The organism is Pseudogulbenkiania sp. AW2-16, from assembly GCF_056824575.1.
This window is the reverse complement of sequence record NZ_CP157668.1, coordinates 1,580,278-1,806,419: the sequence shown is the minus strand read 5'-3', so window position 1 is coordinate 1,806,419 and position 226,142 is coordinate 1,580,278. Positions and strand designations below refer to the sequence as shown.

The following is a 226,142-nucleotide window of genomic DNA, read 5'->3' as shown; positions in this document are numbered from 1 at the left end:
ATGGGAGGGGTGACGGAAAATGTCCGGCACCTGGCCCATTTCCGCCACCTGGCCGGCGTACATCACCGCCAGACGCTGCGCCACCTCGGCCACCACGGCCAGGTCGTGGGTGATGAGGATCAGCGCCATGTTCTGGCTTTGCTGCAGGCTGACCAGCAGCTCCATGATCTGCGCCTGGATGGTGACGTCGAGCGCGGTGGTCGGCTCGTCGGCGATCAGCAGCTTGGGATTGCAGGCGATGGCCATGGCGATGGCCACGCGCTGGCTCATGCCGCCGGAGAGCTGGTGCGGGTAGGCGGAAAGACGGCTCGCCGCCGCCGGGATTTCCACCATTTCCATCAGTTCCAGCGCACGCGCCTTCAGCGCCGCCCCGCGCAGCCCCTGATGCAGCTTGAGCACCTCCATGATCTGGTAGCCGACGGTGAAGCTCGGGTTGAGCGCCGTCATCGGGTCCTGGAAGATCATCGAGATGTCCTTGCCGACGATCTTGCGCCGCGCGCGCGCGCTGATGGTGAGCAGGTTCTTGCCGTCGAACTGCAGCTGGTCGGCGACGATGCGGCCCTGCCCTTCCAGGAGGCCCATCATCGCCATCATCGTCACCGACTTGCCGGAACCGGATTCGCCGACGATGCCCACGATCTCGCCCTGATCGACGGTGAGATCCAGCCCTTCCACGGCGCGGAAGGGGTTCTTGTCCGAACCGAACTCGACCGAGAGGTTCTTGATTTGCAACAGACTCATGTATTTCCCCTTACGCGGCGCGCTTCAGTTTCGGGTCGAGCGCATCGCGCAGGCCGTCGCCCATCAGGTTGATGGCCAGGACCGACAGCAGGATGGTGAGGCCCGGCAGGGTCACCACCCACCAGGCGCGTTCGATGTAGTCGCGCGCCGAGGCCAGCATGGTGCCCCACTCCGGGGTCGGCGGCTGCACGCCGAGACCGAGGAAGCCCAGCGCGGCGGCTTCGAGAATGGCCGAAGAGAAGCTCATGGTGGCGTGCACGATCAGTGGCGCCATGCAGTTGGGTAGCACGCAGACGAACATCAGCCGGACCAGGCCGGCACCGGCCACGCGCGAGGCGGTAACGTAGTCGCGGTTGAGTTCGGTCATCGCCGAGGCGCGGGTGAGGCGCACGTAGGCCGGCAGCGCCACGATGGCGATGGCGATCATGGTGTTGATCAGGCCCGGGCCGAGGATGGCGACAATGGCCACCGCCAGCAGCAGCGCCGGCAGCGCCATCATGATGTCCATCAGGCGCATGATCAGGCTGCCCAGCACTTTGGGGAAGAAGGCGGCGATCAGGCCGAGGATCACCCCGGGCACCATCGCCATCACCACCGAAGTCAGGCCGATCAGCAGCGACAGGCGCGCGCCGTGGATCAGCCGCGACAGCAGGTCGCGTCCCAGTTCGTCGGTGCCGAACAGGAAGCGGCTGGACCCGCCATCCATCCAGACCGGCGGCGCGAGGATGGCGTCGCGATACTGTTCGATCGGGTTGTACGGCGCGAGCCAGGGCGCCAAGAGCGCGCTGAGCGTGATCGCGAGCATGAACACCAGCCCGGCCACGGCGCCCTTGTTATGGGAGAAGCCCTGCCAGAATTCTTTCAATGGCGAGGGGTACGACAGCGCCACATCGTCGGCGGCGGTCGCAACGGGAGAAGCTTGTACGTTGGCCATGACGGCTCCTGTGCGGTTACTTGGCATGACGGATGCGCGGGTTGGCGATGCCGTAGAGGATGTCCACGATGAAGTTCACCAGGATCACCAGCGTGGCGACCATGAGGATGCCGTTTTGCACCACCGGGTAGTCACGCCGGCTGATGGCGTCGATCAACCACTTGCCGATGCCGGGCCAGGAGAAGATGGTTTCGGTCAGGACCGCGCCGCCCATCAGCGTACCCACCTGCAGCCCCATCACCGTCAACACCGGGATCATGGCGTTGCGAAGGGTATGGATGAAGATCACCCGCGCCGGCGACAACCCCTTGGCGCGCGCGGTGCGGACATAGTCCTCACGCAGCACTTCCAGCATTGAGGAGCGGGTCATGCGCGCGATCACCGCGAGCGGGATGGTGCCCAGCACGATGGCGGGCAGGATCAGGTGCTTCAGCGCATCCTTGAAGGCGCCGGCGTTGAGCGAAGGGTCGGCGGCTTCGGCCAACCAAGCGTCGATCAGCATGAAGCCGGTGCGCGGCGCGATGTCGAAGGCCAGGTCGAGCCGGCCCGACACCGGCGTCCAGCCGAGCTTGACCGAGAAGAACATGATGAGGATCAGGCCCCACCAGAAGATCGGCATCGAGAAACCGGTCAGGGCAAGCCCCATGACGCCGTGATCGAAGATCGAGCCGCGCTTGATGGCGGCGATCACGCCGGCCAAGAGGCCGAACACGGCGGCGAACAGCATGGCCATCACGGCCAGTTCCAGCGTGGCCGGAAACAGCGTGGTGAATTCCTTCCACACGCTGTCCTTGGTCACCAGCGACTCACCCAGATGGCCGGTCGCCAGGTTATGCAGGTAATCGACGTATTGCAGGTAGATCGGCTTGTCGAGGCCCAGGCGATGCATGGCGTCGGCATGCATCTGCGGGTCGAGGGTACGCTCGCCCACCATGACTTCCACCGGATCACCGGGGATCAGGCGAATCAGGCCGAAGGTGATCAGCGTGATGCCGAAAAACGTCGGCAGCAGCAGACTCAGGCGCCTCAGAATGAATGAAAACATAGTGAAACATCTCCCACGCTCAGTGCACGCAGCGATAAGGCGCACTGTTGGTCGACCCCGGGTAAGGGATCATGCCAAGCGAAAGATGGAGGAAGAACCGCGGGAGAAGAGAGAAGGAGGCGCCGGACGATAACGTTGCAACTGAACCACCCACCCACATCAGCTACTCGTTACCGTCACGGCAAGAGAACGATAACATCGAGCTGGCGCGGGGGTATTGATATAGGTCAAGAAGCGACGAAGATGCATCCGGCCGCGGTCATTTTCCCGGCCCCAGTCGGCCTTTCCACCATCCGCTCAACGGCCCCGATCTGCTGCGGGTCATGCCCTTTGCATGGTCGGAACCGTTGTAATGGATCGGGGGCCGCAGCCCCCGAAAATCAGCATCAGACAGGCGCAGTGCCGTCCTTACTTGACGCTGACGCCGTAGAAGGAATTCAGGCCGAACGGGCTGACCTTGAAGCCTTCCACTTCCTTGCGCATCGGCTGGTTCACCGTGGAGTGCGCGATGGTGGTGAGCGGCACCTGCTGCTTCACGATTTCCTGCGCCTTCATGTAGAGCTTGGTGCGCTCGCCGACGTTGGCGGTGGTCTTGCCCTTCTGGATCAGGTCTTCGAACGGCTTGTAGCACCACTTGGAGAAGTTGTTGCCGTTCATCGCTTCACAGCCGAACAGCACGCCCAGCCAGTTGTCCGGATCGCCGTTGTCGCCGGTCCAGCCGATCAGCATGGAATCGTGCTCGCCGGCCTTGGCGCGCTTGAGGTACTCGCCCCACTCGTAGGACTGGATCTTGGCCTTGACGCCGATCTTGGCCCAGTCGGACTGGATCATTTCGGCCATCACTTTGGCGTTCGGGTTATACGGGCGCTGCACCGGCATAGCCCACAGGCTGAGTTCGAAACCGTTCGGGAAGCCGGCCTTCTTCAGCAGCTCCTTGGCCTTTTCCGGGTTGTACGGGGCGTCCTTCAGCGACTTGTTGTACGACCACTGGGTCGGCGGCATCGGGTTGGTGGCCGGCTGACCTGCGCCCTGGTACACGGCGTCGATGATGGCTTTCTTGTTGATCGCCATGTCCAGCGCCTGGCGCACTTCGAGCTTCTCCAGCGGCTTGTGCTTGACGTTGTAGGCGACGTAGCCGAGGTTGAAGCCGGACTGCGACATCACCTTGAGTTTCGGGTCGGCCTTCATCGCCGGCACGTCGGCCGGGCGCGGGAAGGTGGTGACCTGGCATTCGCCGGCTTTCAGCTTCTGGAAGCGCACCGACGGATCGGTGGTGATGGCGAACACCAGGTTGTCGAGCTTCACCTCACCCTTGTTCCAGTATTCCTTGTTGCCGACGAAGCGGATCTGGGCGTCTTTCTGGTAGCGCTTGAAGATGAACGGGCCGGTGCCGACCGGCTGCTGGTTGATCAGCTGCGGCTTGCCTTCCTTCAACAGCTTGTCGGCGTATTCGGCAGACTGGATCGAGGCGAAGCTCATCGCCAGATCCTGCACGAAGGCGGCGTCGATCTTCTTCAGGGTGAACTTGACGGTGTACGGGTCGATCTTCTCGACGTGGGCGATGTTCGCGTCCATGCCCATGTCGGTGAAGTACGGGAATTCGGTCGGGTAGGCCTTGCGGAACGGGTGGTTCTTGTCGAGCATGCGCTGGAAGGTGAACAGCACGTCGTCAGCGTTGAATTCGCGGCTCGGCTTGAAGTAGTCGGTGGAGTGGAACTTGACGCCCTTGCGCAGATGGAAGGTGTAGTTCAGGCCATCCGGCGAGACCTCCCACTTTTCGGCCAGGCCGGGAATCACCTTGGTACCGCCGCGTTCGAATTGCACCAGGCGGTTGAACACGGTTTCTGCCGAGGCGTCGAAATCGGTGCCGGTGGTGTACTGGCCCGGATCGAAGCCGGCCGGGCTCCCCTCGGAACAGTAGATCAAGGTACCGGCGGCCTGCGCCATGGACGCGCCGGCGAGCAGGCCAGCGGTGAGCAGCAAATGCTTGGCAATTTTCATAGTTTCCCTATTCCCTGCTTGTATTTAAGGTTTCAGCTTTTACAGTCCGCCAGCGCCCGGATAGGGTGCAGGCGGTATCGTCACTACAATCACGCCCTGCCCTTTCTCCCCCTGATGTCGCCCGGAACGGGTCCGAAGGGAGATCGTGCGGCCAACACTCGGCGGTTATCAGGCTCCGAGACGACTTCTGCTGGTGCGCGCCGAGTATTCCACACTTCAACTATCACATCCATTCGCAAACAATGATAGCCAATGCGGTTTTGTTATAATGTCGCCTGTGCCAGCCATTCAAGAAAGCTTTCCCCATGATCCGTTTCCGCCAAGTCGAGGCCTTCCGTTGCCTGATGGTGACCGGCACCAGCGTCGGTGCCGCGCGTCGCATGCACATCACCCAGCCGGCGATCAGCCGGCTGATCGCCGATCTCGAGGCGGACCTGGGCTTTCGCCTGTTCAACCGCACCAAGGGGCGGCTCGAACCGACCATGGCGGCGGTGCGCTTCTACCGCGCCGTGGAAGAAAACTTCCTCGGCTTGGAACGCCTCAGGCAGGCGGCCGATACCATTCGGCAGGAGGCTTCCGAAGGCCTGACCATAGCGTGTCTGCCGGTACTGTCCACCGCCCTGCTGCCGCCGATCCTGCGCGAATTCTTCAAGAGAAAACCGGGCATGCCGGTGAAGGTCGACTCCGCCAATAGCCCGGAAATCCTGGTGCGGCTGCAGGATCTCAAGGTCGACATTGCAGTGTGCCAAGCCTTTCCCCCCATTGCCGGCATCGAGATGGAGCCGCTGCTGGAGGGCAACGTGCTGTGCGCCATGCCGGCCACGCACCCGCTGGCCAGGAAGGAGGTGATCGTGCCGGAGGACCTGCACGAGCAGGATGTCATCGGCTGGCTGCCGGACGGCCTACTGTCGCGCGGCATGGAGGAGGCCTATCTGCCCGACCCGGCCATCCGCCCGCGCTACACCATCCGCACCTATACCTCGCACACCCGCTATGCCATGGTGGCCAACGGCTTCGGCGTCTCCATCGTCGAGCCCTTCGCCGCCCCGCTGTGGGAACCGCACGGCGTGGTGGTACGGCCGTTCCAGACCGAGATTCGCCACCAGTACGTGCTGGCCTACCCGAGCACCGGCATCCGCTCCGACATCGCCCACGATTTCCGCGAGGCCGCGCTGGCCGTGGCGCGCGAACACGACTTCGGCCACGTCACACGCAAGGATTAGGCACAGCCCACCTGAGGCCTGGCGGCGGGTGGCCTGAGCCGGCATGGCTCAGGCTTGCTTCAGTACCACGCTGCCGACCGAGTAACCCGCCCCGAACGAGCAGATCACGCCCATATCATTAGTTCGTAGCCGATCTTTATGTAAATGGAAAGCGATGATCGAGCCGGCGGAGCTGGTATTGCCGTAGCGGTCCAGGATCACCGGCGCCTCGTCGGGACCGGCCTCGCGGCCGAGCACGCGCCGCGCGATCAGCTGGTTCATCGCCAGATTAGCCTGGTGCAGCCAGAAGCAGCGCACGTCGTCGGGCCGGATCGCCAGTTGCCCCAGGTGGGCGACGATGTGCTCGCCCACCATCGGGCAGACTTCCTTGAATACCTTGCGCCCCTGCTGCACGAACAGTTTGTCCGGCCGGCCGATGCCGCTTTCGTCGCAACGGTTGAGAAAGCCGAAGTTGTTGCGGATGTTGTTGGAAAAGGCGGTAGCCGGGCGGGTCCCCAGCACTTCGTAGACGTTGGCCGAAGCCGCCAGGTCGGCACGCTCCAGCAGCACCGCGGTGCAGGCATCGCCGAAGATGAAGTGGCTGTCGCGGTCGCGGAAGTTGAGGTGGGCCGAGCAGATTTCCGGGTTCACCATCAGCACCGCACGCGCCTGCCCGCACTGGATGGCATTGACCGCGCTGTGGATGCCGAACGTCGCGGAGGAGCAGGCCACGTTCATGTCGAAGGCGTAGCCCTGGATGCCGAGCGCCCGCTGCACCTCGATCGCCAGCGCCGGGTAGGGCCGCGGCAGGTTGGAGCAGGCGGCGATCACCAGGTCCACGTCTTCGGCCAACCTTCCGGCCTGGGCCAGCGCCTCGCGTGCGGCGGCGAGCGCCATCTCGGCCTGCAGCGACAGGGTCTCGTCGTCCCGCTCGGGCAGGCGCGGCGCCATGCGCGCCGGGTCGAGCACGCCCGCCGCGTCCATCAGGAAGCGCTGGCGGATGCCCGAGGCCTTCTCGATGAACTCGGCGCTCGACGCCGCCAGCGGTTCGACCTCGCCGGCGGCAATGGCCTCGGCCTGCTCGGCGTTGAAATGGGCGGCGTACTGGTTGAAGGCCGCGACCAGCTGTTCGTTACCGACCGCATGGGGCGGGGTAAACAGGCCCGTGCCGCTGATGACCACCTTGTGCATTGCTCACTCCCAGCCGGCGGCAGTGGCCGGCGCATCAAAATCAAACAAATGTTCGACTGATGATACACCAAGCAACCACGGATCATTAAGAAACACATGCCAGCCTCACTAAAACCAAGTAAAATAGTCAAGTTATAGCCGGTGTCGACGAAACGGCTTCTGCCCGTGCCTCAATGCAGATGAGCAAACTTGGCCGACCAGTAGTTGACTAAATTACTCGGAAATTAGGTATAATCCGGATAACCATTCCCAACGGAAACTGAGATCATGCGTTTGACCACCAAGGGACGCTTCGCCGTCACCGCCATGCTGGATCTGGCCTTGCGCCATGGCAACGGCCCCGTCACGCTGGCGGGGATCAGCGAACGGCAGAGCATCTCGCTTTCCTACCTGGAACAGCTGTTCGGCAAGCTGCGCCGCGCCGAACTGGTGGAAAGCGTGCGCGGTCCGGGCGGTGGCTACACCCTGGCCAAGAGCGCCGAACAGATTTCGGTGGCGGACATCATCACCGCCGTGGACGAGCCGGTGGACGCCACCCAGTGCGGCGGTCGCGAGAACTGTCACGACAACCATCGCTGCATGACCCACGACTTGTGGACCAACCTCAACGCCACCATTTTCGATTACCTGTCCAAGGTAACGCTGTTCAGCCTGGTGGCCGAGCAGCACGCCAAGGATGTCAACGTCATGCAGGACAAGCGCGAAGCCACGCCACAGCGGGCTCGCGTCACGCCGACCGGCGCCATGTGAACCGGACGCCTTTTGTGGAGATATTAAGAATGAGTCAGCTCAAGCTTCCGATCTACCTCGACTATTCCGCCACCACGCCGGTCGACCCGCGCGTGGCGGAACAGATGGTGGTCTACCTGACCGAGAAATTCGGCAACCCGGCGTCGCGCAGCCACAGCTTCGGCTGGGAAGCGGAAGCCGCGGTGGAACAAGCCCGTGCTGACGTGGCCGCGCTGGTGAACTGCGACCCCAAGGAAATCATCTGGACCTCCGGCGCCACCGAGTCCGACAACCTGGCGATCAAGGGCGCCGCCCAGTTCTACAAGAGCAAGGGCAAGCACATCATCACCGTCAAGACCGAACACAAGGCCGTGCTCGACACCTGTCGCGAACTGGAACGCCAGGGCTTCGAGGTGACCTACCTCGGCGTCAAGGACAACGGCCTGATCGACCTCGACGACTTCATGGCGGCGCTGCGCCCGGACACCATTCTGGTATCCGTGATGTACGTCAATAACGAGGTCGGCGTAATCCAGGATATTCCACAGATCGGCGAGATCTGCCGCGAGAAAGGCATCGTGTTCCACGTCGACGCCGCCCAGGCTACCGGCAAGGTCGATATCGACCTGAGCCAGCTCAAGGTCGACCTGATGAGCTTCTCCGCCCACAAGACCTATGGCCCGAAAGGCATCGGCGCGCTGTACGTGCGCCGCAAGCCGCGCGTGCGCCTGGAAGCGCAGATGCACGGCGGCGGCCACGAGCGCGGTTTCCGCTCCGGCACGCTGGCGCCGCACCAGATCGTCGGCATGGGCCAGGCCTTCCGCATCGCCCGTGAAGAGATGGCGACCGAGAACGAGCGTATCCGCATGCTGCGCGACCGCCTGTGGAACGGCATCAAGGATATGGAAGAGGTCTACATCAACGGCGACATCGACGCCCGCGTGCCGCACAACCTCAACGTCAGCTTCAACTTCGTCGAAGGCGAATCGCTGATCATGGCGGTGAGGGACCTCGGCGGTATCGTCCGGCTCGGCCTGCACCTCGGCCAGTCTGGAGCCGTCCTACGTGCTGCGCGCACTGGGCCGCAACGACGAACTGGCGCACAGCTCGATCCGCTTCACCATCGGCCGCTTCACCACCGAGGAAGAGATCGACTACACCATCAAGCTGATGCGCGAGAAGATCGGCAAGCTGCGCGAACTGTCCCCGCTGTGGGAAATGTTCAAGGACGGCGTCGACCTCAACAGCATCGAGTGGGCCGCCCACTAAGAACCCGTTCACGATCTGTCGCGAGCGGCCCTCAGCGGGGTGAAGAGCAACGCAGAAACCGGAATGTACTGGAGTACATGAGGATTTCGAGCAGCACATGAGCCCCGATCAGGGATGCGCAGCAAGATCGAGAGCAGGTTCTAAACCAGATTACCGGCGGGAGGCAGTCCCTCCCGCACGCAAGGAGAACTACACCATGGCATACAGTGAACAGGTCCTGGACCATTACGAGAACCCGCGCAACGTCGGCTCCTTCGACAAGGGCGACGACAGCGTCGGCACCGGCATGGTCGGCGCGCCGGCCTGTGGCGACGTGATGAAGCTGCAGATCAAGGTCAACGAGAACGGCGTGATCGAAGACGCCAAGTTCAAGACCTACGGCTGCGGCTCGGCGATCGCCTCGTCCTCGCTGGTGACCGAGTGGGTCAAGGGCAAGACGCTGGACGAAGCCATGTCGATCAAGAACACCGAGATCGCCGAAGAGTTGGCGCTGCCCCCGGTGAAGATCCACTGCTCCATCCTGGCCGAAGACGCCATCAAGGCAGCAGTGAGCGACTACAAACAGAAACACGGCAAGTAAGCGGATGGCAGGCTCCGCCTGCCCTCTGCCCCATCGGCAGGAACGACTATGGCAATCACTCTTTCCGAACGTGCGGCCGACCATGTCCGCAACTTCATCGCCAAGCGCGGCAAGGGCCTGGGCATCCGCCTCGGCGTGAAAACCTCGGGCTGCTCGGGCATGGCCTACAAGCTGGAGTTCGTCGACGTCGCCAGCGACGAGGACGTGACCTTCCAGAGCCACGGCGTGACGGTATTCACCGACGCCAAGAGCCTGGCCTACCTCGACGGCACCGAACTCGACTACGCCAAGGAGGGCCTCAACGAGGGCTTCCAGTTCAACAACCCGAACGTCAAGAACGAGTGCGGTTGCGGCGAGAGCTTCAACGTCTGAGTCACCTTGAGAGCCATGCTGCCGGAACCGACCTTCGTGGTCGGTTTTGTCTGAAAAGCAGGGCGCTGTTTGCGAGATGCCATGAACTTCGACTTCAAGCAGGACCATTTCAGCCTGTTCGGGTTGCCGCGCCGCTTCGCGCTGGACGCGGGCCAGCTCGATAGCGCCTGGCGCACCGTGGCGGCGCAGGTCCATCCCGACCGTTACGCCAGCGCCGGCGACGCGGAGAAGCGCGCCGCACTGATGATGGCGACCCACGCCAACGAAGCCTACCGCACCCTGAAATCGCCGCTGGCGCGCGCCCGCTACCTGCTGCAACTGGCCGGCGTCGACACCCAGGAAGACACCAATACCAGCATGCCGGCCGATTTCCTGATGGCGCAGATGGAATGGCGGGAGGCGATCGGCGAGGCCAAGGACGAGCACGACGTGGCGGCGCTGGAGAAGCTGGCGCGCGAACTGCAACGCGACGCCGCCGCCCTGCAGCAGCAGCTCGGCGTGGTGCTGGACGACACCGGCGATCTGGACGGCGCCGCCGTCCTGGTTAGAAAATTGCGCTTTCTGGAAAAACTCGAACAGGAAATCGGCGACGCCATCGAAACCCTGCTGTTCTGACCCCACAGGTTGGCCGAAGCCGCCTCTACAACACGATTGACCACCATGGCCCTCTTGCAAATTGCCGAACCCGGCCTCTCCGCCTCACCCCATCAACACCGCCTCGCCGTCGGCATCGACCTCGGCACCACCAACTCGCTGGTGGCCACCGTGCGCAGCGGCGCGGCCGGCGTGCTGCCGGATGAGCACGGCCGCAGCCTGCTGCCCTCGGTGGTGCGCTATCTCGACGGCGGCGACGTGGCGGTGGGCTTTGCCGCGCAGGCCGAGCAGAGCCGCGACCCGCACAACACCGTCGTGTCGGTGAAACGCTTCATGGGGCGCGGCCTGGCCGACATCAGCGAAGCCGCCGCCCAGCCCTACCGCTTCGTCGACGCGCCCGGCATGGTGCAGCTGATCACCCGCGCCGGCCCGAAGAGCCCGGTGGAGATCTCCGCCGACATCCTGCGCGCGCTCAAGCAACGCGCCGAAGATTCGCTCGGCGGCGAGCTGGTGGGCGCGGTGATCACCGTGCCGGCCTACTTCGACGACGCCCAGCGCCAGGCCACCAAGGACGCCGCCCGCCTGGCCGGACTCAACGTGCTGCGCCTGTTGAACGAACCGACTGCCGCCGCCATCGCCTACGGTCTCGACAACAGCTCCGAGGGCGTCTACGTGGTGTACGACCTCGGCGGCGGCACCTTCGACGTCTCCATCCTCAAGCTCACCCAGGGAGTGTTCGAAGTGCTCTCCACCAGCGGCGACTCGGCCCTCGGCGGCGACGACTTCGACCATCGCGTGTACTGCTGGACGCTGGCGCAGGCCGGCCTGTCCGGCCTCAATGCGCACGACTCGCGCCTGTTGCTGACCTGCGCGCGCGAAGCCAAGGAAGCGCTCACCGAGCACGCCAGCACCCGGCTGACCGCGCTCCTGTCCGACGGCCGGGCCATCGACCTGACGCTCGACCAGGACACCTTCCGCGACATCACCAAGACCCTGGTCGACAAGACCCTGCTGCCGGTGCGCAAGGCGCTGCGCGACGCCCGCATCGGCGTCGACGACGTCAAGGGCGTGGTGATGGTGGGCGGCGCCACGCGCATGCCGCACATCCAGAAGGCGGTGGGCGACCTGTTCGGCCAGACCCCGCTCACCAACCTCGACCCGGACAAGGTGGTGGCGCTGGGCGCCGCGATGCAAGCCAACGTGCTGGCCGGCAACAAGCAGGACGACGACTGGCTGCTGCTCGACGTGATCCCGCTGTCGCTCGGCATCGAAACCATGGGTGGGCTCACTGAGAAGATCATTCCGCGCAACAGCACGCTGCCGATCGCGCGCGCCCAGGAATTCACCACCTTCAAGGACGGCCAGACCGCGATGTCGATCCACGTGCTGCAGGGCGAGCGCGAACTGGTGAGCGACTGCCGTTCGCTGGCGCAGTTCGTGCTGCGTGGCATTCCGCCGATGGTGGCGGGGGCGGCGCGCATCCGCATCACCTTCCAGGTGGACGCCGACGGCCTGTTGGCGGTGTCGGCACGCGAACTGACCTCGGGGGTGGAAGCCCACATCGAGGTCAAGCCGTCCTACGGCCTGTCCGACGAGGACATCACGCGCATGCTGACCGACTCGCTGGCGCACGTGCAGGACGACATCGAGGCGCGCAAACTGCGCGAAGCCATCGTCGACGCCGAAAGCCTGGCCGACGCCACCCGCGCCGCCATCGCCGCCGACGGCGACCTGCTCAGCGCCGACGAGCTGGCCGGCATCGAAGCCGGCATCGGCGCGGTGGCCGACGCCATCGCCGGCAACCGCACCGTGGCGATCAACGAAGCCGCCCACCAGCTCAACCGTCTCACCGAAACCTTTGCCGCCCGCCGCATGGACCGCAACGTGCAGCGCGCGCTCAAGGGTCACAACATCGCCGAATTGTAAGGATCACCCATGCCAAGAATCATCGTGCTGCCCCACGTCGACCTGTGCCCGGAAGGCGCCGTGATCGAGGATGCCGAGAGCGGCAAGAGCATCTGCGACGTGCTGCTCGAAAACCACATCGAAATCGAGCACGCCTGCGAAATGTCCTGTGCCTGCACCACCTGCCACGTGGTGGTGCGCGAGGGCATGGGGTCGCTGAACGAGGCCGACGAGCTGGAAGAAGACATGCTGGACAAGGCGTGGGGACTGGAAGCCAACTCGCGCCTGTCGTGCCGGGCCATCGTCAGCGACGAGGACCTGGTGGTGGAGATTCCGCGCTATACCATCAACCTCGCCCGCGAGAACCACTGAACGCTTGTGAATAAATCTGCTGCGCGTCCCTGATCGGGGCTCATGCGCACTGAGGGCCGCGCGCGACGATTTCTTTTACAAGCTCTGAGGAGAGCCGAACTATGAAATGGACCGACATCCACGACATCGCCATCGAACTGGCCGACGCCCACCCGGAAGTCGACCCGACCGCGATCCGTTTCACCGACCTGCACAACTGGGTGGTGGAGCTGCCTGAATTCGACGACGACCACCAGCGCGGCGGCGAGAAGGTGCTGGAAGCAATCCAGCAGGCCTGGATCGACGAAGTGGCTTGATGGCTGGTGAATTCGTCCGCGGCACATTCCGACCCCGCTCCGGTGATGCTCGCCGTACCACACGTGCGGCGGCGTCTTGGCTCGGCGAGGACCGCCGGGAGCCTCTGTGGGACGATTTCTTTCACCTGTCCTGAACGCCCTCCAAACGCCCTGCCTTGCCGCGGGGCGTTTTTGTTTCCACAATGAGGAGTGCTCCCGTCATGAAAGAGAACCCCATGTTCACCCTGGTCATCGGCAACAAGAATTCCTCGTCCTGGTCGCTGCGCCCCTGGCTGGTGCTGAAGATGCTGGACGAGCCGTTCAACGAACAGCTGATTCCCTTGTTTCAGCCCGATACCAAGAGCCGCATCCTGGCCGCCAACCCGGCCGGCAAGGTGCCGGTGCTGCTGGACGGCCAGCTGCGGGTGTGGGATTCGCTGGCGATCTGCGAATATCTGGCCGAATGCTTCCCGGCGGCCCAGCTGTGGCCGCAGGACCTTGCCGAGCGCGCCCTGGCCCGCTCGGTCGCGGCCGAGATGCACTCCGGCTTCGCCGCGTTGCGCCAGCACCTGCCGATGGACATCGTCTCGCGCCACAGCGGTTTCGCCGTGCCCGAGGCGGCGGCGGCCGACATTCGCCGCATCGTCGAGATGTGGGAGGAATTGCTGCACCGTCACCAGGACAACGGGCCGTTCCTGTTCGGCCATTTCACCATCGCCGACGCCATGTACGCGCCGGTGGTGACACGCTTTGTCAGCTACGACGTGGAGTTGCCGGCACGCTCCCAAGCCTACGCCGACCACATCCTGGAGCTGCCGGCGATGCAGCAATGGTACGACGATGCCGAAGCGGAAGTGGGAACGCCGCTCGCCTGACGCCGCCCCTGCTCCGTCCGCCGGGACCTCGCCAGCGGCGGCACCCGGCCGTGACCGGACGCCTCACAGGCTCTAGAATGGCGCGTATTTGCCTGACGGGACGCGCGCCATGAGCCCAGCCCCACTTCCCCCTTTCATCATCGGCATTGCCGGCGGCAGCGGCAGTGGCAAAAGCACCGTGACGCGCCGTCTGGTCGAGGCCATCGGTCGCGAGCACGTGGCCCTGCTGGTGCAGGACAACTACTACCGCGACCAGCCGCAGCTCTCGGCAGAGCAGCGCGCCCAGACCAACTACGACCATCCCGACGCCTTCGACTGGGCACTGCTGCGCGCGCATCTCGCCGCGCTGGGCCAAGGCCGTCCGGTCGCCATGCCGCACTACGACTTCGCCAGCCATCGCCGCGCCGAGCGCAGCCAGGCTGTCGCCGCGGCGCCGGTGATCGTGCTGGAGGGCATCCTGGCCTTGCACGACGCCGTACTGCGCGAGTGCATGGCGCTCAAGCTGTTCGTCGATACCGAGGACGACATCCGTTTCATCCGCCGCCTGGAACGCGACATCGCCGAGCGCGGTCGAACCCTGCAGCAGGTCGTCGCGCAGTACCTGGCCACGGTGCGGCCGATGCATCGGCAGTTCGTCGAGCCGACCCGGCGCTTTGCCGACGTCATCCTGCCGCACGGTGCCAACGACCCGGCACTCGAACTGATCGCCGCGCGCGTCGCCGCCGTGCGACGCTGAGCCGCCACGGTTCCCGGATTCTGGAGAAAGCGATGCCCCGTTACCTGTTGCTTGCGCTGACGGTCCTGCTCGCCGGTTGCGCCACGCTCAACGAGCAGGAATGCCGCAGCAAACCCGCCTCCGGGCTGGGACGGGAAGACGGCCGCCAGGGCTACGGACTGTGGCGGCTGGACAAGCACGTCGAGGCCTGCGCCCGCTTCGGCCTCGGCATCGACCACCGTGCCTACCTGGCGGCCCGCGAGCAAGGCTTGCGCGAGTACTGCACGCCGGACAACGGCGAGCGCGTCGGCCGCCGCGGCGAGCGCTACGAGAATGTCTGCCCGGCGGAGCTGGAAGCCGCCTTCCTCAAGCGCTACTACCCGGCCTACCTGGAGTACCGCCTGGATTACCGCGACGATTTCTGGCCGGGCTTCCCCTGGCACCGCCATCCGCGCTGGTGAGACCCGCGCATCGGCCTGGCGCCATGCCCGTGACGCGCCGCCCCCGGCTCAGGTGCCATCCGGTGTGCAGGGCTGGATCGCGCGCGGCGGGATCGGCACCGACAGCACGATCGAGGTGCGCGTCTCGCCGAAGTGGTTGATGCGGCCGATGAAGGCCTCGAGGTGGCGGGTGTCGCGCGTCACCACCTTGATGATGTAGGAGTCGCTGCCGGTGACGTGGCAGCATTCCAGCACCTCCGGTGCGGCGCGCAGCGTGTCGAGCAGGCGGTTCTTGTAGGGTTGGGCGCAGTTGATGCCGATCAGCGCGGAGAGTCCGTAACCGACCTGCTGCGGCGCCACGTCGGCGTGGTAGCCGGTGATCACGCCGGCCTCTTCCAGGCGCTTGACGCGTTCGGTGACCGCCGGCACCGACAGCGCGACGCGGCGCGCCAGCTCGGTCAGGGTGAGTCGGGCATCCTGCTGCAGGGCCTCTAGGATGGCCCAGTTTTTCCGGTCCAGTTCCATGACGATTTTCTCCCCCTTTTCATTTTAGCCTTATTTTTTCAGGCAGCCATTGCTAACTTCCTGTGTTTCGCCATGTTAGCGCGGCGCTGCCGCGGGCACACTGGGGCGTATCAGAAACTCGGGAGGAGACATCCATGGAGAGCAGTTGGGGCTTGGCCGCCAAGGCGGTGCTGATGGGGCTGGCGATTGCCGCACCGGTGGGGCCGATCGGCCTGCTGTGCATCCAGCGCACCTTGCAGCACGGTCGGCTGGCGGGCTTCGTCAGCGGGCTGGGCGCGGCCTGCGCCGACGGGCTGTACGGTGCGCTGGGCGCCTTCGGCCTCGCTGTGCTGTCGGCTTATCTGAACGGTCTGCAGCAGTGGCTGAGCCTGCCCGGCGCGGTGTTCCTGGGCTGGCTCGGCTGGCGCACCTTGCAAAGCGGAGCGGCTGCCACCAGCGCCGCCGCGCTGCCGGGAGGGCGGCTGCCACGGCTGTTCCTCTCCACCTTCGCGCTGACGCTAGCCAACCCGATGACCATCGTCGCCTTCAGCGGGGTGTTCGCGGCGCTGGCGGCAAGCCGCAGCGCGCTGTCGGCGACAGACGCCTGGAGCATGATCGCCGGGGTCTTTACCGGCTCGGCACTGTGGTGGGGGCTACTGGCCCTGGTCACGGGGCGGCTCGGAGAGCGGCTCGGCACGCCGCAGCGGCGCTTGATCAGCCGGCTGGCCGGGGTCTTGCTGCTCGGCATGGCGGCGTGGCAGCTGCTGCGCTGGCTGGGCGGGTTGCGCTGAACTGTATGCCTGACAGCGGGCGCCACTGTGCCTTGCCAAGTGGAGGCCGCGTCCCCACTCTGTAGGGTTCATCACCCGCATTCAGGAGAGATCATGCAGGAAGCCTTCTACCGCGATCCATACCAGACCCGGCTGGAGACCCGGGTGCGCCGCCACGACGAACATGGCGTGGTGCTGGAAGAGACACTGTGCTACCCGCTGGGCGGCGGCCAGCCGGGCGACTGCGCCACGCTGAGCACGGCGGACGGGAAGGTGCTGACGGTGCTGGACACACGCCGCGACAAGGCCACGCGCGACATCGTGCACCTGGTGGCGGCCGATGCCCCAAGGTTGGCCGAAGGCACCCAAGTGACGCTGGAGCTGGACTGGGCACGGCGCCACCGCCACATGCGCGTGCATACCTGCCTGCACCTGCTGTCGGTGGTGATCAAGGCCGGTGTCACCGGCGGCAACCTGACCACCGAGTCGGGCAGGCTCGACTTCGACCTGCCGGAAGGCATGGTGCTGGATCGTGACGAGATCGAACGCGAGCTGAACCGGCTGATCGCCGAGGACCGTGCGGTGAAGGTGGTGATGACCTCGGGCGAGGCGCTCAAGGCGCAGCCGGAGCTGATCAAGACCATGTCGGTCACGCCCCCGCTGGAACTGCCGGAGATCCGCCTGATCGAGGTCGATGGCGTCGACCTGCAACCGTGTGGCGGCACCCACGTGGCCCGCACCGGCGAGATCGGCCCGGTCGTGATCAAGAAGATCGAGAGCAAGGGGGCACGCAACAAGCGTGTGGTGGTGGCGCTGGCGGAGTGAAGCACCCAGCCCGCCGCGAGGGCGGCCAGACGGCGCCCTCCCGGCTCAGGCCTGCCGCTGTTGAGCCCCGCCGCCCTGCCGGGCACTCACGGCATCCAGCAAGGCGTCGAGCTCGGCCAGCCCCTCCTCCCACTGGTGATGGCCGGACGCCACGTTGATGTGGCCGCCATGGCGCAGCCACACCAGCGGCGCCTGCCACAGGCTGGCGAGGCGTGCCGAACGCAACGGCAGGCAGAACGGATCGCTGTCGCTGGCGACGATGCGCGCCGGGAACGGCAGCGCCGCCGCGGGCAAGGGCGCAAATGGTAGCAGTGCCGGCGGTGCGCTGGCGCGTTCGACGTCCGCCGGGGCCACCAGCAACGCGCCCGCCAGCTTGTGCGGGTGGCGCCGGGCGTAGTGGGCCACGGTGACGCAGCCCAGGCTGTGCGCGATCACCACCACCGGGCGGCGGCTCGCCTCGACGGCGCGGTCGAGCCCGTCCAGCCAGTCTTCCAGCCGCGGCGTGTTCCACTCCTCATTGTCGACGCGGCGCGCGCCGAGGCTGTGCTGCCAGTGGCTTTGCCAGTGCTCGGGAGCGGAGTTGTTCCAGCCGGGCTGGATGATGAAGTCGAAGTCGACGTAGTCGTGGCGCATGGTGCGACCCCGGGGAGGAAAGGCGATGAGGCGACTATATCGCAGCTTCTATATTTCTAAAAATAATGAATATTTGTTTTTTAATAACAAATAGAAATTTAAACATCCAGCCAGCTCCACTCCTGCCGGCAGGCCGACGGGCCATCGCCCCCGGTGGCTCCAACAACACATTGGGCATAACTCTGCGCCGGAAAGCGTCTGCGGCACACAGCGAAACTTCCGGCAAAACCCCGACGGTGCAGGAAAGCCGCCATCTTGCACGATGCCATTCAGGGAAAAATCAGTTTAAAGAAAAACCGAAGTGATTTTTAAGCATAATCGTCTAACTTACAGAGGGTGTTGCGCGCCCACCCCCCATCCGTAGCCCACAGCGCCACCACGTCATCGCTAACCAAGTTGAACGAAAGAGATAACCATGAAGCCGAAAAACCTTATCCCGGCCTTCTCTTTACTGGGGATTACGCTGCTGTCGGTACCGGCGGCACATGCCGCGGATGCGGCAGCAACAGGATGGTATGGGGGGATCAGCGTCGGGCAATCGAAAGCCCAGGACTTCAGCGCCAGTGATTTTGACTCCACCCTCGCCCAAGGCGGACTGACGGCAAGCGGCACCTCGGTGGACGACACCGACACGGGCTGGAAGCTGTTCGCCGGCTACCAGTTCAACCGCTATTTCGCGGTGGAAGGCGGTTATCTGGACCTCGGCCGCTTCAATGCCCACACCACGGTGACGGCGGTCGATGGCTCCCCCATTACCCCGACTTCGGTCGACGCCAGCGTGAAGGTAAAGGATGGGCTGTTCATCGACGCGGTCGGCATCCTGCCGATCACCGAACAGTTCTCGGCATTCGGCAAGCTCGGCGTCTACAGCCTGAAGACCGAAATCTCGGCCTCGGCAGGAGGTCGTTCGGCCAGCGACAGCGCGCGTAACAGCGATCTGACCTATGGTCTCGGGGTGAACTACGCCTTCACCAAGGAATTGGCGCTGCGCGCGGAATGGGAGCGCTTCCACAAGGTTGGCGACTCCGACAAGACCGGCCAATCCGATGTTGACCTGCTGTCGCTCGGGCTGACCTACCGCTTCTATTGAGCCCCCTCGGGCGTAAAAAGGCCGGGCTTAGCCCGGCCTTTTTACGCCCATGCCCTGCGTTACGACACCCGCTCCACCTTCCCGCCGCGCTTGCCGCCCATAAGCCGCCGCACCCGCTCGCGCAGGCCGTCGAGGTAGGTGTACACCACCGGCAGCACCAGCAGCGTCAGCAGCGTCGAGGTCACCATGCCACCGATAATGGCGTGCGCCATCGGCGCGCGCGACTCCGAGCCCTCGCCCGCGCCCAGCGCCAGGGGCAGCATGCCGCAGATCATCGCCAGGCTGGTCATCATGATCGGGCGCAGCCGCACCCGTCCGGCCTCGACGATGGCGTCCTCGCGCGTCATGCCCTCGCGGCGCGACTGGTTGATGAAGTCGACCAGCAGAATGCCGTTCTTGGCGGCCAGCCCCATCAGCATCACGATGCCGATCACCGAGAACATGTTGAGTGTGGAGCCGAAGGCGAGCAGGCCCAGGAACACGCCGACGAAGGCCAGCGGCAGCGCCACCATGATCGACAGCGGCAGCGTGAAGCTGCGGAACTGCGCCACCAGGATCATGTAGATGAAGATCACCCCCATCGCCAGCGCCTGCACCGCGAAGCCCAGCGATTCCTGCATGTCCTGGCGCTCGCCCTGCTGCGCCAGCGTCACCCCCGGCGGCGGCTTGAGCGACGCCGTGAGCTTGCCGATGTCGGCGAACACCGAGCCGGTGTCGCGGCCGGACACGTTGGCGGTCAGCGTCACCTCGCGCAGCAGGTCGACGCGGTCGATCTGGCGCGGGCTCTCGGCGTTGCGGGTGGCGGAGACGGTGGAGAGCGGCACCATCGGCTTGTGGCCCTGGGCATCGGCGGGGCCGGCCACGGTCAGCACGTCGAGCAGGCCCTCGCGGCGCTGCTCCTTGGGCACCTGCAGGCGCACGTCGTAATTCTCGCCGTCCGGCGCCTCCCAGGTGGTGACGACGTTGCCGGCCAAGAGCGTGGACAGGCTCTCGCCGACGGCGGCGAGGTCGATGCCGAGGCTGGCGGCGGCGTCGCGCCGTACTTCGACGTTGAGCGCCGGGTCGGCCTCGCTCAGGCTGGACTCGATGTCGCTGACGCCGGGAATGGCGACGAGCCGGCGTTGCAGGTCGGCCGCGGCCTGCTCCAGCTGGGCGAGGTCGCTGCCGCGCAGGCCGATGTTGACCGGCTTGCCGCCACCGCCCTTCTTGCCCAGTTCCTCGATCGACAGGATCTGCACCCCGGCGAGCCGGCCGCTCTCGCGCCGCGCCGCGTCCATCAACGCGAACAGGTCGCGCTGGCGCTGCTTCTTGCTGCCGACGTTGACGATAAGCCGCCCCTCGTTCTTGCTGGCCCCGAAGCGGCCGCCGCCGACGGTGATGTTGACCGACCTCACCTCGGGCAGGCGGCGCAGCGTGCGCTCCAGTTCGCGCGCCTTGCCCTCGGTGTAGGCCAGCGAGGAGCCGGGGGCGGTCTTGAAGCTCAGCGCGAACTCGCCCTTGTCCTCGCGCGGCAGGAATTCGCCGCCGATCACCGGCACCAGCGCGAAGCTGCCGACGGTGAGCGCCAGCGCCGCCGCCAGCACCGTCTTGCGGTGGCCCAGCGCCCAGCGGATCACGCCGACGTAGCCTTCGGCCAACCTGTCGAGCGAGTTCTCGAAACCGTCGAGCAGGCGCCCGAGCGGGCCCTTGTGGCGGTCGCAGTGGTGGTGTGGGTCGTGCCAGAGCGAGGACAGCATCGGGTCGAGGGTGAAGCTGACCAGCATCGAGATCAGCACCGCCACGGTCACGGTAAGGCCGAATTCGTGGAAGAACTTGCCGATGATGCCGCCCATGAAGCCGACCGGCAGGAACACCGCCACCACGGTCAGCGTGGTGGCGAGCACCGCCAGGCCGATCTCCTCGGTGCCCTGCAGCGCCGCCTGGAAATGGCCCTTGCCCATGTTGGCGTGGCGCACGATGTTCTCGCGCACCACGATGGCGTCGTCGATCAACAGCCCGATCGACAGCGACAGCGCCATCAGCGTCATCAGGTTGAGGGTGAAGCCCAGCGCCTGCACCGCGAACAGCGTGCCGATCAGCGACACCGGCAGGGTCAGCCCGGTGATCACCGTACTGCGCCAGCTGCCGAGGAACAGGAACACGATCAGCACCGTCAGCGCCGCACCCTCGATCAGCGTGGCGCGCACGTCGGCCAGCGAATTCTTGACGTCTTGCGACTTGTCGTAGGTGTAGGTGACCGCCGTGCCCGGCGGCATCTGGCCGCGCTCGGCGGCAATGACCCGCTTCACGCCGTCCGCCACCTCGACCACGTTGGCGCCGCGCGCGGCGCGGATTTCCAGCCCGACCGCGGGCTTGCCGTCGATCAGCGACACGCTGGAGGGTTCGGCCTCGGCATCGCTGACCTCGGCCACGTCGGCGAGCCGCACCGGGTTGCCGTTCTTCCAGGCCAGCGGTAGCGCGGCGAAGTCGGCCGGCGACTTGAGCTTGCCGGCCACCCGCACCGACAGCTCGCGGCTGCTGGTGCCGACGTCGCCGGCCGGGTAGTCCTGGTTGGCCTGGCGCAGCACCGCCGCCACCTCGGGCAGCGACAGCCCGGCTGCCTCGAGCCGGTAGGGGTCGAGGTCGATGCGCAGTTCGCGCTTGGCGCCGCCCACCAGCTTGGCCTCGCCGACGCCGGACACGGTCTGCAGCCGCTTCTTCAGCACGTTGTCGACCCAGGTGGTCAGGGTGCGCGGGCTGACCTCGGGCGAGCTCAGCGTGATCGACAGCAGGGGCTGGTCGTTGGGGTTGAACTGCGACACCGTCGGCGTGGAGATTTCGCGCCGGAAACGCCCCTGCACCGAGCCCACACGGTCACGCACGTCCTGCACCGCGACGTTGGGATCGGTGGAGAGCTCGAACTCGACCACGATGGTGGAGCTGCCTTCGAAGGAATAGGAGCGGATGTGCTTGATGCCGCTGATGGTGTTGATCGCCTCTTCCAGCGGCCGGCTCACCTCGCTCTCCACCACCTCCGGCGAGGCGCCGCTGTAGGTGGTGCTGACCACCGCCACCGGAAAGCGGATGTCGGGAAACTCCTCCACCGGCAGACGCCAGGCGGCGAACAGTCCCAGTACCAGCAGTGCCAGCATCAGCACCGTGGCGAAGTAGGGGTTGCGGATACTGACGCGGGTCAACCACATGGCGGCGTCCTCAGCGTGCGCCGGCGAGCGTCACCGCATCGCCCGGATTGACGCCCAGCAGGTTGGCGGCCAACAGCGTCTCGCCCGGCTTGACGCCGGTGACGGCGACGCGCCCGGCGCCCTCGGCCAGCAAGCGCACGCTGACCGGGCGCTTGACGATGCGACCGTGCTCCAGCAGCAGCACCCAGGGCTTGCCGCCCAGGTCGTGCAGCGCCGCCAGCGGCAGGCTGACGGCGTCCGCGACCTCGTTGAGCACGATGCCGCCCTTGGCGAACTGGCCGGCGCTGAGCCGGCCGTCGCGGTTGGCCACGCGCAGGTAGACGGTGAAGCTGCGCGTACCGCCCGCCGCGACCGGGTTGAGCCGCACCAATTCGGCGTCGAATTCTTCGGCCAACCCTTCGATGCTGAAACGGGCATGCTGGCCGACGTGCAGCTTGCCGACCAGCCGCGCCGGCACGCTGGCCGCCAGTTCCAGCACCGACAGGTCGGCGATGCGGAACAGCGGCGTATTGCGCTGCGCCAGCTCCCCCGGGTTGATGGCGCGCTGGTACACCACGCCGTCGATCGGTGCGCTGAGGCGGGTATCGCCCAGCGATTTGCGCGCGCGCGCCAGCTGCGCCTCCTGGGCTTTCAGCTCGCCGACGCGCACCTGGAAATCGCTCTCCACTTCCTCGAACGCCGGGCGCGAGATGAAGCCCCGGTCGTACAGCTCGCGCTGCTTGTCGCGCTTGACGCGCGCCAAGCCCAGCCGTGCCCGGCTGTTGGCGAGTTGCGCCTCCTGCTCGGCCACGCTCTGCGCCAGGGTCTCGTTGTCGAGCCGCGCCAGCAACTGGCCGCGCCGCACCCGTTCGCCCTCGCGCACCGCCACCTCGCGCACCACCGCCTCCACCTCGGCGGCGACGGTGCTGCTGTCGAGCGCGTTGAGGGTGCCGGTGAAGGCCAGGGAGTCGGCCAGCGGTGCCACCTTGGCGACCAGCACGTCGCCCGCGGCCAGTTCGCGTGCCGGCGGCGCCTTGGTCCCCTCCTCCTTGGCGGCGGAGGACGAGGACTCGTTGCAGGCGGTCAGCGCCAGCAAGGACAGGATGAGGAGGAACGGGGTTGGTTTCATGGTCGGGTCCGGATCAGATGGCCTGGCTCGGCTTCATGCCCTTGGGCAGCAGGATCCACAGGCTGCCCGGCTGTTTCATGCGCCCGGCGTACATGCCGGCCTCGGTGCCGAAGCCCCAGAAGAAGTCGGCGCGGATCGCCCCGCGGATCGCCCCGCCGGTGTCCTGCGCGTGCACCAGCCGCACCAGCGGCTGGTTCGACAGCGGCCAAGTGGTGGACAGGTAGACCGGTGCGCCGAGCGGGATGTAGCGCGGGTCGACGGCGATGCTGTAGCCGTCGGTGAGCGGCACGCCCAGGGTGCCGAGCGGCCCGCCGTCGGCGTGCGCCAGCGGCTTGAAGAACACGTAGCTCGGGTTGACGTTGAACAGCTCCTGCTGGCGCCCCGGATGCGCCTTGATCCAGTCCTGGATGCCCTGCATCGAGGCGTCGGCCAGCGTCAGCTCGCCGCGGTCCACCAGCCAGCGGCCGATCGACTGGTAGGCGTAGCCGTTCTGCTCGGCGTAGCCGACGCGCAGGAAGCTGCCATCCTCGAGCTGGATGCGCCCCGAGCCCTGCACCTGCAGGAAGAACAGCTCGACCGGGTTTTCCACCCAGGCCAGCACCGGGGCGCTGGCGACGCCCTGGCCCTGCTCGATCTCGGCGCGGGTGTAGTAGGGCCGCAGGCGCTGGCCCTCGAGGCGGCCGCGCAGCTTGTTGGTACGGCCGTCGCTGGGGAAGTCGGCCGGCCGCACCTCCACCTCGCCGGGACCGGCCACGGTCGCGCCGGCACGCAGCGTCAGCTTGTTGCCCGGCCCGCGCCGCGCCACCAGCACGCTCTTGGCGCGCTCGGCGGGCGGCACGTCCAGCGTCAAGAGATCGGCCGGCACGCCGTACAGCGGGTACGGGGTACGCGCCGTCTTGACGCGGCTGCCGTTGAGCAGCGGCTCGTAGTAGCCGGTGATGAGCCCGCTGTCGCGCTCGCCGTCGCGCAGCTTCCAGGCCTGGAAATGGGTCTCGAAGAAACGGCGCACGGCGGCGGCGTCGTTGGCCGGAACGGCGGCGGCGGTACGGCACACGCCGCTCCATTCCGGCTTTTTCGCCACCGCCTTGCAGCTTTGCTGCAACGCCGTCAGCGACTCGGCCGCGGCTTGCTGCTGCCACTGCGGTAGTTCGGCCACGCTGGCCGTTTCGAAACGAACCGAGGTATCCGCCGGGCGCGGCGCCACGGCGCACGCCGCCAGCAGCAGTACCGGCAACAACAGACTGAGTTTTCTGGAAATCACGCTTGCGACTCGATGAATGCCGGCCGACCACCACCTTAGCCGGGGCGGGCGGCTCGTAATAAAGGGAACACGTCGACCCCGATTGTAACCGTCCCGGGGCGCCATGAGCAGGAGGGAGGGTAGACACGCGGCGGGGGCGGCGAGTTCAGGCCGCTGGCCGAGCGTCGTCCGGCGCGCCAAAACACGGCTTGCAGTACGGATAACTTCAGCTAGAACAGATGTTAGAAGTATCCATCCAATGCCATAAGAATAATTCGTTTGCCATGGCGCCGGTCCTCCGGCCGCCATTCCTTCCATCCAAGGGGGCAGCATGCGCAAGAACCTTCCGGTCACCGAGCAGGAGTTGTTTCTCGACCCGCGCCGGCCGATCGTCACCAAGACCGATCTCAAGGGCCGCATCACCTACGCCAACCCTGCCTTTGTCGAGATCAGCGGCTTTGCCGAGGCGGAGCTGATCGGCCAGCCGCACAACGTGGTGCGCCACCCCGACATGCCGCCGGCGGCGTTCCAGGACCTGTGGGACACCATCAAGGACGGCCATCCCTGGCAGGGTCTGGTGAAGAACCGCGCCGAGGGCGGCGGCTTCTACTGGGTCGATGCCTACGTCACCCCGCTCACCGAGCACGGCCGGCACGTCGGCTACATGTCGGTGCGCGCGGCCCCGGCACGCGACAAGGTGAACGAAGCCGAGCGGCTGTACCGCGAGATCAACGCCGGCCGCGCCACCTTTCCGGCCACCCGGCGCCAGCACCATGCCTCCTGGCTGACATGGCAGCTGGCGATCCTCGCCGCGACGGTGCTGCTGGGCGCGGCCTGCGCCTCGCCCGCCTCCCCCTGCTGCGCGAGGGCGGGCTGTTGCTGGTGCTGCTGGCCAGCGGCACGGCGACGCTGCTGCTGCAGCAACGGGTACGCGCCACGCTGCGGCGCGCCGACGCGGCGCTGACCGATTTCGGCGAAGGCAACTTCAAGGCCCCGATCGCCGAGCAGGGGCCGCGCGAGTGCGCCATGCTGCTGCAGCGTCTGGAAACCACCCGCATCAACCTGCGCGCCATCCTCGCCGACGTGGTGTCGGCCACCGAGCGTATCGGCCAGGACGCCCAGCGCATCGGCGAGCAGGCCGAGACGCTACGCGCGCGCGCCAAGGACGAGAGCAACGACATCGCCCAGGTGGCCGCCGCGCTGGAGCAGCTCACCGTCTCGGTCAACGAGATCGCCGACTCCACCCGCCTCGGCTCCGAGCACGCCGCCACCGCGCGCCAGTTGGTCCAGGCGGGCAACGAGCGCATGCAGCACTCGCTGCAACGCACCGACGACCTGCGCGGCGTCATCGCCCAGGCACGCGACACCATCGCCACCCTGCACGAGGCCGTGGCGCGCATCGGCTCGGTCACCGAGCTGATCCGGGACGTCGCCGACCAGACCAATATGCTGGCACTCAACGCGGCGATCGAGGCGGCGCGGGCCGGCGAGCAGGGACGCGGCTTCGCCGTGGTGGCGGACGAGGTCAGAAAGTTGGCCGAACGCACCAGCAACAGCACCGCCGAGATCAGCGCCTCGATCGGTCAGGTGCAACTGCACGCCCACGGCGCCCTGTCCTCGATCGATAGCGCCAGCCAGGTCACCGGCCAGGCCAGCGCGCTGATCGGCGAGACCTCGGCCAGCCTGGGCCAGATCGAGCAGGCCAGCCTCGGGGTCGCCGACAGCGCCCGCGACATCGCGGCGATGCTGAACCAGCAGTCGCAGGCCTCCAACGAGGTGGCGCACAACATGGAGAAAGTCAGCGCCATCACCGAAAGCAACGCGCACAGCGTGGAACAGGCGGCGGACGCGGTGGGCAAGCTGTTTGACACCACCAAGGCACTGAAGAGCCTGGTGGCGCATTTCGAGAAGTCGCTCTAAGAACCTGCTCGCGATCTGTCGCGAGCAACCCTCAGCGGGGTGAAGAGCAGCGCAGGGACCCTCATGGACTGGGGAGCGCATGAGGATTCCCGATCGCGGAGCGAATCTCTGCACGCAGGGCACATGAGCCCTGATCAGGCTGCGCAGCAAGATCGGGAACGGGTTCCAAGGGAATGGCACCGGCCAGAACGGTGCCGGCGCGACGCGTCACATGCGCAGCAAGGCGCCGACCTTGATCACCGCCTGGGTGCGGCTGGAGACCTTGAGCTTGCGCAGGATGGCCGAGACGTGGGCCTTGACGGTGCTCTCGGCGATGTTGAGTTCGATCGCCACCACCTTGTTCGACTTGCCGCCGACGATGTAGTCGAGCACGCAGCGCTCCTGCTTGGTCAGCAGCGCGAGGCGGCTGGCCAGGTCCTGCAACTGTTCGGGACTGCTGCCGGGCACCCCGGTGTCGCGGTCGGCCAGCGACGGCGGCAGGTAGATGTCGCCGCCCAGCACCGCGTTTACCGCCTCGGTCATGCTGTCGCGCGAGAAGGACTTGGGAATGAAGCCGGAGGCGCCCACCGACATCGCCGCCTCCACGGTGCTGTGGCGCTCGTCGGCCGAGACCACGATCACCGGCAGCGTCGGCGCCTGCTGGCGCAGCCGGGCGAGCCCGGCCAGGCCGTCCATGCCCGGCATGTTGATGTCGATCATCGCCAGCTCGATGGCCGGGTTGCGGCGCACCGCGTCGAGTGCCGCGTCGAGCGACTCGCACTCGACGATCTCGCTGCCCTCGCCCAACGCGGACGACACCACCAGTCGCATGGCCTCGCGAAACAGCGGATGGTCGTCCGCAATCAGCACCGTGGCTTCCATCTTGAACGGCTCCTGGAGCCCTCGGCCTTCCGCGCGGGGGCGGCGCGCGGCGTGGCGACGGGCTCGAAAACAAACCGGCGGGGCGTGATGCCCAGCCGGCTCGGAATCATTTCAGACTCAGAATCCATTCGACGATGTGATGGATATCCTCATCTTTGAGCTGGGCTTGCGGTGGCATGCCGGCGCTGCCCCAGACACCGCTGCCCCCTTCCTTGACCTTGAGGGCCAGCTTGTCGGCTGCGCCCTTCTCGCCATCATAACGCTCGGCCACGTCCTTGTAAGCAGGACCGATCACTTTTCGCTGGATGCTGTGACAGGCGAAGCAGCCACTTTTCTTGGCCAGCGATTCCCCGGCGGAGGGCTCGGCCGAGGCCAGAGCGGGCAACAGGACCAGGCCCGCCACGACGATATGCAATGCTTTCAACATGATTCTCTCCTGCCGGCGGCACGCCAGGGCGCGCCGCCGGCGACTACTCGATTACTGGCTCAGCTTGAAGACCCACAGGCTGCCGCCCTGGGTGATGGTATTGATCTTCTTGGCCACTTCGCCGCCCCACAGCGGTACCGCGCCACCCCAGCCGGAGACGACGGCGACGTACTGCTGGCCGTCCATTTCCCAGGTGATCGGGCTGCCGACGATGCCGGAGCCGGTCTGGAACTTCCACAGCTCCTTGCCGGTTTGTGCATCGAACGCCTTGAGGAAGCCTTCCGGCGTGCCGGTGAACACCAGGTTGCCGGCGGTGGTCATCACGCCGCCCCACAGCGGAGCCGGGTTCTTGTATTCCCACTTGATCTTGCCGGTCTTGGGATCCATGGCGCGCAGCACGCCGATGTGGTCTTCATAGAGCGGCTTGATGGTGAAGCCGGCGCCGAGGTAGGCCGCGCCCTTCTTGTAGGTGATCGGTTCGTTCCAGATGTCCATGCCCCACTCGTTGCTGGGCACGTAGAACATCTCGGTCTTCGGGCTGTAGGCCATCGGCATCCAGTTCTTGCCGCCCAGGAAGGACGGCGCGGAGAACACCGGCTTGCCCTTGCCGTCGGCGCCCTGCGAAGCGGGGTCGAACGGGTTGCCCGGACGGCCTTCGTCGTTGTAGATCGGCCGCTTGGTCTTCAGGTCGAAGCCCTTGGCCCAGGTGATCTTGGAGACGAACGGATAGGCACCCAAGAGGTCGCCGTTGGTACGGTCGGCCACGAAGAAGAAGCCGTTGCGGTCGGCCTTGGCGCCGGCCTTGATCACCTTGCCGTCCTTCTTCAGGTCGAACGGGATGAATTCGTTCACGCCGTCGAAGTCCCAGCCGTCGTGCGGGGTGGTCTGCAGGTGCCACTTGATCTCGCCGGTGTCCGGGTTGAGCGCCAGGGTGGAGGCGGTGTAGAGGTTGTCGCCCTTGCGCGTCCACGAGTTCCACGGCGCCGGGTTGCCGGTGCCCATGAAGATGGTGTCGGTTTCCGGATCGTAGGTGCCGCCAAGCCAGGTGGCGCCGCCGCCCTGCTTCCACTGGTCGCCTTCCCAGGTGGCGTTGAGCTTGCCGGTCATGGTGCTCTCCTTGCCGTTGAGCGTGCCCATGTGGCCTTCGATCACCGGACGCGACCACACCAGCTCGCCGGTCAGCGCATCGCGCGCCTCGACCTTGCCGACGATGCCGAATTCGCCGCCGGAGACGCCGGTGATGAGCTTGCCCTTCACGACCATCGGCGCGGCGGTGTAAGAATAGCCTTCCTTGTATTCGCCGACTTTCTTGGTCCACACCACCTTGCCGGTGTGGCGGTCCAGCGCCACCAGGCGCGCATCCAGCGTGCCGAAGTACACCAGGTCGCCGTAGATGGCCATGCCGCGGTTGATGACGTCACAGCACGGCATGATGCCGTCCGGCAGGCGGGCGTTGTATTCCCACAGTTTCTTGCCGGTACGGGCATCGACGGCATAGGCGCGGGAATACGAGGCGGTGGTATAGATCACGCCGTCGTACACCAGCGGCTGGGCTTCCTGGCCGCGCTGCTTCTCGCCGCCGAAGGAAAAGCTCCAGGCCGGCACCAGCTTCTTCACCGTCTTGGCGTTGATCTGGGTGAGCGGACTGAAGCGCTGCGCCTGCGGGCCCATGCCATAGGACACCACGTCCTGCGTGGTCTTGCTGTCGTTGAGGATGTCCTTGTCGCTGACAGCGGCCGTGGCGAGCGGCGCCAGCATGGCCGAAGCCAGCAAGGTGGAAAGGGTGGTCAGACGCCACGTGCGCGTCGGCATGCTGTTTCTCATCTGGCTCTCCGATTTTGTAGTGGTTGCCGGGTCTGAAAGCGCTCCGGTCCCCCTGAATTCTCGGCAGCACCTCCCTAATCGCCAATTCGACTTAAGTCGCAGAAACGCCCCCGGGGCATGCGACTTAAGTCGAATGGACGCCCGGCAACGGCCGGGCCAATCTTCAAGCACCCCTCCCACCCGTTGAAGAAACCGCCATGCCCGCGCTCCCCGTCCGCCTTGCGTTCTGTCTTGCCGCCGGCCTGCTGGCCCTGCCGGCGGCGGCCCAGACCACGATCCGCCTCACCTACCTGGAAGAGGCCCGCGTTGCGACCAATCCGCTGGCCAACATCGAACCGGTACCCGACGACCTGGGACGCGCCGGCGCCGAGCTGGCGATCAGCGACAACAACACCACCGGCAAATTCCTGCAGCAGCGCTTCGAGCTCGCGCGCATCGCGGTGCCGACCGGCGCCAGCGGCGCCGACATGCTGGCCAAGGTGCAAAAGAGCGGCGCCGGCTTCGTGGTGCTCAATGTCAGCGCCGGCGCCATCGACCGCCTGATGGCGCAGCCCGCCGCAGGGCGCTACCTGTGGTTCAACGCCGGCGCCCCGGACGACCGCCTGCGCCAGAGCCAGTGCCGCGCCAACCTGCTGCACACGCTGCCGGGGCGCGCGATGCAGGCCGACGCCCTGGCGCAGTACCCGGCGACGCGGCGCTGGAACAAGTGGTTCCTGGTGAGCGGGCCGCGCCCGGAAGACCAGCTCTACGCCGCGGCGGTGCGCCGCGCCGCCAAGCGCTTTGGGGGCCGCATCGTCGGCGAGAAGGTGTGGAAGTACGGCCACGACGCGCGCCGCACCGCGCAGGGCGAGGTGCCGGTGTTCACCCAGGTGGGCGACTACGACGTGCTGATCGTGGCCGACGAGAGCGGCGACTTCGGCGACTACCTGTCTTACCGCACCTGGCTGCCGCGCCCGGTGGCCGGCACCCAGGGGCTGGTGGCCGGCGGCTGGCATGCCGCCGCCGAGCAGTGGGGCGCGGTGCAGTTGCAGAACCGCTTCCGCCAGCAGAGCCACCGCCCGATGCAACCGGTCGATTACGCCGCTTGGGCGGCGGTGCGCAGCGTCGGCGAAGCGGCCAGCCGCACCGCCAGCGGCGAGACCGCCAAACTCTCCGCCTACATCCGCGGGCCTGAGTTCCAGCTCGCCGGCTTCAAGGGCCGCACCCTGTCGTATCGGCCGTGGAACGGCGAACTGCGCCAGCCGATGATGGTGGCGCAGCCGCGTTCCTTGGTGAGCCTGTCGCCGCAGGACGGTTTCCTGCACCCGCGCACCGACCTCGACACTCTGGGTTTCGACGCCCCGGAAGTGAAATGCCCGGGCCATTGAGCTGACCCGCCACCCAAGGAACCGCCATGCCCCACCCTCTTTCCCGTCTCGCCGCCCTGCTCCTGGCCTCGTTCGCCGCGTCGCAGGCCATGGCCGCCAACGTCTACGTTTCCAACGAGAAGGACCACACCCTGTCGGTGATCGACAGCAGCACGCTACAGGTGGTGAAAACCCTGAAGGTGGGCAAGCGCCCGCGCGGCATCACCTTGTCGAAGGACGGCAAGTCGCTGTTCATCTGCGCCAGCGACGACAACACGGTGCAGGTGATGGATCTGGCGAGCGGCAAGATCACCCACAACCTGCCTTCGGGCGAGGACCCGGAGCAGTTCGCGCTGGCGCCGGACGGCAAGTCGCTGTACATCGCCAACGAGAACAGCAACGTGGTCACCATCATCGACGTGGCGAGCCGCCGCGTCACCGGCCAGGTGGACGTCGGCGTCGAGCCGGAGGGCATGGCGGTGAGCCCGGACGGGCGCTGGGCGGTGAACACCTCGGAAACCACCAATATGGTGCACTGGATCGATACCGCCACACGCAAGCTGGTGGACAGCACCTTGGTCGATCAGCGCCCGCGCTACGCGCGCTTCTCCGCCGACGGCAAGCTGCTGTGGGTGAGCGCCGAGGTGGGCGGCACGGTGTCGGTGATCGACGTCGCCAGCCGCAAGCGCATCAAGACCATTTCCTTCGCCATCACCGGCATTCCCAAGGACCGCATCCAGCCGGTCGGCATCCGCCTCACCCGCGACGGCCGGTACGCCTTCGTGCCGCTGGGACCGGCCAACCACGTGGCGGTGATCGACGCCAAGACCTTCCAGCCTGTGAAGTACCTGCTGGTGGGGCGGCGCGTGTGGCATGCCGAACTGTCGGCCGACGAGAAGCAGCTGTGGGTCACCAACGGCATCAGCAACGACGTCTCGGTGATCGACACCGCCGCGCTCAAGGTGCTCAAGTCGATCCCGGTGGGACGCTACCCCTGGGGGGTGGCGGTGAGCGGATCATGAGCGCCGCGCTCGCCATCGAGGCGCTCAGCCACCGCTACGGCGAGCGGCTGGCGCTCGACCAGGTCAGCCTGACGGTGGAGGCCGGCCAGTGCTGCATCCTGCTGGGCCCCAACGGCGCCGGCAAGAGCACGCTGTTCGGCCTGCTCTCGAGGTTGCTGGCGGTGAAATCGGGCCGCATCACGGTGTTCGGCCAACCTTTGCAGGCCGCGGCGCTGTCGCGCGTCGGCGTGGTGTTCCAGCAGTCGACGCTGGACCTCGACCTGAGCGTCGAGCAGAACCTGAGCTACTTCGGCGCGCTGCACGGCATGCACGGCAAGGCGCTGGCCCAGCGCATCGGCGAGGAGCTGGAACGGCTCGACCTCGCCGCGCGCCGGCGCGACCGCGTGCGCGACCTCAACGGCGGCCATCGCCGCCGCGTGGAAATCGCGCGCGCCCTGCTGCACCGCCCGGCGCTGCTGCTGCTCGACGAGCCCACCGTGGGACTCGACCTGCCCTCGCGCCAGTTCCTGATCGGCCACCTGCACCGGCTGGTGCGAGACGAGGGGCTGGCGCTGTTGTGGGCCACCCACCTGATCGACGAAATCGACCCGCAGCACGACCACGTCGCGCTGCTGCACCGCGGCCGCCTGCTCGCCAGCGGCGCGGTGGCGCCGCTGCTGGGCGCGTCCGGCTGCGACAACCTGGCGAGCTGGTTCGACCTACGTACCGGAGCGGTGTCATGAAGACCAAGTGGATCGTGTTGTGGGCCATCATCGTGCGCGAGCTGCGCCGCTTCCTGCAGCAGCGCTCGCGCTTCTTCGGCGCGCTGGTGCGGCCGCTGATCTGGCTGATGGTGTTCGCCGCCGGCTTCCGCGCCGCGCTCGGCATCGCCATCACCCCGCCTTACGAGACCTACATCACCTACGACGTCTACATCGTGCCGGGGCTGGTGGGCATGGTGCAGCTGTTCAACGGCATGCAGAACTCGCTGTCGATGGTGTACGACCGCGAGATGGGCAGCATGCGCGTGCTCTTGACCTGCCCCGAGCCGCTGCCCTTCCTGCTGTTTGCGCGGCTGTTCGCAGGCATGTGCGTGTCGCTGGTGCAGGTGTACGCCTTCTTGCTGATCGCGCGCCTGTCCGGGGTGGACCTGCCGTGGAGCGGCTTTGCCAGCGTGCTGCCGGCGCTGGTGCTGACCGGGCTGATGCTGGGGGCCGCCGGCATGGTGCTGTCGTCGCAGGTGCGCCAGATCGAGAACTTCGCCGGGGTGATGAATTTCGTGGTGTTTCCGGTGTTCTTCCTGTCCTCGGCGCTGTATCCGCTGTGGAAGATGCAGGAGGCGAGCGAATGGGTGTACCAGCTGTGCCGCTTCAACCCGTTCACCGACGCGGTGGAGATGATCCGCTTCGCGCTGTACGGCCAATGGCAGGTCGAGGCGGCCAATCATACCGTGCTCGCCACGGCGGTGTGCCTGACCCTGGCGCTGCTGGGTTACCGCCCGCGCCAGCGCGCTTGAGAGCAGATCAACATGTCGACGATGCGTGACGATCTCGAGGCGGCGATGCCCGCCGTGACGCCGTCCCACGCGCCAGGCGATGGCGTCACCCGCGCGGACAGGACGACAAGTGCGGCAAAACCTTCACAGCGGAGCGGGCACGGCGTCGACCAGCGGCAGGCCGGCTTCCTGCCAGCCGTCGCTGCCGTCCGGGTACCAGTACACCGCCCGGTAGCCGTAGCTCAACGCCCGGCGCGCCGCGTTCCACGACATCCAGCAGTCGCGCAGGCAGTAGAACACCAGCGGCCGGTCGAGGTCGCCGCCGGACAGCCGTTCCAGCTGGCGGCGGAAATACTGCTCGATGGCGGGCTCGAGCTCGCCGTAGCCAACGTTGGGCAGCCACACGCTGCCGGGCAGGTCACGGCGTGGCGTGGCCGGCACCCAGCGGCTGCCGCCCGCGGCGTCCGGCACCCGGTTGGCGGCCATGACGTCGAGCAGCAGCGGGTGGTGTATCGCGATCAGCGCCTGCAGGGTTTGGCTGTCGAGCACCGTGGCGCCGGGCAGCTTGGCCGGGGTCGGGGCACGGTAGTGCTGCAGGCGGTAGCCGTCCGGCAGCGGCACCGGTTCGGCAGCGACGGCGATGGTGGAGCCCAGCGACAACAGCAGGGCAACGCTGAGACGGGACAGGCTCATGGCAGCTCTCCGGCAGACGGTACACTGCAGCATGGCGCGGCGCGCGCGCGCGCGCTATTCGACTTTCGTTTTACGCGGCGAAGGTTCAAGATGAGGTGCGAACGTCCGCAGAGACGTCATCACGACTACAAAGCAGAGTGGAGACAAATGGGTTTCAATCCGCCTTCCCGGGTGCGACGCGGCCATGGTTACAGCGCCGACCCCGATCAGGTCGCCGACGAACTCTACCAGCAGCTGTGGCAGCCCGACTGCTCGCTGGTGCTGCTGTTCGTCGCCCCCGACTACCAGCTCGACAAACTGGCCGCCGCGCTGACGCGCCGCTTCGGCGACATCCCGGTGGTGGGCTGTACCACCGCCGGCGAGATCAGCCCGGACGGCTATCGCTGCCACTCCATCGTCGGCGTGAGCTTTGCCGAACCGGATTTCTTCGTCGAGGTGCAGGCCATCGGCGACCTGCCCCGCTTCGACCTGTCCGACGCGCTGGGCACGGTGATGAGCGCGCGCTATTCGCTCGGCCAGAAAGCCGGCTTTCCGCTGGAGCGCCATGCCTTCGCCCTGCTGCTGGTGGACGGCCTGTCGGCGCGCGAGGAACAGCTCGCCGGACGGCTGGCGCGCGCGCTGGGCGACATTCCGATCTGCGGCGGCTCGGCCGGCGACAACATGCGCTTCGAGCGCACCCACATCCTGGTGGACGGCCAGTTCGTCAGCGACAGCGCGGCGCTGGTGCTGATCGCCACGCCGCACCCGTTCGAGGTGTTCAAGTCGGAGCACGCCATCCGCAGCGGCGAGCGCGTGGTGGTGACCGAGGCCAACGCCGAAGCGCGCCTCGGTGACCGAGATCAACGCCGAGCCGGCCGCCGCCGAATACGCGCGGCTGTTGGGCGTGTCGCCCGAGCGCCTCACCCCGCTGTCGTTCGCCGCGCACCCCCTGGTGCTCAACGTCGGCGGCGTGCCCTACGTGCGCTCGATCCAGCGCATCAACCCCGATCTGAGCCTAAGCTTCTTCTGCGCCATCGACGAGGGCATCGTGCTGTCCGGCACGCGCGCCACCGACATCGTCGACAACCTGGCGCGCACCTTCCGCGACCTGCGCAGCCGGCTCGGCGAGTTCCAGATCGTGCTGGGCTTCGACTGCATCCTGCGCACCCTGCCGCTGCTGCACTCCGACGCCATCGCCCGGCTCTCCAGCCTGCTCGCGGCGAACTCGGTGGTGGGCTTCTCCACCTACGGCGAACAATACCAGGCGATGCACGTCAACCAGACCTTCACCGGCATCGCCATCGGCTATGGCGCGCAACATGAGTGAGATGGCACCGAGGCCCAACGGCGCCGAGCGGCTCAGCGCGCTGGAACTGGAAAACGCCAAGCTGCGCAAGATCAACGAGGCGCTGATGCGCCGCGTCGAACAGGGACTGGCCGACAACGGTAACTCCTTCACCTTCTTCCAGGTCGCCGCCGAGCTGGAGACCCGCATCCAGGAGCGCACCCGCGCCCTGGAGAAGGCCATGGCCGACCTCGAGGCCTCCAACTTCGCGCTGCAGGAGGCCAAGCTCGCCGCCGAGCTGGCCAAGAACCAGCTCAACGTGGCGGTGGAGACCATCGCCGACGGCTTCGCGCTGTGGGACAGCGACAACCGGCTGATCCACTGCAACCGCAAGTTCGGCGAGATGTTCCCGGCGCTGCGCCCGATCATCGCCCCCGGCCTGCCGTTCGAGACCCTGATCCGCGCCGCGGTGGCGGCGCACCTGATCCGCGACGCCGAGGCCGACCCGGAGGACTGGATCGCCCAGCGCCTGGCGGTGCAGCAGGCGCCGCAGGACAGCCTGATCCTGGCGATGAGCGACGGCAGTTGGCAGCGCGTCAGCGAGCGCGCCATCGCCGGCGGCGGCCGGGTGGCGATCTACACCGACATCACCGAGATCAAGCGCCAGGAAATGCTGCTGCGCGAGCGCGACCTCGCGGCGCATTCGCAACTATTGCACGCCACCATGAACAGCATCCGCCAGGGCCTGGCGGTGTTCGACCGCGACGGCCGCCTGATGGAGTGGAACCCGCGCTTCGTCGAGCTGACCCAGCCGGCGCTGGCGCAGCTCGACGAGGGCGGCGGCGTGCACCTGGCGGAGTGGTCGCGCTGCTGCCCGCTGGGCGGCACGCTGGAATACACCACGCCGCAGGGCCTGACGCTGGAGGTGCAGTACAACCCGATGCAGGGTGGCGGCTTCGTGATGAGCTACACCGACATCAGCGAGCGCAAGGCGGCCGAGCAGGCGCTGCGCGACAGCGAAGCCAAGATGCGCCTGATCACCGACGCCATGCCGGCGCTGATCGCCTACGTCGACAACCAGCAGATCTACCGCTTCACCAACAAGGGCTACGAGAGCTGGTTCGGCGTGCCGCAATCCGAGATCAACGGCCGCTCGATGCGCGAAGTGCTGGGCGCCCAGCTGTTCGACGACCGCAAGCATTTCGTCGAGCTGGCGCTGTCGGGGCAGGCCTCGGTGTTCGAACTGGAGCTGCCGGCGCCGCGCCAGCACATCGAGTTCGCGCGCGCCACCTTCATACCGCACTTCGCCGGCGACGGCAGCGTGCTGGGGTTCTTCGCGCTGATCCAGGACATCACCGAGAGCCGGCGCGCCGCCGAGGCGCTGCAGCAGGCCAAGGAACAGCTGGAAGTGCGCGTGGCGGAGCGCACCGAGGAACTGTCCGTGGCCAACGGCCGGCTGCGCGAGGCGATCCGTGCCATCGAGGACGCGCAGCAGAGCAAGACGCGCTTCTTCGCCGCCGCCAGTCACGACCTGCTGCAGCCCCTGAACGCGGCGCGGCTGTTCCTCGCCGCGCTGGCCGGGCAGGAGCTGGCGCCGTCGGTGCGCCCGCTGGTGGACAAGACCGGCACGGCGCTGGAGTCGGTGGACGACCTGATCAACACCCTGCTGGAAATCTCGCGGCTGGACGCCGGCGCGGTCGAGGCCGAACCACGCCACTTCCCGGTGGCGCAACTGCTGGAACAGGTGGCCGAGGAGTTCGCGCCGCTGGCCGAGGCCAAGTCGCTGCGGCTGCAGCTTCACTCCAGCCCGGCCATCATCCACAGCGACTGGGTGCTGCTGGGACGGGTGCTCCGCAACTTCCTCTCCAACGCCATCCGCTACACCCGCGAAGGCGGCATCTTGCTGGGCTGCCGGCGCCAGCCGGACGGCCTCCTGATCGGGGTGTGGGACCAGGGACTCGGCATCCCGTCCGACAAGCTCGCCCTGGTGTTCCACGAATTCCAGCGCCTGCCCGAACACCACAGCCTGTGTCCGAAAGGCATGGGCCTCGGGCTCGCCATCGTCAGCCGCCTGGCGCGCCGGCTCGACCACCGCCTGGTGGTGCGCTCGCGCTTCGGACGCGGTTCCTTGTTCGGCGTGGTGGTGCCCTACGGCGAGGCCGACGCGGTCGGCCCGGCGCCGCAGCCGGAGGACCCGCCGCTGGCCCTGGCGGCCCCGGCGCAGCGCCAGGGCGCCACCATCCTGCTGATCGACAACGAAACCAGCATCCTCGAGGGCATGAGCACGCTGCTCGCCGACTGGCGCTACCGTCCGCTGGCGGCGGCCTCGGCGAGCGAGGCGATCGAGCTGCTCAAACGCGAGGCGGTGCAACCGGACGCGATCCTCGCCGACTACCATCTCGACCACGGCGCCACCGGCATCGAGGCGATCCGCGCCGTATGCCAGCACTTGGGCCGCGCGGTGCCGGCGGCGCTGATCACGGCCGACCGCAGCGACGAGGTGCGGCAGGAGGCGGAAGCCGGCGGCTGGGCCTGGCTGGGCAAGCCGGTGCGGCCGGCGCGCTTGAGGACCTTGCTGGCGCATCTGACGCAGCCGGCGGGGGAGTGAGGGGGGCGGTGCCCGTTACCGAAGGGCGGCTTCGTGCCTATGTAGGCTTTTTCTAAAGCGCTGGTGCGTGTGTGTGGGGCTGATACTGCCTGCTTCAGCCATCCGATTGTTTCTTCCGATGTCGTTGGCGAGTGTGGGTGCCGGTTCCACCGGGCCTCCTTGCCCGAGTTGTTGCTTACCAGTCTGGGTTGGTGGAGGTGTGGGGTTTGCCGGTTCCGCCCGGTCTCCTCGCCTGGTTTGTTGCTTACCAGCCAGGGTAGTTGGAGGAGCAGGGTTTGCCGGTCCCGCCCGGCGGGCGGGTCGAAGGGCTTGTTTCGCCAAGCCCCTCGACGCTCCCTAGGCGAGCCCACCTCCGCTTGTTCCCGTCTGGCTGGAGGCTGGCGAGGCGCCGTGCAAACTCGCCGTTCGCTAACGTCGAACGGCTCACACAGCGCACGGCTTAAAACCTCGCCACCCACCAGCCAGCCGGGGCGCGGCGGAAGGGCGGATGGGGCGCGTCGGCCAGATTTGGGCTCCATAGGATGCAGGTGAAGACAACGACGTCTGTCTTCTGTTGCGTCTGGCCATTGGCGAAAACGGTGTCATCTTGGCCAAAGGCATGAAAGGCATCATCCGCGGGCCTTCGGCCAACCTTGACGGGGAACGGCCCGGTTTGTCTTATCGCCAATCCAAATCAACCCGGCCAATGCGCCAGTAGTGGGTCCCCCTTCTGCCGTGCCGACGGGTGGGCATGGCAAGGTTTTAAGCGGCTGGCTGTCCGACGCCGGGCGACGTTAGCACCCGGCTAGTTCCAGCCGCGCCTTGCCATGACCGGGCCCCGGCGGGATCACACGGCAGGCGGGGGTCGCCTTTGGGGGTGAAGGGGGAGTTTGGCGACGCAAACTCCCCTTCCCGTCCGCCGGGCGGAACCGGCCCCCACACACTCTCCAGCTTCCTTCAGTGCCCAAAACTAGCCGATGCGCCCCATCCGCTCGCCTCGGGAGCGTCGAGGGGCTTGGCGAAACAAGCCCCTCGACCCGCCCGGCAGGCGGGACCGGCCAACCCCACGCCTCCAACTACCCGCACGGGCAGTGCGACGTCCACGCGAAGAGATCGGCAAACACAACAGGTTGGCCGAAGCCGCTTTTCCAGGCCTGGCTCCAGCCCCATACACCAAGGCCCATCTCGCCCCCTCCCCCCTCTGCGACCAAAGTCGAATGGCTGAATGCCCCTCCGATTCGCACAATGAAACCACTGCTAGGCTGTACACCCAACAGACCAGCGTCTCACCAAACCGGAGGAACGTCATGTTGCAACAGACCCTGAACTCGATCCAGAACACCATCCCGCTGCGCAGCCAATACGATAACTTCATCAACGGCAAGTGGGTCGCCCCGGTGCGTGGCCAGTACTTCACCAACCTGAGCCCTATCACCGGCCAGCCGCTGTGCGAAGTTGCCCGTTCCACCGCCGAAGACGTTGAACTCGCACTCGACGCCGCCCACGCCGCCTTCGACCGCTGGGCCCGCACCTCCCCGACCGAACGCTCCAACACCCTGCTGCGCATCGCCGACCGCATGGAGCAGTACCAGTCCTTCATCGCCGCTGTGGAAACCGCCGACAACGGCAAGCCGCTGCGTGAAACCAACGCCGCCGACATCCCGCTCGCCGTCGACCACTTCCGCTACTTCGCCGGCTGCGTCCGTGCCCAGGAAGGCTCGATCGGCGAGATCGACGACAACACCGTCGCCTACCACTTCCACGAGCCGCTCGGCGTCGTGGGCCAGATCATCCCGTGGAACTTCCCGCTCTTGATGGCGGCCTGGAAACTCGCCCCGGCGCTGGCCGCCGGCAACTGCGTGGTACTGAAGCCGGCCGAGCAGACCCCGATGGCGATCATGGTGCTGATGGACCTGATCGGCGATCTGCTGCCGCCGGGCGTGCTCAACGTCGTCAACGGTTTCGGCCTGGAAGCCGGCAAGCCGCTCGCCACCAACACCCGCATCAACAAGGTGGCCTTCACCGGTGAAACCAGCACCGGCCGCCTGATCATGCAGTACGCCTCCGAGAACATCATTCCGGTCACGCTGGAACTGGGCGGCAAGTCCCCCAACATCTTCTTCGAAGACGTGATGAGCGCCGACGACGCCTTCTTCGACAAGGCGCTGGAAGGCTTCGCCATGTTCGCCCTGAACCAGGGTGAAGTGTGCACCTGCCCGAGCCGCGCCCTGATCCAGGAATCGATCTACGACGCCTTCATCGAGCGCGCCGTGGCCCGCGTCAAGGCCATCAAGCAGGGCAACCCGTACGACATGAGCACCATGATCGGTGCCCAGGCCTCGTCCGAGCAACTCGACAAGATCCTGTCCTACATCGACATCGGTCGCCAGGAAGGCGCCCAAGTGCTGGCCGGCGGCCAGCGAGCCCAGCTGGGCGGCGATCTGGCCGGCGGCTACTACGTCGAGCCGACCATCCTCGCCGGCCACAACAAGATGCGCGTGTTCCAGGAAGAAATCTTCGGCCCGGTGGTCGCGGTTACCACCTTCAAGAACAAGGAAGAAGCGCTGCAGCTCGCCAACGACACCTCCTTCGGCCTGGGCGCCGGGGTGTGGACGCGCGACGGCTCGCTGGCCTACCGCATGGGTCGCGAGATCAAGGCCGGCCGCGTCTGGACCAACTGCTACCACCTGTACCCGGCGCACGCCGCGTTCGGCGGCTACAAGAAGTCCGGCATCGGTCGTGAAACCCACAAGATGATGCTCGACCACTACCAGCAAACCAAGAACCTGTTGGTGAGCTACAGCCCGAACGCACTGGGCTTCTTCTGAGAATAGGGCATCTTCCTGCATGGCAGGCCGATCTCGACGTGGCGGTGCTCGCGGCCACCCTCTCCGCGCAGCTTCCCGCTTCGACCTCGGCCTGCCCATGACGGGGATTCCTCTTCTTGGGCATCAAACCTGCGGGGCGGCAGCCATGCCGCCCAGCGCGAGGAATACCATGGTCAATCGCGTTGACATCACCCCCGCCGCGGCCGCCATGGTCAGCAAACTGACCGAGCGACACGGCCCCCTGCTGTTCCACCAGTCCGGTGGCTGCTGCGACGGCAGCGCCCCGATGTGCTACCCGCAGGGCGATTTTCATCTCGGCGCCCAGGACGTCCACCTCGGCGAGATCGCCGGCGTGCCGTTCTACATGAGCGCTTTTCAGTACGAGTACTGGCAGCACACTCACCTGACCATCGACCTGGTTCCCGGTCGCGGCTCGAGTTTTTCGGTGGAGGCACCCGAAGGGGTACGTTTCATCACCCGCTCGCGCCTGTTCAGCGAGGCCGAATTGGCCGAGCTGGCGAATAGTTCTTCACCACCAGAGCAAGGAAGCACGACATGAAACCCGCCACCCTCCGCATGCTGACGCTGGCCCTCGCCGGTAGTCTCACCCTCCTCGGTACCGCTTACGGTCACGGCAACGTCACCCCGCAACCGGTGGATACCGGCAATCTGAAGAAGCTCGGCAGCGAATGGCTGGACAGCAACCCCTACCGCGGTGATGCCGACGCCATCCGCATCGGGCATTCCGCCTTCGCCCAGAACTGCGCACGCTGCCACGGCATCGACGCCATCTCCGGCGGCATCGCGCCGGACCTGCGCCAGCTGCCCGCCGGCGAAGAAGGCGACGCGGTGTTCCAGGGCCGCATCCGCCACGGCTCGATCCGCAACGGCGTGACCTACATGCCGCCGTTCGAGGGCATCCTGTCGCAGGAAGCCGCCTGGGCCATCCGCTCCTGGCTCGATACCGTGCATCAGGAATGACATCATGAACCGCCGCCATTTTCTGACCGCTCTGCTCGTGGCCCCGCTGCTGCTGACGCAGCAGGCCCGCGCCGCCAATCTGGACGATATCCGCGCGGGCGGAGTGCTCAGGGTGGCGGTGTACCGCGACTTCCCGCCGTTCTCCTTCGTCAAGGACGGCGAACTCACCGGCATCGACGTCGACCTCGCGCGCGCCATCGGCAAGAAGCTCGGCCTGGCGGTCAACTTCATGCCGATCACCCCGGCCGACGACGTCGACGGCGACCTGCGCAACGCCGTCTGGAAGGGTCACTATCTCGGCGGCGGCACCGCCGACCTGATGCTGCACGTGCCGTTCGACCGCGAACTGGCGCGCCGCAACGACAACGCCTACCTGTTCAGCGCCTACTACAGCGAAAATCTCGCCTGGGCCGGGAGCAACGTGCCCGGCTCCACCCTGCAGATCGGCCAGGACAGCATCGCGGTGGAAAACGACAGCCTGGCCGACCTCTACCTGTCCTCGTTGCAGGGCGGCCGGCTGCGCAGCCAGCTGCAGCACTACCCCAGTGCCCAAGGCGCGGTGGCGGCGCTGCGCGAGGACAAGGCCGGCGCGGTGTACGGTACCCAGAGCGAACTGGAATGGGGATTGCCGCGCGGCGAGTGGCGCCTCGGCCAGCCGCAGGCGCCCGGCCTGATCAAGGCTCGCTGGGAGGTCGGCATGGCCACCAAGGAAAGCCTGCGCGACCTGGCCTGGGCGACGAGCGACATCGTCACCGAGCTGCGCCAGTCGGGCGAGCTGGCCCGGCTGTTCGCCCGCTACCAGGTCAGCTACCGCGCGCCCGACGAGCACTGAACCCCGGACCCCGCCATGCCGCCCCTTGCCCGCCACCTCCCCGCCCTGCTCGTCCTGCTGGGCACCAGCCTGCCGCTGCACGCCGCACCGCAGGCCGACCCGCTGCATTCGGTGATGTGGGACGTGATGCACAAGACCGTGCTGGGCGACCAGCCGGCGGTGTTCGACGAGCGCGTCAAGGTGACGCTGCCGCAGCAGGTCGAAGACGGCCAGCGCGTGCCGGTCAGCGTCGACGCCAGCGCGCTCGGCCGGGTCGAGGAGATCGTGCTGTTCGCCGACTACAACCCCTTGCCGCTGGCGCTGCGCTTCCAGCCGCTGCGGCTGCAGCCGGTCTTCGCCGTCGCCATGCGCGTCAACCAGGCCACGCCGATCCGCGCCGCGGCGCGCGACGCCCAGGGGGTCTGGCACGTCGGCGGGCAACTGGTCGACGCCCCGGGCGGCGGCTGCGCCCTGCCCACCCCGACCCGCGCCAGCACCGACTGGGCCAACCTGCTGGGCAAGATGTACGGCCGGGTCTGGCGCGAGGGCGCCACCCACCGCATCCGCCTGCGCGTGATGCACCCGATGGACACCGGGCTGGTCGGCAATACGCCGACGTTCCACCTGACGCAGCTGCGCCTCAGCGACAGCGCGGGCCAGCCTCTGGCGCATCTCAGCCTCGACGCGCCGCTCGCCGAGAACCCGCTGTTCACCTTCCAGCTCGCCCGGCTCGACGGCGACAGTCTGCGGATCGACGCCCAGGACAGCGACGGCAACGCCTTCGGCGGCCGCCTGCCGGTGCTGCCATGATGACGCGCCGCCTGCGCCTGCTCGCCGCGCTGCTGGCCGGACTCGGCGCCGTGACCGGCGCCCGCGCCGCCGAGTATCCGATCACGCCGCAAGCCATCGCCCCCGACAGCTGGGCGGTGATCGCCGACACCGGCTACTTCACGCCGCAGAACGGCGGCTTCCTGGTCAACACCGCCTTCATCGCCACCGCCGAGGGCGTGGTGGTGATCGGCAGCGGGCCGTCGCGCGCCTTCGGCCAACAGTACCGCCGCGTCATCGAGCGCACCGCCGGCAAGCCGGTGCGCGAACTGGTCATCACCCACAAGCACCCCGACCACTTCCTCGGCAACCAGGCCTTCAGCGACGTGCCGATCCGCGCCGACGAAAAAACCACGGCCATGCTCCGGAACGAAGCCGAAGGGTTGGCCGAAAACCTCTACCGCCTGGTCGGCGACCGCATGCAGGGCACCGAACCGTTGCTGCCCAACGCCCCGCTCACGCCCGGCGTGCGCGAAATCGGCGGGCACACGCTCGAATTCATCGCGGTGCCGGGCCACACCCAGTCCGACATCGCGGTGTTCGACCACACCAGCGGCGTGCTGTACGCCATCGACCAGGTGTTCAACGGCCGCACCCCGACCCTGCCCAACGCCAGCCTGCCCGACTGGCTGGCCACGCTCGACCGCCTGGAAGCGCTGCCGTTCAAGACCCTGGTGCCCGGCCACGGCGCGGTGACACACGACGCCGCGCCGATCCGCGCCACGCGCCGCTACCTGCAGTGGCTCGACGCTACCCTCAAGGACGCCGCGCGGCATGGCCTGACGCCGACCGAGGCAATGGCGCTACCGATCCCGGCCGAGTTCGCCGGCTGGGCCGAGGCGCGCGCCGAATGGCGCCGCAGCGTCGGCTTCCTCTACGCCCGCTACGAACTGGCCGAACTCCCCGCGCTGGCCGTCCCCGACCAGCCTACCGATTGACTCCTCCTGCCCGTGCATTGTCATTCAGGGCATTCGACCCGCCACCTGGCGGGTCTTTTTTTGCCGGCCCGCGCCGTAGGATGGGTGGAGGCGCTCGCACCGCACCCCATCGAGCCACGCCCCCGATGCGACAAGGAATGCTACGGAACCCCCGTCCGACTAAAGTCGCATTCTCATGCGGCTCCCGTCCTCCTTATAGTGAAGTGGCCATCCGGCAATTCAGTTCTCAATTTGGAGGATTCACCATGCGTACCTGGACCACCCCGAAAGTGATCGAAGTCTCCCTCGGCTGCGAGATCAACTGCTACATGTGCGCCGAGCGCTGAGACAAGGACCCGACCCCATGTTGCGCGTCATCATTCTCGGTGCCGCGGCCGGCGGTGGCCTGCCGCAATGGAACTGCGCCTGCGACGTCTGCCGGGCGGCCCGTCTCGGCCACCGCGCCACGCCGCAGACGCAATCATCGATCGCGGTATCCGCCGATGGCGCGCACTGGGTCCTGATCAACGCCTCGCCCGACATCCGCCAGCAGTTCGCCGCGGCCCCGGCGCTGCAGCCGCAGAGCTTCCCGCGCTCGAGCCCCTTGAGCGCGATGCTGCTCACCAACGCCGACGTCGACCACATCGCCGGCCTGCTGTCGCTGCGCGAGAGCCAGGCCTTCCCGGTGTACGCCAGCGGCCGCGTGCAGCGCGTGCTGGAAGCCAACGCCGTGTTCAACGTGCTCGACCGCCAGCAGGTGGCGCGCCGCACCCTGACGCTGGATCAGCCGCAACCGGTGCTCGACGCCAACGGCGCCGACACCGGGGTGCGCGTCGAACCCTTCACCATCCCCGGCAAGGTCGCGCTGTGGCTGGAAGACCCGCACGCCGCCAACTTCGGCAGCGTGCCGGAAGACACCATCGGCCTCGCCCTGAGCGCGGTGGGCTCGCGCAGCCGGCTGTTCTACCTGCTCGGCTGCGCCGCGCTACCCGGCGACATCAAGGCGCGCCTGCGCCCCGAGGACAGCCTGCTGTTCGACGGCACCACCTTCACCGAGGACGAGATGATCACCTGCGGTGTCGGCCACAAGACCGCCTCGCGCATGGGTCACCTGCCGATGAGCGGCGAGGGCGGCGCGATCGCGCTGTGGCAGGACGTGCCGCTGGCACGCAAGCTGTTCATCCACATCAACAATACCAACCCCGTCCTGCTTGCCGACAGCCCGGAGCGCGCCGCCATCGTCGCCGCCGGCTGGCAACTGGCCCGTGACGGCATGGAGTTCTGCGTTGAATAAGCCCCTTACTGCCGTGCTGTCGCCGGCCGAACTGGAAGATGCGCTGCGCACCATCGGTCACGAGCGCTATCACAACCGCCATCCCTTCCACCACCTGCTGCACGGCGGCAAGCTGAATTTCGGCCAGGTGCAGGCCTGGGCGCTCAACCGCTACTGCTACCAGGCGGCGATCCCGCGCAAGGACGCCGCGCTGATCAGCCGCATCCACGACCGCGAACTGCGCCGCGAGTGGGTGCAGCGCATCCTCGACCACGACGGCTACGGCGACGAGGAAGGCGGCATCGAGCGCTGGCTGGTGCTCACCGACGGCCTCGGCCTGTCGCGCGACTACGTCATCTCGCGCCAGGGCGCGCTGCCCGCCACGGTGTTCGCGGTGGAAGCCTACGTCGACTTCGTAGCGCGCCACCCGCCGGTGGTCGCTGTCGCCTCCTGCCTCACCGAACTGTTCGCCCCGGCCATCCACAAGGAGCGCATCGTCGGCCTCCTGGAAAACTACGACTTCATCGACGACAAGGTGCTGGCCTACTTCCGCCGCCGCCTCTCCCAGGCGCCGCGCGACGCCGACTTCGCGCTCGACTACGTCAAGCGCCACGCCACCACGTTGGCCGAACAACAGGGCGTGCTGGACGCGCTGACCTTCAAGTGCAACGTGCTGTGGGCGCAGCTCGACGCGCTCTACGCTGCCTACGTCGCGCCGGGCATGATCCCGCCGGGCGCCTTTGACCCGAGCCGGCCGCCATGCTGACCCTCGAGAGCACCGTGCGGCTCGCCCCCGGCACCCGGCTGCAGCACGACAAGGTGCGCGAACGCTGGGTGCTGCTGGGGCCGGAACGCATGCTGATCGTCGACGACTTGGCACGGCTGTGCCTGGAACGCAGCGCCGGGGTGAACATCGGCCAGCTGTGCGAAGGGTTGGCCGCCGAATTCGCCGCGCCGCTCGACACCGTGCAGCAAGACGTGCTGGCCCTGTTCACCACCATGAGCGAGAAAGGGTTCCTGCGCCATGACTGATACCGCCCTGACCCCGCCGCTGGCCGTCCTGCTGGAACTCACCCACCGCTGCCCGCTGCGCTGCGCCTACTGCTCCAACCCGCTGGCGCTGACCCCGGCCAACGCCGAACTCAGCACCGCCGAGTGGTGCGCCATCCTCGACGAAGCCGCCGAGATGGGCATGCTGCAGGTGCATTTCTCCGGCGGCGAGCCGATGGCGCGCGCCGACCTGCCCGAGCTGGTGGCACACGCCAGCCGGCTCGGCCTCTACAGCAACCTGATCACCTCCGGCGTGCTGCTGAACGAAGCCAAGCTCGCGGTGCTGGCCGAGGCCGGCTTGAACCACGTCCAGCTCAGCTTCCAAGGGCTGGACGAAGCCGTGGCCGAGCCGCTCTCCGGCTTCAAGGGCGGGGTCGCCAAGAAGCAGGCCGCACTGGACCTGGTGCAGGCCGCCGGCCTGGCGCTGACGCTGAACTTCGTCATCACCCGGCAGAACGCCCACGAACTCGACGCCATGCTCAGCTACGCCGAAGCGCGCGGCATCGCCCGCGTCGAAGTCGCCAACACCCAGTACTACGGCTGGGGGCTGCAGAACCGCGCCGCGCTGATCCCGAGCGAAGCCCAGCTCGACGCCATGACGGCCCTGGTGACCGAATGGCGCGAACGGGTCAAGGGCCGCATGGTGATCGACTACGTCATCCCCGACTACTACGCGCGCCGCCCCAAGGCCTGCATGGGCGGCTGGGCGCAACGCTTCCTCAACGTCATGCCGGACGGCACCCTGCTGCCCTGCCACGCCGCGCAGACCCTCACCCACCTCGACTTCCCGCGTTTCCCGGCCAGCACGTTGGCCGCAGCCTGGTTCGACTCGTCCGCCTTCGCCGCCTACCGCGGCACCGCCTGGATGCCGGAACCGTGCAGCGGCTGCGACAACAAGGAAAAGGACTGGGGTGGCTGCCGCTGCCGAGGCGCTGGCGCTGGCCGGCGACGCCAACACCCTCGACCCGGTGTGCGAACGCTCGCCTAAGCACGAGCAGGTGGTCACGCTGGCGCGCCGCGAAGCCCAGTTGGGTGACGTGCCGCTGCAACTGCGGCGCTTCTCGTACGCCATGACCGAGGCCTAAACCGGCACGCCCTCCTCGGCGCAAACAGCGACAGCCCGGCTTTCTCGGAAGCGGGGCTGTCGCCATTCCGCGTCACCCTCACCGACCGCTTCGGCCAACCTATTGAGCATTCCTCGCGCCCCAGACGAAGCCACGCCGCCACGTGCCGCCAAACCGCGATGCGCGGTTGGCACACCTCCGCCCCCGGCCTACGCTGAAGCTATCCGGCTCGACCTGAGCCCATACCAGACCGCCAGCGAAGGGACATGCGCGTGACCAAACAGCCTTACCCCCTGGCCCAGGTGTATGGGCTGCTCGAACCCGGCCCGGTGGTCCTGGTCAGCACCGGCGACGCCCGCCACGCCGACATCATGGCGATGTCGTGGCACACCATGCTGGAGTTCGAGCCGCCCCTGGTCGGGTGCGTGATCAGCCGCCGCAATGCCAGCCACGCCCTGCTGACGGCCAGCGGGCAATGCGTCATCAACATTCCCACCGTCGATCTTGCGGAGCAGGTGGTCGCCTGCGGCAATAGCTCCGGGCGGACGGTCGACAAGTTCGCCACCCTGCCCCTGACGCCGGCCCCCGCCTCGTGCATCGCCGCGCCGCTGATCGCGGAATGCTACGCCAACCTCGAGTGCCAGGTCGTGGATACCGCCCTGGTGGAGAAATACGACTTCTTCGTCCTCGAGGTGCTGGCGGCCTGGATCGACCCGACGCGCCCCGCGCCGCAGACGCTGCACCACCGCGGCTATGGGAACTTCATGGTGGCCGGCGAAGTCATCCAGCTGCCGTCTAAAATGAGGTGACAGGCACCGCTGCTCCCCGGCGCTGGCCTATGCTCACCACAGCAGTTCGCCAGCACCGCCCCGCCCAGACGAATCGGGTCAGCGACGTTATCATCGTGGCCAGACGGCGGCCCCTCTCCCCATCGACACGGTTTCCCGGACAATCCCCGCATGACTCACCTCGAAGCCCTGAACCAGGCCCTGTTCCTCACCCTCAATGGGGCTCCCGATAGCCCGTGGTGGCGTATCGCCGCCGCCACCGTCGTCGCCGACGACCTGATCCTGCTGATCCCGCTGCTCCTGCTTGGTCTGTGGTTCTGGGGTAACGATGCGCGCCGCAACGTCGCCCTCAAAGCCTGCCTGGTCGCCTTGCTGGCCCTCGGCTTCAACCAGCTGATCGGGCTGATCTGGCCGCATCCCCGTCCCTTCGCGCTGGGGCTGGGGCACACCTTCATCCCGCACGCCGCCGATTCGTCGTTTCCCAGCGATCACATGACGGTATTCGCCAGCATCGGCATCGCCTTGTTCCTGGGCCGGGAAAAACCGCTGGGCACGCTGGTCCTGCTGGCCAGCCTGAGCGTGGCCTGGGCACGCATTTACCTTGGCGTGCACTTTCCACTCGACATGCTCGGCGCCGTCGCGGTGAGCGGCATCAGCCAGGCCATGGTGGCCCCGCTCTGGGCCCGGGCCGGCGAGCAGACCACCCGGCTTGCCCTGCGGCTCTACCGTACGCTCTTCGCCTGGCCCATTGCCACGGGCTGGATCCGGCGCTGACACCGGCGGCAGCACATCAGACAGAACGCACAAGGAGAGGGAGTGAAAGGACAGTCATTCGATAAGCGGCTGGGTTACGCACTGCGCGGACTGGTGCTGGCCGTCGGGCGGGAAAAAAGCCTGCGCACCCAGTTGCTGGCCGCCGTCGTCGTCCTGATCGTGCTGCTGCTGGTGCGCCCGGCGGCGCTGTGGTGGGCCATTCTGGCCTTGGCGGTAGGCTTGGTGCTGGTGGCGGAGCTGGCCAATACCGCGCTGGAGACGTTGACCGACCACCTGCACCCCGAGCGGCACCCGGAAATCGGCGTGGCCAAGGATATCGCCGCCGGCGCCGTGCTGCTGGCCAGCCTCATGGCGCTGCTGGTCGGGATCGCCTTCTTGCTGAGCTGCCTGGGCGCCTGATGGCGTCCCTCCGCATCTCCCGCTAAGGCAGGTCACGCCCCGGCCCAGCCAACAACGATGCCGTCGGCTGGGTCGGGCAGGCCTCGCTTAGCGGGCCGCCTCGCCGACAAAGATTTCGACACGGCGGTTCTTGGCGCGGCCAGCCGCGGTGCTGTTGCTCGCGATCGGTTCGCTCGAACCGCGGCCGTCGATGCTGATGCGGTTCATCGCCACGCCGCGAGCCACCAGGTAGCTCCGCGTCGCGCTGGCGCGGTTAACCGACAGCGGGCCATTGATGGCATCCGAACCGGTGCTGTCGGTATGGCCGATGATCTTCACCGTGGTCACCGGGTTCTGATTCAGGGTGGTGGCGAAACGGTCCAGGATCGGGCGCATGTTGGACTTGATGTCGTAACGGCCGGAATCAAACGACACGTCGCTCGGGATATCGAGCTTGAGCTGGTTGTCGGCGGTCTGGCTCACGCTCACGCCGGTCCCCTTGGTCGCCTGCTCCATCGCCGCCTTCTGCTCCTGCATGTGCTTCGACCACAGATAGCCCCCGCCCGCCCCCAGCGCCGCGCCGACGGCGGCACCGGTCGCCGCGCTGCGGCCGGTATGCCCCCCCGCCGTCAAACCGCCAATCACCGCCCCGGCGGCCGCGCCGATGGCGGCACCGGTACCGGTATCGCGTTGGGTGTCGTTCATGTTGGCGCAGCCGGAAAGAGCGCTGACACCGAATGCGACAGCCGTAAGGGTAACGATGATCTTCTTCATATGAGGCCCTCCATCGAGTCTTGCAGAATGTTCAGTAGAGAAAGTACCGCCGAGTAACATCGGTTTGATGCGAGCAGGAGCGGGTGGTTCGCCCGTCTGTGTCTGTAATCATAGTACGGCTGCAAGACATTGCTCTGTCATGGCAGACTCCGCGCCCATGCGACCGAGCCGCCACACGCCGCCCATGGCAGACAGAGGGCACCGGGCTTCCCACCCTCAGCGCCCACCACTCCCTCTGCCAGGCCCTCGGTTGCGACAGAAAACAATGCGTCGCCAGCCGCCCGCACGCCGACCAGCCCCGGGGGCAAAGTGCATTGCCAATATCGCCGCATCGCCGGTACGCTTGCCATGAACCGCGCCCTCCCGCCCCTCCGTCCCTGGGCGAGTAGGCTACAGTCAGGGTACGATCCCATCAGGACGGCAACAAAAACAGCAGGCCTCCTCGCTCCAGGCCGGTAACGGGCCTCCGAGGCCGGATTCGGGCGGACGAGGGAACAACGAGGACGTCATGCGACAGGAGTTGCACTGCGCGATGAATACGAGAATGGAACATCGACGGCACTGGCCGCTGTTCGCGCGCCGCAGCCTGCTGGTCGCGGCGCTTGGCGGCGTGCTGGCGGCGCTGGCCAACCCGTTCTGGGGCAACCCGGTGGCTCAGGTGCTGGTGGGCTGGAATGCCGCTTCGCTGATCTGGCTGCTCGCCGTGGGCTGGCTGATCGGTCACGCCGGGCCGCAGGACGTGCGCCATCATGCGGCCGAGCTCGACCCCAGCTGGATGATCTCGCTGGGGATGGCCATCGCCGCCCTCACCGCCAGTGTCGGGGCGATCTTCTTCCTGCTCGCCGGCGTCAAGGGGCTGCCCGGGGGCGGGCGCCTGCCACACGCCCTGGCCGCCATGATCACCATCGCCACCGCCTGGGTCAGCCTGCATACGCTCTATGCGCTGCATTACGCCCATCTCTACTACGCCCACAGCGGCGACCGCACACCCGGCAGCGGCATCGACTTCCCCGGCACGCGGCAGCCCACCTTCGGCGACTTCTTCTATTTCTCGTTCACCATCGGCGCCACCTCGCAGACCTCCGACATTGCGATTACCGCTTCGCGCGTGCGCAAGAGCGTCCTCATTCACGCCTGCCTCAGCTTTGCCTTCAACACCACCCTGCTGGCCCTGACCATCAACCTGGCGGCAGCATTGTTCTAAGCGCCCCGCCCATCGCGCCATGCAACCGCGCCCCGTGCACCATCCCGGAGGAGGCAACCACGACCTTGAGCCACCTTTCGCCCCCATCACGCCACGCCAGAACGGCAAAGAAAAAGGACCTATCGCTTTCGCGATAGGTCCTTTCCGATATGCCTTGGTGGGCCCTGCGGGGCTCGAACCCGCGACCAAAGGATTATGAGTCCTCTGCTCTAACCGACTGAGCTAAAGGCCCTGTGGGGGCGCATTATAGCAGAATATCGGTTACTGGTTGCCCGGCTCGTTGTCGAGAAAACTGCGCAGGCGTTCCGAGCGGGTCGGGTGGCGCAGCTTGCGCAGCGCCTTGGCTTCGATCTGACGAATACGCTCGCGCGTCACGTCGAACTGCTTGCCCACCTCTTCCAGCGTGTGGTCGGTGTTCATGTCGATACCGAAGCGCATGCGCAGCACCTTGGCCTCGCGCGGGGTCAGCGTTTCCAGCACTTCCTTGGTGGCGTCCTTGAGGCTGGAGTACATCGCCGCGTCGGACGGTGCCAGGTTGTTCTGATCCTCGATGAAGTCGCCCAGGTGCGAATCGTCGTCGTCGCCGATCGGGGTTTCCATGGAGATCGGCTCCTTGGAAATCTTCATGATCTTGCGGATCTTGTCTTCCGGCATTTCCATGCGCTCGGCCAGTTCCGCCGGATCCGGCTCGTGCCCGGTCTCCTGCAGAATCTGACGGCTGATGCGATTCATCTTGTTGATGGTCTCGATCATGTGCACCGGAATGCGGATGGTGCGCGCCTGGTCCGCTATGGAGCGGGTAATCGCCTGACGAATCCACCAAGTGGCGTAGGTCGAGAACTTGTAGCCGCGACGGTATTCGAACTTGTCCACCGCCTTCATCAGGCCGATGTTGCCTTCCTGGATCAGATCGAGGAACTGCAGGCCACGGTTGGTGTACTTCTTGGCGATGGAAATCACCAGACGCAGGTTGGCCTCGATCATTTCCTTCTTGGCGCGGCGCGCCTTGGACTCGCCCGCCGACATCTGGCGGTTGATTTCCTTCAGGTCCTTGATCGACAGCATGGCGCGGTCCTGCAGTTCGGCCAGCTTGGTCTGCTTCTCAATGATGGCGTACTTGAAGCGGGTCAGCGCCTCCGACCACGGCTTGCCCGAGCTGATCTCGTCTTCCACCCAGTCGGTGTTGATCTCGTTGCCGGGGAAGTACTTGATGAAGTGGGCGCGATCCATACGCACGCGGGTCACGCAGATGTCCTGGATATCACGCTCGTAGGAGCGGATCTCGTTGACACGGCTGCGCAGCGACTCGCACAGGCTTTCGATCTGGCGCGTGGCAAAGCGCACCTTCATGAACGACTCGGTGATCGCGCCTTGCAGCTGGCGATACTCTTCGCTCTGGTTGCCCTGCTTGCGCAGCACTACCACCAGTTCCTCGAACAGCGCGCGCACCAGCGCGAAGTGCTCCAGCGACTGCAGCTTGAGTTCTTCCAGGTTGGCGTTGGAGATGGCTTCGGCGTCTTCTTCCTCGGCTTCCTCCTCTTCCTCTTCCTCGTCCAACACCTCGTCGGGGTCGACCGGCTCGGCGAACGGCACTTCTTCCTCGACCTCGGCGTTCGGATCGATGAAACCGTCCACTACTTCGTCGACACGTATGTCGCCGGCTTCGACACGCTCGAGCAGGGCCAGCACTTCGGAGATGGTGCCCGGGCAGGCCGAGATCGCCTCGATCATGTGCTTGAGGCCGTCTTCGATGCGCTTGGCGATTTCGATCTCGCCTTCGCGCGTCAAGAGTTCGACCGAGCCCATTTCACGCATGTACATGCGCACCGGGTCGGTGGTGCGACCGAACTCGGAGTCGACCGAGGACAGCGCCGCTTCCGCTTCTTCCACCGCATCTTCGTCGGCAACCGCCGGCGTGGCGTCGGACATCAGCAGCGTATCGGCATCCGGCGCCTCGTCGTAGACCTGAATGCCCAGACCGGTGATCATCGTGACGATGTTCTCGATCTGTTCGGTATCCGACACGTCTTCCGGAAGATGGTCGTTGATCTCGGCGTAGGTAAGGTAGCCGCGCTCCTTGCCCAGCGCGATCAGCAAACGCAGGCGTTTACGCTGATCCTCAAGACTCATCGATTCCTGCTCGTTGTCTTGCATATCTTTCTGATTTTCGGGAGAGGCCGCCATTTCGCTTCCTGCTTGAAAAAAGCCGAAAAAAAACAGTTAAGTTTACCATAACCCCGTGACGAGCCCCAGCACCACTAGCCTTGCCGGGTCAGCAAGGCGCGCAGCAACTGGGTTTCCTCAGGTGTTAGACCTTCATTCCTTGACTTTTGTTTTAGCCTTTCCAGTTCGGCTTCACGCAACAATTTAAGCAGTTTGACGTTGCCGTCCTGAAACTGCTGGCGTGCCTCCTCGCCGGTGTCGGCAAACTCGTCGGGGTCTTGCATGGCCTGCTGCAATACGCTGTCCACCAGCCCTTCGAAAGGGGTGCCGCGAATGCTTTCCACCAGCCGGGCCGTATTGGGCTCCTGCGGCATCTCGTGCACTCGTTCGGCCAACATGGCAAAACAGGCCAATTCGTCGGACAGCGCCACGCTGTCGGAGAGCGTCACATCCTCCGCCCAGCGCGGGTTCATCAGCAGCCACTTGATCTGCTTGCGCACGATCGGCGTATTGATGTAGCGGTTCGACTCGTTAGGCAGACGGTATTCGCGCCTGCCCTTGCGCTCCGGCTTTTTCAGCCCCATCAGCATGTCGAATTCGTCGACGTCCACGCCGGCCAGTTCGGCCAACCTTTTCTTGATGATGAGCGCCAGCGCCGGTGCGGCAATCTGGTTCAGGAGCGGCATGGCCTGACGGATCAGGTCGGCCTTGCCCTCCGGGGTATTCATGTCGGCGCGCCCGGTCAGCTCACGGGTGAGATAGACCGACAGCGGCAGACTTTGCCGCTCCAGGCACTCCTCGAACGCCTCGCGCCCAAACTCGCGGATGTAGCTGTCCGGGTCGTGCTCCTGCGGCAGAAACAGGAAGTTCAGCGCCTTGCCGTCGACCAGCTGCGGCAGGCTGTTTTCCAGCGCACGCCACGCCGCCTTCTGCCCGGCCTTGTCGCCGTCGAAGCAGAAGTACACCTGGTCGGCATGGCGCAGCAGTTTCCGCACGTGCTCGCCGGTGGTGGCGGTGCCGAGCGTCGCCACCGCGTATTCGACGCCGTACTGCGCCAGCGCCACCACGTCCATATAGCCTTCGACCACCAGAACGCGGTTTTTCTCCCGGATCGCCTGGCGCGCCTCGTACAAGCCGTACAGCTCGCGCCCCTTTTCGAACAGCGGCGTCTCCGGCGAGTTGAGGTATTTCGGCTCGCCCTTGCCCAGCACCCGTCCGCCGAAGCCGATGATGCCGCCGCGCTGGTTGCGGATCGGGAACATCACACGGTCGCGGAAGCGGTCGTAGCGCTTGCCCTCGTCGCCCGCGATCACAAGCCCGCTCTCCACCAGCTTCTCGTCCTGGTAGTCGGTGAAAATCGCCTGCAGGTTCTGCCATTCGCCCGGCGCGTAGCCGAGTCCGAAGCGCGCGGCGATCTCGCCGGTCAGGCCCCGCCCCTTGAAGTAGCCGATGGCGGCGGGCGAGGACTTGAGCTGCTGCTTGTAGTACGCCGCCGCGCGCTGCAACAGGTCTTCCAGCGTCACCTTGCGCTCGCGCGCCTCGCGGCTGGCCTGCGGGTTGGCCGAACGCTCCTCCGGCACCGGCATGCCGAGCCCTTCGGCCAACAGCCGGATGGCATCGACGAAGCTCAGTCCCTGGTACTCCATGACGAAGCCGATGGCCGAGCCGTGGGCGCCGCAGCCGAAGCAGTGATAGAACTGCTTGCTCGGGCTGACGGTGAACGAAGGGCTTTTTTCCTTGTGGAAGGGGCAGCAGGCGAGGAAGTTCTGGCCGGCCTTCTTGAGCGGGACGTAGCGATCCACCACGTCGACGATGTCGACGCGGGACAGCAGCTGATCGATGAAATCCTGCGGAATCAACGACAGATTCTCGCGTCAGTCAGGCAGCACCACCGAACAGCTTGCGAACAGAGCACGCGTGCGGGCACCTCAGCCGGCCAGCTTGGCTTTGATGCGGGCGGAGACCACGGCCATGTCGGCACGGCCGGCCAGCTGCGGGCGCAACAGCCCCATGACCTTGCCCATGTCCTGCATCGAGGCGGCACCGCTCTGCACCACGGCAGTGTCGATCAGCGCATCGATTTCGGCTTCGGTGAGCGGCTGCGGCAGGTAGCCGGTCAGCACGTCCATTTCCACCTTTTCCTTGTCCGCCAGGTCCTGGCGGCCCGCAGCCTCGTACTGGGTGACCGAATCACGGCGCTGCTTGAGCATCTTGTCGACCACAGCAATGATGCCGGCATCGTCGAGTTCGACGCGCTCGTCCACTTCCTTCTGCTTGATCGCCGCCATCAGCAGGCGGATGGTGCCGAGACGCTCGGAGTCCTTGGCCTTCATGGCCGTTTTCATGTCGTCACTGATGCGCAGTTTGAGGCTCATGTCTTGCTCGCGGAAAAAGACGAAACCATCGGCATGGCAGATGGCTGAAATTCGTGAAGTACAAATGGCAAAACCGCAGGCGTTGCCTGCGGTCCTGCATTCTTGCCGTGCTACGAAGCGATTAGTACAGCTTCGGCGGCAGCATCTGGCTGCGCAGACGCTTGTAGTGACGCTTCACGGCAGCGGCTTGCTTGCGCTTGCGCTCAGCGGTCGGCTTCTCGTAGAACTCGCGGGCGCGCAGTTCGGTCAGCAGACCGGTTTTTTCTACAGCGCGCTTGAAGCGGCGCATGGCGACTTCGAACGGCTCGTTCTCTTTGACGCGGATATTCGGCATTACCTTAGTGTCCTTAAATTCTGGAAGCTAAATGCTTGAAGAAAACAAATATTTTAACAACGTTCAGGGTTTTGTAAAAGCCTGACGCGACTCAAGCAAGTGTTTTGTGCGCTTTACGCATCACTACTTGCGAGCGGAAATCACCCCCTCACTCGGAGAACTTGGTGTTGCACTATAAAAACGCTTGGGCATGCGACCCGCGCGATACGCGGCACGCCCCGCTTCCACGGCCAACTTCATGGCCCGGGCCATCAGCACCGGGTCATCCGCCGCGGCAATGGCGGTATTCATCAGGATGCCGTCGCAGCCCAGTTCCATGGCGATGGCGGCATCCGAGGCCGTTCCGACGCCGGCATCGACCAGCACCGGCACCTTGGCCTCTTCGATAATCAGTTTCAGGTTCCACGGATTCAGGATGCCCATGCCGGAGCCGATCAGGCTCGCCAGCGGCATGATGGCGCAACAGCCGATGTCGGCCAGCTCGCGCGCCACGATGGGATCATCCGAAGTGTAGACCATCACGTCGAAACCTTCCTTGACCAGCACTTCGGCGGCCTTGAGCGTCTCGCGCACGTTGGGAAACAGCGTGTGCGGATCGCCCAGCACCTCGAGCTTGACCAGGCGATGGTCGTCCAGCAGTTCACGCGCCAGGCGCAAAGTGCGCACGGCGTCGTCGGCGGAATAGCAACCCGCCGTATTGGGCAGCAGTGTATACCGGTTTTTCGGCAGAAAGTCGAGCAGATTCGGCTCATCGGCATTCTGGCCGAGGTTGACGCGGCGAATCGCCACGGTAACGATTTCGGCGCCAGAGGCATCCAGCGCCTCGGCGGTCTGGGCAAAATCACGGTATTTGCCGGTGCCCACCAACAGGCGCGACGCATAGGCCTTACCGGCGATGACAAGCTGATCCTGCGACATCATTCCCTCGTACCCTCTTCAACCGCCGCCAACGGCGACGACAATTTCCAGTTCATCCCCATCGGACAAACATTCTTCACCATGGCGGCTGCGCGGCACGATCTCGCCGTTCTTCTCGATGGCGACGCGCTTGCCGGCCAGTTCCAGTACGGCGATCAGATCGGCCAGCGTGGCAACACCGTCCAGCATCCGCTCCTCGCCGTTGACACGAATCTTCATGCGGGATTATCTCCGTTCCGCCTGCTGCACCACGTCGATCTGCTGCACCTCGTTCAGCACCTTGCCGAGGTGGGCCAGGCTCTCGACCTGCAGGCGGAAATGAATGTGGATGAAACCGTCTCCAACGTGGGTATCCTGGGTGTCGACGCTCTCGATGTTGGCCGAAGCCTGCGAGATGGCGGTAGCAATCTCCGCCAGCGCTCCGCGCTCGTTGCGCGCCAGGATGCTGATATTGACGCCGAACATGCGCTCCTTCGTGCTATCCCAGGTGACGTCGAGCAGCTTGTCGTGATCAACGCGCTTGGTATTGGGGCACACCACACGGTGCACCAGCAGCCCCTGCCCCTTGGTGATCACCCCCAGGATGTCATCACCCGGGATGGGGTGGCAGCAGGTGGCCAGCTGCACCGCGCCGCCCTCGTTGCCACGGATGGTGACCGGCCCGATATGCACGTTCTCGCCGGTGCGCTCCCCGGCCAGTTCGGCCAGCCGGCGCGCCACCACGATCGGCAGCAGTTTGCCGACGCCGATGTCGGCCAGCACATCATCGAACGGCTGGTCCTTCTCGCCATACTGCGCGAGGTAAGCGGCATGCAGCGCGTCGTCCAGCGTCAGCGGCGTGGAGGCCAGCGCGCTGACCGCCTGCTTCAGTAGACGCTCGCCCAACTGGGCTGCCTCCTCGTGCTGCAGGCTCTTCAGGTAATTGCGGATGCAGGAGCGGGCGCGGCCGCTCTGCACGAAGCTCAGCCACGACGGATTGGGCTTGGACTGGGTGGAGGTGATGACCTCCACCGTGTCGCCGTTGCGCAGCACGGTGCGCAGCGGCATCAGCGAATGATTGACGCGCGCCGCGATGCAGCGGTGGCCGATATCGGTGTGCACGGCGTAGGCGAAGTCCACCGGCGTCGAGCCCTGCGGCAGCACGATGATCTTGCCTTTGGGCGTGAAGACGTAGACCTCGTCCGGGAAGAGGTCGATCTTGATGTGTTCGAAGAACTCGACGGCGTCGTCGCTCTCGGCCTGGATGTCGAGAATGCTCTGCAGCCATTGGTGCGTACGCTGGTGCGCGGCGTCGAGCGAGGCGTCGCCGCTCTTGTACATCCAGTGCGAGGCCACGCCGGCCTCGGCCACGCTGTTCATCTCGCGGGTGCGAATCTGCATTTCCACCGGTGTCCCGTACGGGCCGAACAGCGTGGTGTGCAGACTCTGGTAGCCGTTCCCCTTGGGAATGGCGATGTAATCCTTGAACTTGCCGGGAATGGGCTTGTACAGGCTGTGCAGCGCGCCCAGCGCCAGGTAGCAGCTGGGCACATCGTTGACGATCACACGGAAGCCATAGATATCCAGCACTTCGGAAAACGACAGGTGTTTTTCCTGCATCTTCTTGTAGATGCTGAACAGGTTCTTCTCGCGGCCCTTGATCGTCGCTTCGATATTGCACTCGACCAGCTTCTGGCTCACCGAGTGCAGAATCTTGCTCACCACCTCGCGCCGGTTGCCGCGCGCGGCGCGCACCGCCTTCGACAGCACGTGGTAACGGTGCGGATGCAGGTGCTTGAACGCCAGGTCCTGCAACTCGCGGTAGACCTTGTTCAAGCCGATGCGGTTGGCGATCGGGGCATAGATTTCCAGCGTTTCCAGCGCGATGCGCTGGCGCTTGTCCTCGCGCATCGCGTCCAGCGTGCGCATATTGTGCAAGCGGTCGGCCAGCTTGACGATGATGACGCGGATATCGCGCGCCATCGCCAGCACCATCTTGCGGAAGTTCTCGGCCTGGGCCGTTTCCTTGGTCTGGTATTCCAGCCGCTCCAGCTTGGAGAGGCCGTCGACCAGGTCGGCGATGGTGCGGCCGAACTTCTCCACCAGCGTCGGCTTGGTGACGCCGGTGTCTTCCAGCACGTCGTGCAGCAATGCCGCCGCCAGGCCCTGCACGTCCAGCCGCCACTCGGTGAGCATGGTGGCGACCGCCAGCGGATGGGTGATGTAGGGCTCGCCGCTCTTGCGCGTCTGCCCCTCGTGCGCCGCGCGGCTGAGCTCGAAGGCCTGCCGCAGCAGCTGCACGTCCTCCGGTCTCAGGTAACGGGCGGCGGCCTCGAGAAAGGCTGCCGCGTCGGCGTCGATCATCGCCTCATAGTCGATAATCGCGGAGAGGTCTGCGCTCATGGAGCCTTCCATCGGACGCCGGCTCAGCCCTTGTTGCGATGCAGGATTTCGGTGCCGACGTGGCCGGCGGAAATTTCACGCAGCGCCACCACGGTCGGCTTGTCGCGGCCGGCCTCGACGAAGGGGGCGGAACCCGACGCCACCTGACGGGCGCGGTAGGCCGCGGCCAGGGTCAGGTCGAAACGGTTCTGGATACGATCCAGGCAATCATCAACGGTAATGCGGGCCATAATGTCCTCGGCTAATCAATCGTTTTCAAGACTATATAGTGTTTCGGGCACGGGACCAACGGGGTCAGCCCTGGCTGCCCATGCGGCTCAGTGCGTCGCGGTAGCGCAGCATCTGCTTGGTGCCGTGCAGCCGCTCGGCACGGATGATGCTTATCAGATCCTGCTTGGCGCGTTCGATATCGTCGTTGACGACGATGTAGTCGTACAGCGCCGCGCGGTCCACCTCGGAACGCGCCTCGGCCAGACGGCGCTGGATGACCTCCTCGCTGTCGGTGGCACGGCCGCGCAGGCGGCGCTCCAGCTCGTTGATCGAGGGCGGCGCGATGAAGATGGTGATCACCCCATCGAACAGGCGGCGTACCTGCTCGGCGCCCTGCCAGTCGATCTCGAGCAGGATGTCGCGACCTTCGGCCAACTTCTCGCGCAGCCAGGCGGCGCTGGTGCCGTAGTAGTTGCCGTACACCTCGGCATACTCGAGGAAATCACCGGCCTCGATCATGGCAAGAAACTGCTCCTTGCCCACGAAATGGTAGTGCGTCCCCTCCACCTCGCCTTCGCGCGGCGCGCGCGTGGTGTAGGAAACGGACAGCTGCACCGCCGGGTCGACCGCCAGCAAGGCCGACACCAGCGTGGTCTTGCCGGCACCCGAAGGGGCAATAACGATGTAAATGTTACCGCTGGGCTGAACCATGTAAGCGTACATCCTGCGCCAAAAGATAATTTTTCAGGATACCACAAGCACTTCAAGCGGTTAAGACGTTCACCAAGCGGCCTAGTCCTGGCGAAGGACTAGCCAGTCCCCTGCCACTATTGCAAAATGCGCAGCTTAATCAAACCAATATGCCATTTTCGAGGGGTTTTCCATGTCACTGCTGGATAGCTTTTTCAAACTCAAGGAACACGGCACCTCGGTCAGAACCGAGGTCATCGCCGGCGTCACCACCTTCCTGACCATGGCCTACATCATCCTGGTCAATCCGCTGATCCTGTCGGGCACCGGCATGAACCTGGACGCCGTGTTCGTTGCCACCTGCCTCGCCGCCGCGTTGGGCACCGGCATCATGGCGCTGGTCGCCAACTACCCGATCGCGCTGGCGCCGGGCATGGGGCTCAACGCCTACTTCACCTTCACCGTGGTGGGCGGCATGGGCGTGCCGTGGCAGGCCGCGCTGGGCGCGGTATTCATCTCCGGCGTGGTGTTCCTGGCGGTGAGCCTGTTCAAGGTACGCGAAGCCATAGTCAACGCCATTCCGCGCTCGCTGAAATTCGCCATTTCCGCCGGCGTCGGCATGTTCCTCGCGATCATCGCGCTGAAGAACGCCGGCGTCATCAAGGCCCATCCAGCCACCTACCTGACCCTGGGCGACATCCATAACCCGACCACGCTGCTCGCTATCCTGGGCTTCTTCGTCATCGTGGCCCTGGAGTACCGCAAGGTGCCGGGCTCGATCATCCTCGGCATCCTGGCGGTGACCGCGCTGTCGATCACGTTTGGCCTGTCCAAATTCAACGGCGTCGCTGCATCCGTGCCCAGCATGGCGCCGACCTTCATGCAGATGGACCTGCACGGCGCACTCAACGCCGGCCTGCTAGGAGTGATCTTCGTGTTCTTCTTCGTCGACCTGTTCGACACTACCGGCACGCTGATCGGGGTGTCGCACCGCGCCGGCCTACTGGACAAGGACGGCAAGCTGCCACGCCTGAAGCGCGCCCTGCTGGCCGACTCGATCGCCATCACCGCCGGTGCGGTGATGGGCACCTCTTCCACCACGGCCTATATCGAAAGTGCGGCGGGCACCGCCGTCGGCGGCCGTACCGGCCTGACCTCGCTGGTGGTGGCCATTCTGTTCCTGGCCTGCCTGTGGCTGTCGCCGCTCGCCAAGACCGTGCCACCCTACGCCACAGCCCCGGCGCTATGCTACGTTGCCGTACTGATGTGCCGCGGCCTGGCGGAAATCGAGTGGGACGACCTCACCGAGTCGGCCCCGGCCGTCATGACCGCGCTGGCGATGCCATTTACCTTCTCCATCGCTGACGGCATCGCCTTCGGCTTCATCAGCTACGCCGCCCTCAAGCTCTTGAGCGGCCGCGTTACCGAACTCAAGCCGGCGGTGCTGGTGATCGCGGCACTGTGGGTCTTCAAACTGGCCTTCTTCGCCTGAGGAGCAATGGGCGTATGGAAAACCTGAACAGCCTCGATTTGTCCGGCTACCTCAAGAGCCGGATCCGCACCGTACCGGACTGGCCGCAGCAGGGCGTGATGTTTCGCGACATCACGCCGCTGCTGCAGAACCCCAAGTCCTTCCGCATGCTGATCGACATCTTCGTCTATCGCTACATGGAGGAGAAGGTCGACCTGATCGCCGGTCTCGACGCTCGTGGCTTCATCATCGGCTCGGTACTGGCCTACGAACTGAACGTCGGCTTCGTACCCATCCGCAAGAAGGGCAAGCTGCCGTTCAAGACCGTGTCGGAGGAGTATGAGCTGGAATACGGCAACGCCACGGTGGAAATGCACACCGATGCCTGCAAACCCGGAGACCGAGTGGTGCTGATCGACGACCTGGTCGCCACCGGCGGCACCATGCTGGCCGGGGCCAAGCTGCTGAAGAAACTCGGCGCCGAACTGCTGGAGGCGGCGGCCATCATCGACCTGCCAGAACTGGGTGGCAGCCAGTTGGTGCGCGACAGCGGACTGGAGCTGTTTACCGTGTGCTCCTACGACGGTCACTGAGGACGGAACACACGCTACTGGAAACGCAAACGGGCCTCACGGCCCGTTTTTATTGGTTTAGCTGGCACACAAAAAAAGAGGATACGGCGAGTCACCGTATCCGTCCAAGCACACACACATAAACCCAAGGAAGTAGCGGAGAAAGCGCTCGCGCACTCAGTGCTTGCGCGACTCGTTCTTCACATTACGGATGAACAGCGTCACGCAAACGCCCACGACGAGGCTGGCGACCACGATGGTGATCAGGCTCAAGAGCCCGACGTCATCGGATAACAGTTGTTTCCAGAGTTCCATTTTGCCCTCCTGTGGCGGCTGTGCTCGCCTTGATGACTTTGACTGCCAACCATCATACCCATGACAGGATGTCGGGAATTGACGTAGGTCAAAGGCATGTTTTTCTGCACTAGGCGGGCACAAAGGGCGAAAAAAATGGCCCCGGTTCGATTCCGGGGCCATGTCTTTTGTCACTAGTCGACAGCGTTTTACTTGCTGGCGCTCATGTCCTTGGAGAGGAAGAAGGCATCCGAGAAGAACTCATCCTCAGGCAGCCCGAGCTCGCAGGTAAAGCTGCGGTGCGCGGCCTCCACCATGACAGGGGCGCCGCAGGCGTATACCTGATGGCCGGAAAGATCGTCGAAATCGTCCAGCACCGCCTGGTGCACGAAGCCGGTGCGACCGGTCCAATTATCCTCGGGCAACGCCTCGGACAGCACCGGAATGTAGGTGAAGTTGGCGTTGGATACCTGCCACTGTTCCGCCAAGTCGGCCATGTACAGGTCAGCCTTGGTGCGCGCCCCCCAGTAGAACACCATGGGACGGGTAATGCCGCTGTGCAGAGCATGCTCGACAATGCCCTTGATCGGGGCAAAGCCAGTGCCGCTGGCCACGAACACGATGGGTTTATCCGAATCCTCGCGCAGGAAGAAAGTGCCCAACGGTCCCTTGAAGCGCATGATCTCGCGCTCTTTCATCTGGGTGAACACGTACTCGGAAAACGAGCCGCCGGGCTGGTGACGGATGTGTAACTCGAGGAAAGCATCGTCGTGCGGGGCGTTGGCGATCGAGAAGCTGCGCTTCTTGCCATCCTTCATCAGGATGTCGATATATTGGCCGGCGTGGAACTGCAAGCGCTCGGAAACCGGCAGCTTCAGCTTCAGCACCGCGACGTCGTGCAGCTTCTCGATTTTCTCGACGCGGCACGGCAGGGTCTTGACCGGAATGTCGCCGATGCCGGTGACTTCGCGCACCTCGATGGTCAGGTCGCCTTGCGGCTTGGCGCAGCAGAACAGGGCGTAGCCTTGCACCCGCTCCTGCTCCGGCAGGGCCTTCTCCTGGTAGCCATCCTGGCACACCTCGCCTTCCAGTACCTTGCCCTTGCAGGCGCCACAGGCGCCATCGCGGCAGCCGTATGGCAGGCCGACACCATGACGCAGGGCCGCCTCGAGAATGGTTTCGTGGTCGTCGACCGGGAAGGTGTGTCCACTCGGGAGCACTTTGACTTGAGCAGTCATCTCGTTACTCTACCTTAAGCTCGCTAAAATGCGGTGTATGCGTACTCTATTGATTGCAGGCTTCGGCGACGTGGCGCGCCGGGCCGTTCCTTTCCTGGCGCCGAGCTGGCGGTTGCTGGCGCTGGTGCGCCGGCCGAAACAGATAGCCGAAGCCCGCAGCCTGGGCGTCCTGCCGGTGCTCGCCGACCTCGATGACAAACGGAGCCTGACACGTCTGGCCGGACTGGCCGACGCCCTGCTCTATACCGCCCCGCCGCCGGAACGCGGTGAAAGCGACCCGCGCCTCGGCAAGTTGCTGCGCGCGCTGGCAAAGGGGAAAAGTCTACCACAGCAGATAGCCTATATCAGCACCAGTGGGGTCTACGGCGATGCCGGCGGTGCCTGGCTGGACGAAACCGCCCCCCTGCATCCACAAAGCGCGCGCGCCAAGCGGCGCGTCGACGCCGAACGCCGCCTGCGCGCCTTCGCCCGGACTCATGGCGCCACCGTGACGATCCTGCGCGCTCCAGGCATCTACGCCGCCGAGCGCCTGCCAACGACACGGCTAATCAACGGCACACCGTTGATCGCGGCGGACGAAGACAGCTACGGCAACCACATTCACGCCGACGATCTGGCACGGATTTGTGTTGCCGCACTGCGTCGCGAGGGTGGTATCCGTGTCTACAACGCCTGCGACGCCGAACCGTTGATGGTGGGCGAATGGTATGACCGCCTGGCGGACGCGCTGGGCATGCCGCACGCCCCCGCCTACCTCGGGTCGAAGTGCAGGCCGCCGTCTCCCCTGCCCTGTGGTCGTTCCTGGCCGAGTCGCGGCGGCTGGATAACGGCCGATTGCGGCGGGAATTGGGCGTCCGCTTGCGCTACCCGACCGTGGCGAGCTTTCTCGCCACCCTGCCGAGCCCGACAACGTGATGTCGGTTCCGGTCACGCCAGGATCACGGTGACCGACATCACTCACGCCAGGAAGGGAATGTCTCGCCACCTCGCGCCAGATTCGGTAACATCGCGCTTTTTTTGACTTTTCCAACGAAGACCGCCATGGAAAACCCGGCTTTTCAGCGACACATCAAGAGCTTTGTGCTGCGTCAGGGCCACCTGACGCCGTCCCAGAAGCGCGCCATGGACGAAGGCATGCCGCGCTGGGGTATCGAGTACCGCCCCGAGACCCTCGACCTCGAGCAGGCATTCGGCCGCCAGGCACCGAAAATCCTGGAAATCGGCTTCGGCATGGGGACCGCCACGGCGGAAATCGCCGCCAACAATCCGCAACAGGACTACCTGGGCGTCGAAGTGCATTCGCCGGGCGTGGGCAACCTGCTCAAGCTGATTGCCGAGCAGGATATTTCCAACCTGCGCCTGATCCGCCATGACGCCGTCGAGGTCATCGACCACATGCTGGCCGACGCCTCGCTCGACGGCATTCACATTTTCTTCCCGGACCCATGGCACAAAAAACGCCACAACAAGCGCCGGCTGATCCAGAGCCCGCTGGTGGCGAAGCTGGTGAAGAAACTAAAGCCGGGTGGCTACCTGCACGCCGCCACCGACTGGGAAGATTATGCGATCCAGATCCTGGAGGTGTTTTCGGCCAACCCCGAGCTCGCCAACAGCGCCGACGGCTACGCCCCGCGCCCGGACTACCGCCCGCTCACCAAGTTCGAGCAGCGCGGCATCCGCCTCGGCCACGGGGTGTGGGACATCATCTTCCGGCGTAACTGAGCCGGAGATCTCGATGCCTAGGCCCGCTCGACGGCAAGCCTGGGCGCGTGCCTCACCCGCCCAACAAACGATCGATATCGTCGAGCAGCTCATGCGGCTGCACCGCCGGCTCATAGCGCTTGACCAGCCGCCCCCTGCCGTCGATCAGGAACTTGGTGAAGTTCCATTTCACCGGCTGGGGATGATCGGTGTCGGCGCGAGTCAGCCAACGCCACAAGGGATGTGCCTCGTCGCCGTTGACAGCGACCTTGGCGTAAAGCGGAAACGTCACCCCGAAACGACTCTGGCAGAACGCAACGATGCTGTCCTCGGCTCCCGGCTCCTGCCCGCCGAACTGGTTGCAGGGAAAGCCAAGCACGGCGAACTCCTCGCCGGCGAAGTACACCGCCAGCTCCTGCAAGCCGGTGTATTGCGGCGTGAAGCCGCATTCACTGGCGGTATTGACCACCAGTACCACCATGCCGGCGTAGCGCGACAGGGATTCGGGACTGCCGTCGATACGGCAGGCGGAAAAGTCATGGAGCGTGGTCATGGTGGGTCTCCGTCTCGTATAATCGGCACTGCTACAGCACAGGAGCCGCCGCGCGCAGCATCCTCCGTTTTTCTCCTCAGGTAGATCGCCATGTTCAATCCCAGCCGCCAGGATGCACGCCGTTTCTTTTTCGACACCTGGGCCAAACACCAGCGCAACGAGCCGCTGACCGATCTGGAAAAAATCACGCTGACCATCCTGCTGGAGCATCCGGAATACCATGCCATCGTCGGCCAGCCCGAGCGCTACCTGGAACAGGAATGGACGCCGGACATGGGAGAATCCAACCCCTTCCTGCACCTGAGCCTGCACATGGCGATCGAGGAGCAACGTTCCATCGACCAACCCTTCGGCATCCGCTCGCTCTACGCCCAGCTCGCCCTGCGTCTGGGCGACGAGCATGCCGCCCAGCACCAGATGATGGAATGTCTTGGCGAAATGATCTGGCACGCCCAACGCTATGGCGGTGGCCCGGACGTCAATCGCTACATTTCCTGCGTGCGCGGCCGGCTGGGCATGGGCGAAGAAGAAACTCCACGCATCAACCCCAACGATGCCGGCGACTGACAAGGCGCTTCCGGTTCTTTAGGTGATAGCCCAAGTTGGCGACGGCCACAAACCCGGAAATGGCAAGCGAGGAAAATCGATGCCAAGCCTGCCCAACGCGCCCCTAGCCACGCTCTAGAGCAAAAAAAGCACCCATGCATAGCACGGGTGCCTATCCCTCGCTTTATTCGCCTTAGACGATGCGACGCAGCCTACGCCCCTCGATGAAGGCTTCGATATTTTCGACCAGTTGCCCGGCCAGCCGGCTCATCGCCTCGTGGCTGGCCCAGCCAACGTGCGGGGTAACGATCAGATGCGGCAGCCGCGCCTTGAGCAGTGGATTCCCCTCGTTCGGCGGCTCGACCGTCAACACATCGAACCCGGCTCCCCCCAACTGACCATACTTGAGCGCCGCCACCAGCGCCTCCTCGTCGACCAGCCCGCCACGTGCGGTATTGATCAGCACGGCTCCCGGTTTCATACGCTGCAGTTCCTCAGCGCCGATCATATTGCGGGTTTGCTCGGTCAACAGGCAATGCAGCGACAGCACGTCCGAGCGGGTCAGCAGGGTATCGAAATCGACGTAGCCCTCGCGTACGCTGGCCGCCCCCTTGCGCTCGCCAAACAGCACGGTCATGCCGAAGGCACGTGCACGCGACGCCAACGCCTGACCAATGCCACCAGAGCCAATGATGCCCAGTGTGGCGCCCTGCAGGTCGCGAATCGGCGCGCCGAAATGGCAGAACTGCGGCGCGTTCTGCCACACGCCAGCCGCCACGTCGCGCTGGTAGGCCGGCAGGTTGCGGAACAGCGCCAGCATCATCATGAAGGCGTGCTCGGCCACCGTGTCGTCGCCGTAATGCTGGATGTTCGCCACGGCCACGCCGCGTTCGCGGCAAACCTCAAGGTCGATATGGTTCACCCCGGTCGCCGCCACCGCCAGCAGCTTCAGCGCCGGCAGGGACTCAAGTGTGGCACGGTTGAACGGCACCTTGTTGGTGATGACGATCTCGGCCCCTTCGGCATGGCTGACGATCTGCTCTCGCGTGGTGGCCGGGAATTCATGGTAATGATGGGGGAAGGCAAAAACAGGAACCGGGACAGGCAAGCTGTCCCGGTCCAGAAACGCGATGGAATGGGTCATGTAGTCGTCGTCAGCGCTCAAAGGTGATCAAATCGCGGTAGGCATGCCAGGTGGCCAAGCCGATCACCGGCATGATCACGATCAGGCCGACGAAGTAGGTGACAAAGCCCACCACGGTGAGGGCAACAATCATAGCCGCCCACACCAGCATCGTCAGCAGGTTCTTATACACCGCCTGCAGGCTGGCCACCATGGCGGTGACGGTATCCACCTCCTTGTCGAGCAACATCGGCAACGATACCGCGCTGACCGCGAACACCAGTGCCGCGAAGAAGAATCCGATGCCAAAATACGCGACCAGGAAGCCCACGTTCTCGGGCTTGAAGGCGTTGGTCACCACCATGTTCAGCGTTGGCAGGGTTGCCGTGTCGTAGAACAGCGCAAACATCAACAGCGACATGCGGAACCAGCCGAACACCAGCACCGCCAGCAGCACGGCGTACAGTGCAAAGCTGTGCATGTTGACCCGCCAAGCCATCATGCTGTGGACCAGCGTGACGCGACCACGGCCATCGAATGCCTCCATCTGCTTGGCGATGTCGTAAAGACCGATCGCCAGGAACGGTCCGGCCAGCAGGAAAATGGTCGACAGGGTTATGACGATCTCCGGCGCCTGCTCGAAGTAAGTCGTCAACAGGTATCCCATCAATACGAAGACGGCGCCGTAAAACAGCGAGTCGGCCGGAGCCCGCTGCAAATCCTTGAACCCCTGACGCAGCCATTTGGCTGGGTACGACACGTTGACATGCTTGACGACCGGGTGCTCGTTTGACGGATGGTGTGCGATATCCATGATGTATCCCCTTTGCAGCAAGTGTGTGTGGCGGACAAACCCGGCATTAGTTTTTTTATAAGCCATAACCACGGAAACACAACCTGGGAGGGACCGCCAACGGGACGACGCCGCCGGGCGTCGCTGCTACAATGAATAGCTTGGATGACTCTAACGAAAGGACTGGGCTGATGGCGTCCGAACTGATCATTGAAGAACTGCAACTAGGCGACGGTGCCGAAGCCACCGTCGGCCAGGAAGTCACCGTGCACTACACCGGCTGGCTCACCGACGGCACCAAGTTCGACTCGAGCAAGGACCGCTTCCAGCCGTTTTCCTTCCCGCTGGGCGCAGGTTACGTAATCAAGGGCTGGGATCAAGGCGTAGCCGGTATGAAAGTCGGCGGCAAGCGCAAACTGACCATCCCGGCAGAGCTGGGCTACGGCGCACGCGGCGCCGGTGGGGTCATCCCGCCTAATGCCACACTGATCTTCGAAGTGGAACTGCTGCAGGTGGGCTGAATATCAACCACTGTTGCAACAAAAAAGGCCATCGCATGCGATGGCCTTTTTTGTTGCAACAGGGCGATTCATTTCTTGGGCGTCAACGGCGCAGGATGGCCGTTCTTTTTCTTGCGGTAACAAGCCATCGCCACTCCCACCAGCAACAGCGCCGCCACGATCAGAATCCCGGCCTGGCCGCGGTGCACCCAGGTCATCAGCCAGTCACGGTTGGCAGCCCCCAGATAGCCCAGATACACCCACACCGGCACCGAAATGAGCGCAGCAAAACCATCCATCAGCAAAAAACGCCAATAGGGCACACGCCGGGTCATCCCGGCGGTGATAAAGATCGGCGAACGCAAACCAGGTAGAAAGCGCGCCACGAACAACACCCAGTTGCCGTACTTGTCGAATTTTTCCTGCACCGCGGCAAAACGCTCCTGGGTGAGGATGCGGGCAATCGGCTTGAAGCGCAGCACGCGATGGCCGTAGTGATGGCCAAGCGCAAACATCAAGCCATCACCGAACAGCACACCGGCCATGCCTACCAAGACCATCCAGTCGACGTTGGCAAACCCCAAACCGGAAATAATGCCGCCCGCCACCAGCGTGATGTCTTCCGGGATGGGCACGCCACAACCACAGGCCAACAACACCAGGAACACGGCGAGATAGCCATACCCGGTAAAGAAATCGAGAAGAATCTGCAGAATATCCATGTAGGCCCGTCTGTCCATCCCCCTGCGCCAGGCAGAGTTGGTGCCCCGTTTTCAGAGCGGGGACGTATCGTGGAGCATCATGATAACACAGCCCATCGTTGCAATTTCTTGATACCGAACAGCCTTCTCCATCGCATCACGGAATCGCCCCCAGCGCCCCGAATAGCAAAAAAACCCACGGCCAGATAGCTGTGGGTTTTTGCAGGAAGTGGACCAAACAGGCTCAGCCAGCGGAACTTTCGATCACGGCCGCGATTTCCCGTGCCCACTTCTCCGACAAGGCATGATCGTCCGCCTCCACCATCACGCGCACCACCGGTTCCGTGCCACTGGGGCGCAGGACAACCCGGCCGCGCCCCTGCAAGGCAGTCTCGGCCGCTGTCAACACGTCGGCGGAGGCGGCTTTCCAGTCCTGCCCCTTGAGCCGCACATTGATCAGCGTCTGCGGGAAGGGCTGCCAATCGCGGCAGACACTGGCCAGATCCTGCCCCAGCTCAGCCAGGGCGGTCAGCACCTGGAGACAGGAAATGATGCCGTCTCCGGTGTTATGTTTATCGAGGCACAGCACATGGCCGGAAGCCTCCCCCACCAGCCAGCCATTGTTGTGCAGCATCTCGAGGACGTAGCGGTCGCCCACCTTGGCCCGACCGAACGGCACCGCCATCTTCTGCAAGGCCAGTTCCATGCCCATATTCGTCATCACGGTGCCGACCACGCCGCCCTTCAGCTCACCCTTGGTGGCACGCGCCTTGGCGATGACATAGATCAGCTGGTCGCCATCATAGACCTGGCCTTTGCGGTCCACCATCATCAGCCTGTCGCCATCACCATCCAGTGCCACGCCATAATCGGCCTCGTGCTGCAGCACCGCCGCCTGAAGGGTCTTGGTATAGGTGGCACCGACCTTGTCGTTGATGTTATAGCCGGTCGGCTCGCCGCCAATCGTCACTACCTCGGCCCCCAACTCGTGGAACACCTTGGGAGCGATGTGATAGGTGGCGCCGTGGGCGCAATCGACCACCAGCTTCAAGCCCTTGAGATCACGGTCGTTGGGAAAGGTGCTCTTGCAGAACTCGATGTAGCGCTCGGCCGCGCCATCGATCCGGCGCGCCCGCCCCAACTCGCGGGAAGGCCGGGTTTCCATCGGCTGCTCGAGCATTGCCTCGATTTCCAGCTCGATGGCATCATCCAGCTTCTTGCCGCCTTCGGCGAAGAACTTGATGCCGTTATCGTGATAGGGATTGTGCGAGGCCGAGATCATGACCCCTGCCGACAGGCGCAAGGCACGCGTCAGATAGGCGATACCCGGGGTCGGCAGCGGCCCGGTGAGCAGCACGTTGACCCCGGCGGCGGTCAAACCCGCCTGCAAGGCGGCTTCCAGCATATAGCCGGAAATCCGCGTGTCCTTGCCGATCAGCACGGTCGGATGCAAGTCGTTCTCGTGGTTGACCAACACCCGTCCGGCGGCATAACCCAGTTTGAGTACGAATTCGGGGGTGATGGGAAATTGGCCGACTTCGCCGCGGACGCCATCGGTACCAAAGTATTTGCGAGCCATATTATGTTGTATCCCTGAAAAACGGCACGACATTGTACTGCCAGCCGACATGAGGTGTCAGTGATGAGCCCGTTCCAGCGCGGCCAGCAACTGCAGCGCCTGACGGGTAGCCTTGACGTCGTGCACCCGGACCACTTTGGCGCCGCGCCGCGCCGCTTCCAGCGCAGCCGCCACACTGGCCCCCAGCCGCTCGGCCGGTACCTCTTCACCGGTCACCGCGCCGAGCATCGACTTGCGCGACATGCCGACCAGGAGTGGGACACCCGCCAGCTGTTCGACGTCGGCCAGGCGTTGCAACAGCTGCAGGTTATGCTCCAGCGTCTTGCCAAAACCAAACCCCGGGTCGCCCAGCAACCGCGCGTGCTCGATGCCATGCTCCAGGCACAAGGCCACGCGCCGGCCAAGATAGGACCCGACTTCATCAACCACATCGCGATAGTGCGGATTGTGCTGCATGGAATCAGGATTGCCTTGCTTGTGCATCAGGCAGATACCAGCCCGGCTCTCCACCACCACGGCCAGCGCCCCCTCGTCCTCCAGGGCCGAGACGTCGTTGATCAGATCGACCACGCCGGCCTCCAGCGCGGCACGCATCACCGAGGCACGGCGAGTATCGAGCGACAGCGGTACATTCAATGAAGCCAAACGTTCGAGCACTGGCAACACCCGCGCCTCCTCCTCTTCCGGGCTGACGTAGGGGGCGCCGGGGCGGGTCGATTCACCGCCGATGTCGAGGATATCCGCCCCCTCCTCCAGAAGCCTCTCGGCATGAGCCAGGGCAGTATCGAGCCGGTTGAAGCGGCCGCCGTCTGAAAAGGAATCGGGGGTAACGTTGAGAATGCCCATCAACAGCGGGCGATCCAACGCGAGCGAAAAGCGTCCGCACACGAAGTCGGTCATGGTATTGCCTGTAGAGAGGTCGCAAAAAAGGCGGCAGCACGATGCTGCCGCCTTGGGTAAGGATGAAACGGCTCAGTGTTCCTGCGCCGGGGTCGCACTAGGTTCCGGCGCAGTACCGGTCGGCTTGTCGCCGCCACCGCTACCTGCCGTGCTGCGGTCGGGACGCGGCGGACGCGGCGGACGACCGGCCATGATGTCGTCGATCTGCTCGGCATCGATGGTCTCCCACTCGAGCAGCGCCGCGGTCATCGCTTCGACCTTGTCGCGGTGCTCTTCGAGCAGGCGGCGCGCCAGTCCGTACTGTTCGTCGATGATGCGGCGGATTTCCGTGTCCACCTGCTGCATGGTCGCTTCCGACATGTTCTTGTGGGTCGTGACCGAGCGGCCGAGGAACACTTCGCCCTCGTTCTCGCCGTACACCATCGGCCCCAGCTTGTCGGACATGCCGTAGCGGGTCACCATGTCGCGTGCCATCTGGGTGGCACGTTCGAAGTCGTTCGAGGCACCGGTGGTCATCTGGTTCATGAACAGCTCTTCGGCAATACGGCCGCCGAACAGGATCGCGATGCGATCCATCAGGTAGCCGCGGTCGTAGGCGTAGCGGTCCTCTTCGGGCAACTGCATGGTCAAGCCCAGCGCGCGGCCACGCGGAATGATGGTGACCTTATGCACTGGATCGGACTTGGGCAGTAGCTTGGCGACCACGGCGTGGCCGGATTCGTGATAGGCGGTATTACGCTTCTCTTCTTCCGACATCACCATGGACTTGCGCTCGGCGCCCATCATGATCTTGTCCTTGGCGGCCTCGAAGTCGTCCATGTCGACCAGGCGCTTGTTGCGGCGTGCGGCGAACAGCGCCGCCTCGTTCACCAGGTTGGCGAGATCCGCGCCGGAGAAACCCGGCGTCCCGCGCGCGATGACCGATGCCTCGACATCGGCGGCAATCGGCACCTTGCGCATGTGCACCGAGAGAATCTGTTCGCGGCCACGGATATCCGGCAGCGGCACCACCACCTGACGGTCGAAACGGCCGGGACGCTGCAGCGCCGGGTCCAGCACGTCAGGACGGTTGGTGGCAGCGATCACGATCACCGTGGTATTGGTTTCGAAGCCATCCATCTCGACCAGCAACTGGTTGAGGGTTTGCTCGCGCTCGTCGTTGCCACCGCCGAGGCCGGCGCCGCGCTGGCGACCGACCGCGTCGATTTCATCGATGAAGATGATGCATGGGGAATTTTTCTTGGCCTGCTCGAACATGTCGCGCACGCGTGCCGCACCGACACCGACGAACATTTCGACGAAGTCGGAACCGGAGATGCTGAAGAACGGCACCTTGGCTTCACCGGCAATGGCCTTGGCCAGCAGCGTTTTACCGGTACCCGGGCTGCCGCACAGCAGGATGCCGCGCGGAATGCGGCCACCCAGGCTCTGGTAGCGCGAGGGATCGCGCAGGTAGTCGACGATCTCCTTGACCTCTTCCTTGGCTTCATCGCAGCCGGCGACGTCCTGGAAGGTCACCGTATTGGTGTCCTGGTCGAGCATGCGCGCCTTGCTCTTGCCGAACGAAAACGCCCCGCCCTTGCCGCCGCCCTGCATCTGGCGCATGAAGAAAATCCACACACCGATCAGGAGCAGCATCGGGAACCAGCTGATGAACAGGCTCATCAGCATGCTGGGCTCCTCTTCCGGCTTGGCCGAGAAGCGCACGTTGTTCTTGATCAGGTCATCGACCAGTTGCGGGTCGTAGGGAGCGTAGGTCATGAAGGAGGAGCCGTCGGCTCGCTTGCCTTTCAGCCACTGCCCGCGCAACGGATGCCCTTCGATGCTCAACGACTGCACCTTACCCGACTCGACATCGCTGATGAACTGCGAATACTCGATCTGGTTCTGGGTATCCTGACGCTTGTTGAACTGATTGAACACCGTCATCAGTACCAGACCGATGATCACCCAAATGGCGATGTTTTTGCCGATATTGTTCACTAGAGCGGACTCCTCTGTGCCCTGACTTAGCTGGTTGCCCGTATTGATACGGATTGTAACCCCCGTAGGGGTGGATGTCAGCGACGACCTTTGCCCAACAGGTAAATTTCCGTGGAGCGGTCACGCGAAGCCTTGGGCTTGCGGCTGACCACCTCGTCGAACAGTTCCCGCATGGACTTGAGGTAAGGCTGGAAGTCGCTACCCTGAAAAACTTTGACGAGAAAGCTCCCGCCCGGTTTCAGATGGTCGCGGACAAATTCCAGCGCCAGCTCGCACAAGTGAAAACTGCGCGCCTGATCAATGGCGCTCATACCTGAGATATTGGGGGCCATGTCGGATATTACAAGATCAAGTTCGCGCCCACCGAGCAACGCGACGAACTGGTCGAGGACTTCCTGCTCGCGAAAATCGCCCTGAATGAACTCCACGTCAGCAATCGGGTTCATCGGCAGGATGTCGAGCGCATACACTTTGCCCTTGTCGCCGACCAGCCGCGCCGCCACCTGCGACCAGCTGCCCGGTGCCGAGCCCAGGTCGGCGAGCACCGTGCCGGGGCGGATCAGCTTGTCCTTGTCGTTGATTTCCAAGAGCTTGTACGCGGCACGGGCACGGTAGCCGTCCTTTTGCGCCATGTGCACGTAGTGATCGTGCACATGCTCGCGCAGCCAGTCGTTGCTGGATTTACTTCTAGCCATTGATGTCCTGCTCAGTCGTCTTGAAAACAGCCCCACCCCGCTCGTGCTGGCGGGAGGCCGTGCAGCCAGGCTGCCATTTTTTAAAGGTACCCCAGGCAGCGCCACCCGCAAAGTCCGTGCAGGCCCCGGCCGCATGCTATCGGACGGCTGCCGCCAAATGAGAGCGAGTACACCGAGGTCACGCCATGGGCATTCCCACCTAGAGGGATAACGCATGTCTCTGTTTTCAGCCGCTATTTCCACCAGAAGCGGGGGCGGAATTTGGGGTAAAGGCCGAAAGTTTAGTAGAATCTCGTTTTATTCAGGAAGCTCATGCCCATGAAAATCGAACTTGCTCCCTTCGAGCGCCAATACCTGAAAGGACTCGCCCACGATATCAAGCCGGTGGTGATGATCGGCAACCACGGCCTGACCGAGGCGGTAGTTCGGGAAATCGCCATCAACCTCGATGCGCACGAACTGATCAAGATCCGGGTGCAGGGCGACGACCGCGATGCCCGCGTGGCTCTGTACGACAAGATCTGCGACGAACTGGGCGCCGCCCAGGTCCAACACATCGGCAAGCTCCTGGTGCTGTGGCGCCCGTCCGACAAGCAGCGCGTGGTGCTGCCGAAGAGCAAGAAGGCGCTCAAGGCGCAGCCCTGATTTAACCCAGGGAACACGAAAAAAAGCGGTGGCCGGACCACCGCTTTTTTTCGCCCCGCCCCCGGCTGCCGGCAGCGACACGGGAATGAGCCTGCCACTCGGCGGCGTCAGCTGTCCCGGCGCAGGATATAGGCCAGCGCCATCAGGCTCTGCAGCAGATAGATCAGGCTCGAGATCGCGTGCCAGGTGGCAAAGCCCCCGCCAAACAAGCCCTCGGCCGCCTGGTTCATCTGCAGCTTGAGATTGGCGATGATCGGCGACACGGCAAAATGGTTGATCAGGGTGCATGACAGCATGCCGATGATCAGCCAGAACGTGGCGGACTTGACGCCACGCAGGCCATCGCGCCAGATGAAATCCACCAGCAGGAACACCCCGCACACCAGCCCGACCCAGGCGATGGCAGAAAACAGCTTGCCGGCCACCATGCCGGCGGTGCCGCGGTCGAGCACCGAGAACAATACCGGGGTGACGATGATGCCGATGATCCACATGCCACCGATCCAGAAGGTGCGGGTAATCGCCCTCAATCCATCCATGCGCAGTCCCCTTTATCCAAACCTGCCAGGCGCGGCCCCACCGTGCCGCAAGCCGCTCAGATGTATTTGACGTCCAGGATTTCGTACTCGCGGATGCCGCCCGGGGCCATCACTTCGGCCACATCGCCGGCTTCCTTGCCGATCAAGGCGCGGGCGATCGGCGAGTTCACCGACACCTTGGCGAACTTGATGTCCGCTTCGTCGTCGCCGACGATCTGGTAAGTGACCTCGTCCTCGGTCTCCAGATCCATCAGTTCGACCGTGGTGCCGAACACGATGCGGCCTTCCGCATCCAGCTCGCTCGGATTGATGATCTGGGCATTGGAGAGCTTGCCCTCCAGCTCCGCGATGCGGCCTTCGACAAACGCCTGACGCTCCTTGGCCGCGTCGTATTCGGCGTTCTCCGACAGATCGCCATGGGAGCGGGCTTCGGCAATGGCCTCGATCACCGCCGGACGTTCCACGCTCTTGAGCCGCTGCAGTTCTTCTTTCAGCAGTTCTGCGCCACGCAGGGTCAACGGGACTTTGTTCATTCGACTTCTCTCCGCAGGCGGGATACCCGCCATCATGAAAAAGCACAAGCCGCCGTACGGGACGGCGGCTTGGCTGCTAGTAGCTTGCTGGCTGAATTGTAACGGCAAACGGCGCGGGGTTCAAAGGTTGGCCGAAACCCGCACCGTCCGTGTCGTCAGCCGTTTCGGACCATGGCGTGCAGGTCCTGCACGCTGTACACGTCGAACTCCTCGGCATGTGCCATGCCGACACACACAGCCTTGGCACCGGCCAGGGTGGTGTACTGCGGCACGCGCATCTGCAGCGCGGAGCGGCGGATCGAGTGGCTATCCTGGATGGCCTGACGCTTTTCATCCACGGTGTTGAACACCAGGCTGATCTCGCCGTTCTTGATCATGTCGACGATGTGCGGGCGGCCTTCGTTGACCTTGTTGATCAGCTGCACCGGGATGCCGGCTTCCTGGATGCCGCGCGCGGTGCCACGGGTGGCCACCACCTCGAAGCCCAGACGCACCATCTCACGCGCCACTTCGACAGAACCGGCCTTGTCGCTGTTGCGCACCGACAGGAACACCTTGCCCGCCTTCGGCAGGCGGTCGCCAGCTGCGAGTTCGGCCTTGATGAAGGCTTCGGCGAAGCTGCGGCCGACCCCCATCACCTCGCCGGTGGACTTCATTTCCGGACCGAGGATGGTATCCACGCCAGGGAACTTGATGAACGGGAACACCGCTTCCTTGACCGCGTAGTACGGCGGCACCACTTCCTTGGTGAAGCCCTGCTCGGTGAGGCTGATGCCGGCCATGCAACGTGCGGCGATCTTGGCCAGCGGTGCGCCGGTGACCTTGGAGACGAACGGCACGGTACGCGAGGCACGCGGGTTCACTTCCAGCACGTAGATGGTGTCGCCCTGGATGGCGAACTGCACGTTCATCAGGCCGACCACGTTCAGCGCCTTGGCCATGGCCACGGTCTGGCGGCGGATTTCGTCCTGCACCGCGGGGAACAGGCTGTACGGCGGCAGCGAGCAGGCCGAGTCGCCGGAGTGCACGCCGGCTTGCTCGACGTGCTGCATGATGCCGCCGATCACCACCAGCTCACCGTCGGATACCGCGTCGACGTCGACTTCGATGGCATCGTTGAGAAAGCGGTCGAGCAGCACCGGGCTGTCGTTCGACACCTTCACCGCCTCGCGCATGTAGCGCTCGAGGTCGGCCGGCTCGTGGACGATTTCCATGGCACGGCCGCCCAGCACGTAGGACGGGCGCACCACCAGCGGGTAGCCGATTTCTTCGGCCAACCTCATGGCGTCGGCCGGGGTACGTGCGGTGCGGTTCGGCGGCTGCTTCAGGCCGAGCTCCTGCAACATCTTCTGGAAACGCTCGCGGTCTTCGGCGCAATCGATCATGTCCGGCGTGGTGCCGATGATGGGCACGCCGTTGGCCTCGAGCGCACGCGCCAGCTTCAGCGGGGTCTGGCCGCCGTACTGCACAATGACGCCGAACGGTTTCTCGACGTGGCAGATCTCCAGCACGTCTTCCAGCGTCAGCGGCTCGAAGTATAAGCGGTCGGAGGTGTCGTAGTCGGTCGAGACGGTTTCCGGGTTGCAGTTGACCATGATGGTCTCGAAGCCGGACTCGCGCAGCGCCAGCGCGGCGTGCACGCAGCAGTAGTCGAACTCGATGCCCTGGCCGATGCGGTTCGGACCGCCGCCCAGCACCATGATCTTCTTGCGGTCGGTCGGCCGCGATTCGCACTCTTCCTCGTAGCTCGAGTACATGTAGGCGGTATTGGTGGCGAACTCGGCAGCGCAGGTATCGACGCGCTTGTACACCGGGCGCAGGTTGAGCGCCCAGCGGCGCGCGCGCACCGCACCCTGGTCGACGCCGAGCAGCGCGCCCAGACGGCGGTCGGAGAAGCCCTTGCGCTTGAGGCGACGCAGTTCGGCGTAGTCGAGCTCGTCGAGCTTGCGACCGGCCAGCGCCTTTTCCTCGCCAACGATGTCCTCGATCTGGGCCAGGAACCACGGATCGATCTTGCTGATGGCGAAGATGTCGTCACGGCTCAGGCCGGCACGGAAGGCGTCGGCGACGTAGAGGATGCGTTCCGGGCCCGGCGTGCCGATCTCGTGACGGATCTGCTCCAGGTCGGTGGTCACCGGGTCGAAGCCGGCCAGGCCGGTTTCCAGCCCGCGCAGCGCCTTCTGCATCGACTCTTGCAGGGTACGGCCCATCGCCATCACTTCGCCCACCGACTTCATCTGGGTGGTCAGGCGGTCGTCGGCCTGCGGGAACTTCTCGAAGGCGAAGCGCGGGATCTTGGTGACGACGTAGTCGATCGACGGCTCGAACGAGGCCGGGGTGGCGCCGCCGGTGATGTCGTTCTTCAGTTCGTCGAGGGTGAAACCGACCGCCAGCTTGGCGGCGATCTTGGCGATCGGGAAGCCGGTGGCCTTGGACGCCAACGCGGACGAACGCGATACGCGCGGGTTCATCTCGATGACGATCATCTCGCCGGTGTCGGGATTGGTGGCGAACTGCACGTTGGAGCCGCCGGTATCGACACCGATCTCACGCAGTACCGCCAGCGAGGCGTTACGCATGATCTGGTATTCCTTGTCGGTCAGCGTCTGCGCCGGCGCGACGGTGATCGAGTCGCCGGTGTGCACGCCCATCGGGTCGAAGTTCTCGATCGAGCAGATGATGATGCAGTTGTCGTTGCGGTCGCGCACGACTTCCATCTCGTACTCTTTCCAGCCGAGTACCGATTGCTCGATCAGCAGTTCGTGGGTCGGCGAGGCTTCGAAGCCGCGCTCGCAGATCGCCAGGAACTCTTCCTTGTTGTAGGCGATGCCGCCGCCCGAGCCGCCCATGGTGAACGACGGGCGGATCAGCGTCGGGAAGCCCACCTTGGCCTGGGCCGCCAGCGACTCTTCCATGGTGTGGCAGACGAAGGACAGCGGGCAGGACAGGCCGATCTTGGCCATGGCCTCCTTGAAGCGACCGCGGTCTTCCGCTTTGTCGATGGCGTCTTCGGTGGCGCCGATCAGCTCGACCTTGTACTTCTCCAGCACGCCGTTGCGCGCGAGGTCGAGCGCGCAGTTCAGCGCGGTCTGGCCGCCCATGGTCGGCAGGATCGCGTCCGGACGCTCCTTGGCGATGATTTTTTCCACCACCTGCCAGTTGATCGGCTCGATATAGGTGACGTCGGCCATGTCCGGGTCGGTCATGATGGTCGCCGGGTTGGAGTTCACCAGGATGACCTTGTAACCCTCTTCACGCAGCGCCTTGCACGCCTGGGCGCCGGAGTAGTCGAATTCACACGCCTGGCCGATCACGATGGGACCGGCGCCGATGATGAGAATGCTCTTTAAGTCAGTACGTTTTGGCATCGTTTTGGCTCAATTTGGATCGTTTATTCAGAGCTTGTGAATAAATCTGCTGCGCACCCCATCCCGATCCTGCGAGGCTCGCCGTACCATTTGTACGGCTGCACTTCTCGAATCGGCCTGAGGGCGCTCGCGACGATTTCTTTCACAAGTTCTCAGTTCAGGCTCGCCGCGGCCAGCTTGGCGCCGAAGCCCAGGAACAGCGCGCCGGTACCGCCGGTGGCGACGCTCGCCAGCCGGCGCCGGGCGCGGAAGGCTTCGGCCAGGCGGCTGCCGGCCAGGATCAGCGCCGTCAGGTAGCTGATGCTGCACACCTGCAGCATGCCCCCCAGGGCGACGAAGGTCAGCACCGGGTAAGGGTAGGCCGGATCGACGAATTGCACGAAGAACGAGAGGAAGAACAGGATGGCCTTGGGGTTCATCAGGCTCAGGGTCAGCGCCCGCCGGAACGGATCGCGATTACCCAAGGTCACCAGCACGCTCAGCGCTGCCGGCGCCGGAGCAGACCAGCGTCGCAGCGCGGCGCGCAGCATGTTGATACCCATCCACGCCAGGTAGGCGGCACCGATATACTTGACCACCCAGAACAGCGCCGGATAGCTCTTCAGCAACGACGCGGCTCCGGCGGCGGTGGCCACCATCAGCAGCGTATCGCCCACCAGTACCCCGCCGGCGGCCTTGAAGCCCGGACGCACCCCGCGCTGCGCTCCGACCGACAGCACGTAGAGCGAGTTCGGCCCCGGCAGCAGGATGATGAAGATGGTGCCTATCAGGTAGGTCAACGGATCGGTAATTCCCAGCATGCTCTGACTCCCGTCTAGGCCGGCGCGACGACGCCGCACCGGCCATCAAGCGGCCTTTCAGCCGCGTTCGTCCATCGCCTTGATGAACTTGTCGAACAGGTACGCCACGTCGTTCGGACCGGGGCTCGCTTCCGGGTGGCCCTGGAAGCTGAAGGCCGGGCGGTCGGTCAGGGCGATGCCCTGCACCGTGCCGTCGAACAGCGAGCGATGGGTAACGCGCACGTTGGCGGGCAGGCTGTTCTCGTCGACCTGGAAGCCGTGGTTCTGGCTGGTGATCATGACGCGGCCGGTATCCAGATCCTGCACCGGATGGTTGGCGCCGTGATGGCCGAACTTCATCTTGGAGGTCTTGCCGCCGACCGCCAGGCCGAGCAGTTGGTGCCCCAGGCAGATGCCGAACACCGGCAGCTTGGTGTCGAGGATTTCCTTGATCGCGTCGATGGCGTAGCCGCACGGTTCCGGATCCCCCGGGCCGTTGGACAGGAACACGCCGTCCGGCTTGAGCGCCAGCACATCCTTGGCCGGGGTCTGCGCCGGCACCACGGTCAGCTTGCAGCCGCGTTCGGCGAGCATGCGCAGGATGTTGTGCTTGACGCCGAAGTCGTACGCCACCACGTGGTATTTCGGTTCGGCCTGCGCGCCATAGCCTTCGCCCAGACGCCACTCGCGGGTATCCCACTGGTAGATCGAATCGCAGCTGACCACCTTGGCCAGATCCTGCCCGGCCATGGTGCCGAAGCCGCGCGCCAGTTCCAGTGCGCGCGCTTCGTCGATCTCGCCCGCCATGATGCAGCCCGGCTGGGCGCCCTTTTCGCGCAGGATGCGGGTCAGCTTGCGGGTGTCGATGTCGGCGATCGCCACCACGTTGTTGGCCTTGAGATAGCCCGACAGCGACGCCTCGGCGCGGAAGTTGCTGTGCAGCAGGGGCAGATCGCGCACGATCAGGCCGGCGGCGAACACGGCGCGCGACTCGGTGTCTTCCGCGTTGGCACCGACGTTGCCGATATGCGGATAGGTCAGGGTGACAATCTGCTTGGTGTAAGAAGGGTCCGTCAAGATTTCCTGGTAGCCGGTGATGGCGGTATTGAATACCACTTCGCCGACCGTATGGCCGGCGGCACCGATGGCACTGCCCTTGAAGAGGGTTCCGTCAGCCAAGACAAGAATCGCGGGTACGGATGACACTGACTGGCTCCTGTTCCGTTTGCTCTGTTTTCGAAGCTTTTATGTGAAGAACGGGACACCGCGTCGTAACGCTTGTCCCGTTTTGTTAAACCTTAACAGTATAATTTTTTTAGCTATTTCTGGCAAGGCGACATCGCCCCTCCGCAATGCAGCACCGAGCAAGCGCTTGTCTTCCTGCCGCTACAGGTGTTGCCGACGGGGCTCAGAACTGGCCGTCGTCGAGTTCCAGCACGCTGTCGGCCCCGTGTAGGATCGCTGCCGCCAGGCCACTCACCTGGGGCAGCAGGTGCTCGCCGAAAAAGCGTGCGGTCACCTGCTTGGCGTGCAGGAAGTCGACGTCGGCATCCTCCTCGCCCATGCGCTCGCGGGCGATCAGGGCGGCACGCCCGAGCTGCCAGCCGCCCAGCAGGACACCCATCAGCTTGAGGAAAGGCACCGAACCCGCGGCGGCACGCTGCGGTGCGCCTGCGAACGACTCCAGGATGAACGCCACGCAGCGCTCGGCGTCGGCCGCTGCGCTCTTCAGGTTGGCCGAAAGGCTGGCAAAACCGGCTGTCGCCAGCTTGTCGGCCGTGGCCTGCACCTCGGCCAGCAGCGCACGCGCGGTGGCCCCCTCTTCCGCCGCGGTCTTGCGGCCGATCAGGTCGAGCGCCTGGATGCCGGTGGTTCCCTCGTAGATGGCGGTGATGCGAGCGTCGCGATAGTACTGCGCCACGCCGGTTTCCTCGATATAGCCCATGCCGCCGTGCACCTGCAGCGCCAGCGAGGTGATTTCGTTGGCCTGCTCGGTATTCCAGCCCTTGACGATGGGGATCAGGAAGTTGACCAGCGCCTGGTTGCGCGCCTTTTCCTGCGGATGGGGATGACGCGCCGCGCGGTCCAGCGCGGCGGCGGCGACGCAGGCCAAGGCACGCTGCGCCTCGATCTGCGCCTTCATCGTCATCAGCATACGACGCACGTCCGGATGCTTGATGATCGCCACCCCGGCCGCGTCGGCAGAACCGACGGCACGGCTCTGCACGCGCTCGCGGGCGTAAGCCACGGCCTGCTGGTAGGCGCGCTCGGACACCGCCATGCCCTCGACGCCGACGCCGAGGCGGGCGTGGTTCATCATGGTGAACATGTAGCCCAGGCCCTTGTTGGCCTCACCCACCAGGTAGCCGACGGCGCCGCCCTGATCGCCGAAACTCATCACGCAGGTGGGCGAGCCATGGATACCGAGCTTGTGTTCCAGCGACACGCAGCGCAGGTCGTTGCGCACACCGGGCGTGCCGTCGGCGCCCGGCAGGAACTTGGGCACGACGAACAGCGAGATGCCCTTCACCCCGGCGGGGGCATCGGGCAGGCGCGCCAAGACCAGGTGCACGATGTTCTCGGCCAGATCGTGCTCACCCCAGGTGATAAAGATCTTCTGGCCGCTGATGCGGTAGCTGCCGTCGTCTTGCGGCACGGCGCGGGTGCGCACCTGCGCCAGGTCGGAGCCGGCCTGCGGCTCGGTCAGGTTCATGGTGCCGGTCCACTCGCCGCTCGCCATCTTCGGCAGGTAGAGCGCCTTGAGCTCGCCCGAAGCGTGGTGGTTGAGCGCCTCGATCGCCCCCAGCGTCAACAGCGGCGCCAGCGAGAAGGCTAGGTTGGCCGAACACCACATTTCCTCGGCGGCGATCGCCACCAGCGCCGGCAGGCCTTGCCCGCCGAATTCGTAAGGCGCGCGCAGACCGACCCAGCCGGCATCGACGTATTGCTGCCAAGCGTTCTTGAAGCCCGGCGCGGCGGTGACGGCGTCGCCGTCCAGGCGCGCCCCCTGGTCACCCTGCTTGTTGATCGGCGCCAGCACTTCTTCGGCGAAGCGGGCCCCTTCGTCCAGAATGGCGTCGACCAGTTCCACGCTGGCGTCTTCATAGCCCGGCAGGGAGCAGACCGCCGGCAGTTCCGCCAGCTCGTTGAGGGCGAAACGGATATCTTTCAGGGGAGCTTGGTAAGTCATGTCAGCACCTCGGTTCTCGTGTTTTCTCGTGATGTAAAAAAAGGCCGGTCTGACGCCGGCCTTGATGAGCACTGCTCGCGATTCCGCCCTTACTTGGACAGTTCGGCCATCAGTTCGGGCACGACGGTGAACAGGTCACCGACGATGCCGTAGTCCGCCACCTGGAAGATCGGCGCTTCTTCGTCCTTGTTGATCGCCACGATCACCTTGGAGTCCTTCATGCCGGCCAGGTGCTGGATCGCGCCGGAAATACCGACGGCGACGTACAGCTGCGGCGCCACCACCTTGCCGGTCTGGCCGACCTGGTAGTCGTTCGGCGCATAGCCGGCGTCCACGGCGGCACGCGAGGCGCCCACGGCGGCACCCAGCTTGTCGGCCAGCGGCTCGATGATGGCCTTGAACTGTTCTTCCGAACCCAGCGCACGACCGCCGGAGACGATCACCTTGGCGGCGCCCAGTTCCGGACGGTCCGACTTGGTCAGCTCCTGGCTGATGAAGCTCGACAGCAGGGCCTCGGCCGGGCCGCCAACGCTTTCAACACTGGCCGAACCGCCCAGCGCCGCCGCCTCGAAGGCGGTGGTGCGCACGGTGATGACCTTGATGGAATCGACGGACTGCACCGTAGCCAGCACGTTGCCGGCGTAGACCGGACGCACGAAGGTGTCGGCCGACTCGACGGCGACGATGTCGGAGATCTGCGCCACGTCGAGCAGCGCAGCGACGCGCGGCAGGAAGTTCTTGCCCGAGGTGCCGGCCGGCGACAGCACGTGGCTGTAGTTCTTGGCCAGATCGACCACCAGCGCGGCCAGGTTCTCGGCCGGGCCGTGGGCGTATTGGGCAGCGTCGGCCACCAGCACCTTGGCCACACCGGCCACGGCCTTGGCCGCGTCGGCGACCGCGCCGCAGTTGTGGCCGGCCACCAGCAGGTGCACCTCGCCGCCGATCTTGCCGGCGGCGGTAACGGTATTGAGGGTGCCTGCCTTCAGGCTCTGGTTGTCGTGTTCAGCGATAACGAGAATGGCCATGATCACAGCACCTTTGCTTCATTCTTGAGTTTGGCGACCAGTTCGGCGGCGTTGGCCACCTTGATGCCGGCGGAACGCTTGGCCGGCTCGGCCACCTTGAGGGTCTTCAGACGCGGGGTCACGTCGACGCCCAGTGCCTCCACCGTCAACTTGTCGAGCGGCTTCTTCTTGGCGGCCATGATGTTCGGCAGCTTGACGTAGCGCGGCTCGTTCAGGCGCAGGTCGGTGGTCACCACCGCCGGCAGGCGCAGCTTGACGGTTTCCAGGCCGCCGTCCACCTCGCGGGTGACGTCGACGGTTTCCGCCGCCAGGTCGACCTTGGAGGCGAAGGTGCCCTGGCCCCAGCCCAAGAGCGCGGCGACCATCTGGCCGGTCTGGTTGGCGTCGTCGTCGATGGCCTGCTTGCCGAGGATCATCAGCTGCGGCTGTTCCTTCTCGGCCACGGCCTTGAGCAGCTTGGCCACGGCCAGCGGCTGCAGCTCGGCGTCGGTCTCGACGTGGATGGCGCGGTCGGCGCCCATCGCCAGCGCGGTGCGCAGGGTCTCTTCGCACTGCTTGACACCCAGCGATACCGCCACCACTTCGCTGACCTTGCCGGCTTCCTTGAGGCGCACCGCCTCTTCCACGGCGATTTCGTCGAACGGGTTCATCGACATCTTGACGTTGGCGATATCCACATCGGAGCCATCGGCCTTGACCCGGACCTTCACGTTGTAATCGACAACGCGTTTCACAGCGACTAGAACTTTCATATTCCTCCAGCAAGTGTCGTCTGTCTGGTATTTGGACGGCATGCCCAAGCATGCGTGACATGCAGTTGCGTCGATTATGCACGCCCGCCAAAATAAAACGAGCGTTTGGTCGAGAAAAGATATGTGGACCGTCTCAAAAACGCAACTGGACTCGAAATACTACCTTGTTTCCGCTCGATTTGCATGCCGTGGAAAGTATGACAAGATGCACTGCAACATCTCCATGACAAACGCAGGAGCGACCGCATGCCCACGATCTATTTTGAGGATATCGAGATCGGCCAGAGTGCCGAATACGCCAAGACCATCACCGAGGCCGACATCCTGATGTTTGCTGCGGTCTCGGGCGACAACAATCCGGTGCACCTCAATCAGGAATATGCCGAGCAGACCCCGTTCGGCACGCGCATCGCCCACGGCATGCTCACCGCTGGGCTGATCTCCACCGTGGTCGGCACCCGGCTGCCGGGTGAAGGCACCATCTACCTGTCGCAATCCACCCGCTTCAAGGCTCCGGTGAAGATCGGCGACACCGTGACCGCGCGCGCCACGGCCACCGAGCTCGACCCGACCAAGAAACGCGTCAAGTTCCTGACCCAATGCCTGGTCGGCGGCAAGGTCGTGCTGGAGGGCGAATCGCTGGTGATCGCGCCGTCGCGACCGGCGCTGTAAACGGCGGCACCCTCTCCATCCGAAACAAAGGGCCCATCTCATGGGCCCTTTTGCCTGGCTTCGGCCAACCCTCGCGGTTCAGCCCAGCTTCACCATCTCCAGGTCGCGGATGCTGCGCCCGAGAAAGCGCTCGCCGATGGTCTGGAACTTGAGCGGGATGTCGGTAACGTAATAGCGGTACTCGGGGGCGCCGCGCTGCGGGTTGAGCAGGTTGAGCCCCGCCAACACCTCGGCCGTGGCTTCCGCCGTGGTCAGCGCCGAATCGACCAGTTCGACGCGGCCGCCCGTCACCTCGGTCAGTAGCGGCTTGATCAACGGGTAATGGGTGCAGCCCAGCACCAGTGTATCGACATGCTCCTCCAGCACCGTCTTGAGATACTCCTCGGCGGTGAGGCGGGTCACCGGGTGGTCGACCCAGCCCTCTTCGACCAGCGGGACGAACAGCGGGCAGGCTTGCGAATACACCCGGGCATCCGGCATCAGGCGATGGATCTCGCGGGCATAGGCGTTGCTGTTGATGGTGGTCGAGGTGGCAATCACGCCGATTTCGTGGTTTTTGCTGACCTTGACTGCCGCCTGGGCGCCGGCCTCGATCACGCCGATCACCGGAATGTCGCCCGCCAGCTCCCGCACCTGCTCCAGCGCCACCGCCGAAATGGTGTTGCACGCCACCACCAGCGCCTTGACCTCGTGCTGCAGCAAAAACTCGACAATCTGCCGGGAAAAGGCCCGGATGGTCGCCACCGACTTCACGCCGTAGGGCACCCGCGCCGTGTCGCCGAAATAGATGATGTCCTCGAACGGCAGGCGGTCCATCAGCGCCCGCACCACGGTCAGCCCTCCCACACCGGAATCGAACACCCCGATGGGACGGCGAGCTTTGGCTGTCATGACGTTTCCTCAAGCAGAGAAGGCGCGCATCTTAGCATGCCGCAACGGTGCCGCCAGCGCCGCGCCCTGCATGCTGCGCCAGCGCCCACTGCACGTGCTCGCGCACCAGCTCGGACGGATCATCGGCGCGCGCCGTCAGCGCCGCCAACACCGCCGGAGAGCTCGGGGCGTTGCCGAGCCCGACCGCCAGGTTGCGCGACCAGCGCTCGTAACCGATGCGGTAGATCGGGCTGCCCGCCATGCGCGAAGCGAAATCCGCCGCGCTCCAGCCGAACAGCTCGGCCAGCGTCACGTCGTCGAGCCCGTGCCGCACCGCAAAATCGGCCTCTTCGGTCGGCACGGCGAAACGATTCCATGGACACGCCAACTGGCAATCGTCGCAGCCGTACACGCGGTTGCCGATCAGTGGCCGCAACGCTGGCGGAATCGCCTCGGCCAATTCGATGGTGAGGTAGGAGATGCAACGGCGCGCATCGACCTTGTACGGCTCGACGATGGCCCGGGTCGGGCACACGTCGAGGCAGCGCGTGCAGCGGCCACAATGCCCCTCTTCCGCGGCGTCGGGCGGCAGTGGCAGATCGGTGAACAGTTCGCCGAGAAAGAACAGCGAACCGTGCCGGCGGTTGAGCAGCAGCGTGTGCTTGCCGCGCCAGCCGAGTCCTGCCTGCGCCGCCAGCGCCACCTCCGCCACCGGCGCACTGTCGGTGAACACGCGGTGGCCGAACTCGCCCACCTCGGCCTGAATTCTTTCGGCCAACCTTTGCAAGCGATTGCGCAACACCTTGTGATAATCCCGCCCCAGCGCGTAACGCGACAGGTAGGCGCGTTCGCCATCGGCCAGCACCTCGTCGGCCCCACGTGAGGCACCCGGCCAGTAGTGCATGCGCAGCGACACCACCGACAAGGTGCCGGGCACCAGCTCCGCAGGTCGCAGCCGCAACACGCCATGGCGCGCCATGTATTCCATCTCGCCGTGACAGCCCTCGGCCAGCCACGCCAGCAGCGTGTGCTCGGCCTCGGGCGGCAGCTGTGGCCGGGTAATACGCGCATCGACAAAGCCCAATTCGCGCGCCCATGCTTTGATTTGGCGCGCCAATTCGGGATAATTCGGTTTTTGTAAGGACTTCTCGGTCATGGAGATGGATGATACCAGTGTTCGCCAGGGCAGCCTGCCGGATGAAGACGCCACGCTGGCGCTAGGCGCAGCCTTGGCACACGCCATCGCCCCGGGCACTGTCATCTACCTGTGGGGCGACCTGGGGGCGGGCAAGACCACCCTGAGCCGCGGCCTGCTGACAGCGCTCGGCCACCATGGCCGGGTCAAGAGCCCCACCTACACGCTGGTGGAAAGCTATCCGCTCGCCTCTCTCACGGTACACCATTTCGACCTATACCGCTTCGCCGACCCTGAGGAATGGGAAGACGCCGGCTTTCGCGACTATTTCGGCCCCGACACGCTATGCTTGGTAGAGTGGCCTGACAAGGCCGAGGGCCTGCTGCCCCGCGCCGACCTGGTCGTGGAACTGGCCGTCGCCGGCAGCGGTCGGAGCTACCGAATCACCGCCCAAACCGACATTGGACAGTCATGCCTCACCCGACTTTCGACCCCACCCGCCGCACCTTGATCACGGCGGCGGCCGCGACCTTCCTGCTGACGGTCAGCCGCGTTGGCCTGGCCGCCTCGAGCCAACTCGTCGCCCTGCGCGTCTGGCCGTCGTCCACCTACACCCGCATCACGCTGGAAGCTAGCGAGGCGCTCAAGTACAAGTATTTCAACATCGCCAATCCCGAGCGCCTGGTAATCGATATCGAGGGCGTGCAGCTCAACGCCGTGCTCAAGGACATCGGCAGCCAGATCAGCGCCGCTGATCCCTTCATCCAGACCGCGCGCGCCGGCCAGTTCACCCCGGACACGGTACGTATCGTGCTCGACCTGAAGTCCGACATCAAACCGCAAGTGTTTACGTTGGCCCCGGTAGCGGAATACCAGCACCGGCTGGTGATCGACCTCTACCCGACGGCGCAGCAGGACGACCCGCTGCTGGCACTGCTCGAAGACTACAACAAGGGCAAGTTGGAGCAGCCGCCACTGAAGTCCAAGAATAAATCCGACAAGAGCCGCCCGATCCTGATCATGCTCGACCCGGGACACGGCGGCGAAGACCCCGGCGCGATCGGCCCTTCCGGCACGCGGGAAAAGGACGTGGTGCTGAAGATCGCCAAGCAGCTCAAGCGCATGATCGACGCCGAGCGCAACATGAAAGCCTACATGACGCGCGACGAGGACGTGTTCATTCCGCTTGGCGTGCGCGTGGCCAAGGCGCGCAAGCTGAATGCCGACCTGTTCATCTCGATCCACGCCGATGCCTTCCTCAATCCAAGCGCGCGCGGTTCGTCGGTGTTCGCGCTGTCGGAGCAAGGCGCCACCAGTACCGCCGCTCGCTACCTGGCCAAGACCCAGAACGACGCCGACCTGATCGGCGGGGTGAAGATCACCAGCAAGGATCGCTATCTGGCGCATACCCTGTTCGACCTCACCCAGACCGCCACCATCAACGACAGCCTCAAGCTCGGCAAGAGCGTGCTGGGCAAGATGGGCGAACTCAACCGGCTACACAAGGACGAGGTAGAACAGGCCGGCTTCGCCGTGCTGAAGGCACCGGACATCCCGTCCATCCTGGTCGAAACCGCCTTTATCAGCAATCCGGAAGAAGAGCGCAGGCTGATGGATGCCTCCTTCCAGCAGAAAGTGGCGGAAAGCATCTTCGGCGGGGTACGCGGCTACTTCGCCCAGGGGGCCGCACTGGCCAGGACCTGAAGCGCCCCCAGGCCGGCAACAAAAAATGGCCCGCATTTGGCGGGCCATTTTCGTTGCCATCGGGATTCAGCGTGACTCCCCAGGCGCCTCGCTATCCGGATGCTCCTCTTCGGCCGGCACGCGGTAGCTCTCATCCGCCCACTGCCCCAGGTCGATCAACTTGCAGCGCTCGCTGCAAAAGGGCCGATAACGACTTTGCGGCTCCCAGCGCACGGCGGCACCGCAGGTTGGACAGGCGACGATTCGTACCTTCTCGCTCATAACACGGCTCAGAACTTGCAATGGGTCAGGGTGAATTCGACATCGGCCTCGGTCGGCTTGGGCCGGCTCTCGCCGGTGGCCGCATTGATGAAGCGGATATTCAGGGCGTACTTGTTGGCCGACAGTTCCGGCAGGGCGCCTAGCGACTCGTCGAAGCCGATACGGATCAGCTGCACCACCTTGCCGCCGGACATCTGCTGGAACACGCCGCGTCGCGCTACGTACTGGTGCGACTTGCCGCTGTTGCGCAGCAGCTTGAGCAGAATGCGCGAGGCTTCGGCGGTGGGCATCAGCGGCCCCGCCCAGCGCTGCAGATCGAGGCGGCGCTCCTCCGGCGGCTTGAGCTGCCACAGGTAGTATGACGGCAGGTCGAACTGGCAGGTCCCGCCGGGGATGCCGGCACGCTGCTTGATCGCCATCAGCCACTCGTTCTCGCGCAGGTGCTGGCCGAACTTGCCGGTCAGGTCCAGCAGATTCGCCGCCGTGCCCTCGATTTCCTCGATGACACCTTCCAGCATGTCTTCCGAGACGTTGGGATTGTCGCGCAGGGCCTCGAGAATCTGCTTCTGCCGTTCCAGCTCCTGCAGCAGTTCGGCCTTGAGATCGGCTCGGGAGGCCGTTTCCATCAGCTCGAACAGCGTCAGGATGGCGGAATGATGTTCGAACGGATGATCTTGGGAAATGAAGAAGGCCAGGCGTGTGTACAACTGCTCCAAACGCAGCAGCATCCGAGTTTTCTCGGTAACGGGGAATTCAAAACTGATCACGGCACCACGGCCCTTCTAGATGGCTTTTATTGGAGTAGTTGTATCGCGCCGGTCATGGGGCACCGCGGAAGAGGAACGCGGCTTCATCACTGGCTCCGAGCCCTGGCGAGGCTCGACAGATAATAACGATGTTTGGCTTCGACTTGAAGCGCAAGTTCACTCAGCGAGCCGCTATTGTCAATAATATCGTCCGCGAGCCTGCGCTTGTCCCCGCGCGGCATCTGCGTCGCCATGATGGCACGCACCTGCGGCTCGCTCAAACCACTACGTTGCATCACCCGCGCCACCTGCACTTCCTCGTCGCAATCGATCAGCAGGGTGCGGTCGACCACATCCCGATAGGCCTGGCTTTCGAACAGCAAGGGCACCACCAGCACCGCGTACGGACCCTGAGCCCCTGCCAGCGCGGCCAGGCTGTCTTCCAGAATCATCGGGTGCAGGATGGCTTCCAGTTCGCAGCGCGCCGACGGTTGCCGGAACACCAGCTCACGCATGCGCTGGCGATCGAGCGCCCCGTCCGCGCGCTGGAAATCGGGGCCGAACCTTGCCACGAGCGTCGGCATCGCCCGCCCACCGGGGGCTGTCAACGCATGCGACAGCTCGTCGGTATCGACCACCGCCACACCCTGCGCGGCAAAACAACGGGCCGCAGCCGTTTTCCCCGAGCCGATGCCACCGGTGAGTCCAACGACCTTAACGCCCGCCAAGATACCACCCGACGATCTGCTCGCCCCAGAGCAGGGCAATCCAGCCAGCCAGCGCCAGATAGGGGCCGAACGGCAGATGCTGGCCCCGTCCCAGTCGCGCCATCAGGATCATGGCAATACCGAACACGGCCCCGACCAGCGACGACAGCAGGATCACCAAAGGCAGCATCTTCCAGCCCAGCCAGGCCCCCAGTGCCGCCAGCAGCTTGAAGTCGCCGTACCCCATGCCCTCCTTGCCCGTCGCCAGCTTGAACAACCAGAAAATCACCCACAGCGAGACGTAACCGAGCATGGCACCGATCACTGCCTCGTCCAGCGGCACCCGCCCGCCCAGCAGGCTGAACAGCAATCCTCCCCACAGCAAGGGCAAGGTCAACGAATCGGGCAGCAGCTGGGTGTCGGCATCGATGAACGCCAGTGCAATCAGCGTCGCGGTCAGGGCAGCGTATCCCAGCAAATCGAGTGTCCAGCCGAAGCGGTAAGCCAACGCCGCGAACATCACGCCACACATCAGCTCGACCAGCGGGTAACGCCGCGCGATCGTGGCCTTGCAGCTGTGGCAACGGCCGCGCAGCAGCAGGAAACTCAGCACCGGGATGTTGTGCCAGGCACGCACCGGCGCCTGGCAGGCAGGGCAATGCGATGCCGGTGTCAGCAGGTTGAAACGCGGCATCTCCTGCGCGGGCTGCCCGCTCAACAGTGCGCACTCCAGCTGCCACTCCTGCTCCAGCATTTTGGGCAGCCGATGAATCACCACGTTCAGGAAACTCCCCACCAGCAAGCCCAGCAGCGCCACCACCCCGATCATCAGCGGAAGGTTGGCCGAAAGAACTGCATCCATCTCCGTCATCATCAGCCGACCACCTGCCCCATCTTGAAGATCGGCATGTACATGGCGACCACCAGGCCGCCGATCAGCACCCCGAGGACGATCATGATGACCGGTTCCAACAGACTGGACATCGCCGCCACCGCGTTATCGACCTCTTCCTCGTAGAAGTCGGCCACCTTGTCGAGCATGTGGTCAAGCGAGCCCGACTCCTCTCCGATCGCCGTCATCTGCATCACCATATTGGGGAACAGATTGGTACGTTGCATGGCGAAACTCAGGCTGGAACCAGTGCTCACTTCTGCCTGGATGCGCTTGGTGGCCTCGGCATAAACCTGGTTGCCGGAAGCCCCGCCGACTGAATCCAGGGCCTCCACCAGCGGCACCCCGGCGGTAAACATGGTAGCCAGGGTGCGCGACCAGCGCGCGATGGTCGCCTTCTGCACCACCTCGCCCAGCACCGGCAGCTTGAGCAGCAAGCGATCGACCTGTTCCTGGAACTTGGGGGAGCGTTTGAAGAAGAACATGGTGCCAAAAATGGCGCCGAAGATGATGCCGAAGACCAACCACCAGAACTTCACAAAGGCGTCCGATAGCCAGATCACGAGCAGCGTCGGCGCCGGCAGATCGGCCCCGAAACTGGAAAACAGGTCCTTGAACGCCGGAATCACGTACAGCATGATGATGGTGGTGATGATGAAAGCAGTGGCGAGGATGGCGGAAGGATAGATCATCGCCGACTTGATCTTGCCCTTGATCGCCATGATCTTTTCGCGGTAGGTTGCCAGCTTGTCCAGCAGCGAATCCAGCACGCCACCGGTTTCACCGGCTGCGATCAGGTTGCAGAACAGCTTGTCAAAATAGAGAGGGCGCTTGCGGAAGGCTTCGGCCAGCGACATGCCGGTCTCCACGTCGGCCCGGACTTCCAGCAGCATCTTGGTCACGGCAGGATTGCTATGCCCCTTGGCCGAGATATCGAAGGACTGCAGCAGTGGAACACCGGCCTTCATCATGGTGGCCAGCTGCCGGGTAAATAGGGTAATGTCGCGTTCGCTGATACTCCGGCCAAAACCAGCCTTGCGCCTCTTCAGTTTCTGGACCGTGATGCCCTGCCGCCGCAACTGGGTCTTGGCAACGATTTCGGACTCTGCACGCATCTCGCCCCGCACCACCTTGCCGGTACGGTCCTTGCCTTCCCACTCCCAGATGTGGGCTGCCGTCGTCGGCAGTTTCTTTGCCAGAGTAGCCATGGCCTCTTGTTTCCCTGCGCTGGTTATTCGTTGGTGGCGGCTTCGATTTCCGCCAGCGAGGTGATGCCCTGCTTCACCTTGAGCAAGCCGGCACGACGCAGATCGACCATCCCCTCCTGCCGAGCCAGATCAGCGATGTCCACCGCTGTGCCGTTTTTCATGATAAGACGAGTCATGGCATCGGTGATGGGCATGACCTCATAAATCCCCACCCGCCCGCGGTAGCCCGAATCGCGGCATTCACGGCACCCGACGGGTCCGTAAGGCTGCCAACTGCCGTCCAGCTCCACCTCACGGTAGCCCGCCCGTAGCAGCGCCTCTTTCGGAATATCCATCGGCTTCTTGCAATTGTTGCACAAGCGTCTGGCCAGGCGCTGCGCCATGATCAGCAGCACGGAACTGGCGACGTTGAACGGCGCTACCCCCATGTTCAGCAAACGTGTCAGCGTGGCGGGAGCATTATTGGTATGCAGCGTGGAAAAGACCATATGGCCGGTCTGCGCCGCCTTGATGGCGATGTCGGCGGTTTCAAAGTCGCGGATTTCCCCCACCATGATCACGTCCGGATCCTGGCGCAAAAAGGCCTTCAGCGCCGACGAAAAGGTCAGCCCGGCACGCTCGTTGACGTTCACTTGGTTGATCCCCGGCAGGTTGATTTCGACCGGATCTTCTGCCGTGGAAATATTGGTGTCAGGCTTGTTCAAGATGTTCAGGCAGGTATAGAGCGACACCGTCTTCCCGCTGCCGGTCGGGCCGGTCACCAGCACCATGCCATAGGGACGGCTGATGGCCTCGAGCAGCATCGCCTTCTGCTCCGGCTCAAAACCCAGCTGCTCGATATTCAGCGTGGCCGCCGATTGGTCGAGAATACGCATCACGATCTTCTCGCCAAACAGCGTCGGCAGGGTGCTGACCCGGAAATCGATGGCACGCGTCTTGGACAACACCAGCTTCAAGCGGCCGTCCTGCGGCACGCGCTTCTCGGAAATGTCCAGCCGCGATATCACCTTGATGCGCGAGGCGATCTTCTCCTTCAGCAAGAGGGGCGGCTGGGCGACTTCCTTGAGCACGCCATCCACCCGGTAGCGGATGCGGTAATACTTTTCATAAGGCTCGAAATGGACGTCCGATGCTCCGCCGTTGATTGCATCCAGCAACACCTTGTGGATGAACTTGACCACGGGCGCATCGTCGACTTCAGTCTGGGCAACGGTTTTTCCGGCTCGGCATCCGGGTCGGCAAACTCGAGGTCGCCAAAATCCTCGTCCACCAGAGCCTTGATCGCTTCGGCCCCACCCGCCTGGTAGCTGCCGATCAGCTTGCCGAGCTTGTCGTCCTCCACCACCACGACTTCGACCGACAGGCTAGTCTTGAACGTAATGGCGTGGAAGGCCGAGGTCTGGGTGGGGTCGGAGGTGCCGATGAACAGCCGGCTGCCCCGCTTGTACAAGGGCAACAGGCGGCGCGAGCTGATCAGGTCCTCGTCCACCAGCCCCTGCGGCAGTTGCTCCGGCTCGATGGCGGCAAGATCCAGCAAGGGAAAGCCGAACACCTGTGAAGCGAACGTCGCCACTTCCAGCGAGCTCATTTTCTTGCTGAGAATAAGCTGCTCGACGAAGCTGATCGACGAACTCTGCGCCTGGCGCTGAATAGCCTCGGCATCCTGCAACAGCAGGCTGTTGTGTTGCACCAGGGCACGGCCGAGGCCGGAAACGCCTGCGGAAACTTCCATAACGTCCCTCGTTAGAACGGAGCGATCATCCAGCCAGCCATCAGTGCCGAATAGCGGCAGGCCATGACAGCGGCACACACCGGACTTTAGCGTAAATCTTGGTTACCCGCATGCACTCTACTGCACAAGGGTGGCCATGCTGCAAGTACTTGGCCAAGACCGGTCAGCACTACCCCAGCCCGGCACACTGTAGTGAATAAAAAAAGGACTGCCAAGGCAGTCCTTTTTACCAATCAGACGAAGTCTCTGATTAGAACTTGTGCTTCACGCCGACAGCCACAGTACGTTCGGTTTCCAGATCGTCGTTGCTGTGGTGAGCGTAACCCAGGGAAGCGTAGGTGGTGGTGCGCTTGGACAGGGCGTAATCGACACCAAGAACGTACTGATTCACGCGCTCATCCAATTTCTCGCCATCGACCTTCAGGTTCCACAGGCGACCGTAGCTGAATTTCGGGGTCAGGGCGCCGATGGTGTAGCCCACGGTCACGCCGGCTTCGCGGTACTTCAGCTCTTCGTTACCGGTAGTAACCACGGAGCTCACATCAAGGCCCATCAGGCTAGGAGTAGTACCCGGCTCGATAACACCAGCATACATCTTACCTTGGCCATAGTAGCCGGCCAGGAACAGGTTGTTGGCGTTGTAGCCGCCTTCCAGGCGCCAGTAGTTGCCGTTCTTGTCGCCGGCGGCATTCTGGTCTTGGAGACCAACGTAGCCGAAGTCCGCGAAGTAGCCGGCGTTCTGGTAGCCCAGGCCCAGGTTCCAGGTGGCCTTGTTGGTGCGATTGCCGTTAACGTAAGCGCGGGACTCATCCACACCGTACAGGGCGGAAGCGCGGAAGCCAGCGAATTCCGGGCTGTCGTAACGGATAGCGTTCTTGACACGGCCGTCCAGGATGTTGATCGAGCTGTAGTACAGACCGTTCACGCCCTTGCCATAGATCCAGTTATCCGGATTGCCCATGTCGGAGTTGTTGTAGGTGCTCAGCTTACCGATGCGCACCTTACCGAAGTCACCCTGCAGGCCGACGAAGGAATCGCGGGTGGCGAAGGTGTTGTCGTAGCCGTTGCCGGAAGCGGAACCGGTGGTGCCGTCGATGTTCAGGCCTTGCTCAACCTGCCAGATGGCTTTCAGTCCGTTACCCAGATCTTCCGAGCCCTTGAAGCCGATCAGGGAGCCGGTGTCGTCGATGCGGGTACCGGACTTCAGCTTGCCGCCATCTTTGGCGAAATCGTAGCTGTAGGTCTTACCGTTTTCGATACCGGCTTCGATGGTACCGTACAGGGTCACGTCGGCCATGGCGGCTGCCGGCAGGGCGGCCAGAGCAACAGCGATCAGCTTTTTGTTCATCGCGTTCTTCCTTTTAAGTCAGTTGGGTTTGTCCGGCTGCTAGCCAGGCTAAACAAGGCCAGCCCGAACATTTCTGCACCACCGATAATTTCCGGCGATTTCTGTCGAGACTATAAATCTGGCGTTGCGAAAATACAAAACCGCGTGGTCGGCACGCTGGACAGGCTTCAACCAAGTTGCAACACGATTCGATAAATCATTGTTTTATATGGAAATACAAACAAACAAGAGATGTTGCCAATTTGAGACACAACAACCCGATATGACAAAAACTGTTGCAAAAAAGTCACTCCATGCATTCCCGAGCGGGTTGCCGCTCCATGCCTCATGGCCTAAAACACCGCAAAATAACGCCACTCCCTGACTCGAACCCGACCATGACCACGACTGCCCTCTGCTGGTTCCGCCGCGACCTGCGACTTGACGATCACGCGGCACTGCATGCCGCCTTGCGCCATAGCGAACGCGTCGTCTGCGTGTTCGTGTTCGACCGGGATATCCTGGATCACCTCCCCGCGCAGGACCGCCGCGTCGACTTCATCTGGCACTCTCTGGTGGAACTGAAGGAGCATTTGCGTGCCCTCGGCAGCGACCTGGTCGTCGTATCCGGCCGGCCAGTGGACTGCATCCCGGCTTTGGCGCAGGAACACGGAGCCGGCACGGTCTGGGCCAGTCGCGACTATGAGCCGGCCGCCTGCTGGCGTGATGCGGCGGTTGCCGAGCAGCTATCTCGACACGGCACGCGGCTGGAAACGGTCAAGGACCAGGTGATCTTCGAGCAGGACGAAGTGCTGACCGTAACCGGTAAGCCCTATACCGTATTCACCCCCTACCGCAATGCCTGGCTGAAAAAGCTCACCCCCTTTTTTCTGCAGGCCTACCCCAGCACGCGTTACCTCGACAGGTTGGCAAGGTTGGCCGAAACCCCGCTCCCCAGCCTGGCCGAGCTGGGCTTTACCGATACCGGGCTCGGTCGGCTGGGCATTCGCGCCGGCATGGCGGGCGCCGCAGCCGTGTTCGCCGATTTCGGCCAACGTATCGAACACTACCAACAATGGCGCGACTTCCCTGCCGCCAAGGGAGTGTCGTACCTGTCGGTTCACCTGCGCTTTGGCACCATCTCGATTCGTCAATTGGCACAGTTTGCCTGGCAGCAAGGCAGCGCCGGGGCGACGACCTGGTTGAACGAGCTGATCTGGCGTGAGTTCTATCAGCAATTGCTGTGGCACTACCCGCACGTCGCGGAGGAAAGTTTCAAACCGGAGTACCGGCAGCTCGATTTCCCCAACGACGACAGCCTGTTCGCCGCCTGGTGCGCCGGACGCACCGGCTACCCGTTGGTCGATGCCGCCATGCGGCAGCTCGCGTACAGCGGCTACATGCACAACCGGCTGCGCATGGTGACGGCGAGCTTCCTGGTCAAGGATTTGCTGGTGGACTGGCGTTGGGGGGAACGCTATTTCGCCGAGAAGCTGATCGACTACGATCTGGCCGCCAACAATGGCGGTTGGCAGTGGGCCGCATCGACCGGTTGCGATGCCCAGCCCTGGTTCCGCATTTTCAATCCGGTAACGCAGTCGCAGAAATTCGACCCTGAAGGCAAGTTCATCCGCCGTTATGTGCCGGAACTGGCCGCACTCGATAACAAGGCTATTCACGCTCCGTGGCAGGCCAAGGTGTTGCCCGGCGGATTTCTATTGGGACGCGATTATCCTCGGCCCATCGTCGATCATGCCGAGCAGCGGACACGGGCCCTGGCGCTGTTCGGGCAGCGCCAAAAAGCATAAACGCCCCAAGCGGGGCGTTTATGCGTGACGTCAGCGAACGGTTACGGCTTGGCCGGAGCGACCGGCTTGGCCACGGGTTTGGCCGGCACGACGGGGCTGCTGCCGGCTTTGGCCGGAGCCGCCGGTTTTGCCGTCGGCGCGGCACTCTTGCCCGACACGGCGATGTCCTTGCGCAGTTTTTCCAGCGTCTTGTCGCCGATGCCTGGCACGTTCTTCAGTTCGTCGACGGTCTTGAACGGTCCTTGTTTGGTCCGATAATCCATGATCGCCTTGGCCTTGGCCGGGCCGATACCGTTGAGCGATTCGAGTTCCTGCTGCGTTGCAGTATTAAGGTTGATGGCCGCCATGGCGGAGGAACAGAACGCCAGCACGCTGGCGAGGATCAGCAGCAATTTTTTCATATCGACTCCTTACTAGAGTGAACAAATGCGAAGCCCGCCCCACCAATATGACAAATAATTAACCGCGATGCAAAACCAGTTCGAGCACCACCTTGCTGCCGACGTAGGCGAACATCAGCGCCACAAAGCCAATCAGCGTCCAGCGCACTGCCAACTTGCCGCGCCAGCCATACAGCTTGCGCCCCACCAGCAATGCGCCAAACAGGCCCCACGCCATGATCGAAAACACGATCTTGTGCGACCAGGCCGCCGGCTTGCCAAACACCTCCTCGGAGAACACCACGCCGCTGAACAGGCTCGCCGTCAGTAGCAAAAACCCCACACCCAGCACCTGGAACATCATGGTTTCCAGCGACAGCAACGGGGGCAGCTGACGCACCAACGTGATCCAGCGTTTGTCATGCAGCGCCTTGTCCAACGCCAACATCAACAACGCCACCAGGGCGCCGATAGCGAGCAGGCTGTAGGCCAGCATCGACACCAGAATGTGCAACAGCAAGGCCGGATTGCTCAGATCGCCCAGCAGATGCTCCCCCGGAAACAGCAGGCTGAAAGCCAGCGTGGCCACCGCCAGCGGCATCATGAACAGCTGCAGCCCTTCCACACGGTAGAAAAAACCGCAGGTCCAGTAGATCAGCAACATTAGCCACACCAGCACCGACAACGCCCGTCCGACCCCGAGCGACAACAACGCCCCCTCGCGCAGCGGCCCCATCACCGCCATGGCGTGCAGCAACAACAGCGCCCCCAGCAGCAGGTGCTCGCGACGCGGATGACGCGGCAGTATCCCGACACCGCGCCAGTGCCCGATGAAATGCCAGGAAAACGCACCGTAGGCCAGAATCAGAAGCAGGGTGATGACGAGCAGAAAACTGGTCATGAGGTAATTGCACTCGTGAACCGGGCGCAAGCCCGGTGGGTCGTGTAAAATAGACAATTTGAAAGTCTACACCAAGCTGCCCATCGTTGGCAGGCAGAAGGACGCCCCATGCTTGATAACCTTACCAACCGCCTGTCCGGCGTCATCAAGAACCTGCGCGGCCAGGCACGCCTGACCGATGCCAACATCCAGGATGCGATGCGCGAAGTGCGTATGGCCTTGCTGGAGGCCGACGTTGCCCTGCCGGTGGTGAAAACCTTCATCAACCATGTCAAGGAGCGGGCACTCGGCCAGGAGGTCATGGGCAGTCTGACCCCCGGGCAGGCGCTGGTCGGCGTGGTCAACGAAGAGCTGACCAAGCTCATGGGCGAAAAGAACGACGCGCTGAACCTGGCCGCCGTCCCGCCCGCCATCGTCCTGATGGCCGGCCTGCAAGGCGCCGGCAAAACCACCACCGTCGGCAAGCTCGCCAAACTGCTGAAGGAAACGCAGAAAAAGAAAGTCCTGGTGGTCTCGGCCGACGTGTACCGTCCGGCGGCGATCGAGCAGCTCAAGACCTTGGCCGGGCAGATCGGCGTGGAGTGGTTCCCCTCCGACGGTACGCAGAAGCCGGTAGAGATCGCCCGTGCCGCGGTCGACCACGCCAAGCGCCACTTCTTCGACGTGCTGATGGTGGATACCGCCGGTCGCCTCGCGATCGACGACGCCATGATGCAGGAGATCAAGGCCCTGCACGCCTCGCTCAACCCGATCGAAACCCTGTTCGTGGTCGACGCCATGCAGGGCCAGGATGCGGTCAACACCGCGCAGGCCTTCAACGAGGCGCTGCCGCTGACCGGCGTGATCCTGACCAAGATGGACGGCGACGCCCGCGGCGGTGCCGCCCTCTCGGTACGCCACGTCACCGGCAAACCGATTAAGTTCATCGGCGTCGGCGAGAAGCTCACCGGCCTCGAACCCTTCCACCCCGAGCGCATGGCCAGCCGTATTCTCGGCATGGGCGACGTGCTCAGCCTGATCGAGGAAGTACAGAAAGGCATCGATCAGGACGAAGCCGCCAAGATGGCCAAGAAGCTCAAGTCGGGCAAGGGTTTCGACCTCGAGGACTTCAAGGCGCAGATGCAGCAGATGAAGAACATGGGCGGCATGGCCAACCTGCTGGAAAAAATGCCCGGCCAGCTCGGCCAGATGGCCAAGGGCGTGCAGGGCGCCGAAGCCGAAAAATCGATGCGCCGCATCGAGGGCATCATCAACTCGATGACGCCGGAAGAGCGCCGCAAGCCGGAGTTGCTCAAGGCAAGCCGCAAGCGTCGCATAGCCGCAGGCTCCGGTGTCACGGTGCAGGAAGTCAACCGCCTGCTGAACCAGTTCGAGCAGACCCAGAAGATGATGAAGCAGTTCTCCTCCAAGGGCGGCCTGATGAAAATGATGCGCGGCATGAAGGGCATGCTGCCCGGTGGCATGTAAACGCCGCAGAACATGGAACCCACCATGCATTACGACGTTGTCGTTCTGACCGAAAGCCGCTACCTCGCCCCCAACGAGGCCGACTGGTACACCCGTCAGGTACACACCGAAGACAATCTGCTGCTGCATGCTCTGGAACGGCAGGGCCTCGCCGTCGCCCGCCACGACTGGGCCGACTCCGCCATGGACTGGACGCAGACGCGTTCCGCCCTGCTGCGCACCACCTGGGACTACTTCGATCGCTACGCCGAATTCAGCGCCTGGCTTTCACGTGCCAGCGCCCAGACCCGGCTGTTCAACGAGGCCGGCCTGATCCGCTGGAACATCGACAAGCACTACCTCGGCACACTGGCAGAAAAAGACATCAACATCGTCCCGACGCTCTACATTGAAAAGGGCGATAGACGTTCCCTGCTCAGCGTTGTCGAGAGCAGCGGCTGGGACGAGCTGATCCTGAAACCGGTGATCTCGGGGGCAGCCCGGCATACCTATCGTTTCCGCCATACCGACACCCCGGCGCTGGAATGCAGCTACGGGGAGCTGATCGAGCAGGAAGCGATGATGCTGCAGCCGTTCCAGCACAATGTACTGGAACAGGGGGAAACCTCCCTGATGATCATCGACGGTCGCTTTACCCACGCCATCCGCAAGACGCCCAAGAGCGGCGATTTCCGGGTACAGGACGACCATGGCGGCCAGGTGCACGACTACACGCCGAGCCAGGAGGAGATCACCTTCGCCGAAGCGGCCGTCGCCGCGGTGCCGTTCGACGTGCTCTACGCCCGCGTCGACCTCATCCGCGATAACGACGGTCAACTGGCCGTGATGGAACTGGAAATGATCGAGCCGGAGCTGTTCTTCCGTTTTCACCCGGAAGCCGCCGACCGGCTGGCTGAAGGCGTGGCGCGCCGTCTGCGCGCCTGACCTTCGGCCAACCTTTTATTTTTGTACTGAAACCGCCGGGCAACCGGCACATACGTTTGGAAATACCTCGTCATGAATCTGACCACGTTGACCGCCCTGAGCCCCCTGGATGGCCGCTACGCCAATCAGGCAGAACCGCTGCGCTCCCTGTTCTCCGAGTACGGCCTGATGAAATTCCGCATCAAGGTGGAGCTGGAGTGGCTGAAAATGCTGGCCGCCGAACCGGGCATCGAAGAGGTCAAGCCGTTCTCCGACGCCACCCTGCGCGAAATCGACGACGTCATCGCCAATTTCAATGTCGAGCACGGCGAAGAGATCAAGGCCATCGAGGCTCGCACCAACCATGACGTCAAGGCCATCGAATACTGGCTGAAAGAGCGCCTGTCGGGCAACCCGGAAGTGATGGCCGCCAGCGAGTTCATCCACTTCGCCTGCACCTCGGAAGACATCAACAACCTGTCGCACGCCCTGATGCTGAAGACGGCGCGCAACACCGTGGTACTGCCGGCCCTCGACAGCGTCATCCAGCGCCTGCAGAACCTGGCCCACGAACTGGCCGCTGTGCCGATGATGAGCCGCACCCACGGTCAGCCGGCCACACCGTCGACCATGGGTAAAGAACTGGCCAACGTGGTCTATCGTCTGAGCCGCCAACGCGAACAACTGGTCAAGCAGGAAATCCTGGGCAAGATCAACGGCGCCGTCGGCAACTACAACGCCCACCAGGTGGCCTATCCTAACGTCGACTGGGAAAGCGTGTGCGGTCGCTTCGTGACCGGCCTCGGCCTCACCTTCAACCCCTACACGATCCAGATCGAGCCGCACGACTACATGGCCGAGCTCTATCAGACCATGGGCCGTGTCAACACCATTCTGATCGACCTCAACCGCGACGTCTGGGGCTACATCTCGCTGGGCTTCTTCAAGCAGAAGGTCAAGAAGGACGAAGTGGGCAGCTCGACCATGCCGCACAAGGTCAACCCGATCGACTTCGAAAACGCCGAAGGCAACCTCGGCATGGCCAACGCCGTGCTCGGCTTTATGGCCGAGAAGCTGCCCATCTCGCGCTGGCAGCGCGACCTGACGGACTCCACGGTCCTGCGCAATATGGGCGTCGGCTTCGGCTACACCCTGCTCGGCTTCAACGCCTGCCTGCGCGGCCTGAACAAGCTGGAAATCAACCCGGCCGCACTGGCCGCCGACCTCGACTCCAGCTGGGAACTGCTGGCTGAACCGATTCAGACCGTAATGCGCCGCTATGGCATCGCCAATCCGTACGAGCAGCTCAAGGAGCTGACGCGTGGCAAGGACGGCATCACCCGCGACACCCTGTCCGCCTTTATCAAGGGCTTGGATATCCCCGAGCAGGAGAAAACCCGCTTGCTGGAACTGACCCCGGCGAGCTATATCGGCAAGGCAGTGGAACTGGCCAAGCGCATCTAAATCGCCCGCCCCCCAAAAAAACACGTCACTCTTCGGGTGACGTGTTTTTTTATGCGCAAGCATCCACGCGGGCAAAATTGAAAAGCCCAGCAGACGGAGGGACACATAACAATTCAGGAAGCGTCGTGACGGAAATCGCACGTTATGCGGAGCACACCGATATGGTGCACGTTGAATAGCAAAAAGCCAGAACATGATGTTCTGGCTTTTCTAAACTTGGTTGCGGGGGCAGGATTTGAACCTACGACCTTCGGGTTATGAGCCCGACGAGCTACCAGACTGCTCCACCCCGCGTCTGAAGAAATGCATCTTACCGTCTCGCCGAACCCGCGTCAAGCTTTTATGAGGAAAAAAGGCATGGCTTACGCCGCCCAATCCACCCAACCCATTTTCCAGGTCAGCAGGATCAGCACACCGAAGCCAATACGGTACCAGGCGAAAGCATTGAAGTTATGGCCCGAGACATAGCGGATCAGCCCGCGTACCGCCAGAAACGCACTGAAGAAGGCCGCCACAAAACCTACGGCAAAGACCGGGGCATCACTCAAGGCGAACAGTGCACGATGTTTGTACACATCGTAAATAGTTGCCGCGAACATGGTCGGAACCGCCAGAAAGAAGGAAAACTCGGTGGCCACTTTCCGGTCGAGGCCAAACAACATGCCACCAATGATGGTGGCGCCAGAGCGCGAGGTTCCAGGAATCAGGGCAAACACCTGAGCCAGCCCCACCTTGAGGGCATCTCTCCCCGTCATAGCATCGACGCTATGCACCTGGGCACGACGATCCTTGCGCTCGACCAACAAGATCACCAGGCCACCAATAATAAACGCCAACGCCACGCTCACCGCGTTGAACAGGTAGAGCTTGATGACCTTGATAAACAGAAAGCCAATGATGGCGGCGGGCAGAAAGGCCAGCAGCAAATTGAACGCAAAGCGCTGGGCCGAAACATCGCGCCCCAGATTTTCCGCCACACCGATGAAACGAGCCCGGTATTCCCAGACCACAGCCAAAATCGCCGCCAACTGGATCACCACCTCGAAGACCGCACTGGTCTCGCTATGGAAATTGATCAGGTCACCCGCCACGATCAGGTGGCCGGTACTCGAAATCGGCAGAAACTCCGTCAGGCCTTCGACGACCCCCATTAGTAAAGCCTTGGCTAGCAGCAGCACATCCACGGTACAACCTTTCCATTGTCGTTATCAGGCAAAAACAAAGGCAGCCAGGCTGCCTTTGTTCGATTAATGCAAACTTAACTACCTTATTTCTTCGCTTCCCGCTGCGCCTTGACGATCAACTCATCCACCACCTGCAGCAAGCGGGCCGGCTCGGCCGCCATGGTCGCGTACTTGCCGGCCACCACGATGGTCGGCGTCCCTTCAATGCCGTAGTCACGGGTGATCTTGCTGGCTCGCGCCACCTGGGCATTGATGCCGAAGGACTTATACGTTGCCATGAAAGTCTTGGTGTCGATACCTGGTTGGATCGCCAGCCACTTGCTCATCTCCGTCTCGTCGGCCAGGTTGATCTTTTTCTCCACCATGGCGCTCAACGCCGGGGCATGCAGCCTGTCCAGTGTCCGGGTGGCATTGAAGGTAGCGAACAAACGGGCCAGACCCTCCATCTGCTTGTTCCAGACAATCTGCTCACGACGGAAGCTGACGTTGGTCGGCAGCTTCTTGCTCCACGCCGTCAAAGCCGGGTCAAGATGAAAACAATGGATGCAGTGGTAGGAAAAGAACTCGATGACCTCCACCTTGCCCGGCGTTGCCACTGGCTGCGGATTGGCCAATACCGTGTAATCCTTGCCCTGCTCAATCGCCGCATTGGCCCAGGCGCTGAACAGCATCAGCCCGGCAAGCAACCACTTTTTCATATCATCCCCTTGTCGAAATCAATTACCGGCCTTGACCACAGCACCGGTCAGGCCATCCTGCTTGAGTTGAGCACGCACCCGGTCCAGATCTTCTTGGCGTGTAAACGGACCGACGCGGACACGGTGCACCAGACCTTTGTCGGGCAGATTGACCGACTGTATCGAGGCTTCGACACCCAGCATGGCCAAGCGGGCCTTCAGGTTATCCGCCTCGTCTTCATTCTGGAATGCACCTACTTGCAAATAAGACTTAGGAACAGCAGCAGAAGCGGAAGGTTCCCCGCCTTTGGCATGCTTCCCCCCTCACCCGGAACGGCATCAAGCTGCCCCGGCAGAATCTTGTAAAAATCGAAACGTTGCTCATCCTGGCTTTTGGCCGGGGCGGTGGGCTTGGCGGCCGGCGGGGCCACAGGAGCTGGGGGAGCCGCCGGCATCGCCGGTGCGGTAGCCGGTACCGCCGGCGCCGATGACGGTGCGACAGGCAACTCGGCTATCTTGCTTCCAGGCGACAGCAAGGTCGGCTCGGGCACCTGGGCGGCAGGCTTCGGTGTCGACTTCGTTGCCGTAGCAAAAGGCGTCGCTGAACGATTGAGATACATGGCCAAGCCGATGGCGACGGCCACGCCGACGATCAGTCCAATGACGATACCCGCCATCAGACCACCACCACCACTGCGCGCGGCTCCCGACGAGTTGCGGCGCGAAGAGGAAGAACGTGAAGAATGTTTCAAATCAATATTACCCATGGGCGCTAGCTTGCATTATGCAATCGCCACATTATCCAATAATTAAGACGGACCGGGGAAAAGCTCAGCTATTTGGCAGCCCGGCACGTCGCAGTTGTACCGCCTGCAACACTTCCTGGCGCGATATCCGTTCCGCGCCCTTCAAGTCGGCAATGGTTCGGGCCACACGCAGAATGCGATGATAGCTGCGAGCGGAAAGGTGCAGCCGCTCGACCGCCTGAAGCAGTGTCTGCTGCGCCGACGCTTCGACCAATCCATGCCGATCCAGCTCGGCCCCGGAAAGGTCCGCATTCGCCTTCCCCTGCCGCGCCAACTGGATCCGGCGCGCCGAAATCACCCTCTCACGCACCGCCGCACTCGTTTCGCCTTGCCCCTGGCCTGATAGCTCGTCCGGCGACAGGGTCGGCATCTCGATATGCATGTCGATCCGGTCCAGCAAAGGGCCGGAGATTTTACCGCGATAGCGTGCAACCTGCTCCGGCGTGCACTGGCAGCGCCCGGAACGATGCCCGAGATAACCGCAGGGGCAGGGATTCATCGCCGCCACGAGCTGAAATCGGGCTGGAAACGTCGCCTGGCGGGCCGCACGGGAGATATGGATCATGCCATTCTCCAAAGGTTCACGCAGCACCTCCAGCACGCGACGATCAAACTCCGGCAATTCGTCCAGGAAGAGCACCCCACGGTGCGCCAGGCTGACCTCTCCCGGACGTGGCTCGGAGCCCCCTCCCACCATGGCCACGGCGGAAGCGGTGTGGTGCGGTGCTCTGAATGGCCTGGCACGCCAGGCCTCGGCGGAAAACCCCTGCGACCCGAGCGACTGCACCGCCGCCGCCTCCAGCGCCTCGTCATCCTGCATTGGCGGCAGCAGCCCGGGCAAACGGCTGGCCAGCATCGACTTCCCCGTCCCCGGAGGGCCAATCAGCAGTAAGCTGTGCCCGCCCGCGGCGGCGATCTCCAGCGCCTCGCGCGCAGCCCTCTGCCCTTTGACATCGGCCAGATCAGGATAGCCGATAGTGGTGTGTACACTCTCCGCCTGAGCTCGCGGCAAGAGCTGCAAGTCATTGAGATGGGCACAAACCTCCAGCAGCGTCGCCGCCGAATACACCGTGGCATCGGCCACCAAGGCGGCCTCCGCGGCACTTTGCGGCGGCAATACAAAAGCGCGCCCGGCACGCCTGGCATGGCAGGTCATCGCCAAACCGCCTCGGACAGCTCGCAGTTGGCCACTCAGCGCCAGTTCGCCGGCGAATTCATAGCGGCTAAGCGCTTCCCCCTTCACCTGCCCGGACGCCACCAGAATGCCCAGTGCGATCGGCAAATCGAAGCGCCCCGAATCTTTGGGCAAATCGGCGGGAGCCAGATTCACCGTGATCTTCCGCGCCGGGAAGGTAAACCCCGAGGTCAGGATCGCGGCCCGGACCCGGTCGCGACTTTCCTTTACCTCGGTGTCGGGCAGACCCACGATGGCGAACGCCGGCAGACCATTGGCCATGTGCACCTCGACAGAGACCTCGGAAGCCTCCATACCGGACAGGGCCCGGCTATGAACGATGGCCAACGTCATCGGCTGGAATCAGGAATGGCCCAGCGTGGCCTGGGTATCGACCTGCTCTGCCGCCTTATCGGGGAACACCGCCGCTTCCAAAGTGGCCAGGCGCGCCTCCAGCCGCTCCAGCTTTTCTCGAGTACGCAGCAGCACTTCCTGCTGGACGTCGAATTCCTCACGGGTAACCAGGTCCAGGCGCGTGAAGGTCGAAGCCATCATGGCTTTGACATTCTTCTCGACATCCTTCACCGGGCTGGCCGCGATGGTGTCACTGATCTTGGTGGTGATTTCTTCAAACAACTTCTGGCTCAGCATCTGGGGCCTCCTTGACTTCGTCATGTTGCACAGGCTTGAGTGTAGCAAAAAGGATTTGCCGCTGCAGCGCCGGGCAGCCGCACAGCATTGGTGCAGCCGCCGCACGCCAATCGCGCCAAGACGGTGCCAAGGCGTAGCGGATGCCCGCTTTCAGTCCGTGACGGTGCCGTCATTGCGCTATATGAGGCGAACGACATGCTCTGGCACGAAACCTGCTTAATCACAGCACAGAAGTAAAAAACGATTCGGATCCGTCAGAAAGGAATGCACATGAAACTGGTCACAGCGATTATCAAGCCGTTCAAGCTTGACGAAGTGCGTGAAGGCCTCTCGTCCATCGGTGTTCAAGGCATTACCGTGACCGAGGTGAAAGGCTTCGGACGCCAGAAAGGCCATACCGAGCTGTATCGCGGCGCAGAGTACGTCGTTGACTTCTTGCCTAAAGTGAAACTGGAAATCGCCATTGACGATGCCCTGCTGGACCAGGTGGTGGAAGCCATCGAAAAGTCCGCCCGGACCGGCAAGATCGGCGATGGCAAGATCTTCGTGTTCGACCTGCAGCAAGTCGTCCGCATTCGTACCGGCGAAACCGGTGCCGATGCCGTCTAAATTCCATAACGGGAACTGAAGGGGAATGCCAATGAAAAGGAATATGGCCACACTGGGCGCTCTCGCCCTCGTCTCCTCCCTGCCGGCACTGGCCGCAGGCGAACCGACCCTGGTTGCTGCCTCCACCATCAGTGGTGGCGATACGGCCTGGATGATGACCTCGACGGCACTGGTGCTGTTCATGACCATCCCGGGGCTTGCCCTGTTCTATGGCGGCATGGTCCGCAAGAAGAACGTACTGGCGACGCTGATGCAAAGCTTTGCAATCTGCGCCCTGATGACCGTGCTGTGGACCGTCATTGGCTACAGCCTGACTTTCTCTCCCGGCAATTCCCTGATCGGCGGTTTTGATCGTGTGCTGATGGAAGGCCTGACTTATCTGAAGGATGGCGGCAAACTGACCGTCCACCCGCTGGCCCCGACCATTCCAGAACCGGTCTTCATGATGTTCCAGATGACCTTCTTCATCATCACTCCGGCCCTGATTACCGGTGCCTTTGCTGAACGGATGAAGTTTTCCGCCATGATGGTGTTCATGGCCCTGTGGTCGCTGCTGGTCTACGTACCGGTTGCACACTGGGTTTGGGCACCGGGCGGCTGGATGGCCGATAAAGGCGTCCTCGACTTTGCCGGCGGCACCGTAGTGCACATCAACGCCGGTGTTGCCGGCCTAGTGGCAGCCCTGGTTCTGGGCAAGCGCGTCGGCTTCGGCAAGGAAGCGATGGCCCCGCATAACCTGGTGCTGACCCTGATTGGCGCCTCCATGCTGTGGGTGGGCTGGTTCGGCTTCAACGCCGGCTCCGCCGCCGCAGCCGATGGCCGCGCCGGCATGGCGATGATGGTGACCCAGATCGCGACCGGCATGGCGGCACTGGCCTGGATGGGCGCCGAGTGGATTGCCAAGGGCAAGCCGTCGGTGCTGGGTATCGCCTCCGGCGCCGTGGCCGGCCTGGTGGCCATCACCCCGGCCGCAGGCTTCGTGGATGCCAAGGGCGCTCTGGCCATCGGCCTCATCGCCGGCCTCGTGTGCTACTGGGGCGCAACCGGCCTGAAGCACGCCCTGAAATATGACGACTCGCTCGATGCCTTCGGCGTACACGGTGTTGGCGGTATCGTCGGCGCCCTGCTCACCGGCGTGTTCGCGGTGAAGGATATCGGCGGCGTTGATGGCAGCCTCGCCACCCAGGCGCTCGGCGTGGTGGTCACCGCGGCCTACTGTGGCGTCGCCAGCTTCGTGCTGCTGAAGCTTATCGACGTGGTCATCGGTCTGCGAGTCACCGATGAAGAAGAACGCGAAGGGCTGGATGTGGTGCTCCACGGCGAACGGGTGGAGTAACACAAGAGATCATTAAGTTGTCTTGTTGTGGTAAGGGACTTGGGGGCGCTTCGGCGCCCCATTTTTTTGCCGGCATTCTGCCGCGCCGAAGAAACGACCAAACAAAAAGCCAGCATCGAGCTGGCTTTGGGCTTGGGGAGAGACACCCTACTTGACGACACGCAGGCTGGGGCGGCCGGACGGACGTGGAGCCGGCTCGGCCTCCGATCCTGCCCCTTCCCCCTGTCCTTCGACCGGTTTCAAGGCAGGAGCCGATTCGGACACCGCTTCCTCCGCCGGAGGAGCTTCGACTTCGAACCCCATCCCCTCCCCGGTTTCCCGGGCAAAGATGGACATGACGTTGGCGACCGGAACCCAGATCTCGCGTGCAACACCGCCGAAGCGAGCCGAGAACGAGATCCAGTCGTTGTCGATCTTGAGCGCCTGGCAAGCGGTCGGGGAGATATTGAGCACGATTTCGTTATTCTTGACGAATTCGCGCGGCACCGAGGTCTGGTCGGTGACCCACACCACGATATACGGTGTGTGACCATTATCGGTGCACCACTCGTGCAGGGCCCGGATCAGGTAAGGCTTGGTAGACGAACTCATCACTGCCCTTACTTGCGCATGGCCTTTTCGGACGGGGTCAGCGAGTCGATGAAGGACTGGCGCTGGAAGATCCGTTCGGCGTACTTGAGAATCGGCGCAGCACTCTTGCCGAGGTCGATATTGTAGTGTTCAAGGCGCCACATAAGCGGAGCGATGGCCACGTCGATCATCGAGAACTCGTCGCCCAACATGAATTTCTGCTTGGCGAAGATCGGCGCGATCATGATCAGGCCGTCGCGAATCGCCTCGCGCGCCTTGGTCGCTTCCTTACCGGTGGCACCGGCTTCCAGCGTCTTGACGTGGCAGAACAGCTCCTGCTCGAAGCGGAACAGGAACAGGCGAGCACGCGCGCGCATCACCGGATCAGCCGGCATCAGTTGCGGGTGCGGGAAGCGCTCGTCGATGTATTCGTTGATGATGTTCGATTCGTGCAGGATCAGATCACGCTCGACCAAGACCGGCACCTCGTTGTACGGGTTCATCACCGCGAGATCTTCGGGTTTGTTGTGGACGTCCACATCGATGATCTCGAAATCCATCCCTTTTTCATACAATACGATGCGGCAACGCTGGCTGAACGGGCAGGTGATACCGGAGTACAAGGTCATCATGGCTAAAAGCGCATCCTTCTGATTGGCAACAATAGTGAAGTTTACCATTTTGCCGCCACGCTTTTCCAGTTTTAGCCATTAAGCCCCTGTTTGAAAAAGAAAAAGGGCGGGATTTACCCGCCCTTGTCTTCGGCCAACCTTCAGACTCAGTGAATGTCTTTCCAGTATTCCTTCTTCAGGAAGTAGGCCAGTGGCAGCAGCAGCAGGCCCAGGAACATCAGCACGACGTAGCCGATCTGGTGGCGCTTCACCTGGGCCGGTTCGCCCATGTACACCAGATAGTTGGTCAGATCGGCCATGCGGCGGTCGAATTCGACGGTATTGGCCTTGCCGTTTTCCAGCTTGGTCATGGTACCGGCCTTGACCAGCTCGAGCTGATGCTCTTCGTGGCCGCCTTCACCCTTGACCGTCTTCAGCACCTGATCACCCTGCCACTGCCAGAACACATGCGGCATGCCGACTTTGTCGAATACCAGGTTGTTCCAGCCGGTGGGACGCGTGTCGTCACGGTAGAAACCGCGCAGGTAGGCGTACAGGTAGTCGGCACCGCGCGAGCGTGCGATCACCGACAGGTCCGGCGGCGCGGCGCCGAGCCAGACCTTGGCATCCTTCTTGCCCATGGCGATGCTCATGGTGTCACCCACCTTGGCGTCCGGCGGCAGCAGGTTTTCCTTGATCTGGTCTTCGGTCAGGCCGATATCCGCCAGACGGTTGTAACGCATGGCGTTGGCCGAATGGCAGGACAGGCAGTAGTTGGTAAAGAGCTGCGCGCCGCGCTGCAGCGACTCGGTATCATGGATATCGATCGGAGCCTTTTCCAGCGCAGGGCCCCCTTCGGAGGCCACGGCGGCCCCCAGCGGCAGCATGAACGCAGCAGCGGCGATCAGATGACGGATTTTGGTTTTCATATTGTCCATCCCCCTCGTTACACGTTCATGGCGAACAGAGCTGCACCGACCACGGTGACGGCAACCAGCACCAGGAAGCGCAGCTGGCGCTTGGCGTTGGTCTCAGTCACGCGGCTCGGAACCGGCTCACTGCCGACATCGTTCTTGGTATAGATCGGCATGCCCAGGAAGAAGGCGAAGTAGATCGCAGACAGGATCTGGGCGATCACGGTGCGGGTATTGGTGGACGGCATGGCCCCCAGGATACCCAGGCCGATAAAGGCGATGATGAACAGGACCAGCATGAACTTGAATTTCGGACCGCGATAGCGGATCGATTTCACCGGCGACTTGTCCAGCCACGGCAGGAAGGCAATCAGTACCACAGCCGCGCCCATGCCCAGCACGCCCCACACCTGGGTGCCCAGGAAGGACGGAATGGCGCGCAGAATGGCGTAGAACGGCGTGAAGTACCATACCGGGGCGATGTGCGGCGGGGTCTTCAGCGGGTCGGCCGGGTCGAAGTTCGGGTGCTCGAGGAAGAAGCCACCCATTTCCGGCATGAAGAACACGATGGCCGAGAACACGATCAGGAACACGGCAACGCCCAGTACATCCTTGACGGTGTAGTACGGGTGGAACGGAATGCCATCAAGCGGAATGCCTGTCTTCGGATCCTTGTTCTTCTTGATTTCGACGCCGTCCGGGTTGTTGGAACCCACTTCGTGCAGCGCCACCAAGTGGGCCACCACCAGTGCCAGCAGCACCAGCGGAACCGCGATCACGTGCAGCGCAAAGAAGCGGTTCAGGGTCGCGTCGGACACCACGTAGTCACCACGGATCCATACCGACAAATCCGGGCCGATGACCGGGATCGAACCGAACAGGTTCACGATCACCTGGGCGCCCCAGAACGACATCTGGCCCCACGGCAGCAGGTAACCCATGAAGGCTTCGGCCATCAGGCACAGGAAGATCAGGGTACCAAACACCCAGATCAGTTCACGCGGCTGCTTGTACGAACCGTAGATCAGACCGCGGAACATGTGCAGATAGACCACGATGAAGAACATCGAGGCGCCGGTGGAGTGCATGTAGCGGATGATCCAGCCCCCGGCCACGTCGCGCATGATGTACTCGACGGACAGGAAGGCCGTTGCGGCATCCGGCTTATAGTTCATGGTGAGGAAGATGCCGGTGACGATCTGGATCACCAGTACCAGCATCGCCAGGCTGCCGAAGAAGTACCAGAAGTTGAAGTTCTTGGGCGCGTAGTACTCGGTGATGTGCGCCTTCATGGTGGATGACAGCGGGAAGCGCTCGTCGATCCAGTTCAGGATGCTTTGTCCTTTGCTCATTTTTCGCCCTCAGCTTATTTGTCGGCGCCAATCAATAGGCGGCTATCGGACAGATACTTGTGCGGCGGGATTTCCAGGTTCTTCGGTGCCGGCACCCCTTTGAAAACCCGTGCCGCCAGGTCGAACTTCGAGCCATGACAGGGGCAATAGAAACCGCCAAGCCATTCCGGGCCGAGGTCGGCCGGGGCGAGGTCGGGACGGAACGTCGGCGAACAGCCCAGGTGGGTACAGATACCCACCGCCACCAAGAGTTCCGGCTTGATCGAACGGTATTCGTTCTTGCAGTATTCCGGCTGCTGCTCGACTTCCGACTTGGGATCGACCAGCTTGTCGTCGTTCTTGGCGAGGTTCTTCACCATTTCCGGAGTACGCGACAACACCCACACCGGCTTACCGCGCCATTCGACGTTGATCTTCTGGCCCGGCTCCAGCTTGCCGATCTCGACCTCGACCGGCGCACCGGCCGCCTTGGCCCTCTCGGACGGGAAGAAACTCATCAGAAATGGCGTTGCCACCCCGGCTACCGCCACACCACCAACCGCGCTGGTTGCTACCGTCAGGAAACGACGGCGCCCCGCATCGACGTGTTGCTCACTCATTACAGTCATCCTCAAACGTGGAAACCGAGCTCAAATCCTGCCGATTTTACCCGAATACCCACATGGACTTGAAGGGCGGATGCAAATTAATTACCGAAGTTCCCTTTGACCTAGATCAGACAGGATTAGGGATATCGGCAAAAACCACACTAACTTCATGATTATTGGAGAGCCACGCCCCCAGAGCCTGGATGCCATAACGCTCCGTCGCGTGATGTCCCGCGGCAACAAACGCCACGCCATATTCGAGTGCCATATGATGCTGCTGCTCCGACACCTCTCCGGTGACGAAAACATCCACTCCCAGCGCAATGGCATCGGCAAAATACCCCTGCGCGCCCCCCGTGCACCAGGCCACCCGGCGCACCTCTTTATCCGGGCTACCCAGCAGCAACGCCTCACGCCCCAGGTGCGTAGCGATAGCACGAGCAAAATCGTCAGCCCGCTGCGACTGCGGCACGGCACCGAACCACAGCAGGCCCTGATCGCCGGACTGGCCCTCAACCTGCCAACCCAGCTCCTTGGCGAGCTGTGCGTTATTACCCAGCTCCAGATGGGCATCGAGCGGCAAGTGGTAGGCCAACAGACTGATATCGTGTGCCAGCAGGGTCTGCAGCCGGCGCTTCTTGATGCCGACCAGACGTGGGTCTTCGTTCTTCCAGAAATAGCCGTGATGCACCAGGATGGCGTCGGCCTGCTGCGAGATGGCCGCTTCGAGCAACGCCTGCGACGCGGTCACCCCCGTAACGATGGTACGCACCTCGGCCCTGCCCTCCACCTGTAGCCCGTTGGGGGCATAATCCTTGAAACGCCAGGGCTCTAGTTGCGCATCGAGTACGCGCTGCAATTCGCTCAGTTGCATGAATCTCTCCCGATGATCGATGGGCGGATTGTGCCAGAAAGCGGGCGCCCAGATGACCTTCGGCCAACCTTGCCCAGGTTGGTCGAAGAAAAAGAAAAACCCCGCAAAGTTTGCGGGGTTTTTCGGCAGGTCGGCACAATTCGCTTCACAGCGATTGCGCCCTAACCTGGTTGGCTTACATCATGCCGTCCATACCCATGCCGCCCATGCCGCCCATCGGAGCAGCCGGCTTGTCTTCCGGCAGTTCGGCGATCATGCAGTCGGTGGTCAGCATCAGACCGGAAACCGAAGCCGCGTGTTGCAGAGCGGTACGGGTTACCTTAGCCGGATCCAACACACCCATCTCGATCATGTCGCCGTACTCGCCGCTGGCAGCGTTGTAACCGAAGTTACCCTTTCCTTCCAGCACCTTGTTCACAACAACCGACGGCTCGTCGCCGGCGTTCTGAACGATCTGGCGCAGCGGAGCTTCGATGGCCTTCAGCACGATCTTGACGCCGGCGTCCTGATCGACGTTGTCGGTCACCAGCGACTCCAGGGTAGCGCGGGCGCGCAGGATGGCCACGCCACCGCCGGGCACCACGCCTTCTTCCACGGCAGCGCGGGTAGCGTGCAGTGCGTCTTCGACACGGGCCTTCTTCTCCTTCATTTCCACTTCGGTAGCGGCACCAACCTTGATCACGGCAACGCCGCCGGCCAGCTTGGCCACGCGCTCTTGCAGTTTTTCACGGTCGTAATCGGAAGTGGCTTCTTCGATCTGGCGGCGGATTTCGCCAACGCGGGCCTGGATGGCAGCGTGCTCACCCACACCGTCGATGATGATGGTGTTTTCCTTGCCCACTTCGATACGCTTGGCTTGGCCCAGCATGTCGAGGGTGACTTTTTCCAGGGTCAGACCCACTTCTTCGGCGATCACGGTACCGCCGGTCAGGGTAGCGATGTCCTGCAGCATGGCCTTGCGGCGGTCGCCGAAGCCCGGAGCCTTGACGGCCACCACTTTCAGGATGCCGCGGATGGTGTTCACCACCAGCGTGGCCAGCGCTTCGCCTTCGACGTCTTCTGCAATGATCAGCAGCGGACGGCTAGCCTTGGCAACTTGCTCCAGCACCGGCAGCAGGTCGCGGATGTTGGAAATCTTCTTGTCGAACAACAGCACGAACGGGTTGTCCAGTGCAGCGATCTGTTTTTCCTGGTTGTTGATGAAGTACGGGGACAGGTAGCCGCGGTCAAACTGCATGCCTTCCACCACGTCCAGCTCGTTGCTCAGCGACTTGCCGTCTTCAACGGTGATCACGCCTTCCTTGCCCACTTTTTCCATGGCGTCGGCGATGATCTGGCCGATGTCCAGATCGGAGTTGGCGGAGATCGAACCCACCTGGGCGATTTCCTTGGAGGTGGTGCACGGCTTGGCGATCTTGGCCAGCTCGCCGACCAGGGCCACCACGGCCTTGTCGATGCCGCGCTTCAGGTCCATCGGGTTCATGCCGGCGGCAACGAACTTCATGCCTTCCTGCACGATGGCCTGCGCCAGCACGGTTGCGGTGGTGGTACCGTCACCGGCCACGTCGGAGGTCTTGGAAGCCACTTCCTTGACCATCTGGGCGCCCATGTTCTCGAACTTGTCCTTCAGTTCGATTTCCTTGGCGACGGACACGCCGTCCTTGGTGATGGTCGGAGCACCGAAGGAGCGGTCCAGCACCACGTTGCGGCCTTTCGGGCCCAGGGTCACTTTGACAGCGTCGGCCAGGATGTTGACACCGTTGACCATCTTGGCACGAGCGGAATCACCGAATTTTACGTCTTTAGCAGCCATTCTTTACTTCTCCAGAATCTGATTCAGTCGGTTGTGGGGACGGATTACTCAACGATGCCCATAACGTCTTCCTCGCGCATCACGAGGACTTCATCGCCATCGACCTTGACGGTCTGGCCGGAGTACTTGCCGAAGATCACTTTGTCGCCGACCTTCAGCTCCAGCGGACGGCGCTCGCCGTTTTCCAGAATCTTGCCGTTGCCCACGGCGATCACTTCGCCCATGTCCGGCTTCTCGGCAGCCGCACCCGGCAGAACGATACCGGAAGCCGTCTTTTCTTCCGCCTCGAGGCGCTTGATTACAACACGGTCGTGCAAAGGACGAATTGCCATTGTTCTCTCCTGTTAGCAGTGGCTGGTGAGAATGAAAAATCAATCAAATCAGCAAATTGGCCCGGCGCATTAGCACTCGGGGCTTGCGAGTGCTAATGATAGGGACAGGGCAAGAGGTTTTCAAGAGAGGGGGCCGTCAAAAAATTTTCTATCGATTCTGCTTATACGATAGCGCCGCCGACCTCTCCTTACCGAGTGCGGGGCGGTAAAGCACCATCCAGCGCGGAGACCTGAACCGGATGATCATGCGATACAGGTACAGGTACGTCAGCACAAACACACCCACACACACCATCAAGACCGTGGTGTTGTTCCAGAACAGCATCGCAGGTGCGACCGACAAGGACGACAATGCCCACAGGTAGGGTGATGTCATGCTGTTACGTCGCGTCATGTGACGCGCCTCTTTCGAGCCAACCATCCAGCGCACCAAGCGCTTGTAGACCAGCATGTGCAGATGCAGTCCATCGGGCACCCCGGGAGACACCCCTCGCAGGAATTTCTTGCGGTAAATGGAGAACAGCGTTTCGAAGACCGGATAAATCACCAGCAGTAACGGAAACCACGGCGACACCTCTGGATGCCGCATCACCAGCAACACCGACAGCTCCGCAATCAGAAAGCCGATCAGGTAAGCCCCCCATCACCGGCAAAGAGCAGCCCGCGCGGGAAGTTCCATACCAGAAAGCCCAGCACCGCCCCCGTTGCGGCAAAGCACAAGCCCATGAGTTGGGGGTCATGCACCTTGAACGCCACATAGGCCAGCGCCATAAAGATGAACACCGAGACCATTCCGGCCAAGCCGTTGTAGCCATCGATGATATTGATGGCATGAGCGACGCCCCCAACGGCGATGACGGTAAGCACCAGCGAAAGCCACCAGTGGTGGCGCAAAAGCTGATCTACACCTGGCACATCCAGTCGCAACAAACTGGCCTTCAACAACCAGAAACCTAGTGCAGCGGCGACAAAGGTTGCCAACAAACGGGGCAGCGGCCCTACATTTTTGGTCAAGTCTTCAGCCAGCCCGGCCCCAAACGCCGGCAAGGCGGCGATCAGTAGCAATAAACTTAACGTCTCCCCTGTCAGCCCTCCCAGAATCAGCGCCCCCACCACCAGACCAGCCATTAGAGGCACGCCGCCGATACGGGGCACGGGAGCTGCATGGAATTTCTGCACTCCACCAAGGTCATGATCAGAAGAGAAGCGATCATGGAGATGGCGGAAGCGGACCAAGAGAACACCAACGACAAAGGAGCAAAACAGTGCTCCAAGAAGGATTAGAAGCATGCCAAATTCTATCTGAATAAGGGATTTGGGAAGATCAGCCGCACTGTAATGCCACGGATGAGGCGGGGTTGATTCTACCAATCAGGGGAGAGAGGGGACAATGCTACCTGGGCTCAAAGCCATGCATAGCGCATTATGCCAATACTCTAAAACAGTAGAGCTTGATCTGATTACATGCGAAAATCGCTCGACAAACATCGTGTTAACATCTGTAAAGCCCTCGTTGCCGATACAATCTTTCATAAGATTGGCATAGCAAGGCTAAACCAACGTCAAGAATACAGCACTCATGATCCTAGTCACTGGCGGAGCCGGCTACATCGGGTCGCACACCTGCCTACAGCTTTTGGAAGCGGGACACCAGCTGATCGTTCTGGACAACCTGTGCAACAGCAAGCCTGAGTCGCGGGGACGCGTGCAAAAGCTGGCTGGGAAGAACCTACAGGTTGTAGAGGGCGATGTCCGCGATGCAACCATTCTGGATGCTGTATTCCGCTGCCTCCTCGAAGCAGTTATCCATTTTGCAGACCTGAAGGCAGTGGGCGAATCGGTAGCAAAGCCAGTGGAGTACTACGTCAACAACGGCACCGACACTTTGTCCCTCTTGGGGGCTATGCGCCATCATAATGTTCGGACCTTGGCATTCAGCTCGGTGGCGACAGTGTATGTGATCCAGCCAATGCCTCCATCCGCGAAAACTTTCCACTCCCGGCAACGAACCCCTATGGCTGTAGCAAGCTGATGGCGGAGAACATCCTGCACGATTTGGCGTCTGCCGAACCCAACTGGAATATCGCCATCCTGCACTACTTCAACCCGGTGGGTGCTCATGAAAGCGGACTGATCGGCGAAGACCCCAATGGCACCCCCAATAATTTGATGCCGTCCATCAGCGAGGTTGCCATTGGTCAATGCGTCAAACACAACGTGTTCGGCAACGACAATCCCACGCACGATGGCACCGGCGTAAGAGACTCTATCCACGTGATCGACTTGGCAGATGGCCACCTCAAGGCACTGCAGGCACTGCAGGCACTGCAGACCCAAGGTAGACTGATCACGGACAACCTCGGAACGGGCCAAGGTTATTCGGCACCATTCATGACAAAAGCATTTTTGGTCAGCCAGTGGCAAGTCTTACAGTACGAAATTGTCGCCCGCCGCCACCGCGACATCGCCGCATGCTGGCCAACCCGACTTTGGCCTATGACATCCTGGGCAGGAGAGCGTAGAGAGGCCTCCAAGAGATGTGCGAAGATGCATAGCGCTGGCAGAGCCAGAATCCGGTCGGTTGCCCTTAAATTTCTTTAAGAAAAGCATTCAGCAAAGACATGATTTTTGTTACAGGCGGCGCCGGCTTCATTGGCGGGAACTTCGTCCTCGGCTGGCTGGCACACAGCGACGAACCAGTCACCAACCTCAACAAGCTGACCTATGCTGGCCATCTCGACGCCCACTCAGCACCTTACTGTTGAGAAAAGGGTCAGAGTAGTTTTATCCAAACAGCACAACCGCCAAATCTGGAAACAGTAGTGGTGCACATGGGCTCTTAGTCATCTCAGAGGCAGTAGAGAAACCACATAAAATAAAAGACTACTTATGGAGCAGCAATGAAATAAATATAAAGCAGACAAGCAAGACCGAAATACCACCTAAGGATCACAATGAAATTAGGCTTTCCGATATAGCATGTGATTCGAAAGTGTAATTCCCATCATTGACTGATGAGCGCCTGAGCAGAAAAGCGGTGACCGAATCATGCCAAATACAGATCTAATCCTTAATCTCGTCAAAAAAGAGATTAAGGTACGCTATATGGGATCAGCAATAGGATTTATTTGGTCCTTAGCTAACCCAGCACTAATGTGCATAGTATATTACATTGTTTTCACCTACATATATCCAAGCAGGGACGTTAATTTTCTACACAGCTTAATTACTGGTGTTTTGCACTGGGTATTGATCTCCCAAGCATGGCCCCAAAGCTGTGATTGGATGACTAACAACTCAAGCCTAATAAAGAAAATATACTTTCCCAGGATATACATCCCCATATCTGGAATGGGGGTAGTCGCTGCATTCTGGATGTCAGCCTTGCTTGTCTACTCAGTATATTTTTTCCTTGGTGGCTTTATATTTCATAGTGGGTTGTTAATGTACCCAATTATCTTGGTTTTGTATTTTTGCTTTGTCTTTGGCGTATCACTGGCCATGTCGATAGCACAGATCTACATAAGAGATATCAAATACCTAGTCGACGCCATTATGCCCATATTGTTCTGGTGCACACCCATAATTTGGCAGCCCAATTTGCTTCCGGAAAACTTGCGCTGGCTGGTTTACCTTAATCCACTCACTGTGTATTTTTCTGGAATCAATGATGTGCTCGTTGCATCCGCTACTCCTAATTTCTTTACGCTAGCACAAATGCTGCTGCTCAGTGTGCTTTCTATTGCACTCGGGCTATGGGCTTTCAACCGTTACTCTAGGAAAGTGGCAGAAGTTCTATGAGCCAAAAGAAAATACTAAAGGTTGATAACGTAAATAAGACATTCTTTCTAAAGCACGCACACCCTGGATCGCTCAAAGGAAGAATAGTAAGGGCACTGCATGGGGAAAAGCAAACCGAGACTGAGAAATTTAAAGTCATAGAAAATATAAGTTTTGATATTAGCGAAGGAGAATCCATGGCCTTGCTTGGGCACAATGGCTCCGGCAAGAGCACATTGCTTCAGCTAATTGCAGGAGTTATTACCCCAGACAGTGGCTCAATTAAAATTTACGGAAGAATAACCCCTCTACTTGAATTGGGGGTAGGATTTCACCCGGAACTAAATGGAATTGAAAACATATACTTAAATGCCTCCATATATGGAATGCGAAATCGCGATACAGCAAAGATAATCAAAGATATTATTGAATTTTCTGGACTAGGCAAGTTTATTGACACCCCTGTCAAGCATTACTCTTCCGGCATGTATATGCGGCTGGGATTTTCAGTCGCAGCCCACATGAATCCGAAGATAATTTTAGCTGACGAAATATTAGCCGTTGGCGACACAGAGTTCCAAAATAAGTGTTTAGACAAAATCAAGGAACTTCAAAGGGAAGGAACATCAGTAATATTAGTTACTCACTCAGTTGAGCAGGCAAAACAGTTCTGCAATTCATATGTCAGACTCGATCATGGAAAAATGGTAGCTAGCGGCTACTTTTAAGGAGGCTTTATGCTGAATATTGTTATCCCAATGGCGGGAGCAGGCAGTAGATTTTCTTGTGCCGGTTATAAAGACCCTAAGCCAATGATAAAAATTCATGGGCGACCAATGGTGGAAGTTGTAGTAAAGAATCTTAGGCCTAGCTGCGAGCATAAATTTATATTTATTGTCCAGAAATCTCACGCTGCGAAATATAACTTGGATAAATCATTGAGGGCCATTACCCCGGGGTGCGAAGTTATTATGATAGAGGGGATCACAGAGGGAGCTGCGTGCACTGTATTGGCAGCTGAAAAATTTATTAACAACACGAACCCGTTGATGATTGCCAATAGTGATCAATTTGTTGACTTTAACGTTGACGATTATCTTGCCTTAGCTCTGAACAAAAATTTGGATGGCTTAATTATGACAATGAAGGCAAATGATCCTAAATGGTCATATGTTGGAATCGATCAGCATGGGTATATTGATAAGGTCGTCGAGAAAAAAGTTATTTCAGATGAAGCAACGGTAGGTATTTATAATTTTGCGAAGGGAATGGATTTTGTTGAAGCAGCCCATTCCATGATTAAGGCTGAGGATAAAGTAAACGATGAATACTATGTGGCGCCAGCCTACAACTATTTAATCAAGAAGAACGCAAAGATCGGCTTATATAATGTTGGGGCTGAAGGAAAGGGAATGTACGGATTGGGGATTCCAGCAGACCTTGAGAAATTTCTCACTTTGCCCATTAGTAGGAAGGTCTAGATAGATGAAAATCTTGGCGCATCGCGGATATTGGATTGACCCATCCGAAAAAAATACACTCCTAGCTTTTAAAAGAGCAGCTGACAATGGATTTGGAATAGAAACGGACTTTCGGGATTACTGCGGAGAACTTGCTATTTCGCATGACCCCGCAAGCTATGACAGCATAAAAATTGAAGAATTTATTGGCCTAATAGGGGGCGAAGTAACATGTGCTATCAACATAAAAGCAGATGGCCTTGCAATCCAAGTTCGTGACATCCTGATGAAGGGGGTGTCGAAAGACTCTTTCGTTTTTGACATGTCAATACCAGATACAATTGCTCATATTAGCGCTGGCAATAGAGTTTTCTCGCGACTGAGTGAATTTGAAAGAATTAGTCCGCTTTTCGAGAAGTGCAACGGAATTTGGCTCGATGCTTTTGAAAGTGATTGGTATGGGATTAAAGAAATAAGCAATCTCTTAGAAGATGGCTTCGAGGTCTGCGTTGTTTCAAATGAGTTGCACGGCCGCCACTATGCTGATCAATGGAAAATGATTAATACATTGCCGGACAAGAGCAACCTGATGTTATGTACGGACCACCCAATGGAAGCAAGAAAATACTTCATGGAGAATTAAATGATTAAAGCAGTCGTTTTTGACATGGATGGCGTACTTATAGAGGCCAAGGACTGGCATTATCAGTCTCTAAATAAAGCACTTGGCTTATTTGGTTATGAGATTAGTTTGTATGATCACTTGAAGACATACGATGGTTTACCAACGGCAAGAAAGCTTGAAATGCTTTCTGTAGAACGTGGCTTTCCTAAGTTTTTGCATGAATTAGTAAATGATCTAAAACAGATATATACCATGGAAATGGTATACACTTCATGCAAGCCAAGATTTGTTCACGAGTATGCATTATCAAAACTTAAGTCATCTGGCTATAAACTGGCGGTTGCTTCCAACTCTATCAGAAAGACTGTTGAAGCAATGATGCAATGTGCCGATCTTGATAAGTATCTGGATTTAAAATTGTCTAATAATGACGTACAACGAGCGAAGCCATATCCTGATATTTACCTGAAGGCGATGGAGATTCTTGATGTCAAGCCAAGCCAATGTGTTGTAGTGGAAGATAATGAAAAAGGTGTTCAGGCGGCAACCAAGGCAGGCGCACATGTTTTGCAGGTAGATGACGTAAACGAGGTGAACTATCAGAATATAATTGATTTCATTTGTCGCATTAATAAAATGGAGGATGTATGCAAGTAGTTGTTTTAGCGTCAGATTTCGACAGCGATTATATTGATGGATTCCCGGCATATTTGGCTGAATATGATGGCAAGCCATTCCTTGAGCACCTTATTGATGAGAAGCTTCGCACGATAATAAGTAAAAACGTGTTCGTTTTCCCGAAAAAAGATGTCATCAGATTCAAACTAAAAAATCTCATAAATCAAATAGTGCCTGATGCAAAAATTATTGAGATTGCGCACCCAACCTCTGGGGCGGCTTGTTCATTTCTTTTGGCAGGCGAGGAACTTAACCCTGATGATCAATTAATAATTCTGGGAACAACTGATCTTGTTCAAGTAGATTTACAAGAAGTTGCCAATTATTTTATTGGTGAGAATTGTGTTGCTGGGTGCGTGACACTTGATTCCGTGCATCCACGATACTCTTTCATGCGACTTGATGAAAATGGATTTGTTATCGAAGCAGCGGAAAAAAACCCAATTAGTAGAAATGCTAGCACGGGCATTTACTGGTTTTCTAAGGCTAGCTATGCCATTGAAGCCGTATTCTCCATGATAAAAAAAGATGTAAGAATAAATGATAAATTTTATCTAGCTCCGTCCTTTAATGAACTCCTACTCAATCAACATAAAATAAAAATTTTCTCGATACCCAAGGAGAACTATAGGCCGATGAAGTCTGTCAGCCATGTTGGCGCTCTTTTTTTCGACACCCACTAAGGTGAAACATGAAAATTTTCAAACTTAATGAAATGAAGAAAGGCTGGTTCATTGGGGCGTTTGCTCCTGCAGTTTTAAGCACTGAGGCCTGCGAAGTTGGTGTTAAGAGTTATCAAGAAGGTGACCATGAAGATTCTCATTACCATAAGGTTGCTACAGAAGTAACGGTAATTATTTCAGGTGTAGCGGAGATGAATGGCACAATATACAAACCAGGTGACATTATCGTCATTGAACCGGGTGAAAAGACTGATTTCTTTGCCATTGAAGATGTGGTTACCGTTGTTGTTAAGATGCCAGGGGTTTTAAATGATAAATATGTCGAATAGGAAAGTTATACCAGAAGAGGTTTCTGTTGTAATCCAAGGACCTATAAGTGATAGATTCGATGAATGTATCAAATCTTTGAAAGATAGCCTCCCTGGGGCAGAAATTATTGTAGCGACATGGAGGGGGAAAATAACACCCCTGAAGGCTCTGTTGACAAAGTCATATACCTAAACCCAATAGATCCATTGACCGATATAAATGGGAACCGGAATAACGTTGAGCGACAAATGCTTAGTACAAGCGCTGGTCTGCAAGCTGCTTCACGGCCATTTGTACTGAAGATGAGGGCTGATCACCTGCTCGTCAGTCCCATCATGCTATTGAACATCCCAACGGATGAAAATAAATATACTTATCTGAAATCAAAAATTATTGTAAGCAGCTATTTTGTACGAGATCACCTCAAGGTTCCATTCCTTTTTCATATTTCAGATTTAATACAGTTCGGCCGTAAAGAGGACATGCTTTCTCTGTGGCAGTATGACCCCGCTGGCTTCTCCGATATCGTATTGAAATCAGAGAGAAAGCTTAGGATCTTTGGCAATTACTGTGGACCTTCAAATTTTAGAGAAGTGCCAGAACAAACACTTATAATTCGATGGCTAAATAGGCTTGGCTGCGCCGTTAAGATAAATTACCCTTGCGATACCAGCTTTAGGAATTTCTATATTTGGGAAAATGTATTGGCGCACAATTTTCATATTATAGACTCTGCACAGAGTGGAATAATTTATCCGGACCGCTTTCATAAGGCATTTCTTGGCCGAGACACTTTGTTATCAACTAAAGACTTGTCTGTTTTGCAGATAAGTCCAGGAAGAAAAAAACGGTACTTCCTCCTGCTGTTGAATAAATACGTGATATCAATTTTTAGACTTTCCCACCTCCTATCAACTCTGAATGTTTATCTGTCTTTTTTTTCGCCAAGTCTTGCTAAATGTCTAAGACATATATACAGAAGTCTTAAAGGAGTAGTTCATCCAGATAGGGTTTAGCGCGGCGAACGACCCCACTTGATGCCTTGAGTGTGATGCTCCATTTAGCAAACGCCGAGGGATCCGGGCCAATGCACTGCTGTCTTGCCGACGGATTGCTGGCCTGGATACAAGCCCATCAGATGGAGGCAGTGATTCCCGCCAAAGCGAATCGCAAAGAACAGCGTTCGTGCAATTGGTGGCTCAACAAAGAGCGGCACGTTGAGGAATGCATGTTCAGCAAGCTGAAGCATTATCGCCGGATTTTCTGTCGACTCGAGAAAAGAAGTTGAGTTTCATGGGTATCCTGTCGTTTGCCGCCACGCTGCTGTGGTTACGTTAGACGGGCGGCAATACGTCAACAGAACCTAGGCTGACGGGGCAAAATCAGGAAAAAAGAGGTGCGTACTGTCGAACTCAGGAACACTACCCCTCCTATCGATAGCAGCCTTGGAGCTCTTGGTAGGTAAATTTTGCCTATAAAAAAACCCGCCTTGCGGCGGGTTGTAAGCTAGGTCGAACAATTCGCTGTCTTACCAGACCTTCAGGTATTCCAGCATGCCTTCGGCGGCCTGACGGCCTTCGAAGACGGCACGGACCACCAGGTCGGCGCCGCGGACCTGGTCGCCGCCGGCAAAGATTTTGGCGTTGCTGGTCTGGTACTTGTATTTGGCGCGACCCGAGGCCAGGGTGCGGCCGCGCTCGTCTACGGCGATAGAGTGGCGCTCGAACCAGTCGGCGGCTTCGGCCTGGAAGCCGAAGGCGATGACGACGTGGTCGCACTCCAGCACTTCTTCGCTGCCCGGCACGAGCTCGGCACTGCGGCGGCCCTTGGCATCCGGGGCGCCGAGGCGGGTTTCCGCCAGCTTGAGGCGCAGGCTGCCATCGGCCGCTTGCTCGATGCCCAACGGCTGACGGTTCCACAGAAACTCGACACCCTCTTCCTTGGCGTTGCCGACTTCGCGCTTGGAGCCCGGCATATTGGCCTCGTCACGGCGATAGGCGCAGATCACGCGCTCGGCACCCTGGCGGATGGAGGTGCGGTTGCAGTCCATGGCGGTATCGCCACCGCCCAGCACCACCACGCGCTTGCCCTTCATCGAGACAGGGGTCTCGTCGACCGGCAGGGTGCCCAGGTGCTGACGCACGTTGTTGACCAGGAACGGCAGCGCTTCCAGCACGCCCGGCAGGCTTTCGCCGTCAAAGCCGCCCTTCATGTACTTGTAGGCGCCCATCCCCATGAACACGGCGTCGTACTGTTCCAGCAGTTCTTCGATCTGGACGTCACGACCGATCTCGGTGTTGAGGCGGAACTCAACGCCCATGCCCTCCATGATCTCGCGGCGACGCTTGACCACACTCTTTTCCAGCTTGAATTCGGGGATGCCGAAGGTCAGCAGGCCGCCGATTTCTTCGTACAGGTCGAACACCACCGGCTTGACGCCGTTGCGTACCAGCACGTCGGCACAGCCGAGGCCGGCCGGGCCGGCACCGATAACGGCGACTTTCTTGTCGGTCCACACCACCTTGGACATGTCTGGGCGCCAGCCCGCCTTGTAGGCTTCGTCGGTGATGTACTTCTCGATGGAGCCGATGCTCACGGCGCCGAAACCGCCTTGTTCAAGGGTGCAGGCGCCTTCGCACAGGCGGTCCTGCGGACAGACGCGGCCGCAGATTTCCGGCAGGCTGTTGGTCTTGTGGGACAGTTCCGCCGCTTCGAACAGGCGACCTTCGTTGACCATCTTCAGCCAGTTGGGAATGAAGTTGTGTACCGGGCATTCCCATTCGCAATAGGGGTTGCCACAGGACAGGCAACGCCCGGCCTGTTCGGCTGCATCGGCGCTGTTCAGCGGCCGGTAGATTTCCTTGAATTCGATCTTGCGCGCCGCCGCCTCGACCTTGTCGCCGGGGTTGCGCGGGAGCGTCATGAATTGGAATACGTCACCCATGGTGGCTTCCTCTTGCCGGGGCAAGGCGTGCTTCCGCACGCCGCCCACTAACTATCATATCTGTGTGATTCAGTGCTGGTGCCGAAGGGATGGGGCATCGGCCCCATCCATGATCAATCATCAATCCTTCAGCAGGCTATCGAGCTTGGCGGCCTTGGGCTTCACCAGCCAGAAGTAGTCGACGAAGTCGTCGAAGTTTTCCAGCATGTTGCGGCCGATATCGGAACCGGTAAATTCGACGTGCTTGGCCAGCTTGTCCAGCAGGAAGGCACGGTACATACCCATGGCTTCGCCGTTGATCAGGTGGATGTCCACCAGCTCGTTGTTGTAGCGGTAGGCGAAGCGTTCGTTCGGGTCGTAGACGAAGGCGAAGCCCCCGGTCATGCCGGCGCCGAAGTTGTAGCCGGTTTCGCCCAGCGAGATCACGCAGCCGCCGGTCATGTATTCGCAGCAGTGGTCGCCCGCGCCTTCGATCACCGCCAGCGCGCCGGAGTTGCGCACCCCGAAGCGCTCGCCGGCGACGCCGGACGCGTAGAGCTGGCCGCCGGTGGCACCGTACAGGCAGGTGTTGCCGATGATGATCGACTCGTGCGACTTATATGCCGCGCCTTTCGGCGGGTAGACCACTACGCGGCCACCGGCCATGCCTTTGCCGACGTAGTCGTTGGCGTCGCCTTCCACTTCCAGGTGCAGGCCGGGCGCGTTCCAGACGCCAAAGCTCTGACCGGCCGAGCCGGTGAACTTGACGGTCAGACAGCCTTCCGGCAGACCGGCCGCGCCGTGCGCCTTGGCGATTTCCCCGGACAGACGGGCGCCGATGGAGCGGTGGATGTTCTCGATCGGGTACTCCAGGCGCAGCATCTGCTTGGCCTGGATCGCCGGCAGGGCATCCTTGACGATGGCTTCGGCCAACTCGCCCTTGTCGAACGACGGGTTGCGGTCATCGACGCAGAAGCGCGGTTCGCTGTCCGGAATGGAGCCCTGGTTCAGCAGCGGAGACAGGTCGAGACGCTGCTGGCGCTCGCTCTGGCCCTGCAACAGACCCATCAGGTCCATGCGGCCGATCAGTTCTTCCATGGAGCGCACACCGAGCTTGGCCATCCACTCGCGGGTTTCGCGGGCGATGAACAGGAAGTAGTTCATCACCATTTCCGGCAGGCCGATGAAGTACTTGGAGCGCAGCTTCATTTCCTGCGTGGCGACGCCGGTTGCGCAGTTGTTGAGGTGGCAGATCCGCAGGTACTTGCAACCCAGCGCCACCATCGGGCCGGTACCGAAACCGAACGATTCGGCACCGAGGATGGCAGCCTTGACCACGTCGAGGCCGGTCTTCAGGCCGCCGTCGGTCTGCACCCGCACGCGGCCGCGCAGGCCGTTGGCGCGCAGCACCTGCTGGGCTTCGGAGAGGCCCAGTTCCCACGGCGTGCCGGCGTACTTGACCGAGGTCAGCGGGCTGGCGCCGGTACCGCCGTCGTAGCCGGAGATGGTGATCAGGTCGGCGTAGGCCTTGGCCACGCCGGCGGCGATGGTGCCGACACCCGGTTCGGCCACCAGTTTCACCGACACCAGCGCGTCGGGGTTGACCTGCTTCAGGTCGAAGATCAGCTGGGCCAGGTCTTCGATCGAGTAGATGTCGTGGTGCGGCGGCGGCGAAATCAGGCTGATGCCGGGCTTGGAGTGACGCAGCTTGGCGATCAGCGGTGACACCTTGTCGCCCGGCAGCTGGCCGCCCTCACCCGGCTTGGCGCCCTGCGCCACCTTGATCTGCAGCACTTCGGCGTTGACCAGGTAATGCGGGGTGACGCCGAAGCGGCCGGAGGCGACCTGCTTGATCTTCGACATCTTCTCGGTGCCGTAGCGCGCACTGGTCTTCGCCCCCCTCACCGGAGTTGGAGCGGCCGCCGAGGCGGTTCATGGCGGTGGCCAGTGCCTCGTGTGCTTCCGGCGACAGCGCGCCCAGCGACATACCGGCGGAGTCGAAACGTTTGACGATGGACTCGACCGACTCGACTTCGTCAAGCGGGATCGGGTTGTCCGCCAGCTTGAGCTGCATCAGGTCGCGGATCATCGCCACCGGACGCTCGTTGACCAGCTCGGCGTACTTCAGGTAGGCGTTGTAGTCGTCGTTCTGCACTGCCTTCTGCAGCTGCATCACCACGTCGGGGTTGTAGGCGTGGTATTCCTCGCCGTGCACGTACTTCAGCAGGCCACCCTGGGTGATCGAACGCATCGGGTTGAAGGCGAGGCGAACCAGCTTCTGCTGGTCGTCTTCGAAGTCCTCGAAATTGGCGCCAGAGACGCGGCTCACGGTGCCTTTCAGGCACAGCTCGACGACTTCCTCGTGGATGCCGACGGCTTCGAACAGCTGCGCGCCGCGGTAGGAGGCAACGGTCGAAATCCCCATCTTCGACAGCACCTTCAAGAGGCCCTTGTTGATGCCCTTGCGGTAGTGCTGCAGCGCTTCGTTGGTCTTCAGCTCGACCTCGCCCGACTGCACCAGTTCGGCGATGATCTGGTAGGCGAGGTAGGGGTAGACGGCGGTCGCGCCATAGCCCAGCAGGCACGCAATCTGGTGTGCGTCACGCGCGGTGCCGGTTTCCACCACGATATTGCTCTTGCAGCGCAGGCCGGTATCGATCAGAGCGTGGTGCACGGCACCGGTGGCGAACAGAGCATGGATCGGCAGGCGGCCGTCACCGAGGGTGCGGTCGGACAGCACCACCACCACGGTGCCCTCGCGCACGGCGTCCACCACGTGCTGGCACAGGCGCTCGATGGCCACCTTCAGGCCGCCCTCGGACGGGTCGTAGCACAGGTCGAAGGAGGTCGACTTGAGGTAGCTTTCCGGACGCGTGGTGACACGCACGAACTTTTCGTGAGACAGCACCGGCGAGCGCACTTCGAGACGCTTGGCGTGCTCGGCGCTCTCTTCGAACATGTTGCGCTCGGGACCGAACACGGTGTTGAGCGACATCACCACCGCTTCGCGGATCGGGTCGATCGGCGGGTTGGTGACCTGGGCGAACTGCTGGCGCAGGAAGTCGAACGGCGAGCGGACCTTTTGCGAGAGCACGGCCATCGGGGTGTCGTCACCCATGGAACCAATGGCTTCCTGGCCGTCATCGGCCAGCACGCGCAGCACCTGATCGCGCTCTTCGAAGCTGACGTTGAACAGCTTCTGATACTTGAGCAGCTCGTCCTTCGGCATCGCTTCGAGGGAGGAGTCATCCTCAATCGACAGCTCGAGATACTTGCCGCTGTCCTTGATCCACTGACGGTATGGCTTGGCACTCTTCAGCTGGGCATCGATGTCTTCCGGCATCAACAGTTCGCCGGTGGTGAGGTCGGCGGCGAACAGCTGGCCCGGCTTGACGCGGCCCTTGCGCACGACTTCTTCCGGCTTGTAGTCCCATACACCCACTTCGGAGGCGATGGTGAGGATGTTGTCGCGGGTCAGCACCCAGCGCGCCGGACGCAAGCCGTTGCGGTCGAGCAGACAGGCGGCGTAGCGGCCGTCGGTCAGCACGATGCCAGCCGGGCCGTCCCACGGCTCCATGTGCATCGAGTTGAATTCGTAGAAGGCGCGCAGGTCCTTGTCGGTGGAGTCGACGTTCTGCCAGGCCGGCGGCACTAGGAGGCGCAGCGCGCGGAACAGCGGAATGCCGCCCATCAGCAGGCCTTCGAGCATGTTGTCGAGGCTCATCGAGTCGGAGCCGTCGGTCTGCACGATCGGGCGGATGGCGTCCATGTCGAGGTGCGGCGTCGACATGATGCGCTCGCGCGCCTTGGACCAGTAGCGGTTGCCCTGAACCGTGTTGATCTCGCCGTTATGGGCGAGGAAGCGGAACGGCTGAGCCAGCTTCCACTGCGGCCAGGTGTTGGTGGAGAAGCGCTGGTGGAACACCGCCAGGCTGGCCTCGAAACGCTCGTCCTGCAGATCGAGGAAGAATTTCGGCAGGTTTTCCGGCGTGACCAGGCCCTTGTAGGACAGCGTGTGCGGCGACAGGGTCGGCAGGTAGAAATAACCGTCTTCGGCCTTGTTGGCCTTCTCGGCTTGGCGGCGCGCCATGTACAGGCGGCGCTGGAAGCTGGCGTCGTCCATGCCGAACGGACAGTTCACGAACACCTGCACCATGGAGGGCAGGGTCTTGATGGCGTATTCGCCACAAGCCGAGACGTCCACCGGCACGGTGCGGAAGCCGGCCACTTCGAGTTCCTGCGCTTCGAGGAACTCTTTCAGGCGACGCAGGCTGCGCTGGCCCTGCTCCTGCTCCGGATGGTGGAACACCAGACCGGCGGCGTAGCTCGCCTTGAGGGCAATGCCGGCCTCGTGGGCGACTTCGCGCAGGAAGCCGTCGGGTTTACGGAACAACAGGCCGCAACCGTCGCCCGATTTGCCGTCGGCAGCCACCGCACCGCGATGGGTCAGTTTGGCGAGCGAGGAAATTGCGGTCTGCACCAGCCAATGACTCGGTTTGTCCTCCAGTTGGGCGATCAAACCAAAGCCACAGCTATCCTGCTCGAAATCCGGGCGGTACAAGGTGCCCTGCAGCCATTGCTGTCTTTCCATACCATCTACCTGATTATAATGTGAAGCGAATGTCTTTGATTCTAAGGTCAAGGCGCGCCCTCCTGCAACCGCTTTTTGTGCGGCGCATAATTACTTTTAAATCAAAGCATTACGCAGTTTTTTTGACAAAAAAATTGGAAAATCCGGATTTTTTCAAAGAATTATTTTTCATCTTTGTGACACGGATTTTCATATAAACGACACAAAAAGCACCATTTTGGTGCCATGCGTGGTGCACGTGCATCACCTTGGTTCACGATATGTCTGACAATATACAATCTGGCCATGCCCAGCTCTAAACCCTCCCCCGCCGCCCTGGATTTCGTCCGGCAGCTGGCTGACCAGGCATTCGCCCGATCGGCGGGCGCGCCGCTGATCAATGGCAATACCATTGACCTGCTTTTCGACAGCCGCGAGAACTTCCCGGCCTGGGAGGCGGCGCTGTCGGGAGCCTGCGATTCGATCCTGATCGAAATCTATATCTTCGCCGACGACAGCTTCGGCCAACGTATCCGGGAAATCCTTATCGAGCAAGCCACCAAGGGGGTACAGGTGCGCTTGCTGGTGGACTGGCTGGGCAGCTGGAAGGCGCACTTGCGCGGCTTCTTCAAGCCCCTGCAGGCCGCCGGCGCCGAGGTGCGGACCTACAACCGGCCGAGCCTGTCGGGCGGCAGCAGTCCGCTGGGGCGCAACCATCGCAAGCTGATCATCGTCGACGGGGCGGAGGCGTTCATCTCCGGGCTGGGCATCAGCTCGCGCTGGGAGGGCAAACCGGCCAAGGGGGGAGCCGTGGCGCGATACTGGTGCACGGCTCAGCGGCCCGGTGCTACAGGATGCTATCGACGCCTTCGCCGACAGTTGGGCCAGTTGCGGCGACGCGCTGGACGAATCGCTGCGCCAGGCGAGCCGCAGCATGATCGGCGGCAGCGTGGCGGCGCGGCTGATCGCCACCACCCCGGCCACCGCCAACCTGATGCGGCTGGACCTCTTGATCGCCAGCTTCGCGCGCCGCTCGCTGTGGCTGACCGATGCCTATTTCATGGGCACCAGCACCTACCTGACGGCATTGCAGAACGCGGCCAAGGATGGCGTCGACGTGCGCCTGCTGGTGCCGCGCTCGAGCGACATCGGCTGGATCGCCACGGTGTCGCGCACGCTGTACCGGCCGCTGCTGGAAGCCGGGGTGCGGGTGTTCGAGTGGGACGGACCGATGATCCACGCCAAGACGGCGGTGGCGGACGGACGCTGGGCGCGCCTGGGCTCGTCCAACCTGAACCTGTCGAGCTGGCTTGCCAACCGCGAAATCGATGTGGCCGTGGAGGACGAGGAGATCGCCGGCAAGCTCGCCGACAAGTTTCTCGACGACCTGGAGCACGCCACCGAGGTGCTACTGTCGGCACACCGCCACCGCCCGGTGCTGAGCCGGCCGCGCCAGCGCGACTACCAGAGCCTGCTGTTACCCAAGCCGGGCGCCGCGGCGTTAGGTGCCTCGGCGGCCGCGCGCCAGGCGGCGCGCATCGGCGATGCGCTGGGGGCGGCGGTACGCGGCACGCGCACCGTGGAAGCCAGCGAAGCCAGCTCCTTCCTGACCATCGGCGCCGCGCTGCTACTGCTGGCCCTGGTCAGCGCCCTGTTTCCCTACCTGATCGCCGGGCCGCTGGCGCTCTTGCTGTTGCTCTCGGGCGGGGCGGTGGTGCTGAAGGCGCTGGGGCTGTACCGGGCGCGGTGGAAAAAAAGCGACAGCCGCCGGGCACCTTGGAGCCTCATCCGGAGTCTGACGATAAACCGCCCCCGGAGGGCTGAAAGGCCCGTTGCACGGTCGATTCCGCCCCCTGCCAGCCCAGTGCGGAGGGTCTTGGCCAGCGTGATCCGGCGTGGCGGCGAGGCGCGTAAAAACACGCTTTCCGTAGTGCAACATTGTTCACGATTATCCGCTACACTACGCGCTTTTCTTTCGGGTTGACCTAAGCCGGCTGGCGAAACGATTGCCAAAGGGCGGGTTTAGCGTCGTGCGTCCGCAGTGACAAAACGATGGTGAACACCCCCTACCAATCCCATGCGTACCGCGGTGCTAAGCGCCCTTTATCCCAGCGTGCCGGTGACGTTCCGGTACGCCGTGTATGAGGACACAGGCATGCGTTTCCATTTCCCCATCGTCATCATCGACGAAGACTTCCGTTCCGAAAACACCAGCGGCTCCGGCATCCGCGAGCTGGCCGCTGCGATGGAGAAGGAAGGCATGGAAGTCGTGGGTTATACCAGCTACGGCGATCTGACGTCGTTTGCCCAGCAGCAGAGCCGCGCCGCCGGCTTCATCCTGTCGATCGACGACGAGGAGTTTGGCTCCGGCACGCCGGAAGAGGCGCTGGATGCGCTGGCCAATCTGCGCAACTTCGTGGCCGAGATTCGCCGCCGCAACCCGGATATCCCGCTCTACCTGTACGGCGAGACGCGCACGGCGCGCCACATCCCGAACGACATCCTGCGCGAGCTGCATGGCTTCATCCACATGCACGAGGACACCCCGGAGTTCGTGGCGCGCCACATCATCCGCGAAGCCAAATCGTACCTGGACACGCTGGCGCCACCGTTCTTCCGCGCCCTGGTGCATTACGCCCACGACGGTTCCTATTCCTGGCACTGCCCGGGCCACTCCGGCGGCGTGGCGTTCCTGAAGAGCCCGGTGGGCCAGATGTTCCACCAGTTCTTCGGCGAGAATATGCTGCGTGCCGACGTGTGCAACGCGGTGGACGAGCTGGGCCAGCTGCTGGACCACACCGGCCCGGTCGCCGCGTCCGAGCGCAACGCCGCGCGCATCTTCAGCGCCGACCACCTGTTCTTCGTCACCAACGGCACCTCGACCTCGAACAAGATCGTCTGGCACTCCACCGTCGCCGCCGGCGACATCGTGCTGGTGGACCGCAACTGCCACAAGTCGAACCTGCACGCCATCATGATGACCGGGGCGATCCCGGTGTTCCTGATGCCGACGCGCAACCATTACGGCATCATCGGCCCGATTCCGAAGTCCGAATTCCAGCTCGACAACATCAAGAAAAAGATTCTGGCCAACCCGTTCGCGCGCGAGGCGCTGGAAAAGAACCCGGGCGCCAAGCCGCGCATCCTGACCATCACCCAGTCCACCTACGACGGCATCCTGTACAACGTCGAGGAGATCAAGAGCATGCTGGACGGCGAGGTCGACACCCTGCACTTCGATGAAGCCTGGCTGCCTCATGCGAGCTTCCATGACTTCTACGGCGATTTCCACGCCATCGGTGAGGGCCGGCCGCGTTGCAAGGACTCGATGATCTTCTCCACCCAGTCCACCCACAAGCTGTTGGCCGGCATTTCGCAGGCCTCGCAGATTCTGGTGCAGGACCCGCAGAACCGCCAGCTCGATACGGCCTGGTTCAACGAGGCCTACCTGATGCATACCTCGACCAGTCCGCAGTACGCGATCATCGCCAGCTGCGATGTGGCGGCGGCGATGATGGAGCAGCCGGGCGGCCAGGCACTGGTGGAGGAATCGCTGGTGGAAGCGCTGGACTTCCGCCGCGCCATGCGCAAGGTGGACGAGGAGTACGGCCACGACTGGTGGTTCAAGGTATGGGGTCCGAACGAACTGTCCGATGATGGCATCTGCGATCCGGCCGACTGGGAACTGGAGCCGGATGAGCGCTGGCACGGTTTTGCCGGCATCGAGGAAGGCTTCAACCTGCTCGACCCGATCAAGGCCACCATCCTCACCCCGGGCCTGGACGTGGACGGCAGCTTCGAAGAGATGGGCATCCCGGCCGCTATCGTCACCAAGTACCTGACCGAGCACGGCGTGGTAGTGGAGAAGACCGGCCTGTACAGCTTCTTCATCATGTTCACCATCGGCATCACCAAGGGCCGCTGGAACACGCTGATCTCGCTGCTGCAGCAGTTCAAGGACGATTTCGACAAGAACCAGCCGATGTGGCGCATCATGCCGGAGTTCGTCGCCAAGTACCCGCAGTACGAGCGCGTCGGCCTGCGCGAGCTGTGCCAGCGCATTCACCAGCTGTACAGCAAGCACGACATCGCGCGCCTGACCACCGAGATCTACCTGTCCGAGATGGAGCCGGCGATGCGCCCGGCCGACGCCTTCGCCAAGATGGCGCACCGCGAGATCGAGCGCGTGCCGGTAGAGGAACTGGAAGGCCGCGTCACCTCGGTGCTGCTGACGCCGTACCCGCCGGGCATCCCGCTGCTGATCCCGGGCGAACGCTTCAACCGCACCATCGTCGACTACCTGCGCTTCGCCCAGGAGTTCAACGGCGAGCTGCCGGGTTTCGAAACCGACGTGCACGGCCTGGTGGCGATGGAAAAGAACGGCAAGAAGGTGTACTGCGTGGATTGCGTTAAGCAGTAAGCCGCCGCACTCACGGAAAACCAACGGCCTCCCCTGCGGGAGGCCGTTTTGTTTTATGCCGGCCGGGACGGGGGCACCCCGGCGTCTGGCCGGAACGCTGGCGAACCGCCCGGCGCTTACCAGCCATTCTCCAGCGCCAGCTGGGCCGGGGCCGACAGCCGGCTCAAGGCATAGCCCATGCCCTTGAGCTGGCGATGGGTGTCTTCGACCATCTGCGGGCTGCCGCAGATCATGAGGCGCGAGCGCTCGGGCGACAGCGTCACGCCGGCGGCGCGCTCCAGGGTGCCGTCGGCCAGCATCGCCGGGATGCGTTGCGACAGGGTGTCGGGGAGCGTTTCGCGCGTCACCACCGGCAGGTAGTGCAGCTTATGGCCGTGCTCGGCCCACAGCGGGTGTTGCCGCAGCGCCGCGATCTCGGCCTGGTAGCTCAGCTCCGCCGCCTCGCGCACGCTGTGCACCAGCACGATGTGACGGAAGCGCTGCCAAACTGCGGTCTCGTGCAGGATGGACAGGTAGGGCCCGAGCGCGGTGCCGGTGGCGAGCAGCCACAGGTCTTCGCCGTCGGGGAAGCGGTCGGTGGTGAAAAAGCCGTTCGGGGTCTTGTCGACCAGGATCTGGTCGCCGACCTCAAGACGCGCCAGGCGCGGCGTGAATTCCCCTTCAGGCACCACGATGGAATAGAACTCGAGGTAGTCGTCCCAGCTCGCCGAAACGATGGAATAGGCGCGCCAGACGAAACCGGTCTCGGAGATCTGCAGGCCGAGCCGGGCAAACTGTCCGGGGGTGAAGCGGTAGGCGGGATCGCGACTGAGGCGGAAGCTGATCAAGCGGTCGGTCCAGTGATGTTTCCACAGGATGCGCTCGGCGGTGTACTTCGCGGCGGGAGCTGGCATGGCGGTTCTCCGTAATGTCCGACTATTTTACTCGGATATTACCGTAAGCCCCTACTTTATGCCAGCGAGGTTGGCCGAAGGGACGCGCAAGACTCAGCCGGCCAGCAGCTCGAGCAGTTGCGGCAGCGCCACGATCGCCTGTACGCCGGGCGGCGGCGCTGCACCAGCGGCATTGAGCCAGATGGCGGTGAGACCGGCTGCCCGGGCCGAGTGCACGTCGTTGGCGAGCGAGTCGCCGATCATCCACAGCTGCGGCGGCGCCACCCCCAGCTCGGCCGCGATGCGGCGATAGAACGCCGGGTCGGATTTGGCCAGGCCCAGCTCGCGGCGGCAGAACACCCGTCCGACCAGGTCGTCCAGACCGACCCGCGCCAGCGCGAGGCGCACGTCGTCGGCGCTCGATTCGGCCGCGTTGGTCGCGACGTGGCACGGCAAGCGCCCGGCCAGCGCCGCCAGCGTGTCGGACGCGCCGGGCATGGCGCGCACCTCGGGCCAGCGCCACATGCTGCCCGCCTGCCCCGGCAGGTCGGCCATCAGCGTGTCGCCCCAGTCGAACAGTAGATGGAGGGGACGGTTCATCGCCCACTCCGCTCGCGCGCAGGTTGGCCGAAGAGCCCGTCACGGGCGCAGCCGGGCCGACTCGCACCGCGCGTCCGTTCCCTGGCCGGCATCACCCGGACCGGAGTGCGGTGCCGTGCGGATCGGCTCATCCGCGTCAGGCCAGCGCCTGGGCCAGGTCGGCCAGCAGGTCGTCGATGTCCTCGATGCCGACCGAGAAACGCAGCTGACCCTCGCGGATGCCCAAGGCGGCCTTCTGTTCCGGCGGCATACCGCCGTGCGACATGGTGTAGGAATGATTGACCAGCGACTCCACCCCGCCCAGCGATTCGGCCAGCAGGAAGTACTGCAGGCGCTCGGCCACGCGGCTGGCGGCGGCACGGCTGTCGTCCTTGAGGTAGACCGTGACGACGCCGCCGAAACGCCGCATCTGGCGCCGCGCCAGCTCGTGTTGTGGGTGATCGGCGAGGCCGGGGTAGAACACTTTCTCGATGGCCGGGTGCGAGGCCAGGAAGGCGGCCACGCGCTCGGCGTTGTCGCAGTGGCGCTCCATGCGCAGGTGCAGCGTCTTGATGCCGCGCAGCGTCAGGAAGCAGTCCTGCGGACCCGGCACGCCGCCGGTGGCGTTCTGGATGAACTTGATCGACTTGGCCAGTTCGGCGTCTTTCACCGCCACCAGCCCGAGCAGCACATCGGAGTGGCCGCCCAGATACTTGGTGGCGGAGTGCATCACGATGTCGGCCCCCAGATCGAGCGGGTTCTGCAGATAGGGCGTGGCGAAGGTGTTGTCGACCGCCACCTTGACGCCGTGCCGGTGGGCGATGACCGCCAGCGCGGCGATGTCGACCAGGTTGAGCAGCGGGTTGGTCGGCGACTCCAGCCACAGCAGCTTGGTGGCCGGGGTGAGCGCGCCGGCCAGGCTGGCCGGGTCGGTGAGGTCGGCAAAGCGCACCGTGATGCCGGCCGGCGCCATCACCTTGGTGAGCAGGCGGTAGGCGCCGCCGTACAGGTCGGCCACCGCCAGCACCTCGTCGCCCGGCTGCAAGGTGGCGCGCAGTACGGCGTCGATGGCGGCCATGCCGCTGCCGAAGGCGAAGCCGTGCGTGGCGTTTTCCAGCGCCGCAAAGCAGGCTTCCAGCGCCGCGCGCGTCGGCGTCCCGGTGCGCGCGTAGCCGAACTCCAGCGCCTCGCCGACATGGTCGTGGGCGAAGGCCGAGGTCTGGTACACCGGCGGCATCAGCGCGCGGTTGTGCTGGTGGTGGTCGTAGCCGCTGTGGATGGTCTTGGTGGCGAATTTCATGGAGAGCCTGCGCGTATCGCGTCCCGTGATTCAGAGATGGCCGTGAGCTTACCACCGTACGCCGGCGCGCTTCGCCGGCGACGGCGGGGAAGCCCCGGCGTCGGTTTGTTTAACTCAGCAAAGCGTGCTCAGCGACGGTAGGCATGCGCCAGGCGCAGCTCCAGGCGCTTCTGCACCTGTTCGAACAGCGCGCTCATCGCCCAGTAGATGGCCGCCGCCATCAGGTACAGCGGCAAGGGCTGGAAGGTCTGCGCGATCACGTCCTTGGTCGCCATCATCAGCTCGGACACGGTGATCACCGAGACCAGCGAGGTGTCCTTGATCAGCGAAATCAGGCTGTTGGCCAGGCTGGGCACCGCCAGCCGCAGCGCCTGGGGGGCCACCACGAAACGCATGGCCTGCCACCAGTTCAGCCCCAGCGACTGCGCCGCGTCCCACTGCCCGCGCTCGACCCCGGCAATCGCGCCGCGCAGGCTTTCCGACAGGTAGGCCGCCACGTTCAGCGTCAGCGACAGCACCCCGGCGGTGACCGGCTCGAACTCGATGCCGACCGACGGCAGACCGTAATAGATCACGAAGATCTGCACCAGCAGCGGCGTGCCGCGCATCACGCTGACGTAGAGCGCCAGCAGCGGCGCCAACAGCGGCACGCGGGCGATGCGCACCAGCGCCACGACAAAGCCCAGCAGCAGGCCCAGCACCATGGTGCTGAGCGCAAAAAACACGGTGTACCCCGTCCCCTTGATCAGTACCGGCAGCGCCTGCCGCGCCAGTTCAAGCCATTCCATCGCTCATCCTCAAAAACAGCGACGCCCCCGCAAGCCGCGGGGGCGTCCAGTTCGACCGTCCGGCAGACGGCCGCGGCCTCAGCCCGGCGTCACGCCGCGCCTCAGCGCCCGCCCGGGGCCTTCGACACGTCGATCCCGAACCACTTCACCGAGATTTTCTTGAAGGTACCGTCCTTGTGCAAGGAGGTCAGCGCGCCGTCGATGGCGGCCTTGAACTTCGGGTTGCCCTTGGCGAACGGGATGCCCATCTGCGTGGTCGTGCCCACCGCGGCGCCGGCCTTCAGCGGCAGCTTGGCTTCCTTGATGGCGAACGGGATCAGCAGGCTGTCGTTGATCGCGGCGTCGATGCGGCCGGAGGCCAGATCCTGGAAGATTTCCGCGGCCGACGGGTAGAACTTGGACTCGATGCCGCCCTGCGCCTTGACCATGTCGGCGTAGTTGCTGCCCTGGGTCACGCCCATCTTCAGGCCCTTCAGGTCGTCCAGCGACTTGAACACCCGCTTCTCGTTCTTGCGCACGATCAGCTGGGCGCTGGAGATGGTGTACGGCTGCGAGAAGTCGAACACTTCCTTGCGCTTGTCGGTGATCGACACCTGGTTCATCACCACGTCGAACTTGCCGCCCTGCAGACCGGCCAGGAGGCCGCTCCACTCGCCGGTGGTGAATTCCGGCTTCACCTTGAGCTTCTGCGCCAGCGCGGTGCCGAGGTCGACCTCGAAGCCGGCCAGTTTCTGGTCCTTGTCCTTGAAGTTGAACGGCGGGTAGGTGCCTTCCAGCGCGATCTTGAGCGTGCCGCGCTGTTGTACGGTGTCGAGCAGGTCGGCGGCGAAGGCGTGCGAGGTGGCGCCGATCAGGGCCAGCAGAGCGATCAGTTTCTTCATTTTAATATAACCTTTAGTTTCAAATTAAAGAAACAACATAACACGCAGAACTATAACAATCCCCAACGGCATTGCCTAGCCCGCGCCAAGAAAAAAACCGCCACCCGAGGGGATGACGGTCTTCGGCGCAGGCGGGCGGCCGCCTCAGACGTTGAACAGGAAGTTCATCACGTCGCCGTCCTTCACCACGTACTCCTTGCCTTCGGAACGCATCTTGCCGGCTTCCTTGGCCTTGGCTTCGCCGCCGCAGGCGATGAAGTCGTCGTAGGAAATGGTCTGGGCGCGGATGAAGCCGCGTTCGAAGTCGGTGTGGATCACCCCGGCCGCTTGCGGCGCGGTGTCGCCGACGTGGATGGTCCAGGCGCGCACTTCCTTCACCCCGGCGGTGAAGTAGGTCTGCAGGCCGAGCAGCTTGTAGGCGGCGCGGATCAGGCGGTTCAGGCCCGGCTCTTCCAGCCCCATCTCGGCCAGGAACTCGGCCTTGTCGGCGTCGTCGAGCTCGACGATTTCCGATTCGATCGCCGCGCACAGCGCCACCACCGGAGCGCCCTCCTTGTCGGCCAGCGCCTTGAGCTTGTCGAGGTGCGGGTTGTTGTCGAAACCGTCCTCGGCCACGTTGGCGACGTACATCGCCGGCTTGATGGTCAGCAGGCAGAACGGCTTCAACAGCGCCTGCTCTTCGGCGTCGAGGCCAAGCGAGCGCGCCGGCAAGCCTTGGTCGAGGTGCGTGCGCACCTTCTCCAGCACCGCGATCAGACGGATCGCGTCCTTGTCGCCCGACTTGGCCTTCTTGCCATCGCGCTGGATCGCCTTTTCCACCGTGGTCAGATCGGCCAGCGCCAGTTCGGTGCCGATGGTTTCGATGTCGGAGATCGGGTCGACCTTGCCGGCGACGTGCACCACGTTGTCGTCGTCGAAGCAGCGCACCACGTTGACGATGGCGTCGGTCTCGCGGATGTTAGCCAAGAACTGGTTACCCAGCCCCTCGCCCTTGGAGGCGCCCGCCACCAGGCCGGCGATGTCGACGAACTCGACGATGGCCGGCTGGATCTTCTGCGGGTTGATGATATTGGCCAGCTCGGCCAGACGCGGGTCCGGCACCTCGACGATGCCGACGTTGGGCTCGATGGTGCAGAACGGATAGTTGGCCGCTTCGATGCCGGCCTTGGTCAGCGCATTGAAGAGGGTCGACTTGCCGACGTTGGGCAGACCGACGATGCCGCACTGGAGACTCATGACTGCGTTCCTCTCGAAAATCTTTGCAAAGGTTGGCCGAAGCAGGCTTGCGGCCGGAAAATTACTTGGCGGCGGTATGCAGGGTTTTCATCGCGCCCGGCATGTCGCCGGCAATGGCTTGCGGCAATACCCGGAGCGCCGCCGCCATGGCGTCCTCGATGGCGCCCTGTTCTTCGCTGCGCGGCTTCTTCAGCACGAAGCCGACCACCTCGCTGCGCTCGCCGGGGTGGCCGATGCCCAGCCGCAGGCGCCAGAAATTCGGCGTGCCGAGGCGGGCGATGATGTCCTTCAGGCCGTTGTGGCCGCCGTGCCCGCCGCCCTGCTTGAAGCGGGCGGTTCCCGGCTGCAGGTCGAGCTCGTCGTGCACCACCAGGATTTCCTCCGGGGCGATCTTGTAGAAGCGCGCCAGCGCCGCCACCGCCTGGCCGGACAGGTTCATGAAGGTCATCGGCTTCAACAGCCACAGGTCGCTGCCGCCCGGCTGCGGCGCGCGCGCCACTTCGCCGAAGAACTTGCCTTCGCCTCTCAGCGCCGCCTTGTGCTGCCAGGCCAGTTCGTCGACCAGCCAGAAACCGGCATTATGACGGGTTTTCTCGTACTCCGGGCCGGGGTTGCCCAGCCCGACGATCAATCGAATCCCGGACATGATTGCATTCCAATAAAAAAGCCCGTTGCGAGGCCGTCAGGCAACGCAACGAGCTTGATCGTGCACGACCGCGGAATTACTCGGCGGCAGCGGCACCGCTGGCGGAGGCCACAGCCTGGTCACCACCGCGCACCAGGGCGGTGATTTCCACGCCTTCCGGCAGCTTCAGGTCGGACAGGTGAATGGTCTGGCCAGCCTGGATGGCGGACAGGTCCACTTCGATGAAGGACGGCAGTTGGGCCGGCAGAGCGCGCACGTCGACTTCGGTCAGCACGTGCGAGATCTTGGCGCCTTGCAGCTTGACGGCTTCGGAAGCATCGGCGCCGACGAAGTGCAGCGGTACCTTGACGTGCATCTTTTCGTTCAGGTCGACGCGCTGGAAGTCCATGTGCAGTACCAGTTGCTTGTACGGGTGCATCTGGTAGTCACGCAGCAGCACGGCCTGCTTCTCGCCGTCGATCACCAGGTTCAGGATGCCGGTGTGGAAGCCTTCTTCCTTCAGCGCGTAGTAAACCGGGTTGTGTTCCAGCACCACGGAAACCGCTTCGGTGTTGGCGCCGTATACCACGGCCGGCAGTTTGCCAGCGTGACGCAGGCGGCGGCTCGCACTCGTACCCAGCTGTTCGCGCTTGGCAGCAATCAGTTCGTAAGACATGAGTAAAACTCCAGTTCAAGTGAATGGCACCGCAGCGGCCGCGACCAGCCGCCGCGATGTTTACGGCAGGCAGGCGCCCGTCGAAACCAGGTCCTCGTTGAAGAGGTAGGACACCGACTCTTCGTTGTTGATGCGGCGCAGCGTCTCGGCCAGCAGGCCGCCGATGGAGGCCACGCGAATGTTCGGGCAGGCCTTGGCTTGCGCCGACAACGGGATGGTGTCAGTCACCACCACCATGTCGATGTCGGAATTGGCAATGCGATCGATGGCCTGGCCCGAGAAGATGGCGTGGGTGGCGTAGGCCAGCACGCGCTGGGCGCCGCGCTCTTTCAGCGCGGAAGCGGCCTTGCACAGGGTATTGGCGGTATCGATCATGTCGTCGACGATCAGGCAGGTACGGCCCTGGACGTCGCCGATGATGTTCATGACTTCGGCCACGTTGGCCTTGGGACGGCGCTTGTCGATGATCGCGAGGTCGGTGTTCAGCGCCTTGGCCATGGCGCGCGCACGCACCACGCCGCCGACGTCCGGGCTCACCACGATCAGGTCTTCGATGCGCTGCGAGCGGACGTCCTTCAGCAGCACCGGGGTGGCGTAGACGTTATCCACCGGGATGTCGAAGAAGCCCTGGATCTGGTCGGCGTGCAGGTCGACGGTCAGCACGCGGTCGATGCCGGCCGAAGTCAGCATGTTGGCGACCAGTTTGGCGGAGATCGGCACGCGCGCGGAACGCGGACGGCGATCCTGGCGGGCGTAGCCGAAGTACGGGATTGCGGCGGTGATACGACCGGCGGAGGCGCGCTTGAGCGCGTCGGCCATGGTCAGGATTTCCATCAGGTTGTCGTTGGTCGGGTTGCAGGTGGACTGCAGGATGAACACGTCGCGACCGCGCACGTTTTCGAGCAGCTCCACTGCCACCTCGCCATCGCTGAACTTGCCCACGTCGGCGCGGCCGAGCGAGATGTCCAGATGCTTGACCACGTTCTGGGCGAGTTCCGGGTTAGCGGTCCCGGTGAAAACCATCAAACTGTCGTATGCCGCCATAACTCGTTATGCCTTAGCTGAATAAAGAAAAAGCGTGTAAGGGAAACTTACACGCTTTTTTTCTCGTTCTCTATATTGTAGAGATTCTTGGCTGGGGAGGTAGGGATCGAACCTACGAATGCCGGAATCAAAATCCGGTGCCTTACCACTTGGCGACTCCCCAGTAACTGGGCTAGATACTGTCGAACAACGGGTGAACCGAAAGGCCTTTTGCGACAAATCCGTTGTACTTCTGCGACAGCGTCTTATAAACTTTATCGGCTTCGATTTCCGAATCGCACTCCAGAAAAACACAACTTCCGGAGCCTGTCATCAGCGGCGAACCGTATTTCTCAAGCTCGCTTAACGCTTCGTTTACCGCTGGATACTTACTCGTTACAACCCGCTGCAAGTCGTTTCGTCGTTGCTGCGTTGTTTCGAGGATTCGCATTATGCTGATACCGGAATCCCTTGTCAACAGTTCTGACGAAAAAATTTCAGCAGTCGGCACATGCACCCCCGGATGCAACACCACGTACCACTTTTCCGGCAGCTCCAGCTCGGTCAGTTCCTCGCCGATACCGGTGGCAAAGGCGTTGCGGCCGAAGATGAAGACCGGCACATCGGCCCCCAGCTTCAGGCCCAGCTGCATCAGGGTTTCGCGCGGCACAGCGGTCTGCCACAGCGCGTTGAGCGCCAGCAGCACGGTGGCGGCGTCGGAACTGCCGCCGCCCAGACCACCGCCCATCGGAATGCGCTTGGTGAGGCGGATCGAGGCGCCGAGCGAGGTGCCGCTGTGCTGTTGCAGCAGGCGTGCCGCGCGCACCGTCAGGTCGCGCTCGGCCGGCACGCCGTCGATCGGGTTCAGCAGCTCGATCACGCCGTCGTCGCGCACGGCCAGCTCGACGGTGTCGCTGTAGTCGATGAAGCGGAACACGGTTTCCAGCAGGTGGTAGCCGTCGGCGCGGCGCCCCACCACCTTGAGCATCAGATTGAGTTTGGCCGGAGCCGGATAGGCATGGAAGACGGCGGTCATATCGGAAGAACTCGAAAAACGGAATTATGGAGAAAACTCAGAACCGGTTCAGGGTCGGTCGCGCGCCGCCCTCTAGAGGGCGATAAACGGCACTGGCACCGGAATGGGTATGGAATACCGGAGGATCATGGCGGCGCGAATTTCCACCGGAGCCACGCACGCGCAGAGCGACACCTAAGCTCCCGGGGATTGCGCGGCAAGACCATGGCGCGATCCTCAGCGCCAGGCGTGCACGACCAGGCGGATCGACAGCCGGTCGCGCTCCATTTCGACCCGCTTCGGGTACGGGCCGGGCTGATCGGCGTCGCTGACGAAACGGATGGACCAGCCCTGCTGGTGCAGCACACCGTCGGCGGAGACGTTCTGCGGCCAGTCCGGCGCAGCCTGGCCGCGAATCCACCAGGCGAGATTGGAGAGCGGCAAGGGCCAGCCCAGCGCCTCTTGGGTCAGGCTTTCCACGTCCGCCGCCTGGTAGGTCTTGCCGTCGGCCTGCAGCGTCACGCCGCTCTCGTCGCGCTCGACGCGCGCCACGGTGGAGCCGATCGGGCTGTTGATCGACAGCTGGTCGCGCACGGCATCGTGATTCCAGTCGAAGTTGGCGACCTGCCCCTTGCCGTCGGCCTTGACCGACAGCCGGCCGGAGATCGAAAACGGGGTATCGCGCGGCCGGGTCGCCTCGGCTTGCGGCCGGAACGCGACGTCGCGCGTGGCGCAGCCGGTCAAGAGCAGGCCGCACAGGCCCAGTGCCAGCCAACGGCTCATGGCTGCTCCAGGCGGTGCACGGTGTTCTTCAGCATTTCCAGGCCGGATTCGCTACCGGTGGCCTTCTGCCACACCGCACGCGCTTCATCGCGGCGGTTGAGCTGCCACAGCACCTCGCCGTAATGCGCCGCGATCTCGGCGTCCGGCGACACCGCGAAGGCGCGCTCGAGGTGCTCGCGCGCCGGCTCGAGACGGCCCAGCTTGAACAACACCCAGCCCATGCTGTCGAGCACCATCGGGTTGTCCGGCTCGGCCTGCAGGGCTTTCTGGATCAGGCCCAAGGCTTCCTGATAGCGCGTGGTGCGGTTGGCCAAGGTATAGCCGAGGGCGTTGAGTCCCTGCGGGTCGTCGGGCTTTTCCTTGAGATAGGCGCGCAGGTCGCTCTCGGCGCCTTCAACGTTGCCCATCAGATCGGCCACCAGCGCCCGTTCGTAGAGCAGCTCCGGGGTGCCCGGGGCTTCTTGCAACGCCTGGCTCAACAGGGCATGCGCCAGGTCGTAGCGCTTGGCCTCGCGGGCGATCTGCGACTGCGCCAGCACCACCTGGGCGCGGCCCGTGCCGCCGATCTCGAGCTTCTGCAGCCGGGCGATGCCGGCGTCGGGGTTGCCGGCGGCGGCGTCCAGCTCGGCCAGACGCCCCTGCGCCGGCAGGTATTGCGCGCCCTGCCCTACCGCTTCGTACCAGCGCCGGGCGCCGGGTACGTCGTCCTGCTCTTCGGCCAACTGGCCGAGGGTGTAACGGATGAAGTCGCTTTCGGGGTGCTTTTCCGTCAGCGCCGCCTCCAGGTGCCGCTTGGCCACGGGCAGGTCACGCTGCTGCAAGGCCAGCAGGCCGGCACCGTACAGCAACTCGGCGTTCTTGGGCTGGGTCTGGAGCAGTACCTCGAAGGCGCGGCGCGCTTCGTCGAAACGCTTGGCGCCGACCAGCAGGCGCGGATACGCCATTTTCAGCTCCAGCCCGGCGTCGGGGCGCCGGTCCAGCTCTTTTTTCAGGAAAGCAATCGCGACGTTGAGGTCGCTGCGGCGCAGCCGGTCGGTCTGCCAAGCCACCGGCAGATCCCATTTGGGGGCGATGCGCGCCAGGCGGTCGAGTTCCTGCTCGGCTACGCTCTCGTTGCCGACCTCCGCCGCCACCGCGAGCACCGCAAAGCGTGCTTCCGGCAGATCGGGGTAACGCTCCGCCAGTTGCTGGATCAGCTGGTAGGCCCCCTGCTTGTCGCCCTGCAGCGCGGTTAGCCGCGCCAGCTGCACGAAGACGGCGCCGGCGCGTGCCGGCTCGCGCTTGAGCAGCTCTTCCACCAGGGGCCGGCTTTCGGCCAGCTTGCCGGAGCGCAGCAGGGTGATCAGCAGCTGTTCGCGCGCGATGTCGGAGTCGGGGTCGAGCTCGACCCACAGCGTCAGCGCCTCGGAGGCGACCTTGAGCTGGCCGGAAAACAGCGCGAACTCGGCGGCACGCTGCGCCAGGCGCGGGTCGCGGGTTTGCCGTGCGAGGTCGAGATAGGTAACCGCCGACGCCCCCGCCGCGCCGCGCTGGGCGGCGATCTCGCCGGCCAGCACGCCGAACAGGATGTGGCTGTCGAGCTCGACCTTGGGCAGCCCGGCGTCGGCCGCGGTGGCTTCGGCCTTGGCGGCGTCGGCACTGTCGTCGTCGGGCGCGTTGTCCGTCGCCTCCGCCTGGGGGTGGCCGGCGCCGCGCTGCGTTCAGGCGGACGAGTCACCGCGCAGGCGGACAGCAGCAGCACCAGGAGGAGGGGAAGGGTTCGGTTTAACGGTTTCATGTGCATGGAATCTTGACCCGGCGAAAGCGTAGAATACCACGCTCATTGATATTATTGATGGCCGTGGAGCGTGGAATAACATGCCAGAATTACCTGAAGTGGAAACCACCCGGCGCGGGGTCGAGCCACATCTCACCGGCGCCACCATCACCGACGTCGTGGTACGTGAGGGACGCCTGCGCTGGCCGGTGCCACCGGCACTGGCCGCGACCCTCAGCGGCCTGCCGGTACTGGCGGTGCGCCGCCGCGCCAAATACCTGCTGCTGGAGTTCGCCAGCGGCACGCTGCTGGTGCATCTTGGCATGTCCGGCAGCCTGCGGCTGGTGGCGGCCGACACGCCGCCGCAAAAACACGACCATATCGACCTCATCCTGGACGGGCGCACCGCGCTGCGCTATCGCGACCCGCGCCGCTTCGGCGCCATGCTGTGGCACATCGGGCCGGTGGAGTTCCACCCGCTGCTGGCGGCGCTGGGACCGGAGCCGCTCGGCGACGCGTTCGACGCCGACACGCTGTACCGCGCCAGCCGCGGGCGCACGACGTCGATCAAGCAGTTGCTGATGGACAATCATGTGGTGGTGGGGGTGGGTAACATCTACGCCAACGAGTCCCTGTTCCAGGCCGGCATCCGTCCGGGGCGTGCCGCACGCCGCCTGACCCATGCCGACTGCGAGCGCCTGGCCGCGGCCATCAAGAGCATCCTGGCACGCGCCATCGAGGCCGGCGGCAGCACGCTGCGCGACTTCGTCGGTGCCAGCGGCAAGCCCGGTTACTTCCAGCAGACTTACGCGGTGTACGGTCGCGCCGAGGAGCCCTGCCACACCTGCGGCTCATTGATACGTCAGATTCGCCAGGGGCAGCGGAGTTCCTACTACTGTCCGCATTGCCAGCCATGGTAGAGTCGGAGCATCGCCTTCCTTCCCCATCCTCGCCGTTGCCGATGCGCCCGACTCGCCCTACTTCGCTGCCCACCCGCTGTTTCCGTCTGGCCCGCATGGGATGGCACATCGCCATCGGCCTGATCATCGTCGCCACCCGCTTCCCGCGCCTGGCCTACGCCGAGCGCGCCGTGGTGACGCAGCGCTGGTCGCGCAAGCTGTTGCAGATTCTGGGGGTGACGGTGGAGGTGTCCGGCGACTCGCCCGGGTTCTACCCGAACAACACCTTGCTGGTGGCCAACCACGTGTCGTGGCTGGATATCTTCGTGCTGAACAGCTCGACGGTGTCGCGCTTCGTCGCCAAGCGGGAGATCCAGCGCTGGCCGGTGGCGGGCTGGCTGGTGGCCAGCGCCGGCACGGTGTTCATCGACCGCAACAACCGGCGCGATGCCAGCCGCGTCAACCAGCACCTGGCGCGGGCGCTGGAGAACGGCGGCTGCATGGCGGTGTTTCCCGAGGCGACCACCTCGGACGGCAGCGTGCTGCTGCCGTTCAAGGCCTCGCTGTTCGAATCGGTGCGCCAGTCGCGCGGCACGGTGCAGCCGGTGGCGCTGAGCTACCGCACGCCGCACGACACGCCGTGCACCGCCGCCGCCTACGCCGGCGACACCACCTTCATGGAAAGCCTGCGCAGCATCCTGGCCACCCCGGCGATGCGGGTGGAGCTGCGTTACGGCAGCCGCATCAGCGCCGCCGGCACCAGCCGCGAGCCGACCCGCTTCGAGCTGGCCGAGGCGGCACGCGACGAGATCGTGCGTGGGCTCAGGATAACGCCTGCTCGGCCGGACACGGCAGCGAGAACACCTGCCGATCCTCCAGCCTGAGCGCGGTCAGGCTGCCGCCCCACAGGCAGCCGGTATCGATGGAGAGGATGTCTTCGGTGACGTAGAGGCCGAGCGCCGACCAGTGGCCGCAGATGATCGGGGTGCCGGCGCTGCGCCGCCCCGGCGCGTCGAACCACGGCAGCAGGTTGGCGGGCGCCTTGTCGAGTTCGCCCTTGAACGCCAGGTCCAGCTCGCCGTCGCGCGTCACCAGCCGCATCCGCGTCATGGCGTTGACCACCAGCCGCAGCCGGTCGATGCCCTTGAGCTCGTCACTCCAGCGCGTCGGCTTGTTGCCGTAGAGACGCGACAGGAAGTCGCGGTAACGCGGCCCGGACAGGCAGTCTTCCACTTCTTCGGCCAACCCCATGGCACGGTCGACGGTCCATTCCGGCAACAGGCCGGCATGCACCATGGCGTAGCCCTGCTGTTCGATCATCAAGGGCTGGCAGCGCAGCCAGTCGAGCAGCAGCTTGCCGTCGCCGGCGTTGAGGATGTCGAGCAGGGTGTCGTCGGAGCGCACCTTGCCGAAGCCCTCGGCCACCGCCAGCAGGTGCAGGTCGTGGTTGCCCAGCACGATCTGCACCTGCTGGCGGTGGCGGAACACCCAGCGCAGCACTTCGAGCGACTCGGGGCCGCGATTGACCAGGTCGCCGGTGAGCCAGAGCGTATCGCGTCCGGGGTTGAATTCGATCTGGCGCAGGAGTTGCTGGAACGGGCCGAAACAGCCCTGAATGTCGCCGATTGCGTAGGTTGCCATGGTTAATTGTCCTCGATTGGCAGACCGGCAGAAAAGGGCCGTCCGCACTAGCGCGATGATACCGCATGCTACAATGCCCGGCCTGCATTACCGATTTGCGACGCGCCCCCTCCGGCGCGTCGCCTCCCACCGGAAACGCCATGTCAGCACCCCAGCTCAATCCGCCGCAACGCGCGGCCATCCATTACCTCGACGGCCCGCTACTGGTGCTGGCCGGCGCCGGCTCCGGCAAGACCCGGGTGATCACCTTCAAGATCATGCACCTGATCCGCGAAGCGAAGATGGATGCGCGCAACATCGCGGCCATCACCTTCACCAACAAGGCGGCGCGCGAGATGCTGGAGCGCGTCACCAAGCTGATGACACCGGCCGAGGTGCGCGGGCTGACGGTGTCGACCTTCCACTCGCTGGGCATGCAAATCCTGCGCCAGGAGGCGCCGCACCTGGGCTACAAGCCGCAGTTCTCGATCCTCGACGCCTACGACGCCGGCAAGATCATCTCCGACCTGCTGCGCACCACCGCCAAGGACGAGGTGCGCAAGGTGCAAAGCCAGATCTCGCTGTGGAAGAACGACTTCAAGAGCGCCGAGGAGGCGCTCACGTTGGCCGAAAACGAGTGGGAACGCATCTGCGCCACCACCTACCTCGCCTACCAGGACACCCTCACCGCCTACCAGGCGATGGACTTCGACGACCTGATCCGGCTGCCGGTGGAGCTGTTCCGCAACAACGAGGAGGTGCTGCAGAAGTGGCAGCACAAGCTGCGCTACCTGCTGCTCGACGAATACCAGGACACCAATACCTGCCAGTACCAGCTGGTGAAGCTGCTGACCGGGGTGCGCGGCATGTTCACCGCGGTGGGCGACGACGACCAGAGCATCTACGCCTGGCGCGGCGCCAACATGGAGAACCTGCGCCTGTTGCAGCAGGATTTCCCCAAGCTCAAGATCATCAAGCTGGAGCAGAACTACCGCTCCACCGCGCGCATCCTGCGCGCCGCCAACTCGGTGATCTCGAACAACCCCAAGCTGTTCGAGAAACAGCTGTGGAGCGAACTGGGCCTGGGCGAGCCGATCCACGTCATCCGCTGCAAGGACGAGGAGCACGAGGCCGAGGTGGTGGTGCAGCGCCTCTTGGCGCACAAGTTCGAATGCCGCACCGAGTTCAAGGACTACGCCATCCTCTACCGTGGCAACTACCAGGCGCGCATCTTCGAGCAGGCGCTGCGCAACCAGCGCATCCCCTACCAGATGTCCGGCGGGCAGAGCTTCTTCGACAAGGCCGAGGTCAAGGACGTGATCGCCTACATGCGGCTGATCACCAACCCGGACGACGACCCGGCCTTCATCCGCGCCCTGACCACGCCCAAGCGCGGCGTCGGCGCCGGCACGCTGGAGAAGCTCGGCGCCTGGGCCGGCGAGCGCAAGAAGAGCCTGTTTGCCGCGGCGTACGAGGAAGGCTTCCGGCTGCAGGTGCAGCACGCCCAGCTGGAGCCGCTGACGCAATTCTGCGACTTCATCAATCATCTGCAGTACCGCGCGCTGCGCGAGCCGGCCGGGGAGCTGGCGCAGGAGATGCTCAAGGCGATCGGCTACGAGACCTGGCTGTACGACAGCGAGGACAGCCCGCGCGCCGCCGAGACCAAGTGGAAGAACGTGCAGGAGATGGTGGCCTGGCTCGCCAGGAAGGGCGAGGCCGACAACAAGAACCTGATCGAGCTGACCCAGCTGATCGCGCTGATCACCATGCTGGAGGGGCGCGACGAGGGCGAGCTGGACGCGGTGCACATGTCGACGCTGCACGCCTCCAAGGGCCTGGAGTACCCGCACGTGTTCTTGGTGGGCTGCGAGGAAGGCATCCTGCCGCACAGCGAATCGGTGGAAAACGGCATGATCGAGGAGGAGCGGCGGCTGATGTACGTCGGCATCACCCGTGCCCAGAGGAGCCTGACGCTGACCCACTGCGTCAAGCGCAGGCGCGCCGGCGAGTGGCAGTTCGTCGACCCGTCGCGCTTCATCGACGAGATCAACGGCGACGACCTGCGCCACTTCGGCAAGCCGGGCGCCGAGCCGGTGGTCAGCAAGAGCGAGGGCAAGTCGCGGCTGGCGAGCCTGAGTGCGATGCTGGAAGGCAAGAAGGGCAAGGGCGGCGCCGAGTAGCGTGCCGCCATCGACCTGGACGGAGAACGTGTTTCAGCCGGGGCGAAACCGCCCGGACAGCGTGACCGCCGCAGGCGCCAGGAAACCGTAGCATCCGCGGCGTACCCGAGGATCAGGGCGGAGCGAGTCTCTCGCAGAGCCTCGCTCGCGCAGAAGGCCACCGACGCTCACGGGGCGAAGTGCGGCCACCGGATGAAAGCGGCGCTCACCAGCGCGCCGGCAGATGCTCGCGGATGGCCGCGGCATCGAGATGGGTCAGTTCCTGCGACACCTTGAGCGCCACCATGCGCTCGACCTCTTTGGGCAGGCACTCGCCCAACTGGCCGAGGAAGTGCGGCGGCGCCACCAGCACCAGCCGCTCGAAACTGCCGTCGGCGCGTCCCTGGGTCAGGGCGTTCGCCAGCTTGCGGGCGAACGCGGCGGCATCGTGCTCCTGCGGGTCGCTGCGCGTCACCATGGTCCGGTGCCCGCCGCGCGGCGGCTCGGCATGGTTGCCGCCCGCGGCGGCCTCCCCCTCCTCCGCACTGATTTCCGCCGTTTCCGTCAGCTTGTGCCCACCGGCCTCGGGCTGGAAAATCCGTGCGCGCCGGCTGTCGGCGACGACAATCCATGAAACGTCCATATCGCTCACTCCACTCAAGTTGGCGGTCTTGGCGCCCCTTGTCGCCTGGCCGCAGCCAATCGTCCGGGTTCGCCGCTGGCCGCCGTGCGCTCCCGACACGCTGCCACGGCACGGCAAAACAGCGGCTGTTTCTAGGGTTATAGTGCATACATGTCGCGCGCCCCGAAGTCCCTCAAGCACTGCGAATTCCGCTTCTACGAGGAGCTGAACGATTTTTTGCCGCCCGCCCGGCGCAAGGTCAGTTTTCGCCATGCCTTCAGCGGCAGCCCCACTGTCAAGGACCGCATCCAGGCGCTGGGGGTGCCGCATACCGAGGTCGACCTGATCCTGGTGGACGGCGTGTCGGTGGATTTCCAGCACCATCTGCACGGCGGCGAACGGGTGGCGGTCTACCCGACCTTCGAGCGCTTCGACCTCGCCGAGCTGAACCGGCTGCGCCCGGCGCCGCTACGCCACCCCTGCTTCGTGCTCGATGTCCATCTTGGCCGGCTGGCGCGCTACCTGCGCCTGCTCGGGCTCGATACGCTGTACCGCAACGACTGGCCGGACGAGGAACTGGCGCAGGTCGCGCTGGCCGAGCACCGCATCCTGCTCACGCGCGACGTCGGACTGCTGAAGCGCAATGCCGTGACGCACGGCGCCTTCCTGCGTGCCATCATGCCGCGCGAGCAGCTGCTCGAGGTGCTGGAGCGCTTCGATCTGTGGCGTCAGCTGCGCCTGTTCAGCCGCTGCGCGCGCTGCAACGGCGCCATCGAAGCGGTGACGCGCGCCAGTGTCGCCGCCGAGACACCGCCGCGCGTCTACGCCTACCAGCGCCACTTCTACCGTTGCCAGAGCTGCCGCAAGCTGTACTGGGAGGGAAAGCATTGCGACCGACTGCGCCACTGGCTGGAGCCGCTGCTGCGGGAACACGGCCTGAGCTGGCCCGGGTCGGAGCAGGCGCCACGGGACTGAGGCGGCTCACGCCGGTGCCGGAAGGTTTCGGGCCGTGGCGGCGGGGCACAAAAAAACGCGCCCGAGGGCGCGTTTCTGGTATCTGGAAAGCCTAGGCAGGCTTACTTGGAGTTGTTCACCATGTATTCGACGGCGGCCTTGAATTCTTCGTCGCTGCCGGTGAAGCCACCCTTAGGCGGCATGGCGTTCAGGCCCTTGGTGGCGATCTTCACCACTTCGTCCAGACCCGGCTTCAGACGCGGAGCCCAGGCGGCCTTGTCGCCGAACTTCGGCGCACCGGCGGCGCCGGTGGAATGGCAGGCGGTACAAACGCTGTCGAAGATCTTCTTGCCGGCCACGTTCGGGTCGAGCGCCGCGCCGCCTTCGCCGCCGACTTTCGGCTCGGTGAACTTGGCACCGCCGGCATTGGCCATGTAGGCCACGGCGCGCTTCACTTCGTCGTCGCTCAGGTCGGCGGCGCCGCCCTTGGCCGGCATGGCGTTGAAGCCGCCCAGCGCGTGCTGTACCAGGGTGTCGAAGCCCTTGGCGATACGCGGCGCCCAGGCGCCGGCGTCGCCGAACTTGGGCGAGCCGGCCAGGCCGGTACCGTGACAGGAAATACAGATGGCCTTGAACACCTGTTCACCGTTGCGCATGCCCGGGGGCGCGTCGCTGGCGACGGATTCGCCGACCGGTTTCAGGCGAGCGGCTACCGCTTCCTTGGTCATGACTTCGGCATCCACGTTGAAACCACTGGTTGCCAGCTTGGCCAGCAGCCAGATCGCCACGACCAGAAAGACAACGACGCCGATCAGGACCTTGACAACCTGTCCCGGGGCCATCCCGTTCCCATTACTCATTCCGAGCCTCGCCTGAAATATTAATGACAATGAAGAAATCAGGGGGATTATACGAGAACCCTCTCGGCATGGCAAAAGCCCCTCACTGGACGCGCCGGGGCAGTTAAGCTATCATCCGCCTGCTCTGCAAAGCACCCGTAGCTCAGTTGGATAGAGTGTCAGCCTCCGAAGCTGAAGGTCGTTGGTTCGATTCCAATCGGGTGCGCCAAGAATTCAAAGGGTTAGCGACATCTTTTCGCTAACCCTTTTTGCTTTCCTGCCGTCCGTTTTTGTCCCCGGCGCCCTTTCGCGGCAACCCTGCCTCCGGGGGACACACGGCTCCCCCTGTCGTCACCGCGTCACTGTTGTCGTCGGCCACGGGCGGGCGGCGATACGGCCGTCGTGCTCGATCTGCAGTTCCACGCGGCAGCCCGACAGGCCGGCCTCGAACTGGGCGTCAGCCACGGCATCGAAGACGCCGCGCATCAGACGGATCGGCTTGGACAGGTAGCGCGCCAGCAGCGGTGCCGGGGCGGCGGCCGCTGCGCCCGGTCCTGCCGCGCCAGTTCGGTGGCACGCGGGGATTCGAACTGATGGCGCAGGCTGAGGGCGACACCGACGCCGAGCGCGGTGGTGATCTGGGCCAGCCACAGGATCAGGAACAGTTTCCAGAGCAGGCGTCCCATGGCTCAGGCCTTGATGAACTGGTAGCCGCGACGGATCACGGTCTGGATGCAGGAGCGGCCGTCGGGCAAGGGGCCGAGCTTCTGGCGGATGCTGCTCATGTGCACGTCGATGCTGCGGTCGAAGCGCGCCAGCGGACGGCCCTGCGCGCGCCCCGACAGCCTGTCGTGGATCCAGACCGTGCGCGGCATGGGCTACCTGTTCCTGGCGGAGTGAGCGCCGTCCCCTCCCCGGCCCCGCCCATTCACCCCGGATACGCGAAACGCGCCGCGCGGCGGAACAGATCGCCCGGCGCCGGCCCTGCTGGCCCAAGCGCTCCCGGCGCATAGCCGGCCATCTCCTTGAGCGGGCCCGCCCGGAGGCCTTCATCGCGCCGGCCGGATCGCCTCACACGGACTGCTGCGGGCAACCCGGCTGGCTGCCGGCGGGCGCCAAGGACGGCACGACGTCGGGCGCGGTGGCGGGAAAGTGCTGGGCCAGCACCTCGGCCAGCGGCAGCGGTCTGGCCACGCCGTAGCCCTGGGCGTAATCGACCCCCATGCGTTTGAGCGCCTCCAGGATGCCCGGGTGTTCGGCGAACTCGGCGATGGTCTGCTTGCCCATGACGTGGCCGATGTGGTTGATCACCTCGACCATGGCATGGTCGACGGGGTCGTCCAGCATGTCCTTGACGAAGCCGCCGTCGATCTTCAGGAAATCCACCGGCAGGTGCTTGAGGTAGCCGAACGACGACATGCCGGCGCCGAAATCGTCGAGCGAGAAGCGGCAGCCCAGCTGGCGCAGTTCGCGCATGAATTCGGTGGCGCAGGCCAGGTTGGCGATGGCGCTGGTCTCGGTCACCTCGAAACACAGATGCGCCGGATCGATGCCGCTGCCGGACAGCTCGGCGCGCAGGAAACCGAGAAAATCGTCGTCGCACAGCGAGGCGCCGGAAAGGTTGATGGCACAGGTCCACTCGCTGCCCGGCGAGGTCCGCGCCGCCAGCATGGCCAGCGCCGTGCGCACCACCCAGCGATCGATGGTCGCCATCAGGTTGTAGCGTTCGGCGGCCGGGATGAAGGCGCTCGGCGGCACCAGCATGCCGTACTCGTCGAGCAGCCGCAGCAGCAGCTCGAAATGCGGTGCGGCCGAGCCGTCGCCGAGCGGGGCGATGGTCTGCGCGTAGAGGCGGAAACGATCGTCTTCCAGCGCGCGGTGCAGGCGTTGCACCCACTCCATTTCGCCGTAGCGGACGGTCAGTTCGGCGTCGTCCGCGGCGTACAGCTGCGCCCGGTTGCGCCCCTTCTCCTTGGCCATGTAGCAGGCCACGTCGGCGGCGCGCATCACCTCCTTGAGTGTGGTCGGCACCCCGGAAATGTGCACCACTCCGATGCTGGCACTGATCGCGAACGGCTGGCCATTCCAGCTGAAGTGCAGGTCGCACACGGTCTGACGCAGCTTCTCGGCGACCGGCAGCGCCGCTTCGGGCGGACAGTTCTGCAGCAGCACGCCGAATTCATCGCCGCCCAGGCGCGCCAGGGTGTCGCCCTCGCGCAGCTGCTGGGACAAGAGCACGCACACCTGGCGCAGCAGTTCGTCACCGGCGGCATGGCCGCAGGTGTCGTTGACCACCTTGAACTGGTCGAGGTCGAGGTACATCAGCACGTGGTACTGCTGGCGCCCGACGGTGGTCTCCAGCAGCCGCGTCAGGCGGCGCTCGAATTCGTGGCGGTTGGTGAGCCCGGTGAGGGCGTCGTGGCTGGCCTGCCAGGACAGGCTTTCGATATACAGGCGTTCGCGCGTCATGTCGTGGAACACCAGCACCTTGCCGGACACCCCGCCCTGGCTGTCGAAGATCGGGGCGCTCACCATGCACACCGAGACGCGCGAGCCGTCGTGCCGCTCCAGCAGCAGGTTGCGCCCGGCGCCGGGCGGCGCCGCCTCGTTGAGCAGCGGCTCGAGACGGACCGGCCGCTCCGGCGACAGCCCCTCCTCGAACAGGCAGCACAAGGCACCCAGGCGACGGCCATGCGCCTGCGCCAGCGGGTGGCCGATCAGTTGCTCGGCCACCGGATTGAGGTAGTCGACCTGGCCGCCGCCGTCGAGGGTAATCACGGCGTCGCCGATCGAGGCCAGGGTGACCTGGGCGCGTTCCTGCTCGGCGTGCAGGGCGCCTTCGGCCAACTTGCGGTCGGTGATGTCGAAGATCGAGCCCGACATGCGCACCGCCCGCCCGGCGGCGTCGCGCAGAGCCTGGCCGCGCGCCCGGAACCAGCGATAGCCGCCGTTGCGGGTGCGCAGGCGGTACTCGACGTCGTAGCCGCCCTCGCCCGCCAGATGCCGCTCCAGGCTGTCGCGCGTCGGCACCGTGTCGTCCGGGTGCAGATGCGCCCAGAACGCACCGACGGAGCCCTCCAGCTCATGCTCGGCCAGGCCCAGCATGGCTTTGAAACGCGGCGAATAATAGACACTGCCCTCGGCGATGTTCCAGTCCCAGATGCCGTAGTCGCTGCCACTGACCGCGAGGGCGAGGCGCTCCTCGCTCTCGCCCAGAGCCTGCTCGAACAGCTCGCTCTGGCGGATCAGCTGGCGCGTGCGCAGCAAGGCGAACAGGATCAGGACGGTGGCGCTGACCAAGTTGACGGCGGCCAGCAGGCGCTGGATGACGCGCCCTCCCTCCGCCAGCACGTTGGAGAAGGCGTGCTCCAGCGGCGTGACCTCCCGGTTGATCTCCTGGATCTGGAGCTTGAGCTCGGCCGCCTGCGCCGCGCTCAGGGCGCCGCTCGCCCGGCCCTGGCGCAAGCGCCGGGCCACCTGATCGAGCTCGCCCAGCAGGCGATCACCCTCAGCCCAGTAGACGATGGCCTGATCGAGATAACTGACGCGGCGAAAGCGCAGGAACAGCCAGATCAGCTCGGGGATGTCGTCCGGGTCGTTGGCCCCCTGCAGGAACCCCACGGCGGCGGCGGCGGTGTCGGGATCGGGACGGTCCAGCGCCCGGCGCGCCTTGCTGTCGGCCAGCGGCACGCGGATGGCGTCGCGGTATTGCTGGTAGGCCAGCTCGGAACCGGTCTCGGCGTAGCGTTCGAGGTAGTACACCGCATCCTTCTGGCCCTTCGACCACAGGCTCTCGCCGGCGATGTAGGCGCGCACCGCCGACAGCACGTTCTGGCTCAACCCGCCCAGCAGCACCAAAAGCACCACGGCCACGACGAATGGCCAGGCGAAACTCAGCAGGCGGCGGTTGGTACTGACGCGGGGTGGTTGCATGCCTGTTTTCCAGGGTGGATGGAGAAAAAGCGCTGCTGGCGAAAGCAATCAGGGGAAGGCGGGCAAAACGGGGCCGAACCCGTTTCATCAGCGTGCCATGCAGCCTCCTTGTTTGGCCTGTACGCCGGAGATCCGCACCTGCGCGCATGAAGATTCCGGACGTCATCGTCGATGATCCTGCCACAGCGTCAATGCCATACAAACGGAAATCCCCATGGCATGCCGCATGAAGAAGATATAGTCACTGCCAACCAAAATGCATAGACGACGTGGCTGCACCGGGGGGACGGCACGCGTGGAGCTTTGCCCGAGGGCGCTCGCCGCTAGGTTGGCCGAAAGGGAGTGCGTGGCACGCCTCAAGGAGGCGCGCGGCAAGGAGCTCGATCTCGCTCTGGAACGGGAGCCGCCCGATCTCGACGCCATCCTGCCCGGCAACGAGGTGCTGCGGGAAGAGCTGCTGACCAACCTGGTCAACAACGCCATCCGCCACACCCCGGAGGGCGGCACCGTGACGCTGCGGCTGCGTCAGGAAACGTGCCGCCACCGATCCTGCGCAGTGAACGCAAAAAAGGCAGGCTCACGAGCCTGCCTGTCGGGTCGAAACGCGCGGGGAATCAGAGCGGATAGCGCAGTTCGGCCAGCGCGGCCTCGACGCGGGCGCTCTGCTCGCCCCAGTAGCCCAGCCGGCTCAGGCAGTCGATGGTCACCAGCGCGGCGTCGATCATGAAGCGCTGGTCGACGATCAGCTGCTCCACCTCGGCGAGCTCGAGCAGCACGTGCTCGGCCACCTCGCCATCCTGGTTGCAGGGGATTTCGCCTTCGTTCAGCCACAGGTCGAAGGTGTACAGCCATTCGCGGTGCAGGCCGCGCTGCACCGGGCGCTCGGCCAGGAGACGGGTGGCGGGGCGCAGCAGTTCCAGGCGGTCGGCCGGGATGCCGGCCTCTTCCCAGCCCTCGCGCTCCAACGCCAGCGCGATCGACTCGCCAGCGGCAATGCCGCCGCCCATCAGGTTGTCCATGCGGTTGGGGTCGACCGCCTTGTCCGGGCTGCGCCGGCCGATCCACATGCGCAGCGTGCCGTCGGCGCCTCGTACCAGACCGTTGAGATGGACCGCGCGGCTGGTGAGGCCGAGCGGGCGGAAGGCGGCGCGCTCCAGTTCGAACAGCGGGGTGCCGTCGAGGCGGAACGCGGTGAAGTTCTCGTTGCGCCAGCCGTTGAGCCAGCCGGCCTGCTGCCAGCGCTGCGCCGCGGCGGCGAGCTCGCGGCTGAAGTGGGCGTAGTCGCCCGCCAGGGTACAGGACAGGCCGCGCTCGCTGGCGACGAACAGCGCCGCTTCGCTGGCGAGCAGGCGTTCGCACCAGGCGGCGTTGACGCTGCCCAGCACCTCGCCGTCGATGGCGAGTTCGGTAAAGGCCGATCGGTCGTAGCGGGTGACGCCGGACAGGTAGTCCAGCACGGCTTCCACTTGCATGGGTCCTCCATGACGCTGTTGTGGTCGAAACAGCCCGCCATGTTACGGAAGTTTCAAGCAGTTGGCTCGAATTTCTGCACGGTTCGACGCGGCACGGCGCCAACCCGATGTCCCGCCCCTCCCCTTGCCACATCGCCACCCGCTGGGGGTGCGTCGCGGGAGGACGCGCGTACCATTACGGCCGCGCCATGGCGCCCCTCTTCCGCCATGGCCGGCCTCAGCCCTCGTCGAGGCGCTCGGCCAAGCCGGAGGCGCGCTCGGGGGCGCGCGCCAGGGCGGCGCTCCACACCGCGGCGCTGCCCTGCACCGCGAACTCGCGCCGCGCGCGCGTGATCGCGGTGTAGACCAGGGCGCGGTTGAGGTTGGCCGAAGCCGCCTCGGGCAGCGCCAGCCAGACGCGCTCGAACTCCGAGCCCTGGCTCTTGTGCACGGTCATGGCGAACACCGTCTGGTGCGCCGGCAGCCGCCCCGGCGCGATCTCGCGCCAGCCGCCGTCGGCGCTGGGAAAAGCCACGCGCAGGCCGTCGGCGCGCTGCACCGTGAAGCCGATGTCGCCGTTGAACAGGCCGATGCCGTAGTCGTTCTCGGTGATCATCAGCGGCCGGCCGGGGTAGTTGTCGCGCTCAGGCGACTTGCGCCCGGCGGCTTCCAGCCGCGCCTCGACGGCGCGGTTGCAGGCGTCGACCTGGCGCCGCTCCGCCGCCAGCACCATGAAGCGGCCGAACTCGCGCTGCAGCTCATCCGGCGCGGCGCCGGCGGCGACCGCGGCGAAGTAGCCCTGGCGCGCCTGCCACAGCCCCTCGGCCAGATCGCCGGGCTGCCAGGCGACGTCGGGACAGGCGGCGTCGTCGAGCACGGCGAGCGCCCGGGCGGCGTCGCCGGCATTGACCGCGCGCGCCAGCGCGCCGATGCCGCTGTCGGCGGCGAAGCGGTGGCTGTGCGTCAGCAGCACCACGCTGTCGGCCAGCGCGTGCGGCACGGTGGCGAGCCCTTCCGGCAGCACGCCGCAGGCCTGGGCGAGCCAGGCCAGCGTGTCCGGGCAGTAGCTCACCGTCTGGCACAGTTCACCCAGCACCGCGCCGGGGTCGACCGAGGCGAGCTGGTCGCGGTCGCCGAGTAAAATCAATCGCGCGTGCGGCGGCAGCGCGTCGAGCGTCTTGGCCATCAGCGCGAGGTCGATCATCGACGCCTCGTCCACCACCAGCACGTCGAGCGGCAAGGGATGGCCGGCGTGGTGGCGCGGCGTGGCGAGCCCAGGGCGCAGGCCCAGCAGGCGGTGCAGCGTTTGCGCGCTGTCGGGCAACTGACGCCGCACCGCGGCGTCGAGCGCGAGCTGCGCGCTGGCCCCCTGCACCGATTCGGTCAGGCGCGCCGCCGCCTTGCCGGTGGGGGCCGCCATCGCCATCGCCAGCGGGCGCGGCGACAGCTCGGCCAGCGCCGCCAAGAGGCGCACCACGGTGGTGGTCTTGCCGGTGCCGGGGCCGCCGGAGATCACCACCAGGCGTTGCCGCAGCGCCAGCGCCGCGGCCAGCTTCTGGCGGTCCGGCCGCGCCGGGTCGGCGGTGGGGAACAGCCGCGCCAGCACGGCGGCGAGGCGCGCCGCGTCGACGTCGAAGGGTGCGGCGGCGAGCGCGGCAAGACGGCGCGCCAGGCGCTCCTCGTCGTACCAGTGGCGCGCGAAATAGAGCCGGCCGGCCCGGTCGAGGATCAGCGGCGCGTAGTCGCCGGGCCGCCCCACGAGCGGCGAGGCCGGCAGGCGGGCGGCGCGCGCACCTAACGGCAGGCAGACGTGGCCGGCCTGGTTGGCGGCGGCGAGCTGCTCCACCAGCGCCGCCAGCTCGGCTCCGGCGGCGGGGTCGAGCCGGGCGAACAGCGGCAGCAGCTGGGCGGCAAGCGGATTGTCGGGCGGAGTCGGGGTCATGGGGCGTCAGTCGTGCTCGGGTTTGTCGTTGCCATTCTTGTGCTCGCCGTTCTTGCCGCCGCCCTTGCCCTGCTTGCCGTTTTCCAGGCGCGCTTCCAGCGCGTCGCACACGGTACGCAGCACCTTCAGGCGGGCAAAGTACTTGTTGTTGGCCTCCACCAGCGTCCACGGCGCCTGGCTGGTGCTAGTGTGGTCGATCATGTCGCACACCGCGTGCTTGTAGTCGTCCCAGCGCTGGCGGTTGCGCCAGTCCTCGTCGGTGATCTTGAAGCGCTTGAAGCCGGTTTCCTCGCGCGCCTGGAAGCGCTTGAGCTGCTCCTCCGGGCTGATGGCGAGCCAGAACTTGAGCACGATGGCGCCGTTTTCGGCCAACTGGTGCTCGAAGTCGTTGATCTCGTAGTAGGCGCGCATCCAGTCGGCTTCGGCGGCGAAGCCCTCGACCCGTTCCACCAGCACGCGGCCGTACCAGCTGCGGTCGAAGATGGTGCTGCGGCCCTTGCCCGGCACGTGGCGCCAGAAACGCCACAGCCAGGGCTGGGCGCGTTCTTCCTCGGTGGGCGCGGCCACCGGCACCACGCGGTAGCGGCGCGCGTCGAGCGCCTGGGTGATGCGGCGGATGCTGCCGCCCTTGCCCGCCGCGTCGTTGCCCTCGAACACCAGCACCAGCGAGTGGTGGGCAAAGCGCGGATGGCGCGTCAGGCGGTTGAGGCGGCCCTGCAGTTCTTCCAGCTTCACCAGGTAGTCGTCCTTGGACAGCGCCTGGTCGAGCGCCAGCGTCTCCAGCAGCAGCTTGTTGTCGAGCGGCGGCACGATCGGCGCGCTCTCGCTGCGCGCCAGGTAGGGGTGGTCGAGCTGCAGGCGCTGGCGCAGCGCGGCCAGCAGCACCTGGCCCACGGTGAGGCTGCGGTAATTGGCATCCTGGCCGTCGATCATCACCCACGGCGCGTAGGCGGTGTTGGACAGCCGGATCATGTGCTCGGCGCTCTTCCTGATCTCCGCGTACTGCTCGTAGTGCTGCCAGTCGCCGGGGCTGACGCGCCAGGCGGTGGCCGGGTCTTTCTCCAGCGTCTTCAGCCGCTTCTTCTGCTGCTCGCGCGTCAGGTGGAACCAGAACTTGATGATCAGCGTGCCGTCGTTGGCGAGCATGTGCTCGAGGCGCTGCACTTCGGAGATCTGGCGGTCGAAGCGGTCCTTGCTGCTGTTGCCGTCGAGGTAATCGAACATCGCGTCCGAGTAGTAGGAGCCGAAGAAGATGCCGAGCCGACCCTTGGGCGGCAGCTCGCGCCAGTAACGCCACATCCACGGCCGCGCGCGCGCCTCGTCGTTGGGCTGGTCGAAGGCCACGGTGTCGATCAGGCGCGGGTCGAGCCACTCGTTGAGCAGGTTGAGCGTCTCGCCGCGCCCGGCGCCGTCGATGCCGTGGATCAGCACCAGCACCGGGAAGTCGCCCTTTTCCTTGAGTTCGTACTGCACGTCGAGCAGCGCCTCGCGCAGGGCCGGCAGCGCCGCCTTGTAGCTGTCCTTGTCGATGCTGTGGCCGATTTCCGCCGATTCGAACATGTGATGGTTTTCCTTTTCTTCCTATGCGCTCAGGCGAACAGCGCGTCCAGTCGTTCTATCAGCCGCTCGCCCGGCAGATCGCGCCACACCCCGCCGCCTTCGGGAGTCAGCCCGCGCAGGTAGAGGTAGCGCACGCCGCCGAAACATTGACCGAAATCGAGGCCGCGCACCGCGAGGTAGCGCCTGAGCGCCACGCAGTAGAGCAGGTATTGCAGGTAATAGTGTTCGCGCGCCACCGAGGCCAGCAAGGCCTCGCGGTGGTAGGCGGCCTCGTCGTGGCCGAGGTGGTTGGACTTGTAATCGACCAGGTACCAGCGCCCGTTCGCCTCGCACACCAGGTCGATGAAGCCCTTGAGGTAGCCGACCACGCGGTAGAAATCGAGCGCGGCGGCGGCGTCGCGCAGGGGCGCGGCGAGGCCGTTGGCCGGGTCGGTCAGCACGCCGACCAGCGCCGCGACGTCGAGCCGCGTCACCGGCAGGGTGAATTCCAGCTCGACCAGGCGCCGCCCGGCCGGCACGTCGGCGAGGCGCACGCCGTCGTCCAGCGGCACCGCGAGCGTGCGGCGCAGCATGTCGAGCGCGGCGTCCTGCCAGTGCAGGGCGAAGCCGGCGCGTTCCAGCTGCTCGATGGCGGCGGCGCGCAGCGTGTCGTCGTCCGCGGCGAAGTCGACGCGCTCCAGCATGGCGTGCAGGCAGGTACCGGCGCGCGCGCCGCGCGGGAAGGCGAAGCGGTCGAGGCGCGCCGCGTCTTCTTCGGCCAACGTCAGCGCGCCGCGGTCGTGGTCGGGCGCCTCGGCCTGGGGCGGCGCGGCGTGCGCCGCGGCGGTGAGCGAAGTGAAGCTGGCGACGCGCCACGGCGTGTAGAGCTTGCGCGTGAAGGGCTGCGCGGCGAGCGCGGCCTCGGCGTGTTCCGGCGGCGCCAGGCGCAGCGTGAGCGGGCTGGCGTCGAGGCGGCCGATCTCGCCGGCGTGCGCGGCGAGCAGCGTCGCCAGGTCGGCCTCCAGCGTGGCCGGGTTGAGGGCGAGCTGTTCCAGTTCGGGCAGGGTGCGGCTGTCGCGGCCGTGCAGCAGCCAGGACAGCGCCGCGGTGGCCATGCCCTGCACCCAGCCCCAGGCCAGGTACTGGCGGTACTGGGCGCGCGTCAGCGCCACGTACAGCAGGCGCAGCTTTTCCGCCAGGGTTTCGCTGCGGGCGAGCAGGCGCACGTCGTCGCCGGCGGCGCTGTCGGGCGCCAGCCACGAGGCGCCGTCGCGGCGGAAGCGCCAGAACGCGGGGTCCTTGGCGTCGAGCTTGCCGTCCCACAGGAAGGGGCAGAACACCACCGGGTACTGCAGGCCCTTGGAGGTGTGGATGGTGACGATCTTGACCAGCGCGGCATCGCTCTCGAGGCGCAGCAGCGCCTCCTCGCCGCCGGGCGGATCGGCCACGCGGCCCTCGAACCAGGCCAGCAGCGGCGCCATGCCCTGGCGCTCCTCGCTCTCGCGCTGCAGCAGCTCGGCGAGGTGGGCGAGGTTGGTGAGGCGGCGCTCGCCGTCGGGCAGCGGCAGCAGCCTTTCGGCCAACCTTTCGCGCCCGAAGAAGCCGCGCCACGCCGCCATGAAGCCGTGTTCGCGCCAGCGCCGGTGGTCTTCGGCGTTGGCGGCGAGCTGCGCTTCCCAGGCCGGCTCGTCGTCGACGCGCGCCAGCAACCGGGCGGCGTCGAGCCCGAACAGCTCGCTGGCGAGCGCGCTGCGCAAGCGTCCCTCGCTGGCCGGCTCGGCCCAGGCGCGCAGCAGCGCCAGCAGGTCCTGCGCCTCGGCGCTGGCGAACACGCTCTCCTGCGTCAGCGCCACGCTGGGCACGCCGCGCTCGGACAATGCCTGGCGCACGCGCTCGCCCTGGCGGTGGGTGGCGACCAGCACCGCGATGTCGCCGCCGACCAGAGCACGCTCGCGCTGCTCGCCGACCAGCCGCGCCCGCCCCTGCCCGGCCAGGGTCAAGAGGCGCACGATCTCGTCGGCGCCGGCCTCGGCCGCGGTGTCCATCGCCAGTTGCTTGCTGGCCCCCTTGGCGGTGGACGAGAAGTCCAGCCACTGGAAGGTGAGCGGCGCGCGCCCGTCGTCCACCTCCAGCCGCCAGCCGGAAGACGGCGCGGCACGCACCGCCGGGTAATCGATGTCGGCCAGCACGAACGGCTGCTCGCGCGCGAACAGCGCGTTCACCGCCGCCACCAGCGGTTCGGCCGAGCGGCGGTTGGTGTCGAGGGTGTAGTGGGAGGCGGCGTCGTCGCGCGCGCTGAGGTAGGCGAAGATGTCGGCGCCGCGGAAGCTGTAGATCGCCTGCTTGGGGTCGCCGACCAGGAACAGCGGGCAGTCGCGGCCGACGAAGCAGGCGCGGAAGATGCTGTACTGCACCGGGTCGGTGTCCTGGAATTCGTCGATCAGCGCGACCTTGAAGCTGCGCGCCACGTGTTCGGCCAGCAACGGGCCGCTGTCCGGGTGTTCCAGCGCGGCGGCGAGGTCGGTCAGCAGGTCGTCGAAGCTGCGCGTGCGTTCGCTGGCGCGGCGCCGCGCCAGTTCGGCGTCGACCCAGGCGATCAGCTCCAGCTTGAGCGCGGCGACGTGCGCGGCGACGTTGGCCAGGTGCGCGTCCCAGACGCCGAGCCAGGCGGCCACGGCATCGAACAAGGGGTGCGACGGCGCGGCAAAGCCCTTCTTCATGCCCTTGGCCAGCGCGGGCGGGGTGAGCTTGTCGAGGCGCTTGCGGTCGTCGCTCGAGAGCAGCGGCAGGCCGCTGTCGGCGGTCCATTGCCGCAGCCGCCGCACCAGCGTCTGCTGCTGCGCCGGGCCGTAGATATTGGCCTTGAAGCCCTCGGTGGCGGCGAGCAGCTCGAGGCCGCCCCGCACCAGCTCGGCGTCGCCGGCCAGGCGCTGCCAGGCGGCGTCGGCCGCGGCGAGCGAATCGGCCAGCGGCGTCAGCGCCGGCGCCAGGTTGCGCAGGTAGGGCTTGGCAAGGAAGGGGCGCACTTGGGCGAGCCAGCTGTCCGGCGTCTCGCCGGCCTCGGCCAGCACCCGCGCCAGGAGCGCGTCGGCCACCACGCGGCGGCGCCAGAAGTCGTCCACCACCTCGGTCAGGCGTTCGGCGTCGTCGGCGATCAGCTCGGCGGTGAAAGTCTGGCCGCTCTCGAAGGCGGCGTCGGTCAGCACGCGCTGGCAGAAGCCGTGGATGGTGTAGATGGCGGCGGCGTCGAAGCCGGTGATGGCGGCGCCGAGGCGCTGGCGCGCCAGGTCGCGCGCCGCCGGCTCGGCGAAGCGCTGCGCCATCGCCAGCAGGAAGCCGTCGCGCGTCGGCGCGCCGTCGAGCACCGCGGCCAGTTCCGCCAGGCGATGGCGCAGCCGTTCGCGCAGCTCGGCGGTGGCGGCCTTGGTGTAGGTCACCACCAGGATCTGTTCGATGTTCGGCGGCGGCGCGCCGTCGCGCTCTTCCAGCAGCAGGCGGGTATACAGCGCGGCGATGGTCCAGGTCTTGCCGGTGCCGGCCGAGGCCTCGATCAGGTTGACGCCGGAGAGCGCGCAGCGCAGCGCGTCGAGGGGCTGGGCGATCATGCTTGGTCTCCTTCCGCCGCGCCCAGCAGGCGTTCGGCCAGCGGCAGCAACAGGGTGTCGGCCAGCTGCGCGAACAGCGGCTCGGCCAGCGGGTCGAGATGGCGGAAGGCGAGACGGATCGCCGCCTCGTCCTTCTGCGGGGTCTTGCCGTCGTAGGCCGGGTCCCACTCCGCCAGCGCCTTGGCCAGTGCCGCCTCGGGCTGATCGGGTTTCTCGACCTCGGCTCCTGGCGTAGGCCCAGCTGGTGCGGGCGAAGAACGGTAGCGGCTGGCGCTGGCCCTGCTGCCAGCGCGCCAGCCACGGCCGCAGCAGCTCGGCGGCGTCGGGCTCGTCGCCGAGTTCGTGCACCCCTTCCTCGTCGTACAAGGCCGAGTACGGCGCCACCCCGGCCGGGCGTGCCGCACACAATACCAGATGGCTCAGCCACAGCTCGATCAGCTCGCCGGCGTAGGCCTTGCGCGCCACCACGCGCAGCAGGCCGGCGTCGCGCAGGCCGGAGAGTTCGCCCACCAGCGTCACGCCGTCCAGCGTCAGCTCGACGCTCTCCGGCGCGCGCAGCGGCTGCGCCAGTTCCGGCGGCAGGCGCCGCGCGAAGCGCACGCTGGCGGTGGTTTCCTCGGCGAGCCAGGCCTGCCCCAGCGCCGCCGGCGGCAGCAGGCCGGCGCCGACCAGCTTGTCCTTGACCGGGGCCAGCGGACGCGAGGCCAGCAGCGCGCCGACCAGCTCGCGCCGCAGCGTTTCGCGCGTGTCGCGCTCGACGGTGAACGGCTCGCGCACCGGCACGTCCTCGGCGCTGCCGGCGAGCTTGACGCCGAGCCGGTCGGCCAGCCAGGCGCGCGCCGGGTGGCGCCAGAAGCGCAGCAGCTCGTCGAGGCGCAGCACCGTGGCGTCGCCGCCCGGCAGCGCCACGGCGAACGGCGCCGGCTCGTGGCGCGGGGCGGCGAGCGCGGCGGCGTAGCTCGGTTCGAAGCTGTGGCGGCGCGGGTCGCTGCCGTCGAAAGCGGCGCACGCGAACGGCTGCAGCGGGTGCTGCACCACCTCGACGGCGCAGCCGGCCATTTTCGCCAGGGTGTCGAGCAGCTCGGCCACCAGCGGCGACGGCGGCAGCGGCTCGTCGGTGCGTACCGAGCGCCCGACCCAGGACAGGTAGAGCGCCTCGCGCGCCGACAGCAGCGCCTCGAGGAACAGGTAGCGGTCGTCGAAACGGCGCGAGCGGTCGCCGCGGCGCGGGTGGCGCGCCACCAGGTCGAAGCTGACCGGGCGCTCGTCGCGCGGGTAGGCGCCGTCGTTCATGCCGATCAGGCACAGCACGCGGAACGGGATCGAGCGCATCGGCACCATGGCGCAGAAGGTGACGCCGCCGGCGAGAAAGCCGGAGGGGGCCGACAGCGTCAGGCGCCGCGTCAGCCAGTCGCGCACCACCGCGAGCCCGACCGGGGCGTCGAAGGCGGCGAGTTGGGCGTCCTCGGCAAGCTCGGCCAGGGCGTCGAACAGCAGCGTCAGCGCCGCCTCGCCGGCCTCGTCCACGGCGAACAGCGCCTCCACCGCCCCTTGCAGCCGCGTGCGCCGGGCGGCGGGGCTGGCCGGCTCGGCCCAGGCGCGCGCGCAGCCGTCGAGCACGTCGAACAGTTGGCCGAAGCGCGCCAGCGTCTCGGCCAGTTGCCCTTCCGCGCCGGCCGCCGGCAGCAGGCCGCCGAACAAGGGCGAGGCGTCGCCCGCCAGCGCAGGCGGCAGCACCGTGCCCAGCAGCAGGCGGTCGAGCCCCCAGCGCCAGGTGTAGAGCGGGTCGGCCGGCAGCCCGAGCGCCGCCTTGTGCGCGGCGTCGCGCCCCCAGCGGATGCCGGATTCGCGCACCCATTGCTGCAGCAGCGGCACCTCGGCGTCGGCAAGGCCGAAGCGCGCCAGCAGCGCGTCGCAGTCCAGCAGCGCCAGCACCGCGTCGGCGCCGAAACGCGAGTCGGCCAGCCGCAGCACCGCGGCGAAGGTGGCCAACAGCGGCTCCTCGCGCTCGATGCGGCGGTCGGCGACGGTGTAGGGGATGTTGGGCGCGTCGTCACGTTGGCCGAACACCGCGTCGATGTAGGGCGCGTAGGCGTTGATGTCGGGCGTCAGCACCGCGACGTCGGCCGGGGTCAGCGTCGGGTCGGCGGCGAAGCGCGCCAGCAGGCGGTCCTTCAGCACCTCCAGCTCGCGCATCGGGCTGTGCACGGCGTTGAGTTCGATCGAGCGGTCGCCGGGGGCCGCCGGTGCGGGCGCCGCGCCGGGCGGGGTCAGCGTCAGGATGTCGCGCTGCAACCGCGCCAGCAGGCTGTCGCCGTGCGGTTCGAGGAACAGCGGGTGGCCCTCGGGCATCTCCTCGGCGATCTGGTCGAAGAAGTCGCGCCCCTGCTTGCCGAGCGAGGCCAGCAGCGGGTGGTCGTCGTGCGCCGCCATGCCCTGCTGGAACAGCTTGAGCTGGCCGCGCGCGTCGACGATGTCGCCCCAGTAGGCCTCGCACGGGTTGAGCAGGAACACGCAGACGTCGGTCAGCGCCGCCAGGCGCTTGATCATGGCCAGGTACATCGGCGCCAGGCTGGCGATGCCGAACAGGCTGACGCGCTCCGGCAGGTGCTCCGGGCGCAGGCCGCCGAGGAAGTCGTCGAGCAGGCGCACGCGGTGGCGCCCCGGGTCGGCTTCGGCCAACCTTTGCCACAGCGCGGCCTGCCACGCCTCGTCCTCGCCGAGGTCCAGGAGCTCGCCGCGCTCCCAGGCGCGGATCCAGTCCGGGCGGAACACCAAGTACTGGTCGAAGATGTCGGCGATCTTGCCGGCCAGCTCGAAGCCCGCCGCCTCGCCGCCCTCCAGGTAGCGCACCAGCGGCGTGAACGGCGCGCCGTGCAAGGTCGGCAACAGTTCCAGCAGCCGCCACTGCAGCACCTCGGGCGCGAACGACGACTTTCGCGGCAGCCCCGGCAGCACCGCCTGCATCAGGCGCCAGGCGAAGGCCGCCGGCAGCACGAAGTCGAGGTTGGCGGCGATGCCGGCGCGCCCGGCCAGCTCCAGCGTCAGCCAGCGCCCCATGCCGCGGCTCTGCACCAGCACCGTCTCCGGCTGGAACGGGTCGGACAGGGGCATGGCACGGCTCATGCCGGTGAACAGTTCCCCCAGCGCTTCGAGACGGTTGGACTGGTAGAGGTGCAGCATGGCGATGACGGATGCTTGGAAAAGAAGGTATTCAGTGTACCATCCGGGAACCGCCGCTCCGTCACTGCGTCACAACGCAGTCACCAGAACCTCATTCCAGTAGGCGAGCGAGCCAAAGCCGCTTGAGTGCCGCCGGAGCACAGGAACCGGAATGGACACCGAGTCCATGAGGATTCCTGATCGCTGAGCAAATCGCTACGATGGATTTGCGCGCAGTACCGCCGACACTCAAGATGCCAGGGCAGCGCCGCCTCATGCGGGAAAAACATGCCAACCTACACCCTCATCAAGCACGCCCACATGGGCTGCGCCTACCTCTCCATCCTGCTGTTCACCGTGCGCGGCGGGCTGATGCTGGCCGATTCACCGCTGCTGCGCGCCAAGCCGCTGCGCATCCTGCCGCACGTGGTCGACACCCTGCTGCTGACGCTGGGCATCACGCTCGCCGTACTCGCCCACTTCCTGCCCACCCAGCAGGACTGGCTGATGGCCAAGATCGTGCTGCTGCTGGTCTACATCGGGCTCGGCACCGTGGCGCTCAAGCGCGGCCGCACCAAGGCCATCCGCACCACGGCCTTCGCCGCCGCGCTCGCCACCGTGCTGTGGATCGTGCTGATCGCCAAGACCAAGATGATCTGGCCGCTATAACTCCCCCGCTTCGGCCGACCAAAGCCGGACAGGCCAACGGAGCACCTGTCCCGGAAGCGTAGGATGGGCGAAGCAAAGCGAAACCCATCGGCCGATACCGATGGGTGCCGTCACGGACGGAGCAAGCTAGCGCAGCGTTATTAAGGAATGCCTCCTGCCACGCACTCTTCACCTCGCCATGGGCCGCTTGCCTCAGAGCGCGAACCGGTTTCGCGCCCTGTTTCGGTCAACCGCGACAAACGGGTTGGCCGAAGCTTGACCCAAAGCAATGGCCCCGCCGCCCTGCTCTGCTACTGTCCCCCGGTTTACGTTTCCTGGCGTTAACCGATCATGACCCTGCCCGAACTGGTGTGCCCCGCCGGCAGTCTCCCCGCCCTCAAGGCGGCGGTCGACAACGGCGCCGATACCGTCTACTTCGGCCTGAAGAACGACACCAACGCCCGCAACTTCGCCGGGCTCAACTTCGACGACAAGAGCGCTCGCGCCGGCATCGACTACGCCCGCGCGCGCGGTCGCAAGGTGCTGATGGCGATCAACACCTACGCCCAGGGCGGCAACGTGTCGCGCTGGCACCGCGCCATCGACGAGGCCGCCGACCTCGACGTCGACGCCGTGATCCTGGCCGACCTCGGCCTGATGGACTACGCCGTGCGCCGCCACCCCGAGCTGCGCTTGCACCTGTCGGTGCAGGGCTCGGCCACCAACTACGAAGCCGTCAACCTGGCGCGCGAGCTGTTCGGCATCCGCCGCGCCGTGCTGCCGCGCGTGCTGACGCTCGACCAGGTGCGCCACGTCATCGAGCACACCGACGTCGAGATCGAGGTGTTCGGCTTCGGCAGCCTGTGCGTGATGGTGGAGGGCCGCTGCCTGCTGTCGTCCTACGCCACCGGCGAATCCCCCAACACCCACGGCGTGTGCTCGCCCGCCAAGCACGTGCGCTGGGAGCACGGCGAGACCTCGCTCGACGCGCGCCTGGGCGGCGTGCTGATCGACCAGTACGGCAAGGACGAACCGGCCGGCTACCCGACACTGTGCAAGGGCCGCTTCGCGGTGCAGGGCGACACCTACTACGCGCTGGAAGAACCCACCAGCCTCAACGTGATGGCCATGCTGCCGCAGATCATCGACATCGGCGTGGCGGCGATCAAGGTCGAAGGCCGCCAGCGCAGCCCCGCCTACGTCAGCCAGGTGACGCGCACGCTGCGCGCCGCGCTCGACGCCGCCGGACGCGAAGCGCAACGCTTCAGCGTGCGTCCGGCCTGGCAACAGGAACTGGGCCGGCTGTCGGAAGGCCAGCAGCAGACGCTGGGCGCCTACAACCGCCCGTGGAAATGATGGAACCGACGACCATGACCTCCCTGAATCTCAAGCTCACCCTCGGACCGGTGCTGTTCTTCTGGTCGCGCGACGAAATCTTCAACTTCTACAGCGAGGCCGCGGCCTGGCCGGTCGACACCATCTACCTGGGCGAAGTGGTGTGCTCGCGCCGCCAGCAGCTGCGCACCCAGGACTGGATCGGCCTGGCGCACGACCTGGCCGACGCCGGCAAGGAAGCCGTGCTGTCGAGCCAGGCGCTCCTGGAGAGCGAATCCGACCTCAAGCGCCTCAGGAAGCTGATCGACAACGGCCGCGTGCGCATCGAGGCCAACGACCTCGGCGCGGCACGGCTGGCGCGCGAGCAGCGCCTGCCCTTCGTCGCCGGCCCGCACCTCAACATCTATAACGGCGAGACGCTGGCGCTGATGCAGCGCCTCGGCGCCTACCGCTGGCTGCCGCCGGTGGAAATGGACCGCGCCACGCTGGCCGAGGTGCTGCAACACGCCCCGGCGATCGAGACCGAAGTGTTCGCCTGGGGCAAGCTGCCGCTGGCGTTCTCGGCGCGCTGCTTCACCGCGCGCCATTACAACCTCAACAAGGACGACTGCCAGTTCCGCTGCCTCGACCACCCGGACGGCCTCACGCTGACCACGCGCGACGGTCAGGATTTCCTCACCATCAACGGCATCCAGACCATGTCGGCCGGCTGCCAGTCGCTGCTGCCGCACCCGGCGGGCATGGCCGCCGCCGGCGTCACCACGGTGCGCGTCAGCCCGCAGGCACAGCACTGCGCCGAGGTGGTGCAGGCGTTCCGTGCCGTCATCGACGGCCAGAGCGCCGCCAGCGAGCTGCTCTCCGGGCTCGCGGCAAAGAGCCGGGACCCGCTGGTCGACGGTTACTGGCTGGGCCAGCCCGGCATCGTCAACACCCAGGGAGCCGATCATGCGCGTGCCTGAACTGACCGTCCCCACCCGTCTCGCCCGCCTGCTGGGCCGGCTTCCGGCCACCCCGCCGGCCTGGCTTCTGGTAACCAGCCTCAACCAGCTGGTCAAGCGCGGCGTGCTGCCCGCCGACATGGAACTCCTGGCCGAGCGTCGCTTCGAGGTGCGCCTCGTCGACGCCGGCGTGAGCCTGCGCTTTGCCGCCGACAGCCGCCGCTTCCTCCTCGACCGCCAGCCCGGCGAGCCCGACCTGCGCCTGTCGGCCAACGTCGCCGACTTCGCGCGCATGATGCTGCGCGAGGAAGACCCGGACACGCTGTTCTTCAACCGCAAGCTGAGCATCGAAGGCGACACCGAGCTCGGCCTCATCGTCAAGAACCTGCTCGACAGCGTCGACTGGCACGAAACCCCGCTCGCGCGCTTCATGGCGAGCTGAGCCTAGCCCCTCTCCCCCGGAGACGCCGCTGACGGCGGCGTCTCGCTCCCCTCCCGCGCACACGCCAGAGAAACAATCACTGGTTAAAACGCCTCGCCTTGCTATGCTCAAAGCATGCCCGGCTCGCGAGGGGGACGTATCTCCGTGCCCCCTCTCCCGGATCCGACCACGGCCAACGGCGCAGCGGACACTGCGCGGCCCGGACACGAGGTGCGCCATGCCTTTTCCGAAGCGACTCACCGGCCTGCTGCCCGACCCGGGAATGCTGCGCGGCATCCTGCTCCCCGTTGCCCTGCTGTTCTTCCTGACGGCCGGCAGCTCGCTGCTGGTCGCCAACCTGATCGCCCATCAGGACGACAACCTCGCCCGCCAGCGTTTCGATCACCGGGCCGGCCAAGTCGAAGCCGCCATCAACGAGCGCATGCAGTCCTACCACCTGGTGCTGCACGGTGTGGTCGGCCTGTTCCAGGCCAGCGGCGACGTCAGCCGGCAAGAATTCAACGACTATCTCGCCACGCTGCAGCTGAGCCAGCACTACCCCGGCCTGGCGTCCCTCGGCTACGTGGACCGGCTCGCCCCGGCCGAACTGCCGTCCTACCTGAGCCGCATGCAGCAGGAGCGGCCGGATTTCCGTCTGCATCCGGACTCTCCGCGCGCCGGCTACACCGCCATCCGCTACCTCTACCCCCCGACGCCGCGCAACGAAACCGCGCTGGGGCTCGACATGTACACCGAAACGACGCGACGTAACGCCATGGTCCAGGCGCTCGACAGCGGCGCACCGGCCGTGACCGGCAAGGTCGCGCCGCTGCTGCAGAGTACCCCGAAAGATACCAACGTCTTCCTGATGTACTGGCCGGTGTACCGCAAGGGTGCCGCGCAGGGCAGCGTCGAGGCGCGCCGCTCCGCATTGCAGGGCTGGGTATTCGCCACCTTCCGCATGGGCGACCTGATGCTGGGCATTTTCGGCGATGGCACTCCCCAGCTGAACCTGCGCATCTACGACGGCAACGAGGCCACCCCCGCCAGCCTGATGTACAGCACCGGACGCCAGAACACCGGCCGCTACCATGTGCAACGCCACTACCGACTGGGTGGCCGCCCCTGGCTGCTCGACATCGCCAGTGCCCCCGAACTCGACCGCAGCGTGGCCAGCACGCGCTACCTATGGGTGATGGGCCTGGGCCTCTTGGCCAGCCTGCTGCTGAGCGTATTCATCGGCAGCATCCTGTTCGCCCGCCGCCGCGAAGCCGCCATCAGCGACGCCAGTGCCGCCGCCGCCAAGAAACGTGAAGAACACTTCCGCGCCGTGATTCAGTCGGCGCCCAACGCCATGCTGGCGGTGGATCAGCAGGGCTTCATCACCATGAGCAACCCCGCCGCCGTGCGCTATTTCGGCTACTCGCCGGAAGAGCTGCAGGGCAAGAGCATCGAGATGCTGCTGCCGGAACGCTTCCGCAAGCATCACCCGATGCTGCGCCAGGCCTTCAAGGCCGACTCCAAGCCGCGCCAGATGGGCGAAGGGCGCGAGCTGTTCGCGCTGTGCAAGGACGGGAGGGAAATCCCGGTCGAGATCGGGCTCTCCACCATGCTCACCGAGGAAGGCGTGCAGACGGTGTGCTCCATCATCGACATCTCCGAACGCAAGCTCTCCGAGCTGCGCCTGCGCGAACAGGCCGAGCAGATCTCGCGCGCCAACCGCTACAAGACCGAATTCCTGGCCACCATGTCGCACGAGCTGCGCACCCCGCTCAACAGCATCCTGATCCTCGCCGACCAGCTGGCGGAAAACCGCCAGGGCAACCTCACCGCCAAGCAGGTGGAGCACGCCACCATCATCAACCGCTCCGGCAAGGACCTGCTGGCGCTGATCAACGACATTCTCGACCTGTCCAAGATCGAAGCCGGACGCATGACGCTCAACCGCGAAAAGGTGCTGGTGAACGACCTGATCACCACACTGCGCCAGAATTTCCTGCCGGTGGCGGAAAACCGCCAGCTGACGTTCCAGACCACCAAGGAAGACAGTGCCGGCGACGTGTTGATCACCGACGCCACACGGCTGTTCCAGATCCTGAAAAACCTGCTGTCCAATGCCTTCAAGTTCACCGACCATGGCTCGGTGCACCTGCGCGTCTACCAGCCGCAGAGCGTGCCGCCCGGCATGGACAGCCTGCCGCAACACACCCTGGCCATCGCCGTGACCGATACCGGCTGCGGCATGCCGTCCGACAAGCTGGACCGCATCTTCGAGGCCTTCGAACAGCTCGAACAGGGCAGCAAACGCCAATTCGGCGGCAGCGGCCTCGGGCTCAGCATCTCGCGCCAGCTGGCCCACCTCCTGGGCGGCACGATCGACGTGCGCAGCGAACTCGGGCTCGGCAGCACCTTCGTGCTGTACCTGCCGGTGCATCCAGCCGGCGGTGGCGTGAAGGAAGTCACGCTGCCGCCGGAACCGCATGTCGTGTTCCCCCCGGCCAAGGCCAGCAGCCGCAGCGACGTGCTGGTGGTGGAAGACGACCAGCAATTTGCACGCATCATCATGAACAAGGCGATGGAGTCGGGCTTCAAGACGCGCATCGCCAGCACCGGCATCGAGGCCTTGCAGGAAATGCGCCAGCACCCGCCGGCCGCCTTCATCCTCGACATCCTGCTGCCCGACATGAACGGCTGGGAGCTGCTGCGCCAGGTGCGGGGCACCCCCGCCACGCGGCATGCCCCGGTCCATATCATCTCCTGTCTCGATCGCAGCGAGCTGCACGAGCAGCTCGACATCCAGGACTACCTGGTCAAGCCGGTCGACCAGAGCACCCTGGCGCGGGTGTTCCGCGAACTGCACGCCGAACTCGGCCACCGTCCGGGACAGGTGCTGCTGGTCGAAGACAACCTGGTGGAACGGGAGCACTACCAGGCCCTGATCGAGCAGCTGGGCGGTACGCCGCAGTGCTGCGGCAACGTGCTCGAGGCCAAGAACCTGCTGCTGCAGCAGACGTTCGCCTGCGCCGTGATCGATCTCAACCTGCCCGGCGGCAGCGGCTTCGAGCTGCTGCAGTGGATCAGCAGCCAGCCCGGCCTCAGCCAGCTGCGCATCATCATCAACACCGGCATGGATCTCGACCGCGACACCCTGCAGGCGATGAACGAATACAGCGCCGTGGTGCTCACCAAGGGCGCCGCCAACGAACTCAAGCTGTCGTACGCCATCCGCACCTTCCTCGATCAGGTGTCCGATCCGGCAGGCAAGGTCGCGGCGGGCAACGCTGCAAACCGGGAGCGCGCCACGCTGCTGCTGGTGGACGACGACATCCGCAACATCTACGCCATGAGCAGCGTGCTGGAAGAGCGCCAGTTCAACGTGCTGACGGCCATCAACGGCGAAGAAGCCCTGGCCCAGATCGAACAGAACCCGGGCATTCAGCTCGTGCTGATGGACATGGCGATGCCGGTGCTGGACGGCTATGAAACCACCCGCCGCCTGCGCAACGAACTGCGTTTCGAGCGGCCGATCATCGCGGTCACCGCCTACGCGATGAAGGACGACAAGGCCAAATGCCTGCAAGCCGGCACCAACGACTACCTGCCCAAGCCGGTAGACAGCAAGGAACTGCTTAGGATGATCGACCAATGGCTCACGCAGACCTGATCGCCCTCCGCCACGATACCGGAACCCCCGCCGCCGCCAAGTCGGAACGACTGCCGGTCGTGCTGTCGATCGATGACAAGGCGGTCAATCTGCGTGTCATCGAAGTGGTACTGGAGCCCCTGCCCTGCCAGGTGGTGTCGCTCGGCTCGGGGGAGGAGGCACTCAAGTACCTGCTCACCCAGCCGGTATCGGTCATCCTGCTCGACGTCTCGATGCCCGGCATGGACGGCTACGAAGTGGCGATGCTGATCCGCGGCCGGCGCCAGACCCGCAGCACCCCGATCCTGTTCATCACGGCGGCGATGTGCGAAGAACAGGACATCCAGCGCGGCTACAGCTGCGGCGCCATCGACTACCTGGTCAAGCCGTTCGACCCGCTGACGCTGCGCAGCAAGGTGCGCCTCCTGCTGGAGTACGACCAGCAGAAACGGCAGCTGCTGAGCGCCTACCAGCGGCTCGATGAACAGCGCGACTACTACCAATCGCTGCTGAGCTCCGCCGGCGAGGGCGTCATCGGCGTCAGCCCCGATGGCATCGTCCGCTTCGCCAACCCCGCCACCCAGAACCTGCTCGGCATGTCGGCCGAACACCTGGTCGGCTACCCGATACAGCAGCTGTTCCACGAGAGCGACCGGGCAACCGACTGGGACAGCAGCCCGTTCGCCATCGCCTGCCGCGACAATGTCGAAGTGCTGCACGAGGAGACCATGCTGTACCCGCCGGGCCGGCCGCCGCTGCCGGTATCGCTGCGCTGCTCGCCGATGGGCGGGCAGCAACAGGGGCTGGTGGTGATCTTCCGCGATATCCGCCAGCAGCTGGAAACCGAGAGCCAGTTGCGCCAGCAAGCCCTGACCGACTATCTGACCGGGCTGCTCAACCGCAACGGCTTCACCATCATGCTGGAAAAAGTGCTGAGCCACGCCGAGCGCTCGCACCAGGGGCTGGGACTGCTGTTTCTCGACCTCGACCGTTTCAAGGAAATCAACGACCGTCTCGGCCACAAGGTCGGCGACATCGTGCTGCAGCAGGTGGCCGAGCGGCTGCGCGGTTGCCTGCGCCGCGAGGACCACATCGCTCGGCTCGGCGGCGACGAGTTCATCATCATCCTGGAACAGCTGGAAAGCCCCGACCGCGCCGCCTACAGCGCCCAGCGCATCATTGCGGCACTGGAGCCACCGTTGCAGATCGACGACGATACCCTCACGGTCCGGGCCAGCATCGGGATTGCCACCTACCCTGACTGCGGCCGCACCGTCACCAGCCTGATCGAGGCCGCCGACGTGGCGATGTACCGCGCCAAGGAGGATGGGCACCACCTCTACCACTTCTTCACCACGGAAATGAACCAGCGCGTCCAGGAACGGCTGCGCCGCGAGCAGCAGCTGCGGCAGGCCCTCGTCGAGCAGCAGCTGTTCCTGCTCTACCAGCCGCAACAGGACCTGCACAACGGGAGGCTGGTCGGGATCGAGGCGCTGCTGCGCTGGCAGCCGCCGGGACAGCCGGTGCAGGCGGCGGGCTCCTTCCTGCCACTGCTGGAAGAAAGCGGCCTGATCATGGCGTTTGGCGAGCGCAGTATCGAACTGGCCTGTCGCCAGCGGGCGGCCTGGCTGGTGGAGGGCTGGCTCGACAGCGCCTGCCCGCTCTCGATCAACCTGTCGGCCCGCCAGCTGGCCGACGACAAGCTGCCCGGCAAACTGGACTACATGCTGAAACACTACGGCATTCCGCCAGCGCTGATCGAGCTGGAGTTCCACGAAGCGGCGCTCGACCAGCACAACACCAAGGTCATCGAAAACCTGCACTGCCTGGGCATGATGGGACTACGGCTGGCGCTGGACGACTTCGGCAGCGAACTGGGCGAACTCGCCATCCTGCGCCGCTTCCCGATCAGCACGCTGAAGATCGGACAGGCGCTGGTCAAGACCCTGGCCGACTCGCCGCGCGATCAGGCCATCATCACGGCCACCGCGCAGCTCACGCGGGCGCTGGGCATCCGGCTCCTGGCCGCCGGCGTCGAGACACCGGCCCAGCGCGAGCTGCTGCAGAAGCTGGGCATCCCGGCGGCGCAGGGCCACTCCATCGCCAAGCCGATGACACCAGGGGAGTTGGCGGCACGTTTCGACCGGCGCTGACGACCTACCCCAGGGCTTCGGAAGGACCTGTCCGCGCCTCAGGGGTTCGGCGGCCTGCCATGCCACGCGCCACACGGCTCGCACAGGCCCGGCCGCGTGCCGGGCAGGCCACGGCAGCGCGGCGTCACATCCCGAGCCGGTCGCGCAGGCTGTAATACCACGCCCCCATCGTCAGCATCGGCACGCGGAACAGCCGCCCGCCCGGGAAGGGGTAATGCGGCAGACGGGCGAAGGCGTCGAAGCGTTCGCTCTGGCCGCGAATCGCCTCCGACAGCAGGCGGCCGGCGAGATGGGTGTAGGTCACGCCGTGACCGCTGCAGCCCTGCGAGTAGTAGATGTTGTTGCCGAGGCGGCCGGCCTGCGGCAGGCGCGACAGCGTCAGCGAGAAGTTGCCGGTCCAGCCGAACTCGATCTTGACGTCTCCCAGCTGCGGGAAAGTCTTGAGCATCTTGGGGCGGATCAGGCGCACGATCTCGCCCGGGTCGCGTGCGCCGTACACCGTGCCGCCGCCGTACAGCAGGCGCTTGTCGGCGGTCAGGCGGAAGTAATCCAGCAGGAAATTGCAGTCCTCGACACAGTGGTCGCCCGGCAGCAGCGCATCCGCCAGCTCGGCCGGCAGCGGCGCGGTGGTGATCACCTGGGTGCCGCACGGCAGCGTCTTTTCGGCCAACTCGGGCAGCAGGTTGCCGAGATAGGCGTTGCCCGCCACGATCACGAAACGCGCGCTCACCTGGCCTTCGGCGGTACGCACCACGGCCGGCTCCGCACGCTCCACGCTCAGCACCGCCGACTGCTCGAAAATCTGCCCGCCCAGCGACTCCAGCGCCGCCGCCTCGCCCAAGGCCAGGTTGAGCGGGTGGAGGTGGCCGCCCCAGTTGTCGAGCAGCGCGCCGACGTACTGCGCGGTGCCGACGATATCCTTCATGCCGGCCTGATCGATGAGCCGCAGTCCGGTGTGGCCGAAGCGCTCCCACAAACGCTGCTTGGCCTCCAGTTCATCGAGCTGCTTGCCGGTCAGGGCGGCGAACACGTTGCCCTGCTTCAGGTCGCACCGGATGCCGTACTTGGCCACCCGCTCGCGGATGATGTTGCCACCCTCGAACGCCATGCTCCCCAGCGCGGCGGCGGCGGCCTTGCCGTGGCGGCGCTCGATCACGTCCAGGTCGCGGCTGTAGCTGTTGACGATCTGCCCGCCATTGCGTCCGGAGGCGCCCCAGCCGACCCGCGCCGCCTCCAGTACCATGACCCGGTAGCCGTGCTCGGCCAGGTGCAACGCCGCCGACAGGCCGGTGTAGCCGGCCCCGATCACACACACGTCGCAGTGATGCGCGCCACGCAGTACGGGACGATCCGGCGCCGGGTTGCGTGAGGCGGCGTAGTAGGAGTGGGGGTGTTCGAGAGGACGGTCCATGGTGCACCTGTTGCAATCGTTTTCCGGACGGGCCGAGGAAGGAGCACCCGCCTGTCATCACGATACACGCGTCGAAAATACTCGACAATGCGGGCTTGGCCGTTGGCCACGGGCAGAAAAAAGCCCGGCCAGGCCGGGCGTGCGATCGGGCTGGCGCGTCGGCTCAGTGCTGCGCCGCCTCGCGCTTGGCGGTCAGGTCCAGGCCGGGGAGATCGGCGACGATGTCGGGATGTTCGGCCAGTTTCTCCGCCACATAGTCGACGAAGACCCGGGTGCGCGGAGCGATGTGCTCGCGGTGCGGGAAGCAGATGTAGATCGAACGTTCCAGCGAGATGAAGTCGGTCAGCACCGCCTCCAGTTCGCCGCTGCGCAGGTAGGGCATTGCCTCGTGACCCGGCACCTGCGCCACGCCGAAGCCCAGGCGCGCCATTTCGCACACCGCCTCGATGTCGTTCAGGGTATAGATGCCGTTGACCTCGAGCGGGATACGCTCGCCGTCGCGCTCGAACTCCCACTTGCACAGTCGGCCGGAGGTCGGGAACTGGTAGTTGATGCAGTTGTGGTTGGCCAGGTCGTCGGGTTTCTGCGGACGGCCGTTCTTGCTCCAGTATTCGGGCGCCGCCACGGTGTAGAGCGGCAGTTGCGCCAGGTGGCGCGCCGAGAGGCGCGAGTCCGGCATCATGCCGACGCGCACGCCGACGTCGTAGCCGTCCTCGATCAGGTCGCTGAAATGGTCGTCGAGGCCGAAGAACACGCGGATCTTGGGGTGACGCTGGCAAAACTCGCCCATCAGCGGCAGGATGAAGTGCCGGCCGAAGGAGTTGGGCAGGCTGATGCGCAGGTGCCCGGCCGGCTCGTCGCGGCTCGCCTTGAGCTGGTTGATGGCCGCGTCCAGATTGTTCACCGGGCCGCGACATTGCGCGTAGAAGCGCCGGCCGTCCTCGGTCAGCGTCAGCTGGCGCGTGGTGCGGTTGAACAGGCGGACTTCCAGTTCCTGTTCGAGCCGGGCGATACTCTGGCTGATGGCGGCGGGAGAGACGCCGAGCTTGCGCGCCGCGTCGGAGAAACTGCCGTTTTCGGCGGTGGTCATAAAGACCATCAGTGCCTTCAAGGTATCCATGCGCTACGGATTCCATGGTAGGGCCGGCCCCTGCGGGCCCCGGGCGGGATCGTCCGGCGTCGAGCTGAGGGGCTGACGAAAATTGATTGGGTATTTCTTTAAAAAGGTTACACCATTCTTTGAAAACAATGAAGATTGAAATGATTTGTGCCAGCTCAAGCCCGGCACACCTCACCTGCGCTACGATTACTGCATGAACTTCCTCCGCCCCTTGCTGCTGCTGGTGCTGACCGTGTGGCTGGCCTTGCCGCTCTCCACCCTGGCGCAAAGCGCACCGCCAAAGGCGTGCCATGGCAGCACCGCCGCACCCTGCATGGCGGCGGCTGACGCCGGCTGCCGCCACCGGGCGCTGCCATCCGATGCGCCAGCGTGCTGTCATTTTTACGCAACAGCTGCCCATGCCGATGTCGGAGAAGTACGGCGGGTCTCGCCCGGGGCGGTGCAGGTGGGACACGAACGCGGCGGGGAGGCGCAGTTCATCCCGCCGGTGGCCACCCGCCCCCCGGTCGCCTGAGCAGGCAAGCGAATCCCGCACGCGGCGGCCCGCCACCGAGCCGCCAGGTTCTCCCTCTCAGGACAGCTATCGACCATGAATACTCCGCAACGACTCGCCGTGATCGGCGCACTGATCTTCTCCGGCCACGCTCTGGCCGCCCAGGGCACGCTGTACAAGGACCCCAACTGCGGCTGCTGCACGGCCTGGGCCGAGCACCTGCAAGGCAAGGGCATCACGCTGCAGGTGGAACCGAGCCGCGAACTCGCCAGCGTGCGTTCGCGCTTCGGCGTCCCCTCCGACATGGGCGCCTGCCATACCGCGCGCATCGGCGGCTACACCTTCGAAGGCCACGTGCCGGCCGACCTGGTGCAGAAGGTGCTGCACGACAAGCCGAAGAACCTCGTCGGCCTCGCCGTGCCCGGCATGCCGCCGGGCAGCCCGGGCATGGAGGGCATGGGCAAGGTGGCGTACAAGGTGTACGCCTTCGACAAGACGGGGAAACGCTTCGTCTACGCCGAGCGCTGAAGCCCCGTTTCATTAGGCGGCTACGCCTTAAGAGTGCCGGCAGTACTGCGTGCGAATCTCCCTCAGAGATTCGCTCAGCGATACGGAATCCTCATGGACTACATGTCCATTCCGCGTCCTGTGCGCTGGCGGCACTCAACCGGCTTTGGCTCGCTCGCCTACTAATGAATGGGTCTACTCCACATTTCCTGGCTGTCGGATGGGTGAAGGTATTCTCCTTCGCAACGCTGCGCGACCTTGTGCAGTCAATGCCGGACCCCATCGATTCGCCTCGGCGGCGATGGCTTGCGCTCCGCCCCACCCGCCCTACCGGTCACACCCCAAAAGGCACAGCATGCTGTGCCTTTTTCATTTCATCGACACAACATGATGCGGTTTACCGCTTGATCCACGTCAAGGGATTCCCGCATCGCGCACCCGAGCGTCATTCCACCATTTATAGTGCACCTCAACGAAACAAACACCATATGTTGAGCCATGACTGAAGCAGCCCGCCTTTCTGACCACCCTGTCGCCCCGGTCGACGCCGTCGCCGCCATCGACGAATACCTGAGCCGCGCCGACTGGCGCGTGCAAGCCAACGCCAACCAGGGCTATAGCTTGGGTGGGCTGATTCTCAACGTGGCCGGCAAGGTGACCGCCAACTACTGGCTCGCCAAGGTATTCAGCGCCGAGGCCGCCCGCGCGCACCGCGAGGGCGACTTCCACATCCACGATCTGGACATGCTGTCGGGCTATTGCGCCGGCTGGTCGCTGCGCACCTTGCTGCAAATGGGCTTCAACGGCGTGCAGGGCAAGGTGGAATCGCAGCCGCCGCGCCACCTGTCCTCAGCCTGCGGCCAGATCGTCAATTTCCTCGGCACGCTGCAGAACGAGTGGGCCGGCGCGCAGGCGTTCAGTTCCTTCGACACCTACCTGGCACCGTTCGTGAAAAAGGACGGGCTCTCCTACGAGCAGGTCAAGCAGTGCATCCAGGAGCTGATCTACAACCTCAACGTTCCGAGCCGCTGGGGCACGCAGACGCCGTTCACCAACCTCACCTTCGACTGGCTGTGCCCGGAAGACCTGCGCGAGCAGATCCCGCTGATCGGTGGCGAAGAGATGCCGTTCACCTACGGCGACTGCGCGCGCGAGATGGCGCTGATCAACCGCGCCTACATCGAGGTGATGCTGGAAGGCGACGCCAAGGGGCGGGTGTTCACCTTCCCGATCCCGACCTACAACATCACCAAGGATTTCGACTGGTACGGCGAGAACACCGATCTGTTGTTCGCGATGACCGCCAAGTATGGCCTGCCCTACTTCCAGAACTTCGTGAACTCCGACCTCGAACCGCACATGGTGCGCAGCATGTGCTGCCGCCTGCAGCTCGACCTGCGCGAACTGTTGAAGCGCGGCAACGGCCTGTTCGGCAGCGCCGAGCAGACCGGCTCGGTGGGCGTGGTGACGCTCAACTGCGCGCGCCTGGGCTACCGCTTCAAGGGCGACCTGCCCGGCCTGCTAGCGGAAACCGACCGCCTGATGGCGCTGGCGCGCGACACGCTGGAGGAGAAGCGCCGCGTGGTGCAGGGCCTGATCGACGAGGGCCTCTACCCCTACACCAAGCGCTTCCTGGGTTCGCTGCGCAACCACTTCAGCACGGTGGGGGTGAACGGCATCAACGAGATGATCCGCAACTTCACCGCCGACCGTGACGACATCACCAGCGCCTGGGGACACGATTTCGCCTGCCGCTACCTCGACCACATCCGCGAGCAGATGCTGGCGTTCCAGGAACAGACCGGCCATCTCTACAACCTGGAGGCGACGCCGGCGGAAGGCACCACCTACCGCTTCGCCAAGGAAGACAAGAAGCGCTTCGCCGATATCCTGCAGGCCGGCACGGCCGAGCAGCCCTACTACACCAACTCCAGCCAGTTGCCGGTGGGCTTCACCGACGACCTGTTCGAAGCGCTGACGCGCCAGGAGGCGCTGCAGCGCAAGTACACCGGCGGCACCGTGCTGCACCTCTACATGAGCGAGGCGGTGTCGAGCCCGGAGGCCTGCCGCCAACTGGTGAAACGGGCGCTGGCGGGGTTCCGCCTGCCCTACATCACCATCACGCCAACCTTCTCGATCTGCCCGAAGCACGGCTACCTGTCGGGCCACCACGAGTTCTGCCCGCGCTGCGACGCGGAGCTGCTGGCGGAGAAGCGGCGCAGGCAGGGTTAAAGCACCATGCCCCCGGCTTCGGCCAACCTTTTGACTCTTTTAGAAAGGCAACACCATGAGCAATCTGTCCGAACAACGCCATCTCGACACCGTACTGGACAACAGCGAACGCACCCGTTGCGAGGTGTGGACCCGCGTGATGGGCTACCACCGTCCGGTGGCGGCGTTCAACATCGGCAAACAGGGCGAGTTCAACGAACGCCTGCACTTCGATGAGCGTGAAGCCGGCTGAGGCGGCACGCATCGGCGGACTGGAGCCGTTCTCGTCCTGCGACTGGCCGGGCAAGCTCACGGCGGTGGTGTTCCTCGCCGGCTGCCCCTGGCGCTGCGGCTACTGCCACAACCCGCAGCTGTGGCGCCGCCGCGACGGCAAGGCCGACTGGCCGGCGCTGCGCGAGTGGCTGGCGAGCCGCCGCGGCCTGCTCGACGGCGTGGTGTTCTCGGGCGGCGAACCGCTGGCCGAGGCGGCGCTGCCGGCCCTGCTGGCCGAGGTGCGCGCACTCGGCTTCGCCACCGGGCTGCACAGTGGCGGGGCGTACCCGGCCGAGTTGGCCGAAGCGCTGCCGCTGCTCGACTGGGTCGGCTTCGACGTGAAAACGGAGTGGGCCGGCTACGATGCGCTCACCGGCGTGCCCGGCAGTGGCCGCGCCGCGCGCCGCAGCCTCGAGCTGCTGCTGGCCAGCGGCGTCGCCTACGAGTGCCGCACCTCGATCCACCCGCACTGGCACGACGTGGCGGCGCTGGCGCGGCTGGCCGAGGAACTGGCGACGCACGGCGTGCGCCATTACCGCTGGCAGGCGATCCGCCCGCCCGCCCCGCTGCCGACGCCGTGGCCCGCCGGCTGGCCCGGCAATCACCATGACATCGCGCTGCGCTTTGCCGATTTCACCTTCCGCCAGCATTGAAACCGGGGAGAACACGGCGGGGCCGGGTCTTCCTTGACTCCGATCAAAGCCCTGCCACCCCGCCTCCCTACAATGTGAGCCTTTCCCCGCAGCCAGAACCCACCCACCATGACCCACCCGTTTTCCCCCTCGTGATCCGCGGCCGTAGCCTCCTGCCCATCGTGCAGGGCGGCATGGGTGTCGGCGTCTCGGCCAAGAGCCTGGCCGGCGCCGTGGCCCGTGCCGGCGGCGTCGGCACCATCGCCAGCGTCGACCTGCGCCACCTGCACCCCGACCTGATGGCACAGAGCGAACGCGCCGGCGGCGCCGACGAACTCAACCGCCTCAACCTGATCGCGCTCGACCGCGAGGTGAAGGGCGCCCTGGCCAACGCCGACGGCCAGGGCCTGGTCGCCGTCAACGTGATGAAGGCGGTCGACGCCCACGCCGACTACGTGCGCCAGGCTTGCGAGTCGGGTGCGCACGCGGTGGTGATGGGCGCCGGCCTGCCGCTCGATCTGCCGGAGATGACCGCCGCGCATCCGGACGTGGCGCTGATCCCGATCCTGTCCGAGGCACGCGGCATCGGCATCGTGCTCAAGCGCTGGATGAAGAAGAACCGCCTGCCCGACGCCATCGTCATCGAACATCCCAAACATGCCGGCGGCCACCTCGGCGCGGCGCGTCTCGACGACATCGCCGACGCCAAGTTCGACTTCAAGCGGGTGCTGGACGAGACCTTCGCGCTGTTCCAGTCGCTGGGACTTGAGCGCGAGCAGATTCCGCTCATCGTCGCCGGCGGCGTCAACAGCCACGAGAAGGTACAGACCTACCTCAACGACTACGGCGCCGCAGCGGTGCAGATCGGCACCGCCTTCGCCGTGACCGAGGAAGGCGACGCCCACCCGCAGTTCAAGCAGACCCTGGCCGGCGCCCGCGCCGAGGACATCGTCGAATTCGTCAGCGTGGCCGGGCTGCCGGCGCGCGGGGTGCTGACGCCGTGGCTGAAGAGCTACCTCAAGCGCCTCGACAAGTTGCAGGCCAACGCCAAGGCCGACCCGCGCCGCTGCACCCAGGCGCTCAACTGCCTGTCGGTGTGCGGCCTGCGCGACGGGCTCGCCAAGGTCGGGCAGTTCTGCATCGACCTCAAGCTCGCCGCCGCCTTCCGCGGCGAGGTGAGCAAGGGGCTGTTCTTCCGCGGCGCCGAGCCGCTGCCGTTCGGCGACGCCATCAAGAGCGTGCAGGAGACCATCCATTACTTCCTGCACGGCGAGAAGCCGGCCGGTCTGGCGCCGGCCTGAGAACCTGTTCAGGATCTGTCGCGAGCGGCCCTCAGCGGGATGAAGAGCAGCACAGGAACCGGAATGGACATGGAGTCCATGAGGATTCCCGATCGCTGAGCGAATCCCTGCGTGCCAATCTTCGATTGGCTCAGCGATAGATTCGCACGCAGAGCGCATGAGTCCCGATCAGGGATCGCGCAGCAAGATCATGGCCAGGTTCTGAACGTCCGCGTCGCCTGCGACCAAAGCCCCGGCTGCCCTCGGCCGGGGCTTTTTGTTACAGTGATGTTCACTATCGCGTTTTCTGCCCTGCCATGACAGCCTTTACCAGTTGCAACCCCGCCAACGGCGAGGTGGTGTTCACCCGTCCCGCCTGGCCCGAAGACAAACTCGCCGACGCCGTCGCCCGGCTCAAGCGCGCGCAGCACCCCTGGGCACGCCTCAGCGTCGCCCAGCGCGCCGAATGGCTGCTGAAGCTGGCCGACGCCCTCACCGCCGAGCGCGTGGCGCTGGCCGACCTGGTGACGCTGGAAGTCGGCAAGCTCACCGCCGAGTGCCTGGCCGAAATCGACAAATCGGTGCAGCTGATCCGCTACTACGCCGAGCTGGCGCCGGGGCTGTTGGCCACCAAGACCATCCCGACCCAGGCCAGCCACAGCGGCGTGGCGTTCGAGCCCTTGGGCCTGGTGCTGGCGGTGATGCCGTGGAACTACCCGATCTGGCAGGTGCTGCGCTTCGCCGTGCCGGCGCTGATGGCCGGCAACGCCTGCCTCGGTGAAGCCGGCGCCGTCGGTGCCGCAAAGCACGCAGAAGCTGCTCGACATCGTCGCTTCGGCCAACCTCGCCGTGCTGGACGCGGCCTGGATCGAGCACGACCAGGTCGAGGACGCCATCAAGGCCGCCGACGCGGTGGCGTTCACCGGGTCCACCAATACCGGCCGCGTCATCGCCAGCCTGGCCGGGCGCCACCTCAAGAAGACCGTGCTGGAGCTGGGCGGCAGCAACCCCTTCATCGTGCTGGCCGACGCCGACATCGAGACCGCGGCGCGCGAAGCCTGCCACTCGCGCTTCCGCGACGCCGGCCAGAGCTGCAACGCCGCCAAGCGCATGATCGTGGTGCCCGAGATCGCCGACGCCTTCGTCGACGCCTTCCTCGCCGAAGCCGGCCGCCAGATTCCCGGCGACCCGCGCCATCGGGCCACCACGCTGGCGCCGCTGACGCGCGCCGACCTGCGCGAGGCGCTGCACGCCCAGGTGCTGGACGCCACCGCCAACGGCGCCACCCTGCTCCGCGGCGGCCAGATGCCGCACGGCGCCGGCTTCTACTACCCGGCCACCGTGCTCGACCACGTCAACCCGGCCTGCCGCGTCTACCATGAGGAAGTGTTCGGCCCGGTGGCCAGCATCCTGCGCGCGCGCGACGAGGCCGACGCCATTCGCTTGGCCAACGACACCCCGTTCGGCCTCGGCGCCTCGATCTACACCGCCGACACCGAGCGCGGCTGGACGCTGGCGCGCGACATCGAGGCCGGCAGCGTCTACCTCAACCGCCACACCAGCTCCGACCTGCGCCTGCCCTTCGGCGGCGTCAAGGCCTCCGGCTACGGCCGCGAGCTGTCGGAATTCGGGCTCTACGAGTTCGTCAACGTCAAGACCTACTGGCAGAAGTGACGCCGGCGGGCACGTCATCCACCCACAGCGCGGCGAACACCCCGCCGCCCTTTCGAACGGACCCCGATGAGCACCCTTACCCTGTACGGCAACCGCTTTTCCGGCCATAGCTACAAAGTCCGCCTGGCACTGATGCTGGGCGACGTCTCGCACGAATACCGCCACGTCGATCTGGCCGCGCCGCGCGCCGAGCGCCCGGACGACTTCCGCGCCGCCAGCCGCTGGGACGAGGTGCCGGCGCTGGTGGTGGACGGCGTGCCCATGGTGCAGTCCAACGCCATCCTGCAATGGCTGGCCGAGAGCGAGGGCGTGCTGGCCGGCCGCCCCGGCGAGCGCCAGGGCATCCGCGAATGGCTGGGCTGGGAAGCCAACCGCATCGGCCTGTCGGTACCCAACCTGCGCTATTACCGCCGCTTCGCCAGCGTCCCGGCCGAGGTGGAAGCCTGGCTGGAACTGCGCGCCTGCGCCGATCTCGCGGTACTGGACGCCCAGCTCGCCCAGCAGCCTTTCCTGCTGGAGAGCGGCGTCACCATCGCCGACCTCAGCGCCAGCGCCTACCTGTGGTGGCTGGACGAGGCCGGGCTCAGCGTCCGCGATTGGCCGCACGTCGCCGCCTGGCTCGAGCGCCTCGCCGCGCTGCCCGGCTGGCAGCATCCGGACCAACTGATGGCGCCGGACATCCCCGACTGAGGCCCCCGCCATGAACGACTTCCTCGCCCGGCTGGCCGGCGTCATCGGTTCGGCCAACCTGCTCACCGCCGAGGCCGACACCACGCGCTACACCACCGACCAGCGCGGCCGCTACCACGGCCGGCCGCTGGCGGTGGCGCGCCCCGGCTCCAGCGCCGAGGTAGCCGCCCTGGTGCGGCTGGCGCGCCAACACCGAGTCGCCATCGTGCCGCAAGGCGGCAACACCTCTACCTGCGGCGGCGCCACGCCGGACGGCTCCGGCCGCCAGTTGCTGGTGGCGCTGGAGCGCCTCAACCGCGTGCGCGCGCTCGACGCCGCCAACCACAGCCTCACCGTCGAGGCCGGCATGACGCTGGCGGCGGTGCAGCAGGCGGCGGCCGACGCCGACCGGCTGTTCCCGCTGTCGCTGGCCTCGGAAGGCAGCTGCCAGATCGGCGGCAACCTTTCCACCAACGCCGGCGGGCTGGCGGTGCTGCGCTACGGCACCATGCGCGAGCTGACGCTGGGGCTGGAAGTGGTGTTGCCGGATGGGCAGGTCCTCAACGCGCTGTCCGGGTTGAGGAAGGACACCAGCGGGTTGGATGTGAAGCAGCTCTTCATCGGCGCCGAAGGCCAGCTCGGGCTGATCACCGCCGCCACGCTCAAGCTGTTCGCCCGCCCCACGGCGCACGCCACCGCCTGGGTCGGCGTCAGAGACGCCGCCAGCGCCATCGCCTGGCTCAACGCGCTCAAGGACGCCTTCGGCGACCGGCTCACCACCTTCGAGATCCTGTCCGAGGTGTGCCAGAACCTGCTGGCCCACTACCACCCCGGCCAGCTGCCATTCACCGCGCCGTGGGCGCTGCTGATCGAACTCTCCGACAGCGGCGGCTCGGCCGAACTGAGCGAGCGGCTGGTGGCCTGGCTCGCCCGTCAGGACATGCTGGACGGCGTGGTGGCGCAGAGCGAGACGGAACGGCAGAAGCTGTGGCAGCTGCGCGAGGCGATGTCCGAGACGCAGAAGCGCGACGGCCCCAGCATCAAGCACGACATCGGCGTGCCGAGCTCGGCCATCCCGGCCTTCCTCGACGAGGCCGGCACGGCGCTCCAGGCCGCCTTCCCCGGCGTGCGCGTGGTCGCCTTCGGCCACGCCGGCGACGGCAACCTGCACTACAACGTCAGCCACACCCGCCCCGGCAACGCCGAGCTGTTCGCCGACGAGCCGCGCGTCAACGAGATCGTCTACGACCTGGTCTACCGCCACGCCGGCACCCTGGCCGCCGAACACGGCATCGGCCAGCTCAAGCCGCACTGGCTGGCGCGCTACAAGGACCCGGTGGCGCTCGCCCTGATGAAGACCATCAAGCAGGCGCTCGATCCCGCCGGCCTGATGAACCCGGGGCGCTGGCTGTAGCACGTGCACCGCTTGCCGTATCGTCTAGCATGAAAACGGATGACACCCCGCCAGGCAGACACCGATAGGAGCCGCCGATGCACCGCCACCGCATCAACGCCTACGTCTTGCTACTCGGCCTGCAGGCCGGCGCCGGCCCCCTGCATGCCGGCGAGCTGGTGATCAACTTCGATACCGGCAGCCCGCCCACCATGTACGCCGGCCCCCACGGCGAAGCGCGAGGCATCTATCCCGCCATCCTGCGCCGCGCCTTCGAGCGCATGGGCGAGAAGGTCGCCATCCGGGCTCGCCCGTTCAACCGGCTCATGGCCGAGTTCCTGGACGGCCACGCCGCCGTCGGCAGCCTGGTGCACTCGCCCAGCCGCGACCTCAGCGGCGATTTCAGCAGCCCCTACTTCACCGAGAACGTCGCGGTCTATTACGATGCCGGCCGCTGGAGCGGCTTTCGCTACGACGGCCCGGCAAGCCTGAAAGGCTACCGTGTCGGCGTGATACGCGGCTGGTCGTACGGCGCGGCGTTCGACCAGCTGCGCCACGAGGGCAGCGTCGAGGTGGAAGAGGTGGAGTCCGACGCGCAAAACTTCAGCAAGCTGGCGTGCGGGCGGCTGGATTTCGTGCTGGCGCCGGAACTGGCCGGCAAGAAGCTGCTCGATCAGCCGCGCTATGCCGGCATCGTCGCGGCGCCGAACTACCTGGTCTCGGTCGGCATCAATCTGGCCATCAACAAGCAGGCAGGCCAGCGCGAGCTGCTCAGGCGCTTCGACAGCGCCATCGCCGAGATGCGCCAGCGCCGGGAAATCGAGTCGATCGTCGCGGCGGAGCTGCAGCGCGCGCCGCTGGCGAACCAACGGCCGTCCTGCGTCAAACCGCAATGAACCCTGCCGGCGTCAGCGCGCCGCCGGCTTTCTCAGCACGATCTTGAATTCCGCCTCGTACGGCGGCACATGGCATTCCACGATGTCGGGCGGGGCCACCTGCAAGTGCAGGCCCACCACGTCGGCATGGAGCGGCAGGCGCGTGACGTGGCGGTCGGCCAGCATGGCGGCATAGATCGCCGCCGGTTGCTTGCGCGCCAGGTACTCGACGGCGCGCAGCAGCGAGTGGCCGGTGTAGAGCACATCGTCCACCACCAGCAGCGCGTAGCCCGCCAGGTCCAGGCTGGCGTGCGCGGCGTTCTCGGTGAACTGCGTTTCCGGATGCAGCAGCGTCAGGTCGTCGGCGTAGCGCTTGATCGACAGATCGAGCCGCAGCGGCGGCGCCAGCCGGTACTGCGTCACCAGCGCGGCGGTGAGGCGCTCGGCCAGCGGCGCGCCGCGCCGCAGCACCCCGATCACCGCCACCCGCTCGTGACCGGACAGCAGCAGCGCCGCCCGGCGCGCCATGTCGGCGACCACCAGCTCCAGTTGCGCGCTGTCGTACAGGCAGGGGTCGGGGAGCGTTGCGGATTCCATGCGGGGTTTCCTTGTGCGGGTCCGAGGGGGCGGCGCGGGTGCCAAGCGGTACGACGGGACATGCCCGGCGCCCAGGTGCTGTTACCGGTATAGCAAGTGGGCGAGCACGCGGCGGCCGGCTTCGGCCAACCTTTGCCGCCCCGCCCGTTGCCAGGCGCGGCATTTCTTGCTGTGATGGCGCACGCAACCCTGGCCGTGGCTCAGCGGTCGAATTCAAAAGCAAGGGCCGGAGTGCGGCGCGGTGCCCGCGCCGCTAGCATCACGGTCATCCCCTGCCTTGTCGAAAGGAGCGCGTCGTGAACGCCGCAACCAAAAACGCCGAACTCGCCGCCGCCACCGAGCGCGACCCGCGCTGGGCCGCGGTGCTGGCGCGCGACCCGCAGGCCGACGGCACCTTCTACTACGCGGTCCGGACCACCGGCGTGTACTGCCGACCGTCGTGCGCGGCGCGCCGGGCGCGGCCGGAGAACGTGTGCTTTTACGCCCGCCGCGAGGACGCCGAACGCGCCGGCTTCCGTCCCTGCCGGCGCTGCCAGCCCGACCAGCCGAGCCGCGCCGAACAGCACGCGGCCAAGGTCACCGCGGCCTGCCGCCTGCTCGACGCCGCGGACGACGCGCCGAACCTGGCGCAACTCGCGCAGCGCGTCGGCCTCAGCGCCTACCACTTCCATCGCGTGTTCAAGCAGATCACCGGCCTCACGCCCAAGCAGTACGCCGCGGCACAGCGCGAACGGCGCGTGCGCGAGCAGCTGGCCACCAGCGGCACGGTGACCGACGCCATCTACGACGCCGGCTACCACGCCAACAGCCGCTTCTACGAAACCGCCGACGCGGTGCTCGGCATGACGCCGAGCGCCTACCGCGCCGGCGGCGCCAACGCCCGCATCCGCTTCGCCATCGCCCAGTGCTCGCTCGGCGCCATCCTGGTGGCGCAGAGCGAACGCGGCGTGTGCGCCATCCTGCTGGGCGACGACCCCGACGCCCTGGCGCGCGACTTGCAGGACCGCTTCCCTCGCGCCGAGCTGATCGGCGGCGACGCCGGCTTTGAACAGCTGGTGGCCCGGGTGGTGGGCTTCGTCGAAGCCCCGGCGCTCGGCCTCGATCTGCCGCTCGACCTGCGCGGCACCGCGTTCCAGCGCCGCGTCTGGCAGGCGCTGCGCGAGATTCCCCCCGGCAGCACCGCCAGCTACACCGAGATCGCGCAGCGCATCGGCGCGCCCAAGGCGGTGCGCGCCGTCGCCGGCGCCTGCGCCGCCAACGCGCTGGCGGTCGCCATCCCCTGCCACCGCGTGGTGCGCACCGACGGCAGCCTGTCCGGCTACCGCTGGGGCGTGGAGCGCAAGCGCGCGCTGCTGGAGCGCGAAGCACAGCAACGGAGTAGCGGCGGGGAGGAGCGCTCCGAGCCATGACCTTCGACCTGTTCGGCGACGAGCCCCCGCGCTGGCGCGAGGAACTGGCGCCGGGCGCCGTGGTGTTGCGCGGCTTCGCCCTGCCCCATGTCGATGCCCTGCTCGCCGCGCTGGGCGACGTCACCGCCATGGCGCCGTTCCGCCAGATGATCACGCCGGGCGGCTATCGCATGTCGGTGACGATGAGCGGCTGCGGCCGCTACGGCTGGGTCAGCGACCGCAGCGGCTACCGCTACGACCGGCTCGACCCCACCACCAGCCAGCCCTGGCCGGCCATGCCGGACAGCTTCCGCCTGCTCGCCCGCGACGCCGCCGCCGAGGCCGGCTTCCCCGGCTACGAGCCGGATGCCTGCCTGATCAACCGCTACGTCCCCGGTTCGCGCTTGTCTTTACACCAGGACAAGGACGAGCGCGACCAGATCGCCCCCATCGTCTCGGTCTCGCTCGGCCTGCCGGCGCTGTTCCTGTTCGGCGGCCTACGGCGCGAGGAAAAGACGCAGCGCATCCCGCTGGCGCACGGCGACGTGGTGGTGTGGGGCGGCCCGGCGCGGCTGCGCTACCACGGCGTGCTGCCGCTCAAGGAAGGCGTCCATCCCTTGCTGGGGGAGCAACGCATCAACCTGACGTTTCGGAAGGTAAGGTAGCGGGAAGAGTTGTTCGGCCAACGTTGGGGGAGGAAACCGACCGACAGGGGACAAGGTACGCCCAGCGTGTATTCGCGGGCCATCACAAAAACGCTTTTGTCATAAATGCCGTTATGGCAAGCTTTCCGCCAGGGATACTGCCGCCTACGTTGAGGTGGCAACACCCTTGATCAGGTCTTTTCCGGCGGCCAACCCGCCGTTGGAGCCCGCCTGCCATCGCCCATCGCTTCCATTTCCCTCAAGGAGTAGCGCCATGCAAGAAACCACCGCCCTGCTCGGCATCGCCACGACCCTTGCCATCGGAGCGGCCAGTCCAGGCCCGAGCTTCGTCATGGTCGCTCGCACCGCCGTTTCTTCGTCACGAGCTGACGGCATCGGCGCCGCCCTCGGAATGGGCATCGGCGGACTCGCCTTTGCCTCGGCCGCTTTGCTTGGGCTGCACGGCCTGCTGCTTGCGGTTCCGTCACTGTATGAGATTCTCAAGGTGGCCGGGGGGCTGTACCTTGCCTACCTCGGGCTCCGTATCTGGCTTGGCGCCCGGAAGCCCCTCATCAGCGGCACCATCGACTCGACCGCCCGCACCACCACCGTGCGCTCCTTTGTTCTGGGACTCACCACACAGGTGAGCAACCCCAAGACAGCCATAGTGTACGCCAGCGTCTTTGCCGCCTTCCTTCCCGCCGCCTCATCACGGGCATTCGATCTCGGCGTGGCGGGCCTCGTCTTTATCATCGAGGCCGGCTGGTACACCCTGGTCGCCCTGGCCCTCTCCTCGGCACGGCCGCGCAGCATCTACTTGCGCTACAAGGCTTGGCTCGACCGAGCCACCGGCGGCGTCATGGTTGCACTGGGCAGCAAGCTCATTTCCTCAGTGCCGCGTGCATGAGTCAACAGGCATGGCCTCAGTCGCAAAAAAAATCCCCCGGGGATCGCTCCGCAGGGGCCAACACGAGGAAGAAACACCTCGCCAGAGCTTATCCGGCGGCGATGTTTCGAGGGGCTAACACACAAAAGCCTGAGCTCTTAGGTGCGCGGAATAATCTAGCGTAAAAGCTCTAGTTCGTCCAATGTTTAATCAGTCTAAACATATGCCGGCAAGCTGGAGCCAGGGCACGGTGCGCGCCGTGCCGGCTCGTAAAGGAGGGGGATGCGCCGGCCCCGGGCGGGAACTCGGCGCTGGATCGGTTGCGCCGGCTAGTTCTTCACCGGCTTCTTGGCCAGCATGCGCTGCAGCGTGCGGCGGTGCATGTTGAGGGCGCGCGCGGTGGCCGAGACGTTACCGTCGTGCTCGGCCAGCACGCGCTGCAGGTGCTCCCAGGTGACGCGCTTGAGCGACATCGGCTGCGGCGCGAGCGGCAGTTCGGGGTTGGCCGACACCTGCTCGAAGGCGGCGAGGATGTCGTCCACCGTGGCCGGCTTGGCGAGGTACTGCACCGCGCCGAGCTTGGTGGCCTCGACCGCGGTGGCGATGCTGGCGTAGCCGGTCAGCACCACCACGGCGGCGGCCGGCCAGCGCTGGCGCAACAGCGGCAACAGGCGCAGGCCGCTGTCGCCGCCCAGGTTGAGGTCAAGCACGATGCGCGTGGGCGGGGCGTCCGCCACGGCCAGCGCCGCCTCGGCCGAGTGCGCCACCGCCACGACGTGGCCGCGCCGCGTCAGCGAGCGCGCCAGCACCGCGCTGAAGGCCTCGTCGTCGTCGATCAGCAAGATGGCTTCGTTCATATCCCCTCCTTCGCCCGCTGCAGCGGCAGCGTCACCCGCGCGTGCACCCCGCCCTGGGCGCGGTTGGTCAGTTCCAGCGAGCCCGACAGGCGCGCCAGCGTGGCGTGCGACAGCAGCATGCCGATGCCGAGCCCGGCCGGCTTGTCGGAGTCGAGAGGCGTCAGCCCGGCACGGCGCAGTTGCGCGGCGCTGAGGCAGCCCTGGCGGTTGACGATGTCGAGCTGCAGCGCCTCGCCCTGCAGCCGCGCGCTCACCGTCACCTCGCCGCCGCCGGCCTCGGCGGCGTTGTTGATCAGGTTGAAGAAGGCCGGCCAGAACACCGGCTCCAGCAGCACGAGCGGATCGTCGCCGGGCGGCGGCTGCCAGTCGAGCCGCACGTCGGGACGCAGGCTGCGCCAGCCGTCGAGGCGCTCGGCCAGGGTGGCGAACAGGGGCTGCGCGGCGGGGGCGGGTTCGGCGCCGAGCTTGAGGCGCGCCAGCGCGTCGCGGCACACCGCCAATTGGCGGCGCATCAGCGTCAGGTCGTCGGCCAGCTCGGCGTTGCCGCCGTGGCTCGCGGCCAGTTCGTCCACCAGCAGCGTCAGGGTGTTGAGCGGGGTGGACAGCGAGTGCGCGGCGCCGGCCGCCTGCATGCCGACCGCCACCAGCTGCTCGTCGCGCAACTGGGTCTCGCGCGCGGCGTCGAGCTCGGCCTCGCGCTCGGCCAACAGCCGCGACAGGTAGGAGACGTAGGCGGTGATGAGGCAGGCCGACACCGCGAAGGTGAGCCACATGCCGATGATGTGCAGGTTGAAGACGATGGCCGGCTCGCCGAAGTCGGGCAGCGGCAGGTGCCAGAAGATCAACAGGCCGTAGAGCAGCATCGCCAGCGCGGCCAGCAGCCAGGCGAACGCGCCGGGAGCGATCAGCGCGGCGAACAGCACCGGCGGCAGGAACAGCGAGGCAAGCGGGTTGGCGGCGCCGCCGGTGAGCGCCAACAGCGCCGCGAGCACCAGCACGTCGGCGCCGAGCCCGAGCTGGAGGATCAGCGCGGTACTGCCGCCGCGCCCCAGCCAGTGATCCAGCGCCAGGTTGGCCGCGAACAGCCCGCCCAGCCCCAGCCCGAGCGGCAGCCAGGGCAGTGCCACGCCGGCCAGCGCCGCGCCCAGCACGGCCAGGAACGCACTCAGCAGCATCACGCGCCGCACCAGCGAGAGGCGCCGCACGGCACGCGGCAGGTCGGGGGTAAGCAGGGTACGGGGCAGGCGCGGGGCGTTCATGCGCGCCACTTTACCACCTGGCACCGCCCTCCGGCTGCGGCCGATTGCCGCGGCGCCCGCCCCGCTCCGGCTTCGGTTATCTCAGATCAAGTCGCTCCCAAGCCCCAGCTTCTATCATGCCGTCATCCTGCCCACCCGGCTGGCCGAGCGTCGCCTCGGCACGACCGGATGGCAACATCCGCGAAAGTCCACAATCATGAAAGCCCTGCTCCGCCTCGCCGCCCTGTGTTGCGGCCTGCTGCTGGCGACGGCCGCCGAGGCCGGATCCGGCTCCTACGAAGCCAAGCTGCCCCCCGAACTGTCCGATTCCCCGCGGCTGTGCGACTACGCGCCGTGCCGCGACGTGCTGCCCGGCGCCGACAGCTTCTCCGAGCGCCAGGGCAAGCCGCCCTTCGTCGAGGGCTACCATACCGTCAACGGCCGGCGCGAGCGCGTCGGCTTCGTGTTCCTGTCCACCGATATCGTCGACATCCCGGCCTACTCCGGCAAGCCGGTGGTGACGCTGATCGGCATGGACAACGCCGGGCGCTACACCGGCTCGAAAATCCTCAAACACAGCGAGCCGATCCTGCTGTTGGGCATCCCCGAGGGCGAGCTCACCCGCTTCACGCGCCAGTACCTCGGCCACCACGTCACCGACAAGCTGGAGATCGGCAAGGGCAGCGACGCCGGCAACGCCGGCCTGGACGGCATCACCGGCGCCACGGTGACGGTGATCTCGCAGAACCAGGTGATGATGAAGTCGGCGATGAACGTGGCGCGCCAGGTCGGCATCGTCAAGTCGAAGCCGAAGCCGGCGGCGCGCTTCCTCGACCCGGCCGACAAGCCCGACTGGGCCGAGTTGGCCGAAGAAGGCGCGGTGCAGCACCTCACCGTCAGCCGCAAGCAAGTCGGCCTGCCCGATGACGCCCGTCCCTATCTCGACCTGTGGTTCGGCTACCTCAACCAGCCGACGGTCGGCCGTGCCGTGCTCGGCGACTCGGCCTGGCAGAGCCTGATGGCGCGCCTGCAGCCGGGCGAACACGCGCTGTTCATCGTCAACGACGGCAGCGAGTCGTTCAAGGGCTCGGGTTATGTACGCGGCGGCATCTACGACCGCATCCAGGTGCAGCAGGACCTCGACAGCTACACCTTCCGCGACCTCGACTACCTCAACCTGTACGACATCGCCGCGCGCGGCGCGCCGGCCTTCCACGAGTCGGGCATCTTCATCGTACGCCACGCCCCGAACTTCTCCGCCGCCTACCCGTGGCAACTGGTGTTCCTCGGCAACAAGATCGACCAGCAGACCGCGCAGAAGACCTTCGCCGCCTTCGAACGCGAGTACTGGCTGCCGGCGCGCTACCTGCAGGGCGGCCGCCCGCACGTCGAGCGCCCCGATCCGACCTGGCTCAAGGTGTGGAAGGAGAAGCGCTGGCAGATCGCCGGCTTCGTCGCCTTCCTGCTGACGGTGAGCCTGACCTACGCCCTGCGCGACAAGCTGGTGCGCCGCTCCTCGCGCAAGGACAAGCGCTGGGTCAGCATCCCGAAATACACCGCCTGGGCGATCAGCGTCGGCTTCGTCGGCTTCGGCGCCATGGCGCAGCCGTCGGTGACGCAGGTGCTGACCTGGGTGCACGCGCTCGTCGGCGAATGGCGCTGGGAGCTGTTCCTGTCCGACCCGCTGATCTTCATCTTCTGGTGGTTCATCCTGATCACCGTGCTGCTGTGGGGGCGCGGGCTGTTCTGCGGCTGGCTGTGCCCGTTCGGCTCGCTCACCGAGGGGCTGTACAAGATCGTCGCCGCCACCCCGCTCAAGCGCTTCCAGCGTAAGCCCAACGCGCGCCTGCACGCGCGCCTCAAGTGGCTCAAGTACGGCGTGTTCCTGGGTCTGCTGGGGGTGTCGCTGTACTCGATGACGCTGGCCGAACAGTTGGCCGAAGTCGAGCCGTTCAAGACCACCTTCCTGGTCGGGGTGCTGCACCGCAGCTGGCCGTTCGTGTTGTTCTGGACCCTGATCGTCGGCGTGTCGCTGTTCGTCGAGCGTCCGTTCTGCAAGTACCTGTGCCCGCTCGGCGCCAGCCTCGCCATCCCGTCGCGCTTCCGCCTGTTCGGCCTCAAGCGCAAGGCCGAGTGCGGCCCGTGCGCCGCCTGTGCGGTGGGCTGCGGTGCGCTCGCCATCGACGACAAGGGCCGCATCGACCAGAAGGAATGCCTGCTCTGCCTCGACTGCATGGTGATGTACTACGACGACCACGCCTGCCCGCCGCTGGCGCAGGAGCGCAAGCGCCGCACCAAGGCCGGCCAGGCGCTGACGCCGATCGGCAAGGACGGCTACTTCATCCCGATCACCCCGCTGCCGGCCGAGCCCAAGCCGGCTCGGCCGCAGCCCAAGAAGGAAACGGCGTGAACCCGGGCCGGTACAAGGTTGGCCGAAGCGCGCTGCTGTTGGCGCTGCTGGCGGGCCCGGTATCGGCCGCAGTGCTGACGGTGGCGCCGGGGGCGTCGATCCAGGCCGCGCTCGATCGCGCCGCCCCCGGCGACACGGTCGAGGTGGCGCGCGGTTTCTACCGCGAAAACCTGCGCCTCGCCAAGCCGCTGACGCTGCGCGGCGTCGGGCGGCCGACGCTGTCCGGCGGCAACCGTCACGACACCATCCGCATCGCCGCGCCGAACGTGCGCGTGGAAGGCTTCATCGTGCGCGACAGCGGCGACGACCTGGGGGCGCAGAACGCCTGCGTCTACCTCGAGCCGGGCGCCGACCGCGTCACCGTGCGCGGCAACGACCTCAGCTACTGCCTGTTCGGACTGTGGATCGAGAAGGTGCGCGACGCGCGCGTCGAGAACAACCTCATCACCGGCAAGCGCGACTACGCCTCGGTCAACCGCGGCAACGGCATCCAGCTCTACAACACCGAGGGCGCCGCCATCGTCGGCAACCGCATCAGCTTCGTGCGCGACGGCATCTACGTCGACGTCTCGCACCACGCGCTGTTTCGCGGCAACACCATCCACGACGCGCGCTACGGCACGCACTACATGAACTCCTACTACAACCGCTGGGAAGGCAACGAGGTCTACCACAACCGCGGCGGACTGGCGCTGATGGAGGCGCGCAACCAGGTGGTGGTGAACAACCACGTGTGGGGCAATTCCGACCACGGCATCATGCTGCGCACGCTGCAGGACTCCGTGGTGGCCGACAACGTGGTGGCCGGCAACGCGCGCGGCCTGTTCGTCTACGACGCCGAGTACAACACGCTGCGCGGCAACCTGGTGATCGGCAACCAGGTCGGCGTGCACCTGTCGGCCGGCTCGGTGCGCAACGTGGTGACCGACAACGACTTCATCGCCAACCGCGAGCAGGTGCGCTACGTCGGCTCGCGCGACGAGGAATGGGGCCCGCCGCGCGGCAACCACTGGAGCGACTACCTGGGCTGGGACCGCGACGGCGACGGCCGCGGCGACGTGCCCTACCAGGCCAACGACCTGGTCGACCGCCTGCTGTGGCGCTATCCCGCCGCCAAGCTGCTGCTCAACAGCCCGGCGGTGCAGAGCCTGCGCCTGATCGCGCGCCAGTTCCCGCTGCTGCGCGCCCCCAGCGTGCTCGACCCGCATCCGGCGATGCGCCCGAACCACCCCGGCTGGACGGCGTGGAGCGCGCCGCGCTACCGCTTTACTTCGCAGTGAATCCGCCATGAACCCACCCGTGATAGAACTCCACCAGGTCGAACGCCGCTTCGGCACGCTCGCCGCCGTCGACGGCGTCAGCTTCCGCGTCGAACGCGGCGAGCTGTTCGGCCTCACCGGCCACAACGGCGCCGGCAAGAGCACGCTGTTCAAGATGATGCTGGGGCTGCTCGAACCCAGCGCCGGCAGCGTGCGCGTGCTGGGCGCGCCTACCCGCGGCGCGACGTTCCGCGCCGTGCGCCGCCGCATCGGCTACCTGCCGGAACAGCTGGCGCTGTACGACAACCTGAGCGGCGCGGAGACGCTGGCCTACTTCGCCCGCCTCAAGGGCGCCAAACTACAGCAGGTCGTGCCGCTGCTGGACAAGGTCGGCCTGGCGCACGCCGCCCAGCGCCGCGTCGGCACCTACTCCAAGGGCATGCGCCAGCGCCTGGGCCTGGCGCAGGCGCTCTTGGGCGACCCGCAGCTGCTGTTCCTCGACGAGCCGACCAACGGCCTCGACCCCGAGGCGATCCACGCCTTCTACCAGTTGCTCGCCGAGCTGCGCGCGCAGGGGGTGAGCATGATCCTGACCTCGCACATCCTGGCCGAGATCCAGCAGCGCGTGGACCGCGTCGCCATCCTCAAGGCCGGCAAGCTCGCCGCGCTCGGCACCGTGCAAAGCTTGCGCGAGGCGGCGGCGCTGCCGCTCGGCGTCACGCTCAGCACCAGCCGGCCGCTCACCGCGGACGAACTGGCCCGGCTCGACCGCCACGCCCCGTTGCGGCAGGCGGCGGACGCCGGCCAGCTGCAGCTCGCCTGCCCGCCCCTGGCCAAGATGGCACTGCTGGCGGAAGTGGCGGCGCTGGGCGCGGCGGTGCGCGACGTGCGCCTCGCCGAGCCGTCGCTGGAAGACGTGATCCTGGGCTACGCGGGAGTGACGCCATGATCGACCTCGTCGCCATCCGTACCGTCGCCGCCAAGGAATTCCGCGACCGCCTGCGCAACCGCTGGGTGCTGGCGGTGAGCGCGGTGTTCACCCTGTTCGCGCTGGTGATCGCCTACTTCGGCGCCGCCCAGCAGGGCGAAGTGGGCCTGCGCGGCATCGAAGTCACCATCGCCAGCCTGGTCAGCCTGGTGATCTACCTGATCCCGCTGATCGCCCTGCTGCTCGGCTTCGACGCCATCGTCGGCGAGCGCGAACGCGGCTCGCTGGAACTGTTGCTGTCGCTGCCGATCAGCCGCGCCGAACTGCTGCTGGGCAAGTACAGCGGCCTCGCCGCCGCGCTGAGCATGGCCACGCTGGCGGGCTTCGGCGTCGCCGGCGTGCTGCTCGCCACGCGCCTGCCCTTCGCCGCGCTCTACCACTACGCCGGCTTCATGCTCTCGGCGCTGCTCTTGGGGCTCGCCTTCCTGTCGCTGGCGCTGCTGGTCTCGGTGCTCTGCGGCGACCGCACCCGCGCCTCCGGCGCCGCCATCGCGCTGTGGTTCTTCTTCGTGCTGGTATTCGACCTGTTGCTGCTGGGGCTCCTGGTGATCCAGGGCGACGGCCCCGCCGGCTCCCTGCTGCCCTGGCTGATGCTGCTCAACCCGGCCGACCTGTTCCGCGCGCTCAACATGTTCGGCAGCGACGAGCTGCGCGCCTTTTACGGACTGGGCAGCGTGCTGCCCGACCTCATGACCCAACCGCTGTTGCTGGGCGGCCTGCTGACGGGCTGGATCGTGGCCCCGCTCGCCGTCGCCCTGTGGAGATTCCGATGAAACTACGCACCGCGCTCACACTCGCGGCGCTGCTGGCCGGCCTCGCCGCCTGCCAGGACGAACGCGCCGCCAAGACCGACCCGCTCGCCATCAAGCCCGACACCGCCTGCGCGCTCGACGGCATGCTGCTCGCCGACTACCCCGGCTCCAAGGCGCAGATCCACTACGCCCAGGGCGAGCCGGAATTCTTCTGCGACACCGTGGAAATGTTCTCGCTCTACCTCAAGCCGGAGCAGGCCAAGCGCATCACCGCGCTCTACGTGCAGGACATGGGCGCCACCCACGGCCAAGCATCCAAAGCGGACTGGATCGACGCGCACCAGGCGTTCTACGTGCAAGGCTCGTCGCAGCAGGGCTCGATGGGGGCGACGCTGGTACCCTTCGGCCAACGTGCCCAAGCCGACGCCTTCGCCAAACGCTTCGGCGGCAAGGTCCTGGCGTTCGCCGAGATCAAGGCCGACATGGTCGGGCTCGACGGCGGCGCCCTTCACGACAGCCATATGTGAGATTGCCATGTCCTACCAGAACTTCTTCCGCGACGTCGACGCCCCGCTCGCCGACAAGATCGACGGCCTCTCCAAACTGATGTACCAGCTGCGCGAAAGCCGCCGCGAAATCCTGGCGCGCTACGCCGTCGACAGCGAGGAGGCCTTGCTCGACGCCATCCACGGCGCGCGCCTGGCGGAACACCCGGCTTATGACGATTACCTGTCTGCCCGGCAATTGCAGCAGCAATTTTTGGCAGTGCGCGATGAAATGACACTCAGCCTGGAGAAAGCATGAAAAGCGCCGTTGATTACGAAATGCTGCGCGACGCCATTATCGACGACTACGGCGAAATACTGGCGCGCGATATTATCCTCTACCAGGATGCCATTAATCTCGAGTTATTAAATGGAACGTTGCTGGAAATCAAAGCGGCGTCGGATCGGGAGTATTGTTTTCTCTGGCAAGCCGGCGACCATGTGCTGCGCCTCGACACCGCGCCGCTGCACCCCGAACTCGCCACCTTTCCGCACCATCTGCACGATGCCGCCGGCACCGTCCGCGCCGACCCGCTGACCGTGCCGGGCCGGCCGCTGGTGGACAACGTGCGGCCGCTGCTGGCCGCACTGCAGCACGACCCGCTGCTGGGCTACGGCGCGGCCGACGCCTGAAGCGACGACGCACGCCACACGGCACGCCCCCTCACGCCGGCCCGCCCCTGCGCGGCGCCGGCGACATAAAAAACGGCGGCCAGAGCCGCCGTTCGCTACCGTCTGGACGCGCCGAGATCCGCGTCCGGAGCGGCTCACGACACCTTGGACACCATGAAGTCCACCGCTGCCTTGACGTCGGCATCCGACAGCGCGCTGTTGCCGCCGCGTGCCGGCATCGCGCCCTTCTCGCCGGTGAAGCCTTCCAGCGCATGCTTGTACAGGGTGTCCTTGCCCTGCGCCACGCGTGCCTGCCAGTCGCCCTTGTTGCCGAGCATCGGCGCGCCGGCGGCACCGGTCTGATGGCACATCACGCAGGTCTTCTTGAACACATCCTCGCCCGCCTTCAGCGCCGGATCGGCCGCCGCCGTGGTGGTCGCGGCAGGTGCCGCCGCCGGAGTCGCCGCCGCCTGGGCGGTACTCTCGGCTGCCGCCTCTTTCTTGCCGCAGGCCGCCAGCGTCACCAGGCTCAACAGGGCCAGAACCAGTACCTTCTTTTTCATGCTTATCCCCTTAATTCGGAAACCGAAAAAATCGACAGCACTATTTTACCCGCTGCCTGCCGCATTAAAACCGCGGCAAGACGGTTTCTTTTAAAGGCTTGATGCGCGTCAATTCCAGCGCAGGGTCAAAAGGATTGCAATAGCGGCGAATTTCAAAATCATAAAACACGTTATTTCAGTACACTTGGAGTAAAAATTATGGCGAAGGAAGAATCCGTGTCCGACCTCAGCCGCCGTAAATTCCTCGGCACCTCGACCATGTTGGGGCTGGCGGGCATCGGCCTGAGTACCGGGCTAAGCGCGTGCAAGGACGGCGGCGCCCAGGCGGCCGCCGACAGCAGCGCAGGCGCCGCGGCGACGGCACCGGCCCACGGCGCCGGGCACAACCCGCACAAGCTGCCCGGCCAGCTCGACGACTACTACGGCCTGTGGTCCGGCGGCCACTCCGGCGAGATGCGCGTGCTGGGCCTGCCGTCCGGCCGCGAAATCAAGCGCATCCCGGTGTTCAACATGGACTGCATGGTCGGCTGGGGCATCACCAACGAATCCAAGGCCATCCTCGGCACCAAGCCGGACGGCACGCCCAAGTACATGGTGGGCGACACCCACCACGTGCACGCCTCCTACGCCAAGGGCACCTACGACGGCCGCTACGCCTGGGTCAACGACAAGATCAACTCGCGCCTGGCGCGCATCCGCCTCGACACCTTCGAGTGCGACAAGATCACCGAACTGCCCAACGTGCAGGGCTTCCACGGCATCTTCCCGGACAAGCGCGACCCGGTGGACCAGAACGTCGACCACACCACGCGCGTGTTCTGCGGCAGCGAATTCCACATCCCGCACCCCAACGACGGGCGTGATCTCGAATCGCCGGAGAAATACGGCACGCTGTTCACCTGCGTCGACGCCGAGACCATGGAAGTGCGCTGGCAGTGCAAGATCGACGGCAACATGGACCTGGTCGCCACCTCGTACGACGGCAAGCTCGCCGCCTCGAACCAGTACAACACCGAGAACGGCATCCACTACGAAGACATGATGTCGGCCGAACGCGACGCCTGCGTGTTCTTCAACATCGCCCGCATCGAGCAGGCGGTGAAGGACGGCAAGTTCAAGACCGTCGGTGATTCCAAAGTCCCGGTGGTGGACGGCACCAAGGCCGCCAACGCCGACCCCAAGACCGCGCTCACCGCCTACGTGCCGGTGCCGAAGAACCCGCACGGCGTCAACGCCAGCCCGGACGCCAAGTACTTCATCTGCGCCGGCAAGCTGTCGCCGACCGCCACCGTGATCGAACTGGAGAAGGTGCTGGCCTGGTTCGACGGCAAGCTCGACGACATCAAGAAGACCATCGCCGCCGAAGTGGAACTGGGTCTGGGCCCCTTGCACACCGCCTTCGACGGCCGCGGCAACGCCTACACCACGCTGTTCCTCGACTCGCAGATGGTGAAGTGGAACGTCGCCGAAGCGATCAAGTTCTACGGCGGCGACAAGAACGCCAAGTACGTGGTGGACCGCCTCGACGTGCAGTTCCAGCCCGGCCACACCAACGCCTCGATGTCGGAAACGCGCGAAGCCGACGGCCAGTGGCTGGCGGTGGGCTGCAAGTTCTCCAAGGACCGCTTCCTGCCGGTGGGCCCGCTGCATCCGGAAAACGAGCAGCTGGTCGACATCAGCGGCGACAAGATGATCCACGTCGCCGACCACCCGGTGTACTCGGAGCCGCACGACTTCATCATCGTCAAGCGCGACAAGATCAAGACGCGCCAGGTCTACAACCTGGACGACTTCCCGCTGGCCCTGAAAGATCCGAAGGAAAGCCGCGTCGAGCGCCACGGCAACAAGGTGACGATCCACCTCGCCTCGCAGGCGCCGGCGTACAGTCTGAGGGAATTCAAGGTCAAGAAGGGCGACGAGGTGACAGTGATCCTGACCAACCTCGACAAGGTGGAAGACCTCACCCACGGCTTCGCCATACCGAAGTACAACGTCAACTTCATCGTCAACCCGCAGGAGACCAAGTCGGTCACCTTCAAGGCAGACAAGCCGGGCATTTACTGGTGCTACTGCACCCACTTCTGCCACGCGCTGCACCTGGAGATGCGCTCGCGCCTGATCGTCGAGCGCTGATCCGGCACTCACCCCTTGCAACGAAGCGTTTCGGGAAGGCCTGCGGCCTTCCCGCTTTTTTGCCGCGCCGCCCGCTCAGTGCGGCGCCGGCTGCGCCGGTTTTTCCACCGGCAGTCCCGCCGCCACCCAATCGTCGAAACCGCCGGCGATGGAACGCACCGTGCTATAGCCCATCTGCAGCAGCGACAGCGCCGCCAGCGCGGCGCAATTGCTGGTCTGGCAATACAGCAGCACCGGACGCTGGCGCTTGGCCCACTCCGGCACCGCCTCCAGCCTGAATTCCAGCACGCCGCGCGGCAGGTTGAGCGCGCCGGGCACATGGCCGGCGGCGTACTCCGCCGGCTCGCGCACGTCCACCACCAGCACGCCGTCCGGCCGCCACGTCGCCGCCTCGGCCAGCGGCAGCTCGACGATGCGGCTACGCGCCTCCCGCACCAGATCGTGTGCGCTTCTCATCGCTTCGTCCTCTCGGCTTGTGAGGGAGGAGGTTCTCGATCACAACCTGAATGATAGCCAGCGGCGGCGCCGCTCGCCGCCCGGGACAGGCCGGAGCACGCAAGGACAAAGAAAACGGCCCACGCCGGGGCGCGGGCCAAACACTTGGAGCGGGGTGGCGAACCCCGAGTACCGACAGCTTAGTACGCGCTGGCGAGGCCGGGAATGCGACCGATTGCCGCAGCCACCGGCACCAGGTTGGCCGAAGCCTCAGGCGCGCACCAGGTGCGCGATCAGCCCACCCTCGGGGTGGTTTTCCAGCTCCAACGCGAGGCCGTGCAGTTCCGCCACGCGCTCGACGATGGAGAGCCCGAGGCCGCTGCCGGGCTGGCTCTGCCCCGGCGGGCGGAAGAAGCGCTCGCGCACCCGCTCCAGCCATTCGGCGGAAATGCCCGGCCCGGTGTCGCGCACCGCGACGTGGTCGGCGGCCAGCACCAGCGTCACCGTGGCGCCGTCCGGCGAGTAGCGGATGGCGTTGTCGAGCAGGTTGCGCAGCAGCAACCCGACCAGGGTTTCGTCGCCGGAAAGCGGCAGCACCTCGGCGTCGGGGACGCTCTGCTGCAGCTCGACGCCAATGCCGCGCTCCGCGGCGACGTGCCGGGCCTCCTCCAGCGCCCGCGCGGCGATCGCCTGCCAGCGCAGCGGGGCGAGGTGGGCCGGGGTCTGCAGCGGGTCGAGCCGCGACAGCGCCAGCAGTTGCTCGGTCAGCCGCGTGGCGCGGTCGATGCCGAGTGTGAGCTGCCCCAGGGCGTGCTGCCGTGCCTTGGTGGTGGTGCTCAACTGCGCCACCTCGGCCTGGACCCGCAACGCCGCCAGCGGGGTGCGCAATTCGTGCGCGGCATCGGCGGTGAAACGGCGCTCGCGCGACAGCATCTCGGCGCCGCGCGCGATCAGCCCGTTCATGCCGTCAATCAGCGGCGTCAGTTCCGAGGGCACCGCGCGCGACAGCGGGGTCGGGTCGTCCGGGGTGCGGTGCTGCAGTTCCTCGCGCACCCGTTCCAGCGGCGCCAGCCCCCGCGCCACGCTGCGCCACAACAGGATCAGCAACACCGGCACCATCAACAGCCAGGGCAGCCATTGCGCCACGAGCAGGCCGCGCACCACCTCCCAGCGCTCCTTGAACTCCTGGGCCACCGCCACGCTGTAGTGGGCGTCGCTGAGATAGAACACGCGCCAGTGCTTGCCTTCTTCAGTATCCAGCGTCAGGAAGCCGGAATACCCGGGATGGGGACTCAAGGCCAAGCCTTCGCCGTCGCTCATCAGGAGTTCGCCGCCGGCGTTCCACACCGCCAGCGCCATGTGGTCGACCTCGCCCTCCTCGCCGTGCTCGTAGGGCGGAGCGGGTCGGGTAAAGGCGCGCGAGGAATAGAGCAGCTGCTGGGCGAACAGGCGCTGCTGGCCGTCGTACTGCTCGTTGACCTCGTGCCAGGCGGCGTAGCCGGAGATGCCGGTGGCCACCAGCCACACCAGCGGCACCACCAGCATGATCATGCGCATCAGCCGGCCGCGCAGGCTCGGCGGTGTCTTCACTCCTCGTCCCCCAGGGTGTAGCCGATGCCGCGCACGGTCTTGATGAAGCCGCTGCCGAGCTTCTTGCGCAGATGGTGCACATGCACCTCGACCGCGTTGCTGTCGAGTTCCTGGCCCCAGCCGTACAGCTTCTCCTCGATCAGGCTGCGCGGCAGCACGCGCCCCTTGCTGACCAGCAGCAGCTCGAGCAGCGCCAGCTCGCGCGCGGTCAGCTCCAGCGGCTCGCCGGACAGGGTGGCGCGGCGCGCCACCGGGTCGAAGCTGAGCGCGCCGTGCAGGTAGAGCGGCCCGCTCTGGCCGTGGCGGCGGCGGATCAGCGCGCGCAGCCGCGCCGCCACCTCGGCCAGCGCGAACGGCTTGACCAGGTAGTCGTCGGCCCCGGCGTCGAGCCCCTTGAGCCGTTCCGGCAGCGCGTCGCGCGCGGTCAGGATCAGCACCGGCTCGCTGCGCCCGGCGCGGCGCCGGGCGGCCAGCACCTCCATGCCGTCGAGGCCGGGCAGGCCGAGGTCGAGGATCACGGCGTCGAAGGGCGCGCCGGAGAGCGCCGCCAGGCCGGACTTGCCGTCGCGGAACCAGTCCACCACGAAGCCCAGCTGGCCGAGCCCGGCCTTGAGGCCGTCGGCGATCATGTCGTCGTCTTCAATCAGCAGAATGCGCATGGCGTGCTCCGTCGCAAGGGTGGTCCATCAGACGCTTCAGCGTGCACTGTCGCGCACCGGGCGCACCTTGATCCCGGTCACCATGGCGCGCACCAGGTTGACGCGCGAGAGCCGGCTCATCAGCAGCGCCGCCAGCACGTGCAGGCCGACGCACGCGGTCAGGGTGTTGGCCAGCGCCTCGTGCAGGTTCTCCAGCCACTCCTCGCCCCAGTAGGCGTCGGTACCCATCAGGTAGCCGGTCACGCCGAGCGCCAGCACCAGCGCCATCAGCGCCAGCATCATCAGCGCGCCCAGCGGGTTGTGGCCGGGGTGGTGGTCGTCCCGCCCCTGGCGCAGCAGGCGCCAGTGTTCGGCCAACCTGGACGGGGTCGGGAAGAAGTCGGCGAAGCGCGCGTGGCGGCTGCCGATGAAGCCCCACCCGATGCGTGCCAGCACCAGCGCGGCGGCGGCGTAGCCGACCCAGCGGTGCGGCGGATCGCCCTCCTCCAGCAGCAACAGATTGGCCAGGATGCCCCCGGCCAGGGCCCAGTGGAAAAAGCGCACGAAACGATCCCATACCCTGATGGTTTCGTACTGTACGGTGTGGTTCATGCTCGGCTCCCCACAAACAAAAAGGCCGCAGGCGCGGCCGGGGTGTGATCCGTCTTGCGGACTCAATCCTGGATTTCGCTCTTCACCGGCTTGCCGGAGACGGTATCGTAGTAGATTTCCACTTTCTTGCCGTCCTTGTTCTTGCCGTAGAGCTCGTAGCAGTTGCCGTCCACCTTGAATTTCTTGATCTGGTAGCCTTCTTTCACCAGCTTCTGCTTGAAATCGGCTTCCTTGATCCACTGCTCCTTGGGGTGCTGCTCGCACTTGGCGGCGGCAAAGGCGGCAGGCGCGGCGACGGCGGCGATCAGGGCGGTCAGAACCCATTTTTTCATGACAGTTTCCTCGAGTTGACGGTGGGGGGTAACGACGTGATGGCAGCCATTTAAGCCACCGCAACTTAACCGCACATTAATCGCGGCCATTATCCCGCCACTGTGGCGCGGCTGTCACACAGCCGTCACCGGACGCTCACCACGACGTCATGTTGGCGCGGCACCATCGGGTTGTCTTCCGGACCGGGATACCGCCACATGTCGCCCACACTCCAGCAAACCGCCCCCGCCGCTACCGCGCCATCTGGATTTCGGACGTGCACCTCGGCACCTCCGGCTGCCGCGCCGAACACCTGCTCGACTTCCTGCGCCACCACGACGCCGACTACCTCTACCTGGTCGGCGACATCGTCGACGGCTGGCAGCTGCGCAAATCCTGGTACTGGAAGCAGAGCCACAACGACGTGGTGCAGAAGATCCTGCGCAAGGCGCGCAAGGGCACCCGCGTGGTGTACGTGCCGGGTAACCACGACGAGGCCGCGCGCCAGTACGGCGGGCTCGACTTCGGCGGCATCGCCATCCGCCAGGAGGCCGAGCACCACACCGCCGACGGCAAGCGCCTGCTGGTGATCCACGGCGACGAGTTCGACGGCGTGATCCAGTACGCCAAGTGGCTGGCCTATCTCGGCGACAACCTGTACACGCTGATTTTGCAGCTCAACCGCGGCTACAACTGGGTGCGCAGCCAGCTCGGCCTGCCCTACTGGTCGCTGTCGCAATACCTCAAGCACAAGGTGAAGAACGCGGTGAACTTCATCAGCGACTTCGAACAGCTGCTGGCCGGCGAGGCGCGCCGGCGCGGCTTCGACGGCGTGGTGTGCGGCCACATCCACAAGGCCGAGGTGAAGGACATCGACGGCGTGCTGTACGGCAACAGCGGCGACTGGGTGGAGAGCCTGTCGGCGCTGGTGGAGCACGCCGACGGCCGGCTCGAAGTGGTGTACTGGACCCAGCTGCTCGGCAAGCCCGCCCAGGCCACCCACAGCACCGAAGCCGCGGCTTCGGCCAACCTTGAACCCGCCCCGGAGGCCACATGCGCATCCTGATCGTCACCGACGCCTGGCAGCCCCAGGTCAACGGCGTGGTCCGCACGCTGACCGAGACCGTACGCGAACTCGAAGGCTTCGGCCACGACGTGGAAATGATCACGCCGCTCGAGTTCCGCACCCTGCCGTGCCCGACCTACCCCGACATCCGCCTGTCGCTGCGCCCCTACCGCGGCGTCGCCGCGCGCATCGCCGGGTTCGCCCCGCACGCCATCCACATCGCCACCGAAGGCCCGCTCGGGCTGGCGGCACGGCGCTACTGCCTGCGCCACGGCACTGGCCTTCACCACCGCCTACCACACCCGCTTCCCCGAATACATCCAGGCGCGCAGCCGGCTGCCGCTGGGCATCAGCTACGCCTGGATGCGCCGCTTCCACAACGCCGCGCGCGCCGTGATGGTGCCGACCCCGTCGATCGCCGCCGACCTCACCGCGCGCGGCTTCACCAACGTGGTGCTGTGGAGCCGCGGCGTCGACACCGCGCTGTTCACCCCGGGCGAGCGCGACCGGCTCGACGAATCGGCCCCGCCGCGCTTCGTCTACATCGGCCGGGTGGCGGTGGAAAAGAACATCGAGGCCTTCCTCAAGCTCGACCTGCCGGGATCGAAATGGGTGGTGGGCGACGGCCCGCTGCTGCCACGGCTGAAAAAGGACTACCCCGAGGTGTACTTCGCCGGGGTGTTTCCGCAGCACGAGCTGGCACGCTTCTACCGCGCCGGCGACGTGTTCGTGTTCCCCAGCCTCACCGACACCTTCGGCCTGGTGCTGCTGGAAGCGATGGCGTGCGGCACCCCGGTGGCGGCCTACCCGGTGGCCGGGCCGCTCGACGTGGTCGGCGACAGCGGCGCCGGCGTGCTCGACCACGACCTGCGCCAGGCCTGCCTGCAGGCGCTGCAGATCGACCGCGCCCACGTGCGCCGGGTGGCGGAAGGCTACTCGTGGACGGCGGCGGCACGCCAGTTCGAACGCCACCTGCACCCCAACCCCGAAGGTCTGGTGCAGCTGCAGCAGGCGCTTAGCGAAAGCCGTTAAAAGAACTTGCCCCAGCCGTAACGAGGACTATAGTGAGTACAGGACATCACAAGGAGGGCAGCGGATGCGTCATCGGCTAAAAATCGGTTGCTTTGCCTTGTTTCATCGCGCCCTGCAAAAAGCGGGCAGTGCCGGTCGGCACTAAAATCGGACCGGCTTCATTCTGCCCAAGGGTGCTACCAGCATCGCTTCCCGATGCAGGAACCCCGAAACAACCGGTTATGCCCAGGCGTTTAATCGAGAGAAAGAACAGACGACTTAATCCAGTAGTTGTGGAATGAGGTTGCCGGTAAAGCAGCCGCATTTCGGGATGCCCGAAAGGGTTTGTCGAAACCGCTTCCAATGTAGCCAGATGTTCCGTTTGGAAGCATGGTGTTGTTGACCGTTCTTTATCCCTTTATACCGTTTTGGCAGGTAGACCTCGCTCACACTCCCCCCTCAGTGCATGAGGGCTTGGGTGTGAGGCAGTTAAGGTGTGAAGTAGCAGTAACATCATCGTTGACTGTTCATTGTGTATCCACTGATCTTTATGTCGTAGCAGAGGGCGCACCCACAGGGGCGCCCTCTTCCGTTTTCTCCCGCCCTCGCCCCGGCCCTATTCCGCCGGTTTGACCCAGCGCAAGCTCCGTCCCCTTTTGCCTTGCCCTCCCTCCAGCGCGCGCTAAGGTGGAGAGAGACAAACCGTGCGGAGAACACCATGCGACAAAAATACTGGTTGAGCGGCCTTTGCGCCCTGCTGCTGGCGGCCTCGGTCGGGGCACAACCCTGGCAGGCCGGCCCCGACAACACCCCGGGCTGGAAGATGATGACGCCCGAGGAGCGCAGCGAGCACATCAAGACCATGCACTCCTTCACCTCGCTGGAGGCCTGTCAGGCCTACCTCAAGCAGCACCGCGACCAGATGCAAGAGCGTGCCAAAAGCCGCCACATGCGCAGCCAGGGCCGGATGCGGCACGACCCATGCCAGCAGATGAAGGCGATGGGGCAGTTCAAACCCGCCCCCTGACCCCGGCGCTCAGCGCCAGCGCGCCGACGGCGGCAGCGGAATGAACTCGGTCTCGCCCGGCACCGCCGGGAAGCGGCCCTGCTCCCAGTCGTCGCGCGCGGCGATGATGGCCTCGCGGCGGCTGGAGACGAAATTCCAGTGCAGGTAGCGCGGGCCGTCGAGCGGCTCGCCGCCCAACAGCATCAGCCGCACCTCCTCGCCCGCCTGCAGCCGCACCGTCACCCCGGGCTCCAGCACCGCCAACTGCCCGGCCTCGACGCGGGTTCCGTCCAGCGTCAGCCCGCCGGACACCACGTACACCGCGCGCTCCTCGGCCACGGCGTCGAGCGACCACGCCGCCCCGGCGGCTAGCCGTGCCGCCGCGAACAGCGTGCCGGAATAGCAGTGCACCGGCGAACGCAAACCGAACGCCTCGCCCATCAGCAGGTGCAGCCAGACACCGTCGGCCTCCTGCTGCGGCAGTTGCAGTTCCGGGTAGTGGCGGAACTCCGGCGCCATGTCTTCCAGCGCCTTGGGCAGCGCCAGCCACATCTGCATGCCCTCGACCGCCACGCCGCCGGCCCGGATATCCTCCGGCGCCCGCTCGGAATGGACGATGCCGCGCCCGGCCGCCATCAGGTTGACCGCGCCCGGCTCGATGCGCTGCACGCTGCCCAGGCTGTCGCGATGCATCATCGCCCCGGAAAACAGGTAGGTCACCGTGGCGAGCCCAATATGCGGGTGCGGCCGCACGTCGCCGGCGGTGGTGGCCGCGGCAAAATGCGCCGGGCCCATGTGGTCGAGAAACACGAACGGCCCGACCGCCTGCGTCACGGGAGCCGGCAGCAGGCGCTGTACCGGAAAGCCGATATCGGCGACGGCGGGGTCGATCAGGTAACGAATGGCACTCATGGCATTTTCCCTTCCGTATGACGGATCAAGAGCCCGTTCCAGCAGGCGGACGAGCCAAAGCAGCGTGAGGGCCGCCGGCGCACGGCAACCGGCATGGCCACGGCGGACATGAGGAGTCCGTAGCGCAGGGCGGATCACTGCCAACACTCACGCGGCAAAGGCGCCGCCCGATGTCAATCGGCATAGGCTAAAAGCGGCCGTGGCGGAAATCGTCGATGGCGGCCTCGACTTCCTCGCGGCTGTTCATCACGAACGGTCCCCACTGCGCGATCGGCTCGTGCAGCGGATGGCCGGCCACCACCAGCAGGCGGGCGCCAGCGGCGCTGGAGAGCGCCACCCCCTCGCGTCCCGGATGGTTGTCGAGGATCGCCATGTGCCGCTCGTGCACCTCGCGGCCGTGGCCACCGACACCGGCCGTACCCTGGTAGACGTAGACGAAGGCATTGTGACCGTCCGCGATCGCCACCTCGTGCATGCAGCCGGCAGGCAAGTGGATGTCGAGGTAGAGCGGCAGCGTCACCGGCCGTTCCACCGCCCCGGCCACGCCGTCGGCGGCACCGGCGATCACCTGCACCTCGGCGCCGCTGGCGGCGGTATAGCGCGGGATCGCCTCGGCCGGAATGTCGCGGTAGCCCGGCGTGGTCATCTTCTGCTGCGACGGCAGGTTCAGCCACAGCTGGAAGCCGTGCATCAGGCCGTCCTCCTGCTCCGGCAGCTCGGAGTGCACGATGCCGCGCCCGGCGGTCATCCACTGCACCCCACCCGAGGCCAGCACGCCTTCCCCACCGCTGCTGTCACGGTGGCGCATGCGCCCGGCCAGCATGTAGGTCACCGTCTCGAAGCCGCGGTGCGGATGGTCCGGAAAACCGGCGATGTAGTCGTTTGGATCGTCCGAGCGGAACTCGTCCAGCATCAGGAAGGGGTCGAGGCGGCGCTGCAGATCCTGCGTCAGCACGCGCAGCAGCTTGACACCGGCGCCATCGGACACCGCCATCCCCTGCACCAGCCGCTCGACGTCGCGGCTGGCAAACGTGGTGGAAATCATCGATCTATACCTCAAGCAATAACGGGATCAACGTGCCGACTTGGCGGCGCCCAACGCCCCCGGGAACGCCAGCAACAGCAGGCCGCCGGTGATCGACAGGTTCTTCATGAACATGATCATCTGAATCTGATCGGCAAAATGGGTGTGGAAGATCAGCGCCGACACCAGGGTGAAGCCGGCCAGGGCCAGGGCCACCCAGCGCGTGAACAAGCCAGCCACCAAGAGCAGGCCACCACCCAGCTCCACCAGGATCACCAGCGGCAGCAGCGCCCCGGCACCCCCATCGCCTGCATGTAGCCCTGGGTTCCGGCGTAGCCGGTAACCTTGCCGAAGCCGGAAATGATGAAGAGCTGCGCCAGCAGCACGCGGGAGGCGATCAGAGCCAGTTTATCCATGACATTCTCCTGTGGGGGGTCAAGCACGGAGACATTCCGTGTTGGTGTGCTGCATTATTGGCATGATTTTTTTGATTAAAAAGCGCAAAATTAAGCTCAGAAACAACCAAATTTTCGATATATGAATTTTCCCCGTACCTCGCTGGAACAATGGCGCGTACTGCAGGCCATCGTCGAACACGGCGGTTTCGCCCAGGCGGCCAGCGCGCTGAACCGCAGCCAGTCGGCCGTCAGCTACAACGTGGCGCGGCTGCAGGAACAGCTCGGCGTCAGCCTGCTGGAGGCGGAAGGACGGCGCATGAAGCTGACCGCCGCCGGCGCCGCGCTGCTGCGGGAAGCCACGCCGCTGATCGAGGCCGCGCTGCGGCTGGAGGCGCGGGCCCGCGCGCTGGACGCCGGCTGGGAGGCCGAGGTGCGGCTGGCGGTGGACAGCCTGTTCCCCACCGACGCCTTGCTGTGCGCCCTGGCCGGTTTCGCCGGCCACTGTCCCGACACCCGGCTGCAGGTGCACGAGGTGGTGATGTCCGGCGCCGACGACGCGCTCTATGCCGGCGCGGTGGAGCTAGCCATCGTCACCCGCGTTCCCAGCGGTTTCATGGGCGACTGGCTGATGGATGCCACCTTCGTCGCCGTGGCCGCGCCCGGGCACCCCCTCCTGGCGGCGGGGCAGCCGCTGGGCGAGGACGACCTGCGCCGCTACCCGCAAGTGGTGGTGCGCGACTCCGGCACGCGCCAGCCGCGCGACGAAGGGTGGCTCGGCGCCAGCCAGCGCTGGACCGTGAGCAGCCCGCACACCGCGCTCGACGTGGTCAGCGCCGGTCTGGCCTATGGCTGGCTGCCGGAACACCGCATTCGCCAGCCGCTCGCCCACGGCCTGCTGCGCCCGCTACCGCTGGCGCAGGGGCAGCAGCGCAAGAGTTCGCTCTACCTGGTCAACGCCGCGGCCGAGGCGGCCGGCCCGGCCACGCGCTATCTCGCCGAGGGCTTGCGCCAGGCGGTGCAACAGCACCTGCAACAACAACTACAACAGGTTCCCTCCACGCAACAAAACAGCGACATGGCATAAGCACCACGATTCACCACTTTGTCGGCAATATCCCGCCCGGAAACGGCAAAAATTCGTGGAAAAACTGACATATATCATTTTTCTATAAAAACATAAGATATCAGTACAAAACAGTTATAGCGCAAAGGTGTAGAATGCCGCTCATTCTTCTCTTCATGTTTTGACGGACTGGCACATGGCGACTCTGACTTCCGAAAAAGTCCTTAGCGTTCACCACTGGAACGACACCCTTTTCAGCTTCACCTGCACCCGCGATCCGGGCCTGCGCTTCATCAACGGTCAGTTCGTGATGATCGGCCTGGAAGTCAACGGCAAGCCGCTGATCCGTGCCTACTCCGTCGCCAGCGCCAACTGGGAAGAGCACCTCGAGTTCTACTCGATCAAGGTGCCGAACGGCCCGCTGACCTCGCGCCTGCAAGGCATCAAGCCGGGCGACAGCGTGGTGATCTCCGGCAAGCCGACCGGCACCCTGGTGCAGGACAACCTGCTGCCGGACGCCAAGAACCTGTACCTGTTGTCCACCGGTACCGGCCTGGCCCCGTTCATGTCCATCATCAAGGACCCGGAAGTCTACGACCGCTACGAAAAGATCGTGCTGATCCACGGCGTGCGCTGGGTGAGCGAGCTGGGCTACTACGACTACATCACCAAGGAACTGCCGGAGCACGAATACCTGGGCGAGCTGGTCAAAGAAAAGCTGATCTACTACCCGACCGTGACGCGCGAACCGTTCCACAATCAGGGCCGCCTGACCGACCTGATCCTGAACGGCAAGCTCGCCGCCGACATCGGCCTGCCGCAGCTCAACCCGCAGACCGACCGCGCCCTGCTGTGCGGCAGCCCGGCGATGCTGGAAGACACCTGCAAGCTCCTCGACAACCTGGGCTTCAAGGAATCGCCGCGCATGGGCGAACCGGGCGACTACGCCATCGAGCGCGCCTTCGTCGAGAAGTAAGCCAAATCCCTCGGGACTCCCGACAAAAACAGCCCAGTCCGGTTTACACCGGCTGGGCTGTTTTTCTTGGAACTTAATCCTCCTCCTGCTCCGCCTTGTACCCCGCCGCCAGCCGCTGCTGCACCTCCTGCGGCACGGTGTCGTAGTGGCTCAGCTCCAGCGAGTAGGCCCCCTGCCCGGCCGTGATCGACTTGAGACGGCCGGCGTAGCCTTCCAGCTCGGCCAGCGGCACCTGGCCGCGGATCAGCGTCAGCCCCTGCGCCAGCGGCTCGGTCCCGCCCACCTGGCCGCGCCGGCCGGTGAGGTCGCCCGCGAGATCGCCGAGCCGGGCCTCGGGCGCGGTAATTTCGATCGCCACGATCGGCTCCAGCACGATCGCGCCCGCCTCGCGCAGCGCCGCCAGCATCGCCCGCCGCCCGGCGGCCTGGAAGGCGACGTCCTTGGAATCGACCGAGTGGCTCTTGCCGTCGTACACCGTGACCTTCACATCCTCCACCGGGAATCCCGCCAGCGGCCCGGCGGCCAGTACCGAGCGCACGCCTTTTTCCACCGAGGGGATGAATTGCCCCGGGATGACGCCGCCCTTCACGGCGTCGACGAATTCGAAGCCGGCGCCGCGCGGCAACGGCTCGATGCGCAGGAACACCTCGCCGAACTGGCCGGCACCGCCGCTCTGCTTCTTGTGACGATGGTGACCCTCGGCGGGCCGGGTGATGGTTTCGCGGTAGGGCACGCGCGGCGGCCGGGTCGCCACCTCCAGCTTGAAGCCGCCGGCCATGCGGTCGAGCAGGTAGCGCAGGTGCAGCTCGCCCATGGCGCGCAGCACCGTCTCGTGGGTGGCCGGGTGGTAGTCGACCTTGACGCACGGGTCCTCCGCCACCAGGCGCTGCAGCACCTCGGTGATGCGCTGCTCGTCGCCGCGCCGCTTGGGCTCGATCGCCGAGGCCCTGCATCGGCACCGGGAACGCCAGCGGCTGGAGGTGGATGTGATCCTCGTCGTGCGAGTCGTGCAGCACCGCGTCGAACTCGATCTCGTCGACCTTGGCCACCGCGCCGAAGTCGCCGGGGATCAGCCGCTCGACCTCGTCGTAGCGCTTGCCCTGCAGGCGCAGCAGGTGGCCGACCTTGAATGGCTTGCGGCCGTCGCCGACGAACAGCTGGGTATCGCGCGTCACCGTGCCCTGGTGCACGCGGAAGATACCGAGCTTGCCGACGAAGGGGTCTATCACCACCTTGAAGACGTGGGCGAGCACGTGGCGCGCCGGGTCGGGCTCGGAACGGAAGGCCAGCGCCGCCTCGCCCTCGCCCTTGTAGAACAGCGGCGGGTTGCCCTCGGTGGGGTTCGGCGCCAGCCGCGCCAGCACGTCGAGCAGCTCGGCCACGCCGGCGCCGGTCCTGGCCGAGACGAAGCAGAGCGGGATCAGGTGCCCCTCGCGCAGCGCGCGCTCCAGCGGCGCGTGCAGTTCTTCCGGGGTGACCTCGCCCTGCTCCAGGTAGCGCGCCATCAGATCCTCGTCGACCTCGACCACCTGGTCGACCAGCGCCTGGTGCGCCTCGGCCACCGACGAGAAATCGGCCGTGCCGGCCGGGGTGAAGAAACAGTCGACCACGCGGCGGGCGCCTTCGGCGGGCAGGTTGAGCGGCAGCACCTCCCGACCGAAGGCCTCGCGCAGCTGGGCCAGCAGGCCCGGCAGGTCGACGCGCTCGGCGTCGATCTTGTTGACCACCAGCATGCGGCACAGGCCTCGCTCCCCGGCCCACGCCATCATGCGGCGCGTGGTGAGCTCGATGCCATTCTGCGCGTTGACCACCACCAGCGCCGTCTCCACCGCCGCCAACGCCGGAATCGCCTGGCCGATGAAATCGGGGAAGCCGGGGGTGTCGAGCAAGCGAATTTCGGCCCCGTCGTGCTGGAAATGCACCAGCGCCGAACTCAGCGAGTGACGGTAGTCGCGCTCCAGCGGATCGAAATCGCACACCGTGTCTCCCCGTTCCACCGTCCCCGCCACGGTGATCGCGCCACTCTTGTACAGCAGCGCTTCGGCCAACGTCGTCTTGCCGCTATCGCCCTGCCCGACCAGGGCGACCGTGCGGATGGCTTCGACCGGGTAATTCGACATGACCGTCTCCTCGCATACGAATGCTCGAAGTATAGACATGTCATGGGGTGGTGCAGGCGGCGAAGGGGCCGGCAAGGACTGGGGGCGACAGGGAGCGGTATCGGCGGTGGCGACGCCATCTTCATGATGACAGCGCCACCAGCGACGTTACGCTTGACCGGCGCCGTGCGGATCGGTGGCGATAAACCACCTGGACGTGATGCATCCAAAATCGCTAGTCGTTCTACGGGGCGACGCCCGCTTGAAACCGAACACCACACAACTTCCCGCCAATCCGTGGCAGCATGGCGGGATTCACCATCCGGAATTCTCCCCGTGTCCCGTGCCGAACGTCTGCTGCAACTGATGCAAGTCTTGCGCCGCCACCGCTATCCGGTCAGCGGCGCCGCCCTGGCGGCCGAACTCGGCATCAGCCTGCGCACGCTGTATCGGGACATCGCCTCGCTACAGGCACAAGGCGCATGCATCGAGGGTGAGCCGGGTGTCGGCTACGTGCTCCGACCCGGCTTCCTGCTGCCACCGCTGATGTTCTCCGAAGAGGAGATCGAGGCCCTGGTGCTGGGCTCGCGCTGGGTGGCGAAGCAGGCCGATACCCCGCTGGGCGAGGCGGCGCGCAACGTGATCGCCAAGATCGCGGCCGTACTGCCGCCCGAGCTGCGTCACGAACTCGACACCTCGGCGCTGCTGGTGGGGCCGGCCGAACCCGCGCCGGCCGGCGAGGTGGATTTGGCCGCCATCCGCCGGGCCATCCGCAGCGAACGCAAGCTGGAAATCCGCTACCGCGACCTCCAGGGCCAGGAATCGGCACGGATCGTCTGGCCTTTCGCCCTCGGCTTCTTCGAACGCGTCCGCGTCGTCGCCGCCTGGTGCGAGCTGCGCGGGGCCATCCGGCATTTCCGCACGGACCGGATCGTGGGCACGGCGGTCTCGGAAACACGCTATCCCCGCCGCCGTCAGGCCTTGCTGCAAGCGTGGCGGCAGAGCGAAGGCATCGCCCCGTCTTAGCGCGTTCGCTACTGACAGAATCTGTCAGGGGTGGCGTCTACGATGCCTTGCAACAGGCCCGTGCCGCGCGAATGGTTCGCCGGCGACGGCCTTGTCGCAGACCTTCGGAGAACCGCCATGATGCACCCCAACTTTGTGATCCTGTACGTCGACAGCCCCGCCGCGAGCGCCGCGTTCTACGCCGAATTGTTCGACCGTCAGCCCGTCGAGGCCTCCCCCACGTTCGCACTGTTCGCCTTCGCATCCGGCGCCAAGTTCGGGCTGTGGTCGAAACACACCGTGGAGCCCGCCGCCCGCACCGGTGGCGGTGGCACCGAGCTGGCCTTCGCGGTGAGCGGCGATGAGGCCGTCGACGCCCGCCATGCCGAATGGAGCGGGCGCGGACTCGAGATTCTGCAAGCGCCGGTCCGCATGGACTTCGGCTATACCTTCGTCGCCCTCGATCCCGACGGGCACCGGCTGCGCGTGTTCGCCCCGAGCGCACCGTGATGCGCCGCTGCTGGATCGCCGTCGCCTCCGCCGAGCATGTCCGCCGGGGCCGTGCCGAGGGCTTCATGCAGGTGTGCCACGGCAAGGCCGCACCGTTGCGCCGCCTCGGTCCGGGCGATTGGGTGGTCTACTATTCGCCCACCGAGCGCTTCGGCGGCAGCGCCCCGCTCAGGGCATTCACGGCGATCGGCACGGTGCGGGACGGCGAGCCGTATCAGGTGGACATGGGCGACGGCTTTCTGCCGTTCCGGCGCGACGTCCGCTGGCTCGCCGCGCAAGAGGCCCCGATCATGCCGCTGCTCGATCGACTGGCGTTTTCGGCAGGTAAGCGCAACTGGGGCTACCCCTTCCGCTTCGGGCTCGTCGAGCTTGCCGAGCCCGATCTGCGGCTCATCGCGGCGGCGATGGAGGCGGTTTTGCCGGAGTGAATCCCAGAGTGGGGAGCTCGGCATGCCCACCCTTCTTGTGTTGACAGGGTCAGATGGGCGGGAACGAGGCGAAGAACCGGCACAGCTCCCCATCCGGGATTTGTCGATCCGCAAACGAGAAGCTTCCTTGCTCCCTCATCTCGACCGCCGCCTGCCGGATGAGGCCGTACGTCGCTCGCGCCAGACTGCCGCCGATGGTGATTCTCCTGACGCCCAACGCCTCCAACTGGCTGACGGAGAGCGCCGCGCCGGAGAGGCCCATGACGACGGTGAGCGGGCCGTCGATGGCCTGCACCAAGGCCGCGATCACCTCCGGATCGGAGACGCCGGGCACGAACAGGCAGTCGGCTCCCGCCTCGCGGTAGCGGTTGGCGCGCTCCACCGCGGCGGCGAAGGGATCATCGATCCCCGCCAGATAACAGTCGGTCCGCGCCGTGAGCGTAAAGGGCAGGCCCGAAGCATCGGCCGCTTCACGGGCGGCCCGGATGCGCTCGGCGGCCAAGGCGAGGTCGAACAGCGGCGCGCTCGGCTCGCCGGTAAAGTCCTCGATGTTCCCGCCAACGGCCCCCACGGCGATGGCCTGGCGGATGGTCCCGCCGACCTGTTCCGGCTCGACGCCGTAGCCCGCCTCGAGATCGGCGCTGACGGGAAGGTCGACGGCCGCGGCGATCTGGCCGACGCGTTCCAGCATCGCCTCGCGGCTGACCGCCCCGGCGTAGTCGGGCAGCCCCAGGGAAAACGCGATGCCGGCGCTGGTGGTGGCGATGGCGGGAAACCCGAGCGACGAAAGCAGGCGGGCACTGCCGGCATCCCAGGCGTTCGGCATCAGGAAGGCGCCGCTGCGGCGATGCAGTTCCTTGAAAAGCCGGGCCTTGTGGCGTTGATCCATGGGCTTCTCCTCATCGGGCGTCGGCCCGGACACGGTTGGGACAGGGCAAGAGGCGCATGCGGATCGTGCCCCCATGGCGGGGATGACGCGCTCTTCCCTGCGTCGCAGCATGCCACAGCGCACTTCATGACAGAAGAATCCGGTGCCGCCTGCCGACGAGAGCAGATCCCATATCCACCCCGGAAAAACCAAACGGCCCAGACGGGCCGTTTCGGGTCGCAACGTTGGCCGAAGCCTCAGTCCGCCAGCGTCAGCACCACCGGGGTGTGGTCGGACGGGCGCTCCCACTTGCGCGGGGCCTTGTCGATGACGCACTCGGTGGCGCGCGCCTTGAGCGCGTCGCTGATCAGGATGTGGTCGATGCGCAGGCCGAGGTTGCGGCGGAACATCATGGCGCGGTAGTCCCACCAGCTGTACTGCTTCTCGTCCTGGTTGAACAGGCGGAACGAGTCGCTCAGGCCGAGGCCGATGAGGCGGCGGAAGGCGTCGCGCTCGGGCACCGAGCACAGCACCTTGTCCTTCCAAGCTTCCGGGTCGTACACGTCGCGGTCGTCCGGCGCGATGTTGTAGTCGCCCAGCAGCGCGAGGAACGGGTGGCGCGTCAGTTCGTCGGCCACGTAGCGCTCCAGCTCGGCGAGCCAGGCCAGCTTGTACGGGTACTTGGGCGAATCGACCGCCTCGCCGTTGACGAAATAGGCGCAGATCACGCGCACGCCGCCGACGGTGGCGGCAATGACGCGGCGCTGCTCGTCGTCGTAGCCGGGAATGCCCGGCACCACGTCGTCCAGGCTGTGGCCGTCGCGCACCAGGATGGCGACGCCGTTGTAGGTCTTCTGGCCCAGCCAGGCGGCGCGGTAGCCGGCGGCCTCGATCTCGGCCAGCGGGAAGGCGTCCTGGTCCATCTTCAGTTCCTGCAGGCACAGCACGTCGACCGGGGTCTCGGCCAGCCACTGCAGCACCTGCGGCAGGCGCACTTTGAGCGAGTTAACGTTCCAGGTGGCTAAACGCATCGGCAAGGTGTTCTCCAGTCAATCATCGGGAGGGCAAAGGTAACCGCTGGCACGGGCTTCGGCCAACCTTTTTGGCACGGACCTAGCCCTTGCAGCTCTGGAACAGGTCCAGCTTGGCGTCGTAGACCTGGGTCTGCACCCCCAGCACCCCCAGCACCGAGTGGAACAGGTTGTCCTGCGACCAGGCCTGGTCCTTCTTCGCCGCCAGGCAGCGGGCGTTGACGCCCAGTTCCTTCTGGAAGCCGTCGGAGAACCACATCACTGCCGGGATGTGCTTCTGCGCCTCAGGGGCGAACAGGTAGGGCATGCCGTGCAGGTAGACGTTGTTCTCACCCAGCGATTCGCCGTGGTCGGAGAGGTAGATCATGCCGCTGTTGACCCCAGCGTCGGCACGCAGCAAGTCGATCAGGCCGGACAGCACGTGGTCGGTGTAGCGGATGGTGTTGTCGAAGCCGTTGACGATGTCCTGCTGGCTGCACTGGCTCAGCTCGCTGGTGCGGCACACCGGGGTGAACTGCTCGAAGCTCTTGGGGTAGCGCTTGTAGTAGGCCGGGCCGTGGCTGCCCTTCTGGTGCAGCACGATCACGCTGTCGTGCTGCAGGTTCTGCAGGCGCTCCTTGAGGCCGTCGAGCAGCACGTCATCGTAGCACTCGCCGTCGTCGCACAAGCCCGGCGTCTTGAGGTTGGACAGGTCTTCGTAGGCGACGCGGTTGCACACGCCCTTGCAGCCGGAATTGTTGTCGCGCCACAGGATGTCGAAGCCGGCGTGCTTGAGCACGTCGAGCAGGTTCTCACGCTTGGAGGCGGCGTCGCCGGAATACTTTTCACGCCCCATGCCGGAGAACATGCACGGCACCGACACCGCGGTTTCGGTACCGCAGGAATGCACGTTGGTGAAATTCAGCAGCCCGGCCTGCTTGGCAAGCTGCGGGTTGGTATCGCGCGGGTAGCCGTTGAGCGCGAAGTGGTCGGCGCGCGCGGTCTCGCCCACCACCACCACCAGC

The 226,142-nt window shown here is 64.8% G+C and carries 212 protein-coding genes, 4 tRNA genes and 12 pseudogenes (2 of these 228 only partly in view); 111 read left to right on the top strand and 117 right to left on the bottom strand.

Annotation, left to right across the window (positions count from 1 at the left end; translation table 11 throughout):
• The 4 genes from ABKF58_RS08755 to ABKF58_RS08740 all read right to left on the bottom strand — a co-directional run.
• A protein-coding gene (locus ABKF58_RS08755) for an ABC transporter ATP-binding protein (protein ID WP_294867943.1) crosses the window boundary here: on the bottom strand, nt 1-741 show its 5' portion. It extends 234 nt beyond the left edge of the window; 741 of the gene's 975 nt are visible here — the first part of the coding sequence; its start codon is at nt 739-741; the stop codon falls past the left edge of the window.
• Nucleotides 742-751: 10 nt separating this feature from the next.
• Nucleotides 752-1,675 carry an ABC transporter permease subunit gene (locus tag ABKF58_RS08750; protein ID WP_008952573.1) on the bottom strand — a complete coding sequence of 308 codons (924 nt, stop codon included), beginning with the start codon at nt 1,673-1,675 and terminating at the stop codon, nt 752-754.
• A 16-nt stretch (nt 1,676-1,691) separates the two neighbouring features.
• Nucleotides 1,692-2,720 carry an ABC transporter permease subunit gene (locus ABKF58_RS08745; RefSeq protein ID WP_482584154.1) on the bottom strand — a complete coding sequence of 343 codons (1,029 nt, stop codon included), beginning with the start codon at nt 2,718-2,720 and terminating at the stop codon, nt 1,692-1,694.
• Between the two features lie 408 nt (nt 2,721-3,128).
• A complete protein-coding gene (locus tag ABKF58_RS08740; protein WP_482584153.1) occupies nt 3,129-4,721 on the bottom strand; it encodes an ABC transporter substrate-binding protein in 1,593 nt (530 codons plus the stop codon).
• A 305-nt stretch (nt 4,722-5,026) separates the two neighbouring features.
• Between ABKF58_RS08740 and ABKF58_RS08735 the strand changes: the two genes are divergently transcribed.
• Nucleotides 5,027-5,944, top strand: coding sequence for a LysR substrate-binding domain-containing protein (locus tag ABKF58_RS08735; RefSeq protein WP_014088287.1), 918 nt, complete (start codon nt 5,027-5,029; stop codon nt 5,942-5,944).
• 48 nt (nt 5,945-5,992) lie between these two features.
• On the opposite strand, the gene ABKF58_RS08730 is transcribed toward ABKF58_RS08735, so the two are convergent.
• Nucleotides 5,993-7,114, bottom strand: coding sequence for a beta-ketoacyl-ACP synthase III (locus ABKF58_RS08730; protein ID WP_482584152.1), 1,122 nt, complete (start codon nt 7,112-7,114; stop codon nt 5,993-5,995).
• 267 nt (nt 7,115-7,381) lie between these two features.
• Here ABKF58_RS08730 and iscR point away from each other — a divergent pair, with 267 nt between their 5' ends.
• The 11 genes and pseudogenes from iscR to ABKF58_RS08675 all read left to right on the top strand — a co-directional run bounded on the left by iscR (nt 7,382) and on the right by ABKF58_RS08675 (nt 15,261).
• A complete protein-coding gene (iscR, locus tag ABKF58_RS08725) occupies nt 7,382-7,864 on the top strand; it encodes a Fe-S cluster assembly transcriptional regulator IscR (RefSeq protein ID WP_008952568.1) in 483 nt (160 codons plus the stop codon).
• A 29-nt stretch (nt 7,865-7,893) separates the two neighbouring features.
• Nucleotides 7,894-9,112 (top strand): annotated as a pseudogene (locus ABKF58_RS08720) (IscS subfamily cysteine desulfurase).
• A gap of 196 nt (nt 9,113-9,308) precedes the next feature.
• Complete coding sequence (iscU, locus tag ABKF58_RS08715; protein WP_008952566.1) at nt 9,309-9,692, top strand: Fe-S cluster assembly scaffold IscU; 384 nt, start codon at nt 9,309-9,311, stop codon at nt 9,690-9,692.
• A 48-nt stretch (nt 9,693-9,740) separates the two neighbouring features.
• On the top strand, nt 9,741-10,064 hold the full coding sequence (iscA, locus tag ABKF58_RS08710; RefSeq protein WP_008952565.1) for an iron-sulfur cluster assembly protein IscA: 324 nt from the start codon (nt 9,741-9,743) through the stop codon (nt 10,062-10,064).
• Nucleotides 10,065-10,145: 81 nt separating this feature from the next.
• Nucleotides 10,146-10,679 carry a Fe-S protein assembly co-chaperone HscB gene (gene hscB / locus ABKF58_RS08705; RefSeq protein ID WP_294867863.1) on the top strand — a complete coding sequence of 178 codons (534 nt, stop codon included), beginning with the start codon at nt 10,146-10,148 and terminating at the stop codon, nt 10,677-10,679.
• 45 nt (nt 10,680-10,724) lie between these two features.
• Nucleotides 10,725-12,584, top strand: coding sequence for a Fe-S protein assembly chaperone HscA (hscA, locus tag ABKF58_RS08700; RefSeq protein WP_482584151.1), 1,860 nt, complete (start codon nt 10,725-10,727; stop codon nt 12,582-12,584).
• 9 nt (nt 12,585-12,593) lie between these two features.
• On the top strand, nt 12,594-12,935 hold the full coding sequence (fdx, locus tag ABKF58_RS08695; protein WP_482584150.1) for an ISC system 2Fe-2S type ferredoxin: 342 nt from the start codon (nt 12,594-12,596) through the stop codon (nt 12,933-12,935).
• Between the two features lie 101 nt (nt 12,936-13,036).
• The gene (gene iscX / locus ABKF58_RS08690; RefSeq protein ID WP_008952561.1) at nt 13,037-13,231 is read left to right on the top strand and encodes a Fe-S cluster assembly protein IscX; all 195 of its coding nucleotides are present in this window, start codon (nt 13,037-13,039) and stop codon (nt 13,229-13,231) included.
• A gap of 200 nt (nt 13,232-13,431) precedes the next feature.
• A complete protein-coding gene (locus ABKF58_RS08685) occupies nt 13,432-14,085 on the top strand; it encodes a glutathione S-transferase family protein (protein WP_482584149.1) in 654 nt (217 codons plus the stop codon).
• Nucleotides 14,086-14,194: 109 nt separating this feature from the next.
• Entirely contained in the window at nt 14,195-14,821 is a 627-nt protein-coding gene (gene udk / locus ABKF58_RS08680; RefSeq protein WP_482584148.1) for a uridine kinase, read from the top strand.
• Between the two features lie 32 nt (nt 14,822-14,853).
• The gene (locus tag ABKF58_RS08675) at nt 14,854-15,261 is read left to right on the top strand and encodes a DUF2799 domain-containing protein (RefSeq protein ID WP_482584147.1); all 408 of its coding nucleotides are present in this window, start codon (nt 14,854-14,856) and stop codon (nt 15,259-15,261) included.
• A 48-nt stretch (nt 15,262-15,309) separates the two neighbouring features.
• On the opposite strand, the gene ABKF58_RS08670 is transcribed toward ABKF58_RS08675, so the two are convergent.
• Nucleotides 15,310-15,765 (bottom strand): Lrp/AsnC family transcriptional regulator, encoded by a 456-nt coding sequence (locus ABKF58_RS08670; protein WP_008952557.1) that lies wholly within the window; start codon nt 15,763-15,765, stop codon nt 15,310-15,312.
• A 134-nt stretch (nt 15,766-15,899) separates the two neighbouring features.
• Here ABKF58_RS08670 and ABKF58_RS08665 point away from each other — a divergent pair, with 134 nt between their 5' ends.
• Both ABKF58_RS08665 and ABKF58_RS08660 read left to right on the top strand, forming a co-directional pair.
• Nucleotides 15,900-16,535 carry a LysE family translocator gene (locus tag ABKF58_RS08665; RefSeq protein WP_482584146.1) on the top strand — a complete coding sequence of 212 codons (636 nt, stop codon included), beginning with the start codon at nt 15,900-15,902 and terminating at the stop codon, nt 16,533-16,535.
• 93 nt (nt 16,536-16,628) lie between these two features.
• Nucleotides 16,629-17,339, top strand: a complete 711-nt coding sequence (locus ABKF58_RS08660; RefSeq protein ID WP_482584145.1) for an alanyl-tRNA editing protein — start codon at nt 16,629-16,631, stop codon at nt 17,337-17,339.
• Between the two features lie 45 nt (nt 17,340-17,384).
• Here the strand turns inward: ABKF58_RS08660 and ABKF58_RS08655 are convergent, their stop codons facing one another.
• A complete protein-coding gene (locus tag ABKF58_RS08655; RefSeq protein ID WP_482584144.1) occupies nt 17,385-17,972 on the bottom strand; it encodes an RBBP9/YdeN family alpha/beta hydrolase in 588 nt (195 codons plus the stop codon).
• Between the two features lie 415 nt (nt 17,973-18,387).
• On the opposite strand from ABKF58_RS08655, the gene ABKF58_RS08650 reads away from it, so the two are divergent.
• A complete protein-coding gene (locus tag ABKF58_RS08650) occupies nt 18,388-19,062 on the top strand; it encodes an outer membrane beta-barrel protein (RefSeq protein ID WP_482584143.1) in 675 nt (224 codons plus the stop codon).
• 59 nt (nt 19,063-19,121) lie between these two features.
• On the opposite strand, the gene ABKF58_RS08645 is transcribed toward ABKF58_RS08650, so the two are convergent.
• From ABKF58_RS08645 to mltA, 3 genes are read right to left on the bottom strand one after another with little or no spacing between them, the layout of a single operon-like run.
• On the bottom strand, nt 19,122-22,244 hold the full coding sequence (locus tag ABKF58_RS08645) for an efflux RND transporter permease subunit (protein WP_482584142.1): 3,123 nt from the start codon (nt 22,242-22,244) through the stop codon (nt 19,122-19,124).
• A gap of 10 nt (nt 22,245-22,254) precedes the next feature.
• Nucleotides 22,255-23,352 (bottom strand): efflux RND transporter periplasmic adaptor subunit, encoded by a 1,098-nt coding sequence (locus ABKF58_RS08640; RefSeq protein WP_482584141.1) that lies wholly within the window; start codon nt 23,350-23,352, stop codon nt 22,255-22,257.
• A gap of 13 nt (nt 23,353-23,365) precedes the next feature.
• A complete protein-coding gene (mltA, locus tag ABKF58_RS08635) occupies nt 23,366-24,613 on the bottom strand; it encodes a murein transglycosylase A (protein WP_482584140.1) in 1,248 nt (415 codons plus the stop codon).
• A gap of 310 nt (nt 24,614-24,923) precedes the next feature.
• Between mltA and ABKF58_RS08630 the strand changes: the two are divergent.
• Together ABKF58_RS08630 and ABKF58_RS08625 are read left to right on the top strand one after the other, a co-directional pair.
• Nucleotides 24,924-25,205, top strand: a pseudogene (locus ABKF58_RS08630) (PAS domain-containing protein); the annotation flags it as partial.
• Between the two features lie 176 nt (nt 25,206-25,381).
• A complete protein-coding gene (locus ABKF58_RS08625; RefSeq protein WP_482584139.1) occupies nt 25,382-26,512 on the top strand; it encodes a methyl-accepting chemotaxis protein in 1,131 nt (376 codons plus the stop codon).
• A 207-nt stretch (nt 26,513-26,719) separates the two neighbouring features.
• Here the strand turns inward: ABKF58_RS08625 and ABKF58_RS08620 are convergent, their stop codons facing one another.
• From ABKF58_RS08620 to ABKF58_RS08610, 3 genes are all read right to left on the bottom strand, one after another.
• Nucleotides 26,720-27,373, bottom strand: a complete 654-nt coding sequence (locus ABKF58_RS08620) for a response regulator transcription factor (protein ID WP_008952548.1) — start codon at nt 27,371-27,373, stop codon at nt 26,720-26,722.
• A gap of 106 nt (nt 27,374-27,479) precedes the next feature.
• On the bottom strand, nt 27,480-27,800 hold the full coding sequence (locus ABKF58_RS08615) for a c-type cytochrome (protein ID WP_482584138.1): 321 nt from the start codon (nt 27,798-27,800) through the stop codon (nt 27,480-27,482).
• A 51-nt stretch (nt 27,801-27,851) separates the two neighbouring features.
• Nucleotides 27,852-29,612 (bottom strand): PQQ-dependent methanol/ethanol family dehydrogenase, encoded by a 1,761-nt coding sequence (locus tag ABKF58_RS08610; protein WP_482584137.1) that lies wholly within the window; start codon nt 29,610-29,612, stop codon nt 27,852-27,854.
• A gap of 209 nt (nt 29,613-29,821) precedes the next feature.
• Here ABKF58_RS08610 and ABKF58_RS08605 point away from each other — a divergent pair, with 209 nt between their 5' ends.
• From ABKF58_RS08605 to ABKF58_RS08590, 4 genes are read left to right on the top strand one after another with little or no spacing between them, the layout of a single operon-like run.
• Complete coding sequence (locus ABKF58_RS08605) at nt 29,822-30,991, top strand: ABC transporter substrate-binding protein (RefSeq protein WP_482584136.1); 1,170 nt, start codon at nt 29,822-29,824, stop codon at nt 30,989-30,991.
• Nucleotides 30,992-31,017: 26 nt separating this feature from the next.
• Nucleotides 31,018-31,992 (top strand): YVTN family beta-propeller repeat protein, encoded by a 975-nt coding sequence (locus ABKF58_RS08600; protein WP_008952544.1) that lies wholly within the window; start codon nt 31,018-31,020, stop codon nt 31,990-31,992.
• Nucleotides 31,989-32,714 (top strand): ATP-binding cassette domain-containing protein, encoded by a 726-nt coding sequence (locus ABKF58_RS08595; protein WP_482584135.1) that lies wholly within the window; start codon nt 31,989-31,991, stop codon nt 32,712-32,714. Before ABKF58_RS08600 ends, ABKF58_RS08595 begins: the two co-directional genes overlap by 4 nt.
• A complete protein-coding gene (locus ABKF58_RS08590) occupies nt 32,711-33,487 on the top strand; it encodes an ABC transporter permease (protein WP_008952542.1) in 777 nt (258 codons plus the stop codon). The genes ABKF58_RS08595 and ABKF58_RS08590 overlap by 4 nt, the downstream gene beginning before the upstream one ends.
• 123 nt (nt 33,488-33,610) lie before the next feature.
• Here ABKF58_RS08590 and ABKF58_RS08585 read toward each other — a convergent pair whose 3' ends face one another.
• Nucleotides 33,611-34,159 carry a PQQ-dependent catabolism-associated CXXCW motif protein gene (locus tag ABKF58_RS08585; protein ID WP_008952541.1) on the bottom strand — a complete coding sequence of 183 codons (549 nt, stop codon included), beginning with the start codon at nt 34,157-34,159 and terminating at the stop codon, nt 33,611-33,613.
• Nucleotides 34,160-34,249: 90 nt separating this feature from the next.
• On the opposite strand from ABKF58_RS08585, the pseudogene ABKF58_RS08580 reads away from it, so the two are divergent.
• From ABKF58_RS08580 to ABKF58_RS08495, 18 genes and pseudogenes are all read left to right on the top strand, one after another.
• Nucleotides 34,250-34,912, top strand: a pseudogene (locus ABKF58_RS08580) (FIST signal transduction protein); the annotation flags it as partial.
• 76 nt (nt 34,913-34,988) lie between these two features.
• Entirely contained in the window at nt 34,989-35,465 is a 477-nt protein-coding gene (locus ABKF58_RS08575; protein ID WP_482584134.1) for an FIST C-terminal domain-containing protein, read from the top strand.
• Nucleotides 35,458-38,031 (top strand): hybrid sensor histidine kinase/response regulator, encoded by a 2,574-nt coding sequence (locus ABKF58_RS08570; RefSeq protein WP_482584133.1) that lies wholly within the window; start codon nt 35,458-35,460, stop codon nt 38,029-38,031. Before ABKF58_RS08575 ends, ABKF58_RS08570 begins: the two co-directional genes overlap by 8 nt.
• 1,286 nt (nt 38,032-39,317) lie before the next feature.
• Nucleotides 39,318-40,838 carry an aldehyde dehydrogenase gene (gene adh / locus ABKF58_RS08565; RefSeq protein WP_014088308.1) on the top strand — a complete coding sequence of 507 codons (1,521 nt, stop codon included), beginning with the start codon at nt 39,318-39,320 and terminating at the stop codon, nt 40,836-40,838.
• 169 nt (nt 40,839-41,007) lie between these two features.
• Nucleotides 41,008-41,397 (top strand): DUF779 domain-containing protein, encoded by a 390-nt coding sequence (locus tag ABKF58_RS08560; RefSeq protein WP_008952537.1) that lies wholly within the window; start codon nt 41,008-41,010, stop codon nt 41,395-41,397.
• A complete protein-coding gene (pedF, locus tag ABKF58_RS08555) occupies nt 41,394-41,819 on the top strand; it encodes a cytochrome c-550 PedF (protein ID WP_008952536.1) in 426 nt (141 codons plus the stop codon). The genes ABKF58_RS08560 and pedF overlap by 4 nt, the downstream gene beginning before the upstream one ends.
• A gap of 4 nt (nt 41,820-41,823) precedes the next feature.
• Nucleotides 41,824-42,651 carry a substrate-binding periplasmic protein gene (locus tag ABKF58_RS08550; protein WP_482584132.1) on the top strand — a complete coding sequence of 276 codons (828 nt, stop codon included), beginning with the start codon at nt 41,824-41,826 and terminating at the stop codon, nt 42,649-42,651.
• Between the two features lie 15 nt (nt 42,652-42,666).
• Complete coding sequence (locus tag ABKF58_RS08545; protein ID WP_482584131.1) at nt 42,667-43,440, top strand: quinoprotein dehydrogenase-associated SoxYZ-like carrier; 774 nt, start codon at nt 42,667-42,669, stop codon at nt 43,438-43,440.
• Entirely contained in the window at nt 43,437-44,396 is a 960-nt protein-coding gene (locus ABKF58_RS08540; protein ID WP_482584130.1) for a quinoprotein relay system zinc metallohydrolase 1, read from the top strand. The genes ABKF58_RS08545 and ABKF58_RS08540 overlap by 4 nt, the downstream gene beginning before the upstream one ends.
• Nucleotides 44,309-44,722: a pyrroloquinoline quinone precursor peptide PqqA gene (gene pqqA / locus ABKF58_RS08535; protein ID WP_482584129.1), complete on the top strand. Its 414-nt coding sequence runs from the start codon at nt 44,309-44,311 to the stop codon at nt 44,720-44,722. The genes ABKF58_RS08540 and pqqA overlap by 88 nt, the downstream gene beginning before the upstream one ends.
• Before the next feature lie 17 nt (nt 44,723-44,739).
• Complete coding sequence (gene pqqB / locus ABKF58_RS08530) at nt 44,740-45,669, top strand: pyrroloquinoline quinone biosynthesis protein PqqB (RefSeq protein ID WP_482584128.1); 930 nt, start codon at nt 44,740-44,742, stop codon at nt 45,667-45,669.
• Nucleotides 45,662-46,414, top strand: coding sequence for a pyrroloquinoline-quinone synthase PqqC (gene pqqC / locus ABKF58_RS08525; RefSeq protein WP_008952531.1), 753 nt, complete (start codon nt 45,662-45,664; stop codon nt 46,412-46,414). Before pqqB ends, pqqC begins: the two co-directional genes overlap by 8 nt.
• Nucleotides 46,408-46,680 carry a pyrroloquinoline quinone biosynthesis peptide chaperone PqqD gene (gene pqqD / locus ABKF58_RS08520; RefSeq protein ID WP_482584127.1) on the top strand — a complete coding sequence of 91 codons (273 nt, stop codon included), beginning with the start codon at nt 46,408-46,410 and terminating at the stop codon, nt 46,678-46,680. The genes pqqC and pqqD overlap by 7 nt, the downstream gene beginning before the upstream one ends.
• Nucleotides 46,673-47,686, top strand: coding sequence for a pyrroloquinoline quinone biosynthesis protein PqqE (gene pqqE / locus ABKF58_RS08515; RefSeq protein WP_482584126.1), 1,014 nt, complete (start codon nt 46,673-46,675; stop codon nt 47,684-47,686). Before pqqD ends, pqqE begins: the two co-directional genes overlap by 8 nt.
• Nucleotides 47,610-47,783, top strand: a complete 174-nt coding sequence (locus ABKF58_RS08510) for a hypothetical protein (RefSeq protein ID WP_482584125.1) — start codon at nt 47,610-47,612, stop codon at nt 47,781-47,783. Before pqqE ends, ABKF58_RS08510 begins: the two co-directional genes overlap by 77 nt.
• A gap of 245 nt (nt 47,784-48,028) precedes the next feature.
• The gene (locus ABKF58_RS08505) at nt 48,029-48,571 is read left to right on the top strand and encodes a flavin reductase family protein (RefSeq protein WP_482584124.1); all 543 of its coding nucleotides are present in this window, start codon (nt 48,029-48,031) and stop codon (nt 48,569-48,571) included.
• 150 nt (nt 48,572-48,721) lie between these two features.
• The gene (locus tag ABKF58_RS08500; protein WP_482584123.1) at nt 48,722-49,324 is read left to right on the top strand and encodes a phosphatase PAP2 family protein; all 603 of its coding nucleotides are present in this window, start codon (nt 48,722-48,724) and stop codon (nt 49,322-49,324) included.
• A 42-nt stretch (nt 49,325-49,366) separates the two neighbouring features.
• The gene (locus ABKF58_RS08495; RefSeq protein ID WP_014088318.1) at nt 49,367-49,723 is read left to right on the top strand and encodes a diacylglycerol kinase; all 357 of its coding nucleotides are present in this window, start codon (nt 49,367-49,369) and stop codon (nt 49,721-49,723) included.
• Nucleotides 49,724-49,810: 87 nt separating this feature from the next.
• Here the strand turns inward: ABKF58_RS08495 and ABKF58_RS08490 are convergent, their stop codons facing one another.
• The gene (locus ABKF58_RS08490; RefSeq protein ID WP_482584122.1) at nt 49,811-50,476 is read right to left on the bottom strand and encodes a YiaD family glycine zipper/OmpA-like lipoprotein; all 666 of its coding nucleotides are present in this window, start codon (nt 50,474-50,476) and stop codon (nt 49,811-49,813) included.
• 532 nt (nt 50,477-51,008) lie between these two features.
• Between ABKF58_RS08490 and ABKF58_RS08485 the strand changes: the two genes are divergently transcribed.
• The gene (locus ABKF58_RS08485) at nt 51,009-51,680 is read left to right on the top strand and encodes a DUF1345 domain-containing protein (protein ID WP_482584121.1); all 672 of its coding nucleotides are present in this window, start codon (nt 51,009-51,011) and stop codon (nt 51,678-51,680) included.
• A 155-nt stretch (nt 51,681-51,835) separates the two neighbouring features.
• On the opposite strand, the gene ABKF58_RS08480 is transcribed toward ABKF58_RS08485, so the two are convergent.
• From ABKF58_RS08480 to gmk, 10 genes are all read right to left on the bottom strand, one after another.
• Nucleotides 51,836-51,912 (bottom strand) — tRNA-Ile (locus ABKF58_RS08480).
• A 29-nt stretch (nt 51,913-51,941) separates the two neighbouring features.
• Nucleotides 51,942-53,864 (bottom strand): RNA polymerase sigma factor RpoD, encoded by a 1,923-nt coding sequence (rpoD, locus tag ABKF58_RS08475; protein ID WP_008952519.1) that lies wholly within the window; start codon nt 53,862-53,864, stop codon nt 51,942-51,944.
• Between the two features lie 74 nt (nt 53,865-53,938).
• Nucleotides 53,939-55,702, bottom strand: a complete 1,764-nt coding sequence (gene dnaG, locus ABKF58_RS08470) for a DNA primase (protein WP_482584120.1) — start codon at nt 55,700-55,702, stop codon at nt 53,939-53,941.
• A gap of 69 nt (nt 55,703-55,771) precedes the next feature.
• Entirely contained in the window at nt 55,772-56,218 is a 447-nt protein-coding gene (locus ABKF58_RS08465) for a GatB/YqeY domain-containing protein (protein ID WP_482584119.1), read from the bottom strand.
• A gap of 121 nt (nt 56,219-56,339) precedes the next feature.
• Nucleotides 56,340-56,552 carry a 30S ribosomal protein S21 gene (gene rpsU, locus ABKF58_RS08460; RefSeq protein ID WP_008952516.1) on the bottom strand — a complete coding sequence of 71 codons (213 nt, stop codon included), beginning with the start codon at nt 56,550-56,552 and terminating at the stop codon, nt 56,340-56,342.
• Nucleotides 56,553-56,675: 123 nt separating this feature from the next.
• Nucleotides 56,676-57,473, bottom strand: coding sequence for a thiazole synthase (locus ABKF58_RS08455; protein ID WP_014088324.1), 798 nt, complete (start codon nt 57,471-57,473; stop codon nt 56,676-56,678).
• Nucleotides 57,474-57,488: 15 nt separating this feature from the next.
• Entirely contained in the window at nt 57,489-57,689 is a 201-nt protein-coding gene (gene thiS / locus ABKF58_RS08450) for a sulfur carrier protein ThiS (protein WP_294868022.1), read from the bottom strand.
• Nucleotides 57,690-57,695: 6 nt separating this feature from the next.
• Nucleotides 57,696-59,852 (bottom strand): RelA/SpoT family protein, encoded by a 2,157-nt coding sequence (locus tag ABKF58_RS08445; RefSeq protein WP_482584118.1) that lies wholly within the window; start codon nt 59,850-59,852, stop codon nt 57,696-57,698.
• Between the two features lie 23 nt (nt 59,853-59,875).
• Nucleotides 59,876-60,082, bottom strand: coding sequence for a DNA-directed RNA polymerase subunit omega (gene rpoZ / locus ABKF58_RS08440; protein ID WP_008952512.1), 207 nt, complete (start codon nt 60,080-60,082; stop codon nt 59,876-59,878).
• 64 nt (nt 60,083-60,146) lie between these two features.
• A complete protein-coding gene (gene gmk, locus ABKF58_RS08435; RefSeq protein ID WP_014088327.1) occupies nt 60,147-60,773 on the bottom strand; it encodes a guanylate kinase in 627 nt (208 codons plus the stop codon).
• Between the two features lie 172 nt (nt 60,774-60,945).
• Here gmk and ABKF58_RS08430 point away from each other — a divergent pair, with 172 nt between their 5' ends.
• A complete protein-coding gene (locus tag ABKF58_RS08430; RefSeq protein WP_482584117.1) occupies nt 60,946-62,244 on the top strand; it encodes an NCS2 family permease in 1,299 nt (432 codons plus the stop codon).
• 14 nt (nt 62,245-62,258) lie between these two features.
• Nucleotides 62,259-62,816 (top strand): adenine phosphoribosyltransferase, encoded by a 558-nt coding sequence (locus ABKF58_RS08425; RefSeq protein WP_482584116.1) that lies wholly within the window; start codon nt 62,259-62,261, stop codon nt 62,814-62,816.
• 156 nt (nt 62,817-62,972) lie between these two features.
• Here the strand turns inward: ABKF58_RS08425 and ABKF58_RS08420 are convergent, their stop codons facing one another.
• Both ABKF58_RS08420 and ABKF58_RS08415 read right to left on the bottom strand, forming a co-directional pair.
• Nucleotides 62,973-63,110 (bottom strand): DUF3149 domain-containing protein, encoded by a 138-nt coding sequence (locus ABKF58_RS08420; protein ID WP_008952508.1) that lies wholly within the window; start codon nt 63,108-63,110, stop codon nt 62,973-62,975.
• 188 nt (nt 63,111-63,298) lie between these two features.
• Entirely contained in the window at nt 63,299-64,327 is a 1,029-nt protein-coding gene (locus ABKF58_RS08415; protein WP_482584115.1) for a CDP-6-deoxy-delta-3,4-glucoseen reductase, read from the bottom strand.
• Between the two features lie 37 nt (nt 64,328-64,364).
• Between ABKF58_RS08415 and ABKF58_RS08410 the strand changes: the two genes are divergently transcribed.
• Both ABKF58_RS08410 and trmB read left to right on the top strand, forming a co-directional pair.
• Nucleotides 64,365-65,348 (top strand): SDR family oxidoreductase, encoded by a 984-nt coding sequence (locus ABKF58_RS08410; RefSeq protein ID WP_482584114.1) that lies wholly within the window; start codon nt 64,365-64,367, stop codon nt 65,346-65,348.
• Nucleotides 65,349-65,368: 20 nt separating this feature from the next.
• Entirely contained in the window at nt 65,369-66,049 is a 681-nt protein-coding gene (gene trmB, locus ABKF58_RS08405; protein WP_008952505.1) for a tRNA (guanosine(46)-N7)-methyltransferase TrmB, read from the top strand.
• Nucleotides 66,050-66,101: 52 nt separating this feature from the next.
• Here trmB and ABKF58_RS08400 read toward each other — a convergent pair whose 3' ends face one another.
• A complete protein-coding gene (locus tag ABKF58_RS08400; RefSeq protein ID WP_482584113.1) occupies nt 66,102-66,581 on the bottom strand; it encodes a glutathione peroxidase in 480 nt (159 codons plus the stop codon).
• Nucleotides 66,582-66,671: 90 nt separating this feature from the next.
• Here ABKF58_RS08400 and ABKF58_RS08395 point away from each other — a divergent pair, with 90 nt between their 5' ends.
• Nucleotides 66,672-67,148, top strand: a complete 477-nt coding sequence (locus tag ABKF58_RS08395) for a DUF1841 family protein (protein WP_482584112.1) — start codon at nt 66,672-66,674, stop codon at nt 67,146-67,148.
• 172 nt (nt 67,149-67,320) lie between these two features.
• Here the strand turns inward: ABKF58_RS08395 and ABKF58_RS08390 are convergent, their stop codons facing one another.
• Both ABKF58_RS08390 and ABKF58_RS08385 read right to left on the bottom strand, forming a co-directional pair.
• Nucleotides 67,321-68,271, bottom strand: coding sequence for a D-2-hydroxyacid dehydrogenase (locus ABKF58_RS08390; RefSeq protein WP_482584111.1), 951 nt, complete (start codon nt 68,269-68,271; stop codon nt 67,321-67,323).
• Nucleotides 68,272-68,281: 10 nt separating this feature from the next.
• A complete protein-coding gene (locus tag ABKF58_RS08385) occupies nt 68,282-69,130 on the bottom strand; it encodes a DUF2189 domain-containing protein (protein ID WP_482584347.1) in 849 nt (282 codons plus the stop codon).
• A gap of 104 nt (nt 69,131-69,234) precedes the next feature.
• On the opposite strand from ABKF58_RS08385, the gene ABKF58_RS08380 reads away from it, so the two are divergent.
• On the top strand, nt 69,235-69,564 hold the full coding sequence (locus ABKF58_RS08380) for an FKBP-type peptidyl-prolyl cis-trans isomerase (RefSeq protein WP_008952500.1): 330 nt from the start codon (nt 69,235-69,237) through the stop codon (nt 69,562-69,564).
• Between the two features lie 68 nt (nt 69,565-69,632).
• Here ABKF58_RS08380 and ABKF58_RS08375 read toward each other — a convergent pair whose 3' ends face one another.
• From ABKF58_RS08375 to rlmE, 5 genes are all read right to left on the bottom strand, one after another.
• Complete coding sequence (locus ABKF58_RS08375; protein WP_482584110.1) at nt 69,633-70,265, bottom strand: DedA family protein; 633 nt, start codon at nt 70,263-70,265, stop codon at nt 69,633-69,635.
• Between the two features lie 223 nt (nt 70,266-70,488).
• Nucleotides 70,489-71,823, bottom strand: a complete 1,335-nt coding sequence (glmM, locus tag ABKF58_RS08370; protein WP_482584109.1) for a phosphoglucosamine mutase — start codon at nt 71,821-71,823, stop codon at nt 70,489-70,491.
• Between the two features lie 57 nt (nt 71,824-71,880).
• Nucleotides 71,881-72,723, bottom strand: a complete 843-nt coding sequence (gene folP, locus ABKF58_RS08365; RefSeq protein ID WP_482584108.1) for a dihydropteroate synthase — start codon at nt 72,721-72,723, stop codon at nt 71,881-71,883.
• 72 nt (nt 72,724-72,795) lie between these two features.
• Complete coding sequence (gene ftsH, locus ABKF58_RS08360) at nt 72,796-74,706, bottom strand: ATP-dependent zinc metalloprotease FtsH (protein ID WP_008952496.1); 1,911 nt, start codon at nt 74,704-74,706, stop codon at nt 72,796-72,798.
• Between the two features lie 77 nt (nt 74,707-74,783).
• Entirely contained in the window at nt 74,784-75,401 is a 618-nt protein-coding gene (gene rlmE, locus ABKF58_RS08355) for a 23S rRNA (uridine(2552)-2'-O)-methyltransferase RlmE (protein WP_008952495.1), read from the bottom strand.
• A 318-nt stretch (nt 75,402-75,719) separates the two neighbouring features.
• On the opposite strand from rlmE, the gene ABKF58_RS08350 reads away from it, so the two are divergent.
• Nucleotides 75,720-76,046: a YhbY family RNA-binding protein gene (locus tag ABKF58_RS08350; protein ID WP_014088336.1), complete on the top strand. Its 327-nt coding sequence runs from the start codon at nt 75,720-75,722 to the stop codon at nt 76,044-76,046.
• 107 nt (nt 76,047-76,153) lie between these two features.
• On the opposite strand, the gene ABKF58_RS08345 is transcribed toward ABKF58_RS08350, so the two are convergent.
• The 8 genes from ABKF58_RS08345 to ABKF58_RS08310 all read right to left on the bottom strand — a co-directional run bounded on the left by ABKF58_RS08345 (nt 76,154) and on the right by ABKF58_RS08310 (nt 86,232).
• Nucleotides 76,154-76,585, bottom strand: a complete 432-nt coding sequence (locus ABKF58_RS08345) for a DUF4149 domain-containing protein (RefSeq protein ID WP_008952493.1) — start codon at nt 76,583-76,585, stop codon at nt 76,154-76,156.
• 56 nt (nt 76,586-76,641) lie between these two features.
• Nucleotides 76,642-77,118 carry a transcription elongation factor GreA gene (gene greA, locus ABKF58_RS08340; RefSeq protein WP_008952492.1) on the bottom strand — a complete coding sequence of 159 codons (477 nt, stop codon included), beginning with the start codon at nt 77,116-77,118 and terminating at the stop codon, nt 76,642-76,644.
• Between the two features lie 155 nt (nt 77,119-77,273).
• A complete protein-coding gene (gene carB / locus ABKF58_RS08335) occupies nt 77,274-80,486 on the bottom strand; it encodes a carbamoyl-phosphate synthase large subunit (RefSeq protein WP_014088337.1) in 3,213 nt (1,070 codons plus the stop codon).
• 152 nt (nt 80,487-80,638) lie between these two features.
• Nucleotides 80,639-81,286, bottom strand: a complete 648-nt coding sequence (leuE, locus tag ABKF58_RS08330) for a leucine efflux protein LeuE (RefSeq protein WP_482584107.1) — start codon at nt 81,284-81,286, stop codon at nt 80,639-80,641.
• Nucleotides 81,287-81,343: 57 nt separating this feature from the next.
• Entirely contained in the window at nt 81,344-82,471 is a 1,128-nt protein-coding gene (gene carA / locus ABKF58_RS08325; protein WP_482584106.1) for a glutamine-hydrolyzing carbamoyl-phosphate synthase small subunit, read from the bottom strand.
• A 202-nt stretch (nt 82,472-82,673) separates the two neighbouring features.
• Nucleotides 82,674-84,455, bottom strand: coding sequence for an acyl-CoA dehydrogenase (locus ABKF58_RS08320; protein WP_482584105.1), 1,782 nt, complete (start codon nt 84,453-84,455; stop codon nt 82,674-82,676).
• Between the two features lie 89 nt (nt 84,456-84,544).
• Nucleotides 84,545-85,480, bottom strand: a complete 936-nt coding sequence (locus ABKF58_RS08315; RefSeq protein ID WP_482584104.1) for an electron transfer flavoprotein subunit alpha/FixB family protein — start codon at nt 85,478-85,480, stop codon at nt 84,545-84,547.
• A gap of 2 nt (nt 85,481-85,482) precedes the next feature.
• Nucleotides 85,483-86,232: an electron transfer flavoprotein subunit beta/FixA family protein gene (locus ABKF58_RS08310; RefSeq protein WP_008952486.1), complete on the bottom strand. Its 750-nt coding sequence runs from the start codon at nt 86,230-86,232 to the stop codon at nt 85,483-85,485.
• Between the two features lie 246 nt (nt 86,233-86,478).
• Between ABKF58_RS08310 and ABKF58_RS08305 the strand changes: the two genes are divergently transcribed.
• Nucleotides 86,479-86,904 carry a MaoC family dehydratase gene (locus tag ABKF58_RS08305; RefSeq protein ID WP_482584103.1) on the top strand — a complete coding sequence of 142 codons (426 nt, stop codon included), beginning with the start codon at nt 86,479-86,481 and terminating at the stop codon, nt 86,902-86,904.
• Nucleotides 86,905-86,982: 78 nt separating this feature from the next.
• Here ABKF58_RS08305 and murI read toward each other — a convergent pair whose 3' ends face one another.
• Together murI and queG are read right to left on the bottom strand one after the other, a co-directional pair.
• Nucleotides 86,983-87,795, bottom strand: coding sequence for a glutamate racemase (murI, locus tag ABKF58_RS08300; RefSeq protein ID WP_008952484.1), 813 nt, complete (start codon nt 87,793-87,795; stop codon nt 86,983-86,985).
• 31 nt (nt 87,796-87,826) lie between these two features.
• Nucleotides 87,827-88,930 (bottom strand): tRNA epoxyqueuosine(34) reductase QueG, encoded by a 1,104-nt coding sequence (queG, locus tag ABKF58_RS08295; protein WP_482584102.1) that lies wholly within the window; start codon nt 88,928-88,930, stop codon nt 87,827-87,829.
• Here queG and tsaE point away from each other — a divergent pair.
• Nucleotides 88,929-89,420 carry a tRNA (adenosine(37)-N6)-threonylcarbamoyltransferase complex ATPase subunit type 1 TsaE gene (tsaE, locus tag ABKF58_RS08290; protein WP_014088345.1) on the top strand — a complete coding sequence of 164 codons (492 nt, stop codon included), beginning with the start codon at nt 88,929-88,931 and terminating at the stop codon, nt 89,418-89,420. The genes queG and tsaE overlap by 2 nt on opposite strands.
• A complete protein-coding gene (locus ABKF58_RS08285) occupies nt 89,381-90,613 on the top strand; it encodes an N-acetylmuramoyl-L-alanine amidase (protein WP_482584101.1) in 1,233 nt (410 codons plus the stop codon). Before tsaE ends, ABKF58_RS08285 begins: the two co-directional genes overlap by 40 nt.
• Nucleotides 90,614-90,679: 66 nt before the next feature.
• Here the strand turns inward: ABKF58_RS08285 and yacG are convergent, their stop codons facing one another.
• The 7 genes and pseudogenes from yacG to ABKF58_RS08250 all read right to left on the bottom strand — a co-directional run bounded on the left by yacG (nt 90,680) and on the right by ABKF58_RS08250 (nt 97,507).
• A complete protein-coding gene (gene yacG, locus ABKF58_RS08280) occupies nt 90,680-90,874 on the bottom strand; it encodes a DNA gyrase inhibitor YacG (protein WP_294866128.1) in 195 nt (64 codons plus the stop codon).
• 8 nt (nt 90,875-90,882) lie between these two features.
• A complete protein-coding gene (zapD, locus tag ABKF58_RS08275; RefSeq protein WP_008952479.1) occupies nt 90,883-91,602 on the bottom strand; it encodes a cell division protein ZapD in 720 nt (239 codons plus the stop codon).
• 125 nt (nt 91,603-91,727) lie between these two features.
• Nucleotides 91,728-92,348: a dephospho-CoA kinase gene (coaE, locus tag ABKF58_RS08270; protein WP_482584100.1), complete on the bottom strand. Its 621-nt coding sequence runs from the start codon at nt 92,346-92,348 to the stop codon at nt 91,728-91,730.
• The gene (locus tag ABKF58_RS08265) at nt 92,335-93,201 is read right to left on the bottom strand and encodes a prepilin peptidase (RefSeq protein ID WP_482584099.1); all 867 of its coding nucleotides are present in this window, start codon (nt 93,199-93,201) and stop codon (nt 92,335-92,337) included. Before ABKF58_RS08265 ends, coaE begins: the two co-directional genes overlap by 14 nt.
• A complete protein-coding gene (locus ABKF58_RS08260; protein WP_482584098.1) occupies nt 93,201-94,427 on the bottom strand; it encodes a type II secretion system F family protein in 1,227 nt (408 codons plus the stop codon). Before ABKF58_RS08260 ends, ABKF58_RS08265 begins: the two co-directional genes overlap by 1 nt.
• A 23-nt stretch (nt 94,428-94,450) precedes the next feature.
• A pseudogene (pilB, locus tag ABKF58_RS08255) lies at nt 94,451-96,159 on the bottom strand (type IV-A pilus assembly ATPase PilB).
• 250 nt (nt 96,160-96,409) lie between these two features.
• Nucleotides 96,410-97,507 (bottom strand): porin, encoded by a 1,098-nt coding sequence (locus tag ABKF58_RS08250; RefSeq protein ID WP_482584097.1) that lies wholly within the window; start codon nt 97,505-97,507, stop codon nt 96,410-96,412.
• 377 nt (nt 97,508-97,884) lie between these two features.
• Here ABKF58_RS08250 and ABKF58_RS08245 point away from each other — a divergent pair, with 377 nt between their 5' ends.
• Nucleotides 97,885-99,294 (top strand): cryptochrome/photolyase family protein, encoded by a 1,410-nt coding sequence (locus ABKF58_RS08245; protein ID WP_482584096.1) that lies wholly within the window; start codon nt 97,885-97,887, stop codon nt 99,292-99,294.
• Between the two features lie 41 nt (nt 99,295-99,335).
• Here ABKF58_RS08245 and ABKF58_RS08240 read toward each other — a convergent pair whose 3' ends face one another.
• Nucleotides 99,336-99,695: a ComEA family DNA-binding protein gene (locus tag ABKF58_RS08240; protein WP_008952472.1), complete on the bottom strand. Its 360-nt coding sequence runs from the start codon at nt 99,693-99,695 to the stop codon at nt 99,336-99,338.
• Nucleotides 99,696-99,753: 58 nt separating this feature from the next.
• Complete coding sequence (locus tag ABKF58_RS08235) at nt 99,754-100,575, bottom strand: cytochrome C assembly family protein (protein WP_482584095.1); 822 nt, start codon at nt 100,573-100,575, stop codon at nt 99,754-99,756.
• A gap of 108 nt (nt 100,576-100,683) precedes the next feature.
• Between ABKF58_RS08235 and ffh the strand changes: the two genes are divergently transcribed.
• From ffh to purB, 3 genes are all read left to right on the top strand, one after another.
• Nucleotides 100,684-102,042: a signal recognition particle protein gene (gene ffh, locus ABKF58_RS08230; RefSeq protein WP_014088356.1), complete on the top strand. Its 1,359-nt coding sequence runs from the start codon at nt 100,684-100,686 to the stop codon at nt 102,040-102,042.
• A 24-nt stretch (nt 102,043-102,066) separates the two neighbouring features.
• Complete coding sequence (locus tag ABKF58_RS08225; RefSeq protein WP_482584094.1) at nt 102,067-102,966, top strand: ATP-grasp domain-containing protein; 900 nt, start codon at nt 102,067-102,069, stop codon at nt 102,964-102,966.
• Between the two features lie 72 nt (nt 102,967-103,038).
• Nucleotides 103,039-104,409 (top strand): adenylosuccinate lyase, encoded by a 1,371-nt coding sequence (purB, locus tag ABKF58_RS08220; protein ID WP_482584093.1) that lies wholly within the window; start codon nt 103,039-103,041, stop codon nt 104,407-104,409.
• 217 nt (nt 104,410-104,626) lie between these two features.
• Here purB and ABKF58_RS08215 read toward each other — a convergent pair.
• From ABKF58_RS08215 to ABKF58_RS08185, 7 genes are all read right to left on the bottom strand, one after another.
• Nucleotides 104,627-104,703: transfer RNA gene (locus ABKF58_RS08215), tRNA-Met, on the bottom strand.
• Nucleotides 104,704-104,771: 68 nt separating this feature from the next.
• Nucleotides 104,772-105,593 (bottom strand): undecaprenyl-diphosphate phosphatase, encoded by an 822-nt coding sequence (locus ABKF58_RS08210; RefSeq protein ID WP_294866148.1) that lies wholly within the window; start codon nt 105,591-105,593, stop codon nt 104,772-104,774.
• Between the two features lie 83 nt (nt 105,594-105,676).
• A complete protein-coding gene (locus ABKF58_RS08205) occupies nt 105,677-106,291 on the bottom strand; it encodes a thiol:disulfide interchange protein DsbA/DsbL (RefSeq protein ID WP_482584092.1) in 615 nt (204 codons plus the stop codon).
• Nucleotides 106,292-106,309: 18 nt separating this feature from the next.
• A complete protein-coding gene (locus ABKF58_RS08200) occupies nt 106,310-106,480 on the bottom strand; it encodes an SPOR domain-containing protein (RefSeq protein ID WP_482584346.1) in 171 nt (56 codons plus the stop codon).
• A 44-nt stretch (nt 106,481-106,524) separates the two neighbouring features.
• Nucleotides 106,525-107,037, bottom strand: coding sequence for a hypothetical protein (locus ABKF58_RS08195; protein WP_482584091.1), 513 nt, complete (start codon nt 107,035-107,037; stop codon nt 106,525-106,527).
• 64 nt (nt 107,038-107,101) lie between these two features.
• A complete protein-coding gene (locus ABKF58_RS08190; RefSeq protein ID WP_482584090.1) occupies nt 107,102-108,604 on the bottom strand; it encodes a YifB family Mg chelatase-like AAA ATPase in 1,503 nt (500 codons plus the stop codon).
• Nucleotides 108,605-108,613: 9 nt separating this feature from the next.
• Nucleotides 108,614-108,901 carry an accessory factor UbiK family protein gene (locus ABKF58_RS08185; protein ID WP_482584089.1) on the bottom strand — a complete coding sequence of 96 codons (288 nt, stop codon included), beginning with the start codon at nt 108,899-108,901 and terminating at the stop codon, nt 108,614-108,616.
• 270 nt (nt 108,902-109,171) lie between these two features.
• Here ABKF58_RS08185 and glnK point away from each other — a divergent pair, with 270 nt between their 5' ends.
• Entirely contained in the window at nt 109,172-109,510 is a 339-nt protein-coding gene (glnK, locus tag ABKF58_RS08180; protein ID WP_008952462.1) for a P-II family nitrogen regulator, read from the top strand.
• A 31-nt stretch (nt 109,511-109,541) separates the two neighbouring features.
• Nucleotides 109,542-110,846, top strand: a complete 1,305-nt coding sequence (locus ABKF58_RS08175; protein ID WP_014088364.1) for an ammonium transporter — start codon at nt 109,542-109,544, stop codon at nt 110,844-110,846.
• A gap of 147 nt (nt 110,847-110,993) precedes the next feature.
• On the opposite strand, the gene ABKF58_RS08170 is transcribed toward ABKF58_RS08175, so the two are convergent.
• The 10 genes from ABKF58_RS08170 to ABKF58_RS08125 all read right to left on the bottom strand — a co-directional run bounded on the left by ABKF58_RS08170 (nt 110,994) and on the right by ABKF58_RS08125 (nt 119,189).
• The gene (locus tag ABKF58_RS08170) at nt 110,994-111,437 is read right to left on the bottom strand and encodes a ClpXP protease specificity-enhancing factor (protein ID WP_482584088.1); all 444 of its coding nucleotides are present in this window, start codon (nt 111,435-111,437) and stop codon (nt 110,994-110,996) included.
• An 8-nt stretch (nt 111,438-111,445) separates the two neighbouring features.
• A complete protein-coding gene (locus ABKF58_RS08165) occupies nt 111,446-112,048 on the bottom strand; it encodes a glutathione S-transferase N-terminal domain-containing protein (protein WP_040652169.1) in 603 nt (200 codons plus the stop codon).
• Between the two features lie 146 nt (nt 112,049-112,194).
• Complete coding sequence (locus ABKF58_RS08160) at nt 112,195-112,956, bottom strand: cytochrome c1 (RefSeq protein ID WP_008952458.1); 762 nt, start codon at nt 112,954-112,956, stop codon at nt 112,195-112,197.
• Nucleotides 112,957-112,973: 17 nt separating this feature from the next.
• On the bottom strand, nt 112,974-114,293 hold the full coding sequence (locus tag ABKF58_RS08155; RefSeq protein ID WP_008952457.1) for a cytochrome b: 1,320 nt from the start codon (nt 114,291-114,293) through the stop codon (nt 112,974-112,976).
• Between the two features lie 14 nt (nt 114,294-114,307).
• Nucleotides 114,308-114,892 carry a ubiquinol-cytochrome c reductase iron-sulfur subunit gene (petA, locus tag ABKF58_RS08150; RefSeq protein WP_008952456.1) on the bottom strand — a complete coding sequence of 195 codons (585 nt, stop codon included), beginning with the start codon at nt 114,890-114,892 and terminating at the stop codon, nt 114,308-114,310.
• A 115-nt stretch (nt 114,893-115,007) separates the two neighbouring features.
• Nucleotides 115,008-115,754 carry a Nif3-like dinuclear metal center hexameric protein gene (locus tag ABKF58_RS08145; protein ID WP_482584087.1) on the bottom strand — a complete coding sequence of 249 codons (747 nt, stop codon included), beginning with the start codon at nt 115,752-115,754 and terminating at the stop codon, nt 115,008-115,010.
• Nucleotides 115,755-115,929: 175 nt separating this feature from the next.
• On the bottom strand, nt 115,930-117,567 hold the full coding sequence (groL, locus tag ABKF58_RS08140) for a chaperonin GroEL (protein WP_014088369.1): 1,638 nt from the start codon (nt 117,565-117,567) through the stop codon (nt 115,930-115,932).
• A 44-nt stretch (nt 117,568-117,611) separates the two neighbouring features.
• Nucleotides 117,612-117,899, bottom strand: a complete 288-nt coding sequence (gene groES / locus ABKF58_RS08135) for a co-chaperone GroES (protein WP_008952453.1) — start codon at nt 117,897-117,899, stop codon at nt 117,612-117,614.
• Between the two features lie 148 nt (nt 117,900-118,047).
• The gene (locus tag ABKF58_RS08130; protein WP_482584086.1) at nt 118,048-118,500 is read right to left on the bottom strand and encodes a hypothetical protein; all 453 of its coding nucleotides are present in this window, start codon (nt 118,498-118,500) and stop codon (nt 118,048-118,050) included.
• 26 nt (nt 118,501-118,526) lie between these two features.
• Nucleotides 118,527-119,189: an MraY family glycosyltransferase gene (locus tag ABKF58_RS08125; protein ID WP_482584085.1), complete on the bottom strand. Its 663-nt coding sequence runs from the start codon at nt 119,187-119,189 to the stop codon at nt 118,527-118,529.
• Between the two features lie 289 nt (nt 119,190-119,478).
• Here ABKF58_RS08125 and ABKF58_RS08120 point away from each other — a divergent pair.
• The 11 genes and pseudogenes from ABKF58_RS08120 to ABKF58_RS08070 form a co-directional block, all read left to right on the top strand.
• Nucleotides 119,479-120,174: pseudogene (locus ABKF58_RS08120) on the top strand (NAD-dependent epimerase/dehydratase family protein); the annotation flags it as partial.
• Nucleotides 120,175-120,520: 346 nt separating this feature from the next.
• Nucleotides 120,521-120,664 (top strand): hypothetical protein, encoded by a 144-nt coding sequence (locus ABKF58_RS08115; RefSeq protein WP_482584084.1) that lies wholly within the window; start codon nt 120,521-120,523, stop codon nt 120,662-120,664.
• A 283-nt stretch (nt 120,665-120,947) separates the two neighbouring features.
• Nucleotides 120,948-121,700 carry an ABC transporter permease gene (locus tag ABKF58_RS08110; protein ID WP_482584083.1) on the top strand — a complete coding sequence of 251 codons (753 nt, stop codon included), beginning with the start codon at nt 120,948-120,950 and terminating at the stop codon, nt 121,698-121,700.
• Nucleotides 121,697-122,407, top strand: coding sequence for an ABC transporter ATP-binding protein (locus ABKF58_RS08105; RefSeq protein ID WP_482584082.1), 711 nt, complete (start codon nt 121,697-121,699; stop codon nt 122,405-122,407). The genes ABKF58_RS08110 and ABKF58_RS08105 overlap by 4 nt, the downstream gene beginning before the upstream one ends.
• Nucleotides 122,408-122,416: 9 nt before the next feature.
• Nucleotides 122,417-123,160 carry a glycosyltransferase family 2 protein gene (locus tag ABKF58_RS08100; protein ID WP_482584081.1) on the top strand — a complete coding sequence of 248 codons (744 nt, stop codon included), beginning with the start codon at nt 122,417-122,419 and terminating at the stop codon, nt 123,158-123,160.
• A gap of 4 nt (nt 123,161-123,164) precedes the next feature.
• Nucleotides 123,165-123,782, top strand: coding sequence for a PI-PLC domain-containing protein (locus ABKF58_RS08095; RefSeq protein ID WP_482584080.1), 618 nt, complete (start codon nt 123,165-123,167; stop codon nt 123,780-123,782).
• Nucleotides 123,783-124,421 carry an HAD family hydrolase gene (locus ABKF58_RS08090; protein WP_482584079.1) on the top strand — a complete coding sequence of 213 codons (639 nt, stop codon included), beginning with the start codon at nt 123,783-123,785 and terminating at the stop codon, nt 124,419-124,421.
• Nucleotides 124,412-125,125: a glycosyltransferase family protein gene (locus ABKF58_RS08085; protein WP_482584078.1), complete on the top strand. Its 714-nt coding sequence runs from the start codon at nt 124,412-124,414 to the stop codon at nt 125,123-125,125. Before ABKF58_RS08090 ends, ABKF58_RS08085 begins: the two co-directional genes overlap by 10 nt.
• Nucleotides 125,126-125,133: 8 nt before the next feature.
• Nucleotides 125,134-125,454 (top strand): cupin domain-containing protein, encoded by a 321-nt coding sequence (locus ABKF58_RS08080; protein WP_482584077.1) that lies wholly within the window; start codon nt 125,134-125,136, stop codon nt 125,452-125,454.
• Nucleotides 125,435-125,626 (top strand): WavE lipopolysaccharide synthesis family protein, encoded by a 192-nt coding sequence (locus tag ABKF58_RS08075; RefSeq protein ID WP_482584076.1) that lies wholly within the window; start codon nt 125,435-125,437, stop codon nt 125,624-125,626. The genes ABKF58_RS08080 and ABKF58_RS08075 overlap by 20 nt, the downstream gene beginning before the upstream one ends.
• Nucleotides 125,572-126,450, top strand: coding sequence for a WavE lipopolysaccharide synthesis family protein (locus ABKF58_RS08070; protein WP_482584075.1), 879 nt, complete (start codon nt 125,572-125,574; stop codon nt 126,448-126,450). Before ABKF58_RS08075 ends, ABKF58_RS08070 begins: the two co-directional genes overlap by 55 nt.
• 512 nt (nt 126,451-126,962) lie before the next feature.
• Here the strand turns inward: ABKF58_RS08070 and ABKF58_RS08065 are convergent.
• Together ABKF58_RS08065 and gltB are read right to left on the bottom strand one after the other, a co-directional pair.
• Nucleotides 126,963-128,378 (bottom strand): FAD-dependent oxidoreductase, encoded by a 1,416-nt coding sequence (locus ABKF58_RS08065; RefSeq protein ID WP_482584074.1) that lies wholly within the window; start codon nt 128,376-128,378, stop codon nt 126,963-126,965.
• A gap of 120 nt (nt 128,379-128,498) precedes the next feature.
• Nucleotides 128,499-132,948, bottom strand: a pseudogene (gltB, locus tag ABKF58_RS08060) (glutamate synthase large subunit).
• Nucleotides 132,949-133,173: 225 nt separating this feature from the next.
• On the opposite strand from gltB, the pseudogene ABKF58_RS08055 reads away from it, so the two are divergent.
• From ABKF58_RS08055 to ABKF58_RS08045, 3 genes and pseudogenes are all read left to right on the top strand, one after another.
• Nucleotides 133,174-133,635 (top strand): annotated as a pseudogene (locus ABKF58_RS08055) (phospholipase D-like domain-containing protein); the annotation flags it as partial.
• A gap of 136 nt (nt 133,636-133,771) precedes the next feature.
• Complete coding sequence (locus tag ABKF58_RS08050) at nt 133,772-134,911, top strand: phospholipase D-like domain-containing protein (RefSeq protein WP_482584073.1); 1,140 nt, start codon at nt 133,772-133,774, stop codon at nt 134,909-134,911.
• Nucleotides 134,912-135,082: 171 nt separating this feature from the next.
• Nucleotides 135,083-137,347 (top strand): arginine/lysine/ornithine decarboxylase, encoded by a 2,265-nt coding sequence (locus tag ABKF58_RS08045; RefSeq protein WP_014088400.1) that lies wholly within the window; start codon nt 135,083-135,085, stop codon nt 137,345-137,347.
• 116 nt (nt 137,348-137,463) lie between these two features.
• Here the strand turns inward: ABKF58_RS08045 and ABKF58_RS08040 are convergent, their stop codons facing one another.
• The 13 genes from ABKF58_RS08040 to ABKF58_RS07980 all read right to left on the bottom strand — a co-directional run bounded on the left by ABKF58_RS08040 (nt 137,464) and on the right by ABKF58_RS07980 (nt 148,681).
• Nucleotides 137,464-138,240 (bottom strand): ferredoxin--NADP reductase, encoded by a 777-nt coding sequence (locus ABKF58_RS08040; protein WP_482584072.1) that lies wholly within the window; start codon nt 138,238-138,240, stop codon nt 137,464-137,466.
• A 93-nt stretch (nt 138,241-138,333) separates the two neighbouring features.
• A complete protein-coding gene (locus tag ABKF58_RS08035) occupies nt 138,334-138,819 on the bottom strand; it encodes an HAD family hydrolase (RefSeq protein WP_482584071.1) in 486 nt (161 codons plus the stop codon).
• A 136-nt stretch (nt 138,820-138,955) separates the two neighbouring features.
• Nucleotides 138,956-140,098, bottom strand: coding sequence for a trans-sulfuration enzyme family protein (locus ABKF58_RS08030; protein WP_482584070.1), 1,143 nt, complete (start codon nt 140,096-140,098; stop codon nt 138,956-138,958).
• 128 nt (nt 140,099-140,226) lie between these two features.
• Complete coding sequence (locus tag ABKF58_RS08025) at nt 140,227-140,886, bottom strand: amino acid ABC transporter permease (protein WP_482584069.1); 660 nt, start codon at nt 140,884-140,886, stop codon at nt 140,227-140,229.
• 101 nt (nt 140,887-140,987) lie between these two features.
• Nucleotides 140,988-141,767: a transporter substrate-binding domain-containing protein gene (locus ABKF58_RS08020; protein ID WP_008952427.1), complete on the bottom strand. Its 780-nt coding sequence runs from the start codon at nt 141,765-141,767 to the stop codon at nt 140,988-140,990.
• Between the two features lie 144 nt (nt 141,768-141,911).
• Nucleotides 141,912-143,003, bottom strand: a complete 1,092-nt coding sequence (ychF, locus tag ABKF58_RS08015; RefSeq protein ID WP_482584068.1) for a redox-regulated ATPase YchF — start codon at nt 143,001-143,003, stop codon at nt 141,912-141,914.
• A gap of 61 nt (nt 143,004-143,064) precedes the next feature.
• Complete coding sequence (gene pth, locus ABKF58_RS08010) at nt 143,065-143,649, bottom strand: aminoacyl-tRNA hydrolase (RefSeq protein ID WP_008952425.1); 585 nt, start codon at nt 143,647-143,649, stop codon at nt 143,065-143,067.
• Nucleotides 143,650-143,725: 76 nt separating this feature from the next.
• The gene (locus ABKF58_RS08005; protein ID WP_014088407.1) at nt 143,726-144,304 is read right to left on the bottom strand and encodes a 50S ribosomal protein L25/general stress protein Ctc; all 579 of its coding nucleotides are present in this window, start codon (nt 144,302-144,304) and stop codon (nt 143,726-143,728) included.
• A 60-nt stretch (nt 144,305-144,364) separates the two neighbouring features.
• Nucleotides 144,365-145,348 carry a ribose-phosphate pyrophosphokinase gene (locus ABKF58_RS08000; RefSeq protein WP_008952423.1) on the bottom strand — a complete coding sequence of 328 codons (984 nt, stop codon included), beginning with the start codon at nt 145,346-145,348 and terminating at the stop codon, nt 144,365-144,367.
• Nucleotides 145,349-145,436: 88 nt separating this feature from the next.
• Nucleotides 145,437-145,511 (bottom strand) — tRNA-Gln (locus ABKF58_RS07995).
• 9 nt (nt 145,512-145,520) lie between these two features.
• Nucleotides 145,521-146,363: a 4-(cytidine 5'-diphospho)-2-C-methyl-D-erythritol kinase gene (gene ispE / locus ABKF58_RS07990; protein WP_482584067.1), complete on the bottom strand. Its 843-nt coding sequence runs from the start codon at nt 146,361-146,363 to the stop codon at nt 145,521-145,523.
• Between the two features lie 216 nt (nt 146,364-146,579).
• Nucleotides 146,580-147,125 (bottom strand): lipoprotein insertase outer membrane protein LolB, encoded by a 546-nt coding sequence (gene lolB / locus ABKF58_RS07985; RefSeq protein ID WP_482584066.1) that lies wholly within the window; start codon nt 147,123-147,125, stop codon nt 146,580-146,582.
• The gene (locus ABKF58_RS07980) at nt 147,122-148,681 is read right to left on the bottom strand and encodes a tetratricopeptide repeat protein (protein ID WP_482584065.1); all 1,560 of its coding nucleotides are present in this window, start codon (nt 148,679-148,681) and stop codon (nt 147,122-147,124) included. Before ABKF58_RS07980 ends, lolB begins: the two co-directional genes overlap by 4 nt.
• A 301-nt stretch (nt 148,682-148,982) precedes the next feature.
• Between ABKF58_RS07980 and mutM the strand changes: the two genes are divergently transcribed.
• Both mutM and ABKF58_RS07970 read left to right on the top strand, forming a co-directional pair.
• The gene (mutM, locus tag ABKF58_RS07975; protein ID WP_008952419.1) at nt 148,983-149,801 is read left to right on the top strand and encodes a bifunctional DNA-formamidopyrimidine glycosylase/DNA-(apurinic or apyrimidinic site) lyase; all 819 of its coding nucleotides are present in this window, start codon (nt 148,983-148,985) and stop codon (nt 149,799-149,801) included.
• Between the two features lie 95 nt (nt 149,802-149,896).
• The gene (locus ABKF58_RS07970; protein ID WP_294863987.1) at nt 149,897-150,664 is read left to right on the top strand and encodes a lysophospholipid acyltransferase family protein; all 768 of its coding nucleotides are present in this window, start codon (nt 149,897-149,899) and stop codon (nt 150,662-150,664) included.
• Here ABKF58_RS07970 and ABKF58_RS07965 read toward each other — a convergent pair.
• Nucleotides 150,603-151,421: a symmetrical bis(5'-nucleosyl)-tetraphosphatase gene (locus tag ABKF58_RS07965; RefSeq protein ID WP_482584064.1), complete on the bottom strand. Its 819-nt coding sequence runs from the start codon at nt 151,419-151,421 to the stop codon at nt 150,603-150,605. The two genes, ABKF58_RS07970 and ABKF58_RS07965, sit on opposite strands and share 62 nt — an antisense overlap.
• A gap of 140 nt (nt 151,422-151,561) precedes the next feature.
• Here ABKF58_RS07965 and ABKF58_RS07960 point away from each other — a divergent pair, with 140 nt between their 5' ends.
• Entirely contained in the window at nt 151,562-153,580 is a 2,019-nt protein-coding gene (locus ABKF58_RS07960; RefSeq protein WP_008952416.1) for a UvrD-helicase domain-containing protein, read from the top strand.
• Nucleotides 153,581-153,785: 205 nt separating this feature from the next.
• Here the strand turns inward: ABKF58_RS07960 and ABKF58_RS07955 are convergent, their stop codons facing one another.
• On the bottom strand, nt 153,786-154,202 hold the full coding sequence (locus ABKF58_RS07955; RefSeq protein WP_014088414.1) for a host attachment protein: 417 nt from the start codon (nt 154,200-154,202) through the stop codon (nt 153,786-153,788).
• A gap of 150 nt (nt 154,203-154,352) precedes the next feature.
• On the opposite strand from ABKF58_RS07955, the gene ABKF58_RS07950 reads away from it, so the two are divergent.
• A complete protein-coding gene (locus tag ABKF58_RS07950) occupies nt 154,353-155,156 on the top strand; it encodes a Mut7-C RNAse domain-containing protein (RefSeq protein ID WP_482584063.1) in 804 nt (267 codons plus the stop codon).
• A 101-nt stretch (nt 155,157-155,257) separates the two neighbouring features.
• Here the strand turns inward: ABKF58_RS07950 and ABKF58_RS07945 are convergent, their stop codons facing one another.
• Entirely contained in the window at nt 155,258-155,977 is a 720-nt protein-coding gene (locus ABKF58_RS07945) for a c-type cytochrome (RefSeq protein WP_014088416.1), read from the bottom strand.
• A 149-nt stretch (nt 155,978-156,126) separates the two neighbouring features.
• Between ABKF58_RS07945 and ABKF58_RS07940 the strand changes: the two genes are divergently transcribed.
• Nucleotides 156,127-156,203: transfer RNA gene (locus ABKF58_RS07940), tRNA-Arg, on the top strand.
• 122 nt (nt 156,204-156,325) lie between these two features.
• Here the strand turns inward: ABKF58_RS07940 and ABKF58_RS07935 are convergent.
• The 8 genes and pseudogenes from ABKF58_RS07935 to recC form a co-directional block, all read right to left on the bottom strand.
• On the bottom strand, nt 156,326-156,460 hold the full coding sequence (locus ABKF58_RS07935) for a hypothetical protein (protein WP_294863992.1): 135 nt from the start codon (nt 156,458-156,460) through the stop codon (nt 156,326-156,328).
• Nucleotides 156,460-156,660: a hypothetical protein gene (locus ABKF58_RS07930; RefSeq protein WP_294863993.1), complete on the bottom strand. Its 201-nt coding sequence runs from the start codon at nt 156,658-156,660 to the stop codon at nt 156,460-156,462. Before ABKF58_RS07930 ends, ABKF58_RS07935 begins: the two co-directional genes overlap by 1 nt.
• 3 nt (nt 156,661-156,663) lie before the next feature.
• Nucleotides 156,664-156,825, bottom strand: a pseudogene (locus ABKF58_RS07925) (winged helix-turn-helix domain-containing protein); the annotation flags it as partial.
• A gap of 220 nt (nt 156,826-157,045) precedes the next feature.
• Nucleotides 157,046-159,907 carry an EAL domain-containing protein gene (locus ABKF58_RS07920; RefSeq protein ID WP_482584062.1) on the bottom strand — a complete coding sequence of 954 codons (2,862 nt, stop codon included), beginning with the start codon at nt 159,905-159,907 and terminating at the stop codon, nt 157,046-157,048.
• A gap of 614 nt (nt 159,908-160,521) precedes the next feature.
• The gene (locus ABKF58_RS07915; RefSeq protein WP_482584061.1) at nt 160,522-161,379 is read right to left on the bottom strand and encodes an NUDIX hydrolase; all 858 of its coding nucleotides are present in this window, start codon (nt 161,377-161,379) and stop codon (nt 160,522-160,524) included.
• Between the two features lie 217 nt (nt 161,380-161,596).
• The gene (gene recD, locus ABKF58_RS07910) at nt 161,597-163,300 is read right to left on the bottom strand and encodes an exodeoxyribonuclease V subunit alpha (protein ID WP_482584060.1); all 1,704 of its coding nucleotides are present in this window, start codon (nt 163,298-163,300) and stop codon (nt 161,597-161,599) included.
• Between the two features lie 6 nt (nt 163,301-163,306).
• Nucleotides 163,307-164,860 carry a polyphosphate:AMP phosphotransferase gene (pap, locus tag ABKF58_RS07905; RefSeq protein ID WP_294864003.1) on the bottom strand — a complete coding sequence of 518 codons (1,554 nt, stop codon included), beginning with the start codon at nt 164,858-164,860 and terminating at the stop codon, nt 163,307-163,309.
• A gap of 29 nt (nt 164,861-164,889) precedes the next feature.
• Complete coding sequence (gene recC / locus ABKF58_RS07900) at nt 164,890-171,627, bottom strand: exodeoxyribonuclease V subunit gamma (RefSeq protein ID WP_482584059.1); 6,738 nt, start codon at nt 171,625-171,627, stop codon at nt 164,890-164,892.
• A gap of 267 nt (nt 171,628-171,894) precedes the next feature.
• Between recC and ABKF58_RS07895 the strand changes: the two genes are divergently transcribed.
• The 6 genes from ABKF58_RS07895 to ABKF58_RS07870 all read left to right on the top strand — a co-directional run bounded on the left by ABKF58_RS07895 (nt 171,895) and on the right by ABKF58_RS07870 (nt 180,744).
• Nucleotides 171,895-172,275, top strand: a complete 381-nt coding sequence (locus ABKF58_RS07895; protein ID WP_014088432.1) for a SirB2 family protein — start codon at nt 171,895-171,897, stop codon at nt 172,273-172,275.
• 327 nt (nt 172,276-172,602) lie between these two features.
• A complete protein-coding gene (ubiU, locus tag ABKF58_RS07890) occupies nt 172,603-173,610 on the top strand; it encodes a ubiquinone anaerobic biosynthesis protein UbiU (RefSeq protein ID WP_148282999.1) in 1,008 nt (335 codons plus the stop codon).
• Nucleotides 173,611-173,624: 14 nt separating this feature from the next.
• The gene (locus tag ABKF58_RS07885) at nt 173,625-174,548 is read left to right on the top strand and encodes a U32 family peptidase (RefSeq protein ID WP_482584058.1); all 924 of its coding nucleotides are present in this window, start codon (nt 173,625-173,627) and stop codon (nt 174,546-174,548) included.
• Entirely contained in the window at nt 174,535-174,969 is a 435-nt protein-coding gene (ubiT, locus tag ABKF58_RS07880) for a ubiquinone anaerobic biosynthesis accessory factor UbiT (RefSeq protein WP_008952385.1), read from the top strand. The genes ABKF58_RS07885 and ubiT overlap by 14 nt, the downstream gene beginning before the upstream one ends.
• A gap of 217 nt (nt 174,970-175,186) precedes the next feature.
• Entirely contained in the window at nt 175,187-178,612 is a 3,426-nt protein-coding gene (locus tag ABKF58_RS07875; RefSeq protein WP_482584057.1) for a CHASE domain-containing protein, read from the top strand.
• Complete coding sequence (locus ABKF58_RS07870) at nt 178,594-180,744, top strand: GGDEF/EAL domain-containing response regulator (protein WP_482584056.1); 2,151 nt, start codon at nt 178,594-178,596, stop codon at nt 180,742-180,744. The genes ABKF58_RS07875 and ABKF58_RS07870 overlap by 19 nt, the downstream gene beginning before the upstream one ends.
• Nucleotides 180,745-180,868: 124 nt before the next feature.
• On the opposite strand, the gene ABKF58_RS07865 is transcribed toward ABKF58_RS07870, so the two are convergent.
• Nucleotides 180,869-182,155, bottom strand: coding sequence for an NAD(P)/FAD-dependent oxidoreductase (locus tag ABKF58_RS07865; protein ID WP_482584055.1), 1,287 nt, complete (start codon nt 182,153-182,155; stop codon nt 180,869-180,871).
• A gap of 163 nt (nt 182,156-182,318) precedes the next feature.
• On the bottom strand, nt 182,319-183,275 hold the full coding sequence (locus ABKF58_RS07860) for a LysR family transcriptional regulator (protein WP_008952381.1): 957 nt from the start codon (nt 183,273-183,275) through the stop codon (nt 182,319-182,321).
• Between the two features lie 193 nt (nt 183,276-183,468).
• On the opposite strand from ABKF58_RS07860, the gene ABKF58_RS07855 reads away from it, so the two are divergent.
• From ABKF58_RS07855 to ABKF58_RS07810, 10 genes and pseudogenes are all read left to right on the top strand, one after another.
• A complete protein-coding gene (locus ABKF58_RS07855) occupies nt 183,469-183,789 on the top strand; it encodes a hypothetical protein (RefSeq protein ID WP_150104982.1) in 321 nt (106 codons plus the stop codon).
• Nucleotides 183,790-183,864: 75 nt separating this feature from the next.
• Nucleotides 183,865-184,296 carry a DUF411 domain-containing protein gene (locus ABKF58_RS07850; RefSeq protein ID WP_008952380.1) on the top strand — a complete coding sequence of 144 codons (432 nt, stop codon included), beginning with the start codon at nt 183,865-183,867 and terminating at the stop codon, nt 184,294-184,296.
• A 477-nt stretch (nt 184,297-184,773) separates the two neighbouring features.
• Nucleotides 184,774-186,507: a ribonucleoside triphosphate reductase gene (locus ABKF58_RS07845; protein ID WP_482584054.1), complete on the top strand. Its 1,734-nt coding sequence runs from the start codon at nt 184,774-184,776 to the stop codon at nt 186,505-186,507.
• 55 nt (nt 186,508-186,562) lie between these two features.
• A complete protein-coding gene (nrdD, locus tag ABKF58_RS07840) occupies nt 186,563-186,739 on the top strand; it encodes an anaerobic ribonucleoside-triphosphate reductase (RefSeq protein ID WP_294864012.1) in 177 nt (58 codons plus the stop codon).
• Nucleotides 186,720-187,412, top strand: coding sequence for an anaerobic ribonucleoside-triphosphate reductase activating protein (locus ABKF58_RS07835; protein ID WP_482584053.1), 693 nt, complete (start codon nt 186,720-186,722; stop codon nt 187,410-187,412). Before nrdD ends, ABKF58_RS07835 begins: the two co-directional genes overlap by 20 nt.
• Nucleotides 187,413-187,585: 173 nt before the next feature.
• The gene (locus tag ABKF58_RS07830; RefSeq protein WP_482584345.1) at nt 187,586-188,692 is read left to right on the top strand and encodes an NAD(P)H-dependent flavin oxidoreductase; all 1,107 of its coding nucleotides are present in this window, start codon (nt 187,586-187,588) and stop codon (nt 188,690-188,692) included.
• A 296-nt stretch (nt 188,693-188,988) separates the two neighbouring features.
• Nucleotides 188,989-190,345, top strand: a pseudogene (locus tag ABKF58_RS07825) (aldehyde dehydrogenase family protein).
• A 66-nt stretch (nt 190,346-190,411) separates the two neighbouring features.
• Entirely contained in the window at nt 190,412-191,035 is a 624-nt protein-coding gene (locus ABKF58_RS07820) for a glutathione S-transferase family protein (protein ID WP_008952374.1), read from the top strand.
• A gap of 10 nt (nt 191,036-191,045) precedes the next feature.
• Nucleotides 191,046-192,428 carry an FAD-binding oxidoreductase gene (locus ABKF58_RS07815; protein WP_482584052.1) on the top strand — a complete coding sequence of 461 codons (1,383 nt, stop codon included), beginning with the start codon at nt 191,046-191,048 and terminating at the stop codon, nt 192,426-192,428.
• A gap of 77 nt (nt 192,429-192,505) precedes the next feature.
• Complete coding sequence (locus ABKF58_RS07810; protein ID WP_482584051.1) at nt 192,506-193,303, top strand: substrate-binding periplasmic protein; 798 nt, start codon at nt 192,506-192,508, stop codon at nt 193,301-193,303.
• A gap of 12 nt (nt 193,304-193,315) precedes the next feature.
• On the opposite strand, the gene ABKF58_RS07805 is transcribed toward ABKF58_RS07810, so the two are convergent.
• Nucleotides 193,316-193,879 (bottom strand): bifunctional pyr operon transcriptional regulator/uracil phosphoribosyltransferase PyrR, encoded by a 564-nt coding sequence (locus ABKF58_RS07805; protein WP_482584050.1) that lies wholly within the window; start codon nt 193,877-193,879, stop codon nt 193,316-193,318.
• Between the two features lie 296 nt (nt 193,880-194,175).
• Here ABKF58_RS07805 and ada point away from each other — a divergent pair, with 296 nt between their 5' ends.
• The 3 genes from ada (at nt 194,176) to ABKF58_RS07790 (ending at nt 196,818) form a co-directional block, all read left to right on the top strand.
• Nucleotides 194,176-195,288 carry a bifunctional DNA-binding transcriptional regulator/O6-methylguanine-DNA methyltransferase Ada gene (gene ada, locus ABKF58_RS07800; protein WP_482584049.1) on the top strand — a complete coding sequence of 371 codons (1,113 nt, stop codon included), beginning with the start codon at nt 194,176-194,178 and terminating at the stop codon, nt 195,286-195,288.
• Nucleotides 195,285-195,932 carry a DNA oxidative demethylase AlkB gene (gene alkB / locus ABKF58_RS07795; RefSeq protein ID WP_482584048.1) on the top strand — a complete coding sequence of 216 codons (648 nt, stop codon included), beginning with the start codon at nt 195,285-195,287 and terminating at the stop codon, nt 195,930-195,932. Before ada ends, alkB begins: the two co-directional genes overlap by 4 nt.
• Nucleotides 195,933-196,185: 253 nt before the next feature.
• On the top strand, nt 196,186-196,818 hold the full coding sequence (locus ABKF58_RS07790; protein ID WP_482584047.1) for a LysE family translocator: 633 nt from the start codon (nt 196,186-196,188) through the stop codon (nt 196,816-196,818).
• Nucleotides 196,819-197,126: 308 nt separating this feature from the next.
• Here the strand turns inward: ABKF58_RS07790 and ABKF58_RS07785 are convergent, their stop codons facing one another.
• A complete protein-coding gene (locus ABKF58_RS07785) occupies nt 197,127-197,654 on the bottom strand; it encodes a response regulator transcription factor (RefSeq protein WP_008952368.1) in 528 nt (175 codons plus the stop codon).
• Nucleotides 197,651-198,913 (bottom strand): ATP-binding protein, encoded by a 1,263-nt coding sequence (locus tag ABKF58_RS07780; RefSeq protein ID WP_008952367.1) that lies wholly within the window; start codon nt 198,911-198,913, stop codon nt 197,651-197,653. Before ABKF58_RS07780 ends, ABKF58_RS07785 begins: the two co-directional genes overlap by 4 nt.
• Nucleotides 198,914-199,109: 196 nt before the next feature.
• Between ABKF58_RS07780 and ABKF58_RS07775 the strand changes: the two genes are divergently transcribed.
• The 7 genes from ABKF58_RS07775 to ABKF58_RS07745 are packed head-to-tail and all read left to right on the top strand — an operon-like array spanning nt 199,110 to nt 205,479.
• On the top strand, nt 199,110-201,302 hold the full coding sequence (locus ABKF58_RS07775; RefSeq protein ID WP_482584046.1) for a 4Fe-4S binding protein: 2,193 nt from the start codon (nt 199,110-199,112) through the stop codon (nt 201,300-201,302).
• A complete protein-coding gene (locus ABKF58_RS07770) occupies nt 201,299-202,582 on the top strand; it encodes a nitrous oxide reductase family maturation protein NosD (RefSeq protein WP_482584045.1) in 1,284 nt (427 codons plus the stop codon). Before ABKF58_RS07775 ends, ABKF58_RS07770 begins: the two co-directional genes overlap by 4 nt.
• A 19-nt stretch (nt 202,583-202,601) precedes the next feature.
• The gene (locus tag ABKF58_RS07765) at nt 202,602-203,510 is read left to right on the top strand and encodes an ABC transporter ATP-binding protein (RefSeq protein WP_482584044.1); all 909 of its coding nucleotides are present in this window, start codon (nt 202,602-202,604) and stop codon (nt 203,508-203,510) included.
• A complete protein-coding gene (locus ABKF58_RS07760) occupies nt 203,507-204,322 on the top strand; it encodes an ABC transporter permease subunit (protein ID WP_200810867.1) in 816 nt (271 codons plus the stop codon). Before ABKF58_RS07765 ends, ABKF58_RS07760 begins: the two co-directional genes overlap by 4 nt.
• Nucleotides 204,319-204,828 carry a nitrous oxide reductase accessory protein NosL gene (locus ABKF58_RS07755; protein ID WP_482584043.1) on the top strand — a complete coding sequence of 170 codons (510 nt, stop codon included), beginning with the start codon at nt 204,319-204,321 and terminating at the stop codon, nt 204,826-204,828. The genes ABKF58_RS07760 and ABKF58_RS07755 overlap by 4 nt, the downstream gene beginning before the upstream one ends.
• 7 nt (nt 204,829-204,835) lie before the next feature.
• A complete protein-coding gene (locus tag ABKF58_RS07750; protein ID WP_482584042.1) occupies nt 204,836-205,105 on the top strand; it encodes a hypothetical protein in 270 nt (89 codons plus the stop codon).
• On the top strand, nt 205,102-205,479 hold the full coding sequence (locus ABKF58_RS07745) for a toxin-antitoxin system TumE family protein (protein ID WP_482584041.1): 378 nt from the start codon (nt 205,102-205,104) through the stop codon (nt 205,477-205,479). Before ABKF58_RS07750 ends, ABKF58_RS07745 begins: the two co-directional genes overlap by 4 nt.
• Before the next feature lie 134 nt (nt 205,480-205,613).
• On the opposite strand, the gene ABKF58_RS07740 is transcribed toward ABKF58_RS07745, so the two are convergent.
• Nucleotides 205,614-206,021, bottom strand: coding sequence for a c-type cytochrome (locus ABKF58_RS07740; RefSeq protein WP_482584040.1), 408 nt, complete (start codon nt 206,019-206,021; stop codon nt 205,614-205,616).
• Between the two features lie 216 nt (nt 206,022-206,237).
• Here ABKF58_RS07740 and nosZ point away from each other — a divergent pair, with 216 nt between their 5' ends.
• Nucleotides 206,238-208,154 (top strand): TAT-dependent nitrous-oxide reductase, encoded by a 1,917-nt coding sequence (gene nosZ / locus ABKF58_RS07735; protein WP_482584039.1) that lies wholly within the window; start codon nt 206,238-206,240, stop codon nt 208,152-208,154.
• Between the two features lie 75 nt (nt 208,155-208,229).
• Here the strand turns inward: nosZ and ABKF58_RS07730 are convergent, their stop codons facing one another.
• From ABKF58_RS07730 to ABKF58_RS07710, 5 genes are all read right to left on the bottom strand, one after another.
• Complete coding sequence (locus ABKF58_RS07730) at nt 208,230-208,610, bottom strand: rhodanese-like domain-containing protein (protein WP_008952357.1); 381 nt, start codon at nt 208,608-208,610, stop codon at nt 208,230-208,232.
• A 249-nt stretch (nt 208,611-208,859) separates the two neighbouring features.
• Complete coding sequence (locus ABKF58_RS07725) at nt 208,860-210,179, bottom strand: ATP-binding protein (RefSeq protein ID WP_482584038.1); 1,320 nt, start codon at nt 210,177-210,179, stop codon at nt 208,860-208,862.
• Entirely contained in the window at nt 210,176-210,838 is a 663-nt protein-coding gene (locus ABKF58_RS07720) for a response regulator (RefSeq protein WP_482584037.1), read from the bottom strand. The genes ABKF58_RS07725 and ABKF58_RS07720 overlap by 4 nt, the downstream gene beginning before the upstream one ends.
• 36 nt (nt 210,839-210,874) lie before the next feature.
• Complete coding sequence (locus ABKF58_RS07715) at nt 210,875-211,429, bottom strand: cytochrome b/b6 domain-containing protein (RefSeq protein ID WP_482584036.1); 555 nt, start codon at nt 211,427-211,429, stop codon at nt 210,875-210,877.
• 62 nt (nt 211,430-211,491) lie between these two features.
• A complete protein-coding gene (locus ABKF58_RS07710; RefSeq protein ID WP_482584035.1) occupies nt 211,492-211,761 on the bottom strand; it encodes a PepSY domain-containing protein in 270 nt (89 codons plus the stop codon).
• A gap of 257 nt (nt 211,762-212,018) precedes the next feature.
• On the opposite strand from ABKF58_RS07710, the gene ABKF58_RS07705 reads away from it, so the two are divergent.
• The 3 genes and pseudogenes from ABKF58_RS07705 to ABKF58_RS07695 all read left to right on the top strand — a co-directional run bounded on the left by ABKF58_RS07705 (nt 212,019) and on the right by ABKF58_RS07695 (nt 213,839).
• Complete coding sequence (locus ABKF58_RS07705) at nt 212,019-212,807, top strand: UDP-2,3-diacylglucosamine diphosphatase (protein WP_482584034.1); 789 nt, start codon at nt 212,019-212,021, stop codon at nt 212,805-212,807.
• Nucleotides 212,795-213,079: pseudogene (locus ABKF58_RS07700) on the top strand (glycosyltransferase); the annotation flags it as partial. The gene ABKF58_RS07705 and the pseudogene ABKF58_RS07700, both read left to right, overlap by 13 nt.
• 91 nt (nt 213,080-213,170) lie before the next feature.
• On the top strand, nt 213,171-213,839 hold the full coding sequence (locus ABKF58_RS07695) for a glycosyltransferase (protein ID WP_482584033.1): 669 nt from the start codon (nt 213,171-213,173) through the stop codon (nt 213,837-213,839).
• A gap of 76 nt (nt 213,840-213,915) precedes the next feature.
• Here the strand turns inward: ABKF58_RS07695 and ABKF58_RS07690 are convergent, their stop codons facing one another.
• The gene (locus ABKF58_RS07690) at nt 213,916-214,143 is read right to left on the bottom strand and encodes a hypothetical protein (protein ID WP_482584032.1); all 228 of its coding nucleotides are present in this window, start codon (nt 214,141-214,143) and stop codon (nt 213,916-213,918) included.
• A gap of 393 nt (nt 214,144-214,536) precedes the next feature.
• Here ABKF58_RS07690 and ABKF58_RS07685 point away from each other — a divergent pair, with 393 nt between their 5' ends.
• Entirely contained in the window at nt 214,537-214,845 is a 309-nt protein-coding gene (locus ABKF58_RS07685; RefSeq protein ID WP_482584031.1) for a hypothetical protein, read from the top strand.
• A gap of 9 nt (nt 214,846-214,854) precedes the next feature.
• Here the strand turns inward: ABKF58_RS07685 and ABKF58_RS07680 are convergent, their stop codons facing one another.
• From ABKF58_RS07680 to ABKF58_RS07670, 3 genes and pseudogenes are all read right to left on the bottom strand, one after another.
• The gene (locus ABKF58_RS07680; protein WP_482584030.1) at nt 214,855-215,736 is read right to left on the bottom strand and encodes a pirin family protein; all 882 of its coding nucleotides are present in this window, start codon (nt 215,734-215,736) and stop codon (nt 214,855-214,857) included.
• A 187-nt stretch (nt 215,737-215,923) separates the two neighbouring features.
• Entirely contained in the window at nt 215,924-216,781 is an 858-nt protein-coding gene (locus tag ABKF58_RS07675) for a pirin family protein (RefSeq protein ID WP_482584029.1), read from the bottom strand.
• Nucleotides 216,782-216,808: 27 nt separating this feature from the next.
• Nucleotides 216,809-217,176 (bottom strand): annotated as a pseudogene (locus tag ABKF58_RS07670) (DoxX family protein).
• 121 nt (nt 217,177-217,297) lie between these two features.
• Here ABKF58_RS07670 and ABKF58_RS07665 point away from each other — a divergent pair.
• Together ABKF58_RS07665 and ABKF58_RS07660 are read left to right on the top strand one after the other, a co-directional pair.
• A complete protein-coding gene (locus ABKF58_RS07665) occupies nt 217,298-218,242 on the top strand; it encodes a LysR family transcriptional regulator (RefSeq protein WP_482584028.1) in 945 nt (314 codons plus the stop codon).
• Nucleotides 218,243-218,417: 175 nt separating this feature from the next.
• On the top strand, nt 218,418-219,197 hold the full coding sequence (locus tag ABKF58_RS07660) for a ferredoxin--NADP reductase (RefSeq protein ID WP_008952345.1): 780 nt from the start codon (nt 218,418-218,420) through the stop codon (nt 219,195-219,197).
• Between the two features lie 73 nt (nt 219,198-219,270).
• Here ABKF58_RS07660 and ABKF58_RS07655 read toward each other — a convergent pair whose 3' ends face one another.
• The gene (locus tag ABKF58_RS07655) at nt 219,271-220,092 is read right to left on the bottom strand and encodes a hypothetical protein (protein ID WP_482584027.1); all 822 of its coding nucleotides are present in this window, start codon (nt 220,090-220,092) and stop codon (nt 219,271-219,273) included.
• 196 nt (nt 220,093-220,288) lie between these two features.
• Nucleotides 220,289-221,317, bottom strand: a pseudogene (locus tag ABKF58_RS07650) (GTP-binding protein); the annotation flags it as partial.
• 42 nt (nt 221,318-221,359) lie between these two features.
• Between ABKF58_RS07650 and ABKF58_RS07645 the strand changes: the two are divergent.
• From ABKF58_RS07645 to ABKF58_RS07635, 3 genes are all read left to right on the top strand, one after another.
• Nucleotides 221,360-222,322, top strand: coding sequence for a helix-turn-helix transcriptional regulator (locus ABKF58_RS07645; protein WP_482584343.1), 963 nt, complete (start codon nt 221,360-221,362; stop codon nt 222,320-222,322).
• A gap of 117 nt (nt 222,323-222,439) precedes the next feature.
• Nucleotides 222,440-222,811: a VOC family protein gene (locus tag ABKF58_RS07640; protein WP_482584026.1), complete on the top strand. Its 372-nt coding sequence runs from the start codon at nt 222,440-222,442 to the stop codon at nt 222,809-222,811.
• Nucleotides 222,811-223,239: an EVE domain-containing protein gene (locus tag ABKF58_RS07635; protein WP_482584025.1), complete on the top strand. Its 429-nt coding sequence runs from the start codon at nt 222,811-222,813 to the stop codon at nt 223,237-223,239. Before ABKF58_RS07640 ends, ABKF58_RS07635 begins: the two co-directional genes overlap by 1 nt.
• A 49-nt stretch (nt 223,240-223,288) precedes the next feature.
• Here ABKF58_RS07635 and ABKF58_RS07630 read toward each other — a convergent pair whose 3' ends face one another.
• The 3 genes from ABKF58_RS07630 to ABKF58_RS07620 all read right to left on the bottom strand — a co-directional run.
• Nucleotides 223,289-224,128 carry an isocitrate lyase/PEP mutase family protein gene (locus ABKF58_RS07630; RefSeq protein ID WP_482584024.1) on the bottom strand — a complete coding sequence of 280 codons (840 nt, stop codon included), beginning with the start codon at nt 224,126-224,128 and terminating at the stop codon, nt 223,289-223,291.
• A gap of 236 nt (nt 224,129-224,364) precedes the next feature.
• A complete protein-coding gene (gene xth / locus ABKF58_RS07625; protein WP_482584023.1) occupies nt 224,365-225,138 on the bottom strand; it encodes an exodeoxyribonuclease III in 774 nt (257 codons plus the stop codon).
• A gap of 82 nt (nt 225,139-225,220) precedes the next feature.
• On the bottom strand, nt 225,221-226,142 hold the 3' portion of the coding sequence (locus tag ABKF58_RS07620) for a phosphoethanolamine transferase (RefSeq protein WP_482584022.1). It continues 716 nt past the right edge of the window; only the last 922 of its 1,638 coding nucleotides appear in the window; the start codon falls outside the window, past its right edge; it ends in the stop codon at nt 225,221-225,223.

Coding starts and splice junctions, on each gene's coding strand:
- ABKF58_RS08750 (WP_008952573.1), bottom strand. CDS start 1,675: ATGGCCAACGTACAAGCTTCTCCCGTTGCGACCGCCGCCGACGATGTG.
- ABKF58_RS08745 (WP_482584154.1), bottom strand. CDS start 2,720: ATGTTTTCATTCATTCTGAGGCGCCTGAGTCTGCTGCTGCCGACGTTT.
- ABKF58_RS08740 (WP_482584153.1), bottom strand. CDS start 4,721: ATGAAAATTGCCAAGCATTTGCTGCTCACCGCTGGCCTGCTCGCCGGC.
- ABKF58_RS08735 (WP_014088287.1), top strand. CDS start 5,027: ATGATCCGTTTCCGCCAAGTCGAGGCCTTCCGTTGCCTGATGGTGACC.
- ABKF58_RS08730 (WP_482584152.1), bottom strand. CDS start 7,114: ATGCACAAGGTGGTCATCAGCGGCACGGGCCTGTTTACCCCGCCCCAT.
- iscR (WP_008952568.1), top strand. CDS start 7,382: ATGCGTTTGACCACCAAGGGACGCTTCGCCGTCACCGCCATGCTGGAT.
- iscU (WP_008952566.1), top strand. CDS start 9,309: ATGGCATACAGTGAACAGGTCCTGGACCATTACGAGAACCCGCGCAAC.
- iscA (WP_008952565.1), top strand. CDS start 9,741: ATGGCAATCACTCTTTCCGAACGTGCGGCCGACCATGTCCGCAACTTC.
- hscB (WP_294867863.1), top strand. CDS start 10,146: ATGAACTTCGACTTCAAGCAGGACCATTTCAGCCTGTTCGGGTTGCCG.
- hscA (WP_482584151.1), top strand. CDS start 10,725: ATGGCCCTCTTGCAAATTGCCGAACCCGGCCTCTCCGCCTCACCCCAT.
- fdx (WP_482584150.1), top strand. CDS start 12,594: ATGCCAAGAATCATCGTGCTGCCCCACGTCGACCTGTGCCCGGAAGGC.
- iscX (WP_008952561.1), top strand. CDS start 13,037: ATGAAATGGACCGACATCCACGACATCGCCATCGAACTGGCCGACGCC.
- ABKF58_RS08685 (WP_482584149.1), top strand. CDS start 13,432: ATGAAAGAGAACCCCATGTTCACCCTGGTCATCGGCAACAAGAATTCC.
- udk (WP_482584148.1), top strand. CDS start 14,195: ATGAGCCCAGCCCCACTTCCCCCTTTCATCATCGGCATTGCCGGCGGC.
- ABKF58_RS08675 (WP_482584147.1), top strand. CDS start 14,854: ATGCCCCGTTACCTGTTGCTTGCGCTGACGGTCCTGCTCGCCGGTTGC.
- ABKF58_RS08670 (WP_008952557.1), bottom strand. CDS start 15,765: ATGGAACTGGACCGGAAAAACTGGGCCATCCTAGAGGCCCTGCAGCAG.
- ABKF58_RS08665 (WP_482584146.1), top strand. CDS start 15,900: ATGGAGAGCAGTTGGGGCTTGGCCGCCAAGGCGGTGCTGATGGGGCTG.
- ABKF58_RS08660 (WP_482584145.1), top strand. CDS start 16,629: ATGCAGGAAGCCTTCTACCGCGATCCATACCAGACCCGGCTGGAGACC.
- ABKF58_RS08655 (WP_482584144.1), bottom strand. CDS start 17,972: ATGCGCCACGACTACGTCGACTTCGACTTCATCATCCAGCCCGGCTGG.
- ABKF58_RS08650 (WP_482584143.1), top strand. CDS start 18,388: ATGAAGCCGAAAAACCTTATCCCGGCCTTCTCTTTACTGGGGATTACG.
- ABKF58_RS08645 (WP_482584142.1), bottom strand. CDS start 22,244: ATGTGGTTGACCCGCGTCAGTATCCGCAACCCCTACTTCGCCACGGTG.
- ABKF58_RS08640 (WP_482584141.1), bottom strand. CDS start 23,352: ATGAAACCAACCCCGTTCCTCCTCATCCTGTCCTTGCTGGCGCTGACC.
- ABKF58_RS08625 (WP_482584139.1), top strand. CDS start 25,382: ATGGCAGCTGGCGATCCTCGCCGCGACGGTGCTGCTGGGCGCGGCCTG.
- ABKF58_RS08620 (WP_008952548.1), bottom strand. CDS start 27,373: ATGGAAGCCACGGTGCTGATTGCGGACGACCATCCGCTGTTTCGCGAG.
- ABKF58_RS08615 (WP_482584138.1), bottom strand. CDS start 27,800: ATGTTGAAAGCATTGCATATCGTCGTGGCGGGCCTGGTCCTGTTGCCC.
- ABKF58_RS08610 (WP_482584137.1), bottom strand. CDS start 29,612: ATGCCGACGCGCACGTGGCGTCTGACCACCCTTTCCACCTTGCTGGCT.
- ABKF58_RS08605 (WP_482584136.1), top strand. CDS start 29,822: ATGCCCGCGCTCCCCGTCCGCCTTGCGTTCTGTCTTGCCGCCGGCCTG.
- ABKF58_RS08600 (WP_008952544.1), top strand. CDS start 31,018: ATGCCCCACCCTCTTTCCCGTCTCGCCGCCCTGCTCCTGGCCTCGTTC.
- ABKF58_RS08595 (WP_482584135.1), top strand. CDS start 31,989: ATGAGCGCCGCGCTCGCCATCGAGGCGCTCAGCCACCGCTACGGCGAG.
- ABKF58_RS08590 (WP_008952542.1), top strand. CDS start 32,711: ATGAAGACCAAGTGGATCGTGTTGTGGGCCATCATCGTGCGCGAGCTG.
- ABKF58_RS08585 (WP_008952541.1), bottom strand. CDS start 34,159: ATGAGCCTGTCCCGTCTCAGCGTTGCCCTGCTGTTGTCGCTGGGCTCC.
- ABKF58_RS08570 (WP_482584133.1), top strand. CDS start 35,458: ATGAGTGAGATGGCACCGAGGCCCAACGGCGCCGAGCGGCTCAGCGCG.
- adh (WP_014088308.1), top strand. CDS start 39,318: ATGTTGCAACAGACCCTGAACTCGATCCAGAACACCATCCCGCTGCGC.
- ABKF58_RS08560 (WP_008952537.1), top strand. CDS start 41,008: ATGGTCAATCGCGTTGACATCACCCCCGCCGCGGCCGCCATGGTCAGC.
- pedF (WP_008952536.1), top strand. CDS start 41,394: ATGAAACCCGCCACCCTCCGCATGCTGACGCTGGCCCTCGCCGGTAGT.
- ABKF58_RS08550 (WP_482584132.1), top strand. CDS start 41,824: ATGAACCGCCGCCATTTTCTGACCGCTCTGCTCGTGGCCCCGCTGCTG.
- ABKF58_RS08545 (WP_482584131.1), top strand. CDS start 42,667: ATGCCGCCCCTTGCCCGCCACCTCCCCGCCCTGCTCGTCCTGCTGGGC.
- ABKF58_RS08540 (WP_482584130.1), top strand. CDS start 43,437: ATGATGACGCGCCGCCTGCGCCTGCTCGCCGCGCTGCTGGCCGGACTC.
- pqqA (WP_482584129.1), top strand. CDS start 44,309: ATGGCGCCGCAGCGTCGGCTTCCTCTACGCCCGCTACGAACTGGCCGA.
- pqqB (WP_482584128.1), top strand. CDS start 44,740: ATGTTGCGCGTCATCATTCTCGGTGCCGCGGCCGGCGGTGGCCTGCCG.
- pqqD (WP_482584127.1), top strand. CDS start 46,408: ATGCTGACCCTCGAGAGCACCGTGCGGCTCGCCCCCGGCACCCGGCTG.
- pqqE (WP_482584126.1), top strand. CDS start 46,673: ATGACTGATACCGCCCTGACCCCGCCGCTGGCCGTCCTGCTGGAACTC.
- ABKF58_RS08505 (WP_482584124.1), top strand. CDS start 48,029: ATGCGCGTGACCAAACAGCCTTACCCCCTGGCCCAGGTGTATGGGCTG.
- ABKF58_RS08500 (WP_482584123.1), top strand. CDS start 48,722: ATGACTCACCTCGAAGCCCTGAACCAGGCCCTGTTCCTCACCCTCAAT.
- ABKF58_RS08490 (WP_482584122.1), bottom strand. CDS start 50,476: ATGAAGAAGATCATCGTTACCCTTACGGCTGTCGCATTCGGTGTCAGC.
- ABKF58_RS08485 (WP_482584121.1), top strand. CDS start 51,009: ATGAATACGAGAATGGAACATCGACGGCACTGGCCGCTGTTCGCGCGC.
- rpoD (WP_008952519.1), bottom strand. CDS start 53,864: ATGGCGGCCTCTCCCGAAAATCAGAAAGATATGCAAGACAACGAGCAG.
- ABKF58_RS08465 (WP_482584119.1), bottom strand. CDS start 56,218: ATGAGCCTCAAACTGCGCATCAGTGACGACATGAAAACGGCCATGAAG.
- rpsU (WP_008952516.1), bottom strand. CDS start 56,552: ATGCCGAATATCCGCGTCAAAGAGAACGAGCCGTTCGAAGTCGCCATG.
- ABKF58_RS08455 (WP_014088324.1), bottom strand. CDS start 57,473: ATGATGTCGCAGGATCAGCTTGTCATCGCCGGTAAGGCCTATGCGTCG.
- thiS (WP_294868022.1), bottom strand. CDS start 57,689: ATGAAGATTCGTGTCAACGGCGAGGAGCGGATGCTGGACGGTGTTGCC.
- ABKF58_RS08445 (WP_482584118.1), bottom strand. CDS start 59,852: ATGAGCGCAGACCTCTCCGCGATTATCGACTATGAGGCGATGATCGAC.
- rpoZ (WP_008952512.1), bottom strand. CDS start 60,082: ATGGCCCGCATTACCGTTGATGATTGCCTGGATCGTATCCAGAACCGT.
- gmk (WP_014088327.1), bottom strand. CDS start 60,773: ATGGTTCAGCCCAGCGGTAACATTTACATCGTTATTGCCCCTTCGGGT.
- ABKF58_RS08430 (WP_482584117.1), top strand. CDS start 60,946: ATGTCACTGCTGGATAGCTTTTTCAAACTCAAGGAACACGGCACCTCG.
- ABKF58_RS08425 (WP_482584116.1), top strand. CDS start 62,259: ATGGAAAACCTGAACAGCCTCGATTTGTCCGGCTACCTCAAGAGCCGG.
- ABKF58_RS08420 (WP_008952508.1), bottom strand. CDS start 63,110: ATGGAACTCTGGAAACAACTGTTATCCGATGACGTCGGGCTCTTGAGC.
- ABKF58_RS08415 (WP_482584115.1), bottom strand. CDS start 64,327: ATGACTGCTCAAGTCAAAGTGCTCCCGAGTGGACACACCTTCCCGGTC.
- ABKF58_RS08410 (WP_482584114.1), top strand. CDS start 64,365: ATGCGTACTCTATTGATTGCAGGCTTCGGCGACGTGGCGCGCCGGGCC.
- trmB (WP_008952505.1), top strand. CDS start 65,369: ATGGAAAACCCGGCTTTTCAGCGACACATCAAGAGCTTTGTGCTGCGT.
- ABKF58_RS08400 (WP_482584113.1), bottom strand. CDS start 66,581: ATGACCACGCTCCATGACTTTTCCGCCTGCCGTATCGACGGCAGTCCC.
- ABKF58_RS08395 (WP_482584112.1), top strand. CDS start 66,672: ATGTTCAATCCCAGCCGCCAGGATGCACGCCGTTTCTTTTTCGACACC.
- ABKF58_RS08390 (WP_482584111.1), bottom strand. CDS start 68,271: ATGACCCATTCCATCGCGTTTCTGGACCGGGACAGCTTGCCTGTCCCG.
- ABKF58_RS08385 (WP_482584347.1), bottom strand. CDS start 69,130: ATGGCTTATAAAAAAACTAATGCCGGGTTTGTCCGCCACACACACTTG.
- ABKF58_RS08380 (WP_008952500.1), top strand. CDS start 69,235: ATGGCGTCCGAACTGATCATTGAAGAACTGCAACTAGGCGACGGTGCC.
- ABKF58_RS08375 (WP_482584110.1), bottom strand. CDS start 70,265: ATGGATATTCTGCAGATTCTTCTCGATTTCTTTACCGGGTATGGCTAT.
- glmM (WP_482584109.1), bottom strand. CDS start 71,823: ATGGCTCGCAAATACTTTGGTACCGATGGCGTCCGCGGCGAAGTCGGC.
- folP (WP_482584108.1), bottom strand. CDS start 72,723: ATGACCGACTTCGTGTGCGGACGCTTTTCGCTCGCGTTGGATCGCCCG.
- rlmE (WP_008952495.1), bottom strand. CDS start 75,401: ATGGCTAGAAGTAAATCCAGCAACGACTGGCTGCGCGAGCATGTGCAC.
- ABKF58_RS08350 (WP_014088336.1), top strand. CDS start 75,720: ATGAAAATCGAACTTGCTCCCTTCGAGCGCCAATACCTGAAAGGACTC.
- ABKF58_RS08345 (WP_008952493.1), bottom strand. CDS start 76,585: ATGGATGGATTGAGGGCGATTACCCGCACCTTCTGGATCGGTGGCATG.
- greA (WP_008952492.1), bottom strand. CDS start 77,118: ATGAACAAAGTCCCGTTGACCCTGCGTGGCGCAGAACTGCTGAAAGAA.
- carB (WP_014088337.1), bottom strand. CDS start 80,486: ATGCCAAAACGTACTGACTTAAAGAGCATTCTCATCATCGGCGCCGGT.
- leuE (WP_482584107.1), bottom strand. CDS start 81,286: ATGCTGGGAATTACCGATCCGTTGACCTACCTGATAGGCACCATCTTC.
- ABKF58_RS08320 (WP_482584105.1), bottom strand. CDS start 84,455: ATGACTTACCAAGCTCCCCTGAAAGATATCCGTTTCGCCCTCAACGAG.
- ABKF58_RS08315 (WP_482584104.1), bottom strand. CDS start 85,480: ATGGCCATTCTCGTTATCGCTGAACACGACAACCAGAGCCTGAAGGCA.
- ABKF58_RS08310 (WP_008952486.1), bottom strand. CDS start 86,232: ATGAAAGTTCTAGTCGCTGTGAAACGCGTTGTCGATTACAACGTGAAG.
- ABKF58_RS08305 (WP_482584103.1), top strand. CDS start 86,479: ATGCCCACGATCTATTTTGAGGATATCGAGATCGGCCAGAGTGCCGAA.
- murI (WP_008952484.1), bottom strand. CDS start 87,795: ATGACAGCCAAAGCTCGCCGTCCCATCGGGGTGTTCGATTCCGGTGTG.
- tsaE (WP_014088345.1), top strand. CDS start 88,929: ATGGAGATGGATGATACCAGTGTTCGCCAGGGCAGCCTGCCGGATGAA.
- queG (WP_482584102.1), bottom strand. CDS start 88,930: ATGACCGAGAAGTCCTTACAAAAACCGAATTATCCCGAATTGGCGCGC.
- ABKF58_RS08285 (WP_482584101.1), top strand. CDS start 89,381: ATGCCTCACCCGACTTTCGACCCCACCCGCCGCACCTTGATCACGGCG.
- yacG (WP_294866128.1), bottom strand. CDS start 90,874: ATGAGCGAGAAGGTACGAATCGTCGCCTGTCCAACCTGCGGTGCCGCC.
- zapD (WP_008952479.1), bottom strand. CDS start 91,602: ATGCTGCTGCGTTTGGAGCAGTTGTACACACGCCTGGCCTTCTTCATT.
- ABKF58_RS08265 (WP_482584099.1), bottom strand. CDS start 93,201: ATGATGACGGAGATGGATGCAGTTCTTTCGGCCAACCTTCCGCTGATG.
- ABKF58_RS08260 (WP_482584098.1), bottom strand. CDS start 94,427: ATGGCTACTCTGGCAAAGAAACTGCCGACGACGGCAGCCCACATCTGG.
- ABKF58_RS08250 (WP_482584097.1), bottom strand. CDS start 97,507: ATGAACAAAAAGCTGATCGCTGTTGCTCTGGCCGCCCTGCCGGCAGCC.
- ABKF58_RS08245 (WP_482584096.1), top strand. CDS start 97,885: ATGACCACGACTGCCCTCTGCTGGTTCCGCCGCGACCTGCGACTTGAC.
- ABKF58_RS08240 (WP_008952472.1), bottom strand. CDS start 99,695: ATGAAAAAATTGCTGCTGATCCTCGCCAGCGTGCTGGCGTTCTGTTCC.
- ABKF58_RS08235 (WP_482584095.1), bottom strand. CDS start 100,575: ATGACCAGTTTTCTGCTCGTCATCACCCTGCTTCTGATTCTGGCCTAC.
- ffh (WP_014088356.1), top strand. CDS start 100,684: ATGCTTGATAACCTTACCAACCGCCTGTCCGGCGTCATCAAGAACCTG.
- ABKF58_RS08225 (WP_482584094.1), top strand. CDS start 102,067: ATGCATTACGACGTTGTCGTTCTGACCGAAAGCCGCTACCTCGCCCCC.
- purB (WP_482584093.1), top strand. CDS start 103,039: ATGAATCTGACCACGTTGACCGCCCTGAGCCCCCTGGATGGCCGCTAC.
- ABKF58_RS08205 (WP_482584092.1), bottom strand. CDS start 106,291: ATGAAAAAGTGGTTGCTTGCCGGGCTGATGCTGTTCAGCGCCTGGGCC.
- ABKF58_RS08195 (WP_482584091.1), bottom strand. CDS start 107,037: ATGGGTAATATTGATTTGAAACATTCTTCACGTTCTTCCTCTTCGCGC.
- ABKF58_RS08190 (WP_482584090.1), bottom strand. CDS start 108,604: ATGACGTTGGCCATCGTTCATAGCCGGGCCCTGTCCGGTATGGAGGCT.
- ABKF58_RS08185 (WP_482584089.1), bottom strand. CDS start 108,901: ATGCTGAGCCAGAAGTTGTTTGAAGAAATCACCACCAAGATCAGTGAC.
- glnK (WP_008952462.1), top strand. CDS start 109,172: ATGAAACTGGTCACAGCGATTATCAAGCCGTTCAAGCTTGACGAAGTG.
- ABKF58_RS08175 (WP_014088364.1), top strand. CDS start 109,542: ATGAAAAGGAATATGGCCACACTGGGCGCTCTCGCCCTCGTCTCCTCC.
- ABKF58_RS08170 (WP_482584088.1), bottom strand. CDS start 111,437: ATGAGTTCGTCTACCAAGCCTTACCTGATCCGGGCCCTGCACGAGTGG.
- ABKF58_RS08165 (WP_040652169.1), bottom strand. CDS start 112,048: ATGATGACCTTGTACTCCGGTATCACCTGCCCGTTCAGCCAGCGTTGC.
- ABKF58_RS08160 (WP_008952458.1), bottom strand. CDS start 112,956: ATGAAAACCAAAATCCGTCATCTGATCGCCGCTGCTGCGTTCATGCTG.
- ABKF58_RS08155 (WP_008952457.1), bottom strand. CDS start 114,293: ATGAGCAAAGGACAAAGCATCCTGAACTGGATCGACGAGCGCTTCCCG.
- petA (WP_008952456.1), bottom strand. CDS start 114,892: ATGAGTGAGCAACACGTCGATGCGGGGCGCCGTCGTTTCCTGACGGTA.
- ABKF58_RS08145 (WP_482584087.1), bottom strand. CDS start 115,754: ATGCAACTGAGCGAATTGCAGCGCGTACTCGATGCGCAACTAGAGCCC.
- groL (WP_014088369.1), bottom strand. CDS start 117,567: ATGGCTGCTAAAGACGTAAAATTCGGTGATTCCGCTCGTGCCAAGATG.
- groES (WP_008952453.1), bottom strand. CDS start 117,899: ATGGCAATTCGTCCTTTGCACGACCGTGTTGTAATCAAGCGCCTCGAG.
- ABKF58_RS08125 (WP_482584085.1), bottom strand. CDS start 119,189: ATGCTTCTAATCCTTCTTGGAGCACTGTTTTGCTCCTTTGTCGTTGGT.
- ABKF58_RS08115 (WP_482584084.1), top strand. CDS start 120,521: ATGATTTTTGTTACAGGCGGCGCCGGCTTCATTGGCGGGAACTTCGTC.
- ABKF58_RS08110 (WP_482584083.1), top strand. CDS start 120,948: ATGCCAAATACAGATCTAATCCTTAATCTCGTCAAAAAAGAGATTAAG.
- ABKF58_RS08105 (WP_482584082.1), top strand. CDS start 121,697: ATGAGCCAAAAGAAAATACTAAAGGTTGATAACGTAAATAAGACATTC.
- ABKF58_RS08100 (WP_482584081.1), top strand. CDS start 122,417: ATGCTGAATATTGTTATCCCAATGGCGGGAGCAGGCAGTAGATTTTCT.
- ABKF58_RS08095 (WP_482584080.1), top strand. CDS start 123,165: ATGAAAATCTTGGCGCATCGCGGATATTGGATTGACCCATCCGAAAAA.
- ABKF58_RS08090 (WP_482584079.1), top strand. CDS start 123,783: ATGATTAAAGCAGTCGTTTTTGACATGGATGGCGTACTTATAGAGGCC.
- ABKF58_RS08085 (WP_482584078.1), top strand. CDS start 124,412: ATGCAAGTAGTTGTTTTAGCGTCAGATTTCGACAGCGATTATATTGAT.
- ABKF58_RS08080 (WP_482584077.1), top strand. CDS start 125,134: ATGAAAATTTTCAAACTTAATGAAATGAAGAAAGGCTGGTTCATTGGG.
- ABKF58_RS08075 (WP_482584076.1), top strand. CDS start 125,435: ATGATAAATATGTCGAATAGGAAAGTTATACCAGAAGAGGTTTCTGTT.
- ABKF58_RS08070 (WP_482584075.1), top strand. CDS start 125,572: ATGGAGGGGGAAAATAACACCCCTGAAGGCTCTGTTGACAAAGTCATA.
- ABKF58_RS08065 (WP_482584074.1), bottom strand. CDS start 128,378: ATGGGTGACGTATTCCAATTCATGACGCTCCCGCGCAACCCCGGCGAC.
- ABKF58_RS08045 (WP_014088400.1), top strand. CDS start 135,083: ATGCGTTTCCATTTCCCCATCGTCATCATCGACGAAGACTTCCGTTCC.
- ABKF58_RS08040 (WP_482584072.1), bottom strand. CDS start 138,240: ATGCCAGCTCCCGCCGCGAAGTACACCGCCGAGCGCATCCTGTGGAAA.
- ABKF58_RS08035 (WP_482584071.1), bottom strand. CDS start 138,819: ATGAACCGTCCCCTCCATCTACTGTTCGACTGGGGCGACACGCTGATG.
- ABKF58_RS08030 (WP_482584070.1), bottom strand. CDS start 140,098: ATGAAATTCGCCACCAAGACCATCCACAGCGGCTACGACCACCACCAG.
- ABKF58_RS08025 (WP_482584069.1), bottom strand. CDS start 140,886: ATGGAATGGCTTGAACTGGCGCGGCAGGCGCTGCCGGTACTGATCAAG.
- ABKF58_RS08020 (WP_008952427.1), bottom strand. CDS start 141,767: ATGAAGAAACTGATCGCTCTGCTGGCCCTGATCGGCGCCACCTCGCAC.
- ychF (WP_482584068.1), bottom strand. CDS start 143,003: ATGAGTCTCCAGTGCGGCATCGTCGGTCTGCCCAACGTCGGCAAGTCG.
- pth (WP_008952425.1), bottom strand. CDS start 143,649: ATGTCCGGGATTCGATTGATCGTCGGGCTGGGCAACCCCGGCCCGGAG.
- ABKF58_RS08005 (WP_014088407.1), bottom strand. CDS start 144,304: ATGTCTTACGAACTGATTGCTGCCAAGCGCGAACAGCTGGGTACGAGT.
- ABKF58_RS08000 (WP_008952423.1), bottom strand. CDS start 145,348: ATGGCGGCATACGACAGTTTGATGGTTTTCACCGGGACCGCTAACCCG.
- ispE (WP_482584067.1), bottom strand. CDS start 146,363: ATGACCGCCGTCTTCCATGCCTATCCGGCTCCGGCCAAACTCAATCTG.
- lolB (WP_482584066.1), bottom strand. CDS start 147,125: ATGAGCCGTTGGCTGGCACTGGGCCTGTGCGGCCTGCTCTTGACCGGC.
- mutM (WP_008952419.1), top strand. CDS start 148,983: ATGCCAGAATTACCTGAAGTGGAAACCACCCGGCGCGGGGTCGAGCCA.
- ABKF58_RS07970 (WP_294863987.1), top strand. CDS start 149,897: ATGGGATGGCACATCGCCATCGGCCTGATCATCGTCGCCACCCGCTTC.
- ABKF58_RS07965 (WP_482584064.1), bottom strand. CDS start 151,421: ATGGCAACCTACGCAATCGGCGACATTCAGGGCTGTTTCGGCCCGTTC.
- ABKF58_RS07960 (WP_008952416.1), top strand. CDS start 151,562: ATGTCAGCACCCCAGCTCAATCCGCCGCAACGCGCGGCCATCCATTAC.
- ABKF58_RS07955 (WP_014088414.1), bottom strand. CDS start 154,202: ATGGACGTTTCATGGATTGTCGTCGCCGACAGCCGGCGCGCACGGATT.
- ABKF58_RS07950 (WP_482584063.1), top strand. CDS start 154,353: ATGTCGCGCGCCCCGAAGTCCCTCAAGCACTGCGAATTCCGCTTCTAC.
- ABKF58_RS07945 (WP_014088416.1), bottom strand. CDS start 155,977: ATGGCCCCGGGACAGGTTGTCAAGGTCCTGATCGGCGTCGTTGTCTTT.
- ABKF58_RS07935 (WP_294863992.1), bottom strand. CDS start 156,460: ATGCGCGGCGTCTTCGATGCCGTGGCTGACGCCCAGTTCGAGGCCGGC.
- ABKF58_RS07930 (WP_294863993.1), bottom strand. CDS start 156,660: ATGGGACGCCTGCTCTGGAAACTGTTCCTGATCCTGTGGCTGGCCCAG.
- ABKF58_RS07920 (WP_482584062.1), bottom strand. CDS start 159,907: ATGCAACCACCCCGCGTCAGTACCAACCGCCGCCTGCTGAGTTTCGCC.
- ABKF58_RS07915 (WP_482584061.1), bottom strand. CDS start 161,379: ATGCAAGTGGAAGCCGTGCTGGACTACCTGTCCGGCGTCACCCGCTAC.
- recD (WP_482584060.1), bottom strand. CDS start 163,300: ATGACCCCGACTCCGCCCGACAATCCGCTTGCCGCCCAGCTGCTGCCG.
- pap (WP_294864003.1), bottom strand. CDS start 164,860: ATGTTCGAATCGGCGGAAATCGGCCACAGCATCGACAAGGACAGCTAC.
- recC (WP_482584059.1), bottom strand. CDS start 171,627: ATGCTGCACCTCTACCAGTCCAACCGTCTCGAAGCGCTGGGGGAACTG.
- ABKF58_RS07895 (WP_014088432.1), top strand. CDS start 171,895: ATGCCAACCTACACCCTCATCAAGCACGCCCACATGGGCTGCGCCTAC.
- ABKF58_RS07885 (WP_482584058.1), top strand. CDS start 173,625: ATGACCTCCCTGAATCTCAAGCTCACCCTCGGACCGGTGCTGTTCTTC.
- ubiT (WP_008952385.1), top strand. CDS start 174,535: ATGCGCGTGCCTGAACTGACCGTCCCCACCCGTCTCGCCCGCCTGCTG.
- ABKF58_RS07875 (WP_482584057.1), top strand. CDS start 175,187: ATGCCTTTTCCGAAGCGACTCACCGGCCTGCTGCCCGACCCGGGAATG.
- ABKF58_RS07870 (WP_482584056.1), top strand. CDS start 178,594: ATGGCTCACGCAGACCTGATCGCCCTCCGCCACGATACCGGAACCCCC.
- ABKF58_RS07865 (WP_482584055.1), bottom strand. CDS start 182,155: ATGGACCGTCCTCTCGAACACCCCCACTCCTACTACGCCGCCTCACGC.
- ABKF58_RS07860 (WP_008952381.1), bottom strand. CDS start 183,275: ATGGATACCTTGAAGGCACTGATGGTCTTTATGACCACCGCCGAAAAC.
- ABKF58_RS07855 (WP_150104982.1), top strand. CDS start 183,469: ATGAACTTCCTCCGCCCCTTGCTGCTGCTGGTGCTGACCGTGTGGCTG.
- ABKF58_RS07850 (WP_008952380.1), top strand. CDS start 183,865: ATGAATACTCCGCAACGACTCGCCGTGATCGGCGCACTGATCTTCTCC.
- ABKF58_RS07845 (WP_482584054.1), top strand. CDS start 184,774: ATGACTGAAGCAGCCCGCCTTTCTGACCACCCTGTCGCCCCGGTCGAC.
- nrdD (WP_294864012.1), top strand. CDS start 186,563: ATGAGCAATCTGTCCGAACAACGCCATCTCGACACCGTACTGGACAAC.
- ABKF58_RS07835 (WP_482584053.1), top strand. CDS start 186,720: ATGAGCGTGAAGCCGGCTGAGGCGGCACGCATCGGCGGACTGGAGCCG.
- ABKF58_RS07830 (WP_482584345.1), top strand. CDS start 187,586: ATGGGTGTCGGCGTCTCGGCCAAGAGCCTGGCCGGCGCCGTGGCCCGT.
- ABKF58_RS07820 (WP_008952374.1), top strand. CDS start 190,412: ATGAGCACCCTTACCCTGTACGGCAACCGCTTTTCCGGCCATAGCTAC.
- ABKF58_RS07815 (WP_482584052.1), top strand. CDS start 191,046: ATGAACGACTTCCTCGCCCGGCTGGCCGGCGTCATCGGTTCGGCCAAC.
- ABKF58_RS07810 (WP_482584051.1), top strand. CDS start 192,506: ATGCACCGCCACCGCATCAACGCCTACGTCTTGCTACTCGGCCTGCAG.
- ABKF58_RS07805 (WP_482584050.1), bottom strand. CDS start 193,879: ATGGAATCCGCAACGCTCCCCGACCCCTGCCTGTACGACAGCGCGCAA.
- alkB (WP_482584048.1), top strand. CDS start 195,285: ATGACCTTCGACCTGTTCGGCGACGAGCCCCCGCGCTGGCGCGAGGAA.
- ABKF58_RS07790 (WP_482584047.1), top strand. CDS start 196,186: ATGCAAGAAACCACCGCCCTGCTCGGCATCGCCACGACCCTTGCCATC.
- ABKF58_RS07785 (WP_008952368.1), bottom strand. CDS start 197,654: ATGAACGAAGCCATCTTGCTGATCGACGACGACGAGGCCTTCAGCGCG.
- ABKF58_RS07780 (WP_008952367.1), bottom strand. CDS start 198,913: ATGAACGCCCCGCGCCTGCCCCGTACCCTGCTTACCCCCGACCTGCCG.
- ABKF58_RS07775 (WP_482584046.1), top strand. CDS start 199,110: ATGAAAGCCCTGCTCCGCCTCGCCGCCCTGTGTTGCGGCCTGCTGCTG.
- ABKF58_RS07760 (WP_200810867.1), top strand. CDS start 203,507: ATGATCGACCTCGTCGCCATCCGTACCGTCGCCGCCAAGGAATTCCGC.
- ABKF58_RS07755 (WP_482584043.1), top strand. CDS start 204,319: ATGAAACTACGCACCGCGCTCACACTCGCGGCGCTGCTGGCCGGCCTC.
- ABKF58_RS07750 (WP_482584042.1), top strand. CDS start 204,836: ATGTCCTACCAGAACTTCTTCCGCGACGTCGACGCCCCGCTCGCCGAC.
- ABKF58_RS07745 (WP_482584041.1), top strand. CDS start 205,102: ATGAAAAGCGCCGTTGATTACGAAATGCTGCGCGACGCCATTATCGAC.
- ABKF58_RS07740 (WP_482584040.1), bottom strand. CDS start 206,021: ATGAAAAAGAAGGTACTGGTTCTGGCCCTGTTGAGCCTGGTGACGCTG.
- ABKF58_RS07730 (WP_008952357.1), bottom strand. CDS start 208,610: ATGAGAAGCGCACACGATCTGGTGCGGGAGGCGCGTAGCCGCATCGTC.
- ABKF58_RS07720 (WP_482584037.1), bottom strand. CDS start 210,838: ATGCGCATTCTGCTGATTGAAGACGACGACATGATCGCCGACGGCCTC.
- ABKF58_RS07715 (WP_482584036.1), bottom strand. CDS start 211,429: ATGAACCACACCGTACAGTACGAAACCATCAGGGTATGGGATCGTTTC.
- ABKF58_RS07710 (WP_482584035.1), bottom strand. CDS start 211,761: ATGAAAAAATGGGTTCTGACCGCCCTGATCGCCGCCGTCGCCGCGCCT.
- ABKF58_RS07695 (WP_482584033.1), top strand. CDS start 213,171: ATGCGCCGCTTCCACAACGCCGCGCGCGCCGTGATGGTGCCGACCCCG.
- ABKF58_RS07690 (WP_482584032.1), bottom strand. CDS start 214,143: ATGCGGCTGCTTTACCGGCAACCTCATTCCACAACTACTGGATTAAGT.
- ABKF58_RS07685 (WP_482584031.1), top strand. CDS start 214,537: ATGCGACAAAAATACTGGTTGAGCGGCCTTTGCGCCCTGCTGCTGGCG.
- ABKF58_RS07680 (WP_482584030.1), bottom strand. CDS start 215,736: ATGAGTGCCATTCGTTACCTGATCGACCCCGCCGTCGCCGATATCGGC.
- ABKF58_RS07675 (WP_482584029.1), bottom strand. CDS start 216,781: ATGATTTCCACCACGTTTGCCAGCCGCGACGTCGAGCGGCTGGTGCAG.
- ABKF58_RS07665 (WP_482584028.1), top strand. CDS start 217,298: ATGAATTTTCCCCGTACCTCGCTGGAACAATGGCGCGTACTGCAGGCC.
- ABKF58_RS07660 (WP_008952345.1), top strand. CDS start 218,418: ATGGCGACTCTGACTTCCGAAAAAGTCCTTAGCGTTCACCACTGGAAC.
- ABKF58_RS07645 (WP_482584343.1), top strand. CDS start 221,360: ATGGGGTGGTGCAGGCGGCGAAGGGGCCGGCAAGGACTGGGGGCGACA.
- ABKF58_RS07640 (WP_482584026.1), top strand. CDS start 222,440: ATGATGCACCCCAACTTTGTGATCCTGTACGTCGACAGCCCCGCCGCG.
- ABKF58_RS07635 (WP_482584025.1), top strand. CDS start 222,811: ATGCGCCGCTGCTGGATCGCCGTCGCCTCCGCCGAGCATGTCCGCCGG.
- ABKF58_RS07630 (WP_482584024.1), bottom strand. CDS start 224,128: ATGGATCAACGCCACAAGGCCCGGCTTTTCAAGGAACTGCATCGCCGC.
- xth (WP_482584023.1), bottom strand. CDS start 225,138: ATGCGTTTAGCCACCTGGAACGTTAACTCGCTCAAAGTGCGCCTGCCG.